General features: G+C 69.1%; 210 protein-coding genes and 4 pseudogenes (2 of these 214 running past the window's edge). 124 read left to right on the top strand and 90 right to left on the bottom strand.

The window, feature by feature from the left end; translation table 11 throughout:
• Positions 1-1854, top strand: partial view of a hypothetical protein gene (locus OG558_RS05530; RefSeq protein WP_405069251.1) — the 3' portion only. 294 nt of this gene lie to the left of the window's left edge; the window shows 1854 of its 2148 coding nt (coding positions 295-2148); its start codon lies off the left edge, out of view; its stop codon occupies positions 1852-1854.
• Here the strand turns inward: OG558_RS05530 and OG558_RS05525 are convergent.
• The 3 genes from OG558_RS05525 to OG558_RS05515 are packed head-to-tail and all read right to left on the bottom strand — an operon-like array spanning position 1836 to position 5340.
• Positions 1836-2525: an SGNH/GDSL hydrolase family protein gene (locus tag OG558_RS05525; protein ID WP_405069250.1), complete on the bottom strand. Its 690-nt coding sequence runs from the start codon at positions 2523-2525 to the stop codon at positions 1836-1838. The genes OG558_RS05530 and OG558_RS05525 overlap by 19 nt on opposite strands.
• A complete protein-coding gene (locus tag OG558_RS05520; protein ID WP_405069248.1) occupies positions 2522-3739 on the bottom strand; it encodes an MFS transporter in 1218 nt (405 codons plus the stop codon). The genes OG558_RS05525 and OG558_RS05520 overlap by 4 nt, the downstream gene beginning before the upstream one ends.
• Positions 3736-5340: a class I adenylate-forming enzyme family protein gene (locus tag OG558_RS05515; protein WP_405069247.1), complete on the bottom strand. Its 1605-nt coding sequence runs from the start codon at positions 5338-5340 to the stop codon at positions 3736-3738. The genes OG558_RS05520 and OG558_RS05515 overlap by 4 nt, the downstream gene beginning before the upstream one ends.
• Positions 5341-5633: 293 nt before the next feature.
• On the opposite strand from OG558_RS05515, the gene OG558_RS05510 reads away from it, so the two are divergent.
• From OG558_RS05510 to OG558_RS05485, 6 genes are all read left to right on the top strand, one after another.
• Entirely contained in the window at positions 5634-6917 is a 1284-nt protein-coding gene (locus tag OG558_RS05510; RefSeq protein ID WP_405069246.1) for an SGNH/GDSL hydrolase family protein, read from the top strand.
• A gap of 5 nt (positions 6918-6922) precedes the next feature.
• Positions 6923-8134 carry a cytochrome P450 gene (locus OG558_RS05505; protein ID WP_405069245.1) on the top strand — a complete coding sequence of 404 codons (1212 nt, stop codon included), beginning with the start codon at positions 6923-6925 and terminating at the stop codon, positions 8132-8134.
• Positions 8135-8138: 4 nt separating this feature from the next.
• Positions 8139-9065: an alpha/beta hydrolase gene (locus OG558_RS05500; RefSeq protein ID WP_405069244.1), complete on the top strand. Its 927-nt coding sequence runs from the start codon at positions 8139-8141 to the stop codon at positions 9063-9065.
• A gap of 17 nt (positions 9066-9082) precedes the next feature.
• Positions 9083-10159, top strand: a complete 1077-nt coding sequence (locus tag OG558_RS05495) for an alpha-hydroxy acid oxidase (protein WP_405069243.1) — start codon at positions 9083-9085, stop codon at positions 10157-10159.
• Positions 10141-11406: a PLP-dependent aminotransferase family protein gene (locus OG558_RS05490; protein ID WP_405069242.1), complete on the top strand. Its 1266-nt coding sequence runs from the start codon at positions 10141-10143 to the stop codon at positions 11404-11406. The genes OG558_RS05495 and OG558_RS05490 overlap by 19 nt, the downstream gene beginning before the upstream one ends.
• A gap of 66 nt (positions 11407-11472) precedes the next feature.
• Complete coding sequence (locus OG558_RS05485; protein ID WP_405069241.1) at positions 11473-12648, top strand: MFS transporter; 1176 nt, start codon at positions 11473-11475, stop codon at positions 12646-12648.
• Between the two features lie 578 nt (positions 12649-13226).
• On the opposite strand, the gene coaA is transcribed toward OG558_RS05485, so the two are convergent.
• Complete coding sequence (gene coaA, locus OG558_RS05480) at positions 13227-14180, bottom strand: type I pantothenate kinase (protein ID WP_329482058.1); 954 nt, start codon at positions 14178-14180, stop codon at positions 13227-13229.
• A 136-nt stretch (positions 14181-14316) separates the two neighbouring features.
• Between coaA and OG558_RS05475 the strand changes: the two genes are divergently transcribed.
• The 5 genes from OG558_RS05475 to OG558_RS05455 are packed head-to-tail and all read left to right on the top strand — an operon-like array spanning position 14317 to position 22025.
• Complete coding sequence (locus OG558_RS05475; RefSeq protein ID WP_405072111.1) at positions 14317-16176, top strand: alpha-glucuronidase; 1860 nt, start codon at positions 14317-14319, stop codon at positions 16174-16176.
• A 43-nt stretch (positions 16177-16219) separates the two neighbouring features.
• Positions 16220-17212, top strand: coding sequence for a LacI family DNA-binding transcriptional regulator (locus OG558_RS05470; RefSeq protein WP_405069240.1), 993 nt, complete (start codon positions 16220-16222; stop codon positions 17210-17212).
• A 60-nt stretch (positions 17213-17272) separates the two neighbouring features.
• A complete protein-coding gene (locus OG558_RS05465) occupies positions 17273-17623 on the top strand; it encodes a holo-ACP synthase (protein ID WP_405069239.1) in 351 nt (116 codons plus the stop codon).
• Between the two features lie 2 nt (positions 17624-17625).
• The gene (locus tag OG558_RS05460; protein ID WP_405069238.1) at positions 17626-19023 is read left to right on the top strand and encodes an NAD(P)H-hydrate dehydratase; all 1398 of its coding nucleotides are present in this window, start codon (positions 17626-17628) and stop codon (positions 19021-19023) included.
• 56 nt (positions 19024-19079) lie between these two features.
• Positions 19080-22025 (top strand): PIG-L family deacetylase, encoded by a 2946-nt coding sequence (locus tag OG558_RS05455; protein ID WP_405069237.1) that lies wholly within the window; start codon positions 19080-19082, stop codon positions 22023-22025.
• On the opposite strand, the gene OG558_RS05450 is transcribed toward OG558_RS05455, so the two are convergent.
• Positions 22012-22779 (bottom strand): META domain-containing protein, encoded by a 768-nt coding sequence (locus OG558_RS05450; protein ID WP_405069236.1) that lies wholly within the window; start codon positions 22777-22779, stop codon positions 22012-22014. The two genes, OG558_RS05455 and OG558_RS05450, sit on opposite strands and share 14 nt — an antisense overlap.
• 291 nt (positions 22780-23070) lie before the next feature.
• Here OG558_RS05450 and OG558_RS05445 point away from each other — a divergent pair, with 291 nt between their 5' ends.
• From OG558_RS05445 to OG558_RS05400, 10 genes are all read left to right on the top strand, one after another.
• On the top strand, positions 23071-24288 hold the full coding sequence (locus tag OG558_RS05445) for a GH12 family glycosyl hydrolase domain-containing protein (RefSeq protein ID WP_405069235.1): 1218 nt from the start codon (positions 23071-23073) through the stop codon (positions 24286-24288).
• Between the two features lie 78 nt (positions 24289-24366).
• Entirely contained in the window at positions 24367-25008 is a 642-nt protein-coding gene (locus OG558_RS05440; RefSeq protein ID WP_405069234.1) for an HAD family hydrolase, read from the top strand.
• A gap of 15 nt (positions 25009-25023) precedes the next feature.
• A complete protein-coding gene (alr, locus tag OG558_RS05435; RefSeq protein WP_405069233.1) occupies positions 25024-26199 on the top strand; it encodes an alanine racemase in 1176 nt (391 codons plus the stop codon).
• 6 nt (positions 26200-26205) lie between these two features.
• Complete coding sequence (locus tag OG558_RS05430) at positions 26206-27324, top strand: alpha/beta fold hydrolase (RefSeq protein ID WP_405069232.1); 1119 nt, start codon at positions 26206-26208, stop codon at positions 27322-27324.
• On the top strand, positions 27321-28247 hold the full coding sequence (gene tsaE, locus OG558_RS05425) for a tRNA (adenosine(37)-N6)-threonylcarbamoyltransferase complex ATPase subunit type 1 TsaE (protein WP_405069231.1): 927 nt from the start codon (positions 27321-27323) through the stop codon (positions 28245-28247). Before OG558_RS05430 ends, tsaE begins: the two co-directional genes overlap by 4 nt.
• A 1-nt stretch (position 28248) precedes the next feature.
• On the top strand, positions 28249-28914 hold the full coding sequence (gene tsaB / locus OG558_RS05420) for a tRNA (adenosine(37)-N6)-threonylcarbamoyltransferase complex dimerization subunit type 1 TsaB (RefSeq protein WP_405069230.1): 666 nt from the start codon (positions 28249-28251) through the stop codon (positions 28912-28914).
• Complete coding sequence (locus OG558_RS05415; RefSeq protein WP_405069229.1) at positions 28911-29354, top strand: GNAT family N-acetyltransferase; 444 nt, start codon at positions 28911-28913, stop codon at positions 29352-29354. The genes tsaB and OG558_RS05415 overlap by 4 nt, the downstream gene beginning before the upstream one ends.
• Positions 29355-29374: 20 nt before the next feature.
• Entirely contained in the window at positions 29375-30430 is a 1056-nt protein-coding gene (tsaD, locus tag OG558_RS05410) for a tRNA (adenosine(37)-N6)-threonylcarbamoyltransferase complex transferase subunit TsaD (protein ID WP_405069228.1), read from the top strand.
• Positions 30427-30876, top strand: a complete 450-nt coding sequence (locus tag OG558_RS05405; RefSeq protein ID WP_329482046.1) for a GNAT family N-acetyltransferase — start codon at positions 30427-30429, stop codon at positions 30874-30876. The genes tsaD and OG558_RS05405 overlap by 4 nt, the downstream gene beginning before the upstream one ends.
• Positions 30877-30896: 20 nt before the next feature.
• Positions 30897-31619, top strand: coding sequence for an alpha/beta hydrolase (locus tag OG558_RS05400; protein WP_405069227.1), 723 nt, complete (start codon positions 30897-30899; stop codon positions 31617-31619).
• Between the two features lie 309 nt (positions 31620-31928).
• Here the strand turns inward: OG558_RS05400 and OG558_RS05395 are convergent, their stop codons facing one another.
• Positions 31929-33089, bottom strand: coding sequence for a THUMP-like domain-containing protein (locus tag OG558_RS05395; RefSeq protein WP_405069226.1), 1161 nt, complete (start codon positions 33087-33089; stop codon positions 31929-31931).
• Between the two features lie 9 nt (positions 33090-33098).
• Positions 33099-33701, bottom strand: a complete 603-nt coding sequence (locus OG558_RS05390) for a peptidoglycan-binding protein (RefSeq protein WP_405069225.1) — start codon at positions 33699-33701, stop codon at positions 33099-33101.
• A 293-nt stretch (positions 33702-33994) separates the two neighbouring features.
• On the opposite strand from OG558_RS05390, the gene groES reads away from it, so the two are divergent.
• The 9 genes from groES (at position 33995) to OG558_RS05345 (ending at position 42714) form a co-directional block, all read left to right on the top strand.
• Positions 33995-34291 (top strand): co-chaperone GroES, encoded by a 297-nt coding sequence (gene groES / locus OG558_RS05385; protein WP_130384566.1) that lies wholly within the window; start codon positions 33995-33997, stop codon positions 34289-34291.
• A gap of 181 nt (positions 34292-34472) precedes the next feature.
• Positions 34473-36092, top strand: a complete 1620-nt coding sequence (gene groL / locus OG558_RS05380; RefSeq protein WP_329482042.1) for a chaperonin GroEL — start codon at positions 34473-34475, stop codon at positions 36090-36092.
• Positions 36093-36201: 109 nt separating this feature from the next.
• Positions 36202-36657 carry a GNAT family N-acetyltransferase gene (locus OG558_RS05375; protein WP_329482041.1) on the top strand — a complete coding sequence of 152 codons (456 nt, stop codon included), beginning with the start codon at positions 36202-36204 and terminating at the stop codon, positions 36655-36657.
• A 187-nt stretch (positions 36658-36844) separates the two neighbouring features.
• Positions 36845-37456: an RNA polymerase sigma factor ShbA gene (gene shbA, locus OG558_RS05370; protein WP_405069224.1), complete on the top strand. Its 612-nt coding sequence runs from the start codon at positions 36845-36847 to the stop codon at positions 37454-37456.
• Positions 37449-38768, top strand: a complete 1320-nt coding sequence (locus OG558_RS05365; RefSeq protein ID WP_405069223.1) for a hypothetical protein — start codon at positions 37449-37451, stop codon at positions 38766-38768. The genes shbA and OG558_RS05365 overlap by 8 nt, the downstream gene beginning before the upstream one ends.
• A 152-nt stretch (positions 38769-38920) precedes the next feature.
• Complete coding sequence (guaB, locus tag OG558_RS05360) at positions 38921-40432, top strand: IMP dehydrogenase (protein ID WP_329482039.1); 1512 nt, start codon at positions 38921-38923, stop codon at positions 40430-40432.
• Between the two features lie 29 nt (positions 40433-40461).
• Positions 40462-41568, top strand: coding sequence for a GuaB3 family IMP dehydrogenase-related protein (locus tag OG558_RS05355; RefSeq protein ID WP_329482038.1), 1107 nt, complete (start codon positions 40462-40464; stop codon positions 41566-41568).
• Entirely contained in the window at positions 41565-42290 is a 726-nt protein-coding gene (locus tag OG558_RS05350) for an alpha/beta fold hydrolase (protein ID WP_405069222.1), read from the top strand. Before OG558_RS05355 ends, OG558_RS05350 begins: the two co-directional genes overlap by 4 nt.
• Positions 42291-42312: 22 nt before the next feature.
• On the top strand, positions 42313-42714 hold the full coding sequence (locus OG558_RS05345; protein WP_328526220.1) for a hypothetical protein: 402 nt from the start codon (positions 42313-42315) through the stop codon (positions 42712-42714).
• Here OG558_RS05345 and OG558_RS05340 read toward each other — a convergent pair.
• A complete protein-coding gene (locus tag OG558_RS05340) occupies positions 42711-43271 on the bottom strand; it encodes a TIGR03086 family metal-binding protein (protein WP_405069221.1) in 561 nt (186 codons plus the stop codon). The two genes, OG558_RS05345 and OG558_RS05340, sit on opposite strands and share 4 nt — an antisense overlap.
• A gap of 46 nt (positions 43272-43317) precedes the next feature.
• Positions 43318-44769 carry a hypothetical protein gene (locus OG558_RS05335; RefSeq protein WP_405069220.1) on the bottom strand — a complete coding sequence of 484 codons (1452 nt, stop codon included), beginning with the start codon at positions 44767-44769 and terminating at the stop codon, positions 43318-43320.
• Positions 44770-44894: 125 nt separating this feature from the next.
• Here OG558_RS05335 and OG558_RS05330 point away from each other — a divergent pair, with 125 nt between their 5' ends.
• The 13 genes from OG558_RS05330 (at position 44895) to guaA (ending at position 58680) form a co-directional block, all read left to right on the top strand.
• The gene (locus tag OG558_RS05330) at positions 44895-46487 is read left to right on the top strand and encodes a succinic semialdehyde dehydrogenase (RefSeq protein WP_329482034.1); all 1593 of its coding nucleotides are present in this window, start codon (positions 44895-44897) and stop codon (positions 46485-46487) included.
• On the top strand, positions 46484-48193 hold the full coding sequence (locus OG558_RS05325; RefSeq protein WP_405069219.1) for a GMC oxidoreductase: 1710 nt from the start codon (positions 46484-46486) through the stop codon (positions 48191-48193). The genes OG558_RS05330 and OG558_RS05325 overlap by 4 nt, the downstream gene beginning before the upstream one ends.
• A gap of 692 nt (positions 48194-48885) precedes the next feature.
• Positions 48886-49881, top strand: a complete 996-nt coding sequence (gene bioB / locus OG558_RS05320) for a biotin synthase BioB (protein WP_405069218.1) — start codon at positions 48886-48888, stop codon at positions 49879-49881.
• Positions 49878-50066 (top strand): hypothetical protein, encoded by a 189-nt coding sequence (locus OG558_RS05315; RefSeq protein ID WP_329482031.1) that lies wholly within the window; start codon positions 49878-49880, stop codon positions 50064-50066. Before bioB ends, OG558_RS05315 begins: the two co-directional genes overlap by 4 nt.
• 20 nt (positions 50067-50086) lie before the next feature.
• Positions 50087-51223 (top strand): tRNA (adenosine(37)-N6)-dimethylallyltransferase, encoded by a 1137-nt coding sequence (locus OG558_RS05310; protein WP_405069217.1) that lies wholly within the window; start codon positions 50087-50089, stop codon positions 51221-51223.
• Positions 51224-51309: 86 nt separating this feature from the next.
• Positions 51310-51699: a hypothetical protein gene (locus OG558_RS05305; protein WP_405069216.1), complete on the top strand. Its 390-nt coding sequence runs from the start codon at positions 51310-51312 to the stop codon at positions 51697-51699.
• Positions 51696-52640 carry a zeta toxin family protein gene (locus tag OG558_RS05300; RefSeq protein ID WP_405069215.1) on the top strand — a complete coding sequence of 315 codons (945 nt, stop codon included), beginning with the start codon at positions 51696-51698 and terminating at the stop codon, positions 52638-52640. Before OG558_RS05305 ends, OG558_RS05300 begins: the two co-directional genes overlap by 4 nt.
• Before the next feature lie 90 nt (positions 52641-52730).
• Positions 52731-54044: an adenosylmethionine--8-amino-7-oxononanoate transaminase gene (locus OG558_RS05295; protein WP_405069214.1), complete on the top strand. Its 1314-nt coding sequence runs from the start codon at positions 52731-52733 to the stop codon at positions 54042-54044.
• Positions 54044-55165 carry an 8-amino-7-oxononanoate synthase gene (locus tag OG558_RS05290; RefSeq protein ID WP_405069213.1) on the top strand — a complete coding sequence of 374 codons (1122 nt, stop codon included), beginning with the start codon at positions 54044-54046 and terminating at the stop codon, positions 55163-55165. The genes OG558_RS05295 and OG558_RS05290 overlap by 1 nt, the downstream gene beginning before the upstream one ends.
• Positions 55162-55824, top strand: a complete 663-nt coding sequence (gene bioD, locus OG558_RS05285; RefSeq protein WP_405069212.1) for a dethiobiotin synthase — start codon at positions 55162-55164, stop codon at positions 55822-55824. The genes OG558_RS05290 and bioD overlap by 4 nt, the downstream gene beginning before the upstream one ends.
• Entirely contained in the window at positions 55821-56885 is a 1065-nt protein-coding gene (locus OG558_RS05280; protein WP_405069211.1) for a cytochrome P450, read from the top strand. Before bioD ends, OG558_RS05280 begins: the two co-directional genes overlap by 4 nt.
• A gap of 35 nt (positions 56886-56920) precedes the next feature.
• Complete coding sequence (locus OG558_RS05275; RefSeq protein ID WP_405069210.1) at positions 56921-57106, top strand: hypothetical protein; 186 nt, start codon at positions 56921-56923, stop codon at positions 57104-57106.
• A 23-nt stretch (positions 57107-57129) separates the two neighbouring features.
• Positions 57130-58680, top strand: a complete 1551-nt coding sequence (gene guaA / locus OG558_RS05270) for a glutamine-hydrolyzing GMP synthase (RefSeq protein WP_405069209.1) — start codon at positions 57130-57132, stop codon at positions 58678-58680.
• A 312-nt stretch (positions 58681-58992) separates the two neighbouring features.
• Here guaA and OG558_RS05265 read toward each other — a convergent pair whose 3' ends face one another.
• Positions 58993-61659, bottom strand: coding sequence for a hypothetical protein (locus OG558_RS05265; protein WP_405069208.1), 2667 nt, complete (start codon positions 61657-61659; stop codon positions 58993-58995).
• Positions 61656-63080 (bottom strand): HSP90 family protein, encoded by a 1425-nt coding sequence (locus OG558_RS05260; RefSeq protein WP_405069207.1) that lies wholly within the window; start codon positions 63078-63080, stop codon positions 61656-61658. Before OG558_RS05260 ends, OG558_RS05265 begins: the two co-directional genes overlap by 4 nt.
• Here OG558_RS05260 and OG558_RS05255 point away from each other — a divergent pair.
• Complete coding sequence (locus OG558_RS05255; RefSeq protein WP_405069206.1) at positions 63079-63480, top strand: hypothetical protein; 402 nt, start codon at positions 63079-63081, stop codon at positions 63478-63480. The two genes, OG558_RS05260 and OG558_RS05255, sit on opposite strands and share 2 nt — an antisense overlap.
• Positions 63481-63495: 15 nt before the next feature.
• Here the strand turns inward: OG558_RS05255 and OG558_RS05250 are convergent, their stop codons facing one another.
• Complete coding sequence (locus tag OG558_RS05250) at positions 63496-64308, bottom strand: TetR/AcrR family transcriptional regulator (RefSeq protein ID WP_405069205.1); 813 nt, start codon at positions 64306-64308, stop codon at positions 63496-63498.
• Between the two features lie 147 nt (positions 64309-64455).
• Between OG558_RS05250 and OG558_RS05245 the strand changes: the two genes are divergently transcribed.
• The 4 genes from OG558_RS05245 to OG558_RS05230 all read left to right on the top strand — a co-directional run bounded on the left by OG558_RS05245 (position 64456) and on the right by OG558_RS05230 (position 70113).
• Entirely contained in the window at positions 64456-65292 is an 837-nt protein-coding gene (locus OG558_RS05245) for an SDR family oxidoreductase (RefSeq protein ID WP_405069203.1), read from the top strand.
• 32 nt (positions 65293-65324) lie between these two features.
• On the top strand, positions 65325-66593 hold the full coding sequence (locus tag OG558_RS05240; protein ID WP_405069201.1) for an Rv2578c family radical SAM protein: 1269 nt from the start codon (positions 65325-65327) through the stop codon (positions 66591-66593).
• 315 nt (positions 66594-66908) lie between these two features.
• The gene (locus OG558_RS05235) at positions 66909-68498 is read left to right on the top strand and encodes a DUF222 domain-containing protein (RefSeq protein ID WP_405069200.1); all 1590 of its coding nucleotides are present in this window, start codon (positions 66909-66911) and stop codon (positions 68496-68498) included.
• Positions 68467-70113, top strand: a complete 1647-nt coding sequence (locus tag OG558_RS05230; RefSeq protein WP_405068623.1) for a transposase — start codon at positions 68467-68469, stop codon at positions 70111-70113. The genes OG558_RS05235 and OG558_RS05230 overlap by 32 nt, the downstream gene beginning before the upstream one ends.
• A 1578-nt stretch (positions 70114-71691) precedes the next feature.
• Here OG558_RS05230 and map read toward each other — a convergent pair.
• Positions 71692-72459: a type I methionyl aminopeptidase gene (gene map / locus OG558_RS05225; protein WP_405069199.1), complete on the bottom strand. Its 768-nt coding sequence runs from the start codon at positions 72457-72459 to the stop codon at positions 71692-71694.
• Between the two features lie 53 nt (positions 72460-72512).
• Between map and OG558_RS05220 the strand changes: the two genes are divergently transcribed.
• The 4 genes from OG558_RS05220 to OG558_RS05205 all read left to right on the top strand — a co-directional run bounded on the left by OG558_RS05220 (position 72513) and on the right by OG558_RS05205 (position 74944).
• On the top strand, positions 72513-72800 hold the full coding sequence (locus OG558_RS05220) for a helix-turn-helix transcriptional regulator (RefSeq protein WP_328526243.1): 288 nt from the start codon (positions 72513-72515) through the stop codon (positions 72798-72800).
• A gap of 50 nt (positions 72801-72850) precedes the next feature.
• Positions 72851-73021, top strand: coding sequence for a hypothetical protein (locus OG558_RS05215; RefSeq protein WP_405069198.1), 171 nt, complete (start codon positions 72851-72853; stop codon positions 73019-73021).
• A 150-nt stretch (positions 73022-73171) separates the two neighbouring features.
• Positions 73172-74341 (top strand): CapA family protein, encoded by a 1170-nt coding sequence (locus OG558_RS05210; protein WP_405069197.1) that lies wholly within the window; start codon positions 73172-73174, stop codon positions 74339-74341.
• Positions 74342-74401: 60 nt separating this feature from the next.
• Positions 74402-74944 (top strand): rRNA adenine N(6)-methyltransferase family protein, encoded by a 543-nt coding sequence (locus tag OG558_RS05205; protein ID WP_405069196.1) that lies wholly within the window; start codon positions 74402-74404, stop codon positions 74942-74944.
• A 42-nt stretch (positions 74945-74986) separates the two neighbouring features.
• Here OG558_RS05205 and OG558_RS05200 read toward each other — a convergent pair whose 3' ends face one another.
• Together OG558_RS05200 and OG558_RS05195 are read right to left on the bottom strand one after the other, a co-directional pair.
• Complete coding sequence (locus tag OG558_RS05200; protein ID WP_405069195.1) at positions 74987-76723, bottom strand: ABC transporter ATP-binding protein; 1737 nt, start codon at positions 76721-76723, stop codon at positions 74987-74989.
• Positions 76720-78441 (bottom strand): ABC transporter ATP-binding protein, encoded by a 1722-nt coding sequence (locus OG558_RS05195; RefSeq protein ID WP_405069194.1) that lies wholly within the window; start codon positions 78439-78441, stop codon positions 76720-76722. Before OG558_RS05195 ends, OG558_RS05200 begins: the two co-directional genes overlap by 4 nt.
• Before the next feature lie 164 nt (positions 78442-78605).
• Here OG558_RS05195 and OG558_RS05190 point away from each other — a divergent pair, with 164 nt between their 5' ends.
• Positions 78606-79571 (top strand): glycerophosphodiester phosphodiesterase family protein, encoded by a 966-nt coding sequence (locus OG558_RS05190; RefSeq protein WP_405069193.1) that lies wholly within the window; start codon positions 78606-78608, stop codon positions 79569-79571.
• A gap of 5 nt (positions 79572-79576) precedes the next feature.
• Here the strand turns inward: OG558_RS05190 and OG558_RS05185 are convergent, their stop codons facing one another.
• The gene (locus OG558_RS05185; protein WP_405069192.1) at positions 79577-83254 is read right to left on the bottom strand and encodes a S8 family serine peptidase; all 3678 of its coding nucleotides are present in this window, start codon (positions 83252-83254) and stop codon (positions 79577-79579) included.
• Between the two features lie 170 nt (positions 83255-83424).
• Positions 83425-83760 (bottom strand): PspC domain-containing protein, encoded by a 336-nt coding sequence (locus OG558_RS05180; protein ID WP_405069191.1) that lies wholly within the window; start codon positions 83758-83760, stop codon positions 83425-83427.
• Positions 83761-83943: 183 nt separating this feature from the next.
• Here OG558_RS05180 and OG558_RS05175 point away from each other — a divergent pair, with 183 nt between their 5' ends.
• Entirely contained in the window at positions 83944-84279 is a 336-nt protein-coding gene (locus tag OG558_RS05175; protein ID WP_329482002.1) for an MmcQ/YjbR family DNA-binding protein, read from the top strand.
• Here OG558_RS05175 and OG558_RS05170 read toward each other — a convergent pair.
• Positions 84276-84836: a GNAT family N-acetyltransferase gene (locus OG558_RS05170; RefSeq protein ID WP_405069190.1), complete on the bottom strand. Its 561-nt coding sequence runs from the start codon at positions 84834-84836 to the stop codon at positions 84276-84278. The two genes, OG558_RS05175 and OG558_RS05170, sit on opposite strands and share 4 nt — an antisense overlap.
• A gap of 95 nt (positions 84837-84931) precedes the next feature.
• Between OG558_RS05170 and OG558_RS05165 the strand changes: the two genes are divergently transcribed.
• The 4 genes from OG558_RS05165 (at position 84932) to OG558_RS05150 (ending at position 88956) form a co-directional block, all read left to right on the top strand.
• Complete coding sequence (locus OG558_RS05165) at positions 84932-85258, top strand: cupin domain-containing protein (protein ID WP_328526256.1); 327 nt, start codon at positions 84932-84934, stop codon at positions 85256-85258.
• Positions 85259-85496: 238 nt separating this feature from the next.
• Positions 85497-87122 carry a chaperonin GroEL gene (groL, locus tag OG558_RS05160; protein WP_329481999.1) on the top strand — a complete coding sequence of 542 codons (1626 nt, stop codon included), beginning with the start codon at positions 85497-85499 and terminating at the stop codon, positions 87120-87122.
• A gap of 322 nt (positions 87123-87444) precedes the next feature.
• Positions 87445-88377, top strand: coding sequence for a GNAT family N-acetyltransferase (locus tag OG558_RS05155; RefSeq protein ID WP_405069189.1), 933 nt, complete (start codon positions 87445-87447; stop codon positions 88375-88377).
• Between the two features lie 123 nt (positions 88378-88500).
• Positions 88501-88956 carry a hypothetical protein gene (locus OG558_RS05150; RefSeq protein WP_329481997.1) on the top strand — a complete coding sequence of 152 codons (456 nt, stop codon included), beginning with the start codon at positions 88501-88503 and terminating at the stop codon, positions 88954-88956.
• 4 nt (positions 88957-88960) lie between these two features.
• Here OG558_RS05150 and OG558_RS05145 read toward each other — a convergent pair whose 3' ends face one another.
• A complete protein-coding gene (locus OG558_RS05145; RefSeq protein WP_405069188.1) occupies positions 88961-90142 on the bottom strand; it encodes an epoxide hydrolase family protein in 1182 nt (393 codons plus the stop codon).
• A 74-nt stretch (positions 90143-90216) separates the two neighbouring features.
• On the opposite strand from OG558_RS05145, the gene OG558_RS05140 reads away from it, so the two are divergent.
• Entirely contained in the window at positions 90217-90909 is a 693-nt protein-coding gene (locus OG558_RS05140; protein ID WP_405069187.1) for a Crp/Fnr family transcriptional regulator, read from the top strand.
• The gene (locus OG558_RS05135; protein WP_405069186.1) at positions 90821-91714 is read left to right on the top strand and encodes an NADP-dependent oxidoreductase; all 894 of its coding nucleotides are present in this window, start codon (positions 90821-90823) and stop codon (positions 91712-91714) included. The genes OG558_RS05140 and OG558_RS05135 overlap by 89 nt, the downstream gene beginning before the upstream one ends.
• 22 nt (positions 91715-91736) lie before the next feature.
• Here OG558_RS05135 and OG558_RS05130 read toward each other — a convergent pair whose 3' ends face one another.
• From OG558_RS05130 to OG558_RS05075, 12 genes are all read right to left on the bottom strand, one after another.
• Complete coding sequence (locus OG558_RS05130) at positions 91737-92468, bottom strand: FHA domain-containing protein (protein WP_405069185.1); 732 nt, start codon at positions 92466-92468, stop codon at positions 91737-91739.
• On the bottom strand, positions 92465-93742 hold the full coding sequence (locus OG558_RS05125; RefSeq protein WP_405069184.1) for a VWA domain-containing protein: 1278 nt from the start codon (positions 93740-93742) through the stop codon (positions 92465-92467). Before OG558_RS05125 ends, OG558_RS05130 begins: the two co-directional genes overlap by 4 nt.
• Before the next feature lie 14 nt (positions 93743-93756).
• Positions 93757-94803 carry a protein phosphatase 2C domain-containing protein gene (locus OG558_RS05120; protein WP_405069183.1) on the bottom strand — a complete coding sequence of 349 codons (1047 nt, stop codon included), beginning with the start codon at positions 94801-94803 and terminating at the stop codon, positions 93757-93759.
• Positions 94800-97259 (bottom strand): tetratricopeptide repeat protein, encoded by a 2460-nt coding sequence (locus tag OG558_RS05115; protein ID WP_405069182.1) that lies wholly within the window; start codon positions 97257-97259, stop codon positions 94800-94802. Before OG558_RS05115 ends, OG558_RS05120 begins: the two co-directional genes overlap by 4 nt.
• A complete protein-coding gene (locus OG558_RS05110) occupies positions 97256-98380 on the bottom strand; it encodes a hypothetical protein (RefSeq protein WP_405069181.1) in 1125 nt (374 codons plus the stop codon). The genes OG558_RS05115 and OG558_RS05110 overlap by 4 nt, the downstream gene beginning before the upstream one ends.
• On the bottom strand, positions 98377-99378 hold the full coding sequence (locus tag OG558_RS05105) for a glutamate ABC transporter substrate-binding protein (RefSeq protein ID WP_405069180.1): 1002 nt from the start codon (positions 99376-99378) through the stop codon (positions 98377-98379). Before OG558_RS05105 ends, OG558_RS05110 begins: the two co-directional genes overlap by 4 nt.
• Entirely contained in the window at positions 99375-100706 is a 1332-nt protein-coding gene (locus OG558_RS05100; protein ID WP_405069179.1) for a hypothetical protein, read from the bottom strand. The genes OG558_RS05105 and OG558_RS05100 overlap by 4 nt, the downstream gene beginning before the upstream one ends.
• Positions 100703-102094, bottom strand: a complete 1392-nt coding sequence (locus tag OG558_RS05095; protein WP_405069178.1) for an AAA family ATPase — start codon at positions 102092-102094, stop codon at positions 100703-100705. Before OG558_RS05095 ends, OG558_RS05100 begins: the two co-directional genes overlap by 4 nt.
• A 50-nt stretch (positions 102095-102144) precedes the next feature.
• A complete protein-coding gene (locus tag OG558_RS05090; protein ID WP_329481985.1) occupies positions 102145-102726 on the bottom strand; it encodes a hypothetical protein in 582 nt (193 codons plus the stop codon).
• A gap of 30 nt (positions 102727-102756) precedes the next feature.
• On the bottom strand, positions 102757-104019 hold the full coding sequence (locus tag OG558_RS05085; RefSeq protein ID WP_405069177.1) for a toxic anion resistance protein: 1263 nt from the start codon (positions 104017-104019) through the stop codon (positions 102757-102759).
• 121 nt (positions 104020-104140) lie between these two features.
• Positions 104141-104596, bottom strand: a complete 456-nt coding sequence (locus tag OG558_RS05080) for a dihydrofolate reductase (protein WP_405069176.1) — start codon at positions 104594-104596, stop codon at positions 104141-104143.
• Complete coding sequence (locus OG558_RS05075) at positions 104593-105384, bottom strand: thymidylate synthase (protein WP_329481982.1); 792 nt, start codon at positions 105382-105384, stop codon at positions 104593-104595. The genes OG558_RS05080 and OG558_RS05075 overlap by 4 nt, the downstream gene beginning before the upstream one ends.
• A 129-nt stretch (positions 105385-105513) precedes the next feature.
• Here OG558_RS05075 and OG558_RS05070 point away from each other — a divergent pair, with 129 nt between their 5' ends.
• A complete protein-coding gene (locus tag OG558_RS05070; RefSeq protein WP_405069175.1) occupies positions 105514-106248 on the top strand; it encodes an aminoacyl-tRNA hydrolase in 735 nt (244 codons plus the stop codon).
• Here the strand turns inward: OG558_RS05070 and OG558_RS05065 are convergent.
• Genes OG558_RS05065 through OG558_RS05050 form a run of 4 tightly spaced genes read right to left on the bottom strand, consistent with a single transcriptional unit; the run spans position 106227 to position 108237 of the window.
• Complete coding sequence (locus tag OG558_RS05065; protein WP_405069174.1) at positions 106227-106817, bottom strand: dihydrofolate reductase family protein; 591 nt, start codon at positions 106815-106817, stop codon at positions 106227-106229. The two genes, OG558_RS05070 and OG558_RS05065, sit on opposite strands and share 22 nt — an antisense overlap.
• Positions 106818-106819: 2 nt before the next feature.
• Entirely contained in the window at positions 106820-107428 is a 609-nt protein-coding gene (locus OG558_RS05060; protein ID WP_405069173.1) for a dihydrofolate reductase family protein, read from the bottom strand.
• A gap of 3 nt (positions 107429-107431) precedes the next feature.
• Positions 107432-107902, bottom strand: coding sequence for an SRPBCC domain-containing protein (locus OG558_RS05055; RefSeq protein ID WP_329481978.1), 471 nt, complete (start codon positions 107900-107902; stop codon positions 107432-107434).
• The gene (locus tag OG558_RS05050) at positions 107899-108237 is read right to left on the bottom strand and encodes an ArsR/SmtB family transcription factor (protein ID WP_405069172.1); all 339 of its coding nucleotides are present in this window, start codon (positions 108235-108237) and stop codon (positions 107899-107901) included. The genes OG558_RS05055 and OG558_RS05050 overlap by 4 nt, the downstream gene beginning before the upstream one ends.
• Before the next feature lie 203 nt (positions 108238-108440).
• Between OG558_RS05050 and OG558_RS05045 the strand changes: the two genes are divergently transcribed.
• Together OG558_RS05045 and OG558_RS05040 are read left to right on the top strand one after the other, a co-directional pair.
• Positions 108441-108665: a hypothetical protein gene (locus tag OG558_RS05045; RefSeq protein ID WP_327637732.1), complete on the top strand. Its 225-nt coding sequence runs from the start codon at positions 108441-108443 to the stop codon at positions 108663-108665.
• A complete protein-coding gene (locus OG558_RS05040; RefSeq protein WP_405069171.1) occupies positions 108665-109156 on the top strand; it encodes a Clp protease N-terminal domain-containing protein in 492 nt (163 codons plus the stop codon). Before OG558_RS05045 ends, OG558_RS05040 begins: the two co-directional genes overlap by 1 nt.
• On the opposite strand, the gene OG558_RS05035 is transcribed toward OG558_RS05040, so the two are convergent.
• The 6 genes from OG558_RS05035 to OG558_RS05010 form a co-directional block, all read right to left on the bottom strand.
• Positions 109153-110670, bottom strand: a complete 1518-nt coding sequence (locus tag OG558_RS05035; RefSeq protein WP_405069170.1) for a multicopper oxidase domain-containing protein — start codon at positions 110668-110670, stop codon at positions 109153-109155. The genes OG558_RS05040 and OG558_RS05035 overlap by 4 nt on opposite strands.
• Positions 110667-111101 (bottom strand): hypothetical protein, encoded by a 435-nt coding sequence (locus tag OG558_RS05030; RefSeq protein WP_405069169.1) that lies wholly within the window; start codon positions 111099-111101, stop codon positions 110667-110669. The genes OG558_RS05035 and OG558_RS05030 overlap by 4 nt, the downstream gene beginning before the upstream one ends.
• Positions 111098-111466 (bottom strand): hypothetical protein, encoded by a 369-nt coding sequence (locus OG558_RS05025; protein ID WP_405069168.1) that lies wholly within the window; start codon positions 111464-111466, stop codon positions 111098-111100. The genes OG558_RS05030 and OG558_RS05025 overlap by 4 nt, the downstream gene beginning before the upstream one ends.
• Before the next feature lie 71 nt (positions 111467-111537).
• Positions 111538-111882: a hypothetical protein gene (locus OG558_RS05020; RefSeq protein WP_329481972.1), complete on the bottom strand. Its 345-nt coding sequence runs from the start codon at positions 111880-111882 to the stop codon at positions 111538-111540.
• 217 nt (positions 111883-112099) lie between these two features.
• Positions 112100-112315, bottom strand: a complete 216-nt coding sequence (locus OG558_RS05015; RefSeq protein ID WP_329481971.1) for a hypothetical protein — start codon at positions 112313-112315, stop codon at positions 112100-112102.
• A 117-nt stretch (positions 112316-112432) separates the two neighbouring features.
• Positions 112433-113470, bottom strand: coding sequence for a LacI family DNA-binding transcriptional regulator (locus OG558_RS05010; protein WP_329481970.1), 1038 nt, complete (start codon positions 113468-113470; stop codon positions 112433-112435).
• Positions 113471-113779: 309 nt separating this feature from the next.
• On the opposite strand from OG558_RS05010, the gene OG558_RS05005 reads away from it, so the two are divergent.
• Positions 113780-114484, top strand: a complete 705-nt coding sequence (locus OG558_RS05005; RefSeq protein WP_329481969.1) for a copper homeostasis protein CutC — start codon at positions 113780-113782, stop codon at positions 114482-114484.
• A complete protein-coding gene (locus tag OG558_RS05000; protein ID WP_405069167.1) occupies positions 114481-114753 on the top strand; it encodes a DUF4031 domain-containing protein in 273 nt (90 codons plus the stop codon). Before OG558_RS05005 ends, OG558_RS05000 begins: the two co-directional genes overlap by 4 nt.
• A 17-nt stretch (positions 114754-114770) precedes the next feature.
• Here OG558_RS05000 and tuf read toward each other — a convergent pair whose 3' ends face one another.
• Positions 114771-115958 (bottom strand): elongation factor Tu, encoded by a 1188-nt coding sequence (gene tuf / locus OG558_RS04995; RefSeq protein ID WP_405069166.1) that lies wholly within the window; start codon positions 115956-115958, stop codon positions 114771-114773.
• A 314-nt stretch (positions 115959-116272) separates the two neighbouring features.
• Positions 116273-118654: a hypothetical protein gene (locus OG558_RS04990; protein ID WP_405069165.1), complete on the bottom strand. Its 2382-nt coding sequence runs from the start codon at positions 118652-118654 to the stop codon at positions 116273-116275.
• 176 nt (positions 118655-118830) lie between these two features.
• Here OG558_RS04990 and OG558_RS04985 point away from each other — a divergent pair, with 176 nt between their 5' ends.
• The 3 genes from OG558_RS04985 to OG558_RS04975 all read left to right on the top strand — a co-directional run bounded on the left by OG558_RS04985 (position 118831) and on the right by OG558_RS04975 (position 121213).
• Complete coding sequence (locus OG558_RS04985) at positions 118831-119706, top strand: Gfo/Idh/MocA family protein (protein ID WP_405069164.1); 876 nt, start codon at positions 118831-118833, stop codon at positions 119704-119706.
• Between the two features lie 65 nt (positions 119707-119771).
• A complete protein-coding gene (locus tag OG558_RS04980) occupies positions 119772-120395 on the top strand; it encodes a TetR family transcriptional regulator (protein WP_405069163.1) in 624 nt (207 codons plus the stop codon).
• A complete protein-coding gene (locus tag OG558_RS04975; protein ID WP_405069162.1) occupies positions 120392-121213 on the top strand; it encodes a class I SAM-dependent methyltransferase in 822 nt (273 codons plus the stop codon). Before OG558_RS04980 ends, OG558_RS04975 begins: the two co-directional genes overlap by 4 nt.
• A gap of 16 nt (positions 121214-121229) precedes the next feature.
• Here OG558_RS04975 and OG558_RS04970 read toward each other — a convergent pair whose 3' ends face one another.
• Together OG558_RS04970 and OG558_RS04965 are read right to left on the bottom strand one after the other, a co-directional pair.
• A complete protein-coding gene (locus tag OG558_RS04970) occupies positions 121230-123491 on the bottom strand; it encodes a PQQ-binding-like beta-propeller repeat protein (RefSeq protein WP_405069161.1) in 2262 nt (753 codons plus the stop codon).
• A gap of 87 nt (positions 123492-123578) precedes the next feature.
• A complete protein-coding gene (locus OG558_RS04965; RefSeq protein ID WP_405069160.1) occupies positions 123579-123890 on the bottom strand; it encodes an ArsR/SmtB family transcription factor in 312 nt (103 codons plus the stop codon).
• Between the two features lie 88 nt (positions 123891-123978).
• On the opposite strand from OG558_RS04965, the gene OG558_RS04960 reads away from it, so the two are divergent.
• The 3 genes from OG558_RS04960 to OG558_RS04950 are packed head-to-tail and all read left to right on the top strand — an operon-like array spanning position 123979 to position 127642.
• Complete coding sequence (locus tag OG558_RS04960) at positions 123979-125169, top strand: MFS transporter (RefSeq protein WP_405069159.1); 1191 nt, start codon at positions 123979-123981, stop codon at positions 125167-125169.
• Positions 125170-125207: 38 nt separating this feature from the next.
• Positions 125208-126230: a hypothetical protein gene (locus OG558_RS04955; protein ID WP_405069158.1), complete on the top strand. Its 1023-nt coding sequence runs from the start codon at positions 125208-125210 to the stop codon at positions 126228-126230.
• Complete coding sequence (locus OG558_RS04950) at positions 126227-127642, top strand: hypothetical protein (RefSeq protein WP_405069157.1); 1416 nt, start codon at positions 126227-126229, stop codon at positions 127640-127642. The genes OG558_RS04955 and OG558_RS04950 overlap by 4 nt, the downstream gene beginning before the upstream one ends.
• Here OG558_RS04950 and OG558_RS04945 read toward each other — a convergent pair.
• The 5 genes from OG558_RS04945 to OG558_RS04925 all read right to left on the bottom strand — a co-directional run bounded on the left by OG558_RS04945 (position 127619) and on the right by OG558_RS04925 (position 134081).
• Positions 127619-129643, bottom strand: coding sequence for a HelD family protein (locus OG558_RS04945; protein ID WP_405069156.1), 2025 nt, complete (start codon positions 129641-129643; stop codon positions 127619-127621). The two genes, OG558_RS04950 and OG558_RS04945, sit on opposite strands and share 24 nt — an antisense overlap.
• Before the next feature lie 39 nt (positions 129644-129682).
• Positions 129683-130474, bottom strand: a complete 792-nt coding sequence (locus OG558_RS04940) for a phosphatase PAP2 family protein (RefSeq protein WP_329481956.1) — start codon at positions 130472-130474, stop codon at positions 129683-129685.
• 122 nt (positions 130475-130596) lie between these two features.
• Entirely contained in the window at positions 130597-131517 is a 921-nt protein-coding gene (locus OG558_RS04935) for a carbohydrate ABC transporter permease (protein WP_405069155.1), read from the bottom strand.
• A complete protein-coding gene (locus OG558_RS04930; protein WP_329481954.1) occupies positions 131514-132458 on the bottom strand; it encodes an ABC transporter permease subunit in 945 nt (314 codons plus the stop codon). The genes OG558_RS04935 and OG558_RS04930 overlap by 4 nt, the downstream gene beginning before the upstream one ends.
• The gene (locus OG558_RS04925; RefSeq protein WP_329481953.1) at positions 132459-134081 is read right to left on the bottom strand and encodes an ABC transporter substrate-binding protein; all 1623 of its coding nucleotides are present in this window, start codon (positions 134079-134081) and stop codon (positions 132459-132461) included.
• 68 nt (positions 134082-134149) lie between these two features.
• Here OG558_RS04925 and OG558_RS04920 point away from each other — a divergent pair, with 68 nt between their 5' ends.
• From OG558_RS04920 to OG558_RS04905, 4 genes are all read left to right on the top strand, one after another.
• Complete coding sequence (locus OG558_RS04920) at positions 134150-135205, top strand: exo-alpha-sialidase (protein WP_405069154.1); 1056 nt, start codon at positions 134150-134152, stop codon at positions 135203-135205.
• A gap of 14 nt (positions 135206-135219) precedes the next feature.
• The gene (locus OG558_RS04915) at positions 135220-136155 is read left to right on the top strand and encodes a dihydrodipicolinate synthase family protein (RefSeq protein WP_405069153.1); all 936 of its coding nucleotides are present in this window, start codon (positions 135220-135222) and stop codon (positions 136153-136155) included.
• Positions 136156-136181: 26 nt separating this feature from the next.
• A complete protein-coding gene (locus tag OG558_RS04910; RefSeq protein WP_329481948.1) occupies positions 136182-136892 on the top strand; it encodes an FCD domain-containing protein in 711 nt (236 codons plus the stop codon).
• A gap of 156 nt (positions 136893-137048) precedes the next feature.
• Positions 137049-137909 carry a DUF559 domain-containing protein gene (locus OG558_RS04905; protein WP_405069152.1) on the top strand — a complete coding sequence of 287 codons (861 nt, stop codon included), beginning with the start codon at positions 137049-137051 and terminating at the stop codon, positions 137907-137909.
• Between the two features lie 111 nt (positions 137910-138020).
• Here the strand turns inward: OG558_RS04905 and OG558_RS04900 are convergent, their stop codons facing one another.
• The 4 genes from OG558_RS04900 to OG558_RS04885 are packed head-to-tail and all read right to left on the bottom strand — an operon-like array spanning position 138021 to position 143320.
• Positions 138021-139661 carry a DNA repair helicase XPB gene (locus tag OG558_RS04900; protein WP_329481946.1) on the bottom strand — a complete coding sequence of 547 codons (1641 nt, stop codon included), beginning with the start codon at positions 139659-139661 and terminating at the stop codon, positions 138021-138023.
• A 46-nt stretch (positions 139662-139707) separates the two neighbouring features.
• Positions 139708-141993 (bottom strand): helicase-associated domain-containing protein, encoded by a 2286-nt coding sequence (locus tag OG558_RS04895; RefSeq protein WP_405069151.1) that lies wholly within the window; start codon positions 141991-141993, stop codon positions 139708-139710.
• On the bottom strand, positions 141990-142541 hold the full coding sequence (locus OG558_RS04890) for a kinase (protein ID WP_405069150.1): 552 nt from the start codon (positions 142539-142541) through the stop codon (positions 141990-141992). Before OG558_RS04890 ends, OG558_RS04895 begins: the two co-directional genes overlap by 4 nt.
• The gene (locus tag OG558_RS04885) at positions 142538-143320 is read right to left on the bottom strand and encodes a GNAT family N-acetyltransferase (RefSeq protein ID WP_405069149.1); all 783 of its coding nucleotides are present in this window, start codon (positions 143318-143320) and stop codon (positions 142538-142540) included. Before OG558_RS04885 ends, OG558_RS04890 begins: the two co-directional genes overlap by 4 nt.
• 355 nt (positions 143321-143675) lie before the next feature.
• Between OG558_RS04885 and OG558_RS04880 the strand changes: the two genes are divergently transcribed.
• Complete coding sequence (locus tag OG558_RS04880; RefSeq protein ID WP_405069148.1) at positions 143676-144449, top strand: alpha/beta fold hydrolase; 774 nt, start codon at positions 143676-143678, stop codon at positions 144447-144449.
• On the opposite strand, the gene OG558_RS04875 is transcribed toward OG558_RS04880, so the two are convergent.
• The gene (locus tag OG558_RS04875) at positions 144436-144813 is read right to left on the bottom strand and encodes a DUF427 domain-containing protein (RefSeq protein ID WP_329481939.1); all 378 of its coding nucleotides are present in this window, start codon (positions 144811-144813) and stop codon (positions 144436-144438) included. The two genes, OG558_RS04880 and OG558_RS04875, sit on opposite strands and share 14 nt — an antisense overlap.
• Positions 144814-144903: 90 nt before the next feature.
• Here OG558_RS04875 and OG558_RS04870 point away from each other — a divergent pair, with 90 nt between their 5' ends.
• Together OG558_RS04870 and dmpI are read left to right on the top strand one after the other, a co-directional pair.
• Positions 144904-145776, top strand: a complete 873-nt coding sequence (locus OG558_RS04870) for a LysR family transcriptional regulator (protein WP_405069147.1) — start codon at positions 144904-144906, stop codon at positions 145774-145776.
• A gap of 88 nt (positions 145777-145864) precedes the next feature.
• The gene (gene dmpI / locus OG558_RS04865) at positions 145865-146047 is read left to right on the top strand and encodes a 4-oxalocrotonate tautomerase DmpI (RefSeq protein ID WP_328526316.1); all 183 of its coding nucleotides are present in this window, start codon (positions 145865-145867) and stop codon (positions 146045-146047) included.
• A gap of 40 nt (positions 146048-146087) precedes the next feature.
• On the opposite strand, the gene OG558_RS04860 is transcribed toward dmpI, so the two are convergent.
• From OG558_RS04860 to OG558_RS04845, 4 genes are all read right to left on the bottom strand, one after another.
• A complete protein-coding gene (locus OG558_RS04860; RefSeq protein WP_405069146.1) occupies positions 146088-146864 on the bottom strand; it encodes a metallophosphoesterase in 777 nt (258 codons plus the stop codon).
• A 19-nt stretch (positions 146865-146883) separates the two neighbouring features.
• A complete protein-coding gene (locus OG558_RS04855) occupies positions 146884-148119 on the bottom strand; it encodes an Nramp family divalent metal transporter (RefSeq protein ID WP_329484778.1) in 1236 nt (411 codons plus the stop codon).
• Positions 148120-148186: 67 nt separating this feature from the next.
• A complete protein-coding gene (locus tag OG558_RS04850; RefSeq protein WP_405069145.1) occupies positions 148187-148945 on the bottom strand; it encodes a hypothetical protein in 759 nt (252 codons plus the stop codon).
• 134 nt (positions 148946-149079) lie between these two features.
• Complete coding sequence (locus tag OG558_RS04845) at positions 149080-149697, bottom strand: SIMPL domain-containing protein (protein ID WP_405069144.1); 618 nt, start codon at positions 149695-149697, stop codon at positions 149080-149082.
• Between OG558_RS04845 and OG558_RS04840 the strand changes: the two genes are divergently transcribed.
• On the top strand, positions 149657-149989 hold the full coding sequence (locus tag OG558_RS04840) for a DUF6454 family protein (protein WP_405069143.1): 333 nt from the start codon (positions 149657-149659) through the stop codon (positions 149987-149989). The two genes, OG558_RS04845 and OG558_RS04840, sit on opposite strands and share 41 nt — an antisense overlap.
• A 264-nt stretch (positions 149990-150253) precedes the next feature.
• Here the strand turns inward: OG558_RS04840 and OG558_RS04835 are convergent, their stop codons facing one another.
• Positions 150254-151717, bottom strand: a complete 1464-nt coding sequence (locus OG558_RS04835) for a restriction endonuclease (RefSeq protein WP_405069142.1) — start codon at positions 151715-151717, stop codon at positions 150254-150256.
• Between the two features lie 175 nt (positions 151718-151892).
• Here OG558_RS04835 and OG558_RS04830 point away from each other — a divergent pair, with 175 nt between their 5' ends.
• From OG558_RS04830 to OG558_RS04820, 3 genes and pseudogenes are all read left to right on the top strand, one after another.
• The gene (locus OG558_RS04830; protein WP_405069141.1) at positions 151893-153515 is read left to right on the top strand and encodes an AMP-binding protein; all 1623 of its coding nucleotides are present in this window, start codon (positions 151893-151895) and stop codon (positions 153513-153515) included.
• A gap of 133 nt (positions 153516-153648) precedes the next feature.
• Positions 153649-154071, top strand: a pseudogene (locus OG558_RS04825) (FAD-dependent oxidoreductase); the annotation flags it as partial.
• Positions 154072-154129: 58 nt separating this feature from the next.
• Positions 154130-155116: an MSMEG_0565 family glycosyltransferase gene (locus OG558_RS04820; protein WP_405069140.1), complete on the top strand. Its 987-nt coding sequence runs from the start codon at positions 154130-154132 to the stop codon at positions 155114-155116.
• 41 nt (positions 155117-155157) lie between these two features.
• On the opposite strand, the gene OG558_RS04815 is transcribed toward OG558_RS04820, so the two are convergent.
• From OG558_RS04815 to OG558_RS04805, 3 genes are read right to left on the bottom strand one after another with little or no spacing between them, the layout of a single operon-like run.
• Entirely contained in the window at positions 155158-156114 is a 957-nt protein-coding gene (locus OG558_RS04815; protein ID WP_405069139.1) for a R2-like ligand-binding oxidase, read from the bottom strand.
• Positions 156111-156791: a TetR/AcrR family transcriptional regulator gene (locus OG558_RS04810; RefSeq protein WP_405069138.1), complete on the bottom strand. Its 681-nt coding sequence runs from the start codon at positions 156789-156791 to the stop codon at positions 156111-156113. The genes OG558_RS04815 and OG558_RS04810 overlap by 4 nt, the downstream gene beginning before the upstream one ends.
• Before the next feature lie 55 nt (positions 156792-156846).
• Complete coding sequence (locus OG558_RS04805) at positions 156847-157776, bottom strand: TauD/TfdA dioxygenase family protein (RefSeq protein ID WP_405069137.1); 930 nt, start codon at positions 157774-157776, stop codon at positions 156847-156849.
• Between the two features lie 152 nt (positions 157777-157928).
• Here OG558_RS04805 and larE point away from each other — a divergent pair, with 152 nt between their 5' ends.
• Together larE and OG558_RS04795 are read left to right on the top strand one after the other, a co-directional pair.
• Positions 157929-159398, top strand: coding sequence for an ATP-dependent sacrificial sulfur transferase LarE (gene larE, locus OG558_RS04800; RefSeq protein ID WP_405069136.1), 1470 nt, complete (start codon positions 157929-157931; stop codon positions 159396-159398).
• Between the two features lie 143 nt (positions 159399-159541).
• On the top strand, positions 159542-159925 hold the full coding sequence (locus OG558_RS04795) for a cold-shock protein (RefSeq protein WP_329481924.1): 384 nt from the start codon (positions 159542-159544) through the stop codon (positions 159923-159925).
• Here the strand turns inward: OG558_RS04795 and OG558_RS04790 are convergent.
• Entirely contained in the window at positions 159922-160650 is a 729-nt protein-coding gene (locus OG558_RS04790; protein ID WP_405069135.1) for a TetR/AcrR family transcriptional regulator, read from the bottom strand. The genes OG558_RS04795 and OG558_RS04790 overlap by 4 nt on opposite strands.
• Before the next feature lie 115 nt (positions 160651-160765).
• Here OG558_RS04790 and OG558_RS04785 point away from each other — a divergent pair, with 115 nt between their 5' ends.
• Positions 160766-162337, top strand: a complete 1572-nt coding sequence (locus OG558_RS04785) for an MFS transporter (protein ID WP_405069134.1) — start codon at positions 160766-160768, stop codon at positions 162335-162337.
• A 1137-nt stretch (positions 162338-163474) separates the two neighbouring features.
• Here the strand turns inward: OG558_RS04785 and OG558_RS04780 are convergent.
• On the bottom strand, positions 163475-165361 hold the full coding sequence (locus tag OG558_RS04780; RefSeq protein WP_405069133.1) for an MFS transporter: 1887 nt from the start codon (positions 165359-165361) through the stop codon (positions 163475-163477).
• 66 nt (positions 165362-165427) lie between these two features.
• On the opposite strand from OG558_RS04780, the pseudogene OG558_RS04775 reads away from it, so the two are divergent.
• A pseudogene (locus OG558_RS04775) lies at positions 165428-166198 on the top strand (DUF3027 domain-containing protein); the annotation flags it as partial.
• 223 nt (positions 166199-166421) lie between these two features.
• Here OG558_RS04775 and OG558_RS04770 read toward each other — a convergent pair.
• The gene (locus OG558_RS04770) at positions 166422-166736 is read right to left on the bottom strand and encodes a DUF2530 domain-containing protein (protein ID WP_405069132.1); all 315 of its coding nucleotides are present in this window, start codon (positions 166734-166736) and stop codon (positions 166422-166424) included.
• Between the two features lie 81 nt (positions 166737-166817).
• Here OG558_RS04770 and OG558_RS04765 point away from each other — a divergent pair, with 81 nt between their 5' ends.
• The gene (locus tag OG558_RS04765) at positions 166818-168287 is read left to right on the top strand and encodes an NCS2 family permease (protein WP_405069131.1); all 1470 of its coding nucleotides are present in this window, start codon (positions 166818-166820) and stop codon (positions 168285-168287) included.
• A 494-nt stretch (positions 168288-168781) separates the two neighbouring features.
• On the opposite strand, the gene OG558_RS04760 is transcribed toward OG558_RS04765, so the two are convergent.
• Positions 168782-169036 carry a hypothetical protein gene (locus OG558_RS04760; protein ID WP_405069130.1) on the bottom strand — a complete coding sequence of 85 codons (255 nt, stop codon included), beginning with the start codon at positions 169034-169036 and terminating at the stop codon, positions 168782-168784.
• Between the two features lie 154 nt (positions 169037-169190).
• Between OG558_RS04760 and OG558_RS04755 the strand changes: the two genes are divergently transcribed.
• Both OG558_RS04755 and OG558_RS04750 read left to right on the top strand, forming a co-directional pair.
• Positions 169191-169640, top strand: a complete 450-nt coding sequence (locus tag OG558_RS04755) for a MarR family winged helix-turn-helix transcriptional regulator (protein WP_405069129.1) — start codon at positions 169191-169193, stop codon at positions 169638-169640.
• Complete coding sequence (locus OG558_RS04750; protein WP_405069128.1) at positions 169637-170977, top strand: MFS transporter; 1341 nt, start codon at positions 169637-169639, stop codon at positions 170975-170977. Before OG558_RS04755 ends, OG558_RS04750 begins: the two co-directional genes overlap by 4 nt.
• Here OG558_RS04750 and OG558_RS04745 read toward each other — a convergent pair.
• Complete coding sequence (locus tag OG558_RS04745) at positions 170974-171690, bottom strand: DUF4429 domain-containing protein (protein WP_405069127.1); 717 nt, start codon at positions 171688-171690, stop codon at positions 170974-170976. The genes OG558_RS04750 and OG558_RS04745 overlap by 4 nt on opposite strands.
• Before the next feature lie 64 nt (positions 171691-171754).
• Here OG558_RS04745 and OG558_RS04740 point away from each other — a divergent pair, with 64 nt between their 5' ends.
• Positions 171755-173158, top strand: a complete 1404-nt coding sequence (locus OG558_RS04740; protein WP_405069126.1) for a mycothione reductase — start codon at positions 171755-171757, stop codon at positions 173156-173158.
• Here OG558_RS04740 and OG558_RS04735 read toward each other — a convergent pair.
• Complete coding sequence (locus OG558_RS04735) at positions 173141-174586, bottom strand: LLM class flavin-dependent oxidoreductase (protein WP_405069125.1); 1446 nt, start codon at positions 174584-174586, stop codon at positions 173141-173143. The two genes, OG558_RS04740 and OG558_RS04735, sit on opposite strands and share 18 nt — an antisense overlap.
• A gap of 33 nt (positions 174587-174619) precedes the next feature.
• Between OG558_RS04735 and thpR the strand changes: the two genes are divergently transcribed.
• From thpR to efeB, 4 genes are read left to right on the top strand one after another with little or no spacing between them, the layout of a single operon-like run.
• Positions 174620-175183, top strand: coding sequence for an RNA 2',3'-cyclic phosphodiesterase (gene thpR, locus OG558_RS04730; protein WP_405069124.1), 564 nt, complete (start codon positions 174620-174622; stop codon positions 175181-175183).
• A gap of 45 nt (positions 175184-175228) precedes the next feature.
• Entirely contained in the window at positions 175229-176077 is an 849-nt protein-coding gene (efeU, locus tag OG558_RS04725; RefSeq protein ID WP_405069123.1) for an iron uptake transporter permease EfeU, read from the top strand.
• A 27-nt stretch (positions 176078-176104) separates the two neighbouring features.
• On the top strand, positions 176105-177244 hold the full coding sequence (gene efeO, locus OG558_RS04720; RefSeq protein WP_405069122.1) for an iron uptake system protein EfeO: 1140 nt from the start codon (positions 176105-176107) through the stop codon (positions 177242-177244).
• Complete coding sequence (gene efeB / locus OG558_RS04715; protein ID WP_405069121.1) at positions 177241-178515, top strand: iron uptake transporter deferrochelatase/peroxidase subunit; 1275 nt, start codon at positions 177241-177243, stop codon at positions 178513-178515. Before efeO ends, efeB begins: the two co-directional genes overlap by 4 nt.
• A gap of 119 nt (positions 178516-178634) precedes the next feature.
• Here efeB and OG558_RS04710 read toward each other — a convergent pair whose 3' ends face one another.
• From OG558_RS04710 to OG558_RS04695, 4 genes are all read right to left on the bottom strand, one after another.
• A complete protein-coding gene (locus OG558_RS04710; RefSeq protein WP_328526354.1) occupies positions 178635-179474 on the bottom strand; it encodes a carbohydrate ABC transporter permease in 840 nt (279 codons plus the stop codon).
• Entirely contained in the window at positions 179467-180450 is a 984-nt protein-coding gene (locus OG558_RS04705; protein ID WP_329481899.1) for a sugar ABC transporter permease, read from the bottom strand. The genes OG558_RS04710 and OG558_RS04705 overlap by 8 nt, the downstream gene beginning before the upstream one ends.
• 100 nt (positions 180451-180550) lie before the next feature.
• The gene (locus OG558_RS04700; RefSeq protein ID WP_329481897.1) at positions 180551-181873 is read right to left on the bottom strand and encodes a sugar ABC transporter substrate-binding protein; all 1323 of its coding nucleotides are present in this window, start codon (positions 181871-181873) and stop codon (positions 180551-180553) included.
• 320 nt (positions 181874-182193) lie between these two features.
• Positions 182194-183270, bottom strand: a complete 1077-nt coding sequence (locus tag OG558_RS04695) for a LacI family DNA-binding transcriptional regulator (protein ID WP_329481895.1) — start codon at positions 183268-183270, stop codon at positions 182194-182196.
• Positions 183271-183356: 86 nt separating this feature from the next.
• On the opposite strand from OG558_RS04695, the pseudogene OG558_RS04690 reads away from it, so the two are divergent.
• A pseudogene (locus OG558_RS04690) lies at positions 183357-183665 on the top strand (acyltransferase); the annotation flags it as partial.
• An 87-nt stretch (positions 183666-183752) separates the two neighbouring features.
• Positions 183753-183891 (top strand): annotated as a pseudogene (locus OG558_RS04685) (DapH/DapD/GlmU-related protein); the annotation flags it as partial.
• A gap of 1439 nt (positions 183892-185330) precedes the next feature.
• On the opposite strand, the gene OG558_RS04680 reads toward OG558_RS04685, so the two are convergent.
• From OG558_RS04680 to OG558_RS04665, 4 genes are read right to left on the bottom strand one after another with little or no spacing between them, the layout of a single operon-like run.
• Positions 185331-187850, bottom strand: a complete 2520-nt coding sequence (locus tag OG558_RS04680; RefSeq protein WP_405069120.1) for a hypothetical protein — start codon at positions 187848-187850, stop codon at positions 185331-185333.
• Between the two features lie 10 nt (positions 187851-187860).
• Complete coding sequence (locus OG558_RS04675) at positions 187861-189171, bottom strand: ABC transporter substrate-binding protein (RefSeq protein ID WP_405069119.1); 1311 nt, start codon at positions 189169-189171, stop codon at positions 187861-187863.
• 18 nt (positions 189172-189189) lie between these two features.
• On the bottom strand, positions 189190-190050 hold the full coding sequence (locus OG558_RS04670; protein WP_329481887.1) for a carbohydrate ABC transporter permease: 861 nt from the start codon (positions 190048-190050) through the stop codon (positions 189190-189192).
• Complete coding sequence (locus tag OG558_RS04665) at positions 190050-191021, bottom strand: carbohydrate ABC transporter permease (RefSeq protein ID WP_405069118.1); 972 nt, start codon at positions 191019-191021, stop codon at positions 190050-190052. Before OG558_RS04665 ends, OG558_RS04670 begins: the two co-directional genes overlap by 1 nt.
• A gap of 232 nt (positions 191022-191253) precedes the next feature.
• On the opposite strand from OG558_RS04665, the gene OG558_RS04660 reads away from it, so the two are divergent.
• Positions 191254-192360, top strand: a complete 1107-nt coding sequence (locus OG558_RS04660) for a hypothetical protein (protein WP_405069117.1) — start codon at positions 191254-191256, stop codon at positions 192358-192360.
• Here OG558_RS04660 and OG558_RS04655 read toward each other — a convergent pair.
• Together OG558_RS04655 and OG558_RS04650 are read right to left on the bottom strand one after the other, a co-directional pair.
• Complete coding sequence (locus tag OG558_RS04655; protein WP_405069116.1) at positions 192290-193570, bottom strand: MFS transporter; 1281 nt, start codon at positions 193568-193570, stop codon at positions 192290-192292. The two genes, OG558_RS04660 and OG558_RS04655, sit on opposite strands and share 71 nt — an antisense overlap.
• 14 nt (positions 193571-193584) lie before the next feature.
• On the bottom strand, positions 193585-194211 hold the full coding sequence (locus OG558_RS04650; protein ID WP_405069115.1) for a helix-turn-helix domain-containing protein: 627 nt from the start codon (positions 194209-194211) through the stop codon (positions 193585-193587).
• A gap of 189 nt (positions 194212-194400) precedes the next feature.
• Here OG558_RS04650 and OG558_RS04645 point away from each other — a divergent pair, with 189 nt between their 5' ends.
• From OG558_RS04645 to OG558_RS04635, 3 genes are all read left to right on the top strand, one after another.
• Entirely contained in the window at positions 194401-194766 is a 366-nt protein-coding gene (locus OG558_RS04645) for a hypothetical protein (RefSeq protein ID WP_405069114.1), read from the top strand.
• A 72-nt stretch (positions 194767-194838) separates the two neighbouring features.
• On the top strand, positions 194839-196155 hold the full coding sequence (locus OG558_RS04640; protein WP_405069113.1) for a class I SAM-dependent methyltransferase: 1317 nt from the start codon (positions 194839-194841) through the stop codon (positions 196153-196155).
• Complete coding sequence (locus OG558_RS04635; protein WP_405069112.1) at positions 196152-197261, top strand: hypothetical protein; 1110 nt, start codon at positions 196152-196154, stop codon at positions 197259-197261. Before OG558_RS04640 ends, OG558_RS04635 begins: the two co-directional genes overlap by 4 nt.
• A gap of 221 nt (positions 197262-197482) precedes the next feature.
• Here OG558_RS04635 and serC read toward each other — a convergent pair whose 3' ends face one another.
• Positions 197483-198607, bottom strand: coding sequence for a phosphoserine transaminase (gene serC / locus OG558_RS04630; protein WP_405069111.1), 1125 nt, complete (start codon positions 198605-198607; stop codon positions 197483-197485).
• A 143-nt stretch (positions 198608-198750) separates the two neighbouring features.
• Entirely contained in the window at positions 198751-199614 is an 864-nt protein-coding gene (locus OG558_RS04625; RefSeq protein ID WP_405069110.1) for a phytanoyl-CoA dioxygenase family protein, read from the bottom strand.
• Between the two features lie 140 nt (positions 199615-199754).
• On the opposite strand from OG558_RS04625, the gene OG558_RS04620 reads away from it, so the two are divergent.
• On the top strand, positions 199755-200513 hold the full coding sequence (locus OG558_RS04620; RefSeq protein WP_405069109.1) for a helix-turn-helix domain-containing protein: 759 nt from the start codon (positions 199755-199757) through the stop codon (positions 200511-200513).
• Here the strand turns inward: OG558_RS04620 and OG558_RS04615 are convergent, their stop codons facing one another.
• Positions 200514-201170, bottom strand: a complete 657-nt coding sequence (locus tag OG558_RS04615) for a DUF2293 domain-containing protein (RefSeq protein WP_405069108.1) — start codon at positions 201168-201170, stop codon at positions 200514-200516.
• A gap of 67 nt (positions 201171-201237) precedes the next feature.
• Positions 201238-202350, bottom strand: coding sequence for a citrate synthase 2 (locus OG558_RS04610; protein WP_329481866.1), 1113 nt, complete (start codon positions 202348-202350; stop codon positions 201238-201240).
• 161 nt (positions 202351-202511) lie between these two features.
• On the opposite strand from OG558_RS04610, the gene OG558_RS04605 reads away from it, so the two are divergent.
• Genes OG558_RS04605 through pdxH form a run of 3 tightly spaced genes read left to right on the top strand, consistent with a single transcriptional unit; the run spans position 202512 to position 205665 of the window.
• Positions 202512-203090 (top strand): hypothetical protein, encoded by a 579-nt coding sequence (locus tag OG558_RS04605; protein ID WP_405069107.1) that lies wholly within the window; start codon positions 202512-202514, stop codon positions 203088-203090.
• 31 nt (positions 203091-203121) lie between these two features.
• Positions 203122-205014 carry a hypothetical protein gene (locus OG558_RS04600; RefSeq protein ID WP_405069106.1) on the top strand — a complete coding sequence of 631 codons (1893 nt, stop codon included), beginning with the start codon at positions 203122-203124 and terminating at the stop codon, positions 205012-205014.
• A gap of 9 nt (positions 205015-205023) precedes the next feature.
• Positions 205024-205665 carry a pyridoxamine 5'-phosphate oxidase gene (gene pdxH / locus OG558_RS04595; RefSeq protein WP_405069105.1) on the top strand — a complete coding sequence of 214 codons (642 nt, stop codon included), beginning with the start codon at positions 205024-205026 and terminating at the stop codon, positions 205663-205665.
• On the opposite strand, the gene OG558_RS04590 is transcribed toward pdxH, so the two are convergent.
• The gene (locus OG558_RS04590) at positions 205614-207797 is read right to left on the bottom strand and encodes an MMPL family transporter (RefSeq protein WP_405069104.1); all 2184 of its coding nucleotides are present in this window, start codon (positions 207795-207797) and stop codon (positions 205614-205616) included. The genes pdxH and OG558_RS04590 overlap by 52 nt on opposite strands.
• A gap of 116 nt (positions 207798-207913) precedes the next feature.
• Here OG558_RS04590 and OG558_RS04585 point away from each other — a divergent pair, with 116 nt between their 5' ends.
• The 4 genes from OG558_RS04585 (at position 207914) to OG558_RS04570 (ending at position 210800) form a co-directional block, all read left to right on the top strand.
• Positions 207914-208636 carry a TetR/AcrR family transcriptional regulator gene (locus tag OG558_RS04585; protein WP_329481856.1) on the top strand — a complete coding sequence of 241 codons (723 nt, stop codon included), beginning with the start codon at positions 207914-207916 and terminating at the stop codon, positions 208634-208636.
• Between the two features lie 281 nt (positions 208637-208917).
• A complete protein-coding gene (locus tag OG558_RS04580; protein ID WP_405069103.1) occupies positions 208918-209208 on the top strand; it encodes a hypothetical protein in 291 nt (96 codons plus the stop codon).
• Positions 209208-210185, top strand: coding sequence for an SPFH domain-containing protein (locus tag OG558_RS04575; RefSeq protein WP_405069102.1), 978 nt, complete (start codon positions 209208-209210; stop codon positions 210183-210185). The genes OG558_RS04580 and OG558_RS04575 overlap by 1 nt, the downstream gene beginning before the upstream one ends.
• 3 nt (positions 210186-210188) lie before the next feature.
• On the top strand, positions 210189-210800 hold the full coding sequence (locus OG558_RS04570; protein WP_405069101.1) for a CGNR zinc finger domain-containing protein: 612 nt from the start codon (positions 210189-210191) through the stop codon (positions 210798-210800).
• Between the two features lie 1588 nt (positions 210801-212388).
• Here OG558_RS04570 and OG558_RS04565 read toward each other — a convergent pair.
• Positions 212389-213114, bottom strand: a complete 726-nt coding sequence (locus OG558_RS04565; protein ID WP_405069100.1) for a PaaI family thioesterase — start codon at positions 213112-213114, stop codon at positions 212389-212391.
• 283 nt (positions 213115-213397) lie between these two features.
• Here OG558_RS04565 and OG558_RS04560 point away from each other — a divergent pair, with 283 nt between their 5' ends.
• From OG558_RS04560 to OG558_RS04540, 5 genes are all read left to right on the top strand, one after another.
• A complete protein-coding gene (locus OG558_RS04560; RefSeq protein WP_329481847.1) occupies positions 213398-214024 on the top strand; it encodes a TetR family transcriptional regulator in 627 nt (208 codons plus the stop codon).
• A 143-nt stretch (positions 214025-214167) separates the two neighbouring features.
• Complete coding sequence (locus OG558_RS04555; protein WP_405069099.1) at positions 214168-215118, top strand: ROK family protein; 951 nt, start codon at positions 214168-214170, stop codon at positions 215116-215118.
• Positions 215115-216245: an N-acetylglucosamine-6-phosphate deacetylase gene (gene nagA, locus OG558_RS04550; RefSeq protein ID WP_405069098.1), complete on the top strand. Its 1131-nt coding sequence runs from the start codon at positions 215115-215117 to the stop codon at positions 216243-216245. The genes OG558_RS04555 and nagA overlap by 4 nt, the downstream gene beginning before the upstream one ends.
• On the top strand, positions 216233-217204 hold the full coding sequence (locus tag OG558_RS04545) for a 1-phosphofructokinase family hexose kinase (RefSeq protein WP_405069097.1): 972 nt from the start codon (positions 216233-216235) through the stop codon (positions 217202-217204). Before nagA ends, OG558_RS04545 begins: the two co-directional genes overlap by 13 nt.
• 15 nt (positions 217205-217219) lie before the next feature.
• A complete protein-coding gene (locus tag OG558_RS04540; protein WP_405069096.1) occupies positions 217220-218056 on the top strand; it encodes a ketose-bisphosphate aldolase in 837 nt (278 codons plus the stop codon).
• A 3-nt stretch (positions 218057-218059) separates the two neighbouring features.
• On the opposite strand, the gene OG558_RS04535 is transcribed toward OG558_RS04540, so the two are convergent.
• A complete protein-coding gene (locus OG558_RS04535) occupies positions 218060-218317 on the bottom strand; it encodes a hypothetical protein (protein WP_329481838.1) in 258 nt (85 codons plus the stop codon).
• Between the two features lie 75 nt (positions 218318-218392).
• On the opposite strand from OG558_RS04535, the gene OG558_RS04530 reads away from it, so the two are divergent.
• The 3 genes from OG558_RS04530 to OG558_RS04520 all read left to right on the top strand — a co-directional run bounded on the left by OG558_RS04530 (position 218393) and on the right by OG558_RS04520 (position 220970).
• Positions 218393-218950, top strand: coding sequence for a hypothetical protein (locus OG558_RS04530; protein ID WP_329481836.1), 558 nt, complete (start codon positions 218393-218395; stop codon positions 218948-218950).
• Between the two features lie 70 nt (positions 218951-219020).
• Positions 219021-219545 carry a hypothetical protein gene (locus OG558_RS04525; RefSeq protein WP_405069095.1) on the top strand — a complete coding sequence of 175 codons (525 nt, stop codon included), beginning with the start codon at positions 219021-219023 and terminating at the stop codon, positions 219543-219545.
• 123 nt (positions 219546-219668) lie between these two features.
• A complete protein-coding gene (locus tag OG558_RS04520) occupies positions 219669-220970 on the top strand; it encodes an APC family permease (protein WP_405069094.1) in 1302 nt (433 codons plus the stop codon).
• On the opposite strand, the gene OG558_RS04515 is transcribed toward OG558_RS04520, so the two are convergent.
• From OG558_RS04515 to OG558_RS04500, 4 genes are all read right to left on the bottom strand, one after another.
• Entirely contained in the window at positions 220936-221997 is a 1062-nt protein-coding gene (locus tag OG558_RS04515; protein WP_329481829.1) for an ABC transporter permease, read from the bottom strand. The genes OG558_RS04520 and OG558_RS04515 overlap by 35 nt on opposite strands.
• Complete coding sequence (locus tag OG558_RS04510) at positions 221994-222872, bottom strand: ABC transporter ATP-binding protein (protein ID WP_405069093.1); 879 nt, start codon at positions 222870-222872, stop codon at positions 221994-221996. The genes OG558_RS04515 and OG558_RS04510 overlap by 4 nt, the downstream gene beginning before the upstream one ends.
• Positions 222869-223261: a GntR family transcriptional regulator gene (locus tag OG558_RS04505; protein ID WP_329481825.1), complete on the bottom strand. Its 393-nt coding sequence runs from the start codon at positions 223259-223261 to the stop codon at positions 222869-222871. Before OG558_RS04505 ends, OG558_RS04510 begins: the two co-directional genes overlap by 4 nt.
• A gap of 170 nt (positions 223262-223431) precedes the next feature.
• The gene (locus tag OG558_RS04500) at positions 223432-224748 is read right to left on the bottom strand and encodes a cryptochrome/photolyase family protein (RefSeq protein ID WP_405069092.1); all 1317 of its coding nucleotides are present in this window, start codon (positions 224746-224748) and stop codon (positions 223432-223434) included.
• Between the two features lie 60 nt (positions 224749-224808).
• Between OG558_RS04500 and OG558_RS04495 the strand changes: the two genes are divergently transcribed.
• From OG558_RS04495 to OG558_RS04465, 7 genes are all read left to right on the top strand, one after another.
• Positions 224809-225513 carry a metal-dependent transcriptional regulator gene (locus OG558_RS04495; protein ID WP_329481822.1) on the top strand — a complete coding sequence of 235 codons (705 nt, stop codon included), beginning with the start codon at positions 224809-224811 and terminating at the stop codon, positions 225511-225513.
• Between the two features lie 72 nt (positions 225514-225585).
• Entirely contained in the window at positions 225586-226365 is a 780-nt protein-coding gene (locus OG558_RS04490) for a class I SAM-dependent methyltransferase (protein WP_328526392.1), read from the top strand.
• Positions 226366-226407: 42 nt separating this feature from the next.
• Complete coding sequence (gene pabB, locus OG558_RS04485) at positions 226408-227781, top strand: aminodeoxychorismate synthase component I (protein ID WP_405069091.1); 1374 nt, start codon at positions 226408-226410, stop codon at positions 227779-227781.
• On the top strand, positions 227778-228473 hold the full coding sequence (locus OG558_RS04480; RefSeq protein ID WP_405069090.1) for an aminotransferase class IV: 696 nt from the start codon (positions 227778-227780) through the stop codon (positions 228471-228473). Before pabB ends, OG558_RS04480 begins: the two co-directional genes overlap by 4 nt.
• An 886-nt stretch (positions 228474-229359) precedes the next feature.
• Positions 229360-230265: an SPFH domain-containing protein gene (locus OG558_RS04475; RefSeq protein ID WP_405069089.1), complete on the top strand. Its 906-nt coding sequence runs from the start codon at positions 229360-229362 to the stop codon at positions 230263-230265.
• Positions 230266-230274: 9 nt separating this feature from the next.
• The gene (locus tag OG558_RS04470; protein ID WP_328526396.1) at positions 230275-230484 is read left to right on the top strand and encodes a hypothetical protein; all 210 of its coding nucleotides are present in this window, start codon (positions 230275-230277) and stop codon (positions 230482-230484) included.
• Positions 230477-230686: the beginning of a GPP34 family phosphoprotein gene (locus OG558_RS04465; RefSeq protein WP_405069087.1), read on the top strand. 513 nt of this gene lie beyond the right edge of the window; the window shows 210 of its 723 coding nt (coding positions 1-210); its start codon is at positions 230477-230479; the stop codon falls past the right edge of the window. The genes OG558_RS04470 and OG558_RS04465 overlap by 8 nt, the downstream gene beginning before the upstream one ends.

The raw sequence follows: 230686 nt of genomic DNA, 5'->3' as shown, positions 1-230686 counted from the left end.
CAGGCGCTGGCGCTGCGGCACCGGTTCCCCTTCACCTGGGCCAGAGTCCAGGCCGGCGACGCGACACCGTGGAAGGCCTGCCGGATCGTCGCCGACTGCGCGAAACTGTCTGCGGACGCCGCCGCCTACGTCGACCAACGCATCGCGCGACTCATCGACTCGATCACCCCGTACCGGCTGAACAAGATCGTCCAGGCCGCCAAGATGCACGCCGACCCTGACCTGGCGCGCGCCGAGGCCGCCGAGAAGACCCGCGAACGCGGCGTGTTCGTCGGGCACAGCGACGAGCACGGCACCAAGACCATGTACATCAAGGCCGCCGCCGGCGCGGTCATCCGGAACAAGGCGACCCTCGACGCAATCGCCGAGGCCCTCAAAACCTTCGGCGACACCCGCCCGGTCCAACACCGGCGCGCGGACGCGGTCGGCATCCTCGCCGACCCCCGCTACACCCAAGAACTCCTCACCCAGGCCCGCCACCACCACCTCACCACCCCAGCCCAGGACACCCCGGCCCCGGACACCACGGCCCCGGACACCACGGCCCCGGACACCACGGCCCCGGACACCGCGGGGCCGGATACCCCGGCCCCGGACACCACGGCCCCGGACACCGCGGGGCCGGATACCCCGGCCCCGGACACCGCGGGGCCTGTGAGCACGAGCCGTCCGGGTGCGAGCCACCGGGCAGCTGGACCGCTCCGTCGAGGCTGGCGGGGCGCCGGGTGCCCCGAGGCCGGTGACGACGATCGTCCTCACGCGAGCACCGACCTGGCCCGGGCTGATGTCGACCACCAGGTCGACTCGGGCCACGGCATCGCTGCCGCGAGGGCCACCGGGACGCCCGGCGCGGGCCCGGCATCCCGGTGGGGTGATGAGGACCGGACCGGCAACCGGACCGGCATCCAGGACGAGCCCGGCCTGGACGACGAGGCCGACCGCGACCCACCCCACCCGAGTGGCAGGGACCTGCCCGACCCCCTCGACACCCCCGACACCGTGCCGACCGAGCCCGGCCTGGACGACGAGGCCGACCGCGACCCACCCCACCCGAGTCGCAGCGACCTGCCCGACCCCCTCGACACCCCCGACACCGTGCCGACCGAGCCCGGCCTGGACGACGAGGCCGACCGCGACCCACCCCACCCGAGTCGCAGCGACCTGCCCGACCCCCTCGACACCCCCGACACCGTGCCGATCGAACCCTTCGACCCCTCCGACCCCGGCCTACGCCTCGACCCCGACGACGGCCGGCCCATGGATGCGGCCGCACGCCGCGCCCTGCACGCGCGCCTGGCCCAGATCAAACACGACGCCTACACCAACCCCACCAGCCGACGAGTCCGTCCGGGCCAGACCCAGATCTATGTCCACCTCACCGACCACACCCTGGCCACCGGGACCGGCGTCCTGCGCGCCGAAGGCATCGGCCCGCTGCTCGCCGACCAGTTGGCCGAGCTGATCGGCCACGGCCCGTACTCCGTGAAGCCGGTCATCGACCTGAACGACGCGGTCAGCGTCGACGCCTACGAGATCCCCGACCGGATCCGCGAACGCGTCAAACTCACCCACCCCGTCGAGTTGTTCCCGTTCGGCACCCAAGAGACCCACCGCGGCATGGACCTGGACCACCTCCAGCCCTACGACCCCCTCGGCCCACCCGGCCAAACCAGCACCACCAACTTCGCACCGCTGGGCCGCTTCGGCCACCGGGTCAAGACCCACGCCCACGGCTGGACCGTCCACCGCCTCGACCCCAAAACCCTGGAATGGACCACACCCCACGGCTTCACATTCCACGTCGACCCCACCGGCACCCACCGAGTCCCTGACGTTCAGCCAGGTGAATCCTGATGTGGCGCGGCTATGAGGTGGCGGCCAAGAGCGCGGACGGTTTCGGCGGTGGCGACGGCGTCGCTGCGGGCGTTGCCGTGGCGGCCGTCGCTGCTGTAGAGGGTGGGGTCGGTGGACAGGGGGTGGTCGGTCAGATGGATATGGACGGTGTTGAGCTTGTCGGCCAGTGCGGCGGTGCGGTCCGAGAGGGTTCGCATTCGTTGCCGAAGGCCCGGTCTGAGCCAGTCCGCGACGGCGGGACTGTAGGAGATGTCGAACATGCCCAGCGTCATCACGTCCGCGCCGGCGTCCTGCAGGGTCGTGATCATCAGCGTGAGTTCGCGATCGACCCGGTCGGCGTCGTACGTGGCCGGGAAGGCGTCGTTGCCGCCGCCGACGACGAGCGCGAGGTCGGGACCAAACACGAGCGCCGGCTCGAGTTGGGTGGCCAGGATCTCGCGCGTACGCAGGCCGCTGACACCGAGGTTACGGCAGACCAGCTCGGGTTGGACCGCGCGGAGTTCGGCGGCGATCCGGTCGGCCCACTGCAGGGTGCTGTAGCCGTCGACCGGTTCGCACAACCCCTCCGCGACACTGTCGCCGAGCACGACAAACCGCCGCCAGGGGTGACCGGCGAGCAACTCGACGCTCTCTCCTGGTCGGAGGCAGTAGGGATCGTTTGCCTCATTCATGCCGCCTCCATCGTGCTCGGAGCGTCGAGAACCTTTCCAGGACCGCGCCGGGCGAGCGGGAAGACACTGATCAGCAGGCACACCAGGCCGGACAGGACCAGTGAGGGGGTCAGCCCGAGCCCGCTGACGAGTGCGCCGGCGAGCAGTGCCCCGAGTGGTAGTCCGGCGAAGGAGGTGGCGGCGACCACGCCGATGACCCGCGCCTGCAGGTCTTTCGGGACATGTTCGTAGAGAGCTGCGCCGAACACCGGGTTGATCGCGGCCATGCCGATCCCGGACAGGAACGTCACCACCATCACCAGGATCAGGTCGTCGCTGAACCCCAGTACCAGGAGGCGCGGACTGCCGCCGATCACAGCGCCGATGGCGAAGGTCAGGTAGCGCGGCAGTCTGGTAGCGAGGATCGCGAACCCGATGCTGCCCAGGAGGGCGCCGCCGGAGAACGCGCCGAGGGTCAGGCCGAGACCGGCTGCCGTGCCGAGCTCCTCCTTGACCCACAGGGGAATGAAGACCGCGGTGCTCGCGCTGCTGAAGACGTTCAAGGTGAACGTGGTGATCAGCATCGTGGTGAGCAACGCGTCACGGCGGACGAACGAGAAGCCAGCCATGAGCGACCGGAAGTACTTCTCCCGCACCGCGGCGGCGACCACCGAAGGTGGGTAAACGAAGGCGGCCACCAGCACGGCGCAGACCGCGAACGTCGCCGCGTCGATCCACAGCACGGAGGCCGCGTCGGTCCAGTAGATCAACAGGCCGGCCAGGGGTGCAGCAAGCAACGTCGCACCCCGCGCGAAGGCTTCGTGCAACGACGTGATCCGGATCAGTTCGACCTGGGCCGCCTCCGCCATCGGCCGGACGAGCAGATCCTTGGACCGGTCTGCGGCGCCACGCAGCGCACCCGCCAGTGCGACCAGCAGGAGTAGCGCGGTGAACCCCAGTTGGGTGGTCGCGGCGATCGCCCCGACCGCCACTGCGCTGCAGAGGTTCGCGAGGATCGAGGTACGCCGCGGCCCGAGACTGTCGATCAGCGGCCCGGCCATGATGCTGGCCACGATGTACGGCACCATCTCGACCGCCGCCACCAGACCCATCCGCGCCGCACTCCCCGTGGTCACCAGCACCAACCACGGAATCGCCACCATCGAGATCCGGCTCCCCACCGCCGACAGAACGTCCGCGACGAACAGGATGACCAGACCCCGCCGTGCGCTCATCCCGCCTCCCCGACTCCGACGCCGCGCCGGCCGGGGTGGTGGCGGGCGGGGCCGTCGGGACCCGCCTCAGCGTGATCCGGTCGGACCACCCGCAGTTCCCGGTAGAGCTTGCGGAGGGCAACTTTGTCGACCTTCGCGATCCGGGTCAGCGGCAGCTCGTCCACGAAGTCGATGGCAGCTGGAGTCCACATCTCGTTCAGCGTGTCGGTGACCAGTTGCCGGAGGTCGTCCGCGGTGACCGGGGAGCGCGTGACGACGAAGGCGTGGACTGCCTCGCCGACCACAGGATCCGGTACGCCGATGACCGCAGCGGTCCGTACTGCGGGATGGCTGGCGAGGATGTCCTCGATCGGGCGGCAGAAGATGGCCCAGTTGCGGCGGGTGGTGACGATCATGTCGTGCACGCGGTCGACCAGGAACAGGTAGCCGTCGGAGTCCAGGTAGCCGAGATCCCGGGTGCGGAGCCAGCCGTCGACGAGCGTCTCGGCGGTGAGCTCGGGCCGGCCCAGATACCCGGCGAAGGTGAGCTTGCTCTGCACCCACACCTCCCCGGTCTGTCCCGCGTCGAGCACCTTCCCGTCGTCGTCCCGGATCTCCAGCCGCACATCGCCGTACGGCGTACCCGCTGAAGCCAGCCGCTCCGGATGGCCCGGGTCCTCGGTCAAGCCCGGGAGTGCGGTGACGACGACCGCTTCGCTGAGCCCGTAGACGATCCGCAGTACCGGACCGAAGCGGGCGATCCCCTGTCGCAGCCGGGCGGGCGTCGCCGGTCCGGCGCCGACGTTGAGCATGAACAGGCTGCTGCAGTCGAAGTCCTCACCACCTGGATGATCGAGCACCTCGTACAGCATCGGCGGCGTCACGTACGTCGACGTGATCCGCTCGGCCGACACAGTCCGGTAGAACTCGTCCGGCGACCAGGTGTCGGTCAGGAACAGCACGCCGCCCGTGAACAGGTTGAAGAAGCTGGTGATCTGTCCGCTCGCCAGCCACAGCGGCGAACCCGAATAGTGCCGCAGCAACGGGAACCCGTTGGCGACGAACGCGTCCGCCAGCTCGAGGATCTGCTCGTAGAAGCTCTGCGTGTGGTGGACCAGCTTGGGATCGCCGGTCGTCCCACTTGTCTGCAGGACCGAGTCGGGTGCCGGCACCGACGGATCGATCACGTACGGCGCTCCGTCGGTCAACAGCTCGGCCACCTGGAACACGGGCATCGGCGCCAGTGACGCGGCGAGCTCACGGCCCAGGTCTCCGGTGCCGTCGGAGTCGTAGACGAACGCGGCCGCGTCGGACAGCGCGGCGAACCGGTCGATCTCACGACGGGAGGTGATCGGCGCGCTCCAGAGCACGCGGCAGCCGTGCAGGTGTAGGGCCAGTTGGAGCGCCGGGGCGTCGAAGCAGTTCGCCGCCATCACCAGTACGTTGCCACCGGGACGGATGCCGGCGTCGCGCAGCGCCGCCGCGATCCGCAGCACGTCGGCGGTCAGTTCGCCGTACGTCGCCCGCCGAACTCCGCGGACCAGCGCGAGCCGCTCCGAGAATTGCTCGAAGAGCGTTAATACCCGCAGCACGTAATTGGGCATGACGAATTCAGGCGGCATTTCGTAAGGTTCCCCTCGACTCCGGCCACCCCCAGCCGTCGGGGCGACTCTACTGGAAGCGCCGGGTGCCCGCCAGAGGCTGGAAACCGTTCTACCGTAGGCGGGCCGTCGCGCTCCGCAGTCGGACGATCACAACCTCGCGCGGGTGAAGGAATACCCCTGCGAAACGGGTCCGGAAGGGGTCCGCTAACCGCTGGCCGATGAATTTCGGAAATGCATTTGCTGTGCATTGACCGGATTCCTCGCCGCGTATTACGTTCCGTCCGCATCCGATTCCGCCAGGAGGTCCGTCCATGCACATTTCCAGCAGTTGGCGTGCGGTCGCGGTGACCGCCGCACTGACCCTGGCCGGCTCCAGCCTGGCCGGGGCGAGCTCCAGCCAGAGCCGTCACGACGATGCGTGGGTCGGCACCTGGGCGACCGCGGTCACCCACGGCGACGCAACCGGCTCGACCAACACCGGGCTGACCGACCAGAGCGTCCGGCTGGTGGTCCGGCCGACCGTCGGCGGCGACAAGATCCGGATCCGGCTGTCGAACATCTACGGCGAGAAGACCGTCACCGTCGGCGCGGCAACCGTTGCCAAGCCCAACAAGTCGACGCCGGAGCTGTCCGACATCGACCCGAACACCCTGCGTACGTTGACGTTCAACGGCTCCGGCAGCGCATCGATGGTGAAGGGCAGCGAACTGCTGAGCGATCCGGTGAATCTGCGGCTGGGCACGCTCGACGACCTCGTCGTCAGCCTCTACTTCCCGGAGAACACCGGCCCGACCACGTTCCACGGCTCGTCGATCCAGGACAACTTCGTCGGCCCGACGAACCTGGTCACCCAGCCGGGCGGGGCGGCGTACACGCTGACCCGTCGCTGCTGCTGGTTCTTCCTGTCCGGCGTGGACGTGCAGACCGACGACTCGGCCGGCTCGATCGTCGTGCTCGGCGACTCGATCACCGACGGCACCAACAGCACGTTCAACGCGAACAACCGCTGGCCCGACCAGCTCGCCGAGCGGTTGGCCGCGGCGGCCGGGACCAAGCCGTTCCCGAGCGTGCTGAACGCGGGTCTGGCCGGGAGCCGGCTCAACCACGAGGGCACCGAGCCGTCCGACAACGGTGCGTTCCCCGGGTTCGGTGAGGTCGGGGTGAACTCGCTGGCCCGGCTGAACGAGGACGTGTTCGCGCAGACCGACGTACGCACCGTCATCACCGAGCTGGGCATCAACGACATCTGGATGTCCGACGACTCGGCGGCCGAGATCATCGGCGCGCTCCGGCAGGTCAACGCGCAGGCCAAGGAACGCGGACTGCGCAGCTTGGTCACCACGATCACGCCGTTCGAGGGACTCTCCGGCACCGACAGCTGGACGCCGGCGAAGGAGGCCACCCGGCAGGCGGTGAACAGCTACCTGCGCTCGAGCCACGAGTTCGACGGCGTGCTCGACTTCGACAAGGTGCTGCGCGACCCGGCCGCGCCTTCGAAGCTGCTGGCGGCGCTGGACTCCGGTGACCACATCCACCCGAACGACACGGGCTACCAGGCGATGGCCGCCTCCGTCCCGCTGAACCTGGTGCGCTGACCGGGATGCGCACCGCCAACGAGATCCTTGCCGCGCTGGGATCCGAGGACGGGCGCCGCGATCCGATGCCGCTCTTCGCCGAGCTGCATCGGATCGGCCCGGTCTGCCGGCTCGCTCCCGGGAGTTCGCCGTACGCGGTCGTCGTCAACGGGTACGACGCCGCCCAGGCGGCGCTGAAGGACACCAGGTTCCATCGGTTGCTGTCGGCGGATCCGAACCCGAAGGAGCCGGTACTGCGACGGCTCGGCGGGTCGATGATGTTCCGCAACGAGCCGGACCATCTGCGGATGCGCAAGGTGTTCCAGGCGGTCCTGACGCCACGCCGGCTGACCGGGTTCGAACCGGTGGTGGACGCCTTGGCCGCCGAGCTCCTGGACGACCTGGGCAAGGCCGGAGCCAACGGCCAGGTGATCGATTTCGTCGACTTCGCGTACCGGTTGCCGATCACCGTGATCGGCACGTTCCTGGGCATCCCGCGCTCGGACTTCGGTTGGTTCCGGGACCGGACGCAGCGGATCGACGACTACCTCGATCTCGGCGGCAAGGCCCCCGAGCGGCTGGCGGCGGCGAACCAGGCGGCCGAGGAACTCAACGACTACTACGCCCGGATGATCGCCGACCGCCGGATCCGTCCCCGGGACGACCTGGTCGGATCACTCGTGCACGCGCTGGATTCGGGGACGTCGGGGATCGACCAGCAGGAGCTGATCGACAACCTGCTCGTGCTGGTGAACGCCAGCTTCGTGACCACGATGAACCTCCTCACCAACGGACTCGAGCAGCTCCTCTCCCAGCCCGCGCTGGTCGAGGCCGTGCGCGACGATCCCGGACTGGCAGCGGACTACGTCGAGGAGATCCTCCGGCACCAGAGCTCGGTGCAGTTGATCAGCCGGAAGGCATCCGTCGACCTCGAGCTGGCCGGCGAGCCGATCAGCGCGGGGAGTCTCGTCCTCATCCTGCCCGGCGCGGCGAACCGCGATCCGATCAAGCATGCGGACGCGGACACCTTCGATCCGGGACGCGATGATCTGCAGCACCTGTCGTTCGGGGCGGGTCCGTTCTACTGCGTCGGGGCCGCGCTCGCCCGGATGGAAGGGCGTGCGGCGTTCGGGCAGCTGTTCCAACGGTTCCCGAACCTGCGGTTCGAGGGAGAGCCCGTGCGCAGTCATAGCCTGCTGTTGCGTGGACACAGCTCCATGCCGATCCGATTGGGGTGAACCGATGCCATTGGACCCGCAGGTCGAGACGATGCGCGCCGAGCGTGAGGGCAACCAGGTGCCACAGCTCTACACCCAGACCTTGGCCGAGGCCAGGGCGGCCGACCTCGCGTCCATCCAGGCCGCGGGTGGGGATGTCGAGCCAGTTCACCACGTGGAGAACCTCACGACCGAGGGCGGCGTACCGCTGCGGGTTTACCGGCCGGATCTGACCGTTCCATTGCCGACGGTGATCTACTTCTTCGGCGGCGGCTGGACGCTGGGCAGCATCGAGACCGCCGACGGCATCAGCCGTACGCTGGCCAACGCCGTTCCCTGTCAGGTGATCACGGTCGGCTATCGGCTGGCGCCGGAGCATCCGTTCCCAGCCGCGGTGCATGACTGCCACAACGCCACGCAGTGGATCGCCGCGCACGCCGGCGAGCTGCAGGTCGATCCGTCGCGGCTCGTCGTCGGTGGTGACAGTGCCGGCGGCAACCTTGCGGCGGCGACCACGTTGCTTGCCCGCGACAACGGTCCGGCGCTGGCGGGGCAGTTGCTCGTCTACCCGAACACCCGCTACGGATCAGACACCATCTCGATGCGGGCCGGAGACGATCCGTACCTTTTCAACAAGACCTCGGTCGGCTGGTACTGGGACCACTACCTGACCGACCCGGCCGACGGTCTCAACCCGCTCGCGTCACCACTGCTCGCCGAGTCGCACGCGGATCTCCCGCCCGCGCTGGTGATCACCGCGGAGTACGATCCGCTCCGCGACGAAGGCGAGTACTACGCCGAGAAGCTGCATGCCGCCGGAGTCCCGACCACCCTCAGCCGGTACGACGGCATGGTGCACGGCTTCTTCGCGATGTCCGGCATCCTCGACGGCGGCAAGTTGGCGATGGCCGAGGCGTCGGCCTGGTTGAGCGGGATCTTCCGCGATGCCTGAGGAATCGCCGAGCCACGATGGCTGACAGCCTCGCCGACTACGAGTCCCTGGCGGCAGCGGTTCTCCCGGCCGCAGTCCGGGACTTTGTTGCCGGTGGCAGCGGTTCCGAGCTGACGCTGCGCCGCAACCGTGCGGCTCTGGACGCGATCACGCTCACGCCCCGCGTGCTCGCCGGGATCGACGAACCCGACCCGTCCCGCATGCTGCTCGGCAGTCAGCTCACGATGCCGGTCGGAGTCGCCCCCATGGCGTACCAGCGGCTCCTGCACCCCGAAGGGGAACTCCTCCTCGCGGCTGCGGCCGCGACGGCCGGAATCCCTTATGTCATCAGCACTCTGAGCAGCGTCCCGTTGGAGAAGATCGCCGCGGTGACGCCCTCATGGTTCCAGCTGTACTGGTTACGAGATCGCGGCCTGGTCAGGACTCTGGTAGAGCGTGCCACCGCAGCGGGTTGCGGTGCGCTGATGGTGACCGTCGACGTGCCGGTGATGGGACGCCGGTTGCGCGATGTCCGCAACTCCTTCGCACTGCCGCCGGAGGTCGTTGCGGCCAACATTGTCGACATGGCGACAGAGGCACATGCCGCCGCGCCCGGGCTGTCGGCAGTCGCCGTGCACACCGCGTCCGCGTTCGAGCCCGCTGTCGGCTGGTCCGACCTGCAGTGGCTTCGAAGTTCAAGTGAACTTCCGCTGGTGGTGAAGGGGATTCTGGACCCGCGCGACGCCACGCGGGCCGCTGACCTGGGTGCGGACGGGGTGGTGGTCTCGAACCACGGTGGACGCCAGCTGGACGGCGCACCGGCCTCGATCGACGCGCTCGGACCGGTCGTCGATGCCATTGGCAACCACTGCACTGTGCTGGTGGATGGTGGAATGCGAGGGGGCATCGATGTGGTGAAGGCACTCGCGCTAGGTGCTTCCGCCGTACTGATCGGACGGCCGTTGCTGTGGGCACTGGCTGTGAATGCTGTGGATGAAGCGCTGGCTCTCCTCAGACAAGAGCTGCGCGATGCGATGCTGCTGGCCGGATGTGCGGACCTGGCCGCGGTCGCGCGGCTGACGACGGGGAGGACCCCATGGCTGATCTCGAGCTGACCGAGCTGCACGGCTCGCTCACCGATCGCGCGCTGAACTCGATGAACTTCCTCAACGAGGTGTCGCACCACTACCCGGACGCGATCTCGCTCGCCGCCGGGCGCCCGACCGAGGAGTACTTCGCGCTCGAGGACCTGCATCGCTACCTTGAGCTGTTCGCCGATCACCTGCGCTCGAAGGGGTACGACGAGTCGGCGGTGCGGCGGACGATCTTCCAGTACGGCCGGACCAAGGGCATCATCCACGACCTGGTCGCCCGCAACCTCGCGGTCGACGAGGACATCCACGTCGATCCCGAGGCGATCGTCGTCACGGTCGGCTGCCAGGAGGCGATGGTCCTCACCCTGCGGGCACTGCGCTCCGGCCCGGACGACGTGCTGCTGGCGATCTCCCCGACGTACGTCGGAATCACCGGTGCGGCTCGCTTGCTCGACTTCCCCGTGTTGCCGGTGACCGAGGACGACGATCTCGCCGCGGTGGTGAAGGCGGCCCGTGCGGACGGATTGCGGCCGCGAGGCTGCTATGTGATGCCGGACTTCGCCAACCCTTCCGGGCTCAGCCTCGATGTGGACGCCAGGCGGCGATTGCTGGAGGTCGCGGCCGAGCAGGAATTGCTCCTGCTCGAGGACAACCCGTACGGACTGTTCCCGGCCTGGGGCGTTGCTCGCGTGCCGACGCTGAAGGCCCTCGACACCGAGCGCCGCGTCGTCTACCTCGGTTCGTTCGCCAAGACCGGCCTGCCCGGCGCGCGGGTCGGGTACGTCGTCGCCGACCAGACCGTCGCCGCCCCGGGCGGGAGCATCAACCTTCTCGCCGACGAACTGTCGAAGCTCAAGAGCATGCTCACCGTCAACACCTCGCCGGTCGCGCAGGCGGTGATCGGCGGCAAGCTGCTCGCGCACGACTGCAGCCTGGTCGCCGCGAACCGGCGCGAGCGCGCGGTGTACGCCGCCAACCTCCGCGCGATCACCGACGGCCTGGCCGCCCGGTTCCCCGGTGGTGAGATCACCTGGACTGTGCCGTCCGGTGGCTTCTTCGTGGTCGTCACCGTGCCCTTCCCGGTCGACGACGTACTGCTGGAGAGGTCGGCCCACGAGTACGGCGTGCTCTGGACCCCGATGAGCCACTTCTACGAGGGCGACACCCCGATCCACGCCCTCCGCCTGTCGTGCAGCGCGGTCACGCCGGTCCAGATCGACGCCGCCCTGAACCGTCTCGCCGCGCTCATCGCCGACCAACTGCCGTAACTGGTCCTCCCGGACGGGCCGGAACTGGATCTGTAGGGCGTGCCGGTCCACTTCTAGCGTGAAGTCATGACCACCACGTGCGAGATCCCCACCGTCCAGGTAGCCACCGCCGAGCGCCTGGTGACCGGCCGGTTCGGGCGGTTGCTGGTGATGGTGTTCGGGTCCGGCCTGAGCATGTACCTGCTCACCTCGGTCGTCCCGCTCTACCTGGCCGCCAACGGCTCGGGCGGGATCGGGGCCGGGCTGTCGACCGGCGCGATGATGCTGTCCGCGGTCGGCGTCGAGCTGCTCGTGCCGCGGATGCTGGCCCACTGGGGCTACCAGGTCGTCCTCGGCCTCGGGCTGGTCCTGCTCGGCGCTCCCTCGCTGGTCCTCCTGACCACCGCGTCGCTGCCGGCCGTCCTGGCCGTCTGCGTCGTCCGCGGCGCCGGCCTGGCGATCCTGGTCGTCGGCGCGGTCGCCCTGGTCGCCGACCTCACTCCCGCGGCCCGCCGCGGCGAGGGACTGGGCATCTACGGCATCGCCGTCGGCGTCCCGGCCGTCATCGGCCTGCCGCTCGGCGTCTACCTGACCAACCGGATCGGCTTCGACGCCCTGTTCGTCCTCGCCGCGTTCAGCTCGCTCGCCGGACTCGTCACTCTCGTGGGTCTGCCGGCTCGGGTCTCAGCCGAGGAGCAGCACGTGAAGGTGCTCGGCGGCGTACGGCGCAGCGGTCTGCTGATGCCGACCTTCGTCTTCGCGGCCGTGACCGTCGCCGCCGGGATCAGCGTCACCTTCCTGCCCCTGGCCGTCGCCGCGGACAGGCACTCCCTCGTCGCCACCGCTCTGCTGCTGCAGGCCGCGACCGCGCCCGGCGCACGCTGGCTGGCCGGCCGGTACGGCGACCGCGTCGGCCCGGCGAAGTTGCTGGCACCGGCGTTGATCCTCGCCGCGCTGGGTGCCGGCTCGTTGGTGCTGATCGGCAACCCGATCGCCATCGTGGCCGGCTCGACACTGTTCGGCATCGGCTTCGGCGCCGCGCAGAACCTCACCCTGACGATGATGTACCACCGAGTCCCGAACTCCCGCTACGGCCAGGTCAGCGCGTTGTGGAACCTCGCGTACGACGGTGGATGGGGAATGGGCGCCATCATCTTCGGCGCTGTTGTCGCCGGGGCCGGTTACCCACTCGCCTTCGGGCTGACCGCACTCGTCGTTGCGGCTGCTGTCGTACCCGCCGTCAAGGCCCTCCGGCCCAGCTAAGCCCGCCAGCACTCCCACCCGCCACCATTTCAAGGGTTGAGCCTGAAATGGGGCTGTCTATTCGGTGTGAGGTTGGCGCATGTGGCCGGCTACGTCCGAATGCCCGGGGTGCCTTGAGCTGATCGGTGGAGTCGCCGGACCCGCGGACCGCGGACAGGTGCTGGGGACCTGGGACATGGCGCGGCGTGTCCGAGGTCGCCAGGTGGTGTCCCAGGGTCCCGGATCCGCGCCGGACCTGGCCACCAGATGGACACCCGGTCACCGGCCCAGACTGTGTGGCGCGGATCGAGGCTGGTCTGGGCGGAAGTGGAGGCCGGTGGGGGTGCAGGTCGACAGGAGGTCTCGGCCCTGCTCTCGCCCAGTCGCCCGATCTCACGCCTGAACACCCCGCGCGAGCGCCGCCCCAGGACCGACACATCCTGTCGACCTGCACATCCGGGCCGCCCACAACTGCACCGGCGAAGACCGCCACCCCCACGGGCCCGGGACACGCCCAGAGCCTCAATTGGTTGAAAGGCGATAGCGCGGAGGGCTGCTGGGCGTCAGAGCTTTCCCCTGACCGGGGTGGTGGGGTGGGGTCAGAGTTTGCGGAGCCTGACCCAGCGGACGGCGTGGTCGGGGCCTTTGCGGAGGACCAGGGTTGCGCGGGAGCGGGTGGGGAGGATGTTCTCGCGCAGGTTGGGGCCGTTGATGCCGTCCCAGAGCGACTCGGCCTTCTTGACCGCCTCCTCCCGGCTCAGCTCGCCGTAGCGGACGAAGTACGACTCCGGGTTGCGGAACGCCGTCTCCCACAGCTTGAGGAAGCGGTGCACGTACCAGGACCGGATGTCGTCGGCGGCCGCGTCGACGTACACGGAGAAGTCGAAGAAGTCGCTGACCGCGAGGCCGCTCTTGCCGTCCGCGTGCCGGGGCGCGGGCTGCAGGACGTTCAGGCCCTCGAGCAGCAGGATGTCGGGCTGCTCGACCGTCGTCCGTACGCCGTTCATCCGGTCGTAGTGCAGGTGGGAGTAGACCGGCGCCTCGACCGCGTCCATGCCGGACTTCACCTCGACCACGAAGCGCAGCAGCGACTTGCGGTCGTACGACTCCGGGAAGCCCTTGCGCATCATCAGGCTCCGGCGCTCGAGCTCCGCGTTCGGCCAGAGGAAGCCGTCGGTGGTGACGAGCGCGACCCGCGGGTGCTCGGGCCAGCGGGCCAGCAGTTCGCGCAGCAACCGGGCGGTGGTGGACTTGCCGACGGCAACCGATCCGCCGATGCCGATCACGAACGGGGTCCGGGTCGCGGCCGGCTTGCCGAGGAAGCTCTCGGTGTCGGCGTGCAGCGCGCGGGCGTGCCGGACGTAGAGCGAGAGGATCCGCGACAACGGCAGGTAGACCTCGCGGACCTCGTCCATGTCGATCTCGTCACCTAGGCCGCGCAGCCGCTCGATCTCGTCCACCGTCAGTGGGGAGACAGTCGTCTCGGCCAGTTGCGCCCAGGCGGCACGGTCGAGCTCGGTGTAGGGAGTCACCTCCCGCGACGGCTGCAGCATGAGCCCCATTCTTCCCATCCGCCGGGGGTGCACCCACACCGGGAGGCAGTGGGCTTCGTCTCAATCGGACAACGCCGAAACTTTCGGACCCGCGGCGCCCGGGAGTGACCGGGGTCGTGTGCAAGGATCCGGCGTGATGTTCGACCCCTGCTGGCTCGGCTCTCAGCGGTTGCCCGAGGTGACCGTGCACGCCTCGGGGGCGCTGGCCCAGACGATCCGGGCCGAGCTCCGGCAGACCCGCCGGATCCGGAACGGCGTGGAAGTCGCGCTGTGCGTGCTGACCCGGGTCCGGGAATCGCCGTTGTGGCAGGAGGTCGAGGCCGCGCTGCCGCTCGACGGGCTGGCTGCGGAGGGCTTCGTGGTGGTGCGACGAGGCAACCAACTGGTCGTCGCCGCCGAAGGCGGCCGTGGCTTGCTGTACGGGTACTTCTACCTGCTGCGGTACTTCGAGTGGATGACCGGTGACTTCACCGTGGTCGAGCGGCCGGCCATTCCGGTCCGGATGCTCGATCACTGGGACAACCTGGCGGGTTCCGTCGAGCGCGGGTACTCAGGTGGATCGATATTCTTCCGCGACGGCCGGGTGGTCCAGGATCTGACCCGGGTGCGGGCGTACGCCCGGATGCTGGCGTCGATCGGGATCAACGCGGTCGCGATGGCCGAGACCCGGTTGCTCGCCGACCATCTCCCGGATGTATCCCGGCTGGCGGCGGTGTTCCGCGAGTACGGGATCGCGCTGAGCCTGGCGGTCGAGATGACCGATCCACCGGACGAGCGGGCGGCGCAGTGGTGGTCGGCCGCGGTCGGGCGCTTGTACGACGCCATACCCGATCTCGGTGGGTTAGTGGTGTCGGCGGACTCCGAGGGGTGGTCGCCCGCGGACGGTGCGAACCTGCTCGCCCGGGCGTTGGCGCCGTACGGCGGGAGTGTGTTCTGGCGGTGTTCCGGGTACGGCGGCCGGCCGGACTGGCGGGATCGGCGGACGGATCGCGCGCGGGCGGCGTACGACCACTTCATCCCGCTGGACGGGCGGTTCGACGAGAACGTCGTACTGCAGGTGAAGCACGGGCCGCTGGACTTCCAGGCGCGCGAGGCGATGTCGCCGTTGCTGGGGGAGTTGCAGGAGACCGCGTTCGCGGTGGAGTTGCAGGTGACGCAGGAGTACACCGGGCAGCAGCAGGACCTGTGCTACCTCGGACCGTGGTGGCGGGAGATCCTGCAGTTCGACACGACCGGAGCGGGCGGGCCTACCGTTGCCGAGCGCACCGATGCGATCGTTGCCGTCGCCAACGTCGGCGACGATCCGAACTGGACCGGGCACAAGCTTGCCCAGAGCAACCTGTATGCGTACGGCCGGCTGGCCTGGGATCCGGGTGCCGATCCGGTCAGCCTGCTGCACGAGTGGGCCGCGGCGACCTTCGCGATGGACGATCGGACCCGATCCGAGCTGGTGTCGATCATGGCCGAGTCCTGGCAGACATACGAGCGCTACACCGCGCCGCTCGGGGTCGGGTTCATGGTCGCGCCGGAGACGCACTACGGCCCGAACGTGAACGGGTACCAGTACTCGGCGCGCGGGACGTACCACTTCGCCGACCGCTACGGCGTCGGCGTCGACCGCACGGTCGCGACCGGCTCCGGCTTCACCGGGCAGTACCCCGAGCCCCTCGCGAGCCGCTACGAGAACCTCAGCACCTGCCCCGACGAGCTCCTGCTGTTCTTCCATCACGTTGGGTACGACCACGTCCTGCAGAGCGGCCGCACCGTCCTGCAGCACATCTACGACACCCACTTCCAGGGGTACGACGAGGTGGCGGCGATGCTGACCCGCTGGAAGGCCATCGCGGACCGCTTCGAGCCCGTGGTGCGCGAGAACATCACCTCCCGGCTGGAGGCGCAGCTCGCCAACGCCGCCGACTGGCGGGATCAGGTGAACACGTACTTCTACCGTCTCAGCGGGATAGGGGACGCGGAGGGCCGCACGATCTACGGGTAGGCTGGCCGAAAGTTTCGAGGGGGAGGCGCTCGTGGGTCAGCGGATGACGATCGCGAAGATCGCGGAGCAGGCCGGGGTCTCGGTCCCCACCGTCTCCAAGGTGCTGAACGGTCGCGCCGACGTCGCCGCGGACACCCGGGCCAAGGTCGAGGGCATCATCCAGGAGCACGGCTACCAGCGCCGGACCGCGACTACGGCGAGCAGCCCGATGATCGACCTGGTGTTTCCCGAGCTGAGTGGGGAATGGGCGATCCAGCTGATCCGAGGGGTCGAGGGTGTGCTCCGGGTGGCGGGCGTCGAGCTGGTGCTGTCCGAGTGTGGCGACGCCCGGCGGCCGCGGCAGGACTGGATCGAGTCCGTCCTGAACCGGCGGCCGCTCGGCGTGATCATGGTGTTCTCCGACCTCGACCCGGACCAGCGGGCGCAGCTGGAGGCGCGGCGGATCCCGTTCGTCGTGGTCGACCCGATCGGTGACGAGGGGGACGACGTACCGTCCATCGGCTCGGCGAACTGGAACGGCGGGCGGATGGCGACGCTGCATCTGCGCAAGCTCGAGCACACCCGGATCGGGATGATCGGCGGCCCGGTCGAGACGCTCTGCTCGCGGATGCGCGTCGACGGGTACCAGGACGCGTTGCGCTCGACCGGGATCGCGGTCGATCCCGAGCTGATCCGCGCGGGTGACTTCAGCGTCAGCGGCGGTCACCGGGAAGCTCTCGCGTTGCTCCGGTTGCCTGAGCGGCCGACGGCGATCTTCGCGGGCAGCGACATGCAGGCGCTCGGTGTCTACCAGGCCGCGCGCGAGCTCGGCCTGGAGATCCCGCGCGACCTCTCGGTGGTCGGGTACGACGACCTCCCGGTGGCGCAGTGGGTCGGTCCGACGCTGACGACCGTCCACCAGCCACTGCACCAGATGGCCGAGCTGGCCGCCCGCCTCGTCCTCGACCTCGCCCGCGGCGTCACCCCGGCCGCCCTCCGGATGGACCTGGCTGTGGAGATGCGGATCCGCCAGTCGACGGCGCCCCCGGTGGGCTGACCTCCGCGCCACCAGCGGCGCGTGCTCTTGCGCTGGAGGCGTCCGGTTAGGGTGAGAACCATGATCGTCGGCGTGGGCATCGATGTGGTCGACGTCGAGCGGTTCATGAAGACGCTCGAGCGAACTCCCGGTCTGCGGGATCGGGTGTTCACGCCGGCCGAGGCGGTCCGGCCGCCGGCTTCGCTGGCTGCTCGCTTCGCGGCGAAGGAAGCGCTGGCCAAGGCACTCGGCGCACCTGCGGGCATGCTGTGGCACGACGCCGAGGTGCAGACCGACGAAACCGGCCGGCCGTGGCTGGAGATCACCGGCACGGTCGCTGCCCAGGCTTCGCGGCTCGGTGTCCAGAGTCTGCATCTGTCGCTGAGCCACGACGCCGGCATCGCCTCCGCCGTGGTCATCCTGGAGGGCTGAACATGCGCCGCGCGCACACCGTCGAACAGGTCCGGGCCGCCGAGGCCGAGCTGATGGCCCGGCTACCTGAGGGCACCTTGATGCAGCGGGCGGCGACCGGCCTGGTAGTTGCCATCAGCAACTTCCTCGGCGGGACGTACGGCACCCGCGTCGTGCTGCTGATCGGCTCCGGCGACAACGGCGGCGACGCCCTGTACGCCGGTGCCCGGCTCGCCCGCCGCGGCGCCCAGGTCACCGCCGTCCTGCTCTCCGCCAGCGCTCACGCAGCCGGTCTGGAGGCTTTGAAAGCAGCCGGTGGCCGCGTCGGCTCGACCGACGACATCCGCACGGCCGACGTGGTGGTCGACGGCATCGTCGGCATCGGCGGTCGCCCCGGCCTCCGCCCGGACGCCTTGGCCGCGGTCGAGTCGGCCGACGAGTACGACGTACCGATCGTCGCCGTCGACACCCCGTCCGGCGTCGACGTCGACACGGGCGAGACCCCGGAACCGCACGTCCGCGCAGCACTCACCGTCACCTTCGGCACCCACAAGATCTGCCACTTCATCGACCCTGCCGCCACCGCCTGCGGCCCGGTCCACCTCGTCGACATCGGCCTCGACCTCCCACCAGCACCGGTCGAATCCCTCCAGGCTGCCGACGTCCGCGCCCGCTACCCCGTCCCGCACGGCGAGTCCGACAAGTACTCCCGCGGCGTCCTCGGCCTGATGGTCGGCTCCACGCAATACCCGGGCGCCGCGGTCATCGCCACCGCCGGCGCCCTCGGCGGCCCCGTCGGCATGGTCCGGTACGTCGGCCCGGACGCTGTCGCAGCCGAAGTCCGGGCAGCCCACCCGGAGATCGTGGCCGGCGACGGACGCGTGCAGGCGTGGACCATCGGCTCCGGTCTCGGCGACGAACTCGACATCGACCGGATCCGCGAACTCCTCGACGCCGAGGAGCCCGTCGTCCTCGATGCGGACGGACTGAAGGCGCTCGACGAGTCCGGCGACCACACCGGCGTACTCGTCACTCCGCACGCCGGCGAGTTGGCCCGCATGCTCGGCGTCGACCGCTCCACGGTCGAAGCCAAGCGCCTCGAGCACGCCCGGCTCGCCGCCGAACGCTTCGACGTCACCGTCCTCCTCAAGGGCTCGACGACCGTCATCGCCACCCCCGACGGGCACGTCCGCGTCAACACCAACGCCACCCCGTGGTTGGCCACCGCCGGCGCCGGCGACGTCCTGGCCGGTCTCTGTGGCGCGCTGCTCGCGTCCGGTCTCCCGGCCCTCGATGCGGCTTCCCTCGGCGCCTATCTGCACGCCGCCGCGGCCAACCTCGCTTCGTCGAGTGCCCCGGTCACGGCCCTCTCGGTGGCGGCCGCTCTGCCGGAAGCCACGCGGTACGTGTTGCGCGCCTGAGTGTGTGGACGTAGGACTGGATCTGCCAGTGCCTCCACCGCCTTTGGAGCGTGCACGTGAAGCGATTCGTGGGGTTCGTCGTCCTTGCTCTGATTGCTGTGCTGCCGGTGCCGGTCGCATCGGCGAGTGTGGCCAAGCCGTATGTGGCTGATCGGCAGACGAAGATCGACGTGATGGGGGAGTGGGCCCATCCCGACGATGACACCAGCATCATCGGGCCCTGCGGGGTCTGGCATCAGCGGTACGGCGTGAAGTGTGGCGTGATCCAGGTGACGCGCGGTGAAGGCGGCGGCAACGCGGTCGGCAACGAGCTCGGCCCCGACCTCGGTCTGCGCCGCGAGAACGAGGACCGCGTCGCGCACTACCGCTCTGGCACCGTCGACATCTTCAACCTCGACCGGATCGACTTCTTCTACAACCAGAGCGCCCCGCTGACGCAGTACTTCTGGGACGAGGAGGAGACGCTGCGCCGGGTGACCCGGGTCATCCGCGAGACGCAGCCGGAGATCTACATCGGCTTCACGCCGACCCTCGCCGCCGGTCACGGCAACCACCAGCAGGCCGGCCGGCTGATCTGGGAAGGCGTCATCGCAGCCGCCGACCCGAACCGGTTCCCCGAGCAGCTGAAGGGCCCGCACGCGCTCAGCACCTGGCAGGTGAAGAAGGTCTTCTCCGGCGGCACCACCGCCGGCACCGGCGGTACGACGACAGCCGCGAACTGCACCACCGGCTTCACCCCGACCGGCCTGGACACCGTCGCGGGCGTGTGGACCGGCTACGACTCGCCGTACAAATGGCCGGCCGGGAACGTGCAAGGACAGCCGGCCGGGACCGCGAAGATCTGGCAGCAGATCGCGGACGAGGGGCGCTCGGCGTACCCGACGCAGAGCCGGGTGATGTTCAAGGGGACTTCGGTTCCGGCGTGCTCGCGGTTCGGCATGACCGAGTCGTTCGTGCCGTTCCAGCCGAACAGCAGTCCGCAGGCTGGGCTCGACGAAGCGATCCTGTTCGGCGCGACCAAGCCCGATCCCGGTGGGCTCCCGCTGGGGACCTTGGAGTACCTGACCTTCTCGCGGTTCTACAACGTCGCCGGTGAGCCGTTCCAGGCGACCGTGCACCTCCAGGCGCCGTCCGGGAAGCTTGCCGAAGGCAACATCGAGCTGACCGTGCCGGCCGGGTGGACCACGGACGGACCGAAGCCCGTCCCGGCGAAGTCGACCGCCGACATCACCTTCACGGTGACCCCGGCGGCCAACGCGCCGGTGGACCAGAACGCGAAGGTCGCCGCCCGCTACACCACCGCTCATGCGTCCGGCTACACCGACAACGTCGTACGGATCGTGGCCGCGGCGGAAGGTCGATTCCAGCGGTGGGGGAACTGGCAGGAGTACGACCAGTGGCTGCAGAACACCGCGCCGCAGGCCAACCGTCTCGGCCGGTCGCAGGCTATCCAGTCGATGGGGATCGGCCAGACGATCGACCTGCCGGTTGTCGTGCACAACTGGTCGGCGCAGCAGCAGAGTGGTGCGGTGTCGCTCGACCTGCCGGCCGACTTCACGGTCGACACGCTCTCGAAGCCGTACGACCTTCAGCCCGGCGCGGACGCCACCGTGACGTTCAAGCTGACCAACACCGACACGTCACTGCCGGCCAACCAGAACGTGTCGATCCCGATCCGGACCGCCACGGGCAGTGAGACGCTGACGCTGACTCTGGTGCCGACGACGGTCATCCCGCAGGCGACCCCGGTGGTCGACGGCAAGGCGGGGCCGGGCGAGTACCCGGGCCCGACGCTCGACCTCGGCCGGATCTGGCAGGGTGCGGCCACCTGCACCGGCGTGGACGACTGCGGAGTTTCGTCAACCGGAGAAGGCAGTACGGCGAAGGTGAGCTGGTCCGGCGACGCGCTCTACTTCTTCGTCCACGTGCGCGACGACTACCAGTCGTACGCCGTGACTCCGGCGGAGTGTGTCGGTCACTGGCAGGCCGACTCCGTCGAGATCCTGCTCGACCCGCGTGGGAACGCATCGGAGGCGCTGAAGGACACCGCGAACACGTTCAAGCTCGGCATCTTCCCGTTCACCCAGAGCGGCGGGCCCTGCTGGGAGCGGGATGCGGACAACCACCAGGGCTACTCGAGCGGTTCGCTCGACACCGGCAACGCACCGGGCGTGCAGGTCGCGTCGACCGCGCAGTGGGTCGGCAGCAACGAGACCACGGTCCCGCACGCATACGCCGGTGGCGGGTACGACCTCGAGGTCAAGATCCCGCTGGCCGACCTGCCCGCCGCCGTCGACCCGACCCGGCTGGGCCTGAACATCACGCCGTACGACAACGACGACACCTCGGCTGCCGGTACGACGACGCTGCGGCACATCGACATGAGTACGCGGCTGGCCTGGTCGGCGCTCGGATCGGTCCAGTCCGACCCGTACCGCTGGGGGCTCGCGACCCTGCCGGGCTACACGCCACCGGCGGATCGCCCGACCACCCCGGCACCGCCGAACGTCTCCAGCCCGAACCTGAACGGAGCCCTGTCGCCCCAGACCATCGCCCAATCCGCCCGCAACGGCGTACCGATCTCCGGCCGCGTCCCGACCAGCGACCTGAAGATCCTGTCCGCCGGACTCAGCGGAAACGCCGTGGACATCGTCACCAGTTCGAGTGGAGCCGGTACGGCCCGGGCGTTCCTGACCACCGGCCAGCTCGGTGCGATCCCGGTCTGGACAACCAGCTGTTCACCGGCTGCGGACCCAGCGCCCGACTACGGTCTGACGCCCTGCGCAGTCACCGACGGCGGCATCCCGCCATGGTCCCCGGACATGAGCGGTCATCTCGTCACACAGTCCAGCCAGCAGATCAACCACGGCGTCCAGCACTGGTCCATCCCACTCACCGCGGCCCAACGCGCCACGCTGAGTGCCGACGGCCGGCTGCTCGTCTCCTACGAAACCCCGCAGAACGAGGTCCAGGCGTTCGACCTCCAGCTCAGCCGGCGGTGAAGTCGAGGCCGCCGGCCGCTGTCCGGAGCTTCAACGTGGACGAGTCGATCTCGTAGCTGACGTCGCCCTTCAAGGCATTGAGGAGAGTGGTCTCGAGGGTCGCCGCGTCGCCGGTGCAGGCGCGGCGGGTGGTGGCGAGTTCACCGAAGGTGAGCTTGCCGGTGGAACGCGCCACCATGCCCTGGAAGTCGTTGCACCCGGTCGATCCGGTGACGCGCTCGCCGTTGAGGGTCATCCACGCCTTCTCGAAGCCGGCCTGGTGGGTGGCGGCATCGCCGGTGATGACCGTGGTCAGGGTCCACTTGGTGCCGTCCAGGGCGCGAGCCGGCTCGGCGGTGGCGCGGTCGACCAGTGAGATCGTCGTGCTGCCGGCGGTGAGGTCGAGCTTGCTACCGTCGAGCTTCCAGGCCGGTTTGCCGGAGAGGATGTTCGCGAGCCAGGAGTCCTGACCCTGCTGCAGACCGGGGCAACCCATCATGGTCATCGCCAGCCCGCCCTCGAGCGTCAGCTTGCCGCCGCTCGTCGACACCTTCGACTGCATCGAGTTACAGCCGGCGTCCGCGACCAGGCGGCCGTCGTCGGTGAACGTCAGGCGGACCAGGGTGTTCGGCGCGAGCTGCTTGGGCTGCCCGTTCTCGGTCACGGCAGTGGACAGGAACGACTTGCCGGTCAGTGACGCACCCGTGTCGGGCTCGTTCCCACAGGCGGTCAGGACCAGCAGCAAACCGGCGGCGGCCAGGGCGATCGTCCGCATCTTCACACCCTACGGACGCCGGCGGTTCGGCCTTCGTTGCAGTGTGAAGGCTTGGTTAAGTCGGGCCCCCGAGTTGGCAGGTCAGATCACGGTTGGATAACGTCGCGGCGTACGCGAGAGCGAACGAGAAGGACAAGACCGGTACGCCGGTCTGCCGGATCGGATCGGTGTTTTCTGGGGACGCCGCCTGTTTCTGGCCCCACTGGGGACCAAACCAACATTTGTTGGGTCACACTGAAGCACTGGGGCAACGCAGAGTGGCCCGTCGAGCAGACGAGGAATGTGTTTTCCATGCCCCCCATCCGAACTGCCCGGAGTCGCAAGATCATCCCGGCGGTGTTCCTTGCCGTCGGCGCGCTCGTTGCCGCGCCGATCGTCGTTCACGCGGCCAAGGACTCCCCGGTATCAACTGCGAACGCAGCGGACAGCACGGTGACTGCCCTCCCGAGCGTCGGACGCGTCGAGACCTGCGTCCTGGACGCCTACTCCAGCTGTACCGTCCTGCACGGCTTCGCCCAGAAACCGGTCGCCATCACCGCGACCGCCTCCGGGCCGGCGATCCTCTCGATCGACCCGAGCAAGACCACCGACCAGAGCTACCGGCTGCGCGCTTTGCGCTACGACGGCCAGAAGTACCGCGCCGGCACCAAGTTGACCTACACGGCGCACTACGACTTCACGGCCGCGCCCGCGCAACCCACCACTCCGGCGCCGACCACCACGACGACGCCGACCAAGCCGCCGATGACCAGCACGCCGACGCCGTCCCAGCCGCCGACGACCACGACGACGCCGACCAAGCCGCCGACGTCGACTCCGACGACGACCACGCCCAGCACGACGACCCCCACGTCGACGGGCAGCCCGAGCCAGACCTGCACCAACCCGTCGTTCGTCACCACGTCGACGAACAACCAGGGTGACGGCCAGTCGTTCGGCGCGTACTACGTCCACAACAACATGTGGAACAACGACAACGGCACGTACACGCTGAGTGCCTGCAACTACAACAACTGGTTCCTCGACGTCACCCAGCCGCTGCCGGGTGACAAGGGCGTCCAGGCGTACCCGAACGTGCACAAGGACTACAACGACGTCGCGCTGTCGAAGATCCAGTCGGCCAAGTTCGCGGCGACCACGCCCGCCAACTGCTCCGCCTGCATCTACAACGTCGCGTTCGACGCCTGGATCGGCGACGGTCTGAACAACGAGCTGATGATCTGGACCGACAACAAGGGCCAGGTCCCGGCTGGGAACAAGGTCGGCACAGTGTCGTTCGGCGGCTTCACGTACGACGTCTGGCACGAGAACGGCTACACCGCGTACGTGTCCCAGGTGACGCAGAAGTCCGGCACGATGCCGCTGGCCAGCTTCTTCAACGACATGTCGTCCCGCGGTTGGGCCCCGAAGGCCACCACCTGGCAGGTCGACTTCGGCGTCGAGGTCGTGTCGACCGGCAACACCAAGCAGCGCTTCAACTTCACCGACTTCTCCATCCAGGAGAACTGACCCCCCGCGCTCTCGCGATACCCGCGGCCGCCGTGACTCCCCCCAGGTCACGGCGGCCGCATTGCATAGGGTGCGGTTGTGATCGGACTCGTGATCTTCGACAACGACGGCGTACTGGTGGACTCCGAGCGGCTGGCCAACACGATCCTGGCCGAGCTGCTCACGGAGGCCGGGCTGCCCTACACCTTCGACGAGACCGTGCGTGACTTCATGGGCGGCAGCATGGCGTCGATGCGGCAGCAGGCCGAGGCCCGGCTCGGGCGGCCGTTGCCCGCGGACCTCGAGGATCGCTACCACCAGCGGCTCTTCGACGGGTTCGCGCACCTGCAGGCGATCGAGGGCGTCGAGGCTGTCCTCGATCACCTGGAGGCGCGCGGCGTCACGTACTGCCTCGCGTCGTCCGGCACCCACCGCAGGATCCGTACGGCGCTGACCGCGGTGGGGTTCCTGGATCGGTTCGACGGCCGGATCTTCAGCGCCGAGGATGTTGCCCACGGCAAGCCCGCGCCCGATCTGTTCCTGCACGCGGCCGGTTCGATGGGCGTGAAACCGGCCGACTGCGTGGTCGTCGAGGACAGCCCGCTGGGTGTCGCCGCGGCGGTTGCGGCCGGCATGAAGGTGTTCGGGTACGCCGGGATGACGGACCCCGCGAAGCTCTCCGATGCGGATGCGGTGTTCCACGACATGACCGCCCTGGCAGACCTGATCGACGCGGCCTGAGACACTGGAGGGGCTATGTCTACCCTCCAGTCACCTAGCGGCGACCGCCCGGTCCGCGCCGAGGCCGTCGTCGACCTGGCCGCGATCCGGCACAACGTGGCTACGCTGCGTGCCCGTGCCGCCGGCGCGCAGCTGATGACGGTCGTCAAAGCCGACGGATACGGGCACGGAATGGTCCCGGTCGCCCGGGCCGCCCGCGAGGCCGGCGCCGACTGGATCGGCGCCGCCGTCCTCGAGGAGGCGCTCGCGCTGCGTGACGCGGGCGACACCGGGCCGATCTTCTGCTGGCTGACCACGCCCGGCGAGCCGCTGGCCGACGCGATTGCGGCCGGCATCGATCTGTCCGCGGGCGCGCCCTGGGAGATCGACGAACTCGTCGCCGGCGTGGCGGACCGGCCGGCCCGGGTGCACCTGAAGATCGACACCGGGATGAGCCGCGGCGGCGCCGTACCCGAGGAGTGGCCGGCGCTGATCCGGGCCGCGGCGCGGGCACAGGCGACCGGCCGGATCGAGGTCAAGGGCATCTGGTCGCACCTGGCGTCGTCGGACGAGCCGAAGAGCCCGGTCAACGAGTCCCAGCTCGCGACGTTCACCGAGGCGATCGACGTTGCGGCCTCGTTCGGGATCGACGCCGAGTTCAAGCACCTGGCGAACTCCGGTGCCACGCTCGCGCTGCCCGAGACCCACTTCAACCTGGTCCGCCCGGGGGTGGCGACGTACGGGCTCTCGCCGTTCGGGCACACGCTGCCCTCGGCCGAGCTCGGGTTGCGGCCGGCGATGACGCTGAAGGCGCGGTTCGCGATGGTCAAGCGGGTACCGGCCGGCGCGGGTGTCTCCTACGGGCTGACCTGGACCGCGCCGCGGCCGTCGACGCTGGGGCTGATCCCGCTCGGGTACGGCGACGGCCTGCCACGGCACGCGTCCAACGGTGCTCCGGTCCAGGTCGGTGGCAGGCGACGGACGATCGTCGGCCGGATCTGCATGGATCAGTGTGTGGTCAACCTCGAGGACGACCAGGCGGCCGCGGGCGACGAGGTGGTGCTGTTCGGCCCCGGGACCACCGGCGAGCCGACGGCGGACGACTGGGCCGATGTCGCCGGGACCATCAACTACGAGATCGTGACCCGGCTGGGCGCCCGGATCCCCCGCCGGTACGTCGACAGTTCTGACACCACCCCAGTCGAAAGGTAGACCGGTATGTCCAAAGCAGGACGGACTGCTGGTCTGATCGGGGCCGCGGTCGGCGTGCTGGCCGCAGGAGCGGCGGCCGGGGTCGCAGTCGAGCGGCAGGTGATCGGCCGGCGTTCGGGTCAGCGTGCACAGCTGGAGGCCGAACCGTTCGGTTCGCTGCGCGGCACTCCGCACGTCTTCACCGCCGACGACGGCGTCGAGCTGTACGTCGAGGTCGACGAGCTCAAGCGGTCGCGCCGCCCGGCCCCTCCACCGAAGCGCAGGTTCGGCAAGAAGCTGCCGCTGCCGCCGGAGGACCTGACCCTGATCTTCGCCCACGGCTACGGGCTGAACATGGACTCCTGGCACTTCGAGCGCCGCGACCTGGCCGGCGTCGGCACGATGGTGTTCTACGACCAGCGCTCGCACGGGCGGTCCGGCCGCTCGCCCAAGGACCACGTCACCATCGAGCAACTCGGTCAGGACCTGTACGGGATCCTGGCCGAGTTCGCGCCGACCGGGCCGGTGATCCTGATCGGCCACTCGATGGGCGGTATGACGATCATGGCGCTGGCCGAGCAGCATCCGGAGATCTTCGGTGACCGGGTCATCGGCGTCGGTCTGTGCTCGACCAGCGCGGGCGGGCTGGACGAGGTGCCGATCGTGTTCCCGGGCAAGCTGGGCATGCTGGCCCGGGCGCTCGCCACCCCGACGGTCTCGGCGCTGGCGCGGATCCCGGACGTGGTCGAGCGCAGCCGCAAGGCGGGGACGGACATCAGCTACCTGCTGACCCGGAAGTACTCGTTCGGCTCCGAGGTCCCGGCGGCGTACACCGAGTTCGTCAACGAGATGATCGCGGCCACGCCGATCGAGGTGATCGCGGAGTTCTATCCGATCTTCGCGCTGCACGACAAGTTCGACTCCCTGGAGCCGCTGCAGAAGGTGGAGTGCGTCGTGATCGCGGGCGACAAGGACCACCTGACCCCGTTCTCGCATGCGGAGGAGATCGTCCGGCGGGTGCCCGGCGCGGAGCTGGTCGAGGTGAAGAACTGCGGCCACCTGGGCCTGATCGAGCACCACCGCGAGTACACCGCCGCCCTCCTCGGCATGATCGAACGAGCCGAACAATCCCTAGGAAACACATGACCGACCTGCACGTCGTCGACGCCACCGCGGAGCACGTCGACCAGATCGTGGCGGTGATCCACCACGCCTTCTCCGCCCGCCGGGTGCTCGACCCGCCGGCCACCGCACTGTCCGAGAGCCCCACGACGGTGGCCGCCGCCATCGCGGAGCACGGCGGACTGCTCGTGCTGATCGACGGGGCGCCGGCCGGCGCGTTGCTGTTCAAGCAGTCCGGTGACGTACTCACGCTGCGCTGCGTCTCGGTGGACCCGCGCCACCAGGGCCACGGCGTGGCGTCGGCGATGGTGGGTTGCGCCGAGGAGGCCGCCGTACGGCGTGGTGTGAGCCGGGTGAACCTGATCGCGCGGGTCGAGTTGCCGGACACCGTGGAGTTCTGGCGGCGGCGTGGGTACGCGGTGGTCGAGCAGCATGACCACAACCTCATCTACGCGAAGGCGATGCCGCTCGAGCTCACCGTGCCGACTGCCGACGACATGCAGGCGATCGGCGAGGAGCTCGCGGGGCAGTTGCGGGCGGGCGACGTACTCGTGCTGTCCGGTGACCTGGGGGCCGGCAAGACGACGTTCACCCAGGGGCTGGGCGTGGGGCTGAAGGTGCGCGGTTCCATCACGTCGCCGACGTTCGTGATCTCGCGGGTGCACCCGTCACTGGCCGGCGGTCCGGCGTTGGTGCACGTGGATGCCTATCGGCTGGGTGGATTCGCCGAGCTGGACGACCTCGACCTCGACGCGAGTCTGGAGGACGCGGTCACCGTGGTCGAATGGGGTCATGGCCTGGCCGAGGCGCTGGCGCCGGACCGGCTGGACATTGTCGTGACCCGCGGCGACGACGACACCGACGAGACGCGCGAGCTGCGGATCACCCCGGTGGGTCCGCGCTGGGCGGCGTCCGGCGTCCGCGTATCTGTGCTGGAGAAGAACTGAGATGCTGCTTGCTTTCGACACCTCGAGTGCTGCCGTCACTGTCGCGCTGGCGTCACCCGACGGTGAGATCCTCGCCTCGTCCACGACCGTCGACGCCTTACGGCACGGGGAGTTGCTGGCCCCGGCGATCGCGGACGCCTTCGCGAGCGCGGGGGTGACGCCGCGCGACCTGACCCGGATCGCGGTCGGCGTCGGGCCTGGTCCGTTCACCGGATTGCGGGTGGGGCTCGTGACCGCGCGGACGATGGCCGACGTGCTCGGGATCGAGGTCGCGGGGGTCTGCAGCCTCGACATCCTGGCGCGGCAGTCGTCGCTGACCCTGCCCGTGGCGGTCGCGACGGACGCGCGGCGCAAGGAGATCTACTGGGCGTTGTACGACGGCCCGGCCGCGGACGGGAGCCGTCGTCGCCTCGAAGGGCCGGCGGTGGATCGTCCGGCCGAGGTCGCGCACGTGCTGGCCGGCCTGCCGGTGATCGGCCGCGGTGCGGTGCTGTACGCCGACGCGCTCGGCGTCTCCGATGTCGCTGTCGCCGAGTACCCGTCGGCCGAGGTGCTGGCCGTCGGCGTGGCGACCGGGACGCTCGAGGTCGTCGCGCCCGACCCGCTGTACCTGCGCCGGCCGGACGTGACGATGTCCGCCGGCCCGAAGAGCGTGCTGCCGAAGTGAGACCCGCCATTCGCGCGGCCGGGGCCGATGATCTGCCCGCCCTGGTCGCGTTGGACGAGGTGTGCTTCGGCGCCGAGGCGTGGAGTACGGTCGCGTGGTCGACCGAGTTCGACCGGCTGTCCGAGGATCGGGTGATCCTGGTCGCGGACGAGGGCTCCGTGGTCGGGTACGCCGTACTCCTGGTGCCGCCGGTCGCGCTGGACGTGGTGGAGTTGCTGCGGATCGCGGTGTCGCCGGCCGAGCGCCGTACCGGGATCGGCGGGCAGCTGATGACCGCGGCGCTGGCACGGTGTGCCGGGCGGACGGTGTTGCTGGAAGTTGCTGCGGGCAACGATTCGGCGCTGGGGTTGTACGAGGGCTTCGGGTTCGAGGAGATCAGCCGGCGGCGTGGGTACTACGCCGGTGGCGAGGATGCGGTGATCATGCGGTGGCGAACGTGAACGAGCGTAGCGAGCGAACAATGAGTACAGCAGAGCCCCTGATTCTGGGGATCGAGACGTCGTGTGACGAGACCGGGGTCGGGATCGTCCGCGGGCAGACGCTGCTCGCCGACGCGATCGCGTCCAGTGTCGAGGAGCACGCGCGGTTCGGCGGCGTCGTACCGGAGGTGGCGAGCCGGGCGCACCTCGAGGCGATGGTCCCGACCATCCGGCGGGCGTGCGAGACCGCGGGGATCAAGCCGGCCGACGTCGACGCCGTCGCGGTCACCAGTGGACCAGGTCTCGCCGGTGCGTTGCTGGTCGGAGTGGCCGCGGCCAAGGGGCTCGCGCTGTCGCTCGACAAGCCTCTGTACGGCGTGAACCACCTGGCCGCTCACGTGGCTGTCGACACCTTGGAGCACGGCGATCTGCCGAAGGGCTGTGTCGCGATGCTGGTGTCCGGTGGGCACTCGTCGCTGCTCGCGGTCGAGGACATCACCGACGGCGTGGTGCCGATGGGCAGCACCATCGACGACGCCGCGGGGGAGGCGTTCGACAAGGTCGCTCGCGTGCTGGGGTTGCCGTTCCCGGGCGGTCCCTATGTCGACAAAGCGGCGCGGGACGGCGGCGACCGGCTGTACGTGACGTTCCCGCGCGGGCTGACGTCGCAGCGGGATCTCGAGCGGCATCGGTTCGACTTCTCGTTCTCCGGGCTGAAGACGGCGGTGGCGCGGTGGGTCGAGGCGCGGCGTCGCGATGGTGAGGACGTGCCGGTCAATCACGTCGCCGCGGCGTTTCAGGAGGCGGTGTGTGACGTGCTGACCCGCAAGGCGATCGACGCGTGCAAGGACCGTGGGTTCGAGCACTTGCTGATCGGTGGCGGGGTCGCGGCGAACTCCCGGCTGCGCGCGATGGCCGAAGAGCGGTGTACTGCGGCGGGTATCGCCGTACGCGTGCCGCGGCCCGGGTTGTGCACCGACAACGGCGCGATGGTCGCGGCGCTCGGTTCGGAACTCGTCCGGGCCGGGAAGGCGCCGTCGCCGCTGGGGCTGCCGGCCGACTCGTCGATGCCGATCACGGAGGTGCTGAACAAGTGAGGTGGACCGGGGCGGACGGGTTCGAGGCCGACGACGATGTCTCGCGGATCGACGTGGACGTCGTGCAGGGGTTCCTGAGTACGTCGTACTGGGCGAAGGGGATCCCGCGTGAGGTGGTGGCGCGGTCGATCGCGGGCTCGCTGAACATGGGTGTGTACGCGGCCGATGGCGCGATGGTCGCCTTCGCTCGCGCGGTGACGGATCGGGCGACGTTCGCGTGGCTCGCGGACGTCTTCGTGCTGGACGAGTGGCGGGGTCGCGGACTTGGCCGGTTCGTGGTGTCCACGCTGGTCGACCACCCGGAACTGAAGGGTGTACGGCGCTTCATGCTGGGGACCGCGGATGCGCACGAGCTGTACCGCAGCTACGGCTTCAGCGAACTCGCGGACCCGAGCAGCATGATGGCCATCCGCCACGACGCCGCCGACCTGTACGGCCACCCGTGATCCACCCCGGGGTGGACCTGGTGTGGCACCCAGCTGGTGCGACGGATCTCGTCGTACTGGCGCACGGCGGCATGGAGCACTCACAGGCGAGCCCGTACCTCTGGAATTCTGCCCTCATCCGCATGTGGCCGTTCGCGGCAGCGGCGGGCACGGCCGTCCCCACTGCGGCGATCGGCCTGCTGCGCTACCGCTACCGGGGCTGGAACGGTGACTCCGCCGACTCCGCCGCGGATCTCCGGGCCGTCCTCGACGAGCTCCCTCCGGTGATCCAGCGGGTCGTCCTGATCGGCCATTCGATGGGCGGCCGCGCGGTCGTCGCCGCGGGCGATCATCCCCGGGTCGCCGGTGTACTGGCCTTGGCTCCGTGGCTGCCCGACGACGAACCACTCACCGCACTCCGCGCGCCGGTCACCTTCGCCCACGGCACTCTCGACACCATCACCGACCCTCGCGCCACCACCGCCTACGCCAACCGCCTCCGTGCCGCCGGCACCCCGGTCACCGTGTACTCGGTCGCCGCAGAAACCCACACCATGCTCCACCGGCCCACGGACTGGAACACCCTGGTAGCCGAGTTCACCCAAAGCGCTCTCAGCACCCCGTCGCCCACAACCCCTTCAGCTGCTGGGGATACGGAGCCGCTGCCTGAGTACGGGCGTAGGTCTTCAGTGCCGGCTGCGGTCTGGTCCATCGCGGTAGCACGCTTGCGCTTCCCGGTGGTGGCACGCTTCCAGGCGGCCTGAGCTGCGAACGCGGTGCTGCGGCTGCAGTGCGGGGAAGGGCACGGCAGCGGGCAGAGACCTGGGGCTTGTGCGCCGCCTGCTCCCCAGGTGAACGGCCAGCGGCCAACCGGTTTCTGCCCACCACCCTGCCAAACCCAGATGAACGCCTGACTGCACCCGCGTGACGCCCAGTCGACGTACGGCACCTCACTCCGTACGGCGAGTCTTAGTGGCGGGCCCCCGGCGAGTGCGGCAGCGGACGCAGCACCTCGCCCACCGGCAGGTCATCCGGGGACCCGCACGCGAGATCGATCATATGTTCGAATACACTCAGAACGCAAGTCCGATGCGACGACAGGAATAGGCGACCGCGTCCCGGCCGATCCGGGTGATGATGAGCGTCGCGGTCGCGGAGCCCTTGGGAGCGAGCTTCTTCCGCAGCTGGGCCGGATCGACATCGACCCCGCGCTTCTTGATATCCAGCGTCCCGATGCCCTGTGCGCGAACCCACGACCGGAGCGCCTTCTCCTTGTACGGCAGCTGTTCCACCACCTCGTACGCCGACGCCAGCGGGGTCGGCACGAGCTTCGGTGCCGTGACGTAGGCGATGCGCGGATCCAGCAACCACCCGTCGACCGCGGCAGCCACAGCGGTCACCAGCCCAGCTCGCACCACGGCTCCGTCGGGCTCGTAGATGTACTGACCCACCGGACCACTCTCAGCGTCTGGTGCCTCGCTGACGCTGACGCCGGCGGGCAGAAGCGTGGCCCGCCGCGCGACCCCGGCGTACAGCGCGCCAGACCACAGCGCGGCCTCCTTCACCTCACCCGCGTCGCTGACCCACTCCGCCTCGACCCCATCGGGTACGGCGTCATGCGGGATGCCCGGTGCGACCTTCACACACGCAGTCCGCTGCAGGAGCCCAGTGACAAACGACCATGGTGGCGAATAGGCGTTGTGGTCGAATACGCGCCGGCCATCCGCCCGCCGCGCCGGGTCTGCGAACACCACGTCGTACGGTGTGAGCTCAGTCGACTCGGCGTCACCGAGGACAACCTCACCGGGCAGATCGAGAGCGGCCAGGTTGGCGCGGGCCGTGGCTGCGGTCTCCGGATCGCGTTCGACACCAGTGACTCGTAAGCCGGCGCGGGCGGCGCTGATGAGATCGCCGCCGATGCCACAGCCCAGGTCGACCACGCTGGCACCGGGCAACGTTATTGCGATGCGTGCGGCACGGTGCGAACCGACAGTGGTCCGGGTGGCCTGCTCCAGACCGTCCGGCGTGAAGTACATCCGCGCAGCATCGACACCGAACTTGGCGACGGCGCGGTGGCGCAGCGACGCCTGAGTGACGGCAGCAGTCACGAGTGATGCGTCGTACCGCCGCCGGAGCTTCTCGACTAGTTGGAGCTCGCGGCCGGGGTGGTAGTCCGCGCAGGCAGCGGCGAGCACCTCAGCGCCAGGCCCGTCCAGCAACGCGGTGACTGTCACCCCGCAACCTTAGAGGGGACTAGAGCAGCCTTTGCTCCAGCTTTGGGTGGCGGAGGAGTAAAGGCGCCAGTTCATGGCGGAGCGGGTCTTGGGGCCGTAGATGCCGTCCGCCACGAGCTTGTGCTTGCGCTGGACGAGTTTCACCACCGCGCGGGTATTGCTGCCGTAGATGCCGTCGACGGCGAGGTTGGAGCCGTAGCAGAAGTTCAGGTTGCGCTGGAGAACCCGGATTGCGGTGTCGGGGTCGCCGTACACGGTGGAGCCGCGGTGTGGGTCGTCGCCGTACATGAGGTTGCAGGTCGTGCTGGTGCTGCCGTAGATCGAGGGCATCGGGATGCCCCAGCTGCGGTTGACCGGTACGAGCCGCGCCGCGCGGCACTGCGGGAGGGCGGCCGCGGCCTTCGCTTCGGCGTCGGCGGAGGTCCGGGCGGCATCCGTCGCCTGGTCTGCCGCAGTCTGTGGTGCCGGTCCAGCTGCGGGAGCACCGGCGCTGGCGGGCTGGTCCTTCGCGGCGCCGGCGGCGACGACTCTGACAGCGAGCGCGCCGACGGCAGCCAGGATCGCGACAGTACGGCCGGACAGCTTGGGCAGAGACGGGAAGCTGATAGCCATGGCTTCTCCTCGGGGCGGTGCGCCGTTGACAGAACGGTCGCACGCCGACCCCAAATAGGCCCAGCGTTTGACCACATTCCGTGCCTGACCGGTCACCCGCCAGGATGCGGCCAGGAGGTTGCTGCCGGATCAGGTCTGGCACTCGAGTTGACCGAGTGCTAATCGCGGCCTAGATTCGGTGTTGGCACTCTCCACCCGAGGGTGCCAGCGGTCCGGCCTCTGACCCCCGCGACGGCAGGGGAGCGCGACCAGTCTGAACCACTGACAAGCAAATCGACCGTGGAGGTCAGCAAGTGTCGGTCACGATCAAGCCGCTCGAGGACCGTGTCCTCGTCGCGCCGCTCGAAGCCGAGCAGACCACGAAGTCCGGCCTGGTGATCCCGGACACCGCCAAGGAGAAGCCGCAGGAGGGCGAGATCCTCGCTGTCGGCCCGGGCCGGATCGACGACAACGGCAACCGCGTCCCGCTGGACGTCGCCGTCGGTGACAAGGTCATCTACTCCAAGTACGGCGGCACCGAGGTCAAGTACGACGGCCAGGACTACCTGATCCTGGGCGCCCGCGACATCCTCGCAGTCGTCAGCAAGTGACGACCCCAGGGCGTGGGCCCGCGCCCCGGCGGACCCGCCGGGACGTTCCACGCCCTGCCCGCTGTTCCTGACTGACACCGCCCTGGTGCCGACGACCGGTGCCGGGGCGGAGTCGGTCTGAAACAGCGGGACCGGATCCGAACTGCTAACGAAGACATTCAGAGAGGGACTGGTTTTTTCCATGCCGAAGATCCTCGAGTTCGACGAGAACGCGCGGCGCGCGCTGGAGCGTGGCGTCGACAAGCTCGCGAACACGGTGAAGGTGACGCTGGGGCCCAAGGGCCGCTACGTCGTCCTGGACAAGAAGTGGGGCGCCCCGACCATCACCAACGACGGTGTCACCGTCGCCCGTGAGGTCGAGCTGGACGACCCGTTCGAGAACCTTGGTGCGCAGCTGGCCAAGGAGGTCGCCACCAAGACCAACGACATCGCCGGTGACGGCACCACCACCGCGACGGTGCTGGCGCAGGCACTGGTGCACGAGGGCCTGCGGGCCGTCGCCGCCGGGGTCAACCCGATGGGCCTGAAGAAGGGCATCGAGGCGGCCATCGAGGCCGTGTCGGCCAAGCTGATCGAGACCGCCCGGCCGGTGGACGACAAGGGCGACATGGCCCACGTCGCCACCATCTCCGCCCGGGACGCCGAGATCGGCACCCTGATCGCGGACGCGTTCGACAAGGTCGGCAAGGACGGTGTGATCACCGTCGAGGAGTCGAACACCTTCGGTACCGAACTCGAGTTCACCGAGGGCATGCAGTTCGACAAGGGCTACATCTCGCCGTACTTCATCACCGACGCCGAGGCCGGCGAAGCGGTGCTGGAGGACCCGTACATCCTGATCAACCAGGGCAAGATCTCCGCGATCGCGGACCTGCTGCCGCTGCTGGAGAAGGTCGTGCAGTCCGGCAAGACGCTGCTGATCATCTCCGAGGACGTCGAGGCCGAGGCGCTGTCCACCCTGGTGGTGAACAAGATCCGCGGCAACTTCACCTCCGTCGCCGTCAAGGCGCCGGGCTTCGGTGACCGCCGCAAGGCGATGCTGGAGGACCTGGCCGCGCTCACCGGCGCGCAGGTCGTCGCCCCCGAGGTCGGCCTCAAGCTGGACCAGGTCGGTCTTGAGGTGCTCGGCACCGCCCGCCGGATCGTGGTCACCAAGGACAACACCACCGTGGTCGAGGGCGCCGGCAAGTCCGACGACATCGAGGCCCGGGTGAACCAGATCAAGGCCGAGATCGAGCGCACCGATTCCGACTGGGACCGGGAGAAGCTGCAGGAGCGGCTGGCCAAGCTGGCCGGTGGCGTCTGCGTGATCAAGGTCGGCGCGGCCACCGAGGTCGAGCTGAAGGAGAAGAAGCACCGCATCGAGGACGCCGTGTCGGCGACCCGTGCGGCGATCGAGGAGGGCATCGTCGCCGGTGGCGGCTCCGCTCTCGTCCACGCCGCCTCGGTGCTGGAGAACGGCCTGGACCTCGACGGCGACGAGCTCGCCGGAGTCCGGATCGTCCGCAAGGCCATCGTCGAGCCGCTGCGCTGGATCGCCGAGAACGGCGGCTACGAGGGCTACGTGGTGACCGCGAAGGTTGCGGAGCTGGAGGTCGGCAGCGGATTCAACGCCGCCACCGGCGAGTACGGCGACCTGCTGGCCCAGGGCGTGCTGGACCCGGTCAAGGTGACCCGGTCCGCGCTCGCCAACGCCGGCTCGATCGCGGCGCTGCTGCTCACCACTGAGACCCTGGTGGTCGACAAGCCCGAGGAAGAGGAGCCCGCCGCAGCCGGTCACGGCCACGGTCACGGCCACTGATCCTCAGGTCTGAACGAACAGCACCGCCCGGCAGGTCTTCGGACCCGCCGGGCGGTGTTCTGTTCGGGGCGGTAGGTGCGGCGCTGCGGCGATCTGGTGGGATGATGTCGTGGCGACGATTCGTGAACGTGCTGACGGGGACCTGGACGTCTGCGCCGGCCTGCTGTGGGACGTGCACGAGCTGGCGGGGTATCCGATCAATTGGCCTGAGGACGCGCGCAAGTGGCTGACACCGGATGACGGGCTCGGCTGCTGGGTTGCTGAGAGCAACGGCCGGGTCGCTGGGCACGTGGCACTGACGGCCAACGGGGCTGACGGAGCGTCCGTGGAGCGGCTGTTCGTGGACCCGAAGGCGACCTGTGCGGGCATCGGCCGGCAACTCCTGGACCACTGCGTCAAGACCGCCGCCGAGCTCGGGCGGAAGCTGTCGCTCGAGGTCGTCGACAACCGCGGTGCGGCCGTCACCATGTACCGGCGTGCGGGCTGGCGGGAGACCGGCCGGACCCCGATCGACTGGGGCGGCGACCACGCATCGGCGGTCCTCCACTTCGACGCACCGCGCTGACCGTCTCACGGGGCGATGGCCCGCCATCTCAAAGTCGGACCCTGATTCTCCGGTCCGAGTACCGTACGGGCGAGTAGTGACAGATCGTGATCAAAATCTGAAAATGCTCACGAATTGCCACTAGGCAACGAGAGGTGAGAGCCATATCATCTTTCAGGCTGACCGGTCCGACACGAGGGGGCGAGGGGTGACTGAGGTCCAAGTACCGCACACCCACGACCGGGTCGAGCTCAGGGATCTTGCCGCGCTGGCCGGCGACGGGGACCGCACAGCTCTCAACGACCTGCTCACCAGGGTGCGCGCCGTCGCGCACCGATACGTACGGTCCCGTTTGTGGACCTATCCCGGCGGCGCGGACATGGTCGACGACGTCGCGCAGGAAGTCTGTGTCGCGGTGTTCGGCGCGCTGGGCCGGTACCGTGACGAGGGGAGGCCTTTCGAGGCTTTCGTCTACGGCATCGCGGCCCGCAAGGTCGCCGATGCCCAGCGTGCGTTCGCAGTGGCCGACGTTTCGACGCCGGACCTGCCGGACGGCGCGGACGAGTCGCCGACTCCGGAGGAGCACGCGGTCCGGAGCTCGGAGGTCCAGCACATCATGGGATTGCTGGACAAACTGCCCGAGAAGCTGCGGGAGATCCTGCGGCTTCGCGTGGTAGCTGGGATGTCAGCCGAGGAGACCGGCCGGGCACTGGGGATGACACCGGGGGCGGTGAGGGTCGCACAGCATCGAGCGTTGAACACGCTCAGGGGGTATGTGGGGCATGAGGGACGAGGAGCAGGGGAGGGGCATCATGGCTGACCGTTTCGACCTGGACGCGATCGACGCCGATGACGCACTGCTCGACCTGCTGGCCGCTGGTGGGGAGTCCGCGCGGAGCGCGGGGGAGCATGACCCGGCCGTTGCGCTGCTGGCCGAGCTGCGGCTGGCGGTGGAGGTCGAAGACGAACTCCCCGTGGAGACGATCGACGATCCGGAGAGCTTCCTGGCGCGTTGCGCCGCGCTGAACCCGATCACGGACCCGTTCGCCCGCAAGGTGGCGGCGCGCGGTCTGGCGCTGGGTGTCGCCGCGGTGGCCGCGCTGTCGGTCTCCGGGGTGGCCGCCGCGGTCAACGGCGACCCGCTGTCGCCGTACGAGAAGGTCATCGAGAAGATGGTCGACGCGGTCCGCCCGCAGACCAGCTTCCCGAAGGAACAGCTCGACGGCATGCCGGTGGTCGACAAGACCAAGATCGTCAAGGTCGCCAAGGACTACAAGCAGCGGCAGGAAGCGAAGGTCGCGGCCGAGGACCGGGTGGTCCGGGAGGAGCCGATTCCGCCGGCCGCCGTGCTGCCGACGGATACGCCGGACGTGCTGCAGCGGGCGCTGCCGAAGATCATCGAGCAGCCGACGGTGACGAAGGTCGACCCGCAGCCCGCGGAGACGACCAAGGCACCGGAGAAGACGGACGACACCACGACGTCCGACCCGACCACGCAGCCGACGGAACCGCCTGCCGCGACGGATCCGACCACGCAGCCGACCGAGCCGCCGGCCACGACGGATCCGACAACTCCGCCGGCGACCACGGACCCGACGACTCCGGCGCCGACCGACCCGACCACGCCGCCGGCAAACGGCGAGACCGGGAACACGAGTGAGACCGGGAACCCGACGACTGCGCCGAGTGGTGACACGAGTCAGGGCGATACCACGGGCTCGGACACCGGCACCACGCAGCCGGGTGACACGAGTGGTACCGATCAGTCCAGTACGGACCCGGCCGGGACGACTCAGGAGCAGCCGCCGGTCGACACGCCGTCGGTTGACGTGCCGGATCCGCTGGGCGGGCTGCTCGACAACCTCCTCGCGCCGATCCTGCCGACGGCGAGCGGGGCTGCGGTCGAGAACCAGAGCGCCCAGGAGTTCCTCGACAGCGGCGTTCAGGCGGCCGGCAAGCACTCGAGCGGGCAGACCGCCACCGGTTCGGTCCGGATGGTCTACCCGACCGGCCAGCACTCCACCGGCCTGTACGCCGAGGGCAAGCACGCGGCCATCGCCCGCGCGCACGGCTCGACCGCCGACGCCGACGTACTGAAGATCCTCGACGTCGTCAACACGCCGCTCCAGTGACCCCGCCGCGTCGGCTCACCAGCCGGCGCGCCGGGTCCCGGCCGGGCACAGGCCCGGCCGAAGCGGCCCTGTGGACGGGCTGTTCGGGAGCCTGAGCGGGCGCGGATAGGATGGGGTTCCGTTCTCGCCGTGTAAAGGTGCTTGTTTTACCCATGGACATCACACCCACTGGAGTTCCGGACAAGTTCGCCGTCCTCGGGCTCACCTTCGACGACGTTCTCCTGCAGCCGAACGAATCCGACGTCATCCCGTCCGAGGCCAACACGCGGTCCCGGGTCAGCCGCAACATCGAGGTGAACATTCCGCTGCTGTCCAGCGCGATGGACACCGTCACCGAGGCCCGGATGGCGATCGCGATGGCCCGCCAGGGCGGCCTCGGCGTCCTCCACCGCAACCTCTCGATCGAGGACCAGGCCCAGCAGGTCGACCTGGTCAAGCGGTCGGAGTCCGGCATGATCGCGCAGCCGATCACCATCGGCCCGGACGCCAGCATCGGCGAGGCCGACGCGCTCTGCGCGCAGTACCGGATCTCCGGCGTCCCCGTGGTCGACAACGCCGGCGTCCTGGTCGGCATCGTGACGAACCGCGACATGCGGTTCGAGAACGACATGTCCCGCCCGGTGCGCGAAGTGATGACCAGGCAGCCGCTGATCACCGGCAGGCAGGGCATCGCCGCCGACGACGCGATGGCACTGCTGAGCAAACACAAGGTCGAGAAGCTGCCGCTGGTCGACGAGGCCGGCAAGCTCACCGGCCTGATCACGCTGAAGGACTTCGTCAAGCGCGACCAGTTCCCGCTGTCCACCAAGGACGGCACCGGACGGCTGCGGGTCGGCGGCGCGATCGGCTTCTTCGGTGAGGCCTACAAGCGGGCGATGACACTGGTCGAGGCCGGCGTCGACGTGCTCGTGGTGGACACCGCGCACGGTCACTCCCAGGCCCAGCTGGAGATCATCCGCAAGCTCAAGGCCGACCCGGCCACCCGTGGCGTCGACGTCGTCGGCGGCAACGTCGGGACCCGCGCCGGCGCCCAGGCACTGGTCGACGCGGGCGCGGACGGCGTCAAGGTCGGCGTCGGCCCGGGCTCGATCTGTACGACGCGGGTCGTCTCCGGCGTCGGCGTACCGCAGGTCACCGCGATCTACGAGGCGTCCCTGGCCTGCAAGCCGGCCGGCGTGCCGGTGATCGGCGACGGCGGCCTGCAGTACTCCGGTGACATCGCCAAGGCGCTCGTGGCCGGTGCGGACACCGTGATGCTCGGGTCGCTGCTGGCCGGCTGCGAGGAGTCGCCGGGCGACCTCGTGTTCATCAACGGCAAGCAGTTCAAGGCCTATCGCGGGATGGGCTCGCTCGGCGCGATGCAGTCCGGCGGCCTGCGCAAGTCGTACTCCAAGGACCGCTACTTCCAGAGCGACGTCGGCAGCGACGAGAAGCTCATCGCCGAGGGCGTCGAGGGCCAGGTCCCGTACCGGGGCCCGCTCAGCGCGGTCGCGCACCAGCTGATCGGCGGTCTGCGCCAGTCCATGTGGTACTGCGGCTCCCGGACCGTCCCCGAGCTGCAGGAGAAGGGCCGGTTCGTCCGCATCACCTCCGCCGGCCTGCAGGAATCCCACCCGCACGACATCCAGATGACGGTCGAGGCGCCGAACTACTCCGGCCGCTGACACCGCCTGTAACCGGTAAGGAACACCAGATGACCGAGATCGAGATCGGCCGCGCCAAGCGGGGCCGGCAGGCGTACGCGTTCGACGACATCGCGATCGTGCCGTCGCGCCGGACGCGTGACCCCGAGGAGGTCTCGGTCGCCTGGCAGATCGACGCGTACCGGTTCGAGCTGCCGATCCTGGCCGCGCCGATGGACTCGGTGATGTCACCGGCCACCGCGATCGCGATCGGCAAGGCCGGCGGTCTCGGCGTGCTCAACCTCGAAGGTCTCTGGACCCGGTACGAGGATCCGACCAGCCTGCTCGAGGAGATCACCTCGATCACCCGCGAGCAGGCGACGCACCGGCTCCAGGAGATCTACTCGGCGCCGATCAAGCCCGAGCTGCTCTCCCAGCGGGTGCAGGAGATCCGCGACTCCGGTGTCACAGTCGCCGGTGCGTTGTCACCCCAGCGGACCAAGCAGTTCGCCAAGCATGTCGTGGACGCGGGCGTCGACCTGTTCGTCATCCGCGGTACGACGGTCTCCGCCGAGCACGTGTCCGGTCAGGCCGAGCCGCTCAACCTGAAGCAGTTCATCTACGACCTCGACGTACCGGTGATCGTCGGCGGGTGCGCGACACACCAGGCCGCGCTGCACCTGATGCGGACCGGTGCGGCGGGAGTACTCGTCGGCTTCGGCGGTGGCGCGGCGCACACGACGCGGAAGGTGCTCGGCGTCGCGGTGCCGATGGCGTCGGCGGTGGCCGACGTGGCTGCGGCGCGGCGGGACTACATGGACGAGTCCGGCGGTCGCTATGTGCACGTGATCGCGGACGGCTCGGTCGGGCGGTCCGGCGACGTGGCGAAGGCGGTCGCGTGCGGTGCGGACGCGGTAATGGTCGGTTCGCCGCTGGCCCGCGCGAGCGACGCTCCGGGCGGCGGGTACCACTGGGGTGCCGAGGCCTGGCACGCGGACCTGCCGCGCGGTGAGCGGGTCGAGGTCGGCGTCACCGGGACACTCGAGCAGATCCTGTTCGGCCCGTCCTGGGTCCCGGACGGCACGATGAACCTGGTCGGCGCCCTCAAGCGCGCGATGGCCACCACCGGCTACACGGAGCTCAAGGAGTTCCAGCGGGTCGAGGTCGTTGTCGGGTGAGGACGGGCGTCCTGCTCCTGCACGGATCCAGCGGTACGCCGGACTTCGAGCGCGCCCGGATCCTCGAGGCCGAGGGGTACGACGTACTGGCGCCGCGGTGGACCGTGGGCAGCGAGGTGCCACTGGAGTCGTTCCCGCTGGACGAGCTCGCGGAGCGCACCGATCGCCTGGTGGTGATGGGCAACTCGTGGGGCGCTGAGGCCGCGCTGTTGCTCGGCGCGCTCGACGAGCGCGTGGACGCGGTGGTCGCCTTCGCTCCGAGCGCCTACGTGTGGGGCCGGTTCGTCGAGGACGGGCGGCAGCGGTCGGCCTGGACGTGGCACGGCGAACCGCTGCCGTTCGTGCCCTTCGACCCGGACTGGAAGGCGGACGACGACCCGCCGAGCTACACCGGGTGGTACCGGCAGAGCCTCGAGGTGTACGACAACGCGTACGCCGAGCTGGCCCGGATCCCGGTGGAACGCATCCGCGAGGTGCTGCTGGTGGCGGGCGGTGACGACAAGGTCTGGCCCGCGGTGGAGTTCGCCGAGCGGATCGTCACGTCGCGTGGTGCTCTGGAGACCCAGCTGGTGACGTTGCCCGAAGCCGGGCACCGCGTCGTACTTCCCGGTGAACAGCCCAAGACCGCCGGGCAGCGGATGGCGCGCGGTGGTTCGCCCGAGGCCGATCGTGAGCTGGGCGCGCTCGCGTGGGACGACGTGCGTCGAGTCCTCACCGGTTGAGTGGTTCTGGAAGGATTGCCGCATGGGATTGTTCAGCCGACAGAGCAGCCAGGACACGGACAATGTTGCCCTCGCCGCAGCGCGGGCCAGACTGTCCCCCGATGACGTGGACCAGGTGCGGTTCCTGATCACCACCAAGAAGACCGTGCACGCGGTGAAGCTGATCCGCGACCGCACCGGTCTCGCCCTCAAGCCGGCCAAGGAACTCGTCGACGACATCCGGCTCGGCCGCTACGTCCCGCCGACCACCGGTACGCCGCTGGTCCGGCGACCCGGCACCAACCTGGCCGAGCGCACCCGGGCCCTCAAGTCCGCCGGCGAACTCCACCAGGCGACCGCCCTGGTGGTTTCCGAAACCGGCATGACCGAAGCCGAGGCGGGGCTGTTCGTCGGTGCCCTGCGGACCGACCTGCAGGACTCCTAGGGCTTCCAGGCCGGATCCCGGCCGAAGGCACCGAGGAGTGCGTCCGCCGGGTCGGCGAACCCTCCGAGCCGGTCGCCGATCATGCCGAACGACCGGTAGGTGTCCTCGCGTTGCGCGAACCAGCCGGCCACCTCGCTGACCAGTTCGGGCTCCATCCGGGGGTCGGCGCCGATCGCGGCCGCCAGATCCCACCCGTGCACGAGGTGATCGGCGGACAGTTGCCGCAGATATTCGCTCGCGTCCTCGTCGCCGTACGACAGATGCACCGTGGCGATCGGCTCGCCGGCCGCCGCCTGCGCGGCGCTTGCCGCCGCGGTGGCCGCGCCGATGGGATCGTCGCCGAGCAGATCCCCGTCCAGCGACGTACCGACCTCCGCGATCGTCCGGCCCGCCATCAGCGGCACGGTCCAGCGTTCCTCGCCGACCACGTGGTTCACCAGCGTGCGGACGTCCCAGTCCGCGCACGGCGTCCGGCCCGACCACTGGCCCGGGCCGAGCTCGCTGACCAGCTGGGCGAAGTTGCCGACCGTCCGGTTGTGCAGTTCCACCGCGTCCATGACCTTCCCCCTCTCAGCGTCAGCGTCCGCCCGCGGGGGCAGCGCGTCAACGGCCGAGCTGGAGTTGCTCGGCGGCCTCGTGCGCTTGCTGCGAGGCGCTCAGGTCACCGCTGGCAGCAAGCAGGTCGCCGTGGTGGCGGTAGCAGGAGCCGGCCAGGTCCTTCATCACCTTGTCGTCGTCGGTGAACGGGATCAGTGCGGTCGCGACCTCCGCGCACCAGCCGCCCAGGTCGAGGGCGATGTCGGTCCGCCCGGCCTGGTAGTACGCCTCCGAGATCTCGAGCAGCAGCTGGGCCCAGATCGGCACGTAGGTGCTCGTCTCGTACCGCATCCGGTGCGACTCCCGCTCGGACGAGATCGCGAACAGGTAGTGCGCCTCCAGGCCCAGCGTCAGCGCGGTGTCCACGTCCTGCAGTAACAACGGCCGGATCAGCTCGGCCAGCTCGGTCGCCCGGACGGCCGCCGACTCGGGGTCGGTCCGGCCGGACACGGTCGCCAGCGTCATCCCCGGCGCGGGCTCGCTCAGCGCCAGCAGCCGGTGGTACTGCTCGAACGGACCGAGCTTGATCTCCGCGCTCTCCAGCGCGGCGACCAATGTGAGTGGCAGACCCCGGTCCAGCTCCTCGGTCACCCGGGTCGCCGTCTCCGGGTCGGTGTCGAACGCCGTCCGCAGGCAGGCCTCGCTCTCCATCAGCCGGCCGACGACGCCGAGGTGCTTGCCCTTCCTGGTCAGCGCCGCGACCAGCGTGCGCATGTCGGTCGCGGAGTCCGAGTCGGCGAGCGTGTCGGCCGTCGTCAGCCCGATCTCGTCGGCTTCCAGCGCGAGGTCGAGCCGGCCCTCGGCGGCATGGACGTCGGCCGACACGGCGGTCGCCGTACACAGATAGCGCGCGTACGAGAGGGACTGCGGGCTCTCGTTGATCTGGTCGGCCAGCTGCAGGAACAGCTGGGTCGCCGCGTCCGCGGACGCCACCGCCAGCGCGGGATCGCCGTACCGCCGCAGGATGAGCGCATTCATCGCGAGCACCCGGGCGAAATCCGGTTGGTGCTTCAATCCGTCGACGCCGCCGACGAGCTGGCCGTACGCGATCACCGCGCCGTCCATCTCGAGTACGGCGGTCGCGCCGTGACCGCGATGCGCCTGGGTCATCGCCCGCCGGGCCCGGATGTCGGCCAGGAACGAGGTCACGACGAGCACGCCGGCGTCGCTGAGCTCGGTGTAGGCGAGTTGCGCCTCGTGCAGCGCGGCCAGTGCTTCCTCGTGCCGGCCGGACGCGTTCAGCGAGCCGGCCAGCTCGTACTGGGTCGCGGCGATCAGGTGCTTGGCCTCGTAGTGGTTCGGGTGCCCTTCGGCCCGTTCCCTGGCCAGCTCGATCACGCGTTGCTGGTACGGCCCGGCCTCGTCGGCACGGCCTTCCTCGATCAGCACCTGGGCTGTTTGCAGCGCCTCACCGAGCTCGTCCTCAGGAGGCGTCCAAAGCCCCCCGCTGTCCACCATCTCGACGTTCCACCCCTTCGCAGGTTCAGCCGATCAGCTTAGTGGTCAAACGCTCGGAACTCTCAGTCCTGACACGACCGAGTTGCACTGCTGACATGGCTATTACCGGCAGGTAGCCTGGATGAATGAGCGAGCAGACCTCGATTCCGGCTGACCCCGAGCTCGACCCGACCGCGTCGTACGCGACCGATCAGTCGGTCATCCGGCGGCTCTCGGGGCTGCTGCGGGCGACGGCCGGCACGCGGACGTCGTACGCGCCGGCGACCGGTCAGCCGATCGCGGACCTGCCGGTGTCCAGCCCGGACGACGTGATCGCCGCGATCCGGACGGCCCGCAGGACCCAGCAGACCTGGCGCCGGGTGCCACTCGCGGAGCGGGCCGCGATCCTGCTGCGCTACCACGACCTCGTCCTGGATCACCGCCACGAGCTGGTCGACCTGGTCATCCGGGAGTCGGGCAAGGCCCGCAAGCAGGCGTTCGAGGAGGTCGCGCACGTCGCGCTGACCGCCCGCTACTACGGCCGCAAGGCCGCCGAGCTGCTCGAGCCGCAGCGCAAGCTGGGCATCTTCCCGATCCTCACCCGGGCCGAGCAGCGGTTCGTGCCGAAGGGCGTCGTCGGCGTCATCTCGCCGTGGAACTACCCGCTCAGCATGGCGATGGCCGACGGTCTGCCCGCGGTGCTGGCCGGCAACACGATCGTGCACAAGCCGGACAGCCAGACCCCGCTGACCGCGCTCCGGGCGATCGAGCTGCTGTACGACGCGGGCCTGCCACGGGACGCGTGGCAGCCGGTGAACGGCGACGGCCCGACCGTCGGCGGCGCCCTGATCCAGAACGCCGACTACATCTGCTTCACCGGCTCGACCAGGACCGGCCGGCTGGTCGCCAGGCAGGCCGGCGAGCGGCTGATCGGCTGCAGCCTCGAGCTCGGCGGCAAGAACCCGATGCTCGTCCTCCGCGACGCCGACATCCACCGCGCCGCCGAGGGCGCTGTCCGGGCCTGCTTCGCGAGCGCCGGCCAGCTGTGCGTCTCGATGGAGCGGCTCTACGTGGCCGACCAGGTGTACGACGCGTTCGTCACGGCGTTCGTGGACCGGGTGAAGAAGATCCGGTTGTCAGCCGGGACCGGCTGGGACGTGGACATGGGTTCGCTGATCTCGAAGGCCCAGCTGGAGACCGTGTCCCGGCATGTCGACGACGCGCGGGCGAAGGGCGCCACGGTGCTCGTCGGCGGCAAGGCCCGGCCGGACATCGGCCCGCTGTTCTACGAGCCGACCGTGCTGTCCGGGGTGACGCCGGCGATGGAGTGCTTCGACAACGAGACCTTCGGGCCGGTCGTGTCGATCTACCGGTTCTCCGACGAGTCCGAGGCGATCCAGCGGGCGAACGAGGGCGAGTACGGCCTCAACGCGAGCGTCTGGACCCGGGACGGCCGCCGCGGCCGGGCGATCGCCGCGCAACTGGTGGCCGGCACGGTCAACGTCAACGAGGGCTACGGGGCGACGTTCGGATCGATCGACACCCCGATGGGTGGCATGCGAGCGTCCGGGCTCGGCCGCCGCCAGGGCGCCGAAGGCATCCGCCGGTACGTCGATCCGCAGGCGATCGCGACCCAGCGCCTGCTGCCGATCGCGGCCTCACACGGCCTGTCCGACGAGACGTACGCCGAACTGATGACCGGCGCACTGCGGATCCTCAAGAAGCTGGGCCGCGCATGATTTTCGACTATGACGTCGTGATCATCGGCTCTGGCTTCGGTGGCAGCGTCAGCGCATTGCGGCTGACCGAGAAGGGCTACAAGGTCGCTGTCCTGGAGGCGGGCGCGCGGTTCGACGACGCCGGGTTCGCGAAGAACTCCTGGGATACCAAGCGGTTCCTGTTCGCGCCGAAGCTCGGCTGGTACGGCATCCAGCGGATCAGCGCGCTGCGCGACGTGATCATCCTGTCGGGCGCCGGAGTCGGCGGCGGCAGTCTGGTCTACGCGAACACCCTCTACGAGCCGCTGCCCGCGTTCTACACCGACCGCCAGTGGGCGCACATCACCGACTGGAAGGACGAGCTCGCGCCGTACTACGACCAGGCGAAGCGGATGCTCGGCGTCACCACGTACCCGGGCTTCACGCCGGCGGACCGGGTGATGAAGCAGGTCGCCGACGACATGGGCGTGGGGGAGACGTTCCACCCGACCCCGGTCGGCGTCTTCTTCGGTGAGCCAGGTGTCGAGGCCGACGATCCGTACTTCGGTGGCGCGGGCCCGCGTCGTACCGGCTGTATCGACTGCGGCGAGTGCATGACCGGCTGCCGGCACAACGCGAAGAACACGCTGACGAAGAACTACCTCTTCCTGGCCGAGCAGGCCGGCGCACAGGTCTTCCCGATGACCACGGTGACCTCGGTGGAGCCGCTGCGGGACGGCGGGTATGCCGTGGACACCCGGCGTACCTCGGATCGGAAGAGCACGCGGCGGTTCACCGCAGGCCAGGTCGTCTTCGCTGCCTCGGCGTTGGGTACGGCGAGACTCCTGCACCGGCTCCGGGACGAGGGCAAACTGCCCCGACTGTCGGACCGGCTCGGCGTGCTGACCCGGACGAACTCGGAGTCGCTGCTGGGCGCGATCTCGCGAGACCGCGACGTCGACTACAGCCGTGGGGTCGCGATCACGTCGTCGTTCCACCCGGACGACATCACCCACATCGAGCCGGTCCGGTACGGCAAGGGCAGCAACGTGATGTCGCTGCTGCAGACCGTGCTGACCGACGGCGACGGGGACAAGCCGCGGTGGCGGACCTGGTTGCGTGAGCTCCGCGTGCAGCGGAAGAACATCCGCCGGTTGTACGACCTGAAGCACTGGTCCGAGCGGACCGTGATCGCGCTGGTGATGCAGACCGCCGACAACTCGATCACCACGTTCGGCAAGCGGGACCGGCTCGGACGCTGGCGGCTGACCTCGAAGCAGGGCCACGGCGCCCCGAACCCCGCCTGGATCCCGGTCGCGAACCAGGTGGTCCGCCGGATGGCGAAGCTGATGAACGGGACCCCGGGCGGGACGATCGGGGAGCCGTTCAACGTGCCGATGACGGCGCACTTCATCGGCGGCTGCGCGATCGGCGACTCACCCGAGACCGGCGTGGTCGATCCGTACCACCGGGTCTACGGGTACGACGGCCTGCACATCCTGGACGGGTCCGCGATCTCGGCGAACCTCGGCGTCAACCCGGCGCTGACCATCACGGCCCAGGCGGAGCGGGCGCTCGCGTTCTGGCCGAACAAGGGTGCGGACGACGTCCGCCCGGCGCTCGGATCGGCGTACCAGCGGGTCCAGCCGGTGAAGCCGGCGCATCCCGTCGTACCGGCCGACGCGCCCGGAGCCCTCCACCTCCCGATCATCCCGATCATCCCGAAACAGTCTGTGACGGAGCCGTAACACAACCAGGACACTCAACCTGCCGGCGTAATCCCGCCGCGTCCTGACCGGCTTCCCGAGTGGGCCATTCTCGTGGCCTTGGACAGGAACTCGGGATCTGGAACACGTTATTTCCTGTCGCAGCTCCCCAGGGGGTGTCCCAACCCTCCAGTGGTGACTAAGACCGGTAGTGGCAAATGAAAAAACCTCAACTCCGCGCCGGAGTCGAGGTTTGCACCGCTGGTCTTCCAAAAGGCCTGGAAAAGGGAGCAGGTCCCTCGGGAGCGTTTCCGCCCAAATCGCTTCCCGAGGGACCCACTCAAGCCGGGGTGAGGCGCCCGGCGCTTTGGGATCGGGTCACCAACCATGGCTGGCGACCCGAGCTCTTGGCTACTACCTTACATCCGATTTCCGGAGTTTCGAGTCCTTGCGAGTGGTTGTGACCACTCTGCGTGCTGATCGTAATGATCAGCTATTCGTCGCTCCTTGTAACCGGGTGGCGGTCTTCCTTGCGGTAACCGCCTCTGCACACATCAACGAGCCCATCTACGGGGGGTTACGAGGTTCCAGAGAAAATCCAGAAACTTTCTCCCGGGGGTGGCAGAGAGTCGCTGGAGCAGGTCGCTCTCGGGTGTTTCACGTGACGCCCGCCGCAGAGACGACGTACCGGCCTGTCCTACTGTGAGCCGACCGTTCGATGAGGCAGGAGAACCATGAGCGACATCCTGGGCGTGACACGTGAGCAGGTTCTGGAACAGGGCGTCGGCCTGAGCCAGGAGCAGCTGGTCGAGGTTCTCCGTTCGCCCGACGAGTTGCTGCCCGACTTGCTCGCACTCGCCCACGAGGTGCGGGTGAAGTGGTGCGGCGAGGAGGTCGAGGTCGAGGGGATCGTCTCGCTGAAGACCGGCGGCTGCCCGGAGGACTGTCACTTCTGCTCGCAGTCCGGCCAGTTCACCTCGCCGGTGCGCTCCGTCTGGCTGAACATCCCGGAGCTGGTGGAGGCGGCCAAGGAGACCGCGAAGACCGGCGCGACCGAGTTCTGCATCGTCGCTGCCGTCCGCGGTCCTGACCAGCGGCTGATGTCGCAGGTGAAGGCCGGCATCGAGGCGATCAACGCCGAGGTCGACATCAACATCGCCTGCTCGCTCGGCATGCTCACGCAGGAGCAGGTCGACGAGCTCAAGGCGATGGGTGTGCACCGCTACAACCACAACCTCGAGTCGGCCCGCTCGTACTTCGGCGACGTCGTCACCACGCACTCCTTCGAGGAGCGCTGGGACACCTGCCTGATGGTGCGCGACTCCGGGATGGAACTGTGCTGCGGCGGTCTGGTCGGGATGGGCGAGTCGCTCGAGCAGCGCGCCGAGCTGGCCGCCCAGCTGGCCGAGCTCGACCCGCACGAGGTCCCGCTGAACTTCCTGAACCCCCGTCCCGGTACGCCGTTCGGCGACCTGGAGATCATGGCCGGCAAGGACGCGCTGCGGACCATCGCCGTGTTCCGGCTCGCGATGCCCCGGACCGTCCTGCGGTACGCCGGCGGACGCGAGCTGACCCTGGGCGACCTTGGCACCCGCGAGGGTCTGCTCGGCGGGATCAACGCCGTCATCGTCGGCAACTACCTCACCACACTCGGCCGCCCGGCGACCGCGGACCTCGACCTGCTGGCCGAGTTGAAGATGCCGGTCAAAGAGCTGCAGAAGACGTTGTGACCGAGGTCTACTGCGGCCACTGCGGCCGGGAGCTGGCCGACGGCGATCACGACCGGTGCCGTCAGGCGTTGGCGCTCGAGCCGCCGAGGTACTGCGCCGAGTGCCGGCGCCGGATGGTCGTCCAGGTCCATCCGATGGGCTGGTCGGCCCGCTGCTCGGTCCACGGTGAGCTCGCGTCTCACTGACCTCGACTAGGGTTTGAGGCATGTCCGACGCCGTACCTCGCCTGCTGGTCGCTCTCTACGGACCGACCTCGGCCGGGAAGACCGCGGTGTCGGTCGACCTGTGTCTGCGGATCCGGGACGAACTCGGACTCGAGCCGATCGTCGTGTCGGCCGACTCGCGCCAGGTGTACCGGTACATGGACATCGGGACCAGCAAGACCACGCCGGAGGAGATGCGCGGCATCCGCCACACGATGATCGACGTCACCGAGCCGGTGCGGAAGCTCGAGCTGGAGACGTTCGTCGCCGAGGCACGGCAGCACATGGACGCCAGTTGGGCGTCCGGTGGTGTGCCAGTGATCGTCGGCGGCACCAGTGTCTACCTGCGTTCCCTACTCGAGGGCTGGGAGGTGGACGCGGTCGCCGAGGCGCGGAACGCGGTCCGCCGCGACTTCCCGCGCAGCATGGCCGAGGACGCGTACGCCGTCCTGTCCCGGCTGGACCCGAAGGCAGCCGGGAAGATCCACGCGAACAACTACGACGCCATCGTCAACGCACTGGCGCATGCCATGGGCAACGATCCTGACCGCGCCGAGACCCCGGGCGCGGCCCGGCAGATCGTGCTCGCGGTGGACCGTCCGGCCACGGACATCGATCGCCGGGTAGCGGCGACGTACGACGAGCAGGTCCGCCGCGGGCTGCGGGACGAGGTCCTCGGCCTCGACGAGCGGTACGACGTCCTGGCGCAGTACGGCCGTCTCGGCCAGAAGTCGCCGAACCAGGTCGTCCACACCCACGGCTACACCGAATGGTTCGACGTCGCCCTGGAACGCGGCCGACCGGTCGAGAACCTCACGGTGGAAGACCTGGCCGAGGTCCGCGATCGGGTGGTCGAGCGCATCCGCACCCACACCCGGCGCCAGCGCGCGGCGATCCCGAAACTCACGGGCATCAAGCCGGTCCGCGGTGCCATCGACGCGTTCGCCGCCGTGACAGCCGCCCTCGCAGCCGGTCCGGTCAGGGCTACCGCCCCGGGAGGCAAGTCTTCAGGCGGGGATCGGTCAGGTGGCGGTCGCCCGGGCGGCCAACGCTCGGGCGGGAAGCGGTCCGAAGGGTCGGGTCGCTCCGGTGGCGACGCCCGGTCCCGGCAGGGAACGCGCGGCTCGCGCCGACGGTAGACCTCAGAGTGCGAGCCGCCTTGGAAGCGGCCAAGCACGGCCCCGCCGGTCCGTGCGTGACCCGGGATGTCCGATATCGTCCAGGTGTGGTTAACGTCGCCTTCAACGTTCTGGCCGAGCTCGGTACGGCGACCTGGACGGGGCCGCAGGCGATCGCGTACGAGACCGCGCAGGAGGGTGTCCGGCAGGCGATCGGCTACTACACCCGGTTGATCGAGACGGCCACCGAGCCGGATACCGACGCCATCGCGGGCTGGCGGGACGAGCAGCAGGCCTGGGCCGCGCGGGGGCAGGAGCTCACTCCGCTGGACACCCGCGCGATCAAGCGCATCCGCCTCGACGCCGACAAGCTCCTCAGCGTCGAGGAGCACGACGATGATGAAGACGACGCCGGCAAGCGCGATGACGAGGACGACTTCGACGCCGTGGCCGGCGATGAGGACGCAGGCGGCAACGAAGTGCTGGGGCGAGCGTGACCGATGTGTGGGGGACCGGGCCGGCCGGTGACGACGACCGCTACCTGCTGGCCGAGGCGGAGAGTGGGCGGATCTTCCGCGACCGGATCGTTCCCGACCAGTTGACCGGCACCGCGCAGGAGCAGCCGGTCGTGGTGTTCGTCGGTGGTCAGCCGGGCGACGGCAAGGCCACGATCACCGCGATGGTCAAGGCCGTTCTGCATCGTCGCGGCCGTCCCGTCGTACTGAGCGCGACCGCCTACGAGCCGTACCATCCACGCTTCCACGAGCCGATCACCGACGTACCGACGACCGCCGGCAAGTACGTCGCGGCCGACGGCCGGCGCTGGCTGGCGCAGGCCGAGGAACTGGTGATCCAGGAGCGGTACGACGCGATCGTCGAGACGGAGTGCATCGACCCCGACGGCCTCGCGACATCGGCCCGCCGATTCAAGGAGGCGGGATTCCAGATCGAGGTCGCGATCCTGGCGATGCACGAGGCACGCAGCCGCTTCGGCGTCCTCGAACGGCACATGCGCGCGTTGGAGAGCTTCGGCTTCGGCAGGCTGGCGATGCAGAGCGTCCACGATGCCGGGTACGCCGGTGTGCTGCGAGCCGCCGAACTGATCGACCAAGGGGAGTGGGCCGACCGGATCGCCGTACTGCGTCCGGACGGGCAGCTCATCTACGGCAACCAGCGCGACGCCGACCGTCAGTGGCAGCAACCCGCGCGGACGGCCGAAGCGATCACCTGGGAGCGAGACCGCGCCTGGACTGTGCTGGAGTCCCGGAACTTCCTGGAGACTGCCTCGGTGGTTGGCCGGATCGGGCTTGCCGCGCCGGTGCAGTGGATCCGGGACGAATCGCTCGAAGGCGCCAAGACGGTGACGGCGATGGCCCGGCCGCGGCTGCACCCCGACGCAGTGACGTTGCACATCGCAACAGCCGGCACCCAACTGTAGGAGAGCTAGGCCACATCCTGGCCACCCACGCCTGCTGTCGTGGCGAGCAGCGATTACCGTGGTGAGTCCTCAGGACGGAGGCGGGACACGGTGTCACAGGCGGTCAATCGGCGGCTACAGCAGGATTCGGAGCTTCTCTGGCATCCGTACTCCTCGCTGACCGAGCCGTCGCCGGTCCGGTTGGTCCGAGGTGCGTCCGGCGTACGGCTGCAGCTGGACGACAGGGCCGGCGGGGTGGTCGAGGCGATCGACGCGATGGCGTCCTGGTGGTGCATGATCCACGGCTACCGCAACCCCGTGCTGGACGCTGCGGTGAAGAGCCAGGTGGACGACTTCAGCCACGTGATGTTCGGCGGGCTGACCCACGAGCCGGCCATCAGGCTGGCCGAGCGGCTGGTCGAGATCACTCCGGAACCGTTGCGGCACGTGTTCTTCTGTGACTCCGGCTCGGTCTCGGTCGAGGTCGCGATCAAGCTGGCGCTCCAGTACCAAGTTGCCCGAGGCAACAACGGGCGGACCCGGATGCTGACTGTCCGCGGCGGGTACCACGGCGACACGTTCGCACCGATGAGCGTGTGTGACCCGGTGAACGGGATGCACTCGCTGTTCACGGGCGCGTTGAAGGAGCAGGTGTTCGGGCCGCAGCCGCCGGCCGGGTTCGATCGCCCGGACGACGATCCGGAGCTGCTCGCCTGGGCCGCCGCCGTGACCGAGCTGGCGGAGCGGCACGCGGGCGAGATCGCCGGCATCATCGTCGAGCCGATCCTCCAGGGTGCGGGTGGTATGTACCCGTACAGCCCGGCCTGCCTGCGCGTGCTGCGCGACCTCGCGGACCGGCACGGATTCCTGCTGATCCTGGACGAGATCGCCACCGGCTTCGGCCGCACCGGCACCCTCTTCGCCTCCGAGCACGCGGGCATCGATCCGGACATCCTCTGCGTCGGCAAGGCCTTGACCGGGGGCTACCTGACACTGGCCGCGATGCTGTGTACGACGGACGTCGCGCAGACAGTCTCGAACGGACCGGGCGGCGCGCTGATGCACGGCCCGACCTTCATGGCCAACCCGCTGGCCTGTTCGGTCGCGCTCGCGTCGATCGACCTGTTGCTGTCCCAGGACTGGGCCGGCCGGGTCGCTCGTATCTCGGCGGGTCTGTCGGCCGGTCTGGCTCCCGCATCATCGCTGCCGGTGGTCAAGGATGTCCGGGTGCTCGGCGCGGTTGGCGTCGTACAACTCGGTGGGCCGGTGGATCTGCCGCGGATGACCGAGGCGGCGCTGCGGCGCGGCGTGTGGGTTCGGCCGTTCCGCGATCTGGTCTACACGATGCCGCCGTACGTGTGCACCGACGACGATATCGCCACCATCGCGGCGGCGATCGCGGGTGCGGTCGAGGAGGCCGGCTGATGCTCGAGGACTGGCTCGCTCCGAAGGCCGCGGCGCTGGAGTCCCGCGGCCTGACCCGCCGGCTCCGGGCCCGCGCGGCCGACGATCAGCTGATCGACCTCGCGGGCAACGACTACCTTGGCCTGGCATCCGATCCGCGCGTGATCGAGGCCGCGGCCGAGGCCGTCTGCGTCTGGGGCACCGGATCGACGGCATCCCGTCTGGTGACCGGTACGACGGCTCTGCACGAGGAACTGGAATCGGCGCTCGCATCGTACGTCGGCCAGGAGTCGGCGCTGGTGTTCTCGTCCGGATACCTCGCCAATCTCGGCGTGGTCACCGCGCTCGGTGGACCCGGCACGCTGATGGTGTCCGACGACCACATCCACGCGTCGCTCGTCGACGCCTGCCGGTTGTCCCGGTCGCGGGTCGAGATCGTCCCGCACAACGACGTCGACGCGGTCACCAAGGTGCTTGCCGAACGCAACGAACCGCACGCGGTGGTGATGACCGAGTCGGTCTTCAGCGTGCTCAGCGATGCGGCGCCGTTGGCCGACCTCGCGTCCGTTGCCCGAGCGCACGACGCCGTACTGCTCGTCGACGAGGCTCACGGCTTCGGCGTCACCGGCGGCGGCCGTGGCTCCGTGCACGCCGCCGGTCTGGCCGGTCAGGACCATGTGCTGGTCACCATGACGTTGTCCAAGGCAATGGCCTCCCAAGGGGGTGTCGTCCTGGGGCCACGCATCCTGCGCGAACACCTCGTCAACCGGGCCCGTCCCTTCATCTTCGACACCGGCCTGAACCCAGCCGCCTGCGCCGCCGCGCTGGCTGCTCTCCACGTCCTGCAAGCCGAGCCCACTCGTCCCGACGCCATCCACGCCGCAGCCACCCGCCTCGCCGCCGCCTGCGGTGTCCCGCCCGCCGCGGGACCCGTCGTCTCCGTCCCCATGCCGGGCCCCCGCGAGACCGTCCACGCCGCGGACCGCTGTCTGGCGGCAGGCGTCCGCGTCGGCAGCTTCCGTCCACCATCGGTTCCCGACGGCATCTCCCGCCTCCGACTGACCGCCAACGCCGGCCTCACGCAGGCCGACCTCGACCACGCCTGCGCCGTCATCGTCGACGCGATCGGCCAGGTCTCATGATCATCCTGATCACCGGCACCGACACCGGCGTAGGCAAAACCATCACCACCGCCGCGTTGGCTGTCCACCACGCCTGTGGTGGGCGGGTTGTTGTTGTCAAGCCTGCGCAGACTGGCGTCACCGCCGACGAGCCGGGGGATCTCGCCGACGTTCAGCGGCTGACCGGGATCACCGAGTTGCAGGAAGGTGTCCGGCTGCGGGATCCGCTGGCGCCGACCACCGCTGCTCGGCGTGCGGGTGTGCCGTTGCCGACTGTCGAGGAGCACGCCAAGTTCATCGACGATCTGGCGGGTCGGTATGACACCGTGCTCGTCGAAGGGGCCGGCGGGCTTCTGGTCGGACTGGATGCTGCGGGCAACAACCTGGCCGACCTCGCCGCGCACCTGACCATGCCGTTCACCTTCGTCGTAGTGATGCGCTCGGGCCTCGGGACGCTCAACCACACCGGGCTGACCGTCGAGGCTCTGCGGGCTCGCGGCCTGCCCATCGACGGACTGGTGATCGGCTCGTGGCCGGCGAAGCCTGATCTGGCTGAGGAGTGCAACCTCGAGGATCTGCCCGTGACGACCGGCGTCCCGGTGATCGGCCGGATCCCGGCGGGCGCGGGGCGGCTTGATCGGAGCGCGTTCATCAGGGACGCGCCCGGCTGGTTCCGATGACGGGGTGTCCGGCGCGGTACGACGAGGAGCTCGGGTACTGGGTGGTCGACGACCCCGCGCTGGCCCGCGAGGTGCTGCTGGATCCGGCGACGTTCCGGCCGGACAACGCCGTACTGGCGCACACGCCGTTGTCGGTGAAGGCGTTGCGGGTGCTGTCGGGGGTGGGGTTCGCGTTACCGCCGACGTTGGCGAACAACGCGGGGGAGTCGCACCGGCCGATCCGGGCGGCGGTGGCGCGGTTCTTCAGTCCCGCGCGGGTGGCGGCGGCGGAGCGGCTGGCTCGCGACCTGACGGCGGCTCGGGTGGCCGAGGCGACCAAGGTGGTGGAACGCGACGGGCAGGTGGACCTGGTCCAGGCTGTCGCGGCCGAGCCGCCGGCGCTCGTCGTACTCGACATGCTCGGGCTGACGGAGGTCGACGTACCGGCGTTGAAGGCGTGGAGTCTGGATTCGCTCGAGCTGTTCTGGGGCTGGCCGGACGAGGACCGTCAACTGGAGCTGGCGCACAGTGCGGCTGAGTTCTACGCCTGGCTTCGATCCCGTACGACGGCCGCCCGCCAAGCTCCCGGAGACGACCTGTTCGGGGTGCTCGTGGCACTGGGGCTCACCGACGAAGAGGTGTGCGCGGTCGGCTACTTCCTCCTGATCGCCGGCCAGGAAACCACTACTCAACTCATCTCCACCACGTTCCACCACACTCTGTTGGCAGGAGGCGACCCGGCGCCTGTTGTCGAGGACGTCTTGCGGGAGGCTTCGTCGGTGCCGACATGGCGGCGAGTCACCGCTGGGCCCGCGGTGGTTGGGGATGTCGAGCTGCCTGGTGGCGCTTCTGTGCTGCTCGGGCTCTCTGGGCATGGCGGGCCGGCGGATCTGGCATTTGGGGTTGGCGTGCATCGGTGTCTGGGGGCCGGGCTGGCTCGGATGGAGGCGCGGGTTGCGCTCGAGTGTGCGGCCGGCCTGCTGAGCGCCGTACGCCTGGTGGAGGAGCCGCCGATGATCGACCTGCTGTCGTTCAGAGCACCGAAGCGGCTGATGGTGACTTCCGTTCGTAACGCGGAGTAACACCGCGGACAACCGGCGGCGATAGCGTCCGCCGGGTGAGCTTCCCACCTCGCCGCCGGGTGCGGCTGTGGTTCGGCCAGCACCAGCTCGCCGACTTCATCGGCGAGCCGGCCGCGGCCACCCGCTACGAGGCCGCCATGCGCCGCCGCTTCCCCGGACTGGAGATCACCAACGACCCGGTGCCGGCTGCCCCCCGGACCGCTCGATTACAACCCCGCTGACCTGCACCGATAGGCTTTGCAAGGTGACTGAGCATGAGTTGGTTCTGGTCGTCGACTTCGGGGCGCAGTACGCGCAGCTGATCGCGCGCCGGGTCCGCGAGGCCAAGGTGTACTCCGAGATCGTGCCGCACTCGATGCCCGTCGAGGAGATGCTGGCGCGGCAGCCGAAGGCGATCATCCTGTCCGGCGGGCCGCAGTCTGTGTACGCCGAGGGTGCGCCGCGGGTCGAAACCGCGCTGTTCGACGCGGGCGTACCGGCGTTCGGGATCTGCTACGGCTTCCAGGCGATGGCGCAGACGCTCGGCGGCGAGGTCCGCCGGACCGGTCTGCGTGAGTTCGGCCGCACCCCGGTGACGGTCAGCGCGGCCGGCACGCTGCTGGCCGACATCCCCGAGGACCTCAACGTGTGGATGTCCCACGGTGACGCCGTCCACGCGCCGCCCGCCGGTTTCGCCGTACTCGCGGCGTCCGAAGGCGCGCCCGTGGCGGCGTTCGAGGACCTGGACCGGCGGCTGGCCGGCGTGCAGTGGCACCCGGAGGTCCTGCACTCGCAGGCTGGGCAGGCAGTGCTCGAGCACTTCCTGTACGACATCGCCGGGTGCAAGGGCGACTGGACCACGACGAACGTCGTCGACGAGCAGGTCGAGCTCATCCGCCAGCAGGTCGGTGACAAGCAGGTGCTGTGCGCGCTGTCCGGCGGCGTCGACTCCGCGGTCGCGGCGGCCCTGGTGCACAAGGCGATCGGCGACCAGCTGACCTGTGTGTACGTCGACCACGGCCTGCAGCGGGCGGGCGAGTCGGAGCAGATCGAGAAGGACTTCGTCGCCGCGACCGGGATCCGGCTCGAGATGGTCGACGCGGAGGAGCAGTTCCTCGGCGCGCTGGCCGGCGTGACCGACCCGGAGCAGAAGCGGAAGATCGTCGGCCGCGAGTTCATCCGGACCTTCGAGGCGACCGCGCGCAAGGTGGACGCCGAGCGGCACATCGAGTTCCTGGTCCAGGGCACGCTGTACCCGGACGTGGTCGAGTCCGGCGGCGGCACCGGGACGGCGAACATCAAGTCGCACCACAACGTCGGCGGCCTGCCGGACGACCTGCAGTTCAGCCTGATCGAGCCGCTGCGGACACTGTTCAAGGACGAGGTCCGCGAGCTCGGCCTGGCCGTCGGCCTGCCCGAGGCGATGGTCTACCGGCACCCGTTCCCAGGCCCGGGGCTGAGCATCCGGATCATCGGCGAGGTCACCAAGCAGCGCCTGGACCTCCTGCGCCAGGCCGACCTGATCGCCCGCACCGAGCTGACCGCGGCCGGTCTCGACCGCGACATCTGGCAGTTCCCGGTGGTCCTGCTGGCCGACGTCCGCTCGGTCGGCGTCCAGGGTGATGGCCGCACCTACGGTCACCCCGTCGTACTGCGCCCCGTCACCAGCGAGGACGCCATGACCGCCGACTGGGCCCGCCTTCCGTACGACGTCCTCGAACGCATCTCCACTCGCATCACCAACGAGGTCGACGAAATCAACCGCGTCACCCTCGACATCACCAGCAAGCCCCCCGGCACCATCGAGTGGGAGTGATCACTCACCCCTGACGCCAAGGCCGGAGCCTGGATCCGTGAGGCATCGGCTGCTGCTGGATGCGTAGGTGTTGCGCGCGCCGTCGACCAGATCGCCAGGCCCTCACAATGAGGCGGGGACGAAGGCCGCCCGCGGGCGGTGGCGGCGTCTGGGTGATTGTGATGGCCTGGAAGTCCACCCGCACCCGCCCCGGCGGTGGTGGCGGGTTTGGCGATGCCGCTGGCCGGGAGCCCCCCTTTCAGGGGGCAACGCGTCAGGTCTCCACCGGCCAGGTGTCCCAGGACTTCACTGAGGGTCCACACCCCACGGCGGCTATTCGCTGAGGCGCGCCTCCAGGGAGGCTGCGTCTTGGGCGCGGCCCCGGGTCTTGAAGCGGTCGACGAGGAGCCAGCCGGCGCGGTACCAGGGTTCGGTGCCGGTGGTCAGGGTTGGGAAGAGTTGCTCCAGCAGGGTCTCGTCGGCGCTGTGCTCGGCGACCAGTAGATGCGCGTTGAGTTGCTGGTCCGCGTAGCCGCGGCGTTCGTAGTGGTCGGCGGCTTGTGACGCCTGCTGTACGGCGGTGTCCGCGTCGCCCCGCTGTAGGGCGATCAGCGCCAGATCCCAATGCACACCGGCGGTCTGGAAGATGACTCGCTGGTCGGCTGACGGCAGAGCGGTCAGCAGCGGGCGGGCACTGTCGATCAGCTCGACCGCCTGGGCGAAGTCACCGGTGTAGCGGGCGGACTGGGCCGCCAGTCGGAGTGCTTGCACCTGCTCGATCGGCTGCTCGGCAGCGGCGTACTGCGAGGCTGCGGACAGGAGCACCTCGACCGCCTCCTCGTCGCGGTCGAGCTTCTCCAGCAGCAAGCCCTCGTCGTGCCGGATCATCGCCAACCAGGCCGGATGCGCATCGGCCGGCGCGGACGCCTGCAATTCGCGCACCTTGGTCAATGCGGACTCCAGCTCGCCCAGCGAACGGTAGGCCTCGATGAGTACGCCGCGCGCGTCGGCAAGCGGCTGGGCGAGGCCAGGGTCACCGCCCAGCACCGGCAGCGCCTCCTCACCCGTCTCCGCCGCCTCCAGCGGCCGCCCGGTCATCAGATACGCACGCGCCAGCTCCAACCGGGCGAGCGCTACCTGAACCTCCATGCCCGGTACGCCGGCCAGCAGTGCGACTGCCTCAGTCAGGTCCTCGGCTGCCTCGGCCGGGCGTTCGAGCTCGAGGCGGATCCGCCCACGCTGCCTGAACGCGAAGGACCGCACCAGTTCACTCGCAGCGCCCGACGCCACCGTGGCGGCCTCTTCCGCTTCCCCGAAGCGTCCCAGCTGCGCGAGAAGGTCGCCCTGCATCATCGCTGCGCCCGCCAGGAGCTCCTCCTCGACGTCCGGACGTACACGCAGCTCACGCAGTTCGCGTACGGCGTCGTCGTAGCGGCCGGCGTGGGCGTACACGGTCGCCAGCGAGTACTGCCAGTGGCCCTGACGTCGCGGCTCGTCCTCGGTGATCAGCCGGCGCAGCGGCTCCTCGCTGGTCGCGAGTCCCTCCTCGACCTGTCCCTGCTCGCAGAGCAGACGGCCGATCCGTCCACGGTCGCGGAGCAGGCGGATCTCTTCACCAAGATCGGCGTACAGCGCGAGTGCTTCGCGCCAGGACTCCAGCGCGCGCTCCGGCTTGTCGGACGCCAGCAACCCTCGCCCGTCCAGGGCACGGGCGCGGTCGAGTGCAGTCCACTCGCTCTCCGGCACCTCCTGCTCGAACACTTGCCAGGCCATGATCGCTTGCTCGGACTGCCCGCGCTGCCACGCGTCCTCGGCCTCGTCGAGCCAGCCGCGGCCGGTGGGCTCCGGCCGAGCGGGACCGAGTGGCGGCTGGTCCGAGGGTTCGGCGGCCGGCTGGGCCTGCTTCCGGAGCTGGGCGCGCCGGGCGGTCTCCGAGAGCGGCAGGTACTCCACCCATGGCTCGGCGGTCAGCGTCGCGCGGATCTCGTCGCTGCGATGCGTCGTCCCGTTCCGTGCGTCGAACTGGGCTGCCAGGTCCAGAGCTCTCGCGGCCAGTTGCTCCGCCAGCTCAGCAGCCGGTGTGGCGCCGGACGGTTGCCGGATCATCAGTCCGGCGTCGACCCGGCTCAGGGCGAGTGACGCGCCCGCCGCGAACACCATCTCGGCGTACGGCGACGGCGGGTCGGCCAGCTCGGGTGCGTGCCGCTCGATCAGCTCGACGGCCTTCAGTTCGTTGCCGGTCCGAGCCAGGAACACCACGTGGTCCGCGTGCTCGCTCAGTTCGCCGACCCGCCCGCGCAGGATCCGGTACGCCTTCCGATGTGCGTCCACCGCCTCGGAGTACATGCCCTCGGCGACATAGGCCGGCAGCAGAGCGGTCAGCATCTGCTGCGGCTGCTCCGCGCAGGTGAGCTGCCCGTCCAGCACGGACACGGCCAGCGCGACGGCGTCCGCCGTACGCCCGACGCTGGTCAGGTGGTGCACCTTCGACGTCGGGTCGCAGCCGACGCAGTCCGACAGGTCGTCGCGCGGCGCGGTAGACCACAGCCGGAACTGCTCGGCCGCCGTGTCCGCATCCCCGATGTGGTGTGCGACCAGCCACCGGTGCTGATGGACGGCGTGCATGCTGTGGCCGCCCTGCCGCCAACGCCGTTCCATGTCGTCCAGTACGGCGTACGCACGATCCAGCGGCACCTCGGGGAACTTGGTCAGCGTGCTCGGCGCGTACTTGAAGCACCACAGGAACGTGTGCGAGTAACCGCGGTACTGGTCGGGTGACGCATCCCAGTCCGCCACGCACCGCGCGAACGGCACCAGTGACTTCCGCGGTTCGCCCCCCATCACGTACGCCGTCACGAGCGAGAGGTGGCTGTAGAACGCCAGGTCCTCCTCACCGGCCGCATCGGCCCGCCGTACGACGTCCTCCAGCAAAGCCGACCGCGCTTTCCCGTACGGTGCACTCTCGGCGCGCTGCAGTCGGTCCACGAGTTCCTGATTCATCGGGTCGGGTCCTCCTGCGTCGGGACAGCCTGGTCGAGCAGACCGAGGAAAGAGCGGTTCACCAGTGCAGAGTCCGCCGGACTGATCGGGTGGTAACCGAGCATCAGCGCATGTCCGTACAGCCCTTCGACTGCGAGCTGTGCGAGCTCAGGATCGTTCAGTGACGCCATCCGCCGTACCAAAGGACTGCGGTAGTGCAGAACGAGTTGCGGCCGGCTGTCGTCGTGGGTGTCGAGTGCACCGAGTACCTCGGACCATAGCGCGTCCGCACGATCCTTGGTGGCTCTGAGCTCACTGGCGAACTGTGCGGACCGGTCCACGAGGTAGAGCGCGGGCAGACCGGCAGGCTCGAACGCACGGACCACTACCTCGCAACCGACCGAGTCCAGCGCGGCCTGCGCGAGCCGTACGAACGGGCGCAGCCCTAGCTCGGTGTCCGGGTCCAGACTGTCGAAGCTCGTGCTCAGCTCGGTCGGATCGAACCGTGTGGTGACCAGATCGGGCACTACCTCGGGGAGGCGCTCGAGGAGCTCGCTGTCGTAGGTGTAGCCGCCGTTCACCACAGTGATCTGCTGTGCGGCTGCAACCGCGGCCAGCTGACGGAACTCCTCGACCGTGGCGACATAGCGGATCTCACCGCTGCGCTCCTGCAGCTCAGCGGTTGTCATCCGTCCATGGTTCGTCTCGAAGCGCAGCCAGCGGTGGACCAGCCGGAGCATCTCGTCGTCGTGGAGCGCGAGCGCCTTCACGCCGAGCTGGTGGATGGCGAGGAACCGGTCCAGCTTGGCCGGGTCCGTGTTACCGAGGCGGACCAACCAGCCACGCAACTGCGCACCCAGCGCGTCCCGGGTGGCTTCGAGGTTGCCGTCGTCGAACAGCGCCTCGCGGCTCGCGGTCGGACGCAGCTCGGACGTGTCGATGACGGCGCGGACGAAGAACGCCCAGTCGGGGAGCAGCCCTTCGACGTTCTCGGCGAGCAGCATCCGCTTCAGGTACACGCGGTGCGTTGCCCGCTCGGCCGGGTTCGCGGCGAACGGCAGCACGAACGCGACACCGGTGAGCCCGGCGGCCGGATTGTTCAAGTGGATCACGTCGAACGGCGTGAACCCGAGCTTGTCCTGCGCATAGCCGAGCAGATCGGCCCGTGAGCCCTCCCAGGGTGCGGTGGCGTCGGTGACCTGCTCGCCGTCGACCAGGATCTCGATCGGCAGCAGTGCACCGAACAGGCGGATCAGTTCGACCACTGTGGCCTTCTTGTACCACTGCTCCGCACCACGCCGCGCCTTGAGCGTGACCGTCGTACCCGGCTCGGGACGATCCGTCGTCTCCGCAACGGTGTAGCGGCCGTCCGCCGTGCCGATCCAGTGCGTGGCCGGACCGCCGGCCGGCTGGGTGACGACCTCGATCTCGTCCGCGACCATGAACGCTGACAGCAGACCGATGCCGAACTGGCCGAGGAAACTCGGTCCGGGCGAACCCGATCTCGTCCCGCTTCGAGCTCCGCCCGATCGTTGCCAGCAGCTCCCGCACCTCGTCCGGCGTGAGGCCGATCCCGGTGTCGGAGATGCTCAGCCCGTCGTCGGCCGTGCGTACGTCGATCCGCTGCGGCGTACCGGGATCGGTGGCCTGGCGGGCCGTGATCGCGTCGACGGCGTTCTGCAGCAGCTCGCGCAGGTACACCCGGGGACTGCTGTACAGATGGTTGCTCAGCAGGTCGACGATCCCTTGCAGGTCGACCTGGAAGTTCTCGCGCACCACGGCAACCTACGGCATGCCAGGGTCGGCGACTGTTCGCTTAGCGTTGGTGACGGGCGGTGGTGAACGCTTCCCCTTGATTTATAGGGTTTCCGGAGCCATCGCCTGGATGCCGTCGAGGAGACGGTCGAGGCCGTAGCGGTAGGACTCGGCCGCGGCCTCGCGCGTGCTCGACTGGTAGCCGTTCGCGTTCCAGATCGCTGTCATCGCGGGATGTCTTTCGACGTCGAAGTACGTCTCCCAGAGGTCGCTGCGCTCGTACCACCAGGAGTCGTTGCTCTGACCGGTCGCGCGCTCGATCAGTTCGCTCTCCGCTTCCAGGCCGGCGGCGGAGTCGACGTACGTCGTGATCGCGAGCGCGGCCGTGTTGGTCTCGGCTGGGCTGAGGCCTAGGCCGAGGAACGCGGACAGCAGGTACTCGCGGCCGGCCAGCATGCCGGGGCCGACCGGCGGACGGATCGTCGACACCTGCGCGAGCCAGGGGTGCCGTTGGAACATCGCTCGGGTCTGCTCCGAGTAGACCTCGATCTGCTCGCGCCAGTCGTCCGGGCGTGGCGCACCGGCGCCGGGCAGGTCGCGCTCGGCCAGCACCTGATCCACCATCAGGTCGAGCAACTCCTCCTTGGACGGGACGTAGGTGTAGAGCGTCATCGTCCCGACTCTCAACTCCTTGGCCACTCCACCCATCGAGGCCGCGACGAGCCCTTGCTCATCCGCCAACCGGATCCCCGCCATGACAACCTCGTCCACATCCAACGAAGGCCGCCGCCCAGCCCCTCGGGCCTCGCGGCCCGGCGTCGCCCGCCCTGCCTCGGCGGCCCGCTTGCGGTGGTTGCGCCACAGCAGCGCCAGCGTCCGCTCCGGCTGCCCCTCACCACTCCGGCGAACCGTCAAAGCCCCTCCGCTCTCCAGCACTCCCGACCCTGCCCCTCCGGGCGCACGGCAAGCGTCGCACGTCGCCCGTCACCGAGGGACTCATAGGCACCGAGTCAGATTCTCGTATAGCCTACGAGAATTAACTTTGGCGTGAGGGGAGACGGCATGACGATCCTGGTGACCGGCGCGACCGGGAGTGTGGGGCGGCTCCTGGTGGACGAGTTGGTGGCGGCAGGCGCCCCGGTACGCGCGCTCACCAACAACCCGACCCGGGCCGCGCTGCCGGACGGTGTCGAGGTCGCACGCGGCTATCTGGGCAAGCCGGCGACCTTGCCTGCCGCGTTGGCCGGTGTCGACACGGTGTACCTCGCGCCACTTCCGGCGTACGTGGAGGACTTCGTCCGCTGCGCTCAAGAGGCCGGCGTGCGGCGGGTCGTCGTACTGTCGGGCGAACCCGCGGACTACGAGGCGCAGGGGGATCCGTCGACGTGGCACTACTACCGGATTGAGCGGGCGATCGAGGCGGGCGGGTTCGACTGGACGTTCCTGCGGCCGGGGCAGTTCATGAACAACACGCTGGACTGGGCGGCGTCGATCAAGGCCGAGGGGGTCGTGCGCGCGCCGTACGCCGGAGCGGTGCAGACGCCGATCGATCTGGGGGACATCGCGGCGGTCGCGCGGGTCGTCCTGCTCTCCTCGAACTACAGCGGGCAGAAGCTCACGATGAGCGGGCCGGACGGACTGACGGCGCCGGAGCAGGTCGCGTGCATCTCGGCGGCGATCGGGCGGGACGTTCGCTTCGAGGAACTGACGCCGGCCGGCTATCTCGATCTGCTCGCGCCGGTGATCGGGCTCGAGACGGCGCAGTGGTTGCTGGACGGATTCCGGATGATGGCGGAGCATCCGATGAAGCCCGAGCCGACGGTGCCATCGCTTCTCGGTCGGCCGGCGGTGACGTATCGCGAGTGGGCGGTCGCGAACGCTGGTGCCTTCCTCGGTTGATTTGGTGCCGAACATGTGTTCGACTGTGATGCATGAGATGGGCCGGTCAGCAGCTTGATGTCGAGACTCCAGGGACGTTGCCAGGTCTCGGGTCGATCGCGGGTCTGGTCCGATCGGTGACGACACCGGAGTTCCGGGGCATCACCTTCCATGAGGTCGTCGCCCGATCCGCGCTGAACTCGGTGCCCGGTACGTCGCTGCCCTTCAACTGGACCGTCAACCCGTACCGCGGCTGCACCCATGCCTGCCGCTACTGCTTCGCCCGCCCGAGCCATCGCTATCTCGAACTCGACCAAGGCCTGGACTTCGACCAGCAGATCGTCGTGAAGACCAACGTGGTCGACGTCCTCCGCCGCGAACTCACCCGCCCGTCCTGGAACCACGAACAAGTTGCCCTAGGCACCAACACCGACCCCTACCAGCGAGCCGAAGGCCGCTACCGCCTGATGCCGGGCATCATCGACGCCCTGGCCGGCTCCGGCACGCCTTTGTCCGTGCTGACCAAGGGCACCTTGCTCCGCCGCGACCTCCCGCTCCTCGCCGCCGCCTCCGAGCAGGTCCCCGTGGGCATCGGGATCTCGCTGGCCCTGGGCGACGAAGAGCTCCGGCGGCACGTCGAACCCGGCGTCCCCTCCGTCCGCGGCCGCCTCGACCTCATCCGAGCCGTCCGCGAAGCCGGCCTGCCGTGCGGCGTCATGGTGGCCCCCGTCCTCCCTTGGCTGACGGATTCACCCGACCAGTTGGACCACCTCTTCGGTGAGCTGGCTGAAGCCGGCGCCACCGGCGTAACCACCCTCGTCCTCCACCTCCGCCCCGGCGTCAAAGACTGGTTCATGACCTGGCTGGCCAAAGACCACCCCCACCTGGTGGCCCGCTACGAATCCCTCTACGCGCACGGCTCCTACGCTTCTCCCAGCTACCGCAAGGCTTTCGAACAAAAGGCCCGCCCACTGCTGGACAAACACGGCTTCGGCCGAGGCGCCAGCCACAGATCCGACCCTCTCCCGGGCTCCCCGACCCAACCCCGCCTGAGGTCCACTCAACCCGGCGCGGGGTCCGCCCAGCCCGACGCGGGGGCCGTCCAACCTCGCGCGGGGTCCGCCCAGCCTCGCGCTAAGTCCAACGAACCCCGCGCCAAGGCGAACCACCCTCGCGGCATCGTCGAAGCCCCGGGCCGCACTGCCACCTCCGACTCCGCCACCGGCTGGGGCGAACCCGACCCCACCACCCGCTTCCGCCGCCCGCCATCCCCCAAACCCACCAGCCATGAACCACCACCAACTCAACAGCCCCTCTTCTAACCGGCCGGCTGGATAACCCACGCGGCAACCACGTCCACTCCTTCGTTGCCCACCTACGCCACGCGGCCTAATCTCGTCGCGCGCTCAGCGAAAGCCCAACAAACTGTGGAGATCGCGGAACAACCGGCGTCGGGGATTTGCTTACTGGTGCCCCGCGCGTCCCGCACGCGCCCATTGGCTCTCCGTGAATATTTTGCCTAAGGCAACCATCGTGAGGTTGTCCACAACAATTGACGCCTGTGGATAGTCAGATCCCTTGAAAAAAAGGGTTTCTGGGTTTGAGAACTGTCGGTGGCTGTGTCTAGAGTTGACGGCATGGAACTCCTCGGCGAGCGACCGGTGTGGTCGATGAGCGGCAGCGAAAAGCTCGCGGCTCTCGACGCCCTCGAGGCCGACCTCGCCCGCCGACAGACCTACCGCCTCCACCTCATCGCCGCCCTCGACCAAGACGGCTACGCCCAGGAAATCGGCGCCCACGACACCACCCAGCTACTCGCGTTCCGCTACCGCCTCGACCGCCCCCAAGCCCGCCGCGACGTCCGCCTGGCCCAGACGCTGTCGAAGTACGCCGCCGTGTCGGCCGCCCTGCCGACGCCCTACCGCGCAGCAGACAGCCCCGACAAACTCACCGACGACCCGGACGACCCGGACTACCCGGACGAGCCGGACGAGCCGGACGAGCCGGACGAGGCGGATGGCGCGGGTGCCGCGGAGGGGTTCCTGCGCCCGGCCCAGGCCGAGGCGATCGTGACCGCGCTCGAGAAAGTCCCCGACACCGTCGCGGTCGAGGACCTCGACGTGGCCGAACGCGAACTCGTCGGCCTGGCCCGCCACCTGTCCCCGGCCGAACTACGCAAGGCCGGCCAACGCGTCCGCGACGTCCTCGACACCGACGGCCCCGAACCCGACGAACACCACGCCTACGCCCGCGAATCGCTGACCCTGATCGGCGCCGACCGGGGCGTGAAGTTCCGCGGCTACCTGGCCAACGAAAACGCCGAACTCCTCCGCTCCCTCATCCACGCCGGCGCCCGCCCCCACCGCACCCTCACCGGCGACCTCGACCCCCGCCCCCGCGACAAACGCCAAGCCGACGCCCTCACCACCGCCCTCACCCTCGCCGCCACCGCCTACGACACCGCCACCACCCCACCCGCCACCACCCCAGCCCCTACAGCCGCACCCCACACGGCCGGTGCCAGTACGGCGGGCGCCGGTACGACGGGTGCGGCTGGTGCCAGTCCGGCAGGTGCGGCTGATGACGGTGCGGTGCATGCGGCGGGCGCCGGCCTGGCGGACGCGGGTGAGGCCGGCGCCGGTACGACGGAGCCAGCCGGTGCCAGGGCGACTGGTGCCGGTCCGGCCGGTACCGGTAGGGCGGACGGGACGGCCGGGGCCGGTGGGTCTGGGCGGATTCCGGGGTTCGGTGCGAAGGCGAACATCACCGTGACCATTGACCTGCAGGACCTGAAGTCGGCGGCCGCGGACGCGATCGGCGACGTGGTGTACGGCGACGGCCTGTCCGCGGCCACCATCCGACGGCTGGCCTGCGACGCGAAGGTCATCCCGCTGGTGTTGGGGTCGAAGTCGGAGCCGCTGGATGTCGGGCGGGCCGAGCGGCTCGTCACCGGCGCGATGCGCCGCGCCCTGAACGCCCGCGACAAAGGCTGCGTCGTCTGCGGCGCGCCGCCGGTGCAGTGCGACGCCCACCACCTGCAGTCCTGGATCGACGGCGGCGCCACCGCCGTGCACAACCTGTGCCTGCTGAGGCTGTCGCATGAATCGCGTGTCGGGCGGGTGGGGCTGGGGTGGTGCGAAATACTCGGGTGTGGCTGTGAACGTGCGTTGTGGCGATGTGGACCAGCTGATGTTGATGCCGCCTTCTGTGCGGGAGTGGCTGCCTGAGGATCATCTGGCGTTCTTCGTGCTCGACACCGTGGCTGAGCTTGATCTTGCGGAGTTCTTCGCGGCGTATCGGACCGATGGGCGCGGTGGTTCGGTGTATGACCCGTCGATGATGATGGCGGTGTTGCTGTATGCGTACTGCACTGGTGAGCGTTCCTCGCGTCGTGTCGAGCGGCGTTTGGTTGAGGACGTCGCTTACCGGGTGGTCGCGGCGAATCAGCGGCCCGATCACGCCACGATCGCGCGGTTCCGGGCACGTCATCAAGGAGCGATCGCCGGTCTGTTCGGGCAGGTCCTTGGTTTGTGTGTGAAGGCCGGGCTGGTCGATGCCGGTGTGGTCGCGATCGACGGCACGAAGATCGCTGCGAATGCCTCGTTCTTCGCCAACCGCAAACGTGATGCCTTGAGCAAGGAACTCGCAGGGTTTGCCGAGGCCAACGAGTCGCAGGACGCAGCAGGGCTGGCGGGGTCTGCCGGGTTGGCTGAGGCTGCGAAGGCAGCGGCGAGGGCGATTCTGGACGAGGCGGCGGCGGTCGACGAGGCCGAGGACGCCGAGCACGGTGAGTCCCGCGGTGATGAGCTTCCTGCGCAATGGGCAGGTGGCCGGGACCGGCGGGCACGGATCCGGGCCGCGCTGGACGAGCTGGAATCGCAGAAGGCGCGTGACTACGAGACCCGGATGGCCGAGCGGGCGAAGAAGGAGGCCGAGCGCGGCCGGAAACTGACCGGGCCGGCACCCAAGAAGGACACTGCACGGCGGTCGCGTCCCCGGCGGGCCAACACTACCGACCCGCATTCACGGATCATCGCGACCGCCTCGAAGGGCGTGCTGCAGGGCTACAACGCCCAGGCCGCCGCAACCACCGGTCAGATCGTGGTCGCGGCCGAGGCCACCGCAACCACCAACGACCAACCCCACTTCCTGCCCATGGCCACAGCGGTGGCCGAGAACCTCACTGACGCCGGACACGGCGACGGTGTCGGGGCGTTCGTTGCCGACGCCGGCTACTGGACAGCTGCCAACGGCACCACCGGCGTCGGCGCCGAGGTTCTGATCGCGACGAAGAAGTCCTCGTGGCGCAAGGCCGACAAGCCTGACGACGACAAGCTCGCCGTCCTGGCCAAGGTCAACCGTGGTGAGTTGTCACAACGCAAGGCCGGCGAGATCCTCGGTGTCTCCCACACCTGGGTGGGGGACATGACCAAGCGGTACTTCGGAAGCGACGGGCAACGCATCACCCGCAGCGCCGAACCCGAACCCGCCGAATGGATCCCTGTCATCGAACAAGTCGCCCGCGGTGAGATGTCCAAGCGAGCCGCCAGGGACGAGCTCACCGTCTCCGACACCCGGATCAACGCGATGCTCGCCCACGTCCGAGGCGAGGCCACCGACCCGGCGATCGCACGCAAAGCGATGGACAACAAACTCGCCGACCCCGGCAACACCGAGCTCTACAAGAAACGGTCCTCGAGCATCGAGCCCGTCTTCGGCAACATCAAGCACAACCTCCGATTCCGGCGCTTCGCCCGGCGCAGCCTTCCAGCCGTGCACAGCGAATGGCGCCTCATCTGCACCGTCCACAACCTCCTCAAGCTGCAAGCCGCGCCCGCCTGACCGGCGGGGGGGAGCCCCGGACCTCGAACACGGCACCAACCCACGGCCCCGAGGATTCGTGCGACAGCCTCTGCTGTGCCGCCGCCACCATGTCGACCTGCACCACGGCGACTGGACCATCATCATCATCGACGGCGAGGTCCACGTCGCCCGCCCCACCTGGGCCGACCCACCACCACAACACACCACCCGACCACCCCGGCAGCCCAACCCCAGCCGACCACGACACCAGGCTGCCCAACAGCCACCGCCACCGCCCACCGGACCAAGCGCGACCGGTCCATCCCGCATGAGTTCGCCGCAAACGGCACAAGATCCATCCGGAGTTGGGTTTGCTGCATCTGATGCCGGCAGCGCGTCGAGCCTTGCGGTATCTGGTCTGCGAGCAGGACTGCTGCACAGCCTGCGGCTCGCCGGTTGTGAGCGGATTGGGGATGTCGGGTCGTCGTCGCTCCGTGAGGCGGCAAGCTTGGCTATCTGGGGTGAGCCTTCCGAGCCAACCGATCGAGCCGCGCATCCAGTGAGCTCTGCGGGCGAAAGTCCAAACGATCACCACGACGACCGCGTGTCAGATCCCTGGCAGGAGGCCGCGCTCAGCCCCGAGGGTGCCCCATAGAAGCCCAGGTCGAGGCCGCTACCCGCAACCAACCGCGCAGCCAGGGCGACGTGAACTAAGCCTTCATCTGGGCCTCGGCCCCCTCCGCTGATCAAGCCAACGGACGCTGGATCAGCCGCGTTGAAGGGAGGCGTTGCGCGGGAGACTCGTGCATGCAGGACCAGATCAAGAGCTCGCCGGAGGTTGCCGTGCTGACCAGATTCGTGTCCCGATCGCGACGCTCAGGTGGGCCGCGAGAGTCTTGCTGAGCACGTCGAGGAGCTCGAAGGGGTCGTATCGTTTGACGAGGGCAAGTATCGGAAGATCTGCCCGCGCAGCTGGACGACGTCTTCCGTGAGCTGTCGGACCTCGCGGTCGGTCAGCCCACCGAATGTCTAGAGAACCTCGACGCCGTCATCGCCGCCCCGGCGACCGCCACATCCTGCGGATTGGTCTGGCCTGCCGATCTTGTGCGAGCGGTATGACGGAGCGGCGATGGGAGTCGCCGGTCGGCTGGCGTCGGTCGGATCCTCGAGGTATGTGCGGGCAAAGGCGATGGAGGCCTGTGTCCCATCCGATTCGTCGCTGAGCCAGGTCGGTGGTCGCAGCAAACCGCGTGTGCGCGACGAAAGGGCTGGCTTCGCGGCGCCGGGTGATCACGGTTGGCGAGCCACCTTGTGGTCGCTTGAGCGGTAACCACATGCACGGCGGCGGTAGCTGCGCGCAGGGGGGCGTGGCGGCGTAGCGCGCCACGATGGGAGCGCCCGTACCGCGCCACGATGGGAGCGCCCGTACCGCGCCACGATGGGAGCGCCTGTAGCGGGAGCGGTGGGAGCGCCCGTAGCGGATGGGGTGGGTGCGTGCGTGGCCGGTGGGGTGGGTGCGCGTGGCCGGTGTGGTGGGTGCGTGCGTGGCGGGTGGGGTGGGTGCGCGTGGCCGGCGTCGCGGGTGCGTGGTGGGTGCGTGCGTGGTCGGTGGGGTTTCTAAGGGAGGGTGAGGATTTCGGGGCCTGTCGGGGTGATGGCTACTGTGTGCTCGGCGTGGGCGCCTCGGGTTTGGTCGGCGGAGCGGAGGGTCCAGCCGTCTTCGTCGATGCGGTACGTGCTGCCGGGGCCGGACCAGAACCAGGGTTCGATGGCGAAGACGTGGCCGGCGCGGAGTTTGAGACCTCGGCCGGGGCGGCCGCCGTTGGGGATGTGGGGGTCCTCGTGCATGCGGTGGCCGATGCCGTGGCCGCCGAAGTCGAGGTTGGTGCCGAGGCCGGCGTCGTAGCCGATGCGGCCGATCGCGGCACTGATGTCGCCGAGGCGGTTGCCGTCGACCGCGGCGGCGATGCCGGCGGCGAGTGCGCGTTCGGTGGTCGCGATCAGCTCCAGGTCTTCGGGGTGCGGCGTACCGATGCAGAAGCTGATCGCGGAGTCCGCGCACCATCCGTCGACGGAGGCGCCGCAGTCGACGTTCAGCAGGTCGCCGTCCGCGAGTTTCAGGTCGGTCGGGAGGCCGTGCAGCACCGCGTCGTTGACCGACGTACAGATGACGCCGCTGAACGGGCTGGTCGCGAACCCGGGCTGGTAGCCCTCGAACAGCGATACCGCACCGGCTGAGCGCAGGACGTCCCGGGCGACCTCGTCGAGCTCGCGCAACGAGACTCCGACCGAGGCCTCCTTCTTCACTGCCTGCAGGGCGTTGGCGACGACACGGCCGGCCGTGCGCATCTGTTCGATCTCCGCCGGCGTCTTCAACTCGACCATTGGCTGCTTCCTCAACTTCACGGGATAGTTATACCGGTACTATTATCACGCTCATGGTAAGACCACCTCTGTCCAGCTGGGATCGCGAACGAGGCCGCCAGCTCGGCCGCCTGCTCCGTGAGGCCCGCGGCGAGCGCAGCATGGTGGACGTCGCGGCTGCCTGCGGGGTCTCCGTCGACACCCTCCGCAAGATCGAGACGGGTCGTATCCCCACCCCAGCCCTGTTCACTGTTGCCGCCGTCGCCGCCACCCTCGACCTCTCCCTGGACACCCTCGTTGCCGCCTGCCAGGACAACCACGTCGCCGACGCCCCACCGGACTCCTCCGGCTTGATCGCCTAGACCTCCTGTAATGGTTCGCGGCGAGCGGGAACAAACGCGGTGTGGAACCAATGACCACGCCGGAAACGGCTGACCTCGACCAGCTCTTCCGCGACCACTCTCGCGCCGTACTGCGGTACGTCGTACGCCGCGCCGGTGATCGCGACAGAGAGCTGGTCGTCGCGCTGACCGACCACTACACGGGACCGTACCGGTCCCCGGCGTTCCGTCCGCGACGCTGAGCCTGCTGGCCGACCGGGCGAGGTCGTGGCGCTGGGATCGATGACCGATCGGGCACACCCTCTACCTGAAGGCCCGCGAAGGACACTGTTTGGTTGCTGCGGCAACTAAATCTGGGGCTGCCGCGTCTCCTGAGCGAGTGGGGTTGAGGCTTGGGGGACGGGATGGCGGTACGACGACGTACGGTGCTCGGCGGATTGCTCGCCGGAGCCGGAGTACTGGCGACTGCAGGGTGCATCGCGGACACTGCGGCGGACACCGGGAGCGACACAAAGACTGGTCAGCCCGGCGCCAGATCCGAAGCAGGTAAGGCGAATCGACCCGACAAGATCACGCTGGTAGCGACCGGCGACGTCCTGCTGCACGAGCGACTGTGGACCACCGCGAAGCGCGACGGCGACGACGGCGCCTGGGACTTCGCACCACTCATGAGCAGCGTCAAGCCGCTGGTACAGCAGGCCGACCTCGCGATCGCGCACCTGGAGACTCCCCTCGGACCACGAGGCGGCCCTTACCACGGCTACCCGCTCTTCCAAGGCCCGCCGCAGATCGCCACCGCGCTCAAGCAGACCGGGTACGGTGTCTGCACCACAGCCAGCAACCACAGCTTCGACGGCGGTGCGACCGGTGTCGATCGGACCCTCGACACCCTCGAGAAGGCCGGACTGCGCCACGCAGGTACGGCGCGATCGAGAAGCGAAGCCGAGACGCCCACCATCGTCGACGTCAACGGTGTCAAGATCGCCTCGCTGTCGTACACGTTCGGCTTCAACGGCCTGCCGTACCCGAACGGCCAGACCTGGCGCGCCGGCAAGCTGGACGCGGCCACGATCATCCGGAACGCGCAAGAGGCGCGCGACCAAGGCGCTGAGATCGTCGTGGTCAGCTGCCACTGGGGGACGGAGTACTCGAGCAGGCTCAACGACCAGCAACGCGAGCTCGCACCCCAACTGCTTGCCGACAGCAACATCGACCTGGTGGTCGGTCATCACGCGCACGTGGTGCAGCCGATGGAGCAGATCAACGGCAAATGGGTCGCCTACGGCCTGGGCAACCTGGTCGCGGCTCACCGCGAGCCCATCAGCACCAAGGCCGAAGGTCTCCTGGTCCGCTTCACCTTCACCCGCGACCGTGACCGCTGGAAGACCGAACAGGCTGAGTACACACCGCTCCTGATGACCGACGCCCTGCCTGTCCGGGTTCTCGACGTACGACGTGAGCTCGCGAAGGCCGACACGTCGAAGAAGAGCCGCCTCGAGCTGGCGCAGCGCCGTACGACGGAGACCGTCAAGGCATTAGGTGCGAGCCCGAAAATGCTTTGAGCCCAGCAGGTCCGGCGTTCTATGGTCGGCGCATGATTACGTACTTCGTGATGGTCTGTCGTGCCCGGCTCCGAGCAGGCGCGGGGTGCCTGGGGATGGCATCCGCTCGATAGTCGTTGGGCTCAGCGAGTCGTGGACGCGGCCGGGGTCAGACCCGGTGAACTCGTCCTCGACGTCGGGGCCGGACTCGGCGCGCTGACCGCGTCGCTGGTTCGCGCCGGTGCCCAGGTAGTGGCCGTCGAACTCCACCCGCAGCGGGTCGACCGGTTGCGTCGGCGGTTCGCGGATGCGCCGGTGACGGTGGTCCGGGCCGATGCCGCGGATCTCCGGTTGCCGTCGCGGCCGTTCCGGGTGGTGTCGAGTCCGCCGTACAACATCTCCACCGCACTGCTGAAGCGCTTGCTGGCGCCGGGTTCTCGCCTGGCGTCGGCGGATCTGGTGCTGCAGAGGCAGGTGGCGAACCGGTGGGCTCGCGGTGACGCGCCGGGGGCGAACCGGTGGTTCCGGCACTTCGACCCGTCGATCGGGCTTCGCCTTCCCCGCAAGGCTTTCACCCCACCTCCACATGTCGACTCCGCAGTCCTGGTACTGCGCAAACGGTAGAAGGAACAGGAGACCCCCACCAGCCTGGTGGGGGTCTGACTGTTATCCGTGCCAGGAGTTCCACAACGCGGCGTACGAACCCTGACGGGCGACCAGTTCGTCGTGGCTGCCGAGCTCCGAGATCCGCCCGTCCTCCACCACCGCGACCCGGTCCGCGTCGTGGGCCGTGTAGAGGCGGTGGGCGATCGCGATGACCGTCCTGCCCTCCAGCACCGCGGCCAGCGAGCGCTCCATGTGCCGAGCCGCCCGCGGGTCGATCAGCGACGTCGCCTCGTCCAGCACCAGCGTGTGCGGATCCGCGAGCACCAGCCGGGCCAGTGCCAACTGCTGCGCCTGCGCCGGCGTGAGCGCCAGCTGCCCCGAACCGACCCGAGTATCCAGACCGTCCGGCAGCGCCTCCGCCCACTCCTGCGCGTCGACCGCGCCGAGCGCCGCAAGCAGTTCCTCGTGCGAAGCCCCGGGCCGCGCCATCGACAGGTTGTCGCGCAGCGTCCCGACGAAGACGTGATGCTCCTGGGTCACGAGCGCGACCTGCTTGCGCAGCTCGTCCAACGGCAGCTCGGTCATGCCGACCCCGCCGACCGTCACCGAACCGGTCCGGGGCGGATGGATACCCGCGACCAACCGCCCCAGTGTCGACTTGCCCGCACCGGACGGACCGACCATCGCGATCCGCTCGCCCGGCTGGATGGTCAGCTCGACGCCGTGCAGCACGTCGCGACCGTCGACGTACGAGAACCGCACGTCATGCGCCTCGACCAGCTCACTCGACGGCGACTGCCCCGACGGCGTCCGGTCGTCCGGTACGTCGCTGATGCCCAGCAACCGTGCAAAGGCCGCACCACCAGACTGGAGCTCGTCCATCCAGGAGATCAACCGGTCGACCGGATCGATCAGCTGGTTGACGTACAGCACACCGGCCGTGACCGCGCCGAGCGAGACATGCTCGCCGAGGTGCAGCCAGCCTCCGAACAGCAGCGTCCCGACGACCGGCACCAGATAGCCGACCTCGACGACCGGGAACCACACCGTCCGCAGGGACAGCGTGTACCGCTCAGCGAGGTAGGAGCCCCGGATGTCCGCATCGCCGCGGCGGACGCGATCGTCGTACCGTCGCAAGGCCTCGACCGTCCGCGCACCCTCGACCGTCTCGGCCAGCGAGCTCGTCATCTGGGCGTACGCCGCGTTCTCGCGAAGGTAACCGTCTTTCGCGCGGCGCAGGTACCACTTGGTGCTCAGCCAGAGCACCGGCACCATCGCGACCAACGGCACGAGCACCCACACGCCGACCAGCACAGTGGCGACGACCGTGAACAGCACCGTCACGAACGCGATGATCGTCTCGGGTACGGCGAACCGCACCGTCCGCGAGAGGGTGTCGACGTCACGCGACGTCCGGGACAGCAGGTCGCCGGTGCCGGCCCGCTCGACCGTGCCGATCGGCAAGGCGAGCGCATTGTCGACGAAGTCCTCCCGCAGCTCGGCCAGCACCTGCTCGCCGAGCGCGAACGACTTGAACCGCGCCCACCGGGTCAGCAGCGACTGCGCCACGACGAACACCGCGATCACGATGATCACCTGGTTGACCTTGGCGGCGGTCGTCCCGTTCTGGACGTCTTCGACCAGGCCACCGATCAGCCGCGGCGCGGCCAGGCCGGTGACCGCCGCCAGCCCGTGCAGCAGCAGCGCGACGGACAGCGTGCGTGGGTGCCGCCGAGCCAGCCGGCGGGCATGCCGCCGGATCTCGGTAGGCCCGGCGACGGGCAGGATCTGCCTCATCGGAGGACCTCCTCGGCTTCGGTCTCACGGGTGACGGTTCGGCGATAGCGGGGCTCGGTGTCGAGCAACGCACGGTGCTTGCCCGAGGCAACTACGTGGCCGGAGGCGACGAAGATCACCTCGTCGACGCGGTCGAGCAGCAGCGGGCTCGCGGTCAGGACCACGGTGCTCCGGCCGGACCGGTAGGCCCGCAGCCGATCCGCGATCCGCGCCTCGGTGTGCGCGTCGACCGCAGAGGTCGGCTCGACCAGCACGAGCACGGACGGGTCCGCCAGCAGCGCCCGCACCAGCACCAGCCGCTGCCGCTGACCGCCGGAGAACGACCGGCCCTTCTCCTCGACCTCGGAGTCGAGCCCGTCCGTCAACGCGACCAGTACGTCGTCGGCGGACGCCGTACGCATCGCGGCCATGATCTCGTCGTCGGTACGACGGCCGTCCGGATCGAGCTCCGAGCGCAGGGTGCCGGTGAACAGCTGGGAGCCGGTGTCGCTCACCAGGATCCGCTCACGCACGTCCGCACGCGTCGCACTGGCCAGCGTCACTCCGCCGTACCTGACCTCGCTCAGGTCGTCGTACCGACCCAGGCGGTCTGCCAGCTCCGCATAGCTGTCGGGCTCGGCGGAGACGATCGCCGTGAGCAGACCGTCGCGCGCGCGGATGCCCGAGACCGGATCCACCAAGTCACCGCCGCCGGGGAGGCGCACTGATCGGGTTGGCTCGGTGATGTCGGGCTCCAGCTCCAACACGCGGACGACTCGACCCGCGGCGACCAGACCGCGCATGAGCTGGTTAGCGAACTCGGTGGCCGTGCGCAGCGGCAGCACCAGGAACGTCGCATAGCCGTAGAAGGCGACCAGCGAGCCCGCGCTGAGGTCGCCCTGCAGTGCGAAGTGGGCGCCCAGGCCGACCACGAGCACCACGAAGATGCCGGGCAGCAGCACCTGGGCCGCATCCAGCACGGACTGGATCCCGGCGACGCGGACACCCGCCTGCCGGACCTGCTGCGACTCGCTGCGGTATCGCCGGGAGAAGGACTCCTCGCCGCCGATCCCACGGAGCACCCGCAGACCGCCGACGATGTCGGAGCCGAGCGAGTTCAGCTCGCCGACCGCCTCGCGTTGCGCGGACTGTCGCTTGTGCAGAGGACGCAGCATCGGGCCGAGGCAGAGCAGCATCACGGGTACGCCGATCAGCACCACGAGGCCGAGCGTGGTCGACTGGGTGAGCAGGATCGCCGCGACGATGACGAATGCGACGATCGCACCGGCGAACCGGGCCGAGATCTCCATCAGGTTGCCGACGTACGACAGGTCGCCCGCGCCGACGCTGACCACCTCGCCGGTGGCCAGGTGCTTCGGCAGCGTCGCGCCGAGGTCGGCCGACTTCCGGGTCACCACCTGGACCGTGCGGTACGCCGCGGACAGCCAGTTCGTCACCGCGAACCGGTGCCGCATGATGCCGGCGATCGCCTGCACCACGCCGACCGCGAACAGCGCGGCGGTCCACTGCAGCAGCCGCTCGCCGTCGCGCGCGGCGATGCCCTCGTCGATCGCCAGGCCGAGGATCGCCGGGATGAACGCCTGCGCGGCCATCCACAGAATGCCGAACGCCATCCCGCCGATCAGCGTGCGCTTCTGACCGCGCGCGACCCACCACAGATAGCGGGCCGGCGAGCGGTGATCGGGAACGCCGGGATCGGCGAAGGGAAGTTGTTTCATGGCGCCTTCAGGCTAGGTGCGAGCACCGACAACCGCATGCGAATTACTCGCGTTCGGGACCGTCACGGTCGGTGCGGGTTCGTCTCCCCGCGCATCAAAAGAGCTTCATCTTGCGTTGGGCAACGAGTTCCCGCGGGGCCATGTCCGGCCCCTGTCCTGGGACCATGCTGGTGATCGCGCATCGGGGAGCAAGTGGCTACCGCCCGGAACACACGCCGGCGGCGTACCGCCTGGCCGCGGCCCAGGGCGCCGACTATCTGGAGCCCGACCTGGTCGCCACCCTCGACGGCGTCCTGGTCTGCCGGCACGAGAACGAGATCTCCGGTACGACGAACGTCGCCGGCCACCCGGTCTTCGCGGACCGGAAGCTCACCAAGATCGTCGACGGCACCGCGGTCACCGGCTGGTTCGTCGAGGACTTCACCTACGCCGAACTGCGGACCCTGCGGACCCTGGAGCGGATGCCCGGTCTGCGCGCGAGCAACACGGCGTACGACGGGCTGGAGGAGATCCCCACGTTCGACGACGTGGTGGCCCTCGCCCGGCGGGAGACGCTGCGGCTCGGACGGCCGATCGGCGTCATCCCGGAGATCAAGTACCCGACGTACTTCCGCCGGCTCGGACTGCCGCTGGAAGAGCTGTTGACCGAGCGGATCCTGGCCCTGGGGCTGCGCGACGACGAGGTGATGGTGCAGTCGTTCGAGCCGACCAGTCTGCGCCGGCGGTCCGTCATGACGCGGGTGCCGCTGGTGCAACTGGTCGACTCCGAGAGCGCTCCGAACGACTTCCTCCGCACCGGCGACGGCCGCACGTACGCCGACTTGATCGAGCCGGCCGGGTTGCGCGAGATCTCGACGTACGCGCACGTACTGGCGCCGCACAAGGACCTGGTCATCCCACGCACCGCGACCGGGGCCCTGGGCGAGCCGACCCGCCTGGTCGACCAGGCCCACCGTGCGGGCCTGGCCGTCCAGGTCTGGACCTTCCGCGCCGAGCGCCGGTTCCTGCCCACCGGCATCGACTTCCCCACCGAACTGACCCGGTTCGCCGCCCTCGGCATCCAGGGCCTGTTCGCCGACCACCCCGACCAGGCCGTCGCCGCCCTCCGGAAGCCGGCGCTCAACCTGTAGACACGTCAGCGCAGGCGATAGGCGTGGATCAGGGTCTGGTCGACAGCGTTGCCGTCGGTGTCGGAGGACAGCACCTTCAAGGAGATGAAGTCGCCCGTGCGCGGATGGGTGTACGTCGCCCGGTAGCGGCCGTCCTGCAGTGTGCTCAGCACGGTCTTCTGCCAGGTCGCACCGTCGTCGGACGACACCAGGACCTTCACCGCACTGACCGGTCCGGCGATCGATCCGGGTTGGTGGCCGACTGCGAGATCGAGGTCGACACGCTGTCCCCGGGCCGCGCTGTTGGCGAGATCGAGAGCGCTTCGGCCGGAGCGGGTGTCGGCGATGTCGGTGTAGTCGACATCGAGGAGCGGAAGCACAGCCTTCGTCCCCTCTGCGACCGTCGCCGAGCGGAAGGTCCACTCCGTGTGGGCCGCCGACGTCAATCCGACGACAGCGCCGTGGTTGTACACGTCGGAGACGAGCCGGTAGTCAGTGGCGTCTGCGGGAACAGTCATGTCACCGACCGGGGAGCTCGAGGTGTAGAGCTCGGTGTCGCCGGCGAACAACGCAGTGGCGGCCCAAGCGCCGGGCAGCGCCCGTGACCAGTTGCCCCGGGAGTCGGTGAACATCGCGTAGTCGAAGCTGATCCGGTTCCCTCGCCGTGTGGTCGTGCCCTGGGTGTTGGGCTCGGTCCCACCGGCGACACCCGGGGAGTACGGAGCCTTGAGGAACTCGAGGGTGGCGTGCTCTCCCGGTCGGTAGGTGGGCAACGCACGAGGCCGGACGACGGTCCGCCCAGCGCCGTACTCCCAGGCTGTCGCCACCTGTACGTCGCGACCTGCGGTCACGTACTGGGTCCGGGTGTAGCCGGTGGACGGGACCCAGTCGGCGACGGGTTGCGTCGTGCAGCCGCAGCTCTGGCGCAGGTGCTGATTGAGGATCCAGCCGCCCCCGGCCTCACCGGTTCCGGAGCTGTAGATCTTGGTCGCCACGGTGGCCAGGCCGGTGGCCCGGTAGGCGAGGTCGCGGCCGACCTGTCCGTTCTCGACGAAGCTGACGTCATAGGCGTACGGCGAACGCGGTGTGCCGGTCAGCTCGATCCACGCCGACGGCGGTCGGTGGGCCGCGGCACGCAAGGCGAGGCCGTCGGATCGCGTCGTCATCATCGTCACGATCCCGGGATCCCCCGGCGGCGGGACCAGCAGGCCGGTGTCGGCCGGGTAGATGGCCACCCCCGCAGCGCCTGCGTCGGCGAGCCGTTGGACCAGAGTGTCGACCGAGATGTCACTGGGTTGCTGGACGACTGCGACCGCACCCGCAACGCCCTTGGGATCGGAGTCGGCATCGACCAAGCGGTAGCGGTGTCTGCCCTCGGCGAGCGGACCGCCGGCGTACCAGACATCGGTCCGGCCGCGGCTGGCCTTGGCCTGCAGCAGCGGTACTCCGGCGTCCCAGGTCGAGGTGACTGCGAATCCGGCGTCCTGGACCCGCTCGGTCGGCGACATCGACAGCAGCGGTGGTGTGCCGCGGGTCAGATCGACCTGCCACTCGTCATAGGTGGCGGCAGTGCTGCCTGAGTCACCCCTGGCCCAGCGGACCGAGAGGCTGCGAGGTACCGACGGCTTCGGGGTCGTCAGCGTCATCGGTCGCGCCGTTCGCGCGTCCAGGGTGACGGTGGAGTTCGGCGCCTGGGCGGCCAGCTTCGGCAGGCCCACGATGCTCACCTCGGCGAGTCCGGCACCGGAGGCATCGGGTGTCCGGAGGAGCCCGAAGACGTTGTAGTCGCCCTCGGGTAGGCGCAGAGTCCACTCCTTCTGGTCCGGAGTGAAGAAGAAGTCCTCGGGGTAGTACCGCCCATCGACCTGCCGGTACGGCGCGACCCGGATCCGGGCCGTCGCCGGGCTGCCGTGGCGGTCGAGGGCACGGAAGGTCACCTCGACGGTGTCGTCCTGCTTGACGAAGCCCACCGCGGTGGCGATCCCGCCGTCGGGACCGGTCGCGGTCACCCGCCCGGTGTAGTCGTCGGCCGCCAGCGCGGTTGCGTCCAGTTCGAGCGTGACGTCGGCTGCTCCACCCGGCGCGATGGTGACAGTGCTGGGGTGGACGCTGGTTCCGGCGAGGTCGGTCACCAGGTCGAGGCTCACCGCGGCCTGGGAGTAGTTGTGATAGGTCAGGGTCCGCTGCTGCCGCAACTGGTCGGCGCGGTAAGGGCGGGTGATGTCGCCGAAGCTCGCGACCCCCTGGTCGACGGTGACCTGCTGGGCGGTTGCCCGGGCGAGGTCGACTGCCCCGCCCCCTGCTGTGAAGGCAGTGCCGCTCGAGACCGGTGCGGCGGTGGAGGTCAGCGTTGCCTTGAGCAGACTGGGAGACCAGTCGGGATGGACCTGGTGAAGGACCGCTGCCGCGCCGGCGCTGTACGCCGCGGCCGGCGCGGTACCGACGACACTCGCGTAGCCGCCGCCTGGAACGGCGCCGACGACCCCGAAGGCCGGTGCGACGAGTTCAGGCTTGATAGCACCGCGATCCGCCATGACGCCGTGCCGCGACTGATCCCACCAGCGCGTCTGCCGGGTACCGCCGACCGTGAGCGCGGCGGCAGCCGCTGCCGGTGCGGCCACCTCGGACGTGCCTGGCTGGCCTGGCCCCTTCGAGCCCGTCGACACGACGAACAGTGCGTCGGAGGTCCGGCTCAGACTGTCGACCGCCTCCGTCAGCGGATCGTCGCCGCGAGTGATGGCGCCCTCGACGTTGACGTCGACGACGTCGGCACCAGAGGCCGCGGCCCACTGCAGGCCGGCGATGGCCCAGGACTCGTAGCCGATGCCGGTGTCGTCGAACACCTTCCCGGCGGCCAGGTGTGCACCAGGCGCGGCGCCGACGTACCGGCCGTTGGAGGCGGCACCGCTGCCGGCCGCGACCGACGCGGTGTGCGTGCCGCTGCCCAGCCGGTCGGTGGGGTCGTTCGCGCCGGTGAAGTCTCGCGCCTCGTCGATCCGGTCGGCGAAGTCGGGGTGTGAGGCGTCGATGCCGGTGTCGAGGATCGCGATCGTGGAGCCGGTTCCGTCGTACGACCCTTGGGTCTTCGGAGTGGCCGCGGCGGTGTCAGTGGTGCGGTCGGTGGGGACTGCGCGGGTGCGCGCGTCGAGCCATACCTTCGCCACGTCGGTCCGCCGCTCGATCTCGGCGAGGAAGGTCGTCCCGGCCTGCTTCGGCCGAGTCACGGCCAACGCCCTGACACCGGCGAGGGCTGCGCGGACCTGGACTCCGGCGGGCGCCGCCTTAGGGCTGACGGCCGCGCCGCTGCGGTAGGTGACGATGAGGGGGAGCGTGGTCCGGTCGGCGTCGCCGTACCCCTGGCGGACCAGGGCGCTGACGTCGAAGAGACGTGGATCGAGCTTGCCGGCGGCCAGCAGTTCCTGTGCCGAGGCCGGCTCGACGTACACGTCGCCGTCGCGGACGTAGCTGTAGGTGCCGCCGGGTGCGCCCGCCACGACGGTGGCCTGCTGTGTGCCATCCGCCTGGGTGTCGAGGCGTACGACGTCGCCGGTCACGAGCGTGACCAGGTCGGTGGCTGAACCGGTGCCGGACTGTTCTGGTGCGGCAGTGGTCGGGGGCAGGGCCGTGGCAGTGCCGGCTGTGGCCAGCAGTGCGGCGGTCAGCGTTCCAGCAAGGACGAGGGCGGTAAGTCGTCGAGGAGGCACGCGGGGAACGTACGAGCCGCCGCAGTCGCGAGCAATCCCTCGGACTGGCAGATACCCGTCATGGCGCGAGTCGGCCGCGCGGCTGGGACGGCCGCGGCGGGGTGACGAACGGTGCCGTCACCCCGCCGCGGGGTGGTCGTGGGCTGCGCCCGGGAGGGGCGCAGGGCGGATCATGCCGCCGGGGGCTTGTTGTTGGTGTCGTCGTAGATACGGGAGGCGATGTCGGCCTCGGGCGAGTGGTTCTGCTGGTTCACCGACTGCTGGACGTTCTGCCAGACCGCCTTGCCGTCGGCCTCGGGAATCACGATCCAGGCCACCGCGTAGCCGAGCAGAGCGGTGCCACCGGTGATCAGGGTCAGACCGACGATGGCGAGGCGGACCAGGGTGACGTCGATGTTCAGGTACTCGGCGATACCGCCGGAGACACCGGACAGCATCCGCTGGTCGCGGGAACGACGGAGGACCTTGCCGGACAGGTTCGAGAACGGTGCGTTGGAGTTCGTCATGGCTCCACTCTCCCGTCCAGCACCCCTCCGCCACATCAGGATCGGTACCGACCAACCCCTGATCCGACCCCTGGAACCCCGATCACCCACCCCTGACGACTTTGGTTGAACCCGACCCACGATCGCGGGGGCGCTGACGTCGTACGGCGGAAACTGTCGGTGCGGGTGCTTACCGTCGGGGGAATGGACGTCCAGGTGCTGCAGAAGGTCGTGTTCGGGCTGCCGGGAGTGGAGGAACACGAGGGCTGGGCGGGTCAGCCGGTCTTCAAGGTGCGGAACAAGAGCTTCGCGTACATGTCGGAGGACGAGACCAGGCTGCAGCTCAAGGCGTTGCGCGAGGAGCAGGAAGCGCTGGTGGCCGAGGATCCGGACGTGTACTCCCCGTCCTGGGCGGCCGGCCGCTTCGCGTGGCTAGACATCGACATCGCCGCGGCCGACGACGAAGAGCTCCGGGAACTGATCACCGAGGCCTGGCGCCTGACCGCCCCGAAGTACCTGATCTCCCAGCTGACGTCCTAGAGCGCCCGACGGACCAGGACCCATTGCGGGCTGGTGCGGCTGACCTCGGTGAAGCCGGCGTCGAGGAAGACGGACAGCGGGCCGCGATAGAGGTCGGACGAGGGAACGCGATTGGTAGTGGAAGTGTCGACGGCACAGCCCTCGATGACGGTGGCGCCGTACGAGCCGGCCAGATCGACAGCTCCGTGGGCCAGTTGGCGTGCGAGGCCCTGGCGGCGGTGGCCCACCGGTACGACGAAGCACGTGATGACCCACGCGTCCGGTCGATCGGTGCGCCAGTTGGGTGAGGCGACCACCCGTGGGTACGACGTCCGCGGGGCGACCGCACACCAGCCGACCGGCGTGGTCGCGTCGTACGCGAGGACACCGGGTGGCTGCTTCGCGTCGCAGACCTGGGATCGCAACGCCTTCCGGTGGCTGTCCGGGGGCGCGTCGGACCATTGCCGGCCGCGAAGCCGGAAGTACTGACAGAAGCACCGCGCCGGATCGCCACGCTCGCCCATCACCGCCGCCACGTCGTCCCACGAGTCCGGCCCGGCCGGGCGCACCTCCAGCATGCGGTCACCGTACTGTGCCTGGCGTGACCGGATGCGTCCGGTGGGGGACCGGGACGAGACTGTCGCCGGTCCGGCCGCGATGCGAGGTTTGGGCCATGTCGAACGAACCTCAAGCAGTCCTTCTCGATGACGCCGAAACCAGCCCGGTCGCGCCGGGCATCGTCCGCCGGGCCCTGCCGTCCAGTGGGCAGGTGCTGGTCCGCGCCTTCGATCTCGACGCCGGGATCGCCTGGCCGGAGGTCGACGTGCACGACCGGGACGAGCTGATCTACGTCGCGGCGGGCGAACTGCTCGACCACGGCCGGTCCTACCCGGCGGGGACCTATCTGTACTACCAGGCCGGCAGCCGGCACCAGCCGCGGACCGAGACCGGTGTCCGGATCATCGTCTTCGGGCCGGCGGAGGCGCCCGCCGCGAGCTGATCGCGAGCCGGCCCCCGGGCGGGGGGCCGGCTTGCACTCGTTTGGGTCGAGTGCTAATACTTGGTTAGCACTCGAAGGGTGAGAGTGATAAGTCTCCTGCCCCGCGAGTGTGACAGAAGACGGCCTCGATGAGGTGCCGGAGCGTGGCGGGACATGAACGCCGCGACCTCGGCGCCGTCCGTCGCGGGCATCCGGGCCGGCTGAACACAAAGACTCGACGCGGGAGGACTCGCGGAGAATGCCCAAGCTGATTTCTTTCAATGAAGAGGCGCGCCGCGGCCTCGAGCGAGGGATGAACACCCTCGCCGATGCGGTCAAGGTGACGCTCGGCCCCAAGGGCCGCAACGTCGTCCTGGAGAAGAAGTGGGGCGCCCCCACCATCACCAACGACGGTGTCTCCATCGCCAAGGAGATCGAGCTCGAGGACCCGTACGAGAAGATCGGGGCCGAGCTCGTCAAGGAAGTTGCGAAGAAGACCGACGACGTCGCGGGTGACGGCACCACCACCGCCACCGTGCTGGCCCAGGCCCTCGTCCGCGAGGGGCTGCGCAACGTTGCGGCCGGCGCCAACCCGATGAGCCTGAAGAAGGGCATCGAGAAGGCGACCGAGGCGGTCAGCGAGCAGCTGCTCGCGCTGGCCAAGCCGGTCGAAACCCGGGAGCAGATCGCTGCGACCGCGTCCATCTCGGCCGCCGACAACCAGGTCGGCCAGATCATCGCCGAGGCGATGGACAAGGTCGGCAAGGAAGGTGTCATCACCGTCGAGGAGAGCAACACCTTCGGTCTCGAGCTCGAGCTCACCGAGGGTATGCGCTTCGACAAGGGCTACATCTCGCCTTACTTCGTGACCGACACCGAGCGGATGGAAGCGGTCCTCGACGACCCGTACATCCTGATCGTCAACAGCAAGATCTCGAGCATCAAGGACCTGGTTCCGGTGCTGGAGAAGGTCATGCAGACCGGCAAGTCGCTGGCGATCATCGCCGAGGACATCGAGGGCGAGGCGCTGGCGACCCTGGTCGTGAACAAGATCAAGGGCACCTTCAAGGCCGTCGCCGTCAAGGCGCCGGGCTTCGGTGACCGCCGCAAGGCCATGCTGGTCGACATCGCCGTCCTCACCGGCGGCGAGGTGATCTCCGAGGAGGTCGGCCTCAAGCTGGACTCCGTCGACCTGGAGCTGCTCGGCCAGGCCCGCAAGATCGTCGTCACCAAGGACGAGACGACCATCGTCGAGGGCGAGGGTGACGCCGACCAGATCGGCGGCCGGGTGAACCAGATCCGCGCCGAGATCGAGAAGTCGGACTCCGACTACGACCGCGAGAAGCTGCAGGAGCGGCTGGCCAAGCTGGCCGGTGGCGTTGCGGTGATCAAGGTCGGCGCGGCCACCGAGGTCGAGCTGAAGGAGCGCAAGCACCGCATCGAGGACGCCGTTCGCAACGCGAAGGCGGCCGTCGAGGAGGGCATCGTCGCCGGTGGTGGCGTGGCGCTGCTTCAGGCGTCGGTGATCGCGTTCGAGAAGCTGGACCTCGACGGTGACGAGGCCACCGGTGCCGCGATCGTGCGGTCCGCGGTCGAGGCGCCGTTGAAGCAGATCGCCGTGAACGCCGGCCTCGAGGGTGGCGTCGTGGTGGAGAAGGTTCGCAACCTCGAGCCGGGCTGGGGCCTCAACGCCGCGTCCGGTGAGTACGTCGACCTGATCGCCACCGGCATCATCGACCCTGCCAAGGTGACGCGCTCGGCGCTGCAGAACGCGGCGTCCATCGCGGCCTTGTTCCTCACCACCGAGGCCGTCATCGCCGACAAGCCGGAGAAGGCCTCGGCCGCTCAGGGTGGCGCGCCCGACATGGGCGGCATGGACTTCTGATCCACTGAGGTCCGACAGCACAAGCAGTAAAGGCGGTCCCGGGAGCAATCCCGGGACCGCCTTCTTGCTGTCCCTCGCGCTTACGTCCGAAGATGTGAGGGCTGCAGGCCACAGTTCTTCGGACGTAAGCGATGGAGCCGAGGATCCCAGGTGTGAATAACAATTGGACTATGACCCCGGCCGCGCCCTAGAGTCTGGCCCGGCGAGACCGAACCGCAGCGGAAGGAGCGACCGATGAACACTCTGACTTGTTTCCCGGCGCGACCGATCCGCTCGCACAGCTCGCACTGAGCGGAGCAGCGCGCCTCCTGCTGGAGGATTCGTGACCATCCGCACCACCGTCGAGGCCGACCTCGACACCATCCTTTCCCTGATCGAGCAGAAGTCGGTCAACACCGTCACGCTCGACCGCTACGGCGAGTACGTTGCCGACGGCTACTACCGCGACGACTGGACCTGGGTCGTCGAGGAAGACGGCAGGATCCTGGCTCTCGCCATTTGGTGGGGCGCCCCCGGCGACGCCCACCCGTACAGCATCGACGGCCTGTACTACGCCGGCGACGGCGACCCGGTCCCGGTCTGGACGGCGCTGATCGAGCACGCCGTGAAGGCCCGCCCGGCCGATGCCGAGCCGCCGGAGTACCACTTCTTCCTGAACAGCGACTGGCGGGACCAGCCCGACGTGGTCGCAGCGCTCGAGCCACGCAGCCAGGCGGCCGCGGCGGCCGGGCTGACCGAGATCACCGACCGGTTGCGGTACGAGTGGAAGCCGGCGTACGGACTGCCGCCGCGGTCCACCCGGCTGCGGTTCGAGCCGGCCGACGACGAGGCCTTCGTGGACGTGTTCATGCGGGTCAGCGAGGGCAGCCTGGACGCGGCCACCGCGCGGGAGATCGCGCGGCTCGGGGTCGAGGGCGCGGCCCGCGAGGAGCTCGACATGTACAAGTCGATGCCGGGCGACCGGTCCTGGTGGCGGCTCGGGTACGACGCCGACGGGAAACTGATCGGGTTCGCGATGCCGTCCGCCAACGCCGGCGGGCCGGTGGTCGGGTACCTCGGGGTCCTGCCCGAGCAGCGCGGGCACGGGTACAGCGACGACCTGCTGGCCGAGATCACCCACCTGCTCGCGGAGACGGGTGCCGAGCACATCCGGGCCGACACCGACTTCGGCAACGTCCCGATGGCCAAGAGCTTCGAACGCCTGGGATACCGGAACTTCGCCGTCCGCCGGGTGCTCTCCTTCCCGGAGGTCTGAAGGCTATCTCTCGGCGTACCCGACTGGGTGCGCCGAGGGGCAGACGGCGGGCGTTCCGGACCCCTATGCTCCCTGACATGTCAGAGAGCTCCGGGGGGAGTCGGGAGCAGGGGAGGCACGGCGGTGCGTGACATCGCGCTCATCCTGCACGTCGTGGCCGGCGTCGTCGCGATCGTGTTCGGCCCGTTGGCGATCGTCCTCACCCTGCGCCGGCACGGGTTGAACTGGGCCGGCGAGGTCTATCACTGGGCCATCGCGCTGGTCTGCGTGTCCGCACTCGTGATGGTGCCGTACGACTGGAGCGGCCTGTGGTTCTTCTGGCCGATCTCGATCGCGTCGTACCTGTTCGTGTACCTCGGCCAGCGGGCCGCCGAAGCGCCCGGCGGGTTGTGGTACCGCGGCGTACTGCGCGGCTACGGCGGCGGCTGGATCGCTTTGTGGACAGCGATCGTGGTGGTGAGCCTGCCGCACCAGCCGTGGTCGTGGGTGATCCCGATCGTGCTCGGCTCCGCCGTGATCGAGTGGCTCTGCTTCAAGCCACAGCCGGGCTGGACCCATCAGGCCCAGCCCGGCCATTGAGCCGTCAGCGCAGCGGCCGGAAGAAGGTCCGCAGATCACCGGCGAGCAGGTCCGGCACCTCCATCGCGGCGAAGTGACCGCCGCGCTCGTACTCCTTCCAGTGCTCGATCTTGCCGGCCGGATCGGCCAGGCTCTTGATCGCCGTCTCCGCACCGAACACCGCGACCCCGGTCGGAGGTCCCTGGACGTCACCCCAGCCACCTGAGTCCTGATGGGCGAGCATCGCCTTCCAGGCCTGGACTCCGTCGTAGACCGCGTGCGCCGACGACGCACCGGAGCCGGTGAACCAGTACAGGCTGACGTTGGTCAGCAACTGGTCCCGGTCGACGGCCTCTTCCGGCAACTTGTGGATCGGGTCGGTCCACTCTGCGAACTTCTCCACGATCCAGGCCAGCTGCCCGATCGGCGAATCGTTCAGCGAGTACGCCAGCGTCTGCGGCCGCGTCGACTGCAACACGAAGTACCCGAAGCCGTCGTCGAGCGACTTGTTGAACCGTTCCACCCGCGCCCGATCCGACTCCGACAGGCCCTCCACCGAGAGCGGTCCTCCGAACGGCGCGCCCGCGCTCACCCCAGCCAGATGTGCGCCGACCACGTGCGCCGGATCCACCATCGGCAGCATCCCGGCAACCCCGGACCCCGCGTCCGTGCCGTGAGCGGCGTACCGCTCGTACCCGAGCCGGCTCATCAGCTCGGCCCACATCTGCGCCGTCCCGAAGAGGTTGAACCCGCCCGGCCCGAGCGGCGTGGAGAACCCGTACCCAGGCAGCGACGGTACGACGACATGGAACGCGTCGGCCGGGTCACCGCCGTACGCCGCCGGATCGGTCAGCCGGCCGATCACCTGCTGGAACTCCACCGGCGACCCCGGCCACCCGTGCGTGAGAATCAGCGGCAACGCGTCCGGCGACGCCGACCGCTGGTGGAAGAAGTGGATGCGCTGACCGTTGATCTCGGTCGTGAACTGCGGGATCTCGTTCAGCGCGGCCTCCGCGGCCCGCCAGTCGTAGCCGTCGGCCCAGTATCCGGCGAGCTCCTTGAGGTACGAGACCGGAACCCCGCGGCTCCAGTCATCCACGGCCGGAATGGCCGGCCACCGCGCCGCGGCCAGCCGCGCCTTGAGGTCGTCCACCTCCGCCTGCGGGATCTCGATCCGGAAGGGCCTGATGTCCGTGTTCGTTGTCATGCCTTCAGGCTAGAAACGATTGCGGCGAGCTTCCTTCCGCAATGAATAACGAATCTGAGCGCGACAATGGTCAGGTGACGAGCAACTTCGACCGCTTCCTGGCTCAGCTTCCCGCCGCCGATGCCGAGCGTGGCCGCGCGCTGTTCCGCGCGGCCCGGGTCGAGCGCGGCGAGTTGCTTGTCCGGGCCGGGGACCGGCCGGAGCGCGTCGGGTTCGTCGAGCGCGGACTCTTCCGGCTCTACCAGACCGACGCGGCGGGGACCGAGCGTACGCTCGCGTTCCGCGCCGAGGGCGAGCTCGTCTGCGCCTACAGCGCGGCGCTGCGGCAGGAGCCCTCCAGGCTGACCATCGAGGCCCTCGAGCCGGCCGACCTGATGATCGCTCCACGGTCGACGTACGACGCGTTGGTCCGGGTGAGCCTGGGCTGGCAGGCTCTCGTCGCCCGGCTGACCGAGGCGCTGTACCTGCGGGTCGAGCAACGCCAGACCGAGTTGCTCCTCGCCGACGCGACCGAGCGGTACCGGCTGTTCCTCGAAGGCCACGAGGACCTCGCCGGCCGGCTCACGCAACGCCAGATCGCGTCGTACGTCGGGATCACACCGGAGGCGCTCAGCCGGATCCGGCGGCGATTGATCTCGATCAACGACGACCGGCCCGCGGCTGCCTACGGTCGGGATCATGACGACGATGCGCGCGATGGCAACCGACCGAGTCGGCCCCGGAGCAGTCCTGCGGCCACACACCCTGCCGGTGAAGGCACCCGCTGACGGCGAGGTCCTGATCAGGGTGATGGCCGCGGCGGTCAACCCCGCCGACCTCGGCATGCTGGCCGGCAACTACCGCTGGTACGACGAGCTCCGGCTGCCGCTCGTGCCTGGGTACGACGTCGCCGGCGTGGTCGAGGGCGGCGACTGGGAGGCCGGGGCGGCGGTGATCGCCAGTACCGGTCACTCGCGGACCCAGGTCGGTGGCTTTGCCGAGTACGTGACGCTTCCCGTCGCACAGGTCGCCACGGCACCGGCGAACCTCGACTGGACCGAGGCCGCCACGCTGCCACTCGCCGGGCTCACCGCCTACCAGGCGCTCGATCTCCTCGGCCTCGCAGCGGGCAGCACGCTGCTGGTCAACGGACCACGGGGAGCGGTCGGCCGATTCGCGACCGAACTCGCCGTCGCGCGCGGCATCACCGTCCTCACACCGGACCCGGGCGAGGCGCCGGCAGCGGACTCGGCCGGGGGACCGGCCTCGGGGTCGGCTGACGCTGCCCTCGACGTCGTCGGCGGGCCGCGGGCTCGCGCGGCCTTTGCGGCGGTGCGCGACGGCGGTAGCTATGTCACCACCGTGCCGGAGTTCTGGGTCCCGGGTGGTCAGTTCACCGCGGACCGGGGTATCGAGCCCAGGATCGTCCGCGCCGAGCCCGACGGCCGCACGCTGGACCGTCTTGCCCGCGCCGCGGAAGCCGGTCATCTGACCGCGACCGTCGCCAAGACGCTCGCGCTGACGGATGCGGCGGACGCCCTCGACCTGCTCCAGGCCGGAGGCGTCCGCGGCAAGCTCGTCCTGGTCCCGTGACCTGTCGGCCGCTGCTCGCCGGTCAGGCCTGGCCGGCCTGCTCTTCCGGGGTGGATTTGCGGACGACGAGACGCGTCCAGGCGCCGACGTAGATCCGGTCGTCCGGGTCCAGCTCCTGGCGCTGACCTGGGACGATCGGGTCCTCGGGGAGCGGTCCGGCGGCGGGAGCGACGTACGTGCCGTTCGAGGACTGCAGGTCCTCGACCCACCAGCGCTGGCCGTCGGTGGTGAGCTGGGCCTGACGGCGGCTCACCCCGGTGTCGTCACCGCAGTCGACCTCGGGCGAGATGCCGCGGCTCCGGGACGGCCGGCCGATCAGCACGCTCTTCTCGTTCAGCGGGATCACCACCGGCAGGCCGGGCGACGGACACGGGTCGTCGCTCTGCTGGACGGCGTACCAGTCGGGGTCGACCCAGCGTTCGACCACCCACTCGGCCACCTCCTTGGGCGCGGCCGGCACCGGCGGCGGGGTGGACAGGTCGAGTGACGAGGCCTGCCGCGGCATGGTGCCGGTGGTGAAGTCGTAGCCGCAGTTCTCGCAGAACAGGGCATCCGTGGCCGCCGGCTCCGAACAGTTCGGGCAGGTCTGGGCAGCCGGAGCCGTGGCCGTGGTGGCCGGCGCCGGCGCCGCGACGGCGGGGGCCGGCACCTGCGCGGCGGCCGGTGTGGCCGCGACGCCGATCGGCAGGCCGCAGACGTCGCAGTAGTCGGTCGAGACGGACGGGTGCCCGCTCGGACAGCTGACTGTCGTCATTTCTTCACCCGGGTGGTCTTGGTGGAGGCCGTGTCGAGTGCCATCTCGTCGGCTTTCTCGACCGTCCGCTTGAGCCGCACCGTACCCGCTTCCTGGTCGTCGATGTCGACGACCTTGCGCAGCCGGGTGGTCGCCTCCTCGTTGCCGGTCTGGGCAGCGAGCTGGACCGCGCGGCCGAGCTTTGTGGTCGCGGTCGCGGTGTCCCCCGCGGCCTTCGCGGCCAGGCCGTCCTGGATCGCCTCGGCCAGCTCGGTCTGGCCGGTGTAGTGCGCGACCTCCGGGCTGATCCGGGTGGTCAGCGCCTCGTCCGCGGACCACAGCGCCTTGACCAGGCCCTGCGCGACCACGTCGTCGCCGATCACGAGCTGCACTCGCGCGGCGAGCTGCTCCTGCCCGATTCCCTTCGCGGCCAGCCGGATCGCCACGTGGTAGTCGCGGGACTCGTCTCCCCACGAGCCGGTCGGGTACGAGCCGGTCAGCGGGTTGATCGCCGTACGGCGTGAGGTCAGGTCCTCGACCGTGGGTGCGACCTGCCGGACGAACAGCACCTCGGCGCCTTGCGGAGCCCAGACCCGCAGATCGGCCTGGGCGATGCCGCGGCTCATCGCGTTCTGGATCAGCTTGGAGAACTCGGCCGCCAGCTGTTCCCGGGCCGGGATGATGTCGACCGTGCCTAGGAGCGCCTGCGCGATCCGCCGTACCTCGTCGACCTGCCAGGCGACGCCGACACCGCGGCAGTCGCACTGGAACTGGCCGGTGACGGCCTGGATGGTCTGGGTCAGCACCTCGGGCGTCTCGTGCTGGTTCTCGCCGTCGGTGAGCAGGATGGCGTGCTTCTGGGTCAGCGACGGCACGGTCGCGAACACCCGCGAGGCCAGCCGCAGCCAGGTGCCCATCGCGGTCCCACCGTCGGCGTAGAAGCGGGACACCGCGTCCTTGGCCGCCTGCCGGGTGAACTGGTCCATTCGCACCATCACCGGTTCCGGCGACGGCGGGAACGCCAGCTGGGCGCGGTCGTTGCCGGAGATCACCGCGAACCAGACCCCGTCGAGGATCTGATCGAGCGCCGTCTGCGCGGCGTACGCGGCGGCCTGGACACCCTCGCGGCCCATCGAGCCGGAGGTGTCGACGATGATGATCTCGCCGGCGTCACCGCTGCCGGACTGCCCGGCCGCTCCGGCGCCGCTGCAGTTCACCGTGACAATGGCGTGCACATCCGTTCCGCCGTCCGGCAGGAACTCGTTCTGGTAGACGGTGGCGGAGAACTCGGCCATCTCGGGTCCCTTTCCTAGAGCCGCGCCAGCGCGACGGTGATGTTGTCCTGGCCACCCTGGGCATTGGCCCAGTCGACCAGGGCGGACGCGGTGGCCATCGACTCGCCACCGTTCGCCGCAGCGGTCTGACGTACGAGGTCGGCCAGCGGTGCCGCCTCGGAGCAGTAGTTCCACAGTCCGTCGGAGCAGACCAGGATCCAGCCCGGCCCGGTCACCCGGAGCGTCGTCGTCCGTGGAGTGTGGTCCGGCGCGTCCTTGCCGAGCCAGCGGGTGATCGCATGCGCGTGTGGACCGGACTCCGCCTCCTCACGCGAGATGCCGGTGGCGATGAGCTCGGCGGCCCACGAGTCGTCCACAGTGAGCGCGACCGCCTCGGCCTCGTCCGGGAACCAGTACGCGCGACTGTCCCCGACGTTGCCGGCCACCAGCACACCGTCCTCCAGGATCGTCGCCACGAACGTACACGACGCCGGGTTGGGACTGTCCGGACTCGTGTTGTCCAGTACGGCGTCATTGGCCGCATCGGCAGCCGCCTCGAGCCGGGCGACCATCGCACTGCTCCGGGACGACTCGGTGCCCAGGCCTTGCGCGTGCCCGGCCGTCAGTACGTCGCGAGCCGCGCGGGATGCGGCCAGTGACGCGACATCCGAGTCGAGTGACGAGCTGACACCGTCACAGACGACCAGCAGCGCTCGGCTGCCCGGTTCGGGGTCGGCAGCGATGGCCAGCGCGTCCTCGTTCCGGCTATGTCGGATGCCGCGGTCGCACACGCCGGCCACCCACGGGCTGGGCTGCTCGGTGTAGTGGTCCCGGACCTTGGCGGCCTTGGTGCCGCACGTCTCGCAGTAGCCCTCCGCACCGATGACGCCACCGCAGGACTGGCACGGACCTGCCGGACTGGTCCCTGTCATGATCTCGACTGTCGGCTCGGTGTCGGTGTCCAAGGCGGGCGTGCTCGGGGTGCTGGGGCTGAGCTCGGCGCCGCAGGCCTCGCAGAAGCGATCGGCCTCGGACACCGGCCCGCCGCAGCTGGGGCAGACCGTCTGGGTCGTACTCGTCATCGCAACGTCCATCCTCGAACCTCGTTGGCCTGGTCGACCAGGGCGATCCGTTCCGGCCGGCTCTGCGCCTGGTCGGCCAGTTGCCGGTAGGTGGCCTCGAGCCCGTCCCGCAGGGCCGGCTCGGTGGCCTCCCGGCCGTCGATCCGCAGTCCTTCCTGCGGACCGGACTGCTGGACCTCGGCCAGCGCGGTCCGGAACACGTCCGCGGCCAGGTTGGCCCGGTCGACCGGGTCGATGGTCAGCGCGTCGATGCTGTCCATCGCCTGGGCGAGCGCGGGAAGGCCACGGCCCGATCCTGCCAGTAGTCCGGCCCGCTGGCGACGGGCCCGGACGTACGAGCCGCTGGTGCGGGGCACCAGGTCGAGTGCGGCGAGGGCGCCGTCGAGGTCGTTCCGCCGCGTGCGGATGTCGGCCAGGCCGAACGCCGAGGGGGCGATGTAGTTGGCGTCGGTCCGCGCACAGGTGAGGTAGAGGCCCTCGGCAACGTCGTACTCGCCGCTCTGCTCGCAGGCGATCGCCAGCGCGAGCTTCGGCCCGAGCTCACCCGGCACCTGGCCGTAGACGGCGTTGAACGCCGACTGGGCCGCGGCCGCGTCCCCGCGAGCCAGTGCGACCAGTCCGGCCATCCAGACTGCCCGCCACTCCCACGGATCCTCGGCCAGCAGGTCCGAGACCGCGGTGTCGACCATGTCGTAGCGGTCCTCGCCCACCTCGAGCGCAGCCTCGGCGATCTCCAGCAGGATCTGCGGGGACGACTCCGGCGCGTCCACGAGCAACTCGAGCCGCTTGCCCGGGTCCGGCACGCTGACCGTCTTGAGCCAGCCCGCCATCTTGTCGCTGTCGTCCGGCGCCAGCGAGGGCAGCTGCTGCCACGGTGCGGCCGTGTCACCCAGGCCCAGCGCCTTGTCGCCAGGAGTGCCGAACAGCAGCGACGACGCCGAGTGCTGCGCCGCCTTGTCGCCCTGTTTGTCCGCGACGATCTCCCGCAGTACGCCGAGCAGCTGCACGCGGAACTCGTCGGCCGACTGGAACCGGTCCGCCGGATCCTGGGCGCACGCCTTGAGCAGCAGCCGGTACACCGAGTCGTACTGCTGGAACAGCGGCACCTCGCCCACAGGCGGCAGCGAGGTGACGTACCGGGACTGGTAGCCGCGGAACTCCATCGCCAGCACGCACAGCGTCCGGCCGAGCGTGTAGATGTCGGAGGCAACGGATGGGCCGACCTCGGCGACCTCAGGCGCCTGGAAGCCGACGGTGCCGTAGATTGCGGAGTCCATGTCATCGATCCGCCGGACACCGCCGAGGTCGATCAGCTTGACCGCGTCGCCGACCTGGATGATGTTGTCCGGCTTGAAGTCGCAGTACACCAGGCCGAGATCGTGCAGGTACGAGAACGCCGGCAGGATCTCCAGCAGGTAGGCGATCGCCTGGTCGATCGGCAGCGCGTCGTACTGGCCCTTGTTCGCGGCCATTCGTTGCTTGAGCAACGTCTTCAGCGACGTGCCGCCGACGTACTCCATCACGATGTAGCCGGCGCCGTCGTGGGTGACGAAGTTGTAGATCTCCACGATCAGCGGGTGCTCGACCCGGGCCAGGAACTGCTGCTCGGCGATCGCGGCCGCGACGGCGTCCGGGTCCTCGGAGTTGAGCAGGCCCTTCAGCACCACCCAGCGGTCGGACACGTTCTTGTCCCGGGCCAGGTAGATCCAGCCGAAACCACCGTGCGCCAGGCAGCCGGCCACCTGGTACTGACCGCCGACCAGGTCGCCCGCCTGCAGCTTCGGCGAGAACGAGAATCTGTTGCGGCACTTCGGGCAGAAGCCCTCGGTCCGGCCGGGCTGGCCGGCGCGGGACCGGCCGACCGGGTTGCCACAGTTCGGGCAGTTCCGGCGGTCCTCCGGCACCTGCGGGTTGACCAGGATCGCTTTGCTCGCGTCGATCGCGGGGATCGACGGTACGTGCGTCAGCCCGGCACCGAGCCGCGCTCCGCGCAGACGGGTGGACGAGGTACCGAGCTTGCGGGTCAGCTTGGACCCGGCCTGGGCAGCCCGGGCCGAGCCGAGTGGCGTCGACGCGAGCCGGTTGGATGCGCGCGACACGGTCGACGGCGTACTGATCGGGTCGGGGTCGCTGGTCACGGCCGGTGCGCCGGAGACGGCGGAAGGGCTCGTGGTGCCGTCGGGCGCGGGGGAGCCGCAGACGTCGCAGTAGCCGTCGACGAAGGTCCCCGTGCAACCGGGCTGCGTGCAGGCGCCGGTCGCCGAGCCGGCCGAGGAGGCGGCGGCCGGAGTGGCCGAGGAGGCCGAGGAGGCGGTGGCCGGGGCGGCCGAGGAGGCCGAGGAGGCGGTGGCCGGGGCGGCCGGCGAGGCGGTCGCGGGGGAGCCGCAGATGTCGCAGTACCCATCCACGATGCTGCCGGTGCAGCCGGGCTGGGTGCACGCGATGGTCGTCGTCATTTCGTCCCTCCGGTGGCTTCCAGGTAGGCCTGGTAGGCCGTCACGAGTGCGCCCAGGCGGGTCAGCTCGACCGGCTCCTGCTCGATCACCGCGCGGGCGCGCCGGTACAGCTCCGCGAGATCTTCGTTGCCTGGGGCAACGCTGCTCGCCTTCACCTGGTAGGCGTCCAGCAACGCCGCCAGCTCGTCACGGTGCGCCAGTGCCGCGCCGTACGCCGCCTGCGCCTGACCCAGCGCCCGTCGTACGGCGTCCAGCCGGCTCAGGTACTTCTCCAGCTCGGCCGGGGTGTTCGGCACCGGGCCGAGCGCGGTCACATCGGGTACGGCGAGCCGCGGGGCCGGTGTGACGGTGGCGACCGCCTTGTCGGCGAGGGCTCGGACCGCGGTGCCCTGCGCTTCCAGTTCACTGCGCAGCGAACGCGCCCGCGCGACGTCGGCGGCTCGCTCCTTGCGGGTCGCGGCGCCGACGATCAGGTCGCGCTCGGCCCGGGCCGCGTCGATCTCGAGCGGGCCGATCAGTCCGCCGATGTCCGCGCCCCGCTTGCTGCGCTCGATCAGGTCGGTGACGCGGCGGTCGAGGTCGTGGTGCTCGGCGATCGCCGCGTTGCGAACGGTCGCCGGCTCCAGCTTGACGAGGTCGTTGATCCGTTCGACCTGCGCGCGCAGCTGCCGCAGGTGGGCAGCCAGGTCCGCGTCGCCCGGCTCCAGCGCCAGCTTGGCCCGCAGGCTGGACGCCAGCGCATCCGACAACTTGCATGCCTCAGGCAACGAAACCGCGAGTGATCCGCCGGCGCCGCCGGTGTCCAGACCGCCCCAGATCAGCGTCGAGATCCGCTCGGTCTCCTTGACTCCGACCCGCCCGGAATCCCACGTCACCAGGATCAGCTCGTACCGATCCGACACGGCCTTCCACACCGCCATGCTGAGCACGACATCCGCGCTCAAGGCATCCGCGTCCGCCGAATGCAGAGCAGCCTGATCCAGCTCCTCCAACTCAGCCTTCCGCCGATCCCGCCAGGTCCCCAGCGCATCCAGGAAGGACAGCAGCTCCGCAGCCGGAACACTGCTCCCCATCCGCCCCGGCGGCGCCGGCGCGCTCACAGTCGGCGTACGAACAGTCATGACGGTGGGACCCGACCGTAAGCCGGCGCCGGGGGAGTCGCGGTGCCCAGAGAGCTGAACCACTTGTTGTAGGACTGCTGCCAGCGGCCGTCCTTCTTCATCTGCTCGAGCACGCCGTTCACGAACCGGACGAAGTCCACCTGGCCGGCGTTCATGCCGAGCCCGTACGGCTCGGCGCTGAACGCGGGTGCCGTGGTGACCCGCGCGTACGGGTCTTGCGCGACCTGACCGGCGAGGACGGTGTCGTCACCGGTGATGCCGACGGCCTTGCCTTGCTGGAAGAGCACGAGGCAACCGGTGGCGGTGTCCGCCGTGATCGGGATCACCTTCGGGTACTTCGTGCGCAGGTTGTCCAGGCTGGTCGAGCCGGCCGGCGCACAGACCGTCTGGCCGGAGAGCTCGTCCAGGTTCTGCACCGGCTTGCCGTTCGCATTCTTCAGATCGGTCCGGACCAGCAGTTTCTGGCCCGAGTGGTAGTACTCGGCGGAGAAGGCGATGTCCTTCCAGCGGGCGCAGGTGATCGTCATGTTCCGGGCGACGATGTCGACCGCCCCCGGCTTCCGCGGCGCCGTCAGCACGGGCAGCCGCTGTGGGGTCGAGATCACCCGCAGCTCGACCCGGTTCGGGTTCGTCTTGGCGTCGGGGAAGATCGCCTCCGCGACGGCGTTGACCATGTCGATGTCGAAGCCCTCGATCTTGCCGGTCAGCGGGTTCCGGGAGCCGAGGTTGAGGCTGTCCGCGGAGACACCGGCGACCAGGCGACCGTAGTCCTGGATCTTGCGCATCGTGCTGTCCGCCGGCATCTGGCCGGGCGGCGGCAACGGTCCTTCGGGCGCGTACGACTGCAACGCGTTGGTGCAGTCCTGGGGGGCCGGCGTCGCGGGCGGTGCCGTTGTCGCGGAGGGCTTCGCCGGGATTTCGGTGGCGGCGTAGTTGCCGGAGCTGCAGGCGGTGAGGAGGAGGGCGGCGGCTGCCGCGATCGGGATGAGCTTCTTCATCGGTATTCCTCCAGTCGCTGCGACATGCCCCAGACGACGAGCAGTGCAGCCACGATGCCGAGCGGCAAGCCGAGCCAGCCGATGGGCGGCAGGCCGCCGCGGGTGTTCGACAGCTCGGACGAGACCGTGTCGCTCGTCGACTGCAGTTCGTCGGTGGAGCTCTGGTCGAAGGACTTGAACGCTTCGACGGAGTTGTTGTCCTTCGTCGTACCCACGGCCATCGCGACGGCGTTGTCCCAGTTGCCGTTGGTGTCGGCCTTGCGGACCGCGCCGTGGATTCTCTTGTACTCGTTCCAGCGGGTGGTGAGGTCGATGGCCGTGCCGGAGGACTTCTTCAGTTCGTCGTCGACGGTGGCGGAGGCGGTGTTGTAGGCCTTGTCGAAGGCGTCGCCGGAGCCGCGCGCGATCAGGGTGAGGCTCTCGTTGGAGCGGGCGTCGTACGCCGCGATCCGGGCGCGAGACAAGGCCAGGGTCTTGGCGTAGGCGTCGTCGCGGGTGCTCGATGCATTGCCGGACGCACTGGACAGCGAGACGCCGCCGACGATGGTGGTCAGCAGAATGAGCAGGCCCCCGGCAGCGATCGGGATGTTGATGTAGCGGTGCGTACGGCGGGCCAGCCAGCGCAGCGTGATCACGAAGACCACCAGCGCGACCACGCCGCCGGCGACAACCCAGATCGTGCCGTACCTGACGCCGTCGAACTCGGTGTCGACGCGCTTCTCGTTGGCGTCCACCAGCGCGTTCACCAGCGGCAGGGAGTCGTTCTGCAGTACGGCGTTCGCGTCCCGCAGGTACTGCGATCCGATCGGGAGGCCCTGGCGGTTGTTCGCCCGGGCTTGCTCGATCAGGCCTTCGTACGTGACCAGCGTGGTGTTCAGCTCGCCCAGTGCCTTCTGGTCGGCCGGCTGGGCCGACGCGGCTTCCGAGATCAGGCGGGCCGCCGACGCCATCGAGTCAACGTAGTGCTGGCGCTGATCCGGCGGCTCGAGACCGCCGACGAGGAACGCGTTGGTAGCGTCGGCGTTGGCGCTGACCAGGTTGGTGTGGATCGCCTGGATGCGGACAACCTGGGCGGCGTTGGCCTTGGCGCGGTCGAGGGCACCGTCGGACTGACGGAAACCCTGCGCCGCGGCCAGGCCGAAGACGACGCTGACAGCCGCGGCCAGGACGAGGAAGGCGCGCATCCGGCCCGGTGTGCCCTCGAACCACGCGGCGACCAGACCCCGCACGCCGGGCTTCCGGGCGCTGGGAGCCGGCAATGTGGTGCTGCTGGACGGCGGGGCCGACGGCGACCGGGTCGCGGGCGGCGCACTCTGAGTCTGGGTCACGCCTCTCCTCCTTGCTCGTGCTCCGTTGCGTCCGAAGAAGTGAGGTCTACAGCCCTCGGTTCTTCGGACGCAACGGAGTCGACTGGCTCCTCGGTGAGGTCCTCGGCGAGGATCTGACGCAGTTGGTCCTTCGTCGGTGCCGTCACGTCGCGAAGCCTCCAGGCGTGCCGGCCGATGGCGGCCTCCAGCACGTTGCGCGCGAACCTCCCGTTACCGAACGAGTCGTCCCGTGGCGTGACGCCCAGGATCTCCCGGAACCTGTCCAACGCCTCCGGCACCAGCTCGTAGTCGGCGGCTTCGGCGAGCCCGGTGAGGATGTCGGTCAGCTCGTCGTCGCTGTAGTCGTCGAACGCGATCGTGGTCCGGAACCGGCTGGCCAGCCCCGGGTTCGCCGCGATGAACGCCTCCATCGGCTCGGGGTACCCGGCAACGATCACGACCAGGTCGTCGCGCCGGTCCTCCATCTCCTTGACCAGCGTATCGACCGCTTCCCGCCCGTACTGGTCGGCGCCCGTGTCACCCGAGGTCAGGCTGTACGCCTCGTCGATGAACAGCACCCCGCCGGCCGCGGACGCGACCACCTCGGCCGTCTTCGTCGCGGTCTGGCCGAGATACCCGGCGACCAGCTCGGACCGGTCGACCTCGACCAACTGCCCCTTCGACAACAGCCCGAGTGCCTTGTAGATCCCGCTCACCAGCCGCGCCACCGTGGTCTTGCCCGTGCCGGGATTCCCCACGAACACGAGATGCCGCGTGATCGTCGGACTCTTCAGCCCCGCCTCGGCCCGCAGCTTCTCCACCCGCAGTACGGCGACCTGCCGATGCACTTCCCGCTTCACCCGAGCCAACCCGGTCAGCTCATCCAGCTCCGCCAGCAATTCCTCAACGGACTTGGCGGGCTCGGGAGCGACTTCCGCGGCCTCGGCCGGCGACTTCGCCGGGACGGCCGGAGTGACGCCGGCCGGCAGCGGCCCCGGCCCGGCAGCCTGCAGCGGTCCGCCCGCAGTCTGCAGTGGTCCGCCCGTAGTCTGCAGCGGCCGAGCCCCCGCAGCCTGGAGCTGCGCGGCCGCCGCCACGGACGCGTTGCCGACGACTCGCATGGTCGGCTCGCCCAGCGTGCATGCCGCGGACGCGACCTCGGCGAGAGCCTCGGCGTACGCGACCTTCTCGGCCGAGCCTGCGATGACCAGCTCGGTCAGCACGGCGGTCGGCGCACCACGCCAGCGACGACCGCGTACGGCGGCATCGAAGAAGTCCTGTGTCGTCGCACCCGGGCTGGCCTTCGCCCAGTCCGCGGGTGCACCCGGAGCGGACTCCGCCAACGCGGCGGCCAGCGACAACCCCTCCGCCTGGGCCGTCGGCTCGGCGACACCCGCACGAGCAGCCACGGCAACCAGCTCCGACACTGCTTCCGAGAGTGACCTTCCCCCCGCGCCGCTCATGACCCTCCCCGTCCAGGTGGTGGTGCCAGTGGTCCCGCCGGGCCGATGTCCGGTGGTGGTGTCGACGCCGTCGGGCCGATGGCCAGGCCTCCGCCGGTCGAGCCGGTGCCGAACTTCTCCTGCAGGAACCGGCCGTGGGCGATCAGCGCCGCCGCGTCGGCCCGGTTCACCGCGTCGAACACCTTGTCCATCGTCGCGGCCAAGAGGTCCAACTGGTCGATCAGGATCATCAGCGACGTCTTGCCCCGGTCCACCGGCCGCGTGTCCGCCCACTGCCGCGGCAGCCGCAGATACCCACCGATCGCCTCCGGCAGATAGTCCGTCGCCGTCGCCATCACGGAGTACGCCTGCGCACTCCCACCGAGATTGCCGAGCCGCGGGATCGTGTCCCGCACGGTCCGGACCACCCGGCCGACCCGTGATGCGACCACCGCCGGTACGGCGCCGTCCGCGACCAACTGCTCGACGCGGACGAGCGCCGCCAGCAGGTCGTCGTTCGTCGGAGCGCGGGGAGACGGGGCAGGCTCGGGCTCCTGCTTGCGGCCGGTCAGCCGCGCCAAGAAGTCACCGAGTGTCATGCAGTTCCCTGTCCCCCAGTTGACTCTGCGTCAGCGACCGAGGTCGAGGTCGAGACTGCCGTGGACGACCCGCTGGTCCTGCTTTTCGACCCGCTCCAGGTAGCTGCGGGACTTCGTCACCTCGGTCTCCAGCGTGCCGATGGTGGCGGCCATGTTGTCGAGCGCCTCCACCTTGAACGTGTCGATCGCGTCCATGGTCGCGTAGATGTTCGCGAACGCCGCCTGCAGCTGCGGCAGCCCGATCGTCGCGGACGCGGCCTGCTGCTGGATCGCGACCGAGTTGTCGCGCAGCATCTCCGAGGTCCGCTCGATCATCCCGCTGGTGGTCGTGTTCAGTGCGGTGATCTGGTCGAGCACCAGCTTCTGGTTGCTCAGCGCCTGCGCCACGATGACCGCCGTACGCAAGGCCGAGACGGTGGTCGTCGACGCGCGGTCGACGCCCTTGATCAGCTCGATGTTGTTCTTGATCACGATGTCGATGGCCAGGTAGTTCTGGATCGACACGGCCAGCTGGGTGAGCAGGTCCTGGTGCTTCTGGCGGACGTAGAACAGCAGGTCCTCGCGGAACGCCTTCGCCCTGTCCAGGTTCGTCGCCTCCAGTTCGGCGATCGCCGCGGACAACCGGGCGTCCAGGCGCTCGGCGACGTACACGTACTGGTTCAGCCGGCCCATCGCGTCCCAGAGTTGCTGCTTCTCCAGGTTCAGCGCGGCGTTGTCCTTGCCGAGCTCGTCCTGGCCATTGCGCAGCGCGTGCAGGATGCCCTCGAGGTGACTCTGCGCGCTCTGGTACTTGCGGAAGTAGTCCTCGATCTTGTCCCCGAACGGGATCAGCCCGAGTAGCTTCTTCGAGCCGGTGGCTGCCTTCGGGTCCAGGTCCTCGACCGTACGGCGAAGGTCCAGCAGCGTCTGGCCGACGGTCGAACCCTCGGACAGTCCGCCGCTCTGCAACGCGCGGACCGGCGACTGGAGCAGGCGGTTCGAGCTGTCGGCGGCGGCGCGGATGTCGACGTCGCCCATGCTCCGGACGTCAGTGGCCTTGGCCGCGAACTCCGGCGACCGCGGCTCGGCTGCCATCAACGAGGTGAGGAACGTGTCGACCTTCGCGTCGAGGCCGGGCAGCGCGGCCGCATCCACGGCGGGCGCCAGACTCGGGGCGGCCGTCGCGGCAACCGGCTGTGACGGCGGTGGAGCGGTCAGTATCAGTCCAGGAGCCGTAGCCGTCGGCGGCTGCAACGGCGCCATCGCCGGCTGCGCAGCGGCCGGTGCGCCTGCTGTGTTGTCTGCTTCGGTCATCGTCGTTCCCCTCCGGTGGCCTCCGCGAGGCATCCCCTCGCCCGCGCGCTGTCACCTCCGTGACGCGCAGCCAATCTAGTCGGTTCCAGGTCCCCATGGAGTCCCCGTTGCCTACTCGTTGTTAGCTGCGACGGTAGCCAACGAAGGTAAAGCCGTCGTGGGGGTCGCGGCTGGTTTCGGTCCAGGCGGCGTGGTCGAGGGACGGGAAGGTGACGTCGCCGGTGGGGGACTGGTCGACCTCGGTGAGTTCCAGGCGGTCGGCGTACGGGAGGGCCTGGCGGTAGATCTCGCCGCCGCCGGCTACGTAGAGGTCACCGTCGTACTTGAGGGCCTCTTCGAGGGTGTGGACGACGTCGACGCCGTCGGCGGACCAGGCGGGCTGGCGGGTGACGACGACGGTACGGCGGCCGGGCAGCGGCCGGCCGATGGAGTCATAGGTCTTGCGGCCCATCACCAGCGTGTGGCCGAGCGTGAGCGCCTTGAAGTGCTGCAGGTCCTCGCGGATGCGCCAGGGCAGATCGTTGTCCCGCCCGATCACCCCGTTCCGGCCAACCGCGGCGATGAGGATCACGGTCATACGGCGATGGGCGCCTTGATCCCGGGGTGCGGGTCGTAGCCGATCAGCTGGACGTCCGCGATCTCGTAGGAGTCGATCGAGTCACGCTGCGTCAGTTGGAGCGTCGGCAGCAGCCGGGGCTCGCGGGTGAGCTGCAGGCGGGCCTGGTCCAGGTGGTTCACGTACAGGTGCGCGTCACCGAGCGTGTGGACGAAGTCGCCGACCTCGAGCCCGGTCTGCTGCGCGACCATGTGGGTGAGCAGCGCGTACGACGCGATGTTGAACGGGACTCCGAGGAAGATGTCGGCCGACCGCTGGTACAGCTGGCAGGACAGCCGGCCCTCGGCGACGTAGAACTGGAACATGGTGTGACACGGCGGCAACGCCATGCCGTCCACGTCCGCCACGTTCCACGCGTTCACGATGTGCCGGCGCGAGTCCGGGTTGTTCTTGATCGACTCGATCACGCCCGCGATCTGGTCCACGTGCCGGCCGTCCGGCGTCGGCCAGGACCGCCACTGGTAGCCGTACACCGGGCCCAGCTCACCGTCCGCGTCGGCCCACTCGTCCCAGATCGAGATGTTGTTCTCGTGCAGCCACTTGATGTTCGTCGAGCCGCTGAGGAACCAGATCAGCTCCCCGATCACCGACCGCAGATGCAGCTTCTTCGTCGTCACCGCCGGGAACCCGGCCCGGAGGTCGTACCGCGACTGGTGCCCGAACACACTCAGCGTGCCCGTCCCGGTGCGGTCCCCCTTCTCCACCCCGTTGTCCAGCACGTGCCGTACGAGGTCCAGGTACTGCTGCATGGCGGCAACGCTACCTGGTGCGGACGTCCAGGCCATCACAATCGCGATCGCGCGTCGTGTCTACTCGGAGAGAGCGGCCGGACCGGGCCGTTGTGATGGCCTGGAGTTCCGGGCTGGCAGACTCGCGGGGTGGACGAGTACGTGCTGACGCTGGTGGTGCGGGTCGAGAAGGGCGCGCGGCCGGCGCAGACCGATGCACTGGAGACAGCGGCGCGGGCGGTGCTCGCGATCCTGGCCGACGAGCGCTCGACCGGCGAGGGGGCGACGGCGACTGGTGAGGGGTCGACCGGTGAAGGGGAGTGGGCCGGGGCTATGCGTGCCTGGCAGGACGACCGGATCCGGAAGATCGTCAAGCGCGCTCGCGGCGCCGAGTGGCGCCGCACCGAGGGGATACCCGGGATAACGGTCACCGGAACTGGAGCGGGTGCCGAGGCCCCGGTGGATGCCGAGGAGCCGGCGGTTGTGGCGGAGGTTCGGGTGTTCCCGCCGACGCCGATGGACGACGTACCGGCGGAGTTCGCCAACCTGCAGGTGAGCGGGACCGATTTCACAGACTCCGGCGAAGTGCCGCCGCCCGAGCCCGGCGTACCGGTGTTGTGGATCAATCCGGACCTGGAGATGTCGAGCGGGAAGGCGATGGCGCAGTGTGGCCATGCGGCGCAGCTCGCCTGGTGGGAGTTGTCAGCGGAGGCCCGCAAGGACTGGATGGCGAGTGACTTCGCACTGGCAGTTCGGACGGCGAGCCCCGCGCAGTGGCGGCGGCTGTTGACCAGCGGCCTGCCGGTGGTCCAGGACGCGGGCTTCACCGAGGTGGCGCCCGGGTCCCGGACCGTGATCGCGGCTCATCCTTTGCTGACCCGGTAGTGCAGGTGGGTGACCCGGTCACCCACGATGATCTCCGGGTCGTCGAGCAGGATCTGCTCGCCGGCGTAGTCACCGAAGAACTTCTTGCCGGTGCCGAAGATCACCGGGACGAGGTTGTACGAGAGCTCGTCGATCAGGCCGGCCCGTAGCGCCTGGCCGGTCAGGTTCCCGGCGGCGAGCGAGATGTCCTGATCACCAGCGAGCTCCTTGGCCTTCGCGACGGCCTCCTCGATCCCGCTGACGAAGGTGAACGGCGCATCGGGAAACGGCCAGTCGGTAGGCGGCTCGTGGGTGACGACGACGACATGCTGCCCGAACGGCGGGACGCCTTCCCAGCCGTTGGTGATGTCGAACAGGCGCCGCCCGCACAACACCACGCCGACCTTCCTCCAAGCCGTGTTGACATAGTCCGCACTCGCCGGACTGACGTGGAACGGCCGCCCCGGGTCTGTTCCGTACAGCTCGACCGGGCCGTTGTTGTACCAGTCGAACAGCGGTCCGACACCGTCCTCGGTATCCGCGACGAAGCCGTCCAGCGAGACCACGGCGGCGGCGATGACGTTGCCCATGGCTACTTTTCCTTCACGACTCGATAGGTGAGGTGCTGCGCGGCCGGCGTCGAGACGCACTCGACCAGCTCCAGCCCGACCGCCGGCCCGGCCTCGGCCGGAAACAGCCGGGTGCCGTCGCCGAGTACGACGGTTGCCACGTGCAACCGCAGGACGTCGGCCAGCCCGGCAGCGAGGACCTCGTGGCAGACCTGCCCGCCGCCCATCACCACCACTTCCTTGCCCCCGGCAACCTCCGCGGCCTGCCGGACCGCGCTCTCCACGCCGTCGGTGACGAAGTGGAAGCGATCGCCGAGCCGGGGGTTTGCCGGCGCAGAGTGGGTGACGACATAGACCGGCGGATTCACCTCGCCGGTCGGCTTGGCGCCGTACCCCATCTCGTCGCTCCAGCCGCCCGGGGCGTCGATGATGTCGAACAGGTTCCGGCCCTGGATGACAGCGCCGGTGGCCTCGAAGGCGGCGTCCAGTACGGCGCGATCCGCGTCGTTGCCGTGGAAGACCCAGTCGTGCAGGGCCATGCCGCCGTCGCCGAGGCCGTTGCCGAGACCGACGTTCGGCCCGGTGACGTACCCGTCCAGCGACACGGAGATGTCGATGACGACGTCGCTCATCGGTCAGCCCTCCTTCGCGACGAGCTCGGCGAGGCGGTCCATCGACTCGCGGATGCCGTGCTCCATGCCGTACTCGATCGACTGGTCGCGGCTCTCCACCGAGGAGAACACCGACTGCTGGTGTAGGCGGACGCCGGTCTCGGTCGGTTCGAGGGTCATCTTCTCCAGGCAGACCTCGCCCGGAGCGCCTTCCCACTCGAAGGTCTGGATGATCAGCTTGTCCTGTTCTACGGTGTGGAAGACGCCGCGGAAGGCGTACTCGCCGGAGTCGTCGCGGTGGATGTAGCGGTACGTCCCGCCCGGGCGTACGTCGTACTTCTCGATGGTGGCGTCGAGGTCGCGCGGGCCGAGCCAGGCGGCGACCAGGTCGGGGTCGGTGCAGATCCTGAACAGCTGCGCCGGGGTGGCGTCGAACTCGCGTGTCACCTCGACGAACGGCGTACCAGCCGGGGTGTTGATGATCGTGTCGCTCATTGCTCCTGCTCCTTCACGGTTTTGAGTACTGCGTCCATCCGGCGGAACCGGCGTTCGGTCTCGAGCCGGTACTCGTCGATCCAGCTCGTCAGTGCTTCGAGGGCGGCCGGGACCAGGTGGCAGGGGCGGCGTTGCCCGTCCCTGGTCCGGGTGATCAACCCGGCGGCCTCGAGCACCTGGATGTGCCGCGACACCGCCTGCTTGGTGATCGGGAACGGTTCGGCCAGCTCGTTCACGGTGGCCGGCCCCCGGGACAGTCGCGCGATCATCGCTCGCCGGAGCGGGTCGCCGAGCGCGGTGAACGCCCGGTCGAGCTGGTCGTCGTCAACTGTCATGTTTATCAACCATTCCCTTGATCAACCGATAGGTTGACAATAGCCACGGGCCACCTCGCCGTCAACCCTCTGGTGGGTCCACCCACGACAGGGTGGGTTCGCCCACCGGAATACCGCTGGCCAACCCACCAGCTCATGGGCTGACCTATGGGCTGTTAGCAACTTTGGTTGACAGATCGATCGTGTCAACCTAAGTTGCTTATATGACCGAGTTGGTGGATCCCGAGGACCCGGCGGCCGGACTGGCCGCGGTGGTCGCGCTGCGCCGGCTGGCCGACCGGCTGGAGGACAGCCAGGTGGAGCAGGCGATGCGGGCCGGCTGGAGCTGGTCCGAGGTGGCCGAGGTGCTGGGGGTCACCCGGCAGGCCGTGCACAAGAAACACGCCCGGCGGCTCGTCGCCGCCGGCGTCGCCCTGAGGAGGCGTTGATGCCGACGGACGCAAAGGACATCCGTGCGCTGCTGGTGCGTGGCGCGCGGGACGAGGCACGCCGGGACGGATCCCGGACGGTCGAGGCCGAGCATGTGCTGCTCGCGCTGGCCGCTACCCGGACCACGTCCGCCGCGCGGATGCTGGCCGAGGCCGGCCTGACCGAGGACGCGATCCGGGCCGCGCTCGGGCGCGAGTGGGAGCACAGCCTCGCCGTTGCCGGGATCGCGGTCCGGATCGGGTTGTTGCCGATGGCAACACCAGAGCGTGGCCGCGATCCGCAGATGGGAGAGTCGACCAAGCTGTTGCTCAAGCGCGCGATGGACGCGCCGCCGAAGATCGGCGCCGGCCGGATCGGCCCGACCCGGATCCTGGTCGGCCTCCTCGACACCGACCGTGGCCGCGTCGCCCGCGCCCTGCAGGTCGCCGGCGTCGACCGCACCGCCCTGCGCGCCAAGGCCGCCGCGGCCCTGGCTCAGGGCGTCCACTAGATCGTTTCGAACGCCGCCATCATGGCCATGTCCTCGTGCTCGAGGTTGTGGCAGTGGATCAGGTACTTGCCTTTGTGCGCGCTGAACCTGACCAGCACGTCGACCACCTCGGCCGGCCGGATATCCACGGTGTCCTTCCAGCCCGCGTCGTACCCGCCGGGCTTGCCACCGCCGCGGCTGAGCACCTGGAACGGTGCGAGGTGGACGTGCACCGGATGATGGACATCGGTGACGAACGACCAGATCTCGAACTGATCCAGCTTCACCTGGGCCTGCATCACCGCCGGGTCGAACGCCTTCCCGTTGATCGTCCACCCCTGATGCCCGTTCGCGTTGCCGCGGTGGAACAGCCACTTCCGCCGGACGACACCGGCCGGCCCGGGGAGTACGGCGTACGACGAGAGCTTGGCCGGGATACTGCTGTCGTCGGTGGCCTTGCGGGCGACCTTGAAGCGAAGGACGTTCGCGTGGTTGTCGAGCTTGTTGACGAGTGTGACCTCGTCGCCCGGCTGGTACTGCGAGAAGTCCACGATCACGTCGAAGCGCTCGGCCGGGGCGATCACCAACGTCTTGTGCTCGACCGGTGCGTCCAGCAGTCCGCCATCGCTGCCGATCTGGACGAATGTCGCCGGGCCCTTGTCGAAGGCGAGTTCGTAGCGGCGGGCGTTGCTCGCATTGAGGAACCGCAGGCGATAGCGGACCGCGTCCACCTCGTGCACCGGCCACGGTGCGCCGTTCACCAGGGTGACGTCGGCGACAACCCCTTCCATGTATGACGTTTCGACGCCGGGACCGTCCTTCGCGGCCGGATACAGGAACGAGCCGTCCGCGGCGAACGCGCGGTCCGCGATGACCAAGGGGATCTCCCGATCGCCCGCCGGCAAAGGCAAACGATCCTCTTCGTCGTCGCGAATGATGTGTAGACCGAACAGACCCCGATAGACCTGTGGTGCGGTGTAGTCCATCGTGTGATCGTGGTACCAGAGCATCGCGGCCCGCTGCGTGTTCGGGTAGGTGTAGGTCCGGCTGCCCATCTTCATGTCACCGCCGGCCATCATGTGGTGTCCCGAGTGATCTCCATCGGCCGGCATCAGCAGATCCAACGGCCAGCCGTCACTCGACGCCGGGGTGTGACCACCGTGCAGGTGTACGACGGTCGACACGTCGAGCTCGTTGACCTGCTCGACGACCGTTGTCCGCCCACTCCGGACATCGAAGGTGGGTCCCGGCAGGAGGCCGTCGTACCCCATGACCTCGGTCTTGAGGCCGGGGAGGATCTCCAAGCTGGCCTTGCGTTGTACGACGCGGTAGTAGTCGGCACTGGTGTCGGTGCGGATCGGCTTCTTCACCGGTGGGATCGGGAGTGGCACCTTGAAGGGCTCGGGCAGTGGCGCCTTGCTGCGGAGCAGTTCACCGGCCTGCGCGGGCTTGGCCTCGCTGCCGCAGTTCGTCAGTGTCAGGGCGGCGCCGGTGCCTCCGGCAACGGCCAGGAACCCGCGGCGGGACATCTTCATCGCTTCGCCTCCCGGCGACTCAGGCGTGCAGTGGGACGGAAGGACCAGACGGTCATCCAGACGACGGTGATCACGATCGCCGTTCCGAGCGGGATATGGACGGCGAAGTTCCGTTGGTAGCCGAAGACGAGCTGGACGAACTCGGCGACGAACAGCACGGCGGTGAGGACGGTCGGCCAGCTCCGGCCGCCGCCGCCCAGCCAGTAGATCGCCGCGACGACGAACTGGATCAGCGCGACCAGCCACACCGACGAGCCGATCGGGCCGTGGATGTTCATCGCGTCGACATTGCCGGACAGGAAGTAGCCGGCCAGGATCGGCTGCGCGACGATGAGTGCGGCGTGGAGAACGAGCACGATCCGTAGGGACACCAGGCTCGCGCGCGGCCGGCGTACCGACTTCTCGACCTGTTCGGCGGTGTGCGTCGTCATACCGGCACCGCCACGCGCTGGCGAGTGGTCCAGGCGGCGAAGGCGACCGCGCCGGCGACCAGGGCGACGCCGAGCGGGATGTGGATCGCCAGTTGGCGGGTGTAGCCCATCGCGACCTGGAAGCCCTCGCCCAGCGTGATCAGCAGCGTCGCCGCCGGGGCGAGCAGCCGACCGCCGGACCGCCACCAGATCGTTGCTATGAGCAACTGGAGGAGCCCGGTGAAGGTGAGCGCCAGACCAGTCGGCTCGTGCATCCGCATCGCGGCGCCGGATCCGTTCAGGTAGATCCCGGCGAAGACAGGCTGCAGGCAGATCGCGACGGCATGGACGCCGGCGACCAGTCTGAGGGCGGTGAGGGACTTCATGTAGACAGACGATAGTAGCCTGGCTACATGTAGATCAATCAGGTATTCCCCGGACTGTCGTCCGGGGTTTGTCAGGTGAGGTGGCCGAGTGGCGCGACCTCGATCCCGGCGCGTTCGCAGACCCAGTGCGGATCGGGGCCGAGCTCGGGCTCGATCCGCAGCTCGTGGTCGTTGAGGTCGTCGCACGCCGTACAGCGCGGCCAGCGGACGCCGGAGTCGACCAGGCGGTCCTGGACGTCCTGCGCAACCAGCCCGGCGATGTGCTCCGCGCCGTCCGGCCACTGGTCCAGCCACCACTGCCGGCCGGCCACCGCGTCCTCGAGCAACGACACCATCACCGCGTCGTCGAATCCCCGCGCGGCCAGGTCGTGCAGGACCATGGCTCGGGCGGTCAGCAACACCCTTGGCTCACTCATCGCCCTTCAGAGTGCCAGACCGAACCGACAAAACCCCACGCCTCCCTCGCCGCCCACCCACCGGTCACTCCAGGGGAGATCCCCCGGAGTAGCCGGTTCTCCCACCGTATGAAGGCGGGAGAACCGGCACCGCGAGGGGTTATCCGCTCGCGTGGTCAGCCGGCGAGGGCCGGTCGGCGTGGGCCGGTCGGCGTGGGCCGGGGTCAGCCGGCCGGGGTCAGCCGGCGGTGGGGCAGGCGGGGTCGAGGCGGTCGGCGAGGCGGAGCTCGCGTTCGGCGGCGGAGCGCAGTACGGCGCTGAGCCGGGTGCGGGCCGCGAGAGTACGGCGCGGGGCCGGCTCGTGGTACGGCTGCTGGGGAGCGTTCGGGAGCGCCGACTGCGCGACTGCGCGAGCGTTCTCGACTGCGGTGTTACCGGCGATGAAGTACGTCATGGTTCTGCTCCCTCCCGAGAGCGTGGTGGGTCGGCCGGCGGCCGGTCTGGCCGTCGGAAGAAGTCGTGCGGTATCAACCCAGGAACCCGGACGGGGCCCAGGTGTGGTGTGGAATTGTCAGCGTCGAGGTGCCGGTCCGCTGCTCTTACGGACGACGAGCTCGGTCGGCATCAGGAGTTGTCGCTCGGTGGTGACCGGGTCCAGCAGCATCCGGCCGACCGCGCGGCCCTTGTCCTTGATCGGCTGGTGGACCGTGGTCAGTCCGGCCGGTCCCGCGGCCGGGATGTCGTCGAAGCCGGCCACGGTCAGATCCCGGCCTGGGGTCAGTCCGCGGACCTTCATCGCCTCCATCGCGCCGAGTGCCTGGACGTCGCTCAGGCCGACGATCGCGGTCGGCCGGTCCTGCGAGTCGAGCACCCACTCCGCGCCGGCGAGCCCGGAGCTGAACGCGTTGTGGCCGCCGGAGACGATCCGCAGCCGCGCGTCCGGCATCGTCTTCTGCAGGCCGCGAATCCGCAGCTCGCAGTCGGTGTAGCCGACCTCGTCCGGCGTCAGCTCCACCGGACGGCCCCCGGCCGCCTGGGCGTTGTCGACCAGTACGACGACGTCGCGGTGACCGAGCCGGGCCAGGTGCTCGCCCAGTTGCGCGGCCGCCTCCACCTCGTCGATGGCGACCCAGGACAGGTCCGGGTGGTCGCCGCGGTCGGTGGACACCGCCGCGATGCCACGGTTGGCGAGGATCTCGAGTGCCGGATGACCACCCGGCACACAGAAGATCGCCGCACCGTCGATGGAGGCCTGCTGGACGGCGTTGCTGCCGCCGGCGATGTCGGTCGAGCTGAGTGGCATCAGCAGCAGGCTGGTGCTGAATTCCTCCGCGACCTCGGCCAGGCCGGCCAGGAAGCCGACCGCGTACGGATCCGAGAAGGCGTAGGACAGCTTGTCGGTGAACAGGACCCCGATCGCACCGGCCTTGCCGCTGCGCAGAGCCCGGGCGGATGCGTCCGGACCGGAGTACCCGAGCTCGTGGGCGGTGCTCAGGATCCGCTCGCGGAGCGCGGCGGACAGCTGGTCGGGCTTGTTGTAGGCGTTGGAGACGGTCGACGGCGACACTCCCACGGCCTTCGCCACGGTTTTCAGGGTGACCCCAGCCATCGTCCGACTCCTCTCTGCATCGTTCTACTAAATCGTTCTAGAAAAACGATACAGAAGACCCCGGGGGAGTGCAACACCTATTTCCGATGACAGTGGTCGGGGGGTGTACCGAGGGACGGGTAGTGGTCGGCGTCGGGCGGGACGTTCACGCGGGGGAGCGGTGGGCGGGTGCGGTGACCGGCAGCTACTACCCGTTCGTCGGTACGGCTCCCCCTGCAGTCGGTCCGGGCGCTGGTGTCGTGGGTCCAGATGATGGCCCGGCACCGTGTCTTCGCCAGCCCGCTCCCGCTGTGCGGGATGATGGCCCGCATGGGGTCTCTGCTGGAGGTGATTGCGCTGCATCCCGCCGATGCGGAGGCGGCGCAGGAGGGTGGGGCGGACCGGCTGGAGCTGTGTGCGTCGATGGAGGCGGACGGGTTGTCGCCGTCGGTGTCGACGGTCAGTGCGATCCGGCGGTCGACCGACCTGCCGTTGCGGGTGATGCTGCGGCTGTCGGATTCGTTCACACTCAGCGGCGCCGAGCAGAACAGGCTGACCGCGATGGCGCAGTCCTACCTCTCGGCCGGCGCGGACGGCTTCGTCCTGGGGTTCCTGACACCCGACAACCAGGTGGATGTCGAGTCGGTGGCCGCCTTGGCCAGCACCTTCGCCGGTACGCCGTGGACGTTCCATCGTGCGATCGACGCCGTACTGGAGCAGGGGCCGGCGTGGCGAGCACTCCGCTCGCTGGCCGGGCTGGACTGCGTGCTGACGGCCGGGTCGTCGATCGGTGTCGCACATGGGCTGGACGATCTGTGCAAACTGGCCAAGGAGGACGCCGCGATCGCTGGCGTGATGATGGCGGGCGGTGGACTCCAGCCGGAGCATGTGCCGTGGCTGTACCAGAGCGGCGTACGGCGTTTCCATGTCGGCTCGTCGGTCCGTCAGGACGGATCGTGGACCAAGGCGTACGTGAACTCCCGCTTCGTGCGTTCCTGGCGCAACCTGCTCGACGCCCAGGACGCGCGCGAATGATCCTCATCGATCCACCGGCCTGGCCGGCGTGGAACCGTCTCTGGTCCCACCTCGTCAGCGACGAGTCCTACGAGGAGCTCCACGCCTTCGCGAAGGCCGCCGGCATCCCCGCCCGCGGCTTCGACCGGGACCATTACGACGTACCGAGCGAGCGGTACGACGACCTGGTCGCTGCCGGTGCGGTCCCGGTGTCCAGTCGGGAAGTGGTTCGTCGATTGATTGCTTCCGGTTTGCGTCACCGGAAAAGACAACGGCCCCCAACCGAGTGAGGTTGAGGGCCGTTGGGTCAGTCGAGCAGCTCCGTGACTGTGCCCGCGGCGACGGTGTGGCCGCCTTCGCGGACGGCGAAGCCGAGGCCGACGGTCATGGCGACCGGCTTCTCCAGTTCCACGCCGAGCTCGATGGTGTCGCCCGGCATGACCAGGGTGATCTCACCCAGGTCGATGCCACCGGAGACATCCGTCGTACGGAAGTAGAACTGCGGGCGGTAGTCCGCGGCGAAGGGGGTGTGCCGGCCACCCTCGGCCGTGGACAGTGCGTGCAGGGTCGCCCGGAACTTCCGGTGCGGGTGCACACTGCCCGGCAACGCCACCACCTGGCCGCGACGGACCTCGTCGCGCTTCACGCCACGCAGCAGCACTGCCGCGTTGTCGCCCGCCTCCGCGGACGCCAGCGTCTTGCCGAACGTCTCCATCCCGATCGCCGTACTGGTGACAGTCGGGCCGAGCCCGACCACCTCGACCGCGTCGCCGAGCTTCAGCGAACCGCGCTCGACCGCACCGGTGACCACTGTGCCGCGGCCGCTGATGGTGAGCACGTTCTCGATCGGCATCAGGAACGGCTCGCCCAGCACGCGGTCCGGCACCGGTACGTAGGAGTCGACCGCGTCCAGCAGCTCACCGATCGCGGCGGTCCACTGCGGGTCACCTTCCAGCGCCCGCAGTCCGGAGACGCGGACGACCGGTACGTCGTCGCCCGGGAAGCCGTACTCCGACAGGAGTTCACGGACCTCCAGCTCGACCAGGTCGAGCAGCTCGGGGTCGTCGACGGTGTCCGCCTTGTTCAGCGCGACCACCAGGTACGGCACGCCCACCCGGCGCGCGAGCAGCACGTGCTCCCGCGTCTGCGGCATGGCGCCGTCCTGTGCGGAGACGACCAGGATCGCGGCGTCCACCTGCGCGGCGCCGGTGATCATGTTCTTCACGTAGTCGGCGTGCCCGGGCATGTCGACGTGCGCGTAGTGCCGGGTCGCGGTCTCGTACTCGACGTGCGAGATGTTGATGGTGATCCCGCGCTGGACCTCCTCGGGCGCCCGGTCGATGCCGTCGAACGCCACGAAGTGGTTGACGCTCGGGTCGCGGTCGGCGAGCACCTTGGTGATCGCGGCCGTCAGGGTGGTCTTGCCGTGGTCGACGTGACCCATCGTCCCGATGTTGAGGTGCGGCTTGGTCCGCACGAACTGGCTCTTGGCCATGAAGATTTCCCTTTGCTGTCAGAAGATTCGATGCGAGCCAGGACCCTCCGGGCTGCCTTCCGCAGCGCTGTCACCGCGCGGAGGGGGCCGGTGAGCGACCACCCTCCTCCGCGGGTCCTGCTCAGCAGGAGGAGGGTCGGATTCGCGCGCCGGTGAAGGTTGCTGAATCAGCTGACGCCCACGTGGGAGCGCCCGTCAGGCCGGTGCCTGACAGGTCGGACTCGAAAACCACGCGGGACATGCGGATCACGGTAGGTAGGAACGCTGCCGACGGCAACAGAAATTCCCGCGCCGCGCCGGAGCGGGAGGCGAGGTCAGTTGAGGGCGAAGAGCCTGCTGCCGTCGGAGAAGATGGGGCGGGCGCCGGCGACGGTGACGGCCGGCTTGTTGCAGGTGACCTCTTCGGTCTGGGCGACCGGCTTCGCGGTGGTGCCGGCCAGGATCGGACGGGGCTGGACGCCGGTGGCGCCGATCATCACCGGTGAGCAGCTTCCGTTCGGCTGCGGCATCAGCGTGACGACCCGCCCGTCCGGCAGCAGTCCGAACCCGTCCCGCGGGTACTCCGGCTGCTGCAGCTTCGGCGGCACCTCCAGCAGGTGGTGCCACTGCGGTGTGCCGTCTGCGGGGCTCGACGCGGAGACGTCGTACGTCTGCGGCTGTCCGACGTCGCTGGCGTTCCGGCAGGTGATCAGGACGAGAGATGCATGGGTGGCGGCGAGCTGTGCGTCGCACGACGCGGATCCGAGTCGAGGCCGCGGTGTGCCCGGCACCGGGGTCGTCCAGATGATGCGGCCCTCGCCGACATCGACAGACCACTGGAAGAGCGTTCCGCCCGCGGCACCGGTCCAGATCAGTCCGGAGACCTCCCGGGTGTCAGGTACGGCGACCAGGTCGCCGACCCAGGTGGACGGCTCCAGCTCGGCACTCAGGTCGAACCTGCTCCCCAGATCGACATCCCAGCGCTGGTCACCGGTCTTGACGTCCAGACCGCGTACGACGGCACTGTTGCCACCGCACGCATCGACGACGACCGCCTGGTCGCCGATCAGCTCGCCCTGTGTCACGTTGCAGCGCAGTTGCGTGCGCCAGTGCGTCGGACTGCTCACGCCGTGCGCCACGACGTAGTTGTCCTCCGCCACCAGCAACTGGTCTTGGTCGACGGCCAGGGCGGTCCCGTCGGTGTGGACCTCGGTCAGCACCTTTCCGCTCACCGCATCGAGTACTGCGTACGTCGGCAGGTCGATGCCCGCCGGATCGCGATAGTCCGCGGACGGGAGGTGCGCGGCGATGGTCCGGCCGTCGGCGGAGACCAGGAGGCCCTTGGAGCCACTGGACGCGGCGTCCTGGACGTCGGAGCGCGAGTACCGCCAGCGGATCTGGCCGGTGGTCGCGTCGGACATGACCACGCCATCGGAGCGCAATTCGGCCACGCCGCCCGCCGTACCAGCGATAGCGCCCGTGGCGGGCACTTCGCGGCTCCAGGCGAGCGTCCCGTCGAGCTGCACCGGCATCTGGTTGGGGGCGATGGTGGTCGTCGTACTCACCGTGTTGGCGGTCTCCAGCCGGGCCTGTACGAACGGCTCACCGGCCGACACCACGATCCAGGCCAGCAGCGCTGCGCACACCACAGTGGCGCCGAGACCCAGCGTCCGCGGCGGAGCCTGCGCGTACGGCGGTGCGAGCCGCAGCCGTCTCGCCAGCGACAAGAGCGCACCAGCCAGCACCAAGGCGACGGACGCGAGCATCAGGTACGGCCAGCGCTCGGACATGGCCGCACCGGGCTGTGCGGCCGGCCAGCTCCACCAGCAGATGCCGACAGCGACCACTCCGACCACTGCGAACACCAGTGCAGGGATGCTCAACAGCCGCGGTTGGGTTCGGCGGAACCATGCGCAGGCCAGTCCGGCCGACAGCGCCGTACCAGCGATCGGCGTCCAGACCGGGAAGCCGCTGACGTCGTCCGGGCCGGCGGGCCACTTGGCGGCCGCGCCGAGGCCGCGGCCGAGCAGGACCGAGGACGCGATGACCACACCGAGCGCCGCACCGAAGTAGATGACCGGGATCAGCCCGCCGATCGGCCGGGCGGCCTTAGGGCCTAAGGTGCCGACCTCCCGGGCGATGTTGTCGCGGGCTGCTCGCTCCCAATGGTCATGACCTCGGGTGGTCGCGTACAGCCGGGTCCCGGCCAGGCTCTGCAGGAACGAGATCCGGCCGCGGGCGAAGTCCCGGTCGGCGATGTGCCCGTACTCCTGCCGGATGCCGGCGGAGTACTCGTCGTACCGCTGCGGTACCGCGCTCAGGATGCGCAGATCGGCGTCGCACAGGACGGCGCCGTTGCGGTCGTCCGGCTCGCAGTCGTGCTTGGCGGTCAGGCGGACCAGCCGGCCGATCTCCTCGACCCGCCCGGCCTCGACGCCGTACGCCGCCAGCTCGAGCTCGGCCAGCTGGGCCGAGACCTCCTCGTTCTCGCCGGGGTCGGCCTGAGGGTCGTAGATCGCGTCGTGGAACCACGCCGCCAGCCGGACCGTGTCCGCGTCGTCGGCGGCGTCGGCCAGCTCGTCGATGGTCTCCAGGACCTCGGTCAGGTGCCGCTGGTCGTGATAGTGCCGCTGTTGCTCTGCGTAGCGAGCCAGCAGGTCTTCGCCCAACGGCTGCGCGTGCGGCAGCAGGCGATTCCACTGGTCGCGCAAGTCCATGGCTGGGAGTCTCGCACTCCCCGGGAGCCTGTACCGACCGATCCGGGGCTCCCGGATAGGGTCGTGGCCAAAGCGATATCGGCTCGTCACCTAGCCGCTTCGATGGGTGCACCAGGCACCGAATTCCAGCGGTGAAATTGCGGTGCAGGTCACAGTTCCGGCGCGAGGAGAAGTGCATGCGGTTCGGGTTGGTCGGCACCGGTTCCTGGGCTCGGCGGACGCACGGACCGGGGTTGAACGCCGCCGCCGGCGTGGAACTGGTAGGCGTGTGGGGGCGACACGCCGACAAAACCGGGGCGCTCGCGGGAGAGCTGGGTGTCGCGCCGTACGGCGACTACGCGGAGTTACTGGAGTCGGTGGATGCGGTCGCGTTCGCCGTACCGCCGAAGGTGCAGGCGTCGATGGCCCTGGAGGCCGCCGCCGTCGGCAAGCATCTGCTGCTGGACAAGCCGGTCGCGGACTCGCTCGACGACGCCCGGGCGCTGGCCGACGAGGCCGCGGACGAGGGCATCGCGTCGGTGGTGTTCTTCACCAGCCGGTTCCAGCAGCCGCTGCGGTCGTTCTTCGCCGAGATCCAGGCGCGGGGAGGCTGGAAAGGCGGCTGGACCCGCATGCTCGCCGCCCTCGACGAACCGGGCAAGCCGCTCGTCGACTCACCCTGGCGACGCGAGCGGCGTGGTGCCATCTGGGACGTCGGCCCGCACGCCCTGGCCAACCTGACCGCGATGCTCGGCCCGATCGTCGAGCTGGCTGCCGTCGGCGGTGCCGGCGGCCTGGTCCACCTCGTCCTCACCCACGAGTCCGGAGCCACCAGCACCGCCAGCATCTCGCTTTCGGCTCCGCCAATGGGCAGCAACTTCGAGACCGGCGTCTGGGGAGAGACCGGTACGGCGCTCCTGCCGGCTGCCGAGACGTCCGCGATCGAGGCGCTGCAACTTGCTGCCGAGGAGTTGGTCGCCGCGGCCGAGTCGGGCGAGTCGCACCCCGTCGACGTCGCCTTCGGCACGCGCATCGTCGAGCTCCTCGCCACTGCCGAGCTGCAGCTCGCCTGACGTCCGGAGCGCCGTACACCTCGATCCGCTTGCGCGGCGTTGAACATGTGTTTAGTCTATTGAACATGCGTTCAGAAGACCTCACCGCGCAGGCCAGGATCCGCAATGCGGCGGTCGAGCTGTTCGCCCGGGACGGCTTCGAGAAGACCAACCTGCGGGCGATCGCGGCGGCCGCGGGCGTCAGTGCCGGCCTGGTCATTCACCACTTCGGCAGCAAGGACGGGTTGCGGGCGGCCTGCGACGAGTTCGTGCTCCAGGTGCTGACCCGCCGGGCCCGGGCGGCCGGGACACCGGATCTGCTGGGCGAGTACCTGGCGGATCCGGACGGCTATCGGCGGCAGGTGCAGTACATGACGCGGGCGATGGCGGAGGACTCGCCGGCCGCGCAGACCTTCGTCGACCGCATCGTCGGCGAGTCGGAGGCGGTGCACCGGGCCGGGGTGGACGCCGGCCGCATGCGCGAGTCATCGGATCCGCGGGCGCTCGCAGTGCTGAACGTGCTGCTCAGCCTGGCCACGTTGACGATGCCGCCGGCCCTCGCGCGAGCGCTCGGCCAGGAGGAGTTCGGGCCGGACGTGCTGCGCCGGCTGGCGGTGCCGACGCTCGAGCTCTACACGTACGGCCTCTACACCGACGACACCGCGCTGCGGACAGCAGCCGCGGCAGATGAGGAGATGAGCCAATCATGACGATCACGCTCCCGGTCTTCGACCAGCTGGAGGACAGTCTCTGGCTGACGTTGTGCGGCCGGGCGCTGGACAACCGGCGCGAAGACCCGTTGCTGCGTGACGAGCTGGCGGACCAGATCGTCCGTACGGTCGATTACGATTACGGCAAGCTCAAGATCAGCCCGAGCAGCGTGATCTACATCGCGCACCGGGCGCTGAAGCTGGACGAGATCGCCCGCGACTTCGTCACCCGTCATCCGGACGCGATCGGGCTCGACCTCGGTGCCGGGCTGGACTCGCGCGCGACGCGGATCGACGTACCACCGACGGTGGACTGGTACGACATCGACTTCCCCGACGTGATCACCGCGCGGCAGCAGCTGGTCCCGGCGCGCCCGCACGTGCACAACCACGCGGCTGATCTCGCCGAGCCCGGTTGGCTGGACCGGATCCCCACGGACCGGCCGGCCGTCATCGTCGCGGACGGGCTGCTCGCGTTCTTCCCGCTGGCGGAGTGGAGCGCGATCCTGAACCGGATCATCGAGCATTTCCCGAGCGGCGAGATCGCCTTCAACGGATACTCGACCTTCGCCGTCAAGGCCGCGAAGGTGTATCCCGGCGCGAAGGCGGTGCGGGCGATCATGCGCTCGGAGGGTTTCGACGATCCGCACACCCCGGAGAGCTGGAACCCGAAGCTTCGGCTGGTGCGGGAGATCCTGCTGACCCGGGAGCCCGAGGTCGAGCGGTTCCCGGCCGGACTGCGGTGGGCCAACCGGCTGTCGGCCCGGAGTGAGTCGTTGTCCCGGCGCGGGAACGTCGTCCTGCACTATCGCTTCTGAATCAGCCGCTGCTGGATCAGCGCAGTGCGATGACGGTGTCGGTGCCAGAGGTGAGGACGAGGTTGCCGATGGCGCGAGGGTCGCGGCCGCAGGAGATGCCGGTGGGGAGCGGGACCTGGCGGAAGCCGGTGCTGCCGATCACGTTGGCGACGCAGCCGGTCGTGCCGCGGCCGAGCGAGATCACGCGGGCGTCGGCGGTGACGGTCACCTTCATGCGCGGACTGACCGGTGCGGTCGTCTGCCAGGCGGTCAGACCGGTGTTGGCGTCGATGGCCGTGACCACGGTCTTGCGGTTCTCCAAGGTGCTGGGGCCTGGGCAGTCCACGACGACCAGGTACTTGCCGGCCGCGTTGAGCAGCGTCCGGCACGCCCAGGTCCGCGGCACCGGCCAGCGCCAGCGGACGTCACCTGTCCGCGGATCGATGGCAGCGAGGGCGACAGGCACGTCGGAATCGCCGCCAGGCTCGGCCACGACCACCAGGCCGGCCACAACGACGGGTCGGCGGTAGGCGTCGGCGGAGGCCTTGGTCCACAGCCTCTTCCCGGACTTCAGATCCAGTGCGGTCATCTCGTCGGGCTCGTCGTTGCAGCTGTGCCCCACGAACGCGACGACGGTCTCAGCGGTCGCGACCGCGCCCAGATCCGTGCAGCCGCCCGGCTCGAACGTCCACCGCTCGTGTCCATCCGAGTCGACGCCGTGCAGTTTGCTGGAGCCGCCCGGCGCCGGCTCGCCGGTCAGTAGTGGTTGCGCCTGCTGGATGAGGCGGTCGCGGGTGTGGCCGGGCCACGCGGCCTTGCGGTGACCGGTCTTCGCGTCGAGCAGCAGGTAGCCGACGTCGGCGAACTCTGCCAGCACGTAGTCACCGTCGCCGGTCGCCACGATGTTCGGCTGCTCGTCGGAATCGGACCGGCTGTAGCGCCAGCGCAGTACGCCGGTCGCGGCGTCGAGCATCTCGATCACGCCGCTCTGCCGGGGGACGGCGATGCCGTACCTGGTGCCGATCGCCTGCTCGGCCCCGGAGCCCGGCAGTGACTTGCTGACCCAGGCGACCGTGCCGTCGAGGACGGACGGGGACGCCTTGCCTGCCTCGTTCGGTGTGCCTTCCACTCGCTCGTTGGAGCTCAGCACGTAGTTGCGGGCCACGGGCTGGATGATCAACAGCAGGATGAGTGCCACCGTGGCCGGCACTGCCAGCCAGGCGAGTTGCTGACCGGGGTTGCGGGCGGGGAGGAAGCGGGCAGTTCTCGTGCGCAATAGCGAGGCGACCAGTGCTGCGGAGCCGGCCAGCAGGAGCAGGAGCAGGGCAGCGATGAGCAGCGGAACGCGCAGGCCCACGCCGACGGCTGGGTTGATCCTCGGGACCCGGGCCCAGGCGACGAGCAGTCCGGTGACAGCAATCGCGACCACCGCACCTGCGATGAGTCGAGAGCGTTGGCTGGCACTGCGGGCGCAGCGGAACAGCAGCGGTGCGCTGAAGAACGCGACGACGGCCAGCACGACGGGAGGCCAGCCGGCCTCGTTCTGGGCGGTCGGGACCTGCCATGAGGCGCCGGATGCGGCGATGGAGACCACGGCGGCGGCGATCGCGCTGAAGGTGGCCGTGGCGGTCAGGGCGGCTTGTTGCCAACCACGCCAGGGTGCTGGGAGCTGGCTGTCCAGCCCGGCGAGCTCTGACTCGAGGTTGACCCGGGCGACCGGGCCGAGTCGTTGGCGGGCCAGTTGGGTGCGATAGAGGTGGCCGTCGAGCAGTTCGCGGACCTCGTCGTACCGCTGCTCGAGTGCGGCCTTGCGGTCGCCCGCGTCCCGCCGTACCTCGGCGGTGTGGACGGCGTACCGGCTGGGGTCGGCGGAGAGAATCGCGTTGACGGCATCGAGGAGTACGTCGCCGTTCGCGTCGCGCCGGGGTGGTGCGTAGGAGTCGGGTGGGGGTGCGGCGAGCTCGCCGGTGAGGCGGATCAGGCGGGCGACTTCCGCGATCCGGATCGGTGGTACGCCGTACTGCGGGAGGAGCTGCTGGGCCAGCCGGGCGGATGCCTCGGCGTCCTCGGCCGGTGTGCCGCCCGGCTCATGGACCGCCCGGTGGAACCAGGCCGCGAGCCGGACCGACGTCGGGTCGGTGGACAGCTGGATCAGTGAGTCCAGCGCCGTCAGCACGATCTCCAGGTACTGGTCGCGGTAGGCCCGGCGCGTCCGTTCGACGTACCTCGCCACCAGTTCATCCGCGAGCGAGGCGGAGCCGGGCACCAGCTCGCCCCACCGCCCACGCAGCTCGACCACTGCCCCAGTTTGCCAGTCCGACCCCTACAACGAACGCTCGATCACCCGACCGGCAGCTTGCGGTTGCGGTGCGAGGCTCGCACAGGGCTACTGGCGGGCGGCGAGGACGCCGGAGAGGAGGCCGGGGTAGAGGGACTCGAGGTCGGTGCGGCGGAGCTTGCTGATCCGCCGGGTGCCTTCGGTGTGGGTGGACAGGACGCCGGCCTCGCGGAGGATGCGGAGGTGGTGCGCCCGGGTCGAGGCGGTGACGGGGAGGTCGATCTCGCCGCAGGCGATGCCCTGGGGCACGTCGGCGAGGGCGCGGACGATCTGCAGTCGGACCGGCTCGCCGAGGGCCTGAAGCACCGTCTCGACGCGGATGGCATCGCGCTCAGGCTGCGGGAGTTCCTTACTACTCATATGTCCATGATACGACGCACGTCGAAGTTCGATGATCTTCGTAGTACGATGACGGTCGAACTACTGAACCTCGTCCGGAAGGTCTCCGATGTCCGCACGGATCTACCTGCTCGGCGCCGGCGCGTTCGCGGTCGGCACCAGCGCGTACGTCGTGTCCGGCGTACTGCCCGACGTCAGCTCCGAGCTCCACGTCTCACTGACCGCCGCGGGCCAGCTCGCCACCGCGTTCTCCCTGTCGTACGCCGTCGGCGCGCCGATCCTGTCCACACTGACCGGCCGGTGGGAGCGTCGTACCCTCCTCATCGCCGCACTCGTTCTGGCCGCGCTGGGCAACCTCATCGCCGCGGTCGCCACCGACTACCCAGTGCTGATCGTCGGTCGCGTGGTGGCCGCCTTCGGTGCCGCCGTCTACACCCCCGCCGCCACCCTCTTCGCGACAGGACTGCTGCCACCCGAGGAACGCGGCAGGGCCGTTGCCATCGTGTTCGGCGGTCTGACCTTCGCTCTGGTGCTCGGTGTGCCCGCCGGCAGCCTGCTCGGTCCGACGCTCGGCTACAAGGGTGTCTTCGCCCTGATCACGGTCATCGCCGTACTGGTCGCCATCGTCGAGCGGGCCGCGCTTCCGAGGGTGGACGCGCCTCCTGTGGTCAGTCTGCGCGAGCGGTTCGCCGGTGTGACCGATCGGCGGGTGCAGATCGTTCTGGCGATGACCGTCCTCGGAGTGCTCGGCGCCTTCAGCGTCTACATCTACATCGTGCCGCTGCTGAAGCACTCCGCCGGTTTGACCGGCAGTGTCACCGGCATCCTGCTTCTCGTGTACGGCGTGGGCGCCGTGGTCGGGAACCTGGTCGGAGGACGCGCCACGGACCGATTCGGCAGCCTGCGCACGCTCCTGGTCCTGCTGACCGGCCTCACTGCCGTCGTCGGCACACTGGACCTCACGATGACCACCGAGGTCGGCGCGGCTGCGGCCTTGTTCATCTGGGGCATGTTCACGTGGGCCTTCAACCCGCCGATCCAGAACCTCCTGCTGGAGCTCGGCGGTGGCCTGCTGATCTCGCTCAACGCGTCCGCGATCTACCTGGGCGCAGGACTGTCCGCTGTGGTGGGCGGTCTGGTCATCCAAGCAGTCGGTGTGAGCTACCTGCCGCTGCTGTCCGCCGTGCTCTCGCTGGCGGTGCTCGGCCTGCTGTTCGCGCTCTGGCGCGACTCGGCTCTCCAGCGAGTCGAGGAGCTGGAGCGCGAAGAGGACATCTATCTCACAGCTGCAGCCGACTGATCACTGAGTGGTACCCCGACTAGGGCAGGCTAGCGCCCATGTGTCTGCTCGCCGGGGTCCTCTTCGTGTCGACCGTGCTCGCACCGACGGCGGCCGTGCCCGGTCCGGATCCGGCGTCCGTTGTCGGTGGCTGGAAGACCTCGTCGGTGTACGTCGACCCGTCGCAGCGCTCCCTGGTCCCCGACAAGGACGCCGCCGAGTTGGCCGGGCGGGTGCGCGATCAGGATCCGGCCATCCGGATCGCAGTGGTCCCGGTGGCGGCCTTGAACGGGAGTGGTGACAACAGCGCCGCCGCCCGTGCGTACGTCGACAAGCTGGTGGACCTGCAGCGGGCCGATGGCATCTATCTGGTCGTGTTCGGCGGGGCGATGACCTGGGGGAGCGCGGTCGGGGTCGACACCCCGATCGCCGGCATTCTGACCGACGAGCTGGACAAGCACAGCCGCTCCGACCCGGTCGGCACGCTCAACGGAGTGCTGGACCAACTCGACGTACCCAAAGCTTCGAGCGGCCCGCCTGGCTGGCTGTGGCCGGCTCTGATCGTGCTCATTCTCCTGGTCGCCGGCGGCCTGGCCCTGCGCTGGTGGAACTCGCGGCCCGGTAAGGACGAAGGCCCTGCGCTCTACCGACCGTCGTACGCCGTCCTGCCGGATGAGGCCGACAGTCTGTCGGAGCGGAGGGCGCTGGCGCGCGAGGACGTGACGCGGTTCGGCGAGGAACTGGATACCGCGGACGTGCGTCTGGACGGCGTGAACACTGCGGCGGACGTGCAGGCGGCGATGGATGCGTACGCCGACGCCGGCCGCGTGGTCGACGGCGAGCCCGATGACGACAAGCTGCGCGAGGTCCGGACCACCGTCGAGTACGGGCGCTGGCGGCTCGCCTGCGCCCAGGCACTCGTCGCGGGAACGCCCAAGCCGGCACGACGGGCGGCCTGCTTCTTCGACCCCGCTCACGGCACGTCCGTGACGGACTGGATGTACATGCCAACCGGCGGGCGGCCCCGGGAAGTCCCGGTCTGTGGTGCCTGTCGCGACCGGCTCTCGGGAGGAACACGATGAAACGACTGCTCGGTGCGCTCGCACTGGTCGCGGCCTCGATGCTGCCGGGGGTACCGGCGCACGCGGCCACCGACCCCGACGTCTACCTGAACGCCGTGGCCGGCAACCTCGGCGACCCTGGTGTCTGGGTCGACCCGGACGTCAAGAAGCTGACACCGGCCGAGGTCGCGGAGCTGGACGCCGCGGCGAAGAGTGCCGCGGCGCCGATCCGGATCGCGGTGATCCCCGCGGCCAAGATCAACACCTCGGACAGCGACTACTTCGTGAACCTCGCCTGGGAGGGCGAGGAGATCGCGGACCAGCTCTACGACCGCGTCGGAGTCGAGGGTGTGTACGCCGTACTGGTCGATGCGGACTCGGAGTCCGACGGACGTGGTTTCCATGCCGTCCAGCGAGCCGACCACGGGCCGACGTACCACGTGGGCGACGCGGTGGACCAGGCGGTCGACTGCTGTGCGCCGGACTACCAGGACATGCTGGTCAGGTTCATCCAACGAGCGCAGCAGGTCGACAAGCCGTTCTACGTCGACGCAGCGCCGTACGCCGGTGGTGTCGCCGGACTGATCGGGCTCTTGTTCGGCGTGACCGCGCTGGACGCTCGCCGGGGACGCCGGAAGGACGAGAAGGAGCACCTGGAGGTCACGCGGCCGCTGCTGAACGAGGAGATCATCGCGCTGTCGCAGCAGGTCTCAGCGCTGCCGACGACGTCCGACCCGCAGCAGTCCAAGCTCTCCAAGGACGTGCTCGACACAGTCGAGAAGGCCCGGCACAGGCTCGACGCGGCCAAGAGTGACGCGGACGTCGAGGCGGTGACGTCGCTGCTGGGGTCAGCCCGCTACGGGCTGGTCTGCCTGGACGCCGTACGCGCCGGGAAGCCGATCCCCGAGCCGACGGCACCCTGCTTCTTCGACCCGCGCCACGGGCCCAGCACGGACACCGTCGAGTGGCAGCCGGAGCAGGGGAGCGTCCGCGAGGTCAGCGTGTGTGCGGCCTGCAAGCAGCGGGCGGAGGCCGGGGAGGAACCGCAGGTCCGGATGGTCGAGGAGTGGAGCGACCACCTGCGGCCGTACTGGATGGTCGGCGAGGGCATGTCCGCGTACATCGACGGCTACTGGTCGCAGGGCGACGGCCGGCGCTGGTGGTTCCCCGACGACGATGCGCGCCGGACTGGCGAGCGGATGCGGGCGCGGTGGCGCTCCCGGCGCCTCGGTGCGCGGTTCAGCCGGTGGGGCTCTGACGTCGGGTCCTCTATGAGCAGCTGGTCGGCGTCCTCCGGCAGCGGCTCGGACGGCGGCAGCGGCTGGTCCAGTGGCTCCCGCCGTCGCAGCTCCTGGTCTTCCCGCACCCGCTCGAGCGGCGGAGGTTCGTCGCGGCGCTCGTCGAGACGATCAGGCGGCTCGCGTGGGTTCTAGTACGTCAGGCAGGTCTTTGCTGTGCAGGACGGCCAGCGAGGTGACCGCACGGGTGAGGCAGACGTAGAGCCGGCGGAGGCCGGTCCGCTCGTCGGCCTCACCGGCCACGATGCCGGCCGGCTCCACCAGGACGACGTGGTCGAACTCGAGGCCCTTCGCCAGTGAGGCGGGTACGACGTCCAGGTGCGCGTCGACGTCGTCCTCGTCACCCAGCACGGAGAAGGCGATTCCCTTGTCCTGCAAGGCCTGCCGGGTCGCCGGAACCAAGGCATCCGGGACGATCAGACCGATCGAGCCGAGCCGCGCCGACACCTCGTCGACGGTCGTCACCGCGGCGGCCAGGCTGTCCGGCACCCGGTCGATGATCAGCTCACCGCGCGCCCGTCGTACGGCGGTCGGCGGGGTGAGGTGTGGTGCGATCAGGGGGAGCAGGCGGGCGGCGTACTCGATCACCTGGCCGGGGACGCGGAAGCCCGCGGTCAGCTCCTCGGTGTGGGCGCCGGTCTTGCCCAGGTGCTTCAATGCCTCGTCCCACGACGGTGTGGCCCACGGAGTGGTGCCCTGGGCGATGTCGCCGAGCACTGTCATCGAGCCGGTCGAGCACCGCCGACCGACTGCGCGCAGCTGCATCGCGGACAGATCCTGTGCCTCGTCCAGCACCACGTGACCCAATGACGGCGTCCGGTCGACCAGATCGGCGATCTCGTCGATCAGAGTGGCATCGGCGACCGACCACTTGGCGGCTCCGGCCGACCGCGGCACCTTGTCCCAGATCAGGAGCGCCTGCTCTTCAGCAGTGAGGAGCCCGTCGGCGTGCTCGGCCAGCAGTCCCGGGTCGGTGAAGAGGCGGAAGAGCAGCTTCGCCGGATCCACAGCGGGCCAGAGTGCTTCGGCGTACTGCTTGACCGGGCGGCTCCGGGCCACCGAGTCCTGCACCCGGTCGTCCGGTGAGTCACCGGCCGCCTCCATCCGCAGCAGGACGGCGTGCGCCAATCGCTGCGGCAACATCGACCGGCCGGCGCCGTACCGGACTCCACGCGTCTCAAGCTCGGCGACCAGCTCCTCGGCCTGGTACGTCGGGACCCGCCACCGGTGTGATCCCCGCGGCACCACCAGCGCTTCCGTCGGCATCCGCACCTGCGACCACACAGCCCGATGCAGTACGCCGGCCATCCGCGCATCGCCCTTGAGTACGTCGACCGCCGCCGGACCCGGCCCCGCCACCCGCACCCGGGCGACCAGCTCCTCGACCGTGGTCTGCTTCGCCTCGATCTCACCCAACGCGGGCAGCACGTCGCCGATGTAGCGCAGGAAGCTCGCGTTCGGCCCGACCACGAGCACTCCGGCCCGGCTGAGCTGGTCGCGATACGCATAGAGCAGGTACGCCGCGCGGTGCAGACCGACCGCGGTCTTCCCGGTCCCGGGGGCGCCTTGGACGCAGATGGTGTCGTCGACCCCGGCCCGGACGATCACGTCCTGCTCGGGCTGGATGGTCGCCACGATGTCGCGCATGGGGCCGGAACGCGGTCGCTCGATCTCCGCATCGAGGATGTCGCTGTGTTCGTCGGCCGGCGCGCTCGAGGTGAGGTCCTCGTCCTCGAAGGCGGTCATCTCGCCATGCGTGAAGCCGAAGCGGCGGCGTACTCCCACGCCCATCGGCTCGGTCCGGCTGGCCCGGTAGAACGGCACGGAGATGTCCGCGCGCCAGTCCACCACCAGCGGCTCGCCCTGGTCGTCGTTCACGTGCCGGCGGCCGATGTGGAACGTCTCGTCGGTGGGCTCGAGGTAGTCCAGCCGGCCGAAGAACAGCGGCACGTCCGGGTCGTCCTCGAGCTCCTTCATCCGCCGCCAGATCGCGGCCTGCAGGTACTCCTGGTTGACCCGGTCGGCGCTGTGGACCTCCAGCGCGCCGGTCTTGTCCCGCATCACCGCCAGCGCGGCTCGCGAGCTCTTCAGGTAGTCCTTCTCGGCCTGGAGGATGTCGGTCGTATCGGGGGGCATGCGGGACCTCCGGCGGGAGTCAGGGGGAGCCTCGCCACGTTACTTGAGCACCTGCCGCGGGGAAACCGAATTACGCGTCCGCGGCCGGTCGTCGTGCAGGCCGGGGCGGAGCAGCAACGGCAGGCTGACGCCCAGCAGGAGCAGTACGACGATGCCGTCCAGCCAGTAGTGGTTCGCCGTCACCACGACCACGGTGAACGTGATGATCGGGTGCAGCAGCCACAGCCAGCGCCACTTGGACCGGGTGATCAGGATCATCGACAGGGCGATCAGCGACGCCCACCCGACGTGCAGGCTGGGCATGGCCGCGAACTGGTTCACCGGGCCGCCGGAGTGCTCCGCGCCGTAGACCGACTGGCCGAACCGCAGCCCGGTGTCGACGAACCCGGGCATCATCCGCGGCGGTGCCAGCGGGAACGCGATGTGCCCGACCAGTGCCAGCCCGGTCACCGACACCATCGTCCACCGGACGTGTGGGTAGGCCTTCGGCCGCCAGATGCTCAGCCAGAGCAGTACGGCGGCGGTCAGTGGAGCATGCACGCTGGCGTAGTAGAGGTTCGCTCCCTCGACCAGGTGCGGGAACTTCAATGCCGCGTGCTGGACCGAGGCCTCGTTCGGCAGGTGCAGCCAGCTCTGGAAGGACAGCACCTCATGGGCGTTGCTGAACGCGGACCCGGTATGTCGCGCGGCGATCTGCCGGCCCGCACTGTAGACGAGGAAGAGGGTGGCCAACAGGACCGCCTCCCTGACCACCCGCCAGAAGACCTGCGCCCCGCGCTGTCCCTGCTCTTCCCCACCCTGCCCCACCCGCTCCAGCGCCTCTATCCCCATACTCCTCGACGGTACCTGCCGTACCCCGAGGATTTGTCCAGGCGCAACCCTGGCGTTGCCCTGGGCAACCCCTGGCCGCGCTCAGGGGCACCGTTCGTGACGTGCTCGTCACGCCGTTGCGATCATCCCTTGACGGCACCGGTCAGCACGCCCTTGGCGAAGTGCCGCTGCAGGAACGGGTAGACGAGCAGGATCGGCACGATCGAGACGACCAGGATCGCCATCTGGATCGACGCCTGCGGTGGCAGCCGCTCGGTGCCGAGCTCCGCGCTGCCCAGCTGGGCGTCGTTGATCACGTAGGTGCGCAGCACCAGCTGCAACGGCCACAGTTTGGAGTCGTTGAGGTACAGCAGCGCGGAGAAGAACGCGTTCCAGTAGGCCACCGCGTAGAACAGCCCGATCACCGAGAGCACGGCCTTGGACAGCGGCAGCACGATGTAGGTGAACGTCTTCAGCTCACCCGCGCCGTCGATCCGGGCGCTCTCGGTGATCTCGTTCGGCAGGTTCATGAAGAACGCCCGCAGTACGACGACGTTGAACGCGCTCACCATCGTTGGCACGATCAGCGCCCAGATGCTGTCCAGCAACCCGACGCCCTTGACGGTCAGGTACAGCGGGATGATGCCGGGGGAGAACAGCATGCTGAACAGGATGACCAGCAGGATCGGCCGCCCGGCGACGAACCCAGGCCGGGACAACGCGTAGGCGAGCAGGCACGACACGGTCAGGCTGAGCAATGTGCCGACCACGGTGACGAAGATGCTGACGAACAGCGCCTGCGTCACCACCCCGCCGGAGAACAATGACTCGTAGGCGGCGAAGTTGACCGACTTCGGGAACAGCACCAGCCCGCCGGACTCGTTGATCTGCTTGTTCGGCGCCACGCTGGTCGAGATCACCCCGACGAACGGGATGATCACCACCGCGCAGAACACCAGCAGGACCAGTCCCTTGAAGACCCGCATCGGCCAGGAGGGCATCGGCACGCCCTGGACGATCTTCCGGCGAGGCGCGACTCTGCGGGCCACGATCGTCTGCGTCATCGGTTGTACACCCCTTGCTCCCCGAAGATGTGGGCGACCTTGTTCGCGGTGAGCACGAGGATGACCCCGACGATGCCCTTCACCAGGCCGACCGCGGCCGCCACGCCCCAGGCGCCACCGAGCACGCCGTTGTTGTAGACGTAGGTGTCGAGGACCTCACTGACGTCCCGGCCGACCGCCGGCTGCTGCAGGATGATCTGCTCGAAGCCGACGGTCAGCGAGTCGCCGAGCCGCAGGATGAACAGCAGGATGATGATCCCGCGCAGCCCGGGCAGGGTGACGTGCCACAGCTGTTTCATCCGGCTCGCACCGTCCACGCCGGCCGCCTCGTACAGCTGCGAGTCGATCTGGGACAGGGCGGCCAGGAACAGGATCGTCGCCCAGCCGGTGTCCTTCCAGATGATCTGCGACGTCAGCAGGACGTGGAACAGGTCCGAGTTCCCGATGATGTCGAGCGTGGCGAGGTCGTGCGAGCGCAGGTAGTTGTTCAGCAACCCGCTGCCACCGAGCATCTGCTGGAACAGCGCGACCACGATCACCCAGGACATGAAGTGCGGCAGGTAGAGGATGCTCTGCGCGATCCGCTTGATCCGCTCGGAGAACAGCGAGTTCAGCAGCAGGGCCAGCAGGATCGGCGCCGGGAACACGAAGACCGACTGCAGGCTGGTCAGGATCAGCGTGTTCTTCAACGCCCGCAGGAACGCCGGGTCGCCGTTGAAGATCACGCTGAAGTTCGCCCAGCCGGACCAGTCGCTGCCGCCGATGCCCAGGAACGGCTGGTAGTCCTTGAACGCGATCACGTTGCCGAGCAGCGGCACGTAGTGGAACGCGATGATCAGCGCCGTCCCGGGCAGCGCGAACAGCAGCAGCACCCGGTCCCGGAGCAGTCGCCGCCCCAGGCTCAGTCGCTGCCGCGATCGCGTCTTCGAACGTTGGAGCATCTACTTCCCTGCCGTGTCGGCGAGCGCTTGCTCGAGCTCGGTCCGCATCTTGTCGCCGCCCGCGGACTTCCAGGTCTGCACCGCCGCGGTCCAGTCGGACACCGGCTTCTTGCCCTGCGCGATCTGGCCTTCCAGGTCGGTCATCGTCTTCGCGAGCTGCGGCTGCTTCTTCGACTGGGTGTCGGAGTACAGCCCGTACGACGCGTCGTACACGAGCCGTTTCGCGACCTTCTCCTGGATCGCCTGCTGCTTCTGCGGTACGTCCGGCTTGCCGGCCCAGTACAGCGCCAGGGTGCTGTCGCTGATGTACTGCAGGCCGATACCGGTCTCCACCACTCCGACCTTGGTCGGCACCGGATCCGTGCCCTGCAGGGTGTAGTGCCGGCCCGCGACGCCGTACTTGCGGAACAGGTACTCCTCGGTGCCGAAGGGCGCGGCCATCCAGTTCGCGATCTTCAGCAGCGTCTCGGCCGTGTGCTTGCTGTCCTTGCTGAACGAGGTGACGTTGTTCAGCGCCGAGCCCATCCACGGGCTGCCCTCGCCACCGTCGAAGCCGGGCACGTCGAGCATGTTCACCGCGAACGCGTCGCCGGCGGTGTTGTCGGAGTAGTACTGGTTCCACGCCACGAAGCTGTCGTAGTCGAACGCGGCGGTACCGCCGTTGAACCACTGCTTGCGCGCGCTGGCCTTGTCGTTGAACGCGTCCGGGTTGATCACGCCGGCGGCGACCATCTTGCGGGCCGCCTCGAGCGCCTCGAGTTGCGCCTCGTGCTCGTACATCGAGGTGAACTTGCCGCCGTCCTCCTTCCAGACGTTCGGGACGCCGAGCATCTGCCGGATGGTCGACAGCGGCACCCTGGTCCAGGCCCACTTGTTCTGCTTGGCCGCGGTCATCTCCTTGGCCAGGTCGAAGAACTCCTGGAAGTTCTTCGGGGCCGGGTCCTTGATGCCCTTGGCGGCCAGCAGGTCCTCGCGGTACAGGGCCAGCGAGGTCCGCGACATCCCGCGCGGCACCGGGACCCCGTAGATCGCGCCATTGAAGACGCAACCCTTCCAGTACTCGGTCGGGATGTTCGCCAGGAACGGGTACTTGCTGACCGCGTCACCGGACAGGTGCTCGGTCAGATCCATGCACTTGGCCTTCACCAGGCCGGGGATCTGCACGGTGTCGACCGGGATGTTCAGGATGTCGGGCAGGTCGCCGCCGGCGATCCGGGTGGCGAACTTGTCCTTGTACTCGTCGTTCGAGGCCATGCTGATCTGCAGTTCGGAGCCGAGCCGCTGGTTCACGGCCTGCCAGAACGGGTTCTTGTCCGCGGCCGGCGGGATCGCGCCCGGGATGTTGGTCAGGAACGTGATCGGCTTGCCGTCGCCGGGGACGTCGGTGATCACCTTGGCGGGGTTGGCCGGGTATTTGAGGAAGCCGTCCAGCACCACGTCGGTGCCGGGCAGGTCGGGCTTGATCTCGCCGTACCTGGTGTACGTCGGCAGTTTCACCGCCGCGTTGGCGGCCGCGGTGTTCTTCTTGTCCGACGCGCACCCCGCCAGCAGCGGCGTACCCGTGACCGCGACAGCGGCGGCGGCCAGGCCGCCGCCGAGGAAAGTTCTTCTGCTGACTGGCATGAGGCCTCACTTCCATCGGAGGGCCACACCATGACATAGTACGTCCTATGTCTTCAAGAGTCGGCGCCGTGGAAATCGCTGCGGCCGTGGTCTTCGACCCGGCGGGCAGCGGCTATCACACGTTCCGCATCCCGTCCGTGCTGGCGCGAGGTGAGCAGGTGCTCGCCTTCTGCGAGGGACGGCTGCACGGGTCCGGCGACGCGGGTGAGATCGAGGTCGTCCTCCGGCGCTCGCTCGACGGCGGGCAGACCTGGTTGCCGCTGCAGGTGGTGTCGGCCGTGCCCGGCCAGACCTGTGGGAATCCGGTGCCGGTGATCGACCCCGCGAGCGGCGACATCGTGCTGGTCACGGTGCAGAACGGCGCCGACGCGGTCGAGATGTCGCTTGCCCGCGGCACCGATCCGGAGACCGGGCGGCGAGTGTTCGTCCAGCGGTCCTCCGACGACGGCGCGTCGTGGAGCCCGACGGTGGAGATCACCGCGCAGGTGAAGCCGTCCGACTGGGGTTGGTACGCGACCGGGCCCTGTCACGGGATCGCGCTCACGAGTGGTCGGCTCGTCGTACCGGCGAACCACTCGTTCGTGCCGCCGGAGCCGGTCGACGACCTGATCCGGCTGAACGGCGGGCACTGCATCGTCAGCGACGACGGCGGGATCACCTGGTCGGTCGGCTTCGTCGATCGCAACGACGGCGCGGAGATCAACGCGAACGAGACCACCGTCGCCGAGTTGCCCGACGGACGGCTGTACTTCAACGCCCGCAACCACCAGGGGACCGGGCCGGCGCGCGTGCACGCATGGTCCTCGGACGGCGGTCTCACGCTCGATGCGCCGTACGCCGGGATCCCGGAGATCACCGCGCCGGGGATCCAGGGGAGTGTGCTCACCCTGCCCGACGGCCGCCTGCTGCTGTCGACGCCGGTCAACCCGTCGAGCCGCCGGGAGCTGACCGTGTTCGTCAGCGACGACTCCGGTCAGTCCTGGCGGGCCGCGGTGGTCGTGCATCCGGGCATGGCCGGTTACTCCGATCTCGTCGTGCGGCCCGACGGCTCGGTCGGCATCTTCTACGAGGCCGGTGAGACCTCCTCGTTCGCGACCCTCCGCTTCGCCACATTCGCCCTTTGACGTTGGGAGACCCCTTGACCGACTCCGCCCAGTTGACCGGCGTGGTGCCGCCACTCGTCACCCCGCTCACCCCCGAGTACGACGTCGACACCGCATCGCTGGCCCGGTTGATCCAGTACCAGCTGACCGGGGGCGTGGACGGGGTGTTCGTGCTCGGCACGTCCGGCGAAGGCACGTTCCTGACCGACGAGCAGCGGCAGGTCGTGCTGGAGACGGCCGTGGCGGAGGTATCGGGGCAGGTGCCGGTGCTGGCAGGTGTCATCGACACGTCGACCTCTCGCGTCAGTGCGCACGTGTCTGCTGCGTTGAAGGCCGGTGTGGACGGTCTGGTCGCGACGGCGCCGTTCTATGCCGCCACCCATCCGGCGGAGATCGAGCGGCACTTCACGCGGCTCGCCTCATCGACTGGGGATACGCCTCTCTATGCGTATGACATCCCGTCGCGAGTCGGGACGAAGCTGCCGGCGTCGTTGATGATCTCGCTCGGGCAGCAGGGCGTCATCGCCGGCGTGAAGGATTCGAGTGGTCAGGAGACGAGCCTGCGGCAGTTGGTGCTCTCGCGACGGGAGGTCGGGTTGGACGGCTTCGCGGTCATGACCGGGTCGGAGGTCACCGTCGACTCCGCGCTGGCCTTTGGTGTCGATGGCGTCGTACCTGGGCTGGGGAACGTGGATCCGGCCGGCTACGTGCGGTTGTTCGATGCGTCGGTCGCCGGTGATGCGGCCGCGGCGCGGGCCGAGCAGGATCGGTTGTTCCGGCTGTTCGAGATCATCGACGTGGCGGATCGTTCGCGGATGGGCGCGAGTTCGGCGGCGCTCGGTGCGTTCAAGGCGGGGTTGTATCTGCTGGGCGTGATCGACTGCCCGGTGACGGCGTACCCGTGCATCCCCTTGAACGAGCAGGAGATCGCCGGGATCCGGCCCTTACTGGACCGCGCCGGATTACACTGAGCGGTCCTAGTCTCAAGGAGGACCGGGTGACAACGGGTGGGCTCGGCCGGGCGCGTGGTGCGGCGGGAAATCAGTCCTTCATTCGCGACCAGATGAAGTCGTACATCCTTGAGCGCGGGCTGAAGGCGGGTGATCCGCTGCCCAACGAGCAGGAGCTGATGGCTCAGCTCGGCGTCGGACGGCACCCGTTGCGCGAGGCGATGAAGGCGCTGCAGGCGGTCGGGATCATCGAGATCCGGCACGGGTACGGGACGTACGTCGGCGAGGTGTCACTGCAGTCGCTGGAGGACGGGCTCGCGTTCCGGATGTCGCAGTCGATGGCCGGCGACCTCCGCGACGTGCAGAACGTCCTCGAGGTCCGCCAGGCCATCGAGGTCGGCATGGCCGAGGACGTGGTGGAGTTCTTCAGCCGGCACGGGGACGACACCCTGGAGCCGATCGTCGAACGCATGGAAGCCAAGGCAGCCGACGGGAAGTACTTCCCCGACGAGGACTGGGCCTTCCACCAGGCGCTCTACGAGCCGCTCGGCAACGCCCTCGTCATCGATCTGCTCAGCGTCTTCTGGCGAACCTTCTCGCAGGTCGACGCCCGCCTCCCCGGCGCCCGCTACACCCCCGCCGACGCGGCCGCGTGGCACCGGGATCTCCTGAACACCCTGCGGACAGGAGATCCCGAGGCCTTCGCCCGCTCCATGAAGAAACACTTCAACGGCATCCACACCCGCCTAGGCGAATAGGCGCGTGCAGCTCGACAGGACGTATACGTCCACTGAAGTGGCAACGGCCGGTGAGCTGAGCGTGCAGTGCACCCTCGGACCCGGACACGTCCTGTCGAGCCGACCCTTGTGGATAAACCAACTCACGAGTCGACCGACTTCGGGCACCATCCTTGGATGGAATCGGTCGGCGAGGTCCTCGCGCGCCATGGTGGGTGGGCGACCCGCTCCGAGCTGATCCGCGCGACTTCCCGCCACGCCGTCGTGGCTGCGGTCGAGCGAGGTGAGGTGCAGCGGGTCGCGCTCGGCATCTACGCGCTGCCGGGCCTCCCGGCCGGCAAGGTGGCCGTACTCGCGTACGACGGAGTCCTTTCGCATGTGAGTGCTGCAGAGGCGCTGGGGCTTCCGCTACTGCTGACACCGGAGAAGCCGCACATCACGATCCCGCCCAAGCGCCGCCCGCGTCCGGGACCACCCGCTGTTCTGCATTGGGCCGACACCACCTCCGGCGAGCGCCGGGACCGGACCACCTCACTGCTTCGGACCGTCGTCGATTGCTCCCGCATCCTGCCGTTCGCCGAGGCTCTGGCCGTTGCGGACGCAGCCCTCGCCACCGGCCGGCTCAGCCAGGACGAACTCCTGGCCGCCAGTGCCGCGATGCGTGGTCCCGGCTGCCCGAACGCTCGCAGAACAGCTGCAGCCGCGACTCGCCGCTCCGGCAGCTTCCTCGAGTCCATCCTCCGGGCCCTTCTCATCAGCGCGGGCATCGATGGCTTCGAACCACAGGTCTTAGTGACCCACGGTTGGTTTCGGGCTCGTGTTGATCTGGGGCACCGGCAAGCCCGGTTGGCGCTCGAGGCGGACGGATTCGAATTCCACGGATCCCGCCGGGACTTCGCCGCCGACTGTCAGCGCTATGACGACCTGGTTGCTGCTGGGTGGCTGGTACTCCGATTCACTTACGAGCAGGTGATCGGTGACCCGGCCTGGGTCGTGGCGACCGTCCGTGCCGCGTTGGCGTCGCGTCTCGCCGGCTGACAAAGTGCACCTCGATAGGAGGTGTTCCTGGAGCGTCGGCTGGTAGCGCAGTCGCTGAGCGTGGCGATCACCTGCTGAGCCCGACACCTCCTGTCGAGATTGCACATCGGGTCAGGCGAAGAGGTTCTCTGCATCCACGATCGTGTAGGCGTAGCCCTGCTCGGCCAGGAAGCGCTGGCGGTGGGCGGCGAACTCGGCGTCGACGGTGTCGCGGGCGACGATCGAGTAGAACCGTGCGGTGCGGCCGTCGCCCTTGGGGCGAAGGACCCGGCCCAGGCGCTGCGCTTCTTCCTGGCGGGAGCCAAAGGTGCCAGAGACCTGGATGGCCACCGACGCCTCCGGCAGGTCGATGGAGAAGTTGGCGACCTTCGACACCACCAGCCGCTTGATCTCGCCGGTGCGGAACGCCTGGAACAGCCGCTGCCGCTCCTTCACCGTGGTCTCGCCCTTGATCACCGGGCACTCCAGCCGTTCGCCGAGCTCGTCCAGCTGGTCGATGTACTGACCGATCACCAGCAGCGGCTCGTCCGCGTGGTGCTCGGCGATCTGCTGTACCAGCCGGGACTTCGCCGGGGTCGACGCGGCCAGCCGGTAGCGGTCCTCGGGCTCCGCGGTCGCGTACACGAACCGCTCGCTCTGCTCCAGGTCCACCCGCACCTCGATACAGTCGGCCGGAGCGATCCAGCCCTGGGCCTCGATGTCCTTCCACGGCGCGTCGTACCGCTTCGGGCCGATCAGCGAGAACACGTCACCCTCGCGGCCGTCCTCCCGGACCAGCGTCGCGGTCAGGCCGATCCGGCGCCGGGTCTGCAGGTCCGCGGTCATCCGGAAGATCGGCGCCGGCAGCAGGTGCACCTCGTCGTACACGATCAGGCCCCAGTCCCGCGCGTCGAACAGCTCCAGGTGGGAGTAGACGCCCTTCCGGCGCGTGGTCATCACCTGGTACGTCGCGATCGTCACCGGCCGGATCTCCTTGCGGGCACCGGAGTACTCGCCGATCTCTTCCTCGGTCAGGCTGGTGCGCTTGAGCAGCTCGTCCTTCCACTGCCGCGCGGACACCGTGTTCGTCACCAGGATCAGCGTGGTCGCGGACGCCTGCGCCATCGCGGCCGCGCCGACGATCGTCTTGCCGGCCCCACAGGGCAGTACGACGACTCCGGAGCCGCCGTGCCAGAACGAGTCCACCGCCTGCTGCTGGTACGGGCGCATGTCCCAGCCGTCCCGGACGAGCTCGATCGCGTGCGTCTCGCCGTCCACGTACCCGGCGAGGTCCTCCGCGGGCCAGCCGAGCTTCAGCAGCGTCTGCTTGAGGTGACCACGCTCCGACGGGTGCACCAGCACGGTGTCGTCGTCGATCCGCGCCCCGAGCATCGGCTTCACCTTGGCGCTCCGCAGCACCTCCTCGAGCACCGGCCGGTCGGTCGTCACCAGAACCAGACCGTGCTGCGGGTGCTTCTCGAGCCGCAGTCGCCCGTACCGGTCCAGCGTCTCCGCGATGTCGACGAGCAGCGAGTGCGGCACCGGGTAGCGGCTGTAACGCAGCAGGACATCAATCACCTGCTCGGCGTCATGCCCCGCCGCCCGAGCGTTCCACAACCCCAGCGGCGTCAACCGATAGGTGTGCACATGCTCCGGCGCCCGCTCCAACTCAGCAAACGGCGCAATAGCCTTCCGGCACTCGTTCGCCTCCGCATGCGCAGTCTCCAGCAAAAGCGTCTTGTCCGACTGCACAATCAGTGGACCGTCTGTCACTACCGCTCCCTATCGTCGCCCCGACCTTCCATTGTGCCTCAGGCGGTCAAAGGACAGGCCGGGCAGTGGAGATGCGGTGGAGGGCGTAGGTGCGAGGCTGGTCGGTGGCGTCTTCGTAGGCGGTGAGCCAGCCGTCGGCTACTCGGACCGGCTCGACGATGCGTTCGGAGGCGGTGCCGTTGTGGTCGACGTACGAGATCCAGGTGCGGGTGTGGGACTCGGCGGCGTTGGTCAGGACCGCGATGGTCTCGGCGGGGGCGGTGGGGTCGAGCAGGCCGTCGTCGGCGGGGCGCTCGGCGGCGATGCGGTCGCCGGCGCGGACCTTCTCGATCACGGCCTTCACCTGGTCGTCGGTGAGGTCGACCGGGTTGTCCACGAAGTCCCGGCTGGTACGACGCCGTGGCGCCTCACCACGCCGCGCCGTCCCACCGGTCACATGGACCACGCCGTCGAACGTCTCCGCCAGCGGCGCGAGACCCGCCTCACGCAACCGGCTCAGCACCATGTCCGGCGGCGACGGCGACACGACCACAGTCGGCGCCAGCCGGCGGAAACGAATACCCGGCAGGTTCGAGTTCACCAGCTGGGTCAGCACAGTCTCGTCATCACAGCGCAGGTATGTCGACGCCGTACCGATCCGGAGTACGCCGTGCCGCCGTGCAACGTCATCGATCAGGTAAGTCAGCGGCTGCGGGACCGGAGTCCGAGAGTGCTCGGCCAACCACTTGTGCAACTGATCAGCGGTCCGGCCGAGGTCGAAGGCACGCCGTACTGAGCCCTCACTGAAGCGATAGACCGCCGCGCCACCGTGCGACTCGACATCGGCCATCGCAGACAGCTCTTCCTGCACAACCCGCACCAGGGGACCGGGCGCAACAGCAGTCAGGTCAGCCTGCAACAGCACCTCGGACACCGGCTCCGGCACCAGCGGGTTGATCGCCTCGGCCAGATCGTCCACCGTCGGCTCCGGCTGCAGCAGGGGTCGCGCGTGCTCCGCCAACGCGCCCAGACCAGTCAGCCCGAGCAGTGCGGCCTCAGTGACGCTCCACTCGACCAGATCGTCGCGAAACTGCCCGCCACGCCGCGGCCGATGCCACGCGACCCAAGTCACCACAGACTCTGTGGACGGCGCCGTACCCGGACCAGCCTCGGCCAACGCCTGCAACGTCAGCACCCGGACCTCCGGCGCTAGCAACCGCTCCAGATCCGGGGCGAGCGCGTTGATCAGCCGCTCACGTGCAGCGGCCGTAGCACCACCACTGTCGCGTCTGCCGATCAGTCCGATCGCCCTGAGCCCACCGAACCACGCAAACACCAGCTGAGCCCACCGATGCGCCAGGTCAAGCTCCAGCCAGTCGTCGTACACGCTGGTAGGCAGCCACATCTCAGTGGTGCCGACTTCCACGGCCGCTAGCAGCCCACCGGCGTACGCGATCTCCAGCACGGCTGCGGTCGTCTGCTCCTCCGCGCCGATCTTGCCGGCCAGACTGCGGAGGTCACGCACGCCAATTCCACCCGTACGCAGCACTGGCGGCGGCTCGGACCCAAGCTGCTCCAGCGCACGATCAACGAGCCGCACCAGGTCAAGCGCTGCCCCAGCCGCGGCCCGGTCGGCGATCGCCGCAGACACCTTCTTCCCGTCCAACGGCGGCGGTGTCGGCCGCGTCGACGCCAGCACCCGCCCGCCCCGCAGGTGCAGACCGATCTGCCGCGGCAGCACCACAGTGTTCGCGTCCTTGGGTACGACGAGACCACGCGCGAGCAACCGCTCGACCGGCGTACGCGCCGAGGCGATCGTCACCGGACGCTCGGCCTTCTCCACCGAACCGGTCGGCGGACCCCACGTCAGCTTGTCGAGCACCGCACGCGCGTCCGGGCCGGCCTCTTCGATCAACTTGTCCAGATCGCCGAAATGCCTGGTCGTGACAGGACCGAGCCCAGCCGGTGTCGGCCCGAGCAGCTCGTGGACCGCGCGGATCGGCCGCAGGTCGTCCTCGGTGCCCCACACGAGCGCCAGATCCAGCAGTTCGGCCACCCGCGGCCGGACTACCTCGACAGGCTGATCCACACCGGTCGCCAGCGCGGCCAGCTGCACCGGCTCAGGCAGGGCCGACAAAGACTCGAGCAGATCCACCCCGAACTCGTCCAGCCGGTTGATCGCCCGCGCCGCGGACGCGTTGGTGGTCGCCCGGGCTGCCAGCTGACCGGTATCCGCGGGGATCGGCATCGCCAGATCGGGGCGCTTCTGGAGCAGTTGGCCGAGCGCGGCGTCGTCCCACCCACGCAGCGCCTCGGCGAGGGTACGTGGGCGGTTCCGCTCGGATGTGCTCATCCCTCCAACGGTACGGCCCCATCCCCAAACACCACTAACCGTTCCCCCAGATCACTCAGGATCCGAGCGATCGTCTCCTCCAAGGTGCTCTCCACCCCGATCACCACCTCGCCGACGCCGTCCAGCACGTCGTGGGCCTGGTACCAGCTCCGCATCAGGTCAACGCTCACCGTGTGCGCCAGCGGCCGGGTCACATGCCGTAGGACGGTCTCCTCGAAGGGCAGGTCGAAGTAGTAGTGCCGGGTCAGCCCCTGATGGTCCACGGTCAGCTTGCGCAGCATGTCGCCGTACCGGCCGGCGTCCATGATGCCCTCGAGGATCACGTCGTACCCGTGGTCGAGGGCGTAGCGGACGTTCGCGTCGATCAGGCCGATGTTGACCGCGCCCGGGAGGTCCTTCTCCCACAGCAGGACGCGGCGGATCTGGTCCTGCTCGACCCATGCAGTGCCGCGGCCGAGGCGCTCGCGCAGGACTCGTGCGGTGGTGGACTTGCCGGAGCCTGAGTTGCCGCGCAGTACGACGAGACGGGAGGACGGACTGCCTGTCACTCGGCTGCGCTGGCGCTGCCGATCCGGCGGAAGCCGACGCGTTCGTAGACGGCGGCGACCGCGTCGGACTCCGCCGACAGCAGGACGAGATCGACCCCGTTCGCGAAGGCGTGCTCGACCAGCACGGAGGTGAGGGCCGCGGCCAGGCCGCGGCGGCGCATGGACGGCAGAGTCCCGACGCCGACGATCTCGGTGGTGGGCCCGACCGGCTGGTGCGCCCCACTGGCGACCATGCCTTCGTCGGTGAACGCACCCGCGTTCACCGTCACGCCCCTGAGCGCCCGGTCCCGCAGGCCCGCGATCATGTCGTCCGCCACCTCGGCCGCGTGGGCGTCGCGCTCCACCGGTCCGGCCGCGCCCACCGACGTACCGGGGTCGCTGAAGGCGAGTCCCGCGACCGCCCGGGCCTGCCGCAGTACGGCGTCCTCGGCGGGCAGGATCTCGCAGCGTGCATCCACCGTCACCGGGCGGAAGTCGTCGCGCTCGAGCACCAGCAGCGGGTGCTCGACCACGGTCAGCCCGGCCGCGGCCGCCGCCGGACCCAGCGACGGGCAGGTCTCGACGACCCACTCGAAGCTCAGCGGGATGCCCAGCTCCGCACAGCGGGCCTGGACCAGCTCGACATCGGCCGGCTCGATGGTGGTTCCCGAGCCCGGCACCGGCCGCGCGTAGTACGGCCAGATCGTCGTACTGCGGAACAGTGTGAACGGCCCGACCTGCTCGGCCACCGAGCCGGACAGCGGGACCGCATGAAGGTAGTCGTCGACTCTGCTGATCATCGCGACGCAGTGAACCACCCCAGCGGGGTCCACGCCAGGGAATATCCGGCTCTCGTGTCGTTTCCGCGCCAGAGCCGCCACCGCGGCGGGGCGGGGTGTGGCGGACTTGCAGGCCATCACAATCAGCGACATGCCGCGACCGCCCGCGGAAGGTCTTCGTACTCGCCTCGTTGTGATGGCCTGGCGACCCGGTCGACGGCACGGGCAACACCCACGGAACCGACCGAAGCGCCGGATATCCCCTGGAGTGTCTGCTTCTCGGTTGGCTCACGAGGGGAGAACCCAGCAGGAACATGTCGAAGTTCGTGAACCGGCTCCGACGTCCAGAGTGTTCAACCAAGACCTGGAGGACGCAATGGAGAAAGTGACGTCGACGGACGGTACGACGATCGCTTACGAGCGGCTCGGTACTGGACCTCAGGTGATCCTGGTCGGAGGAGCGCTCTGTGACCGCAACGCACTGAAGCCCCTGGCGACCGAACTGTCCCGCGACTTCGATGTGGTGACCTACGACAGGCGCGGGCGCGGTGACTCCGGCGACAGTACGGCGTACGCCGTGGAACGCGAGGTGGATGACATCGCGGCGCTGCTCACGGCCGTCGGTAGTAGCGCGGCGATCTATGGACACTCCTCCGGCGCCGGGCTGGTGGCGATCGCGGCGAGCACCGGTCTGCCGTTCACGAAGGTGGTGCTGCACGAGCCGCCGTACGGACCGGACGACGTCGACTCGAAGGAGGACGGCGCGCAGGTGCTCGAGTTGCTGCGCGAGGACCGCCGGCAAGAGGCGGTCGAGTTGTTCCTGATGATGGCGGGCATGCCGAAGCAGGCGGCGCTCGAGACCGCGGCGGCTCCCGGTGTGGCCGACCTCGCCCCGACGCTGGCCTACGACTTCGCCGTCATGGACCACGGCGCACCCGGCGGGCGGACCCCGGTTGAACTGCTCGCCAAGATCACGCAGGCGACGCTGGTGGTCGCCGGGACCGCGTCACCGCCGTTCATGGTCGATGCGGCGCACCGGATCGTGGCGATGCTGCCCACGGCCCGGTACGCCGAACTCGCCGACCAGGATCATGTCGTACCACCGGAGCTCCTCGCCCCGGTACTGACCGACTTTCTCAGTCGGCGATGATCTCGATCGAGACCTTGTTGGGGTAGAACGCGACGTGCTCGCGGATATCCGCGACCGCGTCGTACGGCTGCTCGTAGGTCCACACCGCGTTCACCCCGTCCGCCCCGGCGGGGAGGACGCTGTAGTACGACGCGTCGCCCTTGTACGGGCAGTAGCTCTCGTGGTCGGTGCGCTCGAGCAGCGTGAGATCGACGTCCTTGCGCGGGATGTACTGCACGGCGGCGTAGCTCGCCTCCTGCAGCGACAGTGCGTCCCGGGTGTCCGCGATCACCTGGTCGCCGACCTTCACCACCACGCGGTCCGGATTCTTCCCGACCGTGATCGGGTGGTCCGGGCCAGGAATCTTCACGGTCTTGTCCGCCATTGCCGTCAGCTCTCTGTCGAGGTGTCGTTCAACCTTTCACCAACCGGCGGCGGCCCGGCGGCATTCCCGCCTATCCGCGATCATCGTGGGATGGAACTGCGGCAGATCCAGTACTTCGTGACGGTCGCCGAGGTACTCAACTTCGGACGGGCCGCGGAGCAGCTCGGGATGGGACAGCCGGGCGTGAGTCAGCAGATCGCGCGGCTGGAGCGGGAGCTGGGTGTGCAGCTGTTCGACCGCTCAGCCCGCGCGATCCGGCTGACCGAGGCCGGCCAGCGCTTCCTGCCGGCCGCTCGCGCGGTACTCGTCTCGGTCGACCAGGCGCGCGCGGCCGCCACCGGCCGGTCAGGCCACGCGGTGCGCCTCGGCACCAGCACCGGACTGGGCGAGCGGCTGGAGACAGTGGTCGCCGAGCTCGCCGCGAAGGGTGTGCAGGTCGAGCTCGTCAGTACGTCGACCCGCGCCCGGCTCGATCGGGTCAGGGGCGGCCAACTCGACGCCGCGTTCGTCCGAGGATCGAACGAGACAGCCGGTCTGGAGTTCGTCCCGGTCTGGGAGGACGACCTGCTGATCGCCCTGCCGGCCTCCGTCGCGCCGGTCGGCGACATCGCGTTGAAGGAGCTGAGTGCGTTGCCGCTGCGGATCACCTCGCGCCGGAACAACCCGCCGCTCGTCGACCTGGTGATGACCGCCTGTGCGGCCGAAGGGTTCGAGCCCGTGCTCGGGCCGCAGTCGAACAGCCTGCAGGACACGCACGCCGCCATCGGCGCGGGGACGCCCAGCTGGACGGTGATCTACGAGTCGCACGCGCAGCTCCTTCGCGAGGGGCGCGTGGTCTTCCGCCGGCCGCTGCCACGTCTCGCCCTGACCACGAGCCTCGCCGTCCCGGCCGGGACCACGGTCGGCGGCGAACTCGCCGTACTGCTGGAGGCGTGCCGGAAGGCGTCCGATCGATTCGAGTGATGGCTGCGCATCGAAGCTGCGTCTCGTTCGCGGGCGCGGCGGCGACTGGAATGGGCTCAACAGCCCCACGGAGAGAAAGGAACATCCGATGCCCGTCGTCACCGTTCTGCAAGGCCCGCGGACCCCGGAGCTCAAGCGCGAGCTGGTCCAGCGGATCACCGACGCGTTCGTCGACAGCCTCGGCGTACCGGCTCAGAGCGTGCAGGTCTGGATCCAGGAGACCCCGCCGGAGAGCTGGGCCGTCGGCGGCACCCTCACCGCCGACAAGTAGTCAGTCGAAGAGGCACCCCCGCTGCGACGGGGGAATCGCGTCAGTCCGCGGCGGGGTCTTCGAGCTCGACGACCAGGCAGGGGCCGCCGTCGAAGGCGCCGCCGTCGATGCCGAGGGCCAGGCCGTCGGCGTACAGGTGCGGGCCGGTCAGGAACTCCGGGTCGATGCCGAGCTGGTCGGCGACGATGCTGTGGCCGTGCACGATCCGGTCGCCGCCGAGGTGGTGCAACATGATGCGCGCCACCTCCGGACCGCTCGGGCCGCGGAACGCGTACCGCGCCGTCATCCGGCGCCAGATCTCCCACCACACCTCGATGTTTTCGGAGTGCAGCTCGGCCTGGGCCGCCGCGTTGATCCGATCGATGGTGTCGCCCCATTCGACGTACTCCGCGGTGTCGGAGTGCATCAGCAGGTGCCCCGCATCCAGCCCGAGCATCGGCCGGTCGAGCAGCCAGGCGACCTCGTCGCCGGTGAGCAGCTCCTGGTCGCGGTCCTGGCCGCCGTTCAGCGCCCAGGATCGCTCGAAGCTGCGCGCGCTGAGGCCGTCGTGCGGGACGAAGGTGTCGCCGAACTTCCACATCCCGAGCGCGAGGATCTCGTGGTTGCCGAGCAGCATCCGGATCGCGTCGTCCGGCGCCTGGTCGATCAGCTCGCGGACATAGCGCAGTACGCCGATCCCGTCCGGGCCGCGGTCGAAGAAGTCGCCGAGGAACCACAGCCGGGCGTCCTGGCCAGACCAGTTGCCCTCGGCATCGGTCAGCCCGGCCTCGTGGAGTGAGGCCTTGAGTTTCTCCGGGTGGCCGTGGACGTCGCTCACGGCGTACACCCGGGTCATGTCATCCCCGCACGGTCAAAACGATCAGTACGACGTTGAGCGCCGTGACGGCGGTGGCTACCAGGCATGCGGCGAGAGTAGTCGCCCGGCGGTTGACAAGGCTGCCCATGACGCGCCGGGACGCGGTCAATCGGACCAGCGGCCACAGTACGCAGGGGATGCCGAAGCTCAGCACCACCTGGGAGACCACCAGCGCCCGGCTCGGGTCGATGCCGATCGCAAGAACCACCAGGGCCGGCACTAAGGTCACCAGGCGGCGAACGGCCAGCGGGATGTGCCGGTGCCAGAATCCCTCCAGGATGACGGAACCGGCGTACGTCCCGACAGAGGAGGACGCGAATCCGCTGGCCAGCAGGGCGAGCGCGAACAACAGCGCCGGAAGCTGACCGAGCCGGTCGCCGATCGCGGCGTGGGCGGCGTCGAGCGAGTCGGCGCCGGTGCCGCTCAGTGACGCCGCGGCGACCACGACCATCGCCAGGTTGACCGCGCCGGCCAGGGCCATCGCGACGGCCACGTCGATGCGGGTGGCGCGGAGTACGCGGGATTTGCCGCTGTCCGAGCGAATGCTCTTCCAGTGCCGGTCGGTGACGAGGGCGCCGTGCAGCCAGATCGCGTGCGGCATCACGGTCGCGCCGAGCATGCCGGCCGCCAGCACCAGCGACTCGGTCCCGTCGAGTCGCGGCACCAGGCCGCCGACCACACCGCTTGCGGACGGATCCGACTTCACCGTCGATACCACGAAGCCGACCAGGACGACCGCGAGTAACCCGATGATCGCGGCCTCGAACGGTCGCTGCCCGCGCTTCGACTGATAGATCAGCAACGCGAACGACACGGCACCGGTGATCACCCCGCCGAGCAGCAGCGGGATCCCGAACAGCAGGTTCAGCGCGATCGCTCCACCGACGACCTCGGCCAGGTCGGTCGCGACCGCCACCAGCTCGGCCTGCGCCCACAACCCGGTCGACGTGGACCGCTTGAAGTGGTCACGGCACAGCTGGGGAAGCGTTCGCCCGGTCGCGATACTCGCCTTGGCGGCCAGATACTGCACCAGGACGGCCATCAGGTTCGCCCCGACGACCACCCAGCAGAGCAGATAGCCGTACGTCGCCCCCGCCGCGATGTTGGTCGCGAAGTTTCCCGGGTCCACATACGCCACGGCGGCGACGAACGCCGGCCCGAGCAGCAAGAGCCCGGACCGGTTGAGTTGCCGCCGCAGCGGCGCCGGTGCGTACATGAAAGCAGTCTCCATGACGCGACCGACAACGCAACCCCTGTTCTGCGATTGAGACAGGCGTTACAGCTCAGGCACCGCCGGTGGTCGTGCCCAGCACCGTCTTCGCCTTCTTCGACGCCGCGAGTGCGGGGAGTTCGATGTCCGCGAAGTCGAAGTTCATGCTCAGCAGGACGTCGTCGAGACCGGCGAACGCGAACGTCACCTCGAGACCGTCCAGTGGCCCGCCGTCCGCCGCGAACCGGACCGCCACCGGAGCGGCGCCGGCCTTGGGCGCGGCGACCTCGGTGATCGCGACCGTCGAGGTCCCGGCGCCGGAGATCGTCAGCTTGGCCTTTGTGCAGGACTTCACCGCCGCCTTGATCGTGGCGAGGTGGGCGGTGGTCGCCTTGGCCGACGGCATCGCTTCGAGCGTCTCCTGCACGAACGGACCGTCCTGACCACCGGAGAACCCTCGGGTCACGACGACCTTCGCTCCGGGCGAGGTGTCGGCGTTGAACAGCTTGACCAGCTTGGCGCACTTCGCGTTCGTCGAGGTCAGTTTCGTGCCGTCGTCGCCCTCGGCGTCGGGATCGATCGCGAACCCGGGCTGCAGATCCTCGAGCGCCAGCAGGGCCTTGGTCAACGACGCCTTCGTCCGCGGCGCCGGAGCGGCCGGTGTCGTGGGCGCGACACTCGGCGTGGCGCTCGTGGTCGGGACCGGAGTCGGCGTCGGAGTCGACGACTGGGTGGTGCTCGGAGCCGCGGCGGTGTCACCCTTGGAGCCGTCGCAGGCGACCAGGCTCAACGCGAGACCGGCGGTGATGGCAGCAGAAACGAAGGTTCGCATAACAGGTCCTCCCCAGGAATCAGGCGCAGTGCCACGATCTGCCGACCAGACTTCCCGGCGCACCTAGGCAGGAGGGTACCGGCCGATCGCGTCGGCGGCGAGTAACTTTCGGGCAACGACCGGTAGACCGGAACTCATGCCCAGGAGAAGTGGACCTCGAGCGTGACCTGGACGTCCTGGCCGCCGGGGATGACGTTGACGGCCGAGTCGAAGGCCTTGCCGGCCGCGAGCATCGCGGTTTCCCGGATGGGGGTGAAGCCGTGTGCCTCGGAGATCAGGCTGACCGATCCGAGCGAGTAGCCGGCCAGGCCGGCGAGTTCCTCGGCTTTCGTCCGCGCCTGACGGAACGCGAGCTCGCGGGCGCGGGTCAGCAGCTCGGTCTTGTCCTCGATGTCGAACTCGAGCGCCTGCAGCCCCAGGCTGTTGCCTCCGGCATCCACGGCCGCATTGAGCAGCCGGCCGAAGCTGGTCAGGTCCTTCGTCGTCACGGTCAGCATGTGCGACCCGCGGTAACCCGGCGAAGTGTCCGGCTCGCGGTACTCCTGGTAGATGTTCACCGTCGTGGTCCCGATCGCCGATGGGTCGACGCCCTGCTCGCGCAGCGCGGCGATGACCGCGTCCGTGCGTTCGCCGACCCGCGCGACCGCGGCCGCGACGTCCGGTGCGACGTGCTCGACGCTGAACGACACCCGCAGTACGTCCGGCGCCGCATTGACCTGTCCTGACCCGACAACCCGCACCCCAGTCTCCATAGCGGCCAGTCTGACACTTCCCTCGACCATCGGAGGCGGCGTCACCACCCTCCCCGCCCCTCACAACACCACCTACGACCCGGGCGGCCTAGCCCTCCTGGACCTCAAGTCCAACCGCATCCTTCACGAGATCCCCTTCCCCGCCTTCTCCCCAACCACCAACCACTCCGCCACCCGCAACCCCGTAGCCCTCGAAACCACCCCCACCAAACTCCGCCTCTTCACCGCCCCCGACGACGGCGAAGACCCCCAGGGCACCGAACTCCAGATCTACGAGGCACCGCTCGGTTGAGCCTGCCGTACCGAACAACTGGAGATCGCGCAGCGTTCGCCCCGCGCCCGGCGCGAACCCGGCTCGAGCCGATGACGTCCGGTCCGTGATGTGGCTCCAGGCGGGACTTCGGACAAGAAACCGCGGCCTGGGACATGTCACTACCTGTCCCAGGCCGCCACAAGATGTCCCAACCGGCGGCGTTCGGCCGGTCTGGACTGACGCAGACCCTGGGAGCTCACTTTGCGCACTATTTCGGCCATATGCCCAGTTTTCAGAGCATAGTCAGCTAGCGCGGTGGATTATTCGGGCGGGGATGTTGTGGGTGTGGCACAAGGACAAGAGGGCTGTGCCGTCGATCAACTGGAGGGGTTTGCCGGTGGCGAACTGGTAGCTGGTGGGGCCGAAGCCGCTGGTGGTGATGAGGATGCCCTTGGTGGCGCCGGCGTCGAGGACGGTGCCGAAGAGGTCGCGGACGGCGGATGGGGGGACGGTGCGCGTCCAGAGCTTGGCCTGGACGACGAACTTGCCACCGGTGATGGGTCGTGGATCGTAAGCGACACAGTCGATCCCGCCGTCGTTGCCGCTGCGGAACAGTCGCGTTTCCAGGCCCATCCGGGTCAGCAGGTTCTGGACGAGGTGCTCGAAGGACTCGGGACTCAGCTCCAGCAGGTTCGGCCGGCTGTCGATCTCGCTGATCACATCGATCGCCTCGATCGTGCGCGGATCCGCCAGGTCGAACTCCAGCACCGGCTCCACCGGCTGCAGTTCCTCCGGATGCCGCGACACCTCCGCCGCGAAGTAGTGCCGCACACACGCGACCGGATCCAACTGATCCAGCACCAGCGCCTGGAACTGCTCCCGCGTCGCCCGCAGCGTGATCAGGCACGGTCGCACCGTCTGCCCGGTCGTCAGGTCCACGGACTCGACCATCCCGTTGAACACCACCGTGTCCACCACGCCGTACCGATCGCTGCCGAAGACCAGATGCAAAGCCCGCAAGGCCAGCTGGGCCACCAGTTGCTGATACAACCGCCGCAACTCGTGAGCCTCCCGCGGCACCGCGAGCACCGCATCAACTGAACGGTCATAGCGGTACGACGCCTCAGCCGGTACGACGCTGACGTCCGGAAGATCGCACTCGAGCGCCAGCAACATCGACTCGGGCACGTATCCGACCCGCCGGCGGCGCGGGAAGTCGAGTGGCTCCGTCACCCGGTCCAGCGCCTTCTGGAAGTACCGCGTGACCGCGGCGCGATCGCGGTTCTCGACCGCGCGTTCGTACGCGTCGATCCGCGCGTGCTGCTCCGCGGTCGCCTCGTCGAGCCGGCGTTGCTGCTCGATCTGGTCCCGCAGCGCGCGGGCGACCCGCTCGCGACGGGTGTCCTCGGCGGCCCGGTGCCGCTCGATCGCCTCCGCGAACCGGTCCTCCGCGTCGGCGAGTCGACGCGCGAACCTCCGCTCGGCGCCCCACCAGCGGAACCGTCCCGGCGGATGGGGCACGAACGCATCCCAGACGGGTCCGGGACGCGCCTCGAGATCGGCCGGCGACACGGTCGGCGGGGCCCGCCGGGGTGTGCGTCTGAGGGTCCGCAGATCGGTGCCGTGGACATCGATCGCGAGGGCGCCGGCCAGGATGTCGCCCAGGACCCGGACGCGCTCCTCCACCGCAGCGGTACGTTGTGCCGCCTCGGCCGTTCGCCCGGGCGGACGGTCGCTGCGGGCACGTCCTTCAATGGATCGGCCCATCGCCTCACACCTCTCTACACCAATGTAACGGTCCAACCACTCTGCGCGATCGTCGTGACGGAGAGTTGGTCCCGACATTGCTTGCCGTCTACCCCCTGTTTCCTGCCGGCCGCCGCCCGCAGTCCCCGCGCACGTGCACTTGCCGATGCATCTGACGAAGGTGACGATGACAACCATGAGCCTGCCTTCGTACGCGTCCGGGGTGTCCGAGGTTCCGTTGCTGGGCGAGACGATCGGGGCCAACCTGAGACGGACGATCCGGGAGTACGGCGACCGCGACGCGCTGGTGGAGGTCCAGACCGGAAGGCGCTGGTCGTACGACGAGTTCGGCGCCGAGGTGGAGCTGGTCGCACGAGGCTTGCTGGCGCGGGGGATAGCGAAGGGTGACCGGGTCGGCATCTGGGCCCCGAACCGCGCCGAGTGGACGATCACGCAGTACGCGACCGCGCTGATCGGCGCGATCCTGGTGAACATCAACCCGGCGTACCGGACGCACGAACTGACGTACGCGCTGAACCAGTCCGGTGTCCGGCTGCTGATCTCGGCGACCGAGTTCAAGAGCAGCGACTATCGCGCGATGGTCGACGAGGTGCGGCCGACCTGCCAGGCGCTCGAGGAGACGGTCTACCTCGGCACCGGCGACTGGGACGAGCTCAGGGACGCCGCCGGCCGCATCAGCCTGGACGAGCTCCACCAGCGCGAGGCGGAGCTGTCCTTCGACGACCCGATCAACATCCAGTACACCAGCGGCACCACGGGCTTCCCGAAGGGCGCGACGCTCAGCCACCACAACATCCTGAACAACGGCTTCTTCGTCACCGAGACGATCGCGTTCACTGCCGACGACCGGCTCTGCATCCCGGTGCCCTTCTACCACTGCTTCGGCATGGTGATGGGGAACCTCGGCTGCACCACCCACGGCGCCTGCATGGTGATTCCCAGCGAGGCGTTCGATCCGGCCGCGACGCTCAAGGCCGTCCAGGACGAGCGGTGTACGGCGTTGTACGGCGTACCGACGATGTTCATCGCCGAACTCGGGCTGACGGACTTCTCGGACTACGACGTCACGAGTTTGCGGACCGGCGTGATGGCGGGATCGCCGTGCCCGATCGAGGTGATGAAGCGGTGCGTCGCGGACATGCACATGGCCGAGGTGGCGATCTGCTACGGCATGACCGAGACGTCGCCGGTGTCGACGCAGACCCGGCGTGACGACGATCTGGACCGGCGTACGTCGACCGTCGGCCGGGTGATGCCGCACGTCGAGGTCAAACTGGTCGATCCGGCAACGGGTCTCGTCGTACCGACCGGTGAGCCGGGCGAGCTGTGCACCCGCGGGTACTCCGTGATGCTCGGCTACTGGGACGAGCCGGAGAAGACGGCGGAGGCGATCGACCGGGCCCGCTGGATGCACACCGGCGACCTGGCGACGATGCGCGCGGACGGGTACGTGAACATCGTCGGCCGGATCAAGGACATGGTCATCCGCGGCGGCGAGAACGTCTATCCACGAGAGATCGAGGAGTTCCTGTACACCCACCCGTCCATCGCCGACGTCCAGGTCGTTGGTGTCCCCGACGAGAAGTACGGCGAGGAACTCTGCGCCTGGATCAAGCTCAAGCCGGGCGCCGACCCCCTCGACGCGGAAGCCGTCAAAGCCTTCGCCGACGGCAAACTGGCCCACTTCAAGATCCCCAAGTACGTCCTCCTGGTCGACGACTTCCCGATGACCGTCACCGGCAAGATCCGCAAGATCGAGATGCGCGAGAAGTCCGTCGAAATCCTCGAGCTCGGCTGACTTCCTGGTTACCACACGCGAAACCCGCGGGGGCGGTTTGGAAACCTGAGTTTGTTCCGGGGGCAATTGCGCGGCAATCGGGCGGTCCTTCACTGGATGTCATCCAGAACGGACCGAATCCCCGGGAGCCGGCATGCAACTCACCGACGGTGCGCACGTCCCCGTCGTCGTGGTCGGTGGCGGCCAGGCCGGGCTCGCGACGAGTTGGCACCTCACCGCGCAGGGCCTGGATCACCTTGTCCTGGAGGCGGATCGGGTCGGCAGTGAGTGGCGCAACCGGCGGTGGGACTCGTTCTGTCCGGTGACGCCGAACTGGCAGTGCAGGCTGCCGGGATTCCCGTACGACGGCCCGGACCCGGACGGCTTCATGATCCGAGACGAGATCGTCGACTACCTGGAAGCCTACAAAGCGTCGTACGACGTCCCGATCGTGGAAGGTGTGCGGGCGACGCGGCTCGACCACGGGTTCCGGATCGCCACGACCGCGGGGACGCTGACCGCCGACCAGGTGGTGGTTGCGACCGGTCCGTACCAGCTCCCGCGCATTCCACGGATCGCTGAGCGGCTCGCCGTACCTCAGCTGCATTCGTCGGAGTACAAGAATCCCGGACCTGTTGCCACCCGGCGAGATCCTCGTCGTCGGCACCGGTCAGTCCGGCTGCCAGATCGCCGAGGACCTGCACCTGGCCGGGCGTACGGTGCATCTGGCCACCGGCAGTGCCCCGCGCGTCGCGCGGTTCTACCGGGGGCTCGACGTGGTCGCGTGGCTGGACCGGATGGGCTACTACAGCAAGGGAATCGACGAGTTCGACGACGTCGACGCGGCGATCGTCGAGCCGTACGCACATGTCTGCGTCTCCACCGCCGTCGCCGACGAGCTACTGGCCGGATGGGGGCTCAAGGCAACAGTCATCCCGAACGGCGTGGACGCCGCCCGCTTCGCGGCGGCAGCCGGTCCGCAGCCTGTCGCCACGGCGGATCGGGAGAAGTGGCGTCGCCGGCTCGGGCGCTACGTTCTCACCGTCGGCGGGATCGAGCCCCGCAAAGGCTCGCTCGATCTGCTCGAGGCGTACGCCCTTCTCGGCGACCCGGACGTGCGGTTGGTGATCGCCGGTGGCGAGACGCTCTTCGACTACCGCGCGTACCGCGCCGCGTGGGACGAGCGCGCCGCGGAGCTCGGCGTCGCGCCGGTCGTGCTCGGCCCGGTCGACGACGCGCAGCTCCCAGCACTGGTCGCGGGGGCCGAGGTATTCGCCTTCCCTTCTATCAAAGAAGGTTTCGGCCTCGCTCCGCTCGAGGCGCTGGCCGCCGGCGTGCCGCTGGTGGTCTCCGACCTACCGGTCTTCCGCGAGATCTTCCGCGACGCCGCGTCGTACGCGATCGGTCCGGCGGACCTCGCGCGCCAACTGCGTGCGGCACCTCGAACCGATCGCTCCGCTCGCGGCCGTGCACTCGCCGCGACCTACACCTGGCCGGCCGCGGCGGCCGCTCATCTGGAGTTCTATGCGCGAGTTCTGAACACGAGCCAGCGGAGCGCCCAGTCTGCCAGCCACCCGTCCTCGGCGCCGACTGTGGAGGGTTTCTGCCCGATCCGGGGGTAAAACCCTCCTCGGTCTGCCACGGGACCACCCTGGTCAGTTGGTTAGCGGACCGCGGCCAGCGCGGCTGAGTCTTCGTCGCCGAAATCATCCTCGAGTTTCTCCGGGGAGTAGTCGAGGTCGATGCCGGCGACATCCGCGCCGACGGCCGACTCGATCGCGCCGAGGCGCCGGGTCGCGCGGTCACCGGCGTACGTCATCAAGGCTGTCGGGTTGATCTCCGGGGGAAGTTCCACGGAGTTTTCGAGAGCCCACTGGATCTGGGTGAGCGCATGCGGCAGCAACTCCTCCATGGTATCGGTGACGACCTTCCAGTTCGACGCGTCGGCGGCGACGTGCCGGCGGCAGGTGAACGTGCCCCAGGCCATGTGCCGGCGTTCGTCGTCGCCGATCCGGCGGATCAGTTCCTGCATGCCGGGCAGTACGCCGCGCGCCGTACAAAGCAGGTTCCACGCGTGGTAGCCGGTCAGGGCCAGCGTGCCTTCGACTACGTGGTTGTAGGTGACACTCGCCCGGACCTGGTTGGCCGGCGACGGGTCGTCCGCCAGCGACTTGAGTGCGACCGGCAGCGCCTCGTAGAAGATCGCGCGGTAGCCGGGGTTGTTCTCGACATAGTGGTGCAGGTCCTCGGTGACGCCGACCGCGTCCAGCCAGAGCCGGAAGACCGCGGTGTGCTTGGCCTCCTCGAAGCAGAACTGGGTCAGGTACATCTCGTCGCCGAACCGTCCCTCGGCCGCCATCGCCTGCAGGAACGGCTGCAGGTCCTCGGTCACTGCCTCCTCCCCGGCGATGAACTGCGAGCACAGCAGCAACGCGTTGTCCTTGTCGTTGTCGCCGAGCTCCTGCCAGTCCTTCGCATCCTGACCGAAGTCGATGTCCCGCGGGTTCCAGAACTTCCGGTTGCCCTTGTCGAACAGCCGCAGCGGCAGCGCGTCCCAGTTGAAACCACCCGACCGCAGTGAGCTGAATCCCTGCCGGTGAAGGGGATTCGTGGTGGTCATGGGGCCCCCCGGCCTGGACTGAGGAGCGGAGGGAGCGAAGCGACTGGAGCGACGAGGGAAGGCCGGGAATCAGGGCCCCATGACCCTGCCGGCGCCGAAGGCCCGGCCAAAAGAAACGGGGAGAGGACGCGAGCCAGCTGCGCGGCCACCGCCGCCGGGGGAGGGCCCGGCGTGACGATGTGGCTCATGACGACGCGCAAGGCGACGTCCACGCAGCTGGTCGCGTCCTCGGACGGAACCTCTGGCCAGTGCTCCCTGACATGCGCGTCCAGCCGGAGGTGAGCCAGTTCCAGCACCTGCTGCCCCCGTGTGGTCAGCAGCTGACTGGCCTGATCGGATCCCGGCTGGCTCAGCGCAGCCCGGATCAGCGGGTTCTCGCCGGCCAGCGTGAGCGCGCGCTCGACCGCGGCCCGCAGGCCGTCGATCGGATCGGACTGCTCGGCGAGCGCGGCGTTCACGTCCAGGAGGAACCGCTCGGTCTCACGTGCTGCCACCGCTTCCAGCACGCCCCATTTGTCGCCGAACTCGTTGTAGACGGTCTGCCGGGACACGCCGGTCCGGCGGCCCACGTCGGCCATCCGGAGCCCGTCGTACCCGCCGGTGACGACCGCGTCGTACGCGGCGTCCAGCAGTTCGTCCCGGAGACGGCGCTTGGTCCGGTCGGCGAACGAGTCCATGACGACGAGGGTTTACAAAAACCTCCCGGATGTCAAGTGTCCGGACAGTATGTCCTCAGTTGTCAAGTGACGAGAAGTGCGCCGCGTCGCCGGTCCGCGGCGTACTGCGGACGCCGTCGATGCTGACCGGGACGTCGCCGGCCAGGGTGACCCGGTGCAGGCGGCGCGGCTGGTCGTCGTAGTCGGCGACGCCGTAGTGCTGGGTGGCCCGGTTGTCCCAGATCGCCAGGTCGCCCCGCTGCCATTGCCAGCGGACCGTGTTGTCGAGATTCGTGATCCGGTTCTGCAGCAGCTCGAACAACGCGGTCGTCTCGGCGGAGGTGAAGCCGACGAAGCGCCGGACGAAATGGCCGAGCACGAGTGAGCGCTCGCCGGTCTCTGGGTGGACGCGGACGACCGGGTGCTCGGTCTCGAACAGCGTCGACACGAACTGCTCGCGATGCTTCTCGACCTTCACGTCCACACCGCCGATCCGGACCTCGTCTGCTGCGCCGGCGTAGTCGTACACGTTGCTGTGCACCGCCCACAGCCGGTCGACCAGCGCTTGGAGGGCGACCGGCAGCTTCGCGTACGCCGCGACCGTGTTGGCCCACGTGGTCGCGCCGCCGTACGTGGGCAACGTGACGGCACGGAGGATGCTGATCGCGGGGATCCGGTCGACGAAGGTGACGTCGGTGTGCCAGCTGTTCGCCTTGCCGTAGTCGGAGTCGATCGGCAGCACGTTCGCAGCGCCTTCGATGCTCTTCGAGGTCGGGTGGGCGAGTGTCGGCGTACCGAGCAGTTGGGCGAACGCGAGCTGACCGGCGTCGTCCAGGTGGTGCTGCTCGCGGAAGAAGACGACCTTGTGGTCGAGCAGGGCCTGCCGGATCGCGGCGACGGTCTGCGGGCTCAGGTCCCCGCCGAGCGTGACGTTGCCGATGACGGCGCCGATCGCGCCACCGGCCTTGGTGACGGTGATCTCCGGTGCTTCGAGCTGAGTGGTCATGGGTGGGCTCCCTCAGGGCTTCACTCCCCTCGCTCCGAGCGAGGCGAGGGTGATTGTTGGTTAATGTGTATTTTCCTACTTAATTAGTAGACATAGCTCTCGTTTCGGGATGCGAGATTCGAGGAACGGGTGGACCACGTAGGGTTGGGGACGTGTCAACCGCCGAGATCCAGCCGACCGCCGCCGTGTTCGATGTGCCGGAACTGGTGGTCGGTTTCGACCTGGACATGACTCTGATCGACTCCCGGCCGGGGATCCAGGCCGTCATGGACCTGCTCGCTGCGGAGACCGGCGTACCGATCGACTCCGAGCTGGTGGTGAGCCGGCTCGGGCCGCCACTGGCCTGGGAGCTGGCGAACTGGTTCCCGCCGGAGCAGGTCGACGAGATGGTCACCCGGTACCGGGAGCACTACCCGTCGTACGCGATCACTGGAAGCCTGCCGCTGCCGGGCGTGGCCGAGTCGCTGGCCGCGGTCCGGGCGCTGCGCGGGCGGACGGTGGTGGTGTCGGCGAAGTACACCCCGTCGGTGCGGCTGCACCTCGAGCACCTCGACCTGGACGTCGACGAGCCGGTCGGTGACCTGCACGGAGCCGAGAAGGGTACGGCGCTCCGCGAGCACAACGCGACCATCTACGTCGGCGATCACACCGCCGACATCGACGGAGCCCGTGCGGCCGGTGCGGTGGCTGTGTCCGTCGCGACCGGGCCGTTCACCGCCGACGAGCTCCGGGCGTACGGCGCGGACGTCATACTGAACGATCTCACCGAGTTCCCGGCGTGGCTGGATGCCTACGTGCTGGAGCAGCGGCTCGAAGCGTTGATGCGGCGGCTGTCGAGCTACGACAAGCTGGTGGTCGCGTTCAGCGGCGGTGCCGACTCGGCGTTCCTGCTCGCGGCCGCGGCCCGGGCGATCGGTCCGGCGAACGTGGTCGCGGCGACGGCGATCTCGCCTTCGCTGCCGGAGGCGGAGCTCGAGCCCGCAGCGCGGTTCGCGGACGGGATCGGCGTACGTCATCTCACCCCGCACACGCACGAGATAGAGCGCGAGGGGTACCAGGCCAACTCGGGCGCCCGGTGTTACTTCTGCAAGGCCGAGCTGGTCGAGACGCTGCAGCCGATCGCGGACGAGTTCGGCATCACCGCGATCGCGACCGGGACGAACGCCGACGACGCGATCGCCGGGTTCCGGCCGGGCATCCGGGCCGCGTTCGAGCGGGGCGCGATCACGCCGCTGAAGGACGCGCGGCTGACCAAGGCGCAGATCCGCGAGGCGTCCCGCAGTTGGGGACTCGAGACCTCGGACAAGCCGGCCGCCGCGTGCCTGTCCAGCCGGATCGCGTACGGCATCCGGATCACGCCGAACCTGCTGGCCCGGGTCGACCGGGCCGAACAGGCGGTCCGCTCGCGGCTCTCGTCGTACGGCGTCGAGAACGTCCGGGTCCGTGATGTCGGGGAGACGGCGAGTATCGAGATCGACGCCGCGTTGCTGGATGAGGTCGATCACCAGGTGCTCGTCGACGCGGTGGTCGCCGAGGGGTTCCCGGCCGCTCAGGTCGACCTGCGGGGCTTCCGGTCCGGATCGATGAACGAACGATTGAAGGATCCGGACAAGTACCGCTGAGGTGTGGGCTTGGACAGATGCGGGAAGCCTGCCGGTTCAGGTAGTTTCCCGGAGGCGCCGCGGCGCCGGTTCACGTACGCTGGGTTTCCGACCGGGCCGTGTGTCCGGTCTTGTTCCGACGATTGACGACTGAAGAGGTTCCCGTGCCCGTTGGCAAGGTGAAGTGGTATGACTCCGACAAGGGGTTCGGCTTCCTCAGCAAGGAGGAAGGCGGGGACGTGTACGTCCGCGCCGAGGCGCTGCCCACGGGAGTGACCAGCCTGAAGCCGGGCCAGAAGGTCGAGTTCGGCGTCGTCGAGGGACGCAAGGGCGAGCAGGCCCTCCAGGTCCGGCTGATCGACCCGCCGCCGTCGGTGGCGAAGGCGATGCGGCCGAAGCCGGAGGAGATGCAGCTCGTCATCGAGGACCTGATCAAGCTCCTCGACAACGTCGGCGAGCAGTACCGCCGCGGCCGCCACCCCGACGGCAAGGCCGCCCGTCAGGTCGCGACCGTTCTCCGCGGCGTCGCCGACAAGCTCGACGTCTAGCCTCGGCGGTCGATCAGGGCCTGGATGCCGTCGAGGACGGTGTCCAGGCCGAAGGTGAACTCCGCGGTGTCGAAGTCGCCGGCGTACCCCTCGGACGGTGGCTGCTCGAGGGTGGCCGCGATCCCGGGGAAGCGGTCCGGGGTGGCGAGCATCGCCAGTCGCCGGGTGTAGCGCAGGTCGGCCTCGCGGGCGGCGTCCGGCTCGGTGTGCATGCTCGCGGTGAGCTGCGCCGTACCCCGGACATAGATGTTCACCAGCAGCATCGACGACAACCGGTCCGGCGGCGACAGCGGCGTACCGTCGAACGCCTGCAACGCCGACTCCATCCAGGTCAGCTGGTTGGGTGACAGCGGCGGCTCGGTGACCGGGATCTGCAGGATCCACGGATGCTGCCGCAACCCGTCGCGGAACGCCAAGGCCCAGGCGGTGATCCGGTCCCGCCAGCCGGTGTGCGCGTCCAGGTCCGGGGGCGTGCCGAACGCGTGCTCCAGCATCACGACGTACAGGTCGTCCTTGGCGTCGACGTACCGGTAGAGCGACATCGTCGTGAAGCCGAGCTCGGCCGCCACCTTGCTCATCGAGACCGCGGCCAGCCCGCCCGCGTCGGCCAGCTTGACCGCCGCGCGGGCGATGTCGCTGATGTGAAACGCCGGCTTCGGCCCCGGCCGCTGGCGGCCCTCGATCCCCCACAGCTGCTGCAGCACCCGCGGCAGTTCCTCGTCCATGACTCTCCTCTGCTCCGTCCCGCCACCCTATCTGTTTACAGCATAGACAGTCTTCGATATGGTCTGTGTATGGCGCACACAGTGTGCGTCGTAGACAGATAACCCGGAGGGTGTCATGGGTACGACAGAACGGGCGGGACGCAAGGAGTGGATCGCGCTCGGCGTGCTCGCGCTGCCGCTGCTGCTGGTCTCGATGGACGTCTCGGTGCTGTACTTCGCGGTCCCGTTCATCAGCGCGGACCTGGGCGTCTCGGCGACCGAGCAGCTGTGGATCTTCGACATCTACGGATTCGTGCTGGCCGGTCTGCTGATCACGATGGGCTCGCTCGGCGACCGGATCGGGCGGCGCCGGCTCCTGCTGTTCGGTGCGATCGCCTTCGGGCTGGCGTCGGTCGCGGCGGCGTACGCGCAGAGCCCGGAGCAGCTGATCGCGGCCCGCGCGGTGCTCGGCATCGGCGGCGCGACCCTGATGCCGTCGACTCTGGCACTGATCCGGAACATGTTCCACGACCCGGCCCAGCGGTCGAAGGCGATCGCGTTCTGGAGCGCGGTGATGATGGGCGGCATCACGCTCGGCCCGGTGCTCGGCGGCTTCCTGCTGGAGCACTTCTGGTGGGGCTCGGTGTTCCTGATCAACACCCCGGCGATGGTGTTGCTGCTGGTGCTGGCGCCGATGCTGCTGCCGGAGTTCAAGACACCTCGGGCCGGGCGTTTCGACCTGATCGGGTCGGTGCTGTCGCTGGCCGCCGTACTGCCGGTGATCTGGGGGATCAAGGAGCTCGCGGCCAATGGTGCGTCCGCGTTGCCGGTGGTGTCGATCGTGGCCGGGGGGGTGTTCGGGGTGCTGTTCGTGCAGCGGCAGCGGACCGCGGCGTACCCGATGCTCGATCTGTCGATGTTCCGGAACCGCGCCTTCAGCGGTTCGCTCGCCGCCAACACGATCGGCACGCTGGCGCTGGTGGGCAACGCGGTCTTCCTGACACAGTACCTACAGCTCGTGCACGGTCTGAGCCCGTTCAAGGCGGCGCTGTGGTCGCTTGCCCCGTCCATCCTGGTCGGTGGTGCTGCTCCGCTCGCCACGGTGCTCGCGGGCAAGATGGACCGCGCGTACGTGATCGGTGGTGCCTTCGTCCTCGCTGCGACCGGGTACGGCGTACTGACTCAGCTGGACGCGGACTCGTCGCTGGCGGTGCCGCTGACCGGCGCTGGTCTGCTCGCGGCCGGGCTCGTCATGGTGATGTCCCTGGTCACCGAGGCCGTCGTCGGCTCCGTCGCCCCCGAACGCGCCGGCTCGGCGTCCGCGGTGATGGAGACCTGCTCCGAGTTCGGCGGAGCGCTGGGCATCGCGATGCTCGGCTCCATCGGTACGGCGGCCTACCGCGCCGACCTCCCGTCGGACCTCCCGTCCGACGTGGCGGCCCCGGTCCGCGAAGGCCTCCCCGCCGCCACCGCCGCGGCCGCCCACCTCCCCGCCGAGGTGGCCGACACCATCCTCACCACCGCCCGCCACGCCTTCACCCACAGCATGAACGTCGTCTCCCTCGTCGGCTGCCTACTCCTCCTCACCACCGCACTGGCCGCCACCCTCACCCTCCGCGGCACCACCCCCCAACATCCCACCCCCACCGACGACGCCATCCCCACCCCCGACCCCACCTCCACCCCCGAACTCCACCTAACCGCCTAACCCCCAACACCAACTGGGCCCGCGGGACAAGCCACAACCTGCCCGACGGGCCTACAACCCTGTCCGCGGTCCCCAGAACCTGTCCCCGGTCCCCGTGCCCGGGGTACGGGAGGACGCGACAAGCTCCTCGGCGCTGACCTTCGGTCGGGGCCTTGGACAAGAAGTGGGGTCCTCGGACATGGCACACCTGTCCATGCACCCCAGAACCTGTCCCCGGCCCCGTGCCTGGGGGTGCGGGAGGTACCGACGGCTGCTTGGCGCTGCCCTTCGGTCGGGGCCTTGGACAAGGAGTGGGGTCTTCGCACATGGCACAACCTGTCCGTGCACCCCAGAACCTGTCCCCGGTCCCGGTCCCGGTGCCGGGGTACGGGAGGACGCGACAAGCTCCTCGGCGCTGCCTTCGGTCGGGACGTTGGACAAGAAGTGGGGTCCTCGGACATGACACAACCTGTCCGTGCACCCCAGAACTTGTCCCCGGCCCCGTGCCTGGGGGTGCGGGAGGTACCGACGGGCTGCTTGGCGCTGCCGTTGGTCGGGGGCTTGGTCAAGAAGTGGGGTCCTCGGACATGGCACAGCCTGTCCAAGCGCCCCACAACCTGTCGCAGGACCCGCTAGATGCCTGGTCCCCGGGGGTGACCAGGTCCCCGGAGATGCCAGGTGATCAGGTCCTGGGGGTGACCCGGACCCCGCTGATGCGAGAGGTCCCGACGGGCTGCTCGGCGCTGCCGTTGGTCGGGGGCTTGGACACTAAGTGGGGTCCTCGGACATGGCACAGCCTGTCCAAGCACCCCACAACCTGTCGCAGGACCCGCCAGATGCCTGGTCCCCGGGGGTGACCAGGTCCCCGGAGGTGCCAGGTAATGAGATCCTGGGGGTGACCCGGACCCCGCTGATGCGAGAGGTCCCGACGGGCTGCTCGGCGCTGCCGTTGGTCGGGGGCTTGGACAAGAACTGGGGTCCTCGGACATGGCACAACCTGTCCATGCACCCCACAACCTGTCCCCGGCCCCGGTGCCCGCTCCCCGCGCCCGGGGGGGGTGAGCGTTCCAGAGGTACGTGTGCTGGCGGGGAGGTCTTCGGGGAGGACGGCCCGGGGGAGGGCCTGTCGTCGGCGCGGGGGGTGGCCGGTGTCTGCGGTTAGCGTGGCGGGCGGCGGGGGGTGTCGCCGCCGGGGCGGCGTCTGAAGAGGCCGCGGTCGCGGTCGTGTTCGACGGTTGGCTCCTCGGACCAGGGGGCCTGGTCTTCGACGGTGTCGTCGGCGTCGTCTTCTGGTTGGCCGCTCCACCAACGGCCGATCGGCTGGTCCGGGGGTTTGCGGGCGTCCGGCTGCCGATCGTCCGGCTGCCGATCGTCCTGGTCGGTGCGGAACTCGACCGTCGGCTCGTCGTGGCGGCCGGAGCGTTGGGCCCGGTTGGCGCGTTGCTGGGCGACGCTGGTCGTGAGGATCGTCCGACTCGTGGACGTCGCCTGATGCTCCGTCGGGTCAGGCCGGCTGGGGTGTGGGCCGGCGGGCTTCGGTGGGTGCGGCGCGCGGAGTGGTGGGGCCGGCGCCGGGCGGAAGCGCAGTACCAGGAACACGACGATGAGCAGTACGGCGGCCAGGAAGCCGAAACCCAGCCGGGGGAGCAGGGGGAGGATGATGCCGAAGCCGCCGCCGATGACCCATGCCAGTTGCAGCACGGTCTCCGAGCGGGCGAAGACCGACGTACGCACGGACTCCGGAACGTCACGCTGGATCATCGCGTCCAGCGACAGCTTGCCGAGTGAGCTGCACAGGCCGGCGATGAAGCCGAGCGCGATCAGCAACACGAAGCCGTAGAACACCGCCACTCCGAGCGCGACCGTCGCGTCCGCGATCAGGACGACCAGCACGACCGTCTCGGGTTTACGGGCCTTGAGCAACGATCCGAGCACAGTGCCGAGGCTGTTGCCGATCCCGGCCGCCGCGATCACCGCGCCCGCCGCGAGCGCGCCGTCGATCCCGCTGATCGGCTTGTCCCGGAGCAGGAACGCCAGGTACATGGTCAGGAACCCGGACACGAACCGCAGCCCGAGATTGCACCGGATCCCGCGCGCGACGGCCGCCGTGATCGCGCGCCGTCTCGCGTCTCGTCCCGCCGTACCGGTGATCTCCTCGCCGGCCGGCGAGTCGACCGCGCTCGGCAGCCGGATCGCGAGGATCAGGCCGATCGTGTAGACCACCGCGGCCCAGCGCAGCGACCACTGCGGGCCGATCGCGGCGAACGCGGCCGCGATCCCGGCGCCGATCGTCGCGCCGGCGACACCGGCCAGCGAGATCCGGGAGTTGGCCGTGACGAGGGTGATCTCCTTGGGGAGCAGGCGCGGTACGGCGGACGCCCGGGTGACGCCGTACGCCTTGGAGGCGACCAGGCAGCCGAGGGCGGCCGGGTACAGCCAGCTGGACGTGCTCCCGTTCATCGAGGCGGCGAGGCTCCAGACCAGGAACCCGCGCACCGCGAGCGTCGCACCGATCGCCCAGCGGCGGCCGTGCCGGAAGCGGTCGAGGATCGGGCCGATCAGCGGTGCCATCAGCGCGAACGGCGCCATCGTCAGCACGAGGAACAGCGCGACCCGGTCCCGGGCCTGGTCGCTCGGCACGGTGAAGAACACGGTCCCGGCCAGGGAGACGGCGAAGGCGGTGTCGCCCGCGGCGTTCACCGCGCCCAACTCGATCAGCCGGGAGAGCCCCGACTCGCCGGCGCCTTGTGCACTGGTCAGCCCGCGGATCCGCCGGCCAGTGGCGCGTCCGACCTTGCCGCTGACCGAAGCGGTCTTCTTCGAGGCGGCCGCCACCCCGTCCGCGCCGACCTTCGACGCGTGGCCCACCTTCTTACTGGCACTGCCCAACTTCCCCCGGGCGTCGCTGAACCGCTCGCCCGCAGACTTCCCGGCCGGACTCTCATCGGTCGGCTGCCCACCCGCCGGCCGCCCCCCGGCAGGCTGCGCGCCGGCGGGCTTGCCGCCGGGCGTCGCCTTCGGGTCGGCGGGGTCTGGGGTGTGCATGGAACTATCCTGCCTCCTGCCGGGGACAGACCGGAGTCACGGCACGTTCGGGTCAGCTTCCGGAGCATGCGAGAATGGGCGATTGTGACTCCCGTCAGAACTCCGGAACCGGTGCGTGCCAAGCCCGACGCCATCTGTGTCGCGGCCGTCGAACCGGCCCGCGAGGCCGCGATCATCGAGGCCGGCGCCGCGGTGGTCGGGGAGCACCTCGGTCATCGGGTCGAGGGTGAGCGCCTCGTCACCCACTACTTCGCGTCCACCCACCCCGGGTACCGCGGCTGGCGCTGGGCGGTCACACTGACCCGCGCCTCCCGGGCGAAGACGGTCACCGTCAACGAGGTCGTCATGTTGCCCGGCGACGAGGCGATCGTCGCACCGGAGTGGGTCCCGTGGTCGGACCGGGTTCAGCCCGGCGACCTGCGTCCCGGCGACCTGTTCCCGACCCTCCCCGACGACCCGCGCCTCGAGCCCGGGTTCACCGACACCGCGGGTGCTCCCGAGGACGTACTGACGGTCGTCGAGGAGCTCGGACTCGGTCGCGAGCGCGTCCTCTCGCCGTACGGTCGGGAAGACGCAGCCGACCGCTGGTACGGCGGAGACTTCGGGCCGACGTCCGCGATCGCGCAGGCCGTCCCGTACAAGTGCCACTCGTGCGGGTACTGGATCCGCCTGGCCGACAGCCTCGGACAGGCGTTCGGCGTCTGCGCCAACGAGATGGCGCCGGGCGAGGGCCGCGTCGTCGCGTACGACTACGGCTGCGGCGCCCACTCCGACGCCGTTATCGACATCCCCGACCAGCCGATCGCCGAACACGCCTTCGACACCACCGGCTACGACGCCCTCGAACTCGAGGCCGCCGCCAAAGCCGATGCCCTCGAGGCCGACGCCGTAGAGCCCGAGGTGGATCTCACCGAAGCCGCCGCGGAAGAACTCGCCGAGGTAGACGCCGTCCAGGCCGAGGTGGAAGCAGCCGCCGAGCCAGAATCCGACGACGAACTAACCCAGCAATAACCGGAACTGGCCGAGCCACCGACTGTTGTTCCGGGTGATTCCCCAACCGTCAGTCTTCGACCTCGCTGCGGTGGCCGGCTTGGATGGCGGCCCAGCGGCGGCGGCAGTACCAGAGGCCGATCAGGCCGAGGCCGAAGCCGGCGACGGTGACCCAGAGCCACCAGCCGTGGCCGTTCTTCTCCAGATCGTCGCGGAAGATCAGGACGACGACGAACGCGACCGCCCAGGCGATGATGCCGGCGATCACGCTGGGGATGCCGGACAGGTCGAGCGGCTTGACCTCGGCGTGCACCAGTTCGCCGCGGGCGAGCTGACTCGTCGGGTCGTTGCGCTTCTTCGGCGCTGCCGCCTCCTCCTCCGTCACAGGCTCAACCTTAAGGCACAGCTGAGAACGGCTTGCCGTTAGTGCTCGCAACCTGGCGGTGAGAACTGGCACGATGCCGTCATGAGCTCGCCCCAGGCCACGACGGCCCGCTCCAGGTCAGGTTTCCTCGAGTCCTACTTCAAGATCAGTGAACGTGGGTCCTCCCTCAGCCGGGAGGTTCGCGGCGGGCTGGTCACGTTCTTCACGATGGCCTACATCGTCGTGCTGAACCCGCTGATCATCGGCACCGTCAAGGACGGCGACGGGCAACTGGTCGGTGGTGGCACCAACCCGGATGTGTCGATCGCGAAGGTAGCGGTCGCCACGGCGCTGGTGGCCGGCGTGGTCACCATCCTCATGGGCGTCCTGGCGAACTTCCCGCTCGCGCTGGCGACCGGGTTGGGACTGAACGCGTTCGTCGCGTTCTCGATCGCGACCAAGATGACCTGGGCCGACGCGATGGGCCTGGTCGTGCTGGAAGGTCTGGTCATCCTGGTGCTGGTGCTCACCGGGTTCCGGAAGGCCGTGTTCGAGGCGGTGCCGCTGCAGCTGAAGATCGCGATCAGTGTCGGCATCGGCCTGTTCATCGCGTTCATCGGGTTGGTCGACGCGGGCATCGTGCGCCGGCCCGCCGCGCCGGACGGGCCACCGGTCGAGCTGGGGAGTGCCGGGGAGCTGCGGGGCTGGCCGGTCCTGGTCTTCGTCTTCGGCCTGCTGCTGATGGTCACGTTGTACGCCCGCAAGGTGAAGGGTGCGATCCTGATCGGCATCGTCGCCTCGACCGTGCTGGCGATGATCTTCCAGGCGGCATTCAACCTCGGGCTGCGCAAGGACAACCCAGGCGGCTGGGGCCTGCAGGTGCCGGAGCTGCCGGACAAGTGGTTCTCGAAGCCGAATCTGGATCTCCTCGGTGAGTTCAACCTGTTCGGGTCGTTCGAGCGCATCGGGGTGATCGCGGCGCTGCTGATCATCTTCACGCTGATGCTGGCCGACTTCTTCGACACCATGGGGACGATGACCGCGATCGGCGCCGAGGCCGGCCTGCTGGACAAGGACGGCATCCCGCCGAACTCGCAGCGGATCCTGGTCGTGGACAGCGTCGCGGCCGCGGCCGGTGGTGCCGCGTCGGTCTCGAGCAACACGTCGTACATCGAGTCCGCGTCGGGTGTCGGCGAGGGCGCCCGGACCGGGCTGGCGAGTGTGGTCACCGGGATCTGCTTCCTGATCTCGATGGTGGTCGCCCCGCTGGTCACCCTGGTGCCGTACGAGGCGGCGACGCCGGCGTTGATCCTGGTTGGTTTCCTGATGATGACGCAGGTGAAGGGGATCAACTTCGACGACATCGAGGTCGCCTTCCCGGCGTTCCTGACGATCATCCTGATGCCGTTCACGTACTCGATCTCGGCCGGCATCGGGGCCGGGTTCGTCTCGTACGCCGTACTCAAGGCCGTCCGTGGCAAGAGCCGCGAGGTGCACCCGCTGCTGTGGGTCGTGTCCCTGCTCTTCGTCCTCTACTTCGCCATCCACCCGCTCCGCGACTGGCTCACCTGAGCCGGAGGTACCGGCGCGAGCCCGATGAAGTTGGCGGTGCCCACGGCAACCTTCAGCAGGGACGCGCTGATCAGCATCGGGTGGGTTCAGCAGTGTGATGTCGTACGACCGGCCACCGCGGCTGATGCCCCACAGGTCGCGCTGATCGCGAGCATGCCGAAGGCAACAAATTACGGCTCTTGTGCTGGGTGTGTGGGCGATAAGGGCCGGGGTCTGCGGTGCGGTCGGTGGGTCCGGGGCTGTGGGGTCACCCGTTGGGGAGTGCGGACATGGGGTGTGGTGTCCGCGGTCTCGATCAGGTGTCCGAGGTCCGGAGAGTTGCTGGATCGAGTCCCCGGGGAAGACCCGGCGTACTGACGAACGGGTAGTAGTCGGCCACGCCCCACCCGACCGGCCGGCATTCAGGCTGACCACCTCATCCAGGTGCGAGCGCCGGCTGACCACTACCCGTCCGTCGGTACACCGGGCCTCTCCCCTCCTGCGCCCCCGAGCCCTCAGGACCCGATCGGCATGTCGGCCCTCGGGCGGGGGGCGAGGTCGACTTTGTGCACCGGATGGTCGTTGTGCGGGCGGTTTCGTGGTTGAACCGTGCCCAAGGTGGCGAGCCGGGCCCGGGTCCACCCACGGAAACGACAGGGGAGCCAGAAACTCCGGCGCCCGATCAGTAGGAACAGCGTGCTCAGCAGGGTGAACGCCACCACCGAGAACACGATGAACTCGGCCGGCATCCCCGCGAACACCCGCCACATGTCGCTCGTGAGGAACTGCTTGACCTGGGTCTGGGTGACCAGCGGGAACAGCGTCCGCGAACCCTGGTACGCCGCCGTCGTAGCCGAGTCACCGGGAATGCCGCGGGCCGGTTATGTGTTTTCTTTAGCAAAGGTAATGAGTTAAGGTAAAGATATGCCCGAAGTCGTAGCGCAGCAGGTGAAGAGTGACGTCGGGCTGGCGAGTGCCCTGAGGTCGTCCACCTTGCGGTTGTCCCGGCAGCTCCGGCGGCAACGTGAGCCAGGTCACGACCTGACCGCGAACCAGCTGAGCGTGCTCGGCGCGCTGTCCAAGCACGAGGCGATGACGATCGGCGAGCTGGCCGCTCACGAGCAGGTGAAGCCGCCGTCGATGACGCGGATCATCACCAACATGGAGGAGGCGGGCCTGGTCGTCCGCCGCCCGAATGAGACCGACAAGCGCCAGATCATGGTCGAGCTGACCCCGCGCGCGGACGAGCTGATCCACGCCAACCGCCGGCGTCGCGACGAGTGGCTGCAAACCAAACTCAAGCAACTCACTCATGAGGAGCGCGACATCCTGCGCAAAGCAGCCCCCGTTCTCGAACGCCTGGCGGCCAGATGAGCCCGACCTTCCGCGCGTTCAAGGTCCGTAACTTCCGTCTCTACGCCTCCGGTGCGATCGTCTCCAACGTCGGCACCTGGATGCAGCGGGTCGCCCAGGACTGGCTGGTCCTCGAGCTGACCCATTCCGGTACGGCGCTCGGCATCGTCACCGGACTGCAGTTCCTGCCCGCCCTCCTGCTCGGTCCGTACGCCGGTCTCGTCGCCGACCGCTTCCCGAAGCGGCTGGTGCTGACCTGCACGCAGATCGCGATGGCCACCGTCGCCCTGGTGCTCGGTGGTCTGACGATCGCCGGTGTGGTCCAGCCCTGGCACGTCTACCTGCTGGCCCTGCTGTTCGGCGTGGGCACCGCCTTCGACGCCCCGACCCGGCAGTCCTTCGTCGTCGAGATGGTCGGCCGCGAGGAGCTGTCCAATGCGGTCGGGCTGAACTCGGCGTCCTTCAACGCGGCCCGGCTGCTCGGCCCGGCGCTGGCCGGTCTGCTGATCAACTGGATCGGCACCGGCCCGGTGATCCTGATCAACGGGTTCACCTATGCCGCCGTGATCCTGTCGCTGCGGTTGATGCGGGTCTCGGAGCTGCACACACCGAAGCCCGCGGCCCGCGACAAGGGGATGATCCGCGACGGCATGCGCTACCTGTGGCGCCGGCCGGATCTGATGATGGTGCTCGTCGCGGTGTTCTTCGCGGGCACCTTCGGGCTGAACTTCCAGCTGACCTCGGCGCTGATGGCGACGAGTGTGTTCCACAAGGGCGCGGGGGAGTACGGCATCCTCGGCTCGGTGCTCGCGATCGGCTCGCTGGCCGGTGCGCTGCTCGCGGCCCGCCGCGTCCGGATTCGCGCCCGCCTGGTGATCGGCGCGGCCCTGGCGTTCGGTGTGTTCGAGATCATCAGTGCCTTGATGCCGACGTACCTGACCTTCGCGCTGGTCCTGCCGCTGGTAGGGCTGGCCTCGCTGACCATGCTGACCTCGGCCAACGCGACCATGCAGCTGAGTATCGCGCCGACCATGCGCGGCCGGGTGATGGCGCTCTACATGACGGTCCTGATGGGCGGTACGCCGATCGGGTCGCCGTTCATCGGCTGGATCGGGCAGGAGTTCGGCGCCCGCTACTCGCTGATCGTCGGTGGCGGCATGACGATCATCGGCACCGTCGGTTCGGTGCTGTACTTCTCCCGCCGGCGCGGCCTCGCGATCCGGCCGCGGCTGCTGCCGCGTCCCCGGCTCGAGGTGCTGCCGCAGACCGAGCTCCTCGGCGAGAAGGCCGTGGTCGACGCCGCCCCGCAAACGGAGGTTCTCGCCGGCGGCAAGGACGTCGGGCCCCGCGTGGCCTAGGGCCGGATCCGGGTCAGCAGGCGGGCGGCGAAGAACAGCGCGTCGACGTCGGTCCGGCGTTCGGTGCGCATCGCTGCCGGGTCGTGCCGCGGCTTCGGGCGCTCGAGCGGCGTCCGGGCCGTGCTGACCCGGAGGAAGCCCTCGACGCCGAAGCGGCCCTCGTTCGGCCTCCACTCGACATCGATGATGTCGGCGAGCGGCACCGGCCACGGGTCTCCGTTCGCCCGCTTCCTCCGCCCCGCCATCCGCTTGTACGCGAACACAAGCCGTCCGTTCGCCACGGACAAGGTCGCGTCCCGGCCCTCGATCTCGTCGGGCGCGACCGGCGGCGCGACCAGCCAGCGTACGGCGGAAGTCGTCGGTACATCGCGCCGGGCGAGCGTCACCCGGATCTCGGTCGCCAGCCGCTCGGCGAGCGCGCGATCGGTGAACGGGAAGGTGTACGGATCGATCAGCGCGTCGAAGTACCCACCGGTGACCGACTGCAGTGGATCCGCCTGCTCACGCAGGATCAGTCGGAGCACCGGAGCATCCTGGCTCACCTCGACCGCCTGCAGCGCCTCGACCGGAACGATCCGCTCGCCCAGCCGGGTCCGCAACGAATCGGTCAACGTGCCCAGCTCGCCGGCCGACGCGTCGTACCGGATCCTGAGCGTGCCTGCCCCGTCCCAGTCGACCGTTCCGTTCGCGCTCTTCAGTTCACCACCCGCCACCCTTCCCATCATCCTCGGTCGGCGGGTTCATGCGCACAGCTTGCCGTCATGGTCACAATGGGGTGTGACTCATTACGACCTCGTCGTCATCGGGACCGGCTCCGGGAACACGATCGTGAACCGCCGGTTCGCGGACCGGAAGGTGGCGATCGTCGAGCGCGGCACGTTCGGTGGCACCTGCCTGAACGTCGGCTGCATCCCGACCAAGATGTTCGCGTACACCGCCGACCTGGCCTACACGCCGTCGGTGAGCTCCCGGTACGGCGTCGACGAGCAGCGGCTCGGCGTCGACTGGCCGGCCATCCGGGACCGGATCTTCGGCCGGATCGATCCGATCGCGGCCAGTGGCTCGGAGTACCGGCACCACCACGCCGACAACGCCAACGTCACCGTGTACGACGGCATCGGCCGGTTCACCGGCGTCAAGGAGCTGACTGTCGACAACAAGGACGGGACGACCAGCGTGTTCAGCGCGGACCAGTTCGTCCTGGCGACCGGCAGCCGCCCGATCGTGCCGTTCATCCCCGGCCTCGAGGAGACCGGATACCACACCTCGAACACGATCATGCGGCTCGAGCAGCTGCCGCGGCGGCTGGGCATCATCGGCAGTGGCTTCGTCGCCGCCGAGTTCGCCCACATCTTCTCGTCGTACGGCGTCGAGGTCACGCTGATCGCGCGGTCGGAGCTGCTGCTGCGGCACGAGGACACCGACATCGCCGAGCGGTTCACTCAGCTCGCCCTCAGCCGGTACGACGTCCGCCGCGATCACGAGACGATCCGGGTGTCCCGACGGGAGAACGGATCGATCCTCATCGGCATGCTGTACCCGGACGGCGCGGACGAGGTCGAGGTCGACGAGCTCCTGGTCGCCGTCGGCCGCACCCCCAACTCGGACCTGCTGAACCTGGACGCCACCGGCGTCGAGGTCGACGACCAGGGGCGCGTGGTGGTCGACGACTACCAGCAGACCAATGTCGACGGCATCTACGCGCTCGGCGACGTGACCTCACCGCACCAGCTGAAGCACGTCGCGAACCACGAAGCCCGGGTGGTGAAGCACAACCTGCTGAACCCGGCCGACCGGATCAAGGCCGATCACCGCTTCGTCCCGCACGCCGTCTTCAGCTCACCACAGGTCGCCGCGGTCGGCCTCACCGAGCAGGAGGCCCGCGACCGCGGGATCCCTTATGTGGCAGGCGTCGAGAAGTACGCCGACATCGCGTACGGCTGGGCGATGGAGGACACGACCGGCTTCGCGAAGATCCTCGCCGACCCGAAGACCGGCCAGATCATCGGTTGCCACATCCTCGGCCCGCAGGCGTCCGCGGTGATCCAGCCGGTCATCCAGGCGATGAGCTTCGGCCTCGACGCGTACTCGATGGCGCGCAACCAGTACTGGATCCACCCGGCGATGTCGGAGCTGATCGAGAACGCGCTGCTCAAGCTGAAACTAGACCCGGAAGGCTGAGATCACGTCGCCGACCGCGTCCAGGGTGTCGAGGTCGGGCAGGCTGATCATCACCTCGGCCACGCCCGCCTCGGACAGCTCGCGGAACCGGCCGATCTGGTCGTCGACCGTGCCCGCGTTGACTGAGGCGGCGTACCGGGCCGGGTTCAGATTGCGCGGGCGGAGCCGGTCGACGAGCTCGTCCACAGCCCGGGAATCCTTACCCACAAGGGTTGTGGACAGATGCGTGAGCTCGACCTTCCCAGACAGGTAGGAAGCCAGCTTGCGCACCTGAGCGACGTCACCGAAGACGTTGACCGCGTCGGCGTACCGGGCGGCCAAGCGCAACGTCCGCGGACCGCTGCCGCCGACGAGTACCGGCAGATGCTCCTGCAAAGGTCGCGGATAGCACGTCGTGTCCGGCACCTCGAGAACCTTGCCGTGGAACGGTTTGTTGCCAGGTCCCCATAAAACCGGCAGCAACTGCAACGCGTCCTCGAGCAGCGCATAGCGTTCACCAACCGGTGGGAAGGACCAGCCGTAAGCCTTGTGCTCCGCCTCGAACCACGCCAGCCCGACGCCGCAGACGGCCCGCCCACCACTCAGTACGTCGAGAGTCGCGGCGATCTTCCCGAGATGCGCGACGTTCCGGTAGGTGATCCCGGAGACCAGGGTCCCCAGCCGGACGCGCGACGTACACGCGGCCAGATACCCCAGCGTCGTCCAGCTCTCCAGGAAGTCCTCCCAGGCCCGCCCGACCTGCGGGATCTGCCGGAAGTGGTCCATCACGTAGATCGCGTCGAACCCCGCCGCCTCGGCTTTCTCGCCGACCTCACGGATCCACGCGGCCGTTCCCGTCCGTCCGGCCGGGTGCGTGTAGCTGCTCAACTGCAACCCGAACCGCAACCTCGCCGGCGCCTCCACCTGCCGCGTCGCAGCCGCCCCGGCCGCCACGAACGCCTCCGGTACGACGCGCAACACGGTCGGCTGCAGCACGTCGTCGTACCCCTCCTCCGGCAACTCCTTCTTCACCGCGTTCCAGGACCGCAGCTGGGCGGTCAACACATCGGCAGGGATCCGCTTCGGCCGGGATCGATTCCGCCGCCGGCACTCGTCCGCGGGGGTGTCGAAACCGACTGCCACACAAGGCATTCCGGCCGCGCGCGCCAGCCCGAGCCACCGCAACCGCCGCTCCCGATCCAGCCCCAGCGTGTCGATCACCGTCGTCAGCCGGCGACCGATCCGTTGCCGCACCACCTCTTCCAGCAACGCGAACGCGTCCGCACTGGCCGCGATGTCGTCCTCACCGGCCCCCACCAACGCCCGCAGCCGATCACTGGACACGATCAGCTCCGCCCCGAACCGCTCCGCCGCCCACGTCGACTTTCCGGACGCCCCCGGCCCGACCAGCACCACCACACACGGCGACGGCAGCTTCAGTTCATCCACAAAAGCAGTTTCCACCACGGATAGAGTTTTGGGATGCGATTGTTCGTGGCCGTGGTGCCACCCATCGAGGTAGTGGAGGATCTGAGCGAGTTCGTGGAGCCGCGGCGGGAGCATCCGGATGACGACATCCGGTGGGCCGCGGACGAGCACTGGCACATCACGCTGGCGTTCCTCGGCGACGTGCCGGACTGGAAGACCGAAGAACTGGGGGAGCGGCTCGAGCGGGCCGCGAAGCGGCAGAAGCCGTTCGAGCTGCAGCTGACCGGCGCCGGCGCGTTCCCGGGCGTGCCCGACGCCCGCGTGCTGTACGCCGGGGTCCGCGACGAGACCGAGTCACTCAAGCACCTGTCGATGACGACGCGGGCGGCGGCGAATCGGGCCGGAGTCACCGTCGAGGGACGGAAGTTCACGCCGCATCTCACGCTGGCGCGGTTGCGGCGTCAGGTCGATGTCACCAAGTGGGTCAGGGTCTTCGACACGTACGACGGTCCGGTCTGGACCGCGGGCAGCCTGCAACTCATCGAGTCCCGGCTGGGTGAGGGCCCGGGACACAGTGCGGCGTACGCCACTGTGGGCGAATGGGACTTCTTAGGTTAACCTCAGGAAGGTTAGCCGTACCTAATGTCGTGAGAGAGTTCCGCCATGCTCGCCAACTACCTGATCGGACTCCGAGAAGGACTCGAGGCCTCGCTGGTCGTCAGCATCCTCGCCACCTTCCTGGTCAAGTCCGGGCATCGTGATCGCCTCAAACTGGTCTGGATCGGTGTCGGCGCGGCCCTCGCGGTCGCTGCCGCCGCCTGGGGACTGCTGCAGTTCGTCACCGCGCTGACCGCGCGCTCGTTCACCGCGCAGGAGACCATCGGCGGGGTGATGTCGATCCTCGCGGTCGGCTTCGTCACCTGGATGATCTTCTGGATGCGCAAGGCCTCCCGCAGCATCGCCAAGGAGCTGCGCGAACGGATGGGCCAGGCCCTGGAGATCGGTTCCCGGGCGGTGGTGATCCTGGCGTTCCTGGCGGTGTTCCGGGAGAGCATCGAGACCGCGTTCATCGTCTACGCGTCCGCTGCCCTCGCGACCACCGCCGTACCGCTCATCGGCGTCCTGCTCGGGCTGGCCACGTCGGTGCTGCTCGGCATCGCGATCTACCGGGGCGCCGTCAAGGTCAACCTGGCCGTGTTCTTCAAGTGGACGGGTGCGGTGCTGATCCTGGTCGCGGCCGGCATCTTCGCGTACGGCTTCCACGACCTGCAGGAGGCCGGCGTCCTGCCCGGCCTGCAGCATCTCGCCTTCGACATCTCGCACGTCGTCCCGCCGGACAGCTGGTACGGCGTATTGCTCAAGGGCATCTTCAACTTCAACCCGGCGCCGACCGTCCTCGAGTCGATCGCCTGGCTCGCCTACCTCGTCCCCGTGCTGATCCTGTACTTCCGCCCGGTCAGGACCCCGGCGCCTCCCGCCGTACCGGCGAAGACCGCCGAAGAAGCGATCTGATCCACCCCTCACCTGTCCAGGAGAATCATGTTCACGTCCACGGCCCGCCGGGTCTCCGTCCTCGGTGTCGTCCTCGGCCTCGCCTCGCTCACCGCGTGCGCCAAGGACACACCGGCCGCGAAGGAGGACGGCACCGGCCCGGTGTCCGTCAAGGCGACCGACTCCGAGTGCTCGCTCAGCCGCCGCGACGTCAAGTCCGGCACCAGCACCTTCTCCGTCTCCAACGGTGGCAGCAAGGTGACCGAGTTCTACGTGTACGCCGACGGCGACCGGGTGATGGGTGAGGTCGAGAACGTCGGCCCGGGCCTGAAGCGCGACCTGATCGTGGAGCTGCCGACCGGCAAGTACCAGGCGGTCTGCAAGCCGGGCATGGCCGGCGACGGCATCCGCGGCGACCTGACCGTCACCGGTGACGCACCCGCGCAGACCGACGAGGACACCCTGCTGAAGCAGGCCACCGACAGCTACCAGCGGTACGTGAACTCACAGGCGGTCGCGCTGGAGCAGAAGACCACCGAGTTCGTCACAGCGGTGAAGGCCGGCGACGTCGCCAAGGCCAAGGCGCTGTTCCCGGTGTCGCGCACGTACTGGGAGCGGATCGAGCCGGTCGCGGAGTCGTTCGGCGACCTCGACCCGAAGATCGACGCCCGGGTCAACGACGTCGAGCCGGGCACCGAGTGGACCGGCTACCACCGGATCGAGCAGGCGCTCTGGGTCTCCAACACCACCGAGGGCATGGAGAAGTACGCCGACCAGCTGCTGGTCGACGTGAAGACGGTGGTGGCGAAGGCCAAGGTCGTGAAGCTCAACCCGCTGCAGCTGGCCAACGGCGCCAAGGAACTGCTCGACGAGGTTGCCACCGGCAAGGTCACCGGCGAGGAGGACCGCTACTCGCACACCGACCTGTGGGACTTCCAGGCCAACGTCGAGGGTTCGCAGGCCGCGGTCCAGGCGCTCCGGCCGGCCCTGCAGACCCGGGACGCGGCGCTGGTCACCCAGCTGGACACGAACTTCAAGGCGGTCTTCGCCGCGCTGGACAAATACCGCGAGGGTGACGGCTTCAAGACCTACACGGCCACCGAGGCGGAGAAGAAGCAGCTCGGCGCGGTGGTCGACGGACTGGCCGAACCGGTCAGCAAGGTCGCCGGAGTGATTGCGCAGAAATGACCGACGACACAGCTGCTTCCGCCCCGGCCCGGCGGGGCCTCTCCCGCCGGAGCCTGTTCGGCGCGGCCGGAGCCGCGGTCGCGACCGGCGTCGCGGGGTACGCCGCCCACTCGGTGCTGTCCAGTGAGCCGTCGGAGGCCGCGGACAACACCGGTCCGGTCGAGTTCCATGGTCCGCACCAGGCCGGGATCACCACTCCGGCGCAGGACCGGCTGCACTTCGCCGCGTTCGACGTGACGACGACGAACCGGAACGACCTGATCGCGCTGCTGAAGGAGTGGACCGCCGCGGCCGCGCTGCTCACGGCCGGCCGCGACATCGGTCAGTACGGCGCGGTGAACGGGCCTGGCGAGGCGCCGCCGGAGGATACCGGTGAAGCCGTCGGCCTGCCGCCGGCGCGGTTGACGCTGACGATCGGGTTCGGTCCGGGCCTCTTCGACAAGCGCTTCGGCCTGGCGTCGAAGCGGCCCAAGGCCCTGGTGGACCTGCCGCACTTCATCGGCGACGATCTCGACCCGGCCCGGTCCGGCGGCGACATCGCCGTACAGGCCTGCTCGGACGACCCGCAGGTCGCGGTGCACGCGATCCGCAACCTGGCCCGGATCGGCTTCGGCCGGGTCGCGGTCCGCTACTCCCAGCTCGGCTTCGGCCGGACGTCGTCGACGTCGAAGGCGCAGACCACCCCGCGGAACCTGTTCGGCTTCAAGGACGGCACGAACAACCTCAAGCTCGAGGACGCGGACAAGCTCGAGCAGCAGCTCTGGGTGCAGCCCGAGGACGGCCCGGACTGGATGGTCGGCGGCTCCTACCTGGTGTCGCGGCGGATCCGGATGAACATCGAGATCTGGGACCGTACGTCGCTCGGCGAACAGGAAGCCATCATCGGCCGGGGCAAGGGCACCGGCGCGCCGCTGGGCAAGGCGGACGAGTTCGACGCGATCGACTTCACCGCGAAGAACGCCGACGGTGAGCCGAAGGTCGCGATGGACTCGCACGTCCGGCTGGCGCACCCGCAGTTCAACAAGGGCGCCGAACTGCTCCGCCGCGGCTACAACTTCGTCGACGGCTCCGACGGTCTCGGCCGTCTGGACGCAGGTCTGTTCTTCCTCGCCTACCAACGAGACCCGCGCAAACAGTTCATCCCGATCCAGAACCAGCTGGCCAAGAACGACACCATGAACGAATACATCCACCACGTAGGCTCCGGCATCTTCGCCTGCCCCGCCGGCGTAACCCCCGGCACCTACTGGGGCGAGAAGCTCTTCACCTGACCCCGCCACCGCTGATGGGCTGACCCACGTGCTTGCGGGTTGGCCCACCGGAATCGGGTGGGCCAACCCGCCGACGGATGGGTCAGCCCATCAGACGTGGTGGAGCGTGGCGGGTTGGACTACTTGACGGCGCCGGCGGTGACGCCGGCGACGAAGTGGCGTTGGGCGAGGAGGAAGCCGATCACCACGGGAACGCTGACGACCAGGGCCGCGGCCATGATCTGGTTCCAGTAGATGTTGGTCTGGGTGGAGTACTGGCGCAGTCCGACGGACAGGGTGCGGTTGGCCTCGGTCGTCATCACCGAGGCGAAGAGGACCTCACCCCAGGCGGTCATGAACGAGTAGATCGCGACCGCGATGACACCCGGCCGGGCCGCCGGCAGGACCACTCGCCAGAGCGCGCCCATCGGGCCGCAACCGTCCACGAGCGCGGCCTCGTCGAGCTCACGCGGGATGCTCTCGAAGTACCCGGCCAGCATCCAGATCGAGAACGGCAGGCTGAAGGTCAGGTACGTGATGATCAGCCCGAGCCGCGTTCCGACCAGCTGGATGCCGAACTGGTTGTTGATGTTCACGAAGATCAGGAACAACGGCAGCAGGAACAGCACACCCGGGAACATCTGCGTCGACAGCACCGTGGTGGTGAACACCGACCGCCCGCGGAACCGGAACCGCGACACCGCGAACGCGGCCAGGATCGCGATCGCCACCGAGAACACCGTCGCGGCCACCGACACGATCGTGCTGTTCACGAAGTACCGCGCCAGCGGCACCGTCTTCCACATGTCCACGAACGGCGCCAGCGTCAGGTTCGACGGCCACCAGGTGAACGCGCCCTGCACGTCCTTCAGCGGCTTGAGCGACGACGTCGCCATCACGTAGAGCGGGATCAGCACGAACAGGCCGAGCACGACCAGCACGACGCCGCGGTAGAGCTTGAAGCCTCTGGTCTCACGCACGACGCGACTTCCTTCCGGTGACGAGCAGGTAGGTGCCGGTGACGATCATCAGGAAGATCAGCAGCAGCACGGACATCGCCGAACCGGTGCCGAAGTTCCAGGTCAGGAACGACGCGTTGTAGATGTGGAACGTGATCAGGTCACCGGCCGGCGGCTGCGCCGTACCGAACAACACGTACGGCGTGTTGAAGTCACTGAACGTCCACAGGAACAGGACCAGCACCAGGACGAGGTTGACCGGCCGCAGCGACGGCAGCGTGATGTTGCGCCACTGCCGCAGGTTGCCGGCGCCGTCCACCGAGGCGGCCTCGTAGATGTCGCGCGGGATGCTCTGCAACCCGGCCATCAGCGTGAGGAACGCGAACGTCCACAGCTTCCAGGTCGCGACCGTGATCAGCGAGACCAGCGCGTTGCCGCCGATCAGCCAGAACGGCCGGTCCGAGGTGAGATGCAGGTTGTCGACGATCACGTGGTTCACCACACCGGTGTCCCGTTGCAACATGAAGTTCCAGGTCAGGATCCCGGCGTACGCCGGAAGCGCGTACGGCACCAGGAACAACGTGCGGACGAAGCTCCGGCCCCGGAACGACGGCTGCAGCGCGACGGCCGCGGCCATCCCGAACACCCACGACAGGGCGACCGTGACGAGGGAGAAGGCGACGGTGACGCCGAACGACTTCAGCAGGCCCTGGCCGACGGCGTTGTTGAAGTCGAGCGCCACCTTGTAGTTGTCGAACCCCGCCCAGGGTGCGGCGGACCAGTTCGCGATGAAGAACTTGGTCAGTTTGACGAAGCTCATCCAGATGCCGGTCAGCATCGGGATGATGTGGATGAACAGTTCCAGCAGCACCGCCGGAGCCAGCAGCAGATACGGCAGCCACCGGCTCAGACCTGGCCGGTGTTCGGGGCCGCGCCCGGCCTTCTTCGCCGGCTCGGTCGTGGCCGGCGATGTCGCTTCGGTTGTGGCGACGGACATCCTGGCGGTCGCCTCCTCTCCCTCGAAGTGCTGAGACGTGCGTTGCGTCCGAAGATGTGTGGGTCAGAGGCCACACATCTTCGGACGCAAGCGCCGGTGGTCAGCTGCCTGCGGCGACCTGGTCCTCGGCGGTCTTGAGGGCCGCCTTCACGTCATCGGCCGTCACCGTTCCGCCGGTGGCGATCTTGGCGAACATGGTGTTCATCGCCTTGCCGACGGTGCTCTCGAACTGGTCCTCGGCCGGCACCAGCGGCAGCGGCTTGGACTTGGTGTTGTACACGTCGGCGAAGGTCGCCGCCTCGGCCGCGTCGGTGGTGAACACCGGCTTGGCGTCCTTCAGCACCGGCAGCGAGGAGAACGGCTTGCCCAGCGTGGTCTGGGTGGTCGCGTCCGTCATGTACTTGACGAACTTCAGCGCCGCGTCCTTGTGCTTGGTGTTCTTGAAGATCGACAGGTTGATCCCGGCCACGTGGCTGGCGACCGGCGCCGCCGCGCCCTGCGGTGCCGGAAACGGTACGACGCCGTACTCGCCGGCCTTCATGCCGTTGGCAACGATCGAGTTGTCGGCGTTGTTCTGGTTGATCACCATCGCCACCTTCTTGGTGGCGAAGTCGTTCACCGACTTCGTGCCGTTGTCGTACTGCGCGTTGGACGGGTTCGCGACCTTGTCCTTCTGCATCAGGTCGAGGTACCGCAGCACGCCCTGGACGTTGCCGTCACCGGTGAAGGTCGGCTTGCCGTCCTTGTCGAACCAGTCCGCGCCGTTCTGTGCGGCGTTGATGAACGCGAAGTGCACGTTCTCGGTGTAGCTGCCCGCCGCCAGCGACATGCCCCACTGCTTCTTCGCGGGGTCGGTCAGCTTCTGCGCGTCGGTGACCATCTCTTCCCAGGTCTTCGGCGGCTGCAGGCCGGCCGCGGCGAACATCGCCTTGTTGTAGTACAGGCCGTAGGCCAGACCGTAGAGCGGGACCGAGGTCGGGTCGGTGCCTTCCTTGCCGCCGGTCGCCAGCGCCGTCGGCACGAACTTGTCCTTCCCCCCGATCGCGGTCATCGCGTCGCCGTCGAACGGCAGGAACGCGTCGGTGGCCTGCAGCGAGGCCGCCCAGGTGTTGCCGATGTTGACCACGTCCGGGCCCTGACCCGAGGTGGTCGCGGTCTGGATCCGGGTCTGCAGGTCGTTCCAGCCGATCACTTCGAGGTTGACCTTGATCCCGGTGTCGGCGGTGAACTTCTGCAGGACCGGGGTCAGCACCTCCTTGTCGTTGTCCAGGCTGGTGCCCTGGTTGCTGGCCCAGTAGGTCAGCGTCTGGTCACCACCCGAACCGCCGCCGGAGGAATCGTTCTTGTCGCCACCACCACACGCGGCGAGGCTGATTCCCATGGCGGTCGCCGCCACCGCGGCTACAAACGAACGCAGTCTCACGTCGGACTCCCTCGTCCCGTCGAGCCTCCACAGACCTGCGAAGGCGGATCGGCCCCATAGTGGCCTAACCGGTTAAGTTTCGAAACCCTAACCGGTTCAGTTGGCGGTAGTTCGTTACTGCCTCGTGACTCATCCAACCTCTCGTGGGCCTCCGGCAAACGCAATCCGACACACTCCGGAACCACGCGATTTCAAAGAGTCTTAACTCGGCCCTATTCCGGCCTCTTCCCGTTGCGCGAGGGGATATCCCGTCGGGACGTCGGTTCTCCCCTCCCACACCAGGGGAGAAGGCTCCGTTCCAGGGGATATCCCCTGGAAGGTCAGGCGACCGGACCGGAGGAGCCGCGGCGGTGGAGTTCGCCGGGAGGTGCCTCTTCGTGGAGCTCGGGGTCGCCGGCGACGATCCGGAGCAGGAGGTCGGCGGCCGCGCGGCCGCGTTCCATCGTCTTCTGGTCGACCGCGGTGATCCCGGGGCGGGCCAGTTCGCACAACGGCGAGTCCTCCCAGGCCAGGATCGAGACCTCACCGGGCACCGCCGTACCGAGATCCATCGCCACCCGGAGCGCGGCCACCGCCATCAGGTCGTTGCCGAGCACGATCGCGGTCGGTGGGTTCGGCCCGGTCAGCAGTTGCCGGGTCAGCTCGGCGCCGTCGTCGTACCGGTAGGTGCCCTCGATGTGGCGCACCGTGATGCCGCGCCGCACGGCGTGCTCCTGCAGCATCCGCATCCGCAACTGCTCGTGGATGAACGTGAACGGACCGCTGATGTGGGCGACGTCGCGATGGCCGAGTTCGACCAGGTGGTCGAGCAGCAGCGTGACGGTCTCCTCCGGCGAGCTGATCAGCCGGCCGACCTCGTCGCCCGGGTCGTTCGAACTCACCACCACGCAGGGCACCCCGAGCTCCTTGAGCAGCGGGATCCGCGGGTCGTCGTTGTGCTCGTCGAACAGGATGAACCCATCGACCCGCCCCTGCCGGGACCATCTCCGCAGTACGGCGAGATCGTCGCCGTGCTCGCCCGTCAGCCGGAGCAGCAGGGACGAGTCGACCTCGTTCAGGTACTGCTCGATGCCGACCAGGGTGCGCATGTAGAACGCTTCGGTCGAGATCAGCGCCGGGTCGCGGGCGATCACGATGCCGATCGTCCGGGTCCGGCTGGCCGAGAGGGCGACGGCGGCGGAGTTCGGGTGGAATCCGAGCTCCTCGGCGAGGGCGAGGACGCGTTGCCGGGTCTCCTCGCTGACGCCGGCGCGACCGTTCAGCGCGTACGAGACCGAGGCCTTGGAGATCTGCAGACGGCGCGCGAGATCGCTGATCGTGACTCGCCGGCGCCCACTGGTGCTCGCCGGACCGTCGTCGGCGTTCTCACTGCCCGCCCCGGATCCGGTTGTCGTCATGTCTGCCTGCCACCCCGCACAGACGCGAGATTAGCAGCGGGTTCGTGGGACTAGCGGTTGTCCCACGTTTTGGATAGCGTTTTCCCATGACGCCTGACGAGCCGCTGCGACTGGATTTCCTGCCCTGGGAGTACAAGCGGAAGGCGCCGGAGGAGGAGCGGGAGCGGCAGGCCGAGCGGCAGGCACGGCTCGGCGGGTCGATCGAGCTAGCCGAGGATGTGTACGTCGCGGAGTCGGCCGGGGTGTACTGCGACGAGCTCCGGATGGGGGAGCGGTCGTATATCGCGGCGCACGCCTACGTCACCGGGCAGATCGTGCTCGGATCCGACTCGACCATCAACCCGTTCGCGGCGGTCCGCGGCCGGATCACGATCGGCGACGGGGTCCGGATCGGCGCGCACACGTCGCTGATCGCGTTCAACCACGGCACGGCCCCGGGACAGCCGATCTTCCAGCAGCCCCACACCGCCCTCGGCATCACGATCGGCGACGACGTCTGGATCGGCTCCAACGTCACCATCCTCGACGGCGTCACGATCGGCCCCCACACCATCATCGGCGCCGGCGCAGTAGTCACGAAGGACGTCCCAGCCAACACCATCGCCGCCGGCAACCCCGCCCGAGTGCTTCGCTCGCGCGAAGTCGGAGCAGAGCCGGTCGCCTCATCTCAAGCCCCGACCGTCACCTGGTCGCCGGCGCCGGCGCCGGCCGCCGTCTCGTCCACGGTCCCGGACAGCGCCCCCTCTCCGGTTCCCGCCGGCGGTTCATCCCCGGCTCTGGCGGCCTCTTCCCCCGCCGGCTCGGTCGGCGTGAGCCGGCCGGCTCACGCCGCCGATCTGCCCGAGCGGCTGAGCGCGTTTGCCGCCAACGCGCGGGATCAGGTCGACGACCTTCTGCTGCGCTGCTGGGACGGCGTCCGCTTCATCGACCGGCCGGGGCTCGACCACGAACCGGCGATCCGGCCGTGGTGTGACGCGGTCGAGATCGCCGACCTGCTGCTCCGTCGTACGCCGGCCGGCCACACCCGTGACGACCTCGTCCGCCGCCTCCGCGCCCGCCAGGACCCAGCGACTGGACTGGTCTCACCCGGAGACCTCTCCGACGCCGGGCTCGCCGTCCCGTCCGACGCGAAACTCTCCGTCCTGGACGGCCCCGCGAGCTACCACATCCTGTGCGTCGGCTACGCACTCCAAGTCCTGGACAGCGGCTTCGAACACCCGATCCGGACCGACTTCACCCTCGACGAGCTCGACAACTTGCCCTGGGCAAGGAGAGCCTGGTCGGCCGGCTCCGCGATCGATGCCCTCGGCACCGCGATCGCCCGAAACCTCCACGACCACAAGGAATCCGGCCCACTCGAGCAACTGATGGGCTGGCTCGTCACCAGAGTCGACCCGTCCACCGGTGCCTGGGGCCGGCCGCACCCCGACGACGGCTGGCTGCAGGTCGTCAACGGCTTCTATCGCCTGACCCGCGGCACCTACGCCCAGTTCGGTCTCCCGCTGCCGTACCCCGAGCAGGCCGTCAAGACAGTTCTTGCCCACAGCAACGACCGTCGCATGTTCACCGGCGACAACTACAACTCCTGCAACGTCCTCGACGTGATCCACCCACTCTGGCTGGCGCGCAAGCAGACGACGTACGGTGAGCGGGACGCCCTGCGCTGGGCCGAGGACCAACTCGCCCGCATCCTCGACCGCTGGGTCGACGGCGCCGGCTTCGCGTTCGCGCCGGACGGCACCGACGACCGCTCGATCCCGGGCCTGCAAGGCACCGAAATGTGGCTCGCCATCATCTGGCTGCTCTCCGACTACCTCGGCCTGTCCGACGCCGTCGGCTACCGTCCCCGAGGCGTCCACCGCCCCGAACCACTGGTCGGCCCGTGCTGAACCCCGGCCGCATCAACCTCCTGACCGATGCGGCCGGGGCTGGTGATACCCCCTGCCCTGACCGGCGGTGTGCGGGGGTCCACTAGCCTGAAGGAGTGGACCCCCGCACGCGTCGACTCGTCACCTCTGTTGTCCTGGCGGCGCTTGTCGCGATCGTGGTGATCGCGGCGTTCATTCGCTGACGGTCGCGGAGCCCAGGACGACGTACGGCTGGTTCGACAGGTCGGCGGCCAGGCCGGGGTGGAGCGCTTGCCCGCCGTCTCGGTGCAGCACGCTGAAGAAGTACATCAGCGGGTACGTCGAGGCCGTGTAGTCACCGTCGATCGTGCCTGCCAAGGTCTGCCCGGACAGTTCCATCGGGACCTGCCGCCAGGACTCCGACTGGTCCACGTGCCGGTAGTGCAGCGTCGCGCCGACCACGGCCGGATCCACCACCTCCAGCGAGAGCGTGACCGGTTCGCCCCGTTCGAAGCTCTCCGGCACCGCGTGGTCCACTCCCGGCGTGGCCGGCCGGGCGGGTGCCGCAGGCAACGCCACTGCTGGTTGCGGATCTGCCGGCTCCTGCAGTTCCTCGGCGAGGGCCGCCAGGTCGGCGTCGATGGCCGGGACCCGATCCGCCCAGTGACCGTGCTCGGAGGCCTCGATCCCGAACCGCAGATCCGGCTGATAGACGCCGTCCACGATCACCGGGATCTCGGCGTACGCGTCCCGGGCTGTCCGGTAGCGTCGCAGCGCCGACTCCAGCGAACCGACCTCCCCGGTCGTCCGATAGGTCGAGTAGTCGACCGCGGCCCGGAACTTGCCGGCGAAGAACCTGCCCAATCGGACCAGGACCTCGAGATCGATGAGGACCCTGCGAACCTGCGCGTCCGACTGGTTTGCGGTCTGCTTGGCGCGGTCGAGTGCCTGCTCCCCGTCGGTGACCAGTTGCTCGATCCACGCGGCCACCTCCAGCGGCGTGTACTTCGCCGAGAGCTCACCGCCGGCCAGCGCCGCGACGTACTCGTCGATGGCGTAGAAGGTGGTCGGGTCGAACGGGCTGACGCCACCCCAGTTGGCCGGCGGGTCGGTGTCGCCGACGTAGTGATCGGAGTGCACCTGCGACGAGATCGGGAGGTTGAGGTACACCTCGGGCCAGTAGCCGTTGTTCGATCCGCCGACGCCGTGGACCACGGTCACCAGCGGGAGGATCCGGCTGAGCGGGCTCAGGGCGTCCTCCACGTCCGCCGCGGCCTCGCCGTACGTCGACCGGAGATGGCGGCGCCACGTCTCGGGCTCGGCATCGGGGTTGTAGAGGAGCCGCCCCCACAGCAGGTAGCCGTAGCGGTACTTGGTCCACTCCCGATTGCCGGGCAGCTTGAGGTCTTCGCGGATGTACGGGTCGCGGCTGCCGGGTTCGCCGCTGCCGTGGCGTCCCTTGAAGAACAGGGGTTCACACAGGTCGACACCGCGGGATCCGCCGAATGTCGACAATCGCCCGTACCCCGCGGCGATCGCGGGATCGCCCCAGGCCAAGAGCTTCTGGGTGCCCGGCCAGACCCGGAACATCAGGTCGACGGTCCGGTCCTCGCGCAGGAAGTCGCCGTAGCCGTAGCGGGTGAACCGGCGGGAGAACTCGGTGATGCCCTTCATCTCATGCCCGGCGGGGATCGGCTTGGCCGCCTCCTTGGCCCGGATCGAGGCCTGGTGATACGGCAGTCCGACGTGCTCGGCCCAGTACTTCGCGGACAGCACTGGGGAGAGGTTCGGCAGGTCGACGGCATCGAGCAGGGCCTGGTCGACACCCTTGGCGTGCATGTCGATCTCCAGCGGCCGGCCGACCGAGTTCGCCCCTTCGAACACCGCCCGCCAGAAGATCTCGTGCCGATCGTCGGGGATGCCGCCCTCGTAGTGCACCCGGAACGTCAGCCCGTCGATGTCGGGGCACTCGGCGAGCAGCTGGGCGATGCCGGCCTTGCAGTACGCCGCGTGGTTGTCCGGGCCGATGCCCGTGATCGGGTAGCGGTGGACCGAGTCCCGGCCGTAGTCGTACGCGTGGTTCCACAGGCCCAGCTGGAACTTCAGCCCTCGCCGCTTGCTCTCGGCGGCGATGAAGCGCAGCATCTCCAGGTTGCGCTTCTGCTCGTCCGCTCCGACGCCCTCGGCCCGTACGTCGTAGCCGTCCACGTCGAACAGGAACGGATAGGCGAAGCACAGGTAGTTGTCGGTGGCGCCGTGCCGATCGGCGCCGTAGTTGTACTGCATGCCGAGCGCGAGGTGGAAGCGGTTGAACCGGGACGCGGCCAGCCAGGTCAGGTAGTCGGTCCAGAACTGCTTGTCGTGGAACCAGGACGAGTCCTCGTCCACGCTGGCGAACGACCGCACCACGCCCCGGACGGGTACGGCGGGCTGCTCGGCGAACGGCGTCGTACCGGCGAGATCTTCGCCCGCGGCGACTCGGTCCGCGAGTTCGAGCACACCGCACCGGAGGCCGGTCTCATCGTTGCTGACGACAACGATCTCGTCGTCGGCACGGAGGACGGCGTACGACTCGGGCACATCTGCGAGGTCCGCGGCGGGGACCTCGTCGGGGGTGGCCAGCCGGACCGGTGGGTCGTCGGCGACGATCCCCCGCTCGGCCAGGGCTTGCACGAGCTGCTCGATCGCCCAGGTGGCGGTGCGGCCGGTGGTGACGGGGTTCTGCTCGTTCATAGGGCTCCAATCACTTGCCGTCGAGGGTCTTGCGGGCGTCGGCCATGAACTTCGGGACGCCCTGCTTGATCGAGATCTTGTTGAACGCAATGTCCTGGCTGGTCTTCAGCAACAGGTCGGCGACGGCGGTCGAGGCGGCCGGGCTGGCCTCCGGCGGGGCGGACGAGTTCTTCAGCGCCAGGTCGGTGTAGGCCAGCACCTGCTTCTCGCTCGCCGACAGGTCACTGCCCTTCAGCAGCACATCCCGGCCTTCCGCCGAGGCGGGCGGTCCGCTGATCAGCCGCAGGGTCTTCGCGGCCTCCTCGCCGTTGGCGAACCAGTTGATGAACGCCGCGGCGTCGTCGGCGCGCTGGCTCTTGGCGTTCAGGGACAGGAAGCTGCTCGGTGCCGGGAACGTCCCACACTTGCCGTCCTTCGTGTTCCGCGGCGGCAGGGTGATGTCGATGGTGTGGTCAGTGAGGTCCTGGAAACCGCCCTTCAGGTTGGGCGTCTGGATGTGCGCGAGTGCCGCCTGCTTCTTGACCAGCGGCCCGGTCGGCCAGTCGCCGTACTTGGCCTGAGCCGCGATGTCTGCCGGGATCGTGCCGCCGGTGGCTCGCAGCGCGGCCCAGTACTCGAACCACTCGGTCAGCGAGGCATCGGTGAAGGCGAGCGTGCCGTCCTTGTACAGGTCTTCGCCCTTGCCGCGCAGGAAGATCTGCAGCGACGCTGTGTCCCCACTGGGGTCCTCCGCGCCGTAGATCTTCTTGCCGGACTTCTGCCGGATCTCGTTGGCCAGGGTCGCGAAGTCGGACCAGGTCCACGTCTCCTTCGGGTGCTCCAGGCCGAGCTGGTCGAGCACGGTCACGTCGTACCCCAAGCTGAAGGTGCTCATCGCGACCGGGATGCCGAACTGCTCGCCCTTCAGCTGGCCTTGGACGAGCAGGTTCTGGTCGATCGGCTTGGTGTCGATGGTGTCCGGGATGTACTTCTGCAGGGACTGCAGCGCTCCGGCTGCGCCGTACTGGCCGATCCGCGGGGCGTCGATGTTGATCACGTCGGGGGCGTTCCCGCCGGCCATCTGGGTGGCGAGCTTGTCCCAGTACTCCGCGGTCGCGGTGCCCTCGAAGACCATCTTCACGTTCGGATGGCTCGAGGTGTACTTGTCCGCGAGCTTGCTGCGCAGGCCGAGCTTGGTCGGGTCGCCATAGCTGCTGAACCGGACCGATCCCTTCGCCTCCTTGGCCGCGGGGTCGAGGTTGCAGGCCGACAGCAACGGTGCGAGAACGCCGGCCGCGAGTCCGGCCTGCAGGAAGCGCCGACGGCTGAGCGGTGTGGTCATGACTGGGTTCCTTTCGGGCTAGCCCTTCAGGCCGGTCGTGGCGATGCCCTCGACGATCCGGCGCTGGGCGAGGAGGAAGACGATGAAGGTCGGTACCAGCGACAGCACCGACATGGCCAGCAGTTGCCCGTACGACGAGTCGCCGGTCGCGTCGACGAATCGCCGCAGAGCGACCGGTACGGTCTCGCTGCTGGGGTAGGACAGGTAGATCAGCTGGGCGAAGAAGTCGTTGTACGTCCAGATGAAGGTGAAGATCATGGTGGTGATCAGCACCGGGCCGGTCAGCGGCAGGATGATCCGGCTGAAGATGCGGACCTTGCCGCAGCCGTCGATCATCGCGGCCTCGTCCAGCGTGCGCGGGATGGTGCGGATGAACTGGACCATCAAGAAGATGAAGAACGCGTCGGTGGCCAGGAACTTCGGCACCACCAGCGGGAGATAGGTGTTCACCCAGCCGAGGTGGAAGAACAGCACGTACTGCGGGATCAGCAGCGCGTGCGCGGGCAGCATGATCGAGCCGAGCATGATGCCGAAGAACACCTTCTTGCCGCGGAACTCCAGCCGGGCGAACGCGTACGCCGTGAGCGTGCAGGCGATCACGTTGCCGGCCACCGCGAGCACCGCGATCAGCAGCGAGTTGAAGTAGAACCGGGTGAAGGTGGGATCGGTCGCGGTCCAGCCGGCGATGTAGTTGCGCGGGTCCAGCGAGCTGGGGAACGGGTTGAGCTGGGAGAAGATGTCGCGCTCGTCCTTGAAGGATCCGCCGACCATCCAGAGCAACGGATAGACCATCACCACGGTGCCGGCGATCAACGCGAGGTGGGTCAGCCACCGCCGCCCACGACCCCGGCGTACCGGGCTTTGCAGAAGAGTCGTCATCAGCGGTCCTCGTAGTAGACCCAGCGGCGGGCGAGCCCGAAGTTGATCAGCGTGAAGGTGGCGATGATCAGCAGCAGCGCCCACGCCATCGCGGAGGCGTAGCCCATGTTCAGGTTCGTGAAACCCTGCTGGTACAGGTAAAGCGTGTAGAACAACGTGGAGTCCGACGGTCCACCGCTGCCGCCGCTCACGACGTACGCCGGGGTGAAGGCCTGGAACGCCTGGATGATCTGCAGCACCACGTTGAAGAAGATGATCGGTGTCAGCAGCGGCACGGTGACCGACCAGAACCGTCGCCAGGCGCTCGCACCGTCCACCGACGCCGCGTCGTACAGCTCCTGCGGGATCTGTTTGAGCCCGGCCAGGAAGATCACCATCGGCGAGCCGAACTGCCAGATGTTCAGCAGGACCAGCGTGTAGAGAGCGGTGTCGGGGTTGGAGATCCAGCTGCGGCCGGCGACGCCGAAGAACGCCAGGAAGCTGTTCAGGACGCCGTCGTCGTCGAACAGTTGGCCCCAGATCACCGCGATCGCGACGCTGCCGCCGAGCAGGGACGGGATGTAGTAGATCGACCGGTACCACGCCATCCCACGCAGCGGGCGGTTCAGCATCACGGCGACCGCCAGTGCGAATCCCAGCTGCAGGGGGACCGTCAGCGCGACATAGATGAAGGTGACCTTCAACGACTGCAGGTAGCGCGGGTCGTCGGTGAACATCTTCACGTAGTTGCCGAAGCCGTTCCAGACGGGTGGCTGCAGCAGGTTGAACTTGGTGAACGACAGGTACAGGGACCCGAGCAGGGGCCCGGCCGTGAGCAGCAGCAGCCCGACGAACCACGGGGCCAGGAAGAGATAGGCGACCCGGTCACGTCGCCTGCTGGGTTTGGGCCGTGGTGCCAGGGTGCCGCCGGCCGGGACGCCGGCCGTCGATTCGCGGCCTGCCGGAGCAGAGATCTCGGTCCTCATGCTCATGGTGGCCTCCTCTCAGGGGCCTTCTTCACCGATGTAGAAGCGTGTCGGAAAAGTGCCGGAGCCTTCGGATCGGGCGACGTGAAGGACTCCGGCCGGTGGGCGGGGTTTACCGCTTGGTGGAAATGGTGTTCCACTACGCGAGAGGTTAGGACGCCGTCGGACGATGCGCAAGAGCGGAGTGCATTCGTATTCATCAGCCTGAACCAGCCGTCGCCCGCTAAGGTTCTCGCGCATGAGCTCCAGTGCGCGGTCGTCGTACCTGATGAGGGCGGGCCTGGTCCGCAGCGTGCGGTCGGGGGAGCATCTGACCACCTTCGTGGTGGCCGGCGTGGCGACGGTGCTGGTCACCCGCCTGATCCTCAGCCTGAGCGGCTACCCGCAGATCGGCGGGAAAGGCCTGCACATCGCCCATGTGCTCCCGGGCGGCCTGCTGATGCTGGTCGCGATCTCGCTGTTGCTCGGGTACGTCGGTCCCGTCGTACGGCCCGCGGCCGCACTGGTCGGCGGGATCGGGTTCGGCCTGTTCATCGACGAGGTCGGGAAGTTCATCACCTCGGACAACAACTACTTCTACCAACCGGCCGCGGCGATCGTGTACATCGTCTTCGTGCTGATCGTGCTCGCGACCCGGTTCCTCACCACGCGGCGGCCGATCGACCCACGCGAGCAGCTGGCGAACGTGATCGATCACGCGGTGGAGGGCGTGGCGGGCGGTCTGTCCCGACGCCGGCTGGCGCAGGCCTCGGAGGAGCTCCGCCAGGTGGGTCCGGAGGTGGCCGGTCGCCGCGAGACGCGGGAGCTGCTGATCGCCTGCCCGGCTGACGAGGTGGAGCTGGCCGCTCCGGTGGACGCCCTGCGGCGGACCGTCCTGCGTGGGTTCGACCGGCTGGCCACGCATCCGCTCGCGCCCACGATCGCGGTCTTCGTCCTGATCGTCCAGGCGATCGGCGCGCCCGCGATCGCGGCCGGGATACGGTTCGACAACGGGCTGGTCGCCGACATCCCGGTGCTCGGGGTGGCGGCCGGGAGCTTGCTGTCGGCAACGTTCACGGCGCGCGGTGCGTGGCAACTGCGGAAGGGGAACCGGGTCCGTGCGGTCCGGCTGTTCGAGCTCGCGGTGCTGGTGTCATTGCTGATGACCCAGGTGTTCCAGTTCGCCGGGACGCAGTTCGCGGCGGTCGGCGGGATGTTGCTCGACCTGGTGCTGCTCGGGCTGCTGAAGGCCGAGCGCGACCGGATGCGGCGCCAGGCGACCGAGGTGACGAGGGCTAAGACGCAGGGACTGCCACCGGATCCTGATCAGCCTCCGTTCCCCCAGGATCCGTCGGCTCCGGTGTAGCCTTCCAGTTCTCGTGGCGGCCGATCAGCACCGGTGACATGGTCGCGACGAGGTAGACCGCCCCGGCCGCGAGCAGTGCGGGCGCCAGGCCGATGCCGGCGATCGCAGCACCCGCGACGATTCCGCCGAGTGGCACACCGGTCCAGCAGACCGCTTCAGCCAGTGAGTTGACCCGGCCGAGCATCTGTCGCGGGATCCGCTCGATGAACAGTGCACCGAGCACCGGGTTGATGAAGCCGGCTCCGACGCCTCCGACGGCATAGACGGCCATGAGTGCCCAGACGGGAGCGTCGTACGCCATCACCACGAAGCGTGGCGCGCCACAGATCAGGAACGCCAGCGTGAAGACCAGCTTGCGCGGGATGCGCTCGCCGACGGCCGACGCCAGCAATGCGAACAGCGTGGCGGTCACACCGAACGACGTGAGGATCAGGCTGGTGTGACCGGGGCCGAAACCGTGGTCCTTGATCCAGACCGGCAGCAGTACGGCGCCGACCGCCGCATCGAGCAGGTTGGTCACGGCGATCATCAGGACCAGCGGCATCATCAGCTTGTCCTTGCGGAGGAACCGCCAGCCCTCCAGGAGGCGCCGGCCGTAGCCGTCCTGGGTCATGACCGACTTCTCGTGGTGCTTGGGGATCCAGCGGTAGATCAGTACGGCGCAGACGCCGAAGGACGCGGCGTCGATCCAGAGGGCGTTGACCGTGCCGACGAGCGTGATCAGGCCGCCGGCCAGTGCGTAGGCGAAGAAGCTGGCAAGGCGCTCCGTCGTACTCTCGAGCCCGGTCACCCGCTCCATCGGGACCTGTGCCGCCCGGGCGATGTCGGGGATCAGTGTCGCCTTGGCCGCATCGCCCGGGCCGCGGAGCGCTCCTGCGATGGCTACCAGGATGAGGAGTACGGGAAACGACAACGCGCCCATCGTGTGGAGCAGCGGCACCAGACCCACGACGCCCGTGCTGGCCGCGTCCGCGATCACACTGACCCGTCGTGCTCCCACCCGATCGATCAGCGGCCCGCCGACCGCCTTGACGAGGACGAGCGGCCCCATCTCCGCGAGCGCCACGATCCCGGTCTTCACCGGGGAACCGGTCGTGACCAGGACGAACCACGGGATGGCGATCGCACTGACCCGAGTGCCACAGATCGACACCACATTCGCCACCAGGAAGGCAACCAGTGGCGCCCGGTACCGCTTCTCCGCACCCACGTCCCTCACCTCACTCAGTGGGTCTCGCGCGGATACGCCTGGATCTGCACCGTCACGTGCTCGGCCCCCTCGGGCAGCGGAGCCGTCAGATCCGGTGTCTTGTACTTCTCGAACACCGCCACGACCTCGCGCATCATCGCGGCGAGCTCGTCGGGCCGCAGGTGGAAGAGGACGTCCGACAGCAAACTCGCCTCCTGCCACTCGGGCGGCATCGTCTGCATCGCGTCGATGAAGCCGAACATGTTCTCGGCGTACGTCTGTCCGATCCCGTGCAAGAACCCCAGCGCCAGCTCAGGCTCCTGGTCCAGCAGTTCGGCCGCGTCGAACTCGGTCCCCTGGTGCGCGGCCTTCCACCAGCGGTCGCGCGCGTTGCCCCGGCTGTCGTCCTCCACCACGAGGCCCGCCTCGGCCAGCTGGCGAAGGTGATAGCTGGTCGCGCCGGTGTTCACCCCGAGCCGGCCCGCCAGGGTGGTGGCCGTCTGTGGCCCGTAGACCCGCAGCAGGCCGAGCATCCGGTTCCGCATCGGGTGCGCCAGCGCACGGACGAGGTGCCGATCCAGCCGGACGGTCTTGGCGTCCTGCGTGTTCTCGTCCTGCGCGGTCTTGTCGCGGGGGTTCTCGTCGCCGGGCGTCTCGCTCATGCTGTCGATCGTAGGACTGCAAAGACAGTTTGCAAAGAGTTTTTGCAAACGAGTTGTGCGATCGGTTGTCCACAGGTCGCGAATCGGTCGTCGGGGCGGGGTGGAATCGCGGCATCTTCTCCGGTGAGACAGGGACCGGGCGCGCCCCTCGAGGCCGCCCGGTCCGCACCATGAAACGGAGATCAACCCATGCTGCGAGTGATGCTCGAGGACGCGGACTACTGCGACGTCCCCGCCGACCTGATGACGTTCGACGACGGGGCGGTGGTGTTCTGGCGCGAGGGTGAGGAGGTCGGCCGGCACCGCCAGGCCCGGATCCGCTCCCTGGAGCTGATGGACCCCCGCTCGATGACCCGCAAGATCAAGGCCGCCCGCAAGAACCATCCGAACGCGTTCCGCCCGTGGTCCGCCGCCGACGAGGAGACCCTGACCGAGATGTATCGCAACGGCGCGACCAAGGACCAGCTGATCGATGCCCTCGGCCGCCAGGAGGGCGGCATCGCCACCCGCCTGCGCGGCCTCGGCCTCCTCCCGGAGGACGAGAAACTGCGATGAGTCCTCCCTCCACAACCAGCTGTGGGCGAGACCTCTTTGTGATCCGGCGGAGCGGTCGGCGACAATGGCGCGATGCAGGCAGAGGTGCACCCGGATCCCAGCGGCCCGGCCCTGGATCCGCGGGCCACGTCCGGCGATCCGGCCCCGGCGTCACAGCCGGAGCCCGGCGCGTGGGAGGTGATCCGGACGGCGCTACTGGACCAGACCGGTCTGGTCCGTGCGCTCGCCGCCGGCCGTCGCCGCGGCGCCGAGGCACCGCCCTACCTCCGGATCGAGCTCAGGTACGTCGACCTGAAAGGGCAGCGCCACCTGCAGATCACCGAGTACGACGAACGCCAGGCCCATACCCGCAACGTCGCGGCGTCGGACAGCGAGAAGGCCGTCGACGAACTGCTCGACCTGCCGTACGGGACGTGGCATGTCGAGACGACCACCGAGACACTGCGGCTGCGCTACACCAAGAAGGGCAAGGAGCTGCTCCACCGGCAGGAGGACAGCCGCGAGCAGAAGACCGGCCACGACCGGGTGAAGCAGCGTGTGCTCGACCCGGCCGCGCCGTTCCTGATCGAGCTCGGCATCAGCGACCACCAGGGCCGGGTGAAGCCGTCGCGGCAGGCGAAGTACAAGCAGATCGAGGAGTTCTGCAAGCTGCTCGCGCCCGCCCTGGACGAGGCTGTCTCGGCCGGCCGGATCACGACCGGCCGGCCATTGCAGGTCGTCGACCTCGGCTGCGGCAACGCCTACCTCACCCTGGCCGCGTATCACCTGCTGTCCGCGGCCGGGCACGACGTCCGGATGACCGGCATCGATCACAACCCGGCCGCCCGGAAGCGGAACACCCGGGTGGTCGAGGCGCTCGGCTGGCAGGATCACCTGCGCTTCGTCGACGCGACCATCCAGGCCGCGGAGCTCGACGTACGTCCGGACGTCGTACTGGCGCTGCACGCGTGCGACACGGCGACCGACGACGCGCTGGCCCGGGCGGTCGGCTGGGAGGCTCCGCTGGTGCTCGCGGCTCCGTGCTGTCATCACGACATCCAAAAGCAGCTCAAGAGCGTCTCACCACCGGCGCCTTATGCGCTGATGACGAGATATGGCATCGTTCGTGAGCGGTTCGCCGACGTCCTGACGGATTCGCTGCGGGCGGCGGTGCTGAGGCAGGTCGGTTACCGAGTGGAGGTCGTGCAGTTCGTGGACAGTCAGCACACCCCGCGCAACCTGCTGCTCCGCGCCGCCCGGACCGGCGCCAAGCCGACCGCCGATGTGCAGTCCGAGTACCAGACCTTGATCGCCGACTGGCAGGTCACACCGCGCCTGGCCCAGCTCCTGCTCCCGCCGGCAGCCGAGGCCCGGCCAGAACAGGCAGCCGGCTCCGAGGTGATGCCGTGAGACAGCTCCGGACGGTACTTGCCCTGACCGCCGCAGCCCTGTTCACGCTCGCCGGCGCCGCCCTGCCCACCTCCGCGTCGGCCACCACCTCCGCGTCGGCCACCACCACCGCGGACCCGACGCCGCCGAAGAAGCTGTTCACGATCAAGGACGACCGGATCAAGGACCCGTCGGGGCTGGCGAAGAGCCAGAATTACGACGACCTCTACTGGACGGCGAACGCGACGACTGACAGTGTCCGGGTGTTCGGCCTCGACACCACCGGCAGGTTGAAGGTGGAGCTCGGGTTCAAGGCGCAGGTGCAGGACATCGAGGCGGTCGGGGTGGACCGCGACGGCACGATCTACATCGCGGACATCGGCGACAACAAGGCCAACCGGGACATGATCGAGATCTACACGATCCCGGAGCCGGCCTCGCTGAAGGACTCCGACAGCGTCAAGTACCACCGGTTCGACTTCACCTACCCTGACGGTCCGCACGACGCCGAGACCCTGCTGGTCGAGCCCGGGACGAACCAGCTCTACATCGTCACGAAGTCGACGAAGGGCACCGGCGCGATCTACGCGGCGCCACCGGCACCGACCCGCCAGGGCACGAACGAGCTCTCCAAGCTCGCCCCGGCCCCGTCCGGCGTGATCACCGACGGCACGTTCCTGCCGGACGGTCAGCGCGTCGTGCTGCGAACGAACCGCGACGTCGCCACCGTCGCGTGGGGCGACACCCCGACGGCGATCGCCCGCACCCCGGTCGCGTTCGGCGAAGGTGAGAGCGTCGCCGTCGGCCCGACCGACACGACGGTCCTCGTCGGGACCGAGGGCACCAACTCGGCCGTCTACCAGGTCCAGATCCCCGCGAAGGCAGCCGCCGCCACACCCCCCGCGGCCTCCGCGACCCCCAAGCCCACCAGCAGCGCCGACGCCAACAGCGATACCGGCAAGAACCACAACCTCCGCTGGATCCTCATCGGCGCCGCCCTCTTCGCCCTCATCATCACCATCGTCACCTTCCCTCCAGGCCGCCGCGAACGCCTCGACCGCATGGCCGAAAACGCCCGCCTAACCGGCCAAACCCCCCGCACTCCCCACCGTCGCTCCCACTCCTAACCCCGGCACCACGCACCACCCACCCTGGTCCGCGGCGCTGAGCCACAGCCGCTCACAGGCGGTGCTTTGCCTGGCCACCGCGGTCAGGTGGGAAGCAACCTGCAAAGCATCGGCTGGGAGCTACCTGCACGGACGAGCGATGGCTGCGGCAGCGGCAGGTGCTGGGGAGACAAACAGCCGCCGGCCCCGGGCTGGGGTCGGCGGCTGTGGGGTGCGGCGGGTTACTTCAGGCGGTCGACGACGAAGTCGATGGCTTGGGTGAGCTTTTCGACGTCGTCGGGGTCCACCGCGGGGAACATCGCGACGCGCAGCTGGTTGCGGCCGAGTTTGCGGTAGGGCTCGGTGTCGACGATTCCGTTGGCGCGCAGCGTCTTCGCGACCGCGGCGGCGTCGATCGCGTCGTCCAGGTCGACGGTGCCGATGACGAGCGAGCGAGCGTCCGGGTCCTCGACGTACGGCGTCGCGTAGTCGGATTTCTCGGCCCAGGTGTAGAGCCGGGTGCTCGAGTCGGTCGTCCGGGCGACGCTCCACTCCAGGCCGCCCTGGTTGTTGATCCAGTCGGTCTGCTCTGCCATCAGGAACAGCGTGGCCAGCGACGGAGTGTTGTAGGTCTGGTGCTTGCTCGAGTTGTCGATCGCGGTGGCCAGGTCCAGGAACGCCGGGATCCACCGGCCGGACGCGGTGATCTCCTCGACCCGCGCCAGCGCGGCCGGGCTCATCAGCGCGATCCACAGACCGCCGTCCGAGGCGAAGCACTTCTGCGGCGCGAAGTAGTAGACGTCGACCTCGTTGATGTCGACCGGCAGGCCGCCGGCGCCCGAGGTGGCGTCGATCGCGACCAGCGCGCCCTCGTCGGCGCCCTCGACCCGCTTGACCGGTGCCATCACGCCGGTGGAGGTCTCGTTGTGCGGCCACGCGTACAGGTCGACGCCGGCCTCGGCGACGGCGACCGGGCGCGTGCCGGGGTCGGACTTCACGATGGTCGGGTCGGCGAGATGCGGCGCGAGCTGTGCGGCCTTGGCGAACTTCGACGAGAACTCACCGAAGCTCAGGTGCTGGCTCTTCTCCCGGATCAGCCCGAACGTCGCGATGTCCCAGAACGCGGTCGAGCCGCCGTTGCCGAGCACCACCTGGTATCCGTCCGGCAACTGGAACAGGTCGGACACACCCTGCTGCACCCGGGCCACCAGGTTCTTCACCGGCGCCTGCCGGTGCGACGTACCGAGCAGCTTGGCGCCCTCGGTCGCCAGTGCGGCCACAGCCTCCGGCCGCACCTTCGACGGCCCGGCCCCGAAGCGTCCATCAGCGGGCTTGAGCTCTGCAGGAATCAGAATCTCGCTGGTCACCAGCGTTTCCCTTCGTCGTCTGCGTTCAGAAAGCCGACGACGCTGTCAGCGCACCCCATCCTCCCACACCCACCGCAACCCCCACCCCCGGGTCTCATCCCAGCCACGCCGCTCGGGGGCCGGGGTGCGGTGGGGAGTTGGGGTCACTCGTGTTTGCGGGTGATTGTTTGGGTGCCGGTCAGGAAGGCGACGGGGCCGTCCGGGCTGTCGGTCCACTCGCCGCACGCGCCACCACCCTCGGCGACGTCGAGTGTCAGCTCGGACCCGTCCATCCGCAACGCCGGGTGGTAGTACTGGGCGACCTTCTCGGCTTCGCCTTGGATGTAGTGGCCGATGAGAGCTCGGCGGAAGCGGTCGGTGGTGACATTCGGAGCGCTGCCGTGGACCAGGGCGCCGTGGAAGAACAGGACGTCGCCCGGTTCCATCTCGACGGGTACAGCGGCGCCCGCCTCAGGCAGCGGGACGGTGATGTCGGTGAAGCTGACCGTGGTGTCCGCCTTTTCGGTGCACAGGATCGGCCAGCGGTGGCTGCCGGGCACGACCTCGAGGCAGCCGTTCGCGCGGTCGACCCGGTCGAGCGCCATCCACGCCGCGACGCAGGTGCCGGGGTCGGCCTTCAGGTAGAAGTTGTCCTGGTGCAGCGCCTGCCCCCGCGAACCCGGCGGCTTGAAGTAGATCATCGTCTGCACCGCGTACGGCGACCTGCCGAGCAGCGCGATCATCACCCGATCGATCCGCGGGTCGATCATCCACTGCAGCGAGGCGTCGTCCCAGCGGTGCATCTGCGCCATCCGCGGGTACCGCTTGAGCGGATCCCGGTCGGTCGCGGTGTGCCCGGCGAAGTCGTGTGGGTTGGTCCCACGGCGGCGCACCTCCATGTAGTGGTCCCGCAGCCGATCGACCTCGTCCTCGCTCCACAGTCCGCGCACCAGCGTGTACCCGGTCTCGTCGAACTCCGCCTTGTACGCCGCGCCGGTCTGCTCATCGATGTTGTACGAAACGCTCATCCACAACTCCCGCACTCGATCCGCCACTCAGGCAAGGACCGCCTACTCTGTCCCTGACACAGCAATTCTCCGACCGATCGCCGCCGGCCGACCACGGACGATTCACGCGAGGTGTTGAACTTTTGTCGCATCACCCGGCAGTGCACGCGCCCTTGCGGATCACTCTGCTGTCACCGCCGACGTTCTGGCGCTGCGAGCCGAGCTGGTCCTGGACGTCGCGTCCGCTCCCGGACCATCTGTTGTGGTGTGTGCTGGATGGACGTGGCCGGCTGGAGCTCGGCGGCGACCTGCGGGAGTTGCACCCTGGTGTCTGTGCAGTCTTCGCACCGGGCGACGCCCCGCGAGCGACCCATGATCCGCGCCGGCGCTTGCTGGTGTTCGGCATGCATTTCGAGGTCGACCACCCGAGGGTGGCTCAGGATCCGCGGTGGGGCGAGGTGATGGATCGCGAGTTGCTCGGCGTACTCGCGCGCACCTGCGACGCGTCGTACCGGCGGCAGGATGCGTTGGGCCGGAGGCAGGCGGAGCTGTGTCTGGAGCAACTGCTCGGGGTGATCTGGGACGCGGTCCACAACCCCGGGCGGAGCGCGACCGACACGGCTGTGGACGAGGTGGCGCGGCAGATCCGGCAGGATCCCAGTCACGACTGGACCGTCACGGAGATGGCTCGCCGGGCCGCACTCTCCAGGGCGCAGTTCACCCGGAGGTTCGTCGCACAGCTCGGGATGTCGCCCGCGCAGTACCTGATCCAGTCCAGGATCGACCGCGCTCACCAGCTACTGACCGATTCAGGGATGACGGTGACCCAGACAGCCGCCGCGCTCGGCTACACCGACGTCCCGTACTTCAGCCGCCAGTACAAGCAACGAACCGGCCGGTCACCAAGCCAGGATCGGTGACTAGGACCGCCAGCGAGTCAGCACGTCGTCGAGTTGCGAGCGGATCTGATCGCGGGCGTCCTGCCGACTGATGCCGGTCATCAGGAGCCTGTCGTAGGGCGTGTCCTCGTGGCGAATGGAGGCAACCACCGCGAGCGTGATCGCGTGCTCATCGAGGGCTCGGCCGGCCGCCGATCTGCCGACCCGTCCACTGCTGCGGGTCCCGGCGTGCAGGGCGATCGCTGTGGCGCGCGACGCCGGGCAGGCGGGGAACAGATGCTGGATCTCGATGGCCAGCCGGTGCTGGAAGTCGATGTCCTCGATCGCACGCCGCTCCCGCGACCGTTCGCGCTGCCGCGCCCGGAGGTCCTCGTCGGCGAGGCACTGCTCCTCGGCGATCTCCAGTGCGGCTTGCTCAACCAGGACGCCTTGGCGCTCGTACCGTTTCCGCGCCCGGCTCCACCGGACCACGACCGCCGACAGCGTGCTCGCCGTCCGCGCGCGCCGGGTCAGCGCGGTGTTGCCCGACGGCAGGAACACGAGGTGGTCGAGATCCGCACAACCGAGACAGTGCGGCGCGTCGTTCTCCAGACGCATCAGATCTGGCTCGGTCGTTCCACAGTCCGCGCAGGTGAACTCTTTCACTGGCGAGATGACCAGCAGGTCGTCCGGCTTCACGACCAAAGACCTTACGTCCGAAGGATGGTGGCCCATAACCCACACTTCTTCGGACGCAGGGGATTGATCAGGCCCAGTCCGGGTTCCAGCCCTCGATGGAGGTGGCTGGGCGGCTGGCGGGACCGGAGTAGATCGCGGACGGACGGATCAGGCGGCCGGTGCGCTTCTGCTCCAGCACGTGGGCGCTCCACCCGGCGGTCCGGGCACAAGTGAACATCGACGTGAACATCGGCGGCGGCACCTCCGCGAAGTCCAGGACGATCGCCGCCCAGAACTCCACGTTGGTCTCCAGCACCCGGTCCGGACGCCGCTCGCGCAGCTCTGCCAGCGCGGCCTGCTCCAACGCCTGCGCCACCTCGTAACGCGGTGCCGCCAGCTCTCGCGCCGTACGGCGAAGCACTCGGGCGCGCGGGTCCTCCGCCCGGTACACGCGGTGCCCGAAGCCCATCAAGCGCTCGCCGGCGTCCAGCAGGCCCTTCACGTACGCACGGGCGTCGCCACTGCGCTCCACGCCCTCGATCATCGTCAGTACCCGCGCCGGCGCCCCACCGTGCAACGGCCCGGACATCGCACCGACCGCACCGGACAACGCGGCAGCGACGTCCGCGCCGGTCGACGCGATCACGCGCGCGGTGAACGTCGACGCGTTCATGCCGTGCTCGGCCGCGGACGTCCAGTACGCGTCCACTGCCTGCACGTGCTTGGGATCCGGCTCACCGCGCCAGCGGATCATGAACCGCTCGGTGATCGTCTTCGCCTTGTCCACCTCGCGTTGCGGCACCATCGGATGCCCGATGCCACGAGCCGCCTGGGCGACGTACGACAGGGCCATCACCGCGGCCCGGGACAGGTCGTCGCGAGCCTGTACGTCGTCGATGTCGTAGAGCGGCCGCAGACCCCAGGCGGGTGCGAGCATGGCCAGCGCGGACTGCACGTCGACGCGGATGTCACCGGTATGGACAGGCAGCGGGAACGGCTCGGCCGGCGGCAGGCCCGGGGTGAACGCACCGTCGACCAGCAGGCCCCAGACCGCTCCGAACGGCACCCGGCCGACCAGGTCCTCGATGTCCACGCCGCGGTAGCGCAGCGCCGAACCTTCCTTGTCCGGCTCGGCGATCTGCGTGTCGAACGCGACCACGCCTTCCAGCCCGTGCTGCACCTCGGTCCTCGGATCTGACATGCGACTCCCTCGTCCTCGTGGCGGCGCACCCGGCCCACCAGAGACCGCGCGCACCGATAGGCGCCCAGGCAGCATAGTTCTCGCCGGTAACCTCCGGACAGATCTGTGACGAGCTCGGCACGTCGGCGCCGTGGACCGGTCGCGGGTCTACTCTCGACGCCATGGCCGCCAAGCCCAATCCCGCCCTCGGGCTCGTGCTCGGGATCATCGCCGGTTACGCCGCTGTCGTCGGTGCGTCCTACGCCGGCGCCCGGATACAGCTCACCCGCCAGGTCACGTTCGACAGCATCGTCCGGCACGGTCTGCAATGGCTCGTGCTGTTGCTCCTGATCGCCGCCGTGCTCGGCCTGCTGATGGCGGGCCGCACGATCGGCGCCGGTGTCATGGTCGGAGCCGGCGCCGTGATGGCCCTGGCCGGGCTGTTCGTCCAGGTGGCGCCGATCAACCGGGTGTCCGACCTGCTCAAGCTCTTCCAGGTCCCCGGCTCCAGCATCCCGCCGTACCTGCTGATGGACAGCTCGGTGCTGTTCATCGGAGTCGTCCTGCTCGTCGCCGGCATCGGGCGCTGGGCCTCCGACGCCAAGGTGGCCAGACTGCTGCAGGGCGGCGGTTCCCAGTCGGGCTACCCCGTGCAGCAGCAACCGCAGCAGTGGGGTGGGTACCCAGGCCAGCAGCAACAACCGCCGTACCCGGGCCAGCAGCAGCAACCGCAGCAGTACCCGGGTCAGCCGCCGCGATAACTTTCTCCGCGGAGCCAGCATCAGGCTCTGCATGGAAACGCTGATCGCCTACACCTTCTCTCACGACAGTGTGGCGAGGGCCGCCGCGGGCCGCGCCCGCGTCGAGGCGTACTACGGCGACCTGTGGAACCACGAGGCCAAACACCAGGGGTACGACGGCAGCACGCTCGGGCTGCACGTCTGGGATCGGCACGACGGCCACTGCTTCTGGCCGTCCTGGCACGACACCGGTGAGCTCCGCGTCGCCAGCCTGCACACCCCACTCGGCTATCAACGTGTCGTCGGCGAGGTCTCGCCGTACGACGCTCCTGGTCGGCTGGCTGAAGCGGTACGGCGTACTCCGGCCAGCTTCCTGGAATTGGCGCCACCGTTCACCATGGCCGTCCTGGACCCGGCCGAGGAACGGCTCGAGTTGTTCACCGACTCCATCGGCGTCGGTCGCCTCTTCCAGTTGCGGCTGTCCGACGGCTGGGTGTGGAGCAACCGCCCCGTCGCGGCCCTGCTCTTCGCTGGTGTGCCGGCCATGGCGGCTCCACGCGGTTGGAGTTTCGCTGCGGCGTGCGGCTGGTTCATGGACGACAGCACGCCGTACGACGGTGTGCTGGCTGTGCCCGGGGCGACACACATCGTTGCCGACGGCAGCCGTCGGCAACGTACGGTCAGCCGGATCGAGACGACCAGTGTGTGGTCGACGGACAGTCCGGACACGGTGGAGGAGACCGCCGAGGCACTGCAGGACGTGGCGCGGTCTGTGGGACGACTGTGGCCCGGCAGACCTACTGTCGACCTCAGTGGTGGTCGCGACTCCAGAGTGGTAGCTGCCGCGTTCCTGGCCGCCGGTGTGGATCTCAAGCTGAACAGCCACGACGCGGTGCCGGGTGAGGTCGAGGTGGCGGAGTCGCTCGTCCGGGCGTTGCCTGGCACGGTCGAGCATGTCGTCAGCCGCAAGCCCCCGGGCGGGCCGGTGCGGCCACAGCCGGTCAAGCCGCAGCCGCTCGAGCTGGTGGAGCGCGCGCGGCGCTGGCACAGGTACGCGGAGGGGCTCCGGCCCGCGAGCTACCTGTTCCACGCGCCGCCGAAGAATCTCACCGCGGTCGATCACCTCGCGATCGGCGGAGCCGGTGGTGAAGTCGCCCACGGCCACTTCTATCCGGCCGACGTACTGCAGCTCGACGAGCTCCCGCTGCAACGGAAACTGCATGCCTTCGGCAACCGCCTGCAGACCCGGCTGACGCCGACCGCGGGGCCGGCCGAACCGGCCCGGGCCGCGGTGGGCGAGCAGATCGAGCGTGTCCTGCTGACCGCGGTGCACGGCGGGATCCAGAACGCGACCATGCTCGACTACTTCTACGTCGTCGAACGGCTGCGCAGGTGGGGTACGACGGGAGAGCGGAGCGGAGTCGTGTCGCCACTGCTGATCCCGGCGTTCGTCCGGGCGGCCTTCGCGCTCGATCCGGCGCACCGCGTCGACAACGCGCTCCACGGCGCGCTGGTCCGCCGCCTCGTCCCCGAGTGGGCCGACATCCCCTTCTTCAAGCCGACCGCGGCCACACCGCGCCGAGCCCCGGCCAGAGTCCGCGCCCTCGCCGAGGCAGCCGACAGCGAACTCATCGAAACGCTCCTCACCGACGTCGAGGGCTTCGACGCCCACGCGCTCAACACCTTGTGGGCCGCATCCGCAGCCGGCGCAAGCTCAGCCGCCGCCGAAGCCACCCTTCGCCAAGCTCTCTGGCGTGCCACCTTCGACGACCACCTCGCGGAGGTCAACCACCATCTTCCGGCCGGCCCGCCACCGATCGTCCGAGTCGAGACACCCGCGCCGAAACCACCCGTACGACGCCGTACCCGCAGCCCGCTGGTCCGCGCCTTGGCTCGCACCAGGCTGTGGCGGGCCTACCGCCGCAGCAGGTTCGGACGTAAGTAGGCTCAGGGTGTGGATCTTGCGGAGATGCGGCGGGCGTACGGGCTAGGGGAGCTGCTCGAGAGTCAGGTGGATGCCGATCCGATCGTGCAGTTCCAGACCTGGCTGGCGCAGGCGACTGAGGCCGGGCTGCCTGAGCCCAACGCGATGGTGCTCGCGACCGCGGACGCCGATGGGCGCCCGTCGGCGCGGACCGTGTTGCTGAAGCGGGTCGACGCACGTGGTCTCGTGTTCTACACCAACCAGCAGTCCCACAAGGCCGACGACCTGGCCGCGAACCCCCACTGTGCGCTGGTCTTCCCGTGGCACGCGATGGAGCGGCAGGTCCGCGTCGAAGGAACCGTCACCAAGCTCCCGACCGACCAGGTCGACGAGTACTTCGCCAGTCGCCCGCGCGGGTCGCAGCTCGGCGCGTGGGCCTCGCAGCAGAGCCAGCCGGTCGAGTCTCGCGAGGAGCTCGACCTGCAATACACGTCGTACGAGCGACAGTGGCCGGAGGGCACGGACATCGCGACGCCGTACTTCTGGGGCGGCTATCTCGTCGAGCCGCTGGCGTTCGAGTTCTGGCAGGGCCGCACCGGCCGCCTGCACGACCGCCTGGCCTACCGACGGACCAACTCGTCCGGCTGGGAGTTGCTCAGGCTCCAACCCTGAGGAGCCTCTGAGGTCTCACGGAACCCGTACCGCGACCACCACTGGACCAGCGGCTTCGGCGCCCACCAGTTGACCCGCCCGAGCAGCCGCATCGTCGCCGGCACCAGCAGCGCCCGCACGATGGTCGCGTCCAGCGCGATCGCGATCACCAGCCCGACCCCGATCATCTTCACGAACACGATGCCCGACGTGGAGAACGCGGCCACCACGATGATGAGCAGCAAGGCGGCGCTGGTGATGATCCCGCCGGTCCGCTGCAGCCCCAGCGCGACCGCCTGGGTGTTGTCGCCGGTCCGGTCGTACTCCTCCCGGATCCGGCTGAGCAGGAACACCTCGTAGTCCATCGAGAGCCCGAACAGTACGGCGAACAGCAGCACCGGATTGGTCGCGTCGAGGAACCCGGCCGAGGTGAAGCCGAGCGCCCCGGACAGATGCCCGTCCTGGAAGATCCACACCATCGCCCCGAACGCCGCCGACAGCGACAGCACGTTCATCACCAGCGCCTTGGCCGGGAGTACGAAGGAGCCGAAGGCAACGAACAGCAGGACGAACGTGACCAGCACGATGAACCCGGCCATGTACGGCGCGCGCTCCCTCAGCACATGGAGCAGATCGATCACCGCTGCCGTCTCACCACCGACCTCGGCCTGCGTCCCGCCCGGCGGCGCGACCGCCCGAACACTGTGCACGACAGCTCGCGCCGGCAGCTCCTGTCCGGTGTAGTGCGTGTGCACGACGACCGAGGCGACACCGTTCTGATAGCCACCGATCCGGACGTTGTCGACCTCGCCGATCTGCCGCAGCGACTCCAGGTACGGCGACAACGAAGCAGCCGGATCGGCAGGCGGCGACGAGAACCGCGCCGCAACGAAGATGTCCGACCCACCGGCCCCGGCGAAGTCGCGCTGCAGCGTCTCGGTCACCGTTCGAGAGGTCGCGCCGGACGGCAGCGCTCGATGGTCGACGCCACCCAGTTGCGCCGACAGGAAGGGAATCCCGAGCACCAGCAGCACCGGGACGAGCACGAGCACATACCGCACCGGCCGCCGCATCACACTGTGCGCAAGGCGATACCACGCACCATGCTCGGTGGTAGCCCTCCGCTGCTTGAAGATCCGCAGGTTGTTCACCCGATGCCCCAGTACGGCGAGCAGTGCGGGCAGTGCGGTCAACGCCGCAATCATCGCGACCACGACCGCGGCGGCACCGCCGTACGCCATCGAGCGCAGGAACATCACCGGGAACAGCGCCAGGCTGCTGATCGCGACCCCGACCGTCACTCCGGAGAACGCGACCGTCCGCCCGGCCGTCGCCATCGTCGCAGTCAGCGCCGTCTCCACATCATTGCCTTTGGCAAGCTCCTCACGGAAGCGCGTGATGATGAACAGTGCGTAGTCGATCGCCAGCCCGAGCCCGATCATCGTGACGATGTTGATCGAGAAGATCGACACGTCGGTGACCGCCGACAGCCCGCGCAGCAGCACGAACGCGCCCAGGATTGCGAGCGCGCCGACGAACAGCGGCAACGACGCCGCGACCAGACCGCCGAAGACGACCACCAGCAGCACCAGCACGATCGGCGTCGAGATCGTCTCGGCCCGCACGATGTCGTGCTCGGTCTGCGTGTTCACCTCGTCGAACACCGCGATCTCCCCGCCGACCTTGGCGTCCAGCCCGGGCGGCGCCGTCCGGACCTTGTCGGCGATCCGGTGGAACGTCGCCAGCCGGGCCTCCTGATCCGCTCCGGCCAGCGTGAGTACGGCGTACGTGCTGTGCTGGTCCTTGGACACGAACACCGGGGACTTGGTGTTCCAGTACGTCTTGGTGCCGGTCACGTCGGCGGCCGGCAACCCGGACAGGTGACTCTCGACCGACTGCCGGAAGGCGGGATCGGCCACCGTCTTCGCGCCACCGTCGTACAGCACGATCACATCGGTGCCGGTGCGGCCGATGTTCTGCTCGATCGTGGCGACCGCGTGGGCGGCCTCGGTGTCCGGCGCGTCGAAGCCGCCGTTGGCCAGCGAGCCGAACACACCGGTGCCCCACGCCAGCCCGAGGGCGACGAAGACGCCGGTCAGGGCGAGCACCAGCCGGCGGCGCCGATACGTGAAGTGGCCGAGCGTCTCGAACACGAAAATCTCCCCCAGGGCGTAGATTTGAGCGGTCGGGGCCTGAGTGAACAGCGTTAACTGTTAACGGTGTTAACTCTAGACACTTGCCCTACGGCTATGTCAAGGAGAGTTTTCGGGTGGAGTTCGGTGCGAGCCGGCGGGACCGGCAGCGGGCGGCGACGCTGGCGGACATCAAGGCGGCCGCCCGCCGGTTGCTGGTCAGCGGTGGCGCGGCCGCGGTCGGCCTGCGCGCGGTCGCCCGCGAGCTCGGCCTCACCCCGCCGGCCCTCTACCGGTACTTCCCGAGCCACGAGGCCCTCATCGGCGCGCTGATCGCCGACCTGTACGACGAACTGACGACGGCGCTGGTGGAGTTGCAGAGCACCGATGAGGACATCGATCTGGGCGCCCGGCTGTATCTGCTGGCCAACGGGCTGCGGGACTGGGCACTGGCGCACCCGTCCGAGTTCGCGCTGCTGTTCGGCACCGCGATCCCGAACCCGTACGACGAGGATCACGCGGACACCCCCGGGCATCAGGCGGCGATGCGGTTCGGTGCCGTGTTCAAGGAACTGGTGGCGCAGATCTGGTACTGGAAGCCGTTCCCGTACCCACCCGACGAGGCGCTCGGCCCGGCGCTGGTCGCCCAGCTCACGCAGGAGTCGGAGCACTTCCACGGCATGCCGCCCGGAGCGATCTACCTGTCGCTGACCTACTGGACCAGGCTGTACGGTCTGATCTGCATGGAGGTGTTCGGCCAGCTGGACTGGGTGCTGCCGGATGCCGCCGCCTACTTCGAGGCGCAGCTCTTCGAGATCGGGCAAGCCCTGGGTCTCGACTGCCCGCCACCTGAGCAGTAGGAGGGCAGTAAAAAGCCCGCGGGCGCTTCCAGAACGCGACCGGGTGGCCGAAACTCTGGGTCAGGCGGACTGACCTGACTGCCCGCGGGCCCGGTGGCTGGCGTTGAATTGGCCGACCACTTGCCCACTAACTAGTGGTTGGCGGTCAACCCGCCGCCACCTCACGAGTCCGATAGCAATTCATGCGTTGGACCACCTCCCTTCGCGTGTACTGCGAACTTACTGTCCGGCGGTCCACGGTTCAACCGGTTTTCGCCCAGGGATGAACGACAATCGGAGCCATGATCAGACTTGGCCTCCCGGTGATCGTGCTGTTGGTCGGAACCGGCTGGTTCGCGTGGGCGTCGTACCGCCGGGCCGCCCTGGCAGAGCGGGCGCTGGCCGAGGTCAACGCCGAGCATCGGGCGCTGATGCACGAGGTCAGGACGCTGGAACGGGCGGTCGCGGCTGCCGAGCAGGGCCTGCGTACGCTCAGCTCGCATCCGTCGGTGCCGCGGGACGTCGCGGTCACCGCAGACCTGACCCTCGCCGACATCCGGCGCATGGTGGAACGCAAGGAGCTCGACGAGTAATGGCAAAACTGGGGAACGCTGCTGCCGCGATCAATCCCAAGGGTGGTGGCGGTGTCAAGGCGAAGGTGATCGGCGGCATCGTCCTCGTGGTGATCGTGATCATCGTGCTGGCCAACATCTTCAACTTCGCCAGCACCGACACGAACCGGATCGGCCTGCACTACGGCGGCGGCGTGGTCGAGGCGAAGAAGTTCAAGTCGATCATCCCGCCCGGCTCGACGAACAAGCTGATCGGCCCGGGCGACACGTTGTACACCTACCCGATCGACCAGCGCTCGTACATCATCGGCGGTGACGCCGCCGACACCGACGCGGCCGACGAGGTCACCGTGGTCAGCAAGGACAACGTCCGGCTCGGCGTCCGGGTCCAGGTCTACTTCACGCTGAACCGGGACAAGGACGTGATCAAGTCCTTCCACGAGCGGATCGGCCTGAAGACCGAGGCGTACGAGGAGCGCGGCTGGAACGACATGCTGCAGAGCTACTTCCGCCCGCAGATCGACCGGGCGCTGGCCGCGGTCGCGACGAACTACGGCTGGGCCGAGCTCTACAACAACGAGTCGAAGAAGGCCACCTTCCAGACCGCGGCGGCCCAGGAGTTCACCCGGTTGCTGCCGGCCGCCGTCGGCGGTGACTACTTCTGCGGGCCGTCGTACAACGGCAGCAACGACTGCGGCGAGCTGTCGTTCACGATCCAGAAGCCGACGCCGCTGGACAAGGGCATCATCGACGGCCTGGAGGCCAAGCAGCGCGCCGAGCTGGCCAAGGCCACCCAGGAGCAGAAGAACCAGCAGGTCAACGTCGAGCTGCAGTCGGTCAAGCAGCAGGTCGCGATGCTCGGCGCGCAGGGCTACCTGCTGAAGACCGCGATCGAGTCGGGCAAGATCCAGTTCATGGTCATCCCGCAGAACGGCAACGTCAGCATCCCGGTGCCGACCACGCCAACCACACCGACCACGACCGAACAACCGCGCTGACCCATGAGTGGCCTGCCGTCACATCTCGAGCTCGTGCAGGGCGTCGTGCTGCCCAGGCCGGTCGGCATGGACCCGGTGCTCGACTTCGTCAACACGCGGTCCGACTGGACCACCCGTGGCCCGGCCCGGACCGAGTGGCTGACGTCGTACGAGGCCTTCCTGATCTGGACGTCGTACGTCGGCCTGTTGCGGCCGGCGACCGTGTTCCGGCTGATCGAGCAGGCCGGCGGCAAGCCGACCGAGACGGCGCGGCGACTGAACGCGACGCTGGAGTTCCGGGTCGACCTGTACGACGTCCTGACCGGCGAGGCGACCGACGGGTCGTTCGAGGCGGTGGCGCGGGTGATCGAGCGGGCATCCGGGCGACGGCGTCTGGTGCCGACCGACGAGGGTGCCGGCTGGGAGCTGCCGGAGGATCTCGCCCAGCCGCTCGACCACCTCGCGCTGCTCGCGGGTGAGCTGCTCACCGGTCCGTCCCGCGCCCACGTGCGCGTGTGCCCGGGGGAGTCGTGCGGCTGGCTGTTCCTCGATCCGCGCGGACGCCGTCGCTGGTGCTCGATGGCCACCTGCGGCAACCGCGCCAAGGTCCGCGCCCACGCCGCGCGTGCGCGTTAGGGTCCGCGGACATTTCGACAAGACGTGTCTGCGTCTGGCAGGACGACGTACGGTCACACGACCGGCCGGCGCCTCGTCAGTGGAGGTATACGTCGACCTGCACAGGCCACATGGCGGGAGGAGGTTTGCCCGATCTCCCCTGGTCTTGCTCCTCTCCCGTGATCTTTCGGAGGTAGAAGGAGCAACTTGAGGGGTTATCCGGCCCTCCTGCTCAATGTGTGGGTGGTTCGCGCGGCTTTGGGTCGCGCGCCGGTGCGGGCTGTGTGGCCGCACCCTGCCCGAAATTCTGCGGTCGTCGAGTCGTGGATTCGGGGGGAGGATTGGTGGTTTCTGGGACCGCGATCCACGACTCGGTGCCACGCCTCTCGTCTCCCCGGGGGCAACGACCGGGCCGGTTAGCGGCCTGGTGGTGCCGGGGTGTCCCCGGAGGTGCTGCGACGGGGTGTTCGGGTTGCGTCGGCAGGCGGGCGTGGGGGAGGACAGGTACTGGCGGGGCGGGACCTGCAATAACGGCTCGTCTGCTGGATGTGTGGTCGAGGTCGGCCGGGCGTGTCAGCTCGACAGGTGGTGTCGGTCCAGGGGTGCTGGTCGGAGGAGGCATTCACGCCTGGCTCCGGCCGGCCAGGCCGGGGCCGGGGCGGACACCTCCTGTCGCCCCGGCACACCCAGCCTCCGGGCCCGCGTCCGCAGCCCGGACCGGCCGCCGCCCACGGGCGGGCAGGTGCAGTGCTGGACGGGTTCGTCGTGGCGGCGGCCGGGACCGGTGGCGATCTGCGCGGCCTGGGACACCATCTGGTGGCCTCGGACAGGCTGTGCGGTGTCCGAGGTCCCCGGTACCTGTCCAGGGTCGCGGCAACCGCGCCGATCAACACCTCCGGCGGCGCAGGTATGTCGGGACCGCGGTATCTGGACGTGTGGAGGCTGCCGACCGGATGCCGGGACCCCGGAGCCGCGACCGGACCACGGGCCGTCTGAGGTCACCGGTCCTGGGTCCGCCCGCCGACCACGACACGGCAGGTGGGCCACCACCCACACATCGAGCAGAAGAGCCGGATATCCGGCGCTCCGGTCGGTTCCGTGGGTGTTGCCCGTGCCGTCGACCGGATCGCCAGGCCATCACAACGAGGCGAGGACGAAGGCCTCCCACCGACGATCGCGGCGTCTCGGCGATTGTGATGGCCTGGAAGTCCACCCACACCCCGCCCTGCGGCGGTGGCGGTCTCGGCGATGCCGCGCCGCTGACCGGACCTGCACCACTCACCAAACAGCACGATGCCAGACAGGCCCCGCTCGCCCGCGAACACTCGGCGGCTGACGGACGGGGTTGGTGAGTGCGCCACGTCCGCCCAGGTCGAGACCCGCGGACAGGCCGGGCCGGGCTGGGGAGGATCTTCACACCCGATCCGGGACGAGATCCTCCCCACCCCCGGCGGCAACCGAACAGGACAAGGCCGACGGCCGAGACGCGAAGGAGGCGATCGAACCACCCACGGATACTCAGAAGAGCTGGAGATCCCCTCGCCGCGGGCAGCGGTTCGGCCGCCCGAGGCGAGCGGCTACAGCCGTCGGTCCATGGATCCAGGTGCCGCTAGTTGAAGGCCGCTGGGTCGACGGTGATCCAGGTGTGCCGGGCGCGGGCGAGTACCCGGCCGTCGGCGTCGTACAGGGTGCTGGCGGTGAAGGTCTTGCGGCCGTCCTCGCCGAGGTAGCGGCCGAGCGCGACACACTCCTCGCCGGCCTGCGGCCGCGCGTCGATGCAGGCCGTCAGTTGCCCGAGGACCGACGGGCGGCCCTCCAGGTCGATCGTCCAGCCGCCCGGACAGTCCAGGGCGGACCACAGGAAGATCTCGTCGACCAGGCCGTCGTGGCGCGCCAGGTCGGCGGCCGGCTTCCAGGTGCACGCCGTACGCCCGTCGCCGACCGGCCCCGGCTTGAGCTGCAGACCGCGTGAGTTGGCCGGCCCGCACACGAAGCACGTCGGAAACGGATGATCCGTGAGCCCCCGGTACGCCGCCTCCGCCACCCGGGCCTCTTCCGGCAGGACCGGGTCGATCGTCGCGTCCGCCAGGAAGTCGCCGTCGACCGGCACGGCCTGGGCCACCAGGCTGTCCGCATCCAGCAGCCGCGCGCCGTCGGCATCCGCGGTCAGCTCGAGCTCCTTCTCCAACGGCGGCGGCATCCGCAACGTCACCTTCGGCACCACGTCCGGCCCGATCGTCCCGGCCAATGCGGTCCCCACCAGACCGGCGACGTACCCGCCGTTGCCCGACCGCTCCGGTCCTTGAAACCGCCGTTCGACCCGCACCAGATTCATAGGCCCCGACCCTAGTACCAGTCACGCATGCCGACCGTACAGCGACGGACGGTGATCGCGACCGGCGGAGCCGATCTTCGGCCGAAGATGCTGACGAAGAGGAAGTGTGAGTGCCCAGAACCGTGGGAAGGAAGGAGTTTCAGAGAAATCTGAGGAATTCTCGGAGATTACCGGGCTGAGCCCTCCAGTTCAAACGACCGCTTGAACTATGCTGACTGCAGGCTACGGCGAGTGAGCAGGTGGGGTGCCTGAGCAAGCAGTGGCCGGGGGGAAGGAGAACTCTGTGGAGACACCGGTCGAGTCGACCCGGGAGAGGTTGCTCAACGTCGCCGAGCAACGATTCGGAGAAGGGGGTTACGAGGGGACATCGCTGCGCGCCATCACGGTCGCGGCGGCGGCGAACATCGCCGCGGTCAACTATCACTTCGGTTCGAAGGAAGCACTGCTGCGGGCGGCGGTCGCCCGCGCGATGGCGCCGATCAACACCGAACGGCGGCGCCGGCTCGACCAGTTGGAGGCGAGTGGGCTGCCGGCACCGGAGCAGCTGATCCGGGCGTTCATCGAGCCCGGCCTGGAACTGGTCCTGCGCCGCGGCGAGCGCGGTCCGGTGGTCGCGCGGTTCATCGGCCGGATCGCGTTCGATCCGAGCCAGCGGATTCGCGAGCTGTACGCGGCGGAGTCCGATCCCGTCGAGAAGCGGTATCTGGCGGCGCTCCAGGCCGCGCTGCCGCACGCGACGCCCGAGGCGGTCGCGTTCGGGTACGTGAACATGCTCGGTCTGCTCGCCCTGCACCAGTCGCAGGCGCTGTCGCGAGCACCTGGCGTCACGGAGACCGAGGATCCCGGCAAGCTCGCCGAGAACCTGATCACCTTCCTCGTGGCGGCCTTCGACAACGGCCTACGGTCCTGATCCGGAGGCGTCCGAAACCCGTGGCACCCTGCCCACGGATTCCGGACGCAACTGAACCAGAAAGGCCAGTGGTCTGGTCGAAGGTGTCCGAAGATTGCTCATGGATGTTCGGACTGCCTGGTAACGCTGCATAATGGCGCTCCGTGGACCCCTGTGAAGTCGTGGTTGCCGTCGATCTCGGTGGAACCCGGATGAAATGCGGCCTGGTCGCCGCCGACGGTGCCGTGCTGCACCGCGAGACCAGGCCTACGCCCCGGGAGGCCGGGGGCCGCGCGGTGCTCGACGCGCTGCTGGAAACCGTCGTCGAACTCGGCCAGAAGGCGACCGCCGACGGCCATATCGTGCGCGCGATCGGCGTCGTCGTGCCCGGCGTCATCGACGCCGCGACCGGCACCGTCGGCGCCGAGAACCTGGCCTGGGTCGGGATGCCGGTGCTGGCCGAGATCATGGCCGCGGTCGGAGACGACGTACCGATCGTGCTCGCCCACGACGTCCGGGGCGGCGGGTACGCCGAACTCCGCCAGGGCGCCCTGGTCGGCACCACGAACTCGATGTTCCTCCCGCTCGGCACCGGCATCGCCGCGGCGATGGTGATCGACGGTTCCCTGGTCAGCGGCGACGGGTACGCCGGCGAGCTCGGCCACACGAGGTTCATCCATGGCGACGCCGCCGAACTCTGCGCGTGCGGCCAGTGGGGCTGCCTCGAGACGGTCGCCTCCGCGGCCGCCCTGGCCCGCCGGTACGGCGCCCGCACCGGACGGACCGTCGACGGCGCGCGGGAGGTGCTGGAGCTGCTCGCGGCCGGCGACCCGGACGCCGCGCAGGTCTGGGACGACGCGCTGCGGGTGCTGGTCGACGCCCTCGTCCTCTACACGACCCTGGTCGCGCCCACGCGGATCGCGATCGGTGGTGGACTGGTCGGTGCGGGCGAGACGCTGCTGCAGCCGCTGCGCGACGGGATCCACGCGCGGCTGACGTTCCAGCGCGAGCCGGAGATCGTCGCCGCCGTACTGGGCGAGGAGGCAGGCTTCATCGGCGCTGCCCGGATGGCCTGGGACCGCGTGGAGGCCGACGAGAAGGGGACAACGGCATGACGACGTATCGCGTGGGCCGGCTGGTTACGCCGGACGACGTTCTCGAGAACGCCTGGATCCAGGTGGTCGACGAGGACATCCGCGCGTTCGGCCGCCGCGCGGACGGGATGCCCGCCGACGGCAAGCGGCCCGAGGACCTCGGTGACGTGACGGTGGTGCCGGGGTTCGTCGACATCCACACCCACGGTGGCGGCGGGTCGACGTACTCGACCACCGATCCGGAGGAGGCGCGCAAGGTCGCGGCCTTCCACGCCAAGCACGGTACGACGACCACCCTCGCCAGCCTGGTGACGTCGCCGCTCGACGACCTGGTCTCGCAGACGGCCTGTCTGGCGGAGCTGATCGAGGACGGTGTGATCGCCGGCGTCCACCTGGAAGGTCCGTTCCTGTCCGAGGCCCGATGCGGCGCGCACGAGCCCACGTTGTTGCGGCCGCCGCTGAAGGACGACGTGGCGAAGGTGCTCAGCGACGCGGTCAAGATGGTGACGATCGCGCCGGAGTTGGAGAACGGCCTGGAAGCGATCCGTCAGGTGGTCGACGCGGGCGCTATAGCGGCGCTCGGGCATACCGACGCGACCTACGAGCAGATGATCGCCGGCGCCGACGCCGGTGCCAGGGTGGCGACGCACCTGTTCAACGGGATGCGGCCGTTCCACCACCGCGACCCCGGTCCGGTCGGCGCGGCGCTCAACGACGAGCGGTTGCTGCTCGAGGTGATCAACGACGGCCTGCACGTGAATCCGCAGGTGGTCCGGGTCGCCCTCGCGGCCGCTGGGGTGAACCGGATCGCGCTGATCACCGACGCGATGGAGGCGACCGGGATGCCGGACGGCCGGTACAAGCTCGGGGGTCTCGAAGTCGACGTCAAGGAGGGCCTGGTGACACTGGCCCACGGCAAGCACTCGATTGCCGGCAGCACCCTGACGATGGACGTTGCCTACCGCAACGCGGTGACGGCCGGGGTGTGGCTCGTGGACGCGTCCCGGATGGCCTCGACGACCCCGGCGCAGACGTTCGGATGGTACGACGTCGGCTCGATCGAGGTCGGGAAGCGGGCGGACCTGGTGCTGCTGGACGACGTGTACGCCGTTCAGAAGGTGATGCGGGCCGGCTCGTGGCTGGACTGATCGGGACCGTCACCCTCAACCTCGCGCTGGACGTCACCTACGAGGTCGACTCGCTCGTGGTCGGCGGAAGTCATCGCGTCGCCGCGATCCGCCGGCGGGCCGGTGGCAAGGGTGTGAACGTCGCGCGGGTGGCGGCGACGCTCGGGCATCAGGTGCTCGTGCTCGGGCTCGTCGGTGGGATCACCGGGGAGCTGGTGGCCGAGGAACTGTTCGACGCCGGGCTCACCGCGCTGCTGACCCCGATCGCCGGCGAGACCCGCCGTACCGTTGCCATCGTCAACGGCGCCGACGGGGACGCGACGATCTTCAACGAAGCCGGTCCGTTGGTGAGTGGGGACGAGTGGCGCGCGTTCGGCGACCGGATGCCGTGGGGGCGGCTGGGTGTGCTGGCCTGCTCGGGAAGTCTCCCGCCCGGGTTGCCGGCCGACGCGTACGCCGAACTCGCGGTCCGCGCGCGGCATCACGACGTACTGACCGTGATCGACGCGGGCGGTGCGGCACTGACCGCGGCCGCGAAGGCCGGTGCGGTGGTGCGATCGAACGCGGCCGAGCTGCGGGAAGCACTCGGGGACACGACGGTCGAGGACGGCGCCCGGCAACTGGTCGGGCTCGGCGCGACCGCGGCCGTGATCACCGACGGCGCGCGCGGGATGGTTGCTGCGAGCAACAAGGGTGTCTGGCGGGCGTTGCCGGTGGAGCAGGTCACCGGGAACCCGACCGGCGCGGGCGACGCGTGTACGGCGGTGGTCGCGGCAGCCGTCGCGGAATCGCCGGACCCGGACTGGTCCGTCGTACTCAAGTCGGCCGTCGCCGCATCCGCCGCCGCGGTGCTGACACCCGTTGCCGGGGACATCGATCTCGCCGCGTACCGCCGCTGGCAACCCCAGGTCACCGTCAACTCGTCGCCCACCGCACCTCCATCACCTTCGCCTTCCGGGGCACCTCCGGTCACGTCTTAGCTAGGGAGAAGTTCAATGCCATTGGTATCCGGGGCCGAGGTCGTGCTCGCTGCCGCCAAGGCCGGTCGCGGGGTCGGTGCGTTCAACGTGATCCAGCTCGAGCACGCGACCGCGCTGATCGCGGGTGCCGAGCAGGCCGGCGCGCCGGTCATCCTGCAGATCAGTGAGAACGCGGTGAAGTACCACGGCACGCTCAAGCCGATCGGAGTCGCGACGCTGGCCGCCGCGGCCGCCGCCTCCGTGCCGGTGGTCGTGCACCTCGACCACGCGATGGACCGCGACCTGGTCACCGAGGCGGTCGCCCTGGGCTTCACCTCGGTGATGTACGACGCCTCGAAACTCGAGTACGCCGACAACGTCGCGACAACGACCGAGGTCACGGCGTACTGCCACGACCACGGCGTCTTCGTCGAGGCCGAGATCGGCGAGGTCGGGGGCAAGGACGGTGTCCACGCGCCCGGCGCCCGCACACGCCCCGACGAGGCCGTCGCCTTCGCCGAGGCCACTGGCGTCGACGCACTAGCGGTCGCGGTGGGCTCCTCGCACGCGATGACCGAACGGACGGCGCAACTCGACTTCGACCTCATCGCGGACCTCAAGGCCGCCGTCGCGGTCCCGCTGGTACTGCACGGCTCCTCGGGTGTAGCGGATGCCGACCTGACCCGGGCGGTCGAGTCCGGCATGACCAAGGTCAACATCGCCACCCACCTCAACAACGTCTTCACCGCCTCGGTCCGCCAGACCCTGGCCGCCAACCCGAAGCTGGTCGACACTCGCAAGTACCTGGGCCCGGCCCGCGACGCCGTGGCCGCCGAGGTCGCTCGGCTCCTCGGAGTCCTCAGGGCGGTCTGAGCACTACCCCAACGATGCGCTGCCCCGCACCCAGTGGGCGCGCAGGTTGTCACGGGCGAGCCGCACCTGCTCGCGGGCTTCCGGGTCCGGTACTTCGAAATCCTCCATCAACCGGGTGAGCGCCAGCTCCATCGCCGCCACCAGCGCGTCCTCCTCGGTGAGCTCGGACTCGGCGACCCCGCGCAGCCCGGCGGCGAGGGCGGTCAGGCCGGCCTGCTCCTGGGCCGTGAACCGCAGCCGGATCTCGATCGTCGTGTCCACTCGTCCTCCTCGCGGCTTGATAGGGTCATGGTGCAATGCAACGACCATGTTGCACAAGAGTGCGGGGTGAGGTCGATGACGATCGCGGTGGACGAGACGCTGCGCGCGGCGACCATCGCCGTACTCGGCGAGCACGGCTGGTCCGGCGTCACGCTGGAGCGGGTGGCAGAGAAGGTCGGCCGATCCCGGGTCACCCTGTGGCGGCAGGGGCTGACCGTCGAGCTGCTGCTGAACGCGCTGCTCGACGCGCTGGCCGAGGACTACCGGGACAGCATGTGGCCGGTGCTGGCCGGGTCCGGTTCGGGCCGCGAGGGCCTGGTGAAGGCGGTGGAAGCCTTGTTCGAGGTGATCGATCGGCATCTGCCCCTGATGCTCTCGTCCGACCTGGTCTTCCACCAGGAGCAGGCGCGCAACGGCCCGGTGTCGTTCCTCGATCCGTTCGAGCGGTTCCTGCGCGAGGGTGAGGCGGACGGCACGCTGCATCCGCACGGACGGGTCAGCGACGTCGCCGAGGTGCTGATGGTGTCCGCCGCCTTGACCTACGTGCACATGCGCGGCCGGCACCACTGGTCCCGGACCCGGTCCCGCCGGCTCACCCTCGACCTCGTGCTCCGGGGCGTGCTGAGCTTCTGAAGCATATCAATTGCATTTGATGCAACGACCGTGTTTCACTGGCGGCATCAACAAGCTTTGGAGGACCGCCATGACTCTTCCCTACGCCGAACCGCTGACCCGGCTCGAGCCGCAGCCCCGCGTGATCCCCGAGCCGCCCCGGGTCGGTGAGCCCGGTGGCGACCCGTGCGGACTGTGCAAGTGGCTGGCGAACTACGACGAGTCCGAGCACGAGTCGCCGCTCTGGGCCGACGAGAACTGGGCTTTGTGCCGGGCCACCGGCGTCACGATTCCCGGGGTGGTCTGGCTGGCCAGCCGGGGCCATCACGACTCCTTCGCCGACCTGCCCGACCCGGTCGCCGCGAGCTACGGTCCGGTCGTCGCCCGGATCGAGCGGGCGATCCTGGCGCTGGGCGACATCGCGCGGGTGCATGTCTATCGGTGGGGCGACGGCTTGGCCCACTTCCACGTGTGGTTCTACCCCCGCCCGCTGGGCATGCTCGAGGCCAAGCGGGAGATGCTGCCGCTGTGGGCCGACCTGCTGCCCGAAGCACCCAAGGAGGTCGTGGCCGATGCCGAGCGAAAGATCGCCGCGGCGCTGGCGGCGAACAGCTGACATGACTGTGCTTTTGGCCGGGCCTTCGGCGCCGGCGGGGTCACGGGGCCTTGGTTCCCGCCCTTCCCTCGTCGCTCCAGTCGCTTCGCTCCCTCCGCTCCTCAGTCCAGGGCGGGAGGCCCCATGACCTCACCTCAGCCTCCGTTCGGTCCGGACCCCGCGCAGTCCGGGCCGGGACAAGCAGGGCCCGGTCTGGTTCGGCGGCTTGGGGTGACCGATGCCGTGGTGATCGGGCTGGGCTCGATGGTCGGCGCCGGCGTGTTCGCGGTCTGGGAGCCGGCCGCTCAGGCCGCCGGCTCCGGACTGCTGATCGGGCTGGCGCTCGCGGCGGTCGTTGCCTACTGCAACGCCGCATCCTCGGCGCAGCTCGCCGCGGTCTACCCCGTCTCGGGTGGGACGTACGTGTACGGGCGCGAGCGGCTGGGGGAGTGGTGGGGGTTCGCCGCCGGCTGGTGTTTCGTGGCCGGGAAGACGGCGTCGTGTGCCGCGATGGCGCTGACGTTCGCCACCTACGTCGTACCGGGCACCGAATGGCTGCAACGACTTCTCGCGCTCGCGGCGGTGATCGCCCTCGCCGCGGTCAACTACCGTGGCGTGACCAGGACCGCCCGGCTGACCAGGATCCTCGTCGCCTGCACTCTGACAGTGCTTGCCCTGGTGCTGATCGTCCTCTTCACCGGCGAGCCGCACCGTGACCTGCCGTCGCTCGCGGGCGCCTCGCCGTACGGCGTTCTGCAGGCAGCCGGACTGTTGTTCTTCGCGTTCGCCGGGTATGCCCGGATCGCGACCATGGGTGAGGAGGTCCGGGACCCGGCGCGGACCATCCCGCGCGCGATCAGTATCGCCGTACTAGTTGCTATCGGCATCTACCTGGCGGTGGGGGTCGCGCTGTTGCGAGTCCTCGACCCGGCGTCGACCGCAGCGCCCCTCGCCGCCGCGGTCGACACCGTCGGCGCGGCCTGGGCGTCCCCGATCGTCCGGGTCGGCGCGGCCGTCGCCAGCCTCGGCGCGCTGCTCGCGCTGATCGCCGGCATCGGCCGCACCGCCCTCGCGATGGCGCGCAACCACGATCTGCCCGGCTGGCTGGCCGCCGTACACCCGCGCTTCCAGGTCCCGCATCATGCCGAGATCGCGCTCGCCGTGGTCGTCGGCGTCCTGGTGCTGACCACCGATCTGCGGGGCGTGATCGGCTTCTCGTCCTTCGGTGTCCTGCTGTACTACGCGATCGCCAACGCGTCCGCCTTCACCCAACCGGCCGATCAACGTCGCTGGCCCCGCGCCCTCAACGTGATCGGCCTGGTCGGTTGCGTCGTCCTCGCGGTCACCCTCCCCTGGACCTCCGCGGTGGCGGCCGCCGCACTCCTCGCGCTCGCCCTGATCGTCCGAGCCGTCAGGACAGGTCGCGCCGGATCCGCCAGAAGCTGAACCCGATCAGCGCGAACGCGGCCAACAGGAACAACCCGAACTCCCGCCACTGCAGAGCCCAGAACCGGTCCGCGGTGAAGTACTTGATGTGCTGCCGGTACCCCTCGTCGGCCAGCCGCTGGTAGCAGGCGGCGGCCTTGTCCGACACGCTGCCCTGGCTCGACACGGTGGCGCCGTCCGCCGCGGGAGGCCTCGGCGCACAGTCGATCACCCAGCTCGGCAGGGAGCTCACGGTCTTGCCGGCCTTGTCCACGGTCTTGTCGGACAGCTTCCACGCGCCGACTGCTCCGGACGCGACCTCCATCTGAATCACCCGTGGATTCGGCCCGTCGCCGCTGAGCCCGAAGCCACGGATGTTGTCGGCGGTCGCGACGATGTACTTCTCCGTCGGCGCGAGCAGGTGTGGCCGGATCAGCGTCGGAGTGACGACCTGCACCAGGATCACGGCCGCCAGAGTGATCGCGAGCGAGACCACGGTACGGCGAACCACCAGACCCACCGCGACCCCGAGAGCGAACGCGAAGGCGGCGTACCCGACCGGGACCAGCCCACGCGCGGAGAAGATCGGCGGGAACATCCGGGGCAGGTAGGTGTTCGAGTCCTGCCCGGCGTTGATCGCGTCGTCGATCGGATCGGCCCACCAGGTCACGGCCAGGCTCAGCAGACCGGTGATCGCGATCGCGGTCAGGCCGGTGAACGCCACCTTGGTGGCGAGCCAACGACGCCGGCCGATGCTCTGGCTCCACACCAGCCGGTGGGTGCCGGTTTCCAGCTCGCGCGAGATCAGCGGTGCGCCCCAGAACGCCCCGATCACCGGTGGTGCGGCGTACAGCAACACCTGACCGACGATGTACAGCAGGGGGTTGAGGCGCTGGAACCCGAGGTTCTGGATGAATTGGGTCGTCAGCCGCCGGTAGTCGTCGGCGAGCCCGGGGCCGGTGAAGGCGAGGATGATCGCGGCCGCGACGATCACCGACGCGACCACCAGGAACTGCACGCGGAACTGCCGCCAGGTCAGCCAGATCATCGCTGCACCTCCAGGACCGGGCGCTCGGGCTGGACGTCGCGGCCCATGTAGGCCAGCACCAGATCCTCGAGCGTGAGTTGGGTGACGTTCCAGGCCGGATCGAGGATCGGCTGGTCGGTCCGGATCAGATACGTCGACTGCCGGTCGGTGTGGCTTTCGGTCACCACGTGCTGGTCCCGCGGCAGGTCCTTCGCGTCGCGTCGCGGTCCGGTCAACCGGCGGTGCGTCGCCAGCAACGTGTCGATCTCGCCGCTCACCTGCACGCGCGAGTCGACCAGCACGATCAGGTAGTCGCACGAGCGCTCGACGTCGGAGACGAGATGCGACGAGAGAACGACACTCAGCTCCTGCTCGGCGACCGCCTCCATCAGATCCTGCAGGAACTCCCGCCGTGCCAGTGGATCGAGCGCCGCGACTGGTTCGTCGAGGATCAGCAGGTCCGGGCGCTTGGCCAGGCCGAGGGTCAACGCGAGCTGGGCCCGCTGGCCGCCGGACAGCTTGCCGGCGCGCTGCTTCGGATCGAGCTTGAGGTGCTGAATCCGTTGCTTGGCAAGGGAATCGTCCCATGCGGGGTTGAGCCTGGAGCCGAGTTTCAGGTGCTCGGCGACACTCAACCGGCTGTACGTCGGCGTGTCCTGCGCGACGTACCCGACCTTGGCCTGCTGCGTCCCGGCCGGCGCACCAAGCACCTCGACCGAACCCGTGGTCGGGTTCAACATTCCGTCCGCCATGTTGAGCAGGGTGCTCTTACCGGCACCGTTCGGCCCGACCAGCCCGACAACATGCCCGGCCGGTACCTCAAGGTCACAGTCGGTCAGCGCCCACCGGCGGCCGTATTTCTTACCCAGACCCCGGGCCTGCAGAACGGCGGTCATGCTATCTCCTCCACGGAGGCGGACCGAAACGTCGTCAGGAACAGCGCCTCGATGCTCTCGTCGTCGAGGCCGGCCTTGCGTGCCTTGGTCAGCCAGCGGCGGAGGTCCTGCCGCAGCGGGCCGTGGGCGGCCAGCGTGTTGTCGGTCAGGGTCCGGGTGACGAACGTGCCCCGTCCGGGCCGAGCCTGGACCAGGCCTTCGTGCTCCAGCTCGCGGTAGGCCTTGAGCACGGTGTTCGGGTTGATTGCCAGCGCCGCGACGACGTCCTTCACGGTCGGCAACTGGTCCCCCTCCCGCAGCAGGCCGAGCCGCAGCGCGTTCCGGACCTGCTGAACGATCTGCTGGTACGGCGACACCCCCGACCGCCCGTCCAGATGGAACTCGATCATCTCCAACCCCATTCATCTAGTTACCTAGCACTATAGATGTACTGGGTGACCGGTGGTCAAGGGAGGAGGACGTGCAGCACTCACCAACGTCGCCGGGAGCGTGATTAGCGAGGTCGGCTGAGCGTGGGGTGGTGAATGGTGGGCTGGTTGGTGAGTGGGGGAGGTCCGGGTCAGCGGATGGCGTCGTACCGCCGGAGGGCTTCGCGGCGGGCGTCGGCGTGGTCGACGATCGGGTCCGGGTAGCCGTCGGCGCCGCCGTGCTTCCAGGGTTCGTGGGCGGTCTTGCCGTCGAGGTGCCGCAGCTCGGGCACCCAGCGCCGGACGTACTCGCCGGCGGGGTCGAACTTCAGTCCCTGGCCGACCGGGTTGAAGATCCGGAAGTACGGCGCCGCGTCCGCGCCGCAGCCGGCCACCCACTGCCAGTTCAGCGAGTTCGAGGCGAGGTCGCCGTCGCGCAGCGACCGCAGGAACCAGCGCGCGCCGAACTTCCAGTGCACATGAAGGTCCTTGACCAGGAACGACGCGACCACCATCCGCACCCGGTTGTGCAGGAAGCCGGTCGAGGCGAGCTGACGCATGCCGGCGTCGATCAACGGGAACCCGGTCCGGCCGGCACACCAGGCGTCGAACAACGCGCCGGGTTCGTCGTACTCCATCCGCTCGAACTCCGGCCGCAGCGGCTTCCACGCGGCCTCGGGATGCTGCGCCAGCAGGTCCGCGCAGAACTCCCGCCAGGCGAGCTCGCGGCGATACGCGTCCGCGCCGGCTCTGCGCGTGCGGGCCAGATCGGCCAGCATCGTCCGCGGGTGGATCTCGCCGTACTTGAGGGGGATCGACATCCGCGAGGTGCTGTCGAGATCGGGTCGGTCCCGCTCGTCGTCGTACTGCGCAACCCGCTTCAGGTACTCCTGCCACTGCTCGAGCGCCGCCTGCTCACCAGCGCCGTCCACCCTGCTGTCCGGCAGCTCCTCGCCGGCCGCGTTCACCCACTCGACCCTCGCCGGGGCATCGACGGGCTTCCGCCACCCGTGCTCGAGCCACGCGCGGAAGTACGGCGTGAACACCTGATACGGCCGCCCTTGCTGGTTGAGGATCCGCCCAGGCGCGATCGCGTACGGCGATCCCGTCGCCACCAGCGGACACTTCAACGAGGCTTCAACCTGTGCGTCCCGCGCCTGTCCATAAGGCCCGTGATCCGCGCTGACGTGCACGCTGTGCGCGCCGACCTCCGCGGCGAGGGCCGGGATAACGTCCACCGGATCACCCCGCCGTACGACGAGCCGGCCTTCGAGCGAATCGGACAAGCGGTGCAGGGACGCCACCAGGTGCTCACGCCGTGGGTCGCCCGCGCGATCCCACAGGCGCGAGTCCATGACGAAGACCCCGAGCACCCGGCCGTCACCCGCGGCCACGGCGTCGAGCAACGCCGGGTTGTCGCTGAGCCGGAGATCCCGCCGGAACCACATCACCGCTGTCACGTCTCGCATCCTTCAGCAGTACCCACACCAATTGGGTAAGGCTTGCCTACATAGGTGACAATGGGTGTCGTGAGCGAGCTGATCGATACCACCGAGATGTACCTGCGGACCGTCTACGAGCTGGAAGAAGAGGGGATCCTGCCCCTGCGGGCGCGGATCGCCGAACGGCTGCACCAGTCCGGTCCGACGGTCAGCCAGACGGTGGCTCGGATGGAGCGCGACGGCCTGATCAAGGTCGAGGGCGATCGGCACCTGGAGCTCACCGACGTCGGCCGCAAGCAGGCGGTCCGGGTGATGCGCAAGCACCGGCTGGCCGAGCGGTTGCTGGTCGACGTGATCGGCCTGGAGTGGGAGGACGTGCACACGGAGGCGTGTCGCTGGGAGCACGTGATGAGCGACGCGGTCGAGCTGCGGCTGCTGAAGATCCTCGACAACCCGACCGAGTCCCCGTACGGGAACCCGATCCCGGGCCTGGAGGAGCTCCAGACCAGCGGTATTGCGAGCGATATCGGCGAGTTCCGGATCGGCGTCGAGCCGCTGGACAAGGTGCTCGACCAGGCCACCGGCGACAGCGTGCGGGTGCTGGTCCGGCGGATCGCCGAGCCGGTGCAGACCGACGACGACGCGATGGCCGTGCTGCGCAAGGCCGGCGCGCTGCCGGGCCGCGAGGTGGACTCGACCCTGGACGCCGAGGGCGTGCTGGTCGGCAGCCGCGAGGCCGGTGGCGTGATCAGCGACGAGACGGCCGGCCACATCTTCGTGAGCCTGGTCTGACGTTCAAAGCTGTGTTAACGCTGAGCACTCGATGCGGTACGTCGGGTGCCCAGCAGGTAGCCTCTAGCCGCAATGTCTGAGAACGCGATCGACTGGCCCGAGTATCTGCGAGAGTTCCACTCCGCGACTCCCGGCAGCACCGAAGCCCTGTTGTCCCGAGCGGTGGCCGGGGACCACACGCCGTACCGCTGGCTGGTCCGCGCAGTGTCCGGCGAGGCCAAGCGCGTGCTGGATCTCGCCTGCGGCAACGGCCCGGTCTCCCGCGAGCTCCACGGCCGGTGGGTCGTCGGTGTCGACAACAACCCGGCCCAGCTGGCCGGTGCGCCCGGGCCGAAGGTGCAGGCCGACGCGCTGCACCTGCCGTTCGCGAACGAGGTCTTCGACGTCGTCACCTGCTCGATGGGCCTGATGGTCCTGCAGCCGCTGCCCGAGGTGCTGGCCGAAGCCGGCCGGGTCCTGCGGCGGGGCGGCGTACTGGCCGCGATCGTGCCCGCGGTGCGGCCGCTGCGGCGCGGTGACATCCGCACGCTGAGCGGCCTGACCACGCGGCTGCGATCGACTCCACAGTTCCCGGCCGGTGGCGAGATCACCGAGCTCAAGGACCAGTTGCACCACGCCGGTTTCGACGTGATGGAGAGCCAGCGCGAGCGGTACGTGTACACGATCCACAGCCGCGACGACGCCCGCCGGCTGGTGAACGCGCTCTACCTGCCCGGTACGCCGGACGTCCGCCGCGACACCGCGGCCGGGTGGCTCGCGGACCGGGCCGAGTCCAAGGACGGCCTCGAGGTCGCGATCCCGATCCGCCGGATCACCGCGATGCGCACCAAGCTCGCACTGACCGGTTCCTGAACCAGGGCTTACGGCGCGCCCCGCGGTCTGTACCGTGTGCCTGTGGGTGCGCTGAGCTGGTCCATCCGGACGGTCGACCGGGCGCTCGACGGTGAGACGATCTACCGCGAGCTGCTGGCCGGTGAACCCGTCGCGTTCTGGCTCGACGGCAGCCTGACCGACCGGGCCGTGCGCCGCGTCTCCGTCCTCGGTACGACGCTGGGCCCGGCCGCGGAGGTCGTCGTCCGGGATGTTGCCGATGGCGATGTGTTCGCCGAGCTGAACGCGTTGCTGGCGGGGCGGTCCGCCGACGTACCGGCTGAGCTGGCGGGGCTGTTCAGTGGTGGCTACGTCGGGTACTTCGGCTACGAGTTGAAGGCGCTGACCGGGGGAGCGGCAGCCCACGAGTCGCCGGCACCGGACGCGCTGTGGATCTGGGCGAACCGATTCGTCGTCATCGATCACGACGACGACGTCACCTACCTCGTCGCGGTGGACGAACCCGGTGCCGGCGACGACTGGCTGGCGCGGGCGGAGCGGGCGGCCGCCGACTGGTGGATGGGCAGCGTCGAGGTGCCCGCGATCGCGACGCTCGACCTGGAAGCACATCTCGAGCAGGGCCGGTCGACGTACCTGGCCGGTATCGCCGCGTGCAAGGCCGCTCTGGAGGCGGGGGATACCTGGGAGATCTGCCTGACGAACCGCGTCCGGCTGCCGGCGGTGCCCGACCCGTTCGAGTTCTTCCGCTGGCAGCGGGCGGCCAACCCGGCGCAGTACGCCGCGTTCCTGCGGTACGGCGATCTCGCGGTGGCGAGCTCGTCAGCGGAACGTTTCCTGACCGTGGACGCGGACGGGTGGGCCGAGTGCCGCCCGATCAAGGGCACCGTGCCACGCGACCCGGACCCCGCGCTGGACCGGCTGGCCGCGAAGGCACTGGCCGAGGACGAGAAGACCCGGGCCGAGAACCTGATCATCGTGGACCTGATCCGCAACGATCTCGGCCGGGTGAGCGAACCCGGGACGGTGCAGGTGCCGCGGCTGATGAACGTCGACACCACTCGCTCGCTGCACCAGCTCGTCACCACGGTGCGCGGCCGGCTGCGGTCCGGGGTGACCGCGGTCGACGCGGTGCGGGCCTGCTTCCCGCCGGGGTCGATGACGGGTGCGCCGAAGATCCGCACGATGGAGATCCTCGACGAGCTCGAGTGGAGCGCGCGTGGCGTGTACTCGGGTGCGCTCGGCTATCTCACCGTGGACGGCCGCGCGGACCTGAGTGTTGTGATCCGGACAGCGGTGCTGACTCCGGACGAGACGATGATCGGTGCGGGGGGTGCGATCGTGCTCGACTCCGAGCCGGTAGCGGAGTACGACGAAATGGTGCTGAAGGCAACGGCAGCCGTCGGCGGGAACGCCGCGGCCGAAGGGTGGGGGAGATGAGTGGTTTGCAGGTGGCGGATTCGTTCCTGGTCGCCAACGGCACGGTCCGGGGGATCGAGCTGCACCGGGAGCGGTTCGTGCGGTCGTGTGCCGCGGCGGGGGTCGACGCCACGGGCTTCTGGGACGAGCAGGTCCAACGGTTGCCCGGCTTCGGCCGCTGGTTCCCGCGCTTCGAGCTGCACACGTCCGGCGAACTGGCGGTCCAGCTCCGCCCCGCACCACCGATCGGCGGCCGCGTCCGCGTGGTCGTCCACGAGGGTCCGGACCCCCGGGTCAGTCCGCGCGTGAAAGGTCCCGACCTCGAACTGCTCGGCAAGCTGAAGGAGTCCGCCGCGCACCGCGCCGACGAGATCCTCCTGCTCGACCAGGACGGCACCGTCCTCGAGGCGGCGTACTCCGCCCTCGCCTGGTGGGAGGACGACACCCTCTGCTTCACGCCCTCCGACCGCCCCCTCCTCCCGTCCGTCACCGCCGCGTTGCTCCGCCAGATCGCCACCACACAAGGCGTCCCGGTCGCCGAGCACCCCATCACGCCGCGCGATCTCGAAGCCACCACGGAGGCCTGGCTGGTGAACGCCCTGCACGGGATCCGCCCGATCCACGCCTGGTCCGACTCGGCCATCGACCCTCTCCCCAACTCCCACTCCACCCCCTGGCAACACCACCTGGAGTCCCTCGCCCAACCCCTCTGACGCCAAGTCGCCATCTGGGGGAGTCCACCCCTCGCCCGGTGGGTTGCCCCCCGAGAATCCGTGGGGGCAACCCACCAACTCGGGGGGTTGACCGGCTCTTCTGCTGGATGTGTGGGCGAGGTGAGCCAGGCTGGCCGGTGTGCAGCTCGACAGGTGGTGTCGGTCCAGGGTGCTGGTCGGGCGAGGTATTCACGCCTGGCCCCGCCGGCCCGGCAGGGGCCGGGGTGGAGACGTCCTGTCGAGCTGCACACCCTCAGCCTCCGTCCGCACTCCCCGCAAGCCGCCGTCCGCACTCCGCAAGCCGCCGTCCGCACTCCCGGGCTGCGACCGTCCGCACCCCGATCAGCCGGCACCGGCGGGCATGTGCGGTGACTGGACGGGTTCGTCTTGCCGGTGGTGGGACTGTTACCGGTCCCGGGGCTGGGACACCGTTTGGGCGCCTCGGACAGGCTGTGCCGTGTCCGAGGTCCCCACTGCCTGTCCGAGGTCGGGCCTGGACGACCGGGGTCGGGCGCCGCTGGCCGAGAGCCTCGACCAGACGGGGTGCGCGGGGACCTGGCATTTCTGATTCCCGCGCACCAGGGGCTGTCTCAAGTCACCGGACCCGGGTCCGCCCGCCGACGAGGACGTGGCCGGCCGGCCACACCTCGAGCAGCCGGTTGACCCCTGAAATGGGCCCGCGTGGTCCGGACATCCGGCCCGCCTGATCGCCGTACCGACTTGCCCTCCGCCCACAGCTGAGGGTCAACCCTCACCTGGTGGGTTGCCCCCTGAGAATCCGAGTGGGCAACCCACCAACTCAGGGGTTGACCCCCGAACAGGCCCGGGAGTGCTTGCTAATGTGATATCACTTTGCTACCTTTGGGCTATTCGAGAGGAGCTCGTGATGGTGGATGTGGCGGTGGAGATGCCGAAGCCCAAGGTGACCGAGCGGGTGGCCTGGCAGCTCAACGGGTGGCCGATGGCCGGGCTGGCGTTCGCGCTGGTGGTGGGTGGAGTGGTGTTGTTCATCGCCGGCGCCGGGCCGGGCAATGGCGTGCTGATCACGGTCGGGATCCTGGTGTTCGTCGCGGGCGTGATCGTCGCGGCCGGACTCACTCCGGTGGCGCCGGGGCGGGCGCGCGTGCTGCAGATCCTCGGGCGGTACGCCGGGACGATCCGCATCGACGGTCTCCGCTGGGTCAACCCGATCGCCACCCGCAAAGAGGTGTCCACCCGGATCCGCAACCACGAGACGGCCGTTGCCAAGGTCAACGATGCCGACGGCAACCCGATCGAGATCGCCGCGGTGGTGGTCTGGCAGGTCGAGGACACCGCGCAGGCGATGTTCGAGGTGGACGACTTCGTCGAGTTCGTCGCGATCCAGACCGAGACCGCGGTCCGCCACATCGCGAACAGTTATCCGTACGACGTGCACAGCGACGACGACGTACTGTCGTTGCGGGACAGCACCGACGAAATCACCGAGAAGCTGTCCGCCGAGATCGGCGCCCGGGTGCAGGCGGCCGGCGTTCACGTGATCGAGTCGCGGATCACCCACCTCGCGTACGCCCCGGAGATCGCCCAGGCGATGTTGCGCCGCCAGCAGGCCGGTGCGGTCGTGGCGGCCAGGCAGCGGATTGTCGAGGGGGCGGTCGGCATGGTCGAGCTCGCGCTGGACCGGCTGTCCGAGCACGAGGTGGTGGAGCTCGACGAGGAGCGCAAGGCGACCATGGTCAGCAACCTGCTGGTGGTGCTGTGCGGCGATCGTGACGCCCAACCGGTGGTCAACGCCGGCACGCTCTACCAGTAAGCGGCCGCCGTGGCCGCCGAACGCAAGAAGATCCTGCTCCGGCTGGATCCCGTGGTGCACGACGCGCTGGCCCGCTGGGCGGCCGACGACCTGCGCAGCACCAACGCTCAGATCGAGTACCTGCTCCGGCGGGCGCTGGCTGACGCCGGCCGGCTGCCGACAGGCGTCGGTAAGATCCGCCGCCCGGGCCGTCCGGCCAAGGAGGAAGATGATGAGTAGGACACTGGTGACTCCGCTGAGGCGGCCGCCGACGCCGGCGAGGCGTGTGCCGCGCCGACGGAAGGCAGTTGCGCTGGGCAACGCAAAGGCCCCGGATGCCTTGGCTGCAAGGCTTTTCCTGCTGGCCTACGATCCGGAGCGCGGGCGGCTGGTGGGTCGATCGAAGCTCGGGAAGTTGCTCCGGGCCGCGGCTCTGACCGAC

The sequence above is a fragment of the Kribbella sp. NBC_01510 genome (assembly GCF_045040325.1).
Classification (GTDB): Bacteria; Actinomycetota; Actinomycetes; order Propionibacteriales; family Kribbellaceae; genus Kribbella.
This window is presented reverse-complemented; position numbering and strand designations above follow the sequence as displayed.

Bases quoted from the DNA above. Each gene is read 5' to 3' on its own strand.
- OG558_RS05525 (WP_405069250.1), bottom strand. From the start codon at position 2,525: ATGAATGAGGCAAACGATCCCTACTGCCTCCGACCAGGAGAGAGCGTC.
- OG558_RS05520 (WP_405069248.1), bottom strand. From the start codon at position 3,739: ATGAGCGCACGGCGGGGTCTGGTCATCCTGTTCGTCGCGGACGTTCTG.
- OG558_RS05515 (WP_405069247.1), bottom strand. From the start codon at position 5,340: ATGCCGCCTGAATTCGTCATGCCCAATTACGTGCTGCGGGTATTAACG.
- OG558_RS05510 (WP_405069246.1), top strand. From the start codon at position 5,634: ATGCACATTTCCAGCAGTTGGCGTGCGGTCGCGGTGACCGCCGCACTG.
- OG558_RS05505 (WP_405069245.1), top strand. From the start codon at position 6,923: ATGCGCACCGCCAACGAGATCCTTGCCGCGCTGGGATCCGAGGACGGG.
- OG558_RS05500 (WP_405069244.1), top strand. From the start codon at position 8,139: ATGCCATTGGACCCGCAGGTCGAGACGATGCGCGCCGAGCGTGAGGGC.
- OG558_RS05495 (WP_405069243.1), top strand. From the start codon at position 9,083: ATGGCTGACAGCCTCGCCGACTACGAGTCCCTGGCGGCAGCGGTTCTC.
- OG558_RS05490 (WP_405069242.1), top strand. From the start codon at position 10,141: ATGGCTGATCTCGAGCTGACCGAGCTGCACGGCTCGCTCACCGATCGC.
- OG558_RS05485 (WP_405069241.1), top strand. From the start codon at position 11,473: ATGACCACCACGTGCGAGATCCCCACCGTCCAGGTAGCCACCGCCGAG.
- coaA (WP_329482058.1), bottom strand. From the start codon at position 14,180: ATGCTGCAGCCGTCGCGGGAGGTGACTCCCTACACCGAGCTCGACCGT.
- OG558_RS05475 (WP_405072111.1), top strand. From the start codon at position 14,317: ATGTTCGACCCCTGCTGGCTCGGCTCTCAGCGGTTGCCCGAGGTGACC.
- OG558_RS05470 (WP_405069240.1), top strand. From the start codon at position 16,220: ATGACGATCGCGAAGATCGCGGAGCAGGCCGGGGTCTCGGTCCCCACC.
- OG558_RS05465 (WP_405069239.1), top strand. From the start codon at position 17,273: ATGATCGTCGGCGTGGGCATCGATGTGGTCGACGTCGAGCGGTTCATG.
- OG558_RS05460 (WP_405069238.1), top strand. From the start codon at position 17,626: ATGCGCCGCGCGCACACCGTCGAACAGGTCCGGGCCGCCGAGGCCGAG.
- OG558_RS05450 (WP_405069236.1), bottom strand. From the start codon at position 22,779: ATGCGGACGATCGCCCTGGCCGCCGCCGGTTTGCTGCTGGTCCTGACC.
- OG558_RS05445 (WP_405069235.1), top strand. From the start codon at position 23,071: ATGCCCCCCATCCGAACTGCCCGGAGTCGCAAGATCATCCCGGCGGTG.
- alr (WP_405069233.1), top strand. From the start codon at position 25,024: ATGTCTACCCTCCAGTCACCTAGCGGCGACCGCCCGGTCCGCGCCGAG.
- OG558_RS05430 (WP_405069232.1), top strand. From the start codon at position 26,206: ATGTCCAAAGCAGGACGGACTGCTGGTCTGATCGGGGCCGCGGTCGGC.
- tsaE (WP_405069231.1), top strand. From the start codon at position 27,321: ATGACCGACCTGCACGTCGTCGACGCCACCGCGGAGCACGTCGACCAG.
- tsaB (WP_405069230.1), top strand. From the start codon at position 28,249: ATGCTGCTTGCTTTCGACACCTCGAGTGCTGCCGTCACTGTCGCGCTG.
- tsaD (WP_405069228.1), top strand. From the start codon at position 29,375: ATGAGTACAGCAGAGCCCCTGATTCTGGGGATCGAGACGTCGTGTGAC.
- OG558_RS05390 (WP_405069225.1), bottom strand. From the start codon at position 33,701: ATGGCTATCAGCTTCCCGTCTCTGCCCAAGCTGTCCGGCCGTACTGTC.
- groL (WP_329482042.1), top strand. From the start codon at position 34,473: ATGCCGAAGATCCTCGAGTTCGACGAGAACGCGCGGCGCGCGCTGGAG.
- OG558_RS05365 (WP_405069223.1), top strand. From the start codon at position 37,449: ATGGCTGACCGTTTCGACCTGGACGCGATCGACGCCGATGACGCACTG.
- guaB (WP_329482039.1), top strand. From the start codon at position 38,921: ATGGACATCACACCCACTGGAGTTCCGGACAAGTTCGCCGTCCTCGGG.
- OG558_RS05355 (WP_329482038.1), top strand. From the start codon at position 40,462: ATGACCGAGATCGAGATCGGCCGCGCCAAGCGGGGCCGGCAGGCGTAC.
- OG558_RS05345 (WP_328526220.1), top strand. From the start codon at position 42,313: ATGGGATTGTTCAGCCGACAGAGCAGCCAGGACACGGACAATGTTGCC.
- OG558_RS05340 (WP_405069221.1), bottom strand. From the start codon at position 43,271: ATGGACGCGGTGGAACTGCACAACCGGACGGTCGGCAACTTCGCCCAG.
- OG558_RS05335 (WP_405069220.1), bottom strand. From the start codon at position 44,769: ATGGTGGACAGCGGGGGGCTTTGGACGCCTCCTGAGGACGAGCTCGGT.
- OG558_RS05330 (WP_329482034.1), top strand. From the start codon at position 44,895: ATGAGCGAGCAGACCTCGATTCCGGCTGACCCCGAGCTCGACCCGACC.
- OG558_RS05325 (WP_405069219.1), top strand. From the start codon at position 46,484: ATGATTTTCGACTATGACGTCGTGATCATCGGCTCTGGCTTCGGTGGC.
- bioB (WP_405069218.1), top strand. From the start codon at position 48,886: ATGAGCGACATCCTGGGCGTGACACGTGAGCAGGTTCTGGAACAGGGC.
- OG558_RS05310 (WP_405069217.1), top strand. From the start codon at position 50,087: ATGTCCGACGCCGTACCTCGCCTGCTGGTCGCTCTCTACGGACCGACC.
- OG558_RS05290 (WP_405069213.1), top strand. From the start codon at position 54,044: ATGCTCGAGGACTGGCTCGCTCCGAAGGCCGCGGCGCTGGAGTCCCGC.
- bioD (WP_405069212.1), top strand. From the start codon at position 55,162: ATGATCATCCTGATCACCGGCACCGACACCGGCGTAGGCAAAACCATC.
- OG558_RS05280 (WP_405069211.1), top strand. From the start codon at position 55,821: ATGACGGGGTGTCCGGCGCGGTACGACGAGGAGCTCGGGTACTGGGTG.
- OG558_RS05265 (WP_405069208.1), bottom strand. From the start codon at position 61,659: ATGAATCAGGAACTCGTGGACCGACTGCAGCGCGCCGAGAGTGCACCG.
- OG558_RS05255 (WP_405069206.1), top strand. From the start codon at position 63,079: ATGAACGCTGACAGCAGACCGATGCCGAACTGGCCGAGGAAACTCGGT.
- OG558_RS05260 (WP_405069207.1), bottom strand. From the start codon at position 63,080: ATGGTCGCGGACGAGATCGAGGTCGTCACCCAGCCGGCCGGCGGTCCG.
- OG558_RS05245 (WP_405069203.1), top strand. From the start codon at position 64,456: ATGACGATCCTGGTGACCGGCGCGACCGGGAGTGTGGGGCGGCTCCTG.
- OG558_RS05240 (WP_405069201.1), top strand. From the start codon at position 65,325: ATGAGATGGGCCGGTCAGCAGCTTGATGTCGAGACTCCAGGGACGTTG.
- OG558_RS05235 (WP_405069200.1), top strand. From the start codon at position 66,909: ATGGAACTCCTCGGCGAGCGACCGGTGTGGTCGATGAGCGGCAGCGAA.
- OG558_RS05230 (WP_405068623.1), top strand. From the start codon at position 68,467: ATGCCGCCTTCTGTGCGGGAGTGGCTGCCTGAGGATCATCTGGCGTTC.
- map (WP_405069199.1), bottom strand. From the start codon at position 72,459: ATGGTCGAGTTGAAGACGCCGGCGGAGATCGAACAGATGCGCACGGCC.
- OG558_RS05220 (WP_328526243.1), top strand. From the start codon at position 72,513: ATGGTAAGACCACCTCTGTCCAGCTGGGATCGCGAACGAGGCCGCCAG.
- OG558_RS05215 (WP_405069198.1), top strand. From the start codon at position 72,851: ATGACCACGCCGGAAACGGCTGACCTCGACCAGCTCTTCCGCGACCAC.
- OG558_RS05200 (WP_405069195.1), bottom strand. From the start codon at position 76,723: ATGAGGCAGATCCTGCCCGTCGCCGGGCCTACCGAGATCCGGCGGCAT.
- OG558_RS05195 (WP_405069194.1), bottom strand. From the start codon at position 78,441: ATGAAACAACTTCCCTTCGCCGATCCCGGCGTTCCCGATCACCGCTCG.
- OG558_RS05190 (WP_405069193.1), top strand. From the start codon at position 78,606: ATGCTGGTGATCGCGCATCGGGGAGCAAGTGGCTACCGCCCGGAACAC.
- OG558_RS05180 (WP_405069191.1), bottom strand. From the start codon at position 83,760: ATGACGAACTCCAACGCACCGTTCTCGAACCTGTCCGGCAAGGTCCTC.
- OG558_RS05175 (WP_329482002.1), top strand. From the start codon at position 83,944: ATGGACGTCCAGGTGCTGCAGAAGGTCGTGTTCGGGCTGCCGGGAGTG.
- OG558_RS05170 (WP_405069190.1), bottom strand. From the start codon at position 84,836: ATGCTGGAGGTGCGCCCGGCCGGGCCGGACTCGTGGGACGACGTGGCG.
- OG558_RS05165 (WP_328526256.1), top strand. From the start codon at position 84,932: ATGTCGAACGAACCTCAAGCAGTCCTTCTCGATGACGCCGAAACCAGC.
- groL (WP_329481999.1), top strand. From the start codon at position 85,497: ATGCCCAAGCTGATTTCTTTCAATGAAGAGGCGCGCCGCGGCCTCGAG.
- OG558_RS05145 (WP_405069188.1), bottom strand. From the start codon at position 90,142: ATGACAACGAACACGGACATCAGGCCCTTCCGGATCGAGATCCCGCAG.
- OG558_RS05135 (WP_405069186.1), top strand. From the start codon at position 90,821: ATGACGACGATGCGCGCGATGGCAACCGACCGAGTCGGCCCCGGAGCA.
- OG558_RS05130 (WP_405069185.1), bottom strand. From the start codon at position 92,468: ATGACGACAGTCAGCTGTCCGAGCGGGCACCCGTCCGTCTCGACCGAC.
- OG558_RS05125 (WP_405069184.1), bottom strand. From the start codon at position 93,742: ATGGCCGAGTTCTCCGCCACCGTCTACCAGAACGAGTTCCTGCCGGAC.
- OG558_RS05120 (WP_405069183.1), bottom strand. From the start codon at position 94,803: ATGACGAGTACGACCCAGACGGTCTGCCCCAGCTGCGGCGGGCCGGTG.
- OG558_RS05115 (WP_405069182.1), bottom strand. From the start codon at position 97,259: ATGACGACGACCATCGCGTGCACCCAGCCCGGCTGCACCGGCAGCATC.
- OG558_RS05110 (WP_405069181.1), bottom strand. From the start codon at position 98,380: ATGACTGTTCGTACGCCGACTGTGAGCGCGCCGGCGCCGCCGGGGCGG.
- OG558_RS05105 (WP_405069180.1), bottom strand. From the start codon at position 99,378: ATGAAGAAGCTCATCCCGATCGCGGCAGCCGCCGCCCTCCTCCTCACC.
- OG558_RS05090 (WP_329481985.1), bottom strand. From the start codon at position 102,726: ATGACACTCGGTGACTTCTTGGCGCGGCTGACCGGCCGCAAGCAGGAG.
- OG558_RS05085 (WP_405069177.1), bottom strand. From the start codon at position 104,019: ATGACCGAAGCAGACAACACAGCAGGCGCACCGGCCGCTGCGCAGCCG.
- OG558_RS05080 (WP_405069176.1), bottom strand. From the start codon at position 104,596: ATGACCGTGATCCTCATCGCCGCGGTTGGCCGGAACGGGGTGATCGGG.
- OG558_RS05075 (WP_329481982.1), bottom strand. From the start codon at position 105,384: ATGCAGCAGTACCTGGACCTCGTACGGCACGTGCTGGACAACGGGGTG.
- OG558_RS05065 (WP_405069174.1), bottom strand. From the start codon at position 106,817: ATGGGCAACGTCATCGCCGCCGCCGTGGTCTCGCTGGACGGCTTCGTC.
- OG558_RS05060 (WP_405069173.1), bottom strand. From the start codon at position 107,428: ATGAGCGACGTCGTCATCGACATCTCCGTGTCGCTGGACGGGTACGTC.
- OG558_RS05055 (WP_329481978.1), bottom strand. From the start codon at position 107,902: ATGAGCGACACGATCATCAACACCCCGGCTGGTACGCCGTTCGTCGAG.
- OG558_RS05050 (WP_405069172.1), bottom strand. From the start codon at position 108,237: ATGACAGTTGACGACGACCAGCTCGACCGGGCGTTCACCGCGCTCGGC.
- OG558_RS05045 (WP_327637732.1), top strand. From the start codon at position 108,441: ATGACCGAGTTGGTGGATCCCGAGGACCCGGCGGCCGGACTGGCCGCG.
- OG558_RS05040 (WP_405069171.1), top strand. From the start codon at position 108,665: ATGCCGACGGACGCAAAGGACATCCGTGCGCTGCTGGTGCGTGGCGCG.
- OG558_RS05035 (WP_405069170.1), bottom strand. From the start codon at position 110,670: ATGAAGATGTCCCGCCGCGGGTTCCTGGCCGTTGCCGGAGGCACCGGC.
- OG558_RS05030 (WP_405069169.1), bottom strand. From the start codon at position 111,101: ATGACGACGCACACCGCCGAACAGGTCGAGAAGTCGGTACGCCGGCCG.
- OG558_RS05025 (WP_405069168.1), bottom strand. From the start codon at position 111,466: ATGAAGTCCCTCACCGCCCTCAGACTGGTCGCCGGCGTCCATGCCGTC.
- OG558_RS05020 (WP_329481972.1), bottom strand. From the start codon at position 111,882: ATGAGTGAGCCAAGGGTGTTGCTGACCGCCCGAGCCATGGTCCTGCAC.
- OG558_RS05015 (WP_329481971.1), bottom strand. From the start codon at position 112,315: ATGACGTACTTCATCGCCGGTAACACCGCAGTCGAGAACGCTCGCGCA.
- OG558_RS05010 (WP_329481970.1), bottom strand. From the start codon at position 113,470: ATGGCTGGGGTCACCCTGAAAACCGTGGCGAAGGCCGTGGGAGTGTCG.
- OG558_RS05005 (WP_329481969.1), top strand. From the start codon at position 113,780: ATGGGGTCTCTGCTGGAGGTGATTGCGCTGCATCCCGCCGATGCGGAG.
- OG558_RS05000 (WP_405069167.1), top strand. From the start codon at position 114,481: ATGATCCTCATCGATCCACCGGCCTGGCCGGCGTGGAACCGTCTCTGG.
- tuf (WP_405069166.1), bottom strand. From the start codon at position 115,958: ATGGCCAAGAGCCAGTTCGTGCGGACCAAGCCGCACCTCAACATCGGG.
- OG558_RS04990 (WP_405069165.1), bottom strand. From the start codon at position 118,654: ATGGACTTGCGCGACCAGTGGAATCGCCTGCTGCCGCACGCGCAGCCG.
- OG558_RS04985 (WP_405069164.1), top strand. From the start codon at position 118,831: ATGCGGTTCGGGTTGGTCGGCACCGGTTCCTGGGCTCGGCGGACGCAC.
- OG558_RS04980 (WP_405069163.1), top strand. From the start codon at position 119,772: ATGCGTTCAGAAGACCTCACCGCGCAGGCCAGGATCCGCAATGCGGCG.
- OG558_RS04975 (WP_405069162.1), top strand. From the start codon at position 120,392: ATGACGATCACGCTCCCGGTCTTCGACCAGCTGGAGGACAGTCTCTGG.
- OG558_RS04965 (WP_405069160.1), bottom strand. From the start codon at position 123,890: ATGAGTAGTAAGGAACTCCCGCAGCCTGAGCGCGATGCCATCCGCGTC.
- OG558_RS04960 (WP_405069159.1), top strand. From the start codon at position 123,979: ATGTCCGCACGGATCTACCTGCTCGGCGCCGGCGCGTTCGCGGTCGGC.
- OG558_RS04955 (WP_405069158.1), top strand. From the start codon at position 125,208: ATGTGTCTGCTCGCCGGGGTCCTCTTCGTGTCGACCGTGCTCGCACCG.
- OG558_RS04950 (WP_405069157.1), top strand. From the start codon at position 126,227: ATGAAACGACTGCTCGGTGCGCTCGCACTGGTCGCGGCCTCGATGCTG.
- OG558_RS04945 (WP_405069156.1), bottom strand. From the start codon at position 129,643: ATGCCCCCCGATACGACCGACATCCTCCAGGCCGAGAAGGACTACCTG.
- OG558_RS04940 (WP_329481956.1), bottom strand. From the start codon at position 130,474: ATGGGGATAGAGGCGCTGGAGCGGGTGGGGCAGGGTGGGGAAGAGCAG.
- OG558_RS04935 (WP_405069155.1), bottom strand. From the start codon at position 131,517: ATGACGCAGACGATCGTGGCCCGCAGAGTCGCGCCTCGCCGGAAGATC.
- OG558_RS04930 (WP_329481954.1), bottom strand. From the start codon at position 132,458: ATGCTCCAACGTTCGAAGACGCGATCGCGGCAGCGACTGAGCCTGGGG.
- OG558_RS04925 (WP_329481953.1), bottom strand. From the start codon at position 134,081: ATGCCAGTCAGCAGAAGAACTTTCCTCGGCGGCGGCCTGGCCGCCGCC.
- OG558_RS04905 (WP_405069152.1), top strand. From the start codon at position 137,049: ATGGAATCGGTCGGCGAGGTCCTCGCGCGCCATGGTGGGTGGGCGACC.
- OG558_RS04895 (WP_405069151.1), bottom strand. From the start codon at position 141,993: ATGAGCACATCCGAGCGGAACCGCCCACGTACCCTCGCCGAGGCGCTG.
- OG558_RS04885 (WP_405069149.1), bottom strand. From the start codon at position 143,320: ATGATCAGCAGAGTCGACGACTACCTTCATGCGGTCCCGCTGTCCGGC.
- OG558_RS04880 (WP_405069148.1), top strand. From the start codon at position 143,676: ATGGAGAAAGTGACGTCGACGGACGGTACGACGATCGCTTACGAGCGG.
- OG558_RS04875 (WP_329481939.1), bottom strand. From the start codon at position 144,813: ATGGCGGACAAGACCGTGAAGATTCCTGGCCCGGACCACCCGATCACG.
- OG558_RS04870 (WP_405069147.1), top strand. From the start codon at position 144,904: ATGGAACTGCGGCAGATCCAGTACTTCGTGACGGTCGCCGAGGTACTC.
- dmpI (WP_328526316.1), top strand. From the start codon at position 145,865: ATGCCCGTCGTCACCGTTCTGCAAGGCCCGCGGACCCCGGAGCTCAAG.
- OG558_RS04855 (WP_329484778.1), bottom strand. From the start codon at position 148,119: ATGTACGCACCGGCGCCGCTGCGGCGGCAACTCAACCGGTCCGGGCTC.
- OG558_RS04850 (WP_405069145.1), bottom strand. From the start codon at position 148,945: ATGCGAACCTTCGTTTCTGCTGCCATCACCGCCGGTCTCGCGTTGAGC.
- OG558_RS04845 (WP_405069144.1), bottom strand. From the start codon at position 149,697: ATGGAGACTGGGGTGCGGGTTGTCGGGTCAGGACAGGTCAATGCGGCG.
- OG558_RS04835 (WP_405069142.1), bottom strand. From the start codon at position 151,717: ATGGGCCGATCCATTGAAGGACGTGCCCGCAGCGACCGTCCGCCCGGG.
- OG558_RS04830 (WP_405069141.1), top strand. From the start codon at position 151,893: ATGAGCCTGCCTTCGTACGCGTCCGGGGTGTCCGAGGTTCCGTTGCTG.
- OG558_RS04815 (WP_405069139.1), bottom strand. From the start codon at position 156,114: ATGACCACCACGAATCCCCTTCACCGGCAGGGATTCAGCTCACTGCGG.
- OG558_RS04810 (WP_405069138.1), bottom strand. From the start codon at position 156,791: ATGGACTCGTTCGCCGACCGGACCAAGCGCCGTCTCCGGGACGAACTG.
- OG558_RS04805 (WP_405069137.1), bottom strand. From the start codon at position 157,776: ATGACCACTCAGCTCGAAGCACCGGAGATCACCGTCACCAAGGCCGGT.
- OG558_RS04790 (WP_405069135.1), bottom strand. From the start codon at position 160,650: ATGGACGAGGAACTGCCGCGGGTGCTGCAGCAGCTGTGGGGGATCGAG.
- OG558_RS04785 (WP_405069134.1), top strand. From the start codon at position 160,766: ATGGGTACGACAGAACGGGCGGGACGCAAGGAGTGGATCGCGCTCGGC.
- OG558_RS04780 (WP_405069133.1), bottom strand. From the start codon at position 165,361: ATGCACACCCCAGACCCCGCCGACCCGAAGGCGACGCCCGGCGGCAAG.
- OG558_RS04765 (WP_405069131.1), top strand. From the start codon at position 166,818: ATGAGCTCGCCCCAGGCCACGACGGCCCGCTCCAGGTCAGGTTTCCTC.
- OG558_RS04760 (WP_405069130.1), bottom strand. From the start codon at position 169,036: ATGTGGCGGGTGTTCGCGGGGATGCCGGCCGAGTTCATCGTGTTCTCG.
- OG558_RS04755 (WP_405069129.1), top strand. From the start codon at position 169,191: ATGCCCGAAGTCGTAGCGCAGCAGGTGAAGAGTGACGTCGGGCTGGCG.
- OG558_RS04750 (WP_405069128.1), top strand. From the start codon at position 169,637: ATGAGCCCGACCTTCCGCGCGTTCAAGGTCCGTAACTTCCGTCTCTAC.
- thpR (WP_405069124.1), top strand. From the start codon at position 174,620: ATGCGATTGTTCGTGGCCGTGGTGCCACCCATCGAGGTAGTGGAGGAT.
- efeU (WP_405069123.1), top strand. From the start codon at position 175,229: ATGCTCGCCAACTACCTGATCGGACTCCGAGAAGGACTCGAGGCCTCG.
- efeO (WP_405069122.1), top strand. From the start codon at position 176,105: ATGTTCACGTCCACGGCCCGCCGGGTCTCCGTCCTCGGTGTCGTCCTC.
- efeB (WP_405069121.1), top strand. From the start codon at position 177,241: ATGACCGACGACACAGCTGCTTCCGCCCCGGCCCGGCGGGGCCTCTCC.
- OG558_RS04705 (WP_329481899.1), bottom strand. From the start codon at position 180,450: ATGTCCGTCGCCACAACCGAAGCGACATCGCCGGCCACGACCGAGCCG.
- OG558_RS04695 (WP_329481895.1), bottom strand. From the start codon at position 183,270: ATGACGACAACCGGATCCGGGGCGGGCAGTGAGAACGCCGACGACGGT.
- OG558_RS04680 (WP_405069120.1), bottom strand. From the start codon at position 187,850: ATGAACGAGCAGAACCCCGTCACCACCGGCCGCACCGCCACCTGGGCG.
- OG558_RS04675 (WP_405069119.1), bottom strand. From the start codon at position 189,171: ATGACCACACCGCTCAGCCGTCGGCGCTTCCTGCAGGCCGGACTCGCG.
- OG558_RS04670 (WP_329481887.1), bottom strand. From the start codon at position 190,050: ATGACGACTCTTCTGCAAAGCCCGGTACGCCGGGGTCGTGGGCGGCGG.
- OG558_RS04665 (WP_405069118.1), bottom strand. From the start codon at position 191,021: ATGAGCATGAGGACCGAGATCTCTGCTCCGGCAGGCCGCGAATCGACG.
- OG558_RS04660 (WP_405069117.1), top strand. From the start codon at position 191,254: ATGAGCTCCAGTGCGCGGTCGTCGTACCTGATGAGGGCGGGCCTGGTC.
- OG558_RS04650 (WP_405069115.1), bottom strand. From the start codon at position 194,211: ATGAGCGAGACGCCCGGCGACGAGAACCCCCGCGACAAGACCGCGCAG.
- OG558_RS04645 (WP_405069114.1), top strand. From the start codon at position 194,401: ATGCTGCGAGTGATGCTCGAGGACGCGGACTACTGCGACGTCCCCGCC.
- OG558_RS04640 (WP_405069113.1), top strand. From the start codon at position 194,839: ATGCAGGCAGAGGTGCACCCGGATCCCAGCGGCCCGGCCCTGGATCCG.
- OG558_RS04625 (WP_405069110.1), bottom strand. From the start codon at position 199,614: ATGAGCGTTTCGTACAACATCGATGAGCAGACCGGCGCGGCGTACAAG.
- OG558_RS04610 (WP_329481866.1), bottom strand. From the start codon at position 202,350: ATGTCAGATCCGAGGACCGAGGTGCAGCACGGGCTGGAAGGCGTGGTC.
- OG558_RS04605 (WP_405069107.1), top strand. From the start codon at position 202,512: ATGGCCGCCAAGCCCAATCCCGCCCTCGGGCTCGTGCTCGGGATCATC.
- OG558_RS04600 (WP_405069106.1), top strand. From the start codon at position 203,122: ATGGAAACGCTGATCGCCTACACCTTCTCTCACGACAGTGTGGCGAGG.
- OG558_RS04580 (WP_405069103.1), top strand. From the start codon at position 208,918: ATGATCAGACTTGGCCTCCCGGTGATCGTGCTGTTGGTCGGAACCGGC.
- OG558_RS04575 (WP_405069102.1), top strand. From the start codon at position 209,208: ATGGCAAAACTGGGGAACGCTGCTGCCGCGATCAATCCCAAGGGTGGT.
- OG558_RS04570 (WP_405069101.1), top strand. From the start codon at position 210,189: ATGAGTGGCCTGCCGTCACATCTCGAGCTCGTGCAGGGCGTCGTGCTG.
- OG558_RS04565 (WP_405069100.1), bottom strand. From the start codon at position 213,114: ATGAATCTGGTGCGGGTCGAACGGCGGTTTCAAGGACCGGAGCGGTCG.
- nagA (WP_405069098.1), top strand. From the start codon at position 215,115: ATGACGACGTATCGCGTGGGCCGGCTGGTTACGCCGGACGACGTTCTC.
- OG558_RS04540 (WP_405069096.1), top strand. From the start codon at position 217,220: ATGCCATTGGTATCCGGGGCCGAGGTCGTGCTCGCTGCCGCCAAGGCC.
- OG558_RS04530 (WP_329481836.1), top strand. From the start codon at position 218,393: ATGACGATCGCGGTGGACGAGACGCTGCGCGCGGCGACCATCGCCGTA.
- OG558_RS04525 (WP_405069095.1), top strand. From the start codon at position 219,021: ATGACTCTTCCCTACGCCGAACCGCTGACCCGGCTCGAGCCGCAGCCC.
- OG558_RS04520 (WP_405069094.1), top strand. From the start codon at position 219,669: ATGACCTCACCTCAGCCTCCGTTCGGTCCGGACCCCGCGCAGTCCGGG.
- OG558_RS04515 (WP_329481829.1), bottom strand. From the start codon at position 221,997: ATGATCTGGCTGACCTGGCGGCAGTTCCGCGTGCAGTTCCTGGTGGTC.
- OG558_RS04510 (WP_405069093.1), bottom strand. From the start codon at position 222,872: ATGACCGCCGTTCTGCAGGCCCGGGGTCTGGGTAAGAAATACGGCCGC.
- OG558_RS04505 (WP_329481825.1), bottom strand. From the start codon at position 223,261: ATGATCGAGTTCCATCTGGACGGGCGGTCGGGGGTGTCGCCGTACCAG.
- OG558_RS04500 (WP_405069092.1), bottom strand. From the start codon at position 224,748: ATGCGAGACGTGACAGCGGTGATGTGGTTCCGGCGGGATCTCCGGCTC.
- OG558_RS04490 (WP_328526392.1), top strand. From the start codon at position 225,586: ATGTCTGAGAACGCGATCGACTGGCCCGAGTATCTGCGAGAGTTCCAC.
- OG558_RS04480 (WP_405069090.1), top strand. From the start codon at position 227,778: ATGAGTGGTTTGCAGGTGGCGGATTCGTTCCTGGTCGCCAACGGCACG.
- OG558_RS04475 (WP_405069089.1), top strand. From the start codon at position 229,360: ATGGTGGATGTGGCGGTGGAGATGCCGAAGCCCAAGGTGACCGAGCGG.